Source organism: Gimesia sp. (assembly GCF_048260065.1).
In the GTDB taxonomy this organism is placed as follows: Bacteria; Planctomycetota; Planctomycetia; order Planctomycetales; family Planctomycetaceae; genus Gimesia.
This window is the reverse complement of sequence record NZ_JBLXHC010000007.1, coordinates 7,074-237,759: the sequence shown is the minus strand read 5'-3', so window position 1 is coordinate 237,759 and position 230,686 is coordinate 7,074. Positions and strand designations below refer to the sequence as shown.

The 230,686-nt window shown below is 51.4% G+C and carries 181 protein-coding genes, 1 tRNA gene and 2 pseudogenes (1 of these 184 running past the window's edge); 77 read left to right on the top strand and 107 right to left on the bottom strand.

The window, feature by feature from the left end; genetic code table 11:
• Nucleotides 1-894, top strand: the final stretch of a protein-coding gene (locus tag ACN0YN_RS15355; protein WP_417385900.1) for a hypothetical protein. It extends 1,224 nt beyond the left edge of the window; only the last 894 of its 2,118 coding nucleotides appear in the window; its start codon lies off the left edge, out of view; its stop codon occupies nt 892-894.
• A gap of 140 nt (nt 895-1,034) precedes the next feature.
• Here ACN0YN_RS15355 and ACN0YN_RS15350 read toward each other — a convergent pair whose 3' ends face one another.
• Together ACN0YN_RS15350 and ACN0YN_RS15345 are read right to left on the bottom strand one after the other, a co-directional pair.
• Nucleotides 1,035-2,558, bottom strand: a complete 1,524-nt coding sequence (locus ACN0YN_RS15350) for a trypsin-like peptidase domain-containing protein (protein WP_417385899.1) — start codon at nt 2,556-2,558, stop codon at nt 1,035-1,037.
• A gap of 275 nt (nt 2,559-2,833) precedes the next feature.
• Complete coding sequence (locus ACN0YN_RS15345; protein ID WP_417385898.1) at nt 2,834-3,214, bottom strand: TraR/DksA family transcriptional regulator; 381 nt, start codon at nt 3,212-3,214, stop codon at nt 2,834-2,836.
• Nucleotides 3,215-3,719: 505 nt separating this feature from the next.
• On the opposite strand from ACN0YN_RS15345, the gene ACN0YN_RS15340 reads away from it, so the two are divergent.
• Nucleotides 3,720-4,838: an LptF/LptG family permease gene (locus ACN0YN_RS15340; protein WP_417385897.1), complete on the top strand. Its 1,119-nt coding sequence runs from the start codon at nt 3,720-3,722 to the stop codon at nt 4,836-4,838.
• A 30-nt stretch (nt 4,839-4,868) separates the two neighbouring features.
• Here ACN0YN_RS15340 and recG read toward each other — a convergent pair whose 3' ends face one another.
• From recG to infA, 3 genes are all read right to left on the bottom strand, one after another.
• Complete coding sequence (recG, locus tag ACN0YN_RS15335) at nt 4,869-6,944, bottom strand: ATP-dependent DNA helicase RecG (RefSeq protein ID WP_417385896.1); 2,076 nt, start codon at nt 6,942-6,944, stop codon at nt 4,869-4,871.
• A 59-nt stretch (nt 6,945-7,003) separates the two neighbouring features.
• The gene (gene rnhA / locus ACN0YN_RS15330) at nt 7,004-7,498 is read right to left on the bottom strand and encodes a ribonuclease HI (RefSeq protein ID WP_417385895.1); all 495 of its coding nucleotides are present in this window, start codon (nt 7,496-7,498) and stop codon (nt 7,004-7,006) included.
• 146 nt (nt 7,499-7,644) lie between these two features.
• The gene (gene infA / locus ACN0YN_RS15325) at nt 7,645-7,863 is read right to left on the bottom strand and encodes a translation initiation factor IF-1 (protein WP_002643979.1); all 219 of its coding nucleotides are present in this window, start codon (nt 7,861-7,863) and stop codon (nt 7,645-7,647) included.
• Between the two features lie 393 nt (nt 7,864-8,256).
• Between infA and ACN0YN_RS15320 the strand changes: the two genes are divergently transcribed.
• From ACN0YN_RS15320 to ACN0YN_RS15300, 5 genes are all read left to right on the top strand, one after another.
• Nucleotides 8,257-8,430, top strand: a complete 174-nt coding sequence (locus ACN0YN_RS15320; protein ID WP_417385894.1) for a Flp family type IVb pilin — start codon at nt 8,257-8,259, stop codon at nt 8,428-8,430.
• 136 nt (nt 8,431-8,566) lie between these two features.
• Entirely contained in the window at nt 8,567-9,310 is a 744-nt protein-coding gene (gene folK / locus ACN0YN_RS15315) for a 2-amino-4-hydroxy-6-hydroxymethyldihydropteridine diphosphokinase (RefSeq protein WP_417385893.1), read from the top strand.
• Between the two features lie 136 nt (nt 9,311-9,446).
• The gene (locus ACN0YN_RS15310; protein ID WP_417385892.1) at nt 9,447-10,790 is read left to right on the top strand and encodes a DUF1501 domain-containing protein; all 1,344 of its coding nucleotides are present in this window, start codon (nt 9,447-9,449) and stop codon (nt 10,788-10,790) included.
• A gap of 80 nt (nt 10,791-10,870) precedes the next feature.
• A complete protein-coding gene (locus ACN0YN_RS15305) occupies nt 10,871-11,404 on the top strand; it encodes a hypothetical protein (RefSeq protein WP_417385891.1) in 534 nt (177 codons plus the stop codon).
• Between the two features lie 133 nt (nt 11,405-11,537).
• A complete protein-coding gene (locus tag ACN0YN_RS15300) occupies nt 11,538-12,206 on the top strand; it encodes a nitroreductase family protein (RefSeq protein ID WP_417385890.1) in 669 nt (222 codons plus the stop codon).
• A gap of 312 nt (nt 12,207-12,518) precedes the next feature.
• Here the strand turns inward: ACN0YN_RS15300 and ACN0YN_RS15295 are convergent, their stop codons facing one another.
• The gene (locus ACN0YN_RS15295; protein ID WP_417385889.1) at nt 12,519-13,892 is read right to left on the bottom strand and encodes a dipeptidase; all 1,374 of its coding nucleotides are present in this window, start codon (nt 13,890-13,892) and stop codon (nt 12,519-12,521) included.
• 123 nt (nt 13,893-14,015) lie between these two features.
• Here ACN0YN_RS15295 and lhgO point away from each other — a divergent pair, with 123 nt between their 5' ends.
• Both lhgO and ACN0YN_RS15285 read left to right on the top strand, forming a co-directional pair.
• Nucleotides 14,016-15,215: an L-2-hydroxyglutarate oxidase gene (gene lhgO / locus ACN0YN_RS15290; protein ID WP_417385888.1), complete on the top strand. Its 1,200-nt coding sequence runs from the start codon at nt 14,016-14,018 to the stop codon at nt 15,213-15,215.
• Nucleotides 15,216-15,233: 18 nt separating this feature from the next.
• Nucleotides 15,234-16,409, top strand: coding sequence for a glycosyltransferase (locus ACN0YN_RS15285; RefSeq protein ID WP_417385887.1), 1,176 nt, complete (start codon nt 15,234-15,236; stop codon nt 16,407-16,409).
• An 11-nt stretch (nt 16,410-16,420) separates the two neighbouring features.
• On the opposite strand, the gene ACN0YN_RS15280 is transcribed toward ACN0YN_RS15285, so the two are convergent.
• Complete coding sequence (locus tag ACN0YN_RS15280; protein ID WP_417385886.1) at nt 16,421-17,713, bottom strand: EDR1-related protein; 1,293 nt, start codon at nt 17,711-17,713, stop codon at nt 16,421-16,423.
• Nucleotides 17,714-18,098: 385 nt separating this feature from the next.
• On the opposite strand from ACN0YN_RS15280, the gene ACN0YN_RS15275 reads away from it, so the two are divergent.
• Together ACN0YN_RS15275 and ACN0YN_RS15270 are read left to right on the top strand one after the other, a co-directional pair.
• Nucleotides 18,099-18,788 carry a hypothetical protein gene (locus ACN0YN_RS15275; protein ID WP_417385885.1) on the top strand — a complete coding sequence of 230 codons (690 nt, stop codon included), beginning with the start codon at nt 18,099-18,101 and terminating at the stop codon, nt 18,786-18,788.
• 224 nt (nt 18,789-19,012) lie between these two features.
• The gene (locus ACN0YN_RS15270) at nt 19,013-19,417 is read left to right on the top strand and encodes a DUF4259 domain-containing protein (protein WP_417385884.1); all 405 of its coding nucleotides are present in this window, start codon (nt 19,013-19,015) and stop codon (nt 19,415-19,417) included.
• Between the two features lie 27 nt (nt 19,418-19,444).
• On the opposite strand, the gene ACN0YN_RS15265 is transcribed toward ACN0YN_RS15270, so the two are convergent.
• Both ACN0YN_RS15265 and ACN0YN_RS15260 read right to left on the bottom strand, forming a co-directional pair.
• On the bottom strand, nt 19,445-20,065 hold the full coding sequence (locus ACN0YN_RS15265; protein WP_417385883.1) for a hypothetical protein: 621 nt from the start codon (nt 20,063-20,065) through the stop codon (nt 19,445-19,447).
• A 58-nt stretch (nt 20,066-20,123) separates the two neighbouring features.
• The gene (locus ACN0YN_RS15260; RefSeq protein WP_417385882.1) at nt 20,124-20,732 is read right to left on the bottom strand and encodes a hypothetical protein; all 609 of its coding nucleotides are present in this window, start codon (nt 20,730-20,732) and stop codon (nt 20,124-20,126) included.
• A gap of 288 nt (nt 20,733-21,020) precedes the next feature.
• Between ACN0YN_RS15260 and ACN0YN_RS15255 the strand changes: the two genes are divergently transcribed.
• The gene (locus ACN0YN_RS15255; RefSeq protein ID WP_417385881.1) at nt 21,021-22,133 is read left to right on the top strand and encodes a hypothetical protein; all 1,113 of its coding nucleotides are present in this window, start codon (nt 21,021-21,023) and stop codon (nt 22,131-22,133) included.
• A gap of 12 nt (nt 22,134-22,145) precedes the next feature.
• On the opposite strand, the gene ACN0YN_RS15250 is transcribed toward ACN0YN_RS15255, so the two are convergent.
• The 4 genes from ACN0YN_RS15250 to thrS all read right to left on the bottom strand — a co-directional run bounded on the left by ACN0YN_RS15250 (nt 22,146) and on the right by thrS (nt 27,222).
• A complete protein-coding gene (locus ACN0YN_RS15250) occupies nt 22,146-22,658 on the bottom strand; it encodes a hypothetical protein (protein WP_417385880.1) in 513 nt (170 codons plus the stop codon).
• 193 nt (nt 22,659-22,851) lie between these two features.
• Nucleotides 22,852-23,394: a G/U mismatch-specific DNA glycosylase gene (gene mug, locus ACN0YN_RS15245; RefSeq protein ID WP_417385879.1), complete on the bottom strand. Its 543-nt coding sequence runs from the start codon at nt 23,392-23,394 to the stop codon at nt 22,852-22,854.
• Between the two features lie 26 nt (nt 23,395-23,420).
• The gene (locus tag ACN0YN_RS15240; RefSeq protein WP_417385878.1) at nt 23,421-24,788 is read right to left on the bottom strand and encodes an aspartate aminotransferase family protein; all 1,368 of its coding nucleotides are present in this window, start codon (nt 24,786-24,788) and stop codon (nt 23,421-23,423) included.
• Nucleotides 24,789-25,041: 253 nt separating this feature from the next.
• On the bottom strand, nt 25,042-27,222 hold the full coding sequence (gene thrS / locus ACN0YN_RS15235) for a threonine--tRNA ligase (protein ID WP_417385877.1): 2,181 nt from the start codon (nt 27,220-27,222) through the stop codon (nt 25,042-25,044).
• 274 nt (nt 27,223-27,496) lie between these two features.
• Between thrS and ACN0YN_RS15230 the strand changes: the two genes are divergently transcribed.
• Nucleotides 27,497-27,570 (top strand) — tRNA-Val (locus ACN0YN_RS15230).
• Nucleotides 27,571-27,739: 169 nt separating this feature from the next.
• Here the strand turns inward: ACN0YN_RS15230 and ACN0YN_RS15225 are convergent.
• From ACN0YN_RS15225 to mscL, 3 genes are all read right to left on the bottom strand, one after another.
• Nucleotides 27,740-28,231 carry a hypothetical protein gene (locus tag ACN0YN_RS15225; RefSeq protein ID WP_417385876.1) on the bottom strand — a complete coding sequence of 164 codons (492 nt, stop codon included), beginning with the start codon at nt 28,229-28,231 and terminating at the stop codon, nt 27,740-27,742.
• Between the two features lie 53 nt (nt 28,232-28,284).
• On the bottom strand, nt 28,285-29,250 hold the full coding sequence (locus ACN0YN_RS15220; protein ID WP_417385875.1) for a DUF1559 domain-containing protein: 966 nt from the start codon (nt 29,248-29,250) through the stop codon (nt 28,285-28,287).
• A 166-nt stretch (nt 29,251-29,416) separates the two neighbouring features.
• Nucleotides 29,417-29,845, bottom strand: a complete 429-nt coding sequence (mscL, locus tag ACN0YN_RS15215; protein WP_417385874.1) for a large-conductance mechanosensitive channel protein MscL — start codon at nt 29,843-29,845, stop codon at nt 29,417-29,419.
• Nucleotides 29,846-30,184: 339 nt separating this feature from the next.
• Between mscL and ACN0YN_RS15210 the strand changes: the two genes are divergently transcribed.
• The 4 genes from ACN0YN_RS15210 (at nt 30,185) to ACN0YN_RS15195 (ending at nt 37,968) form a co-directional block, all read left to right on the top strand.
• Nucleotides 30,185-31,690: a TolC family protein gene (locus tag ACN0YN_RS15210; protein WP_417385873.1), complete on the top strand. Its 1,506-nt coding sequence runs from the start codon at nt 30,185-30,187 to the stop codon at nt 31,688-31,690.
• A gap of 83 nt (nt 31,691-31,773) precedes the next feature.
• Entirely contained in the window at nt 31,774-32,214 is a 441-nt protein-coding gene (locus ACN0YN_RS15205) for a hypothetical protein (RefSeq protein ID WP_417385872.1), read from the top strand.
• A 174-nt stretch (nt 32,215-32,388) separates the two neighbouring features.
• Nucleotides 32,389-34,485 (top strand): efflux RND transporter periplasmic adaptor subunit, encoded by a 2,097-nt coding sequence (locus ACN0YN_RS15200; RefSeq protein WP_417385871.1) that lies wholly within the window; start codon nt 32,389-32,391, stop codon nt 34,483-34,485.
• Nucleotides 34,486-34,488: 3 nt separating this feature from the next.
• Nucleotides 34,489-37,968, top strand: coding sequence for an efflux RND transporter permease subunit (locus ACN0YN_RS15195; protein ID WP_417385870.1), 3,480 nt, complete (start codon nt 34,489-34,491; stop codon nt 37,966-37,968).
• On the opposite strand, the gene ACN0YN_RS15190 is transcribed toward ACN0YN_RS15195, so the two are convergent.
• The 3 genes from ACN0YN_RS15190 to ACN0YN_RS15180 all read right to left on the bottom strand — a co-directional run bounded on the left by ACN0YN_RS15190 (nt 37,969) and on the right by ACN0YN_RS15180 (nt 40,812).
• On the bottom strand, nt 37,969-39,075 hold the full coding sequence (locus ACN0YN_RS15190; RefSeq protein ID WP_417385869.1) for a pentapeptide repeat-containing protein: 1,107 nt from the start codon (nt 39,073-39,075) through the stop codon (nt 37,969-37,971). It abuts the gene before it with no gap.
• A 117-nt stretch (nt 39,076-39,192) separates the two neighbouring features.
• The gene (locus ACN0YN_RS15185; protein WP_417385868.1) at nt 39,193-40,269 is read right to left on the bottom strand and encodes a HEAT repeat domain-containing protein; all 1,077 of its coding nucleotides are present in this window, start codon (nt 40,267-40,269) and stop codon (nt 39,193-39,195) included.
• An 84-nt stretch (nt 40,270-40,353) separates the two neighbouring features.
• Complete coding sequence (locus ACN0YN_RS15180; protein ID WP_417385867.1) at nt 40,354-40,812, bottom strand: hypothetical protein; 459 nt, start codon at nt 40,810-40,812, stop codon at nt 40,354-40,356.
• Between the two features lie 250 nt (nt 40,813-41,062).
• Between ACN0YN_RS15180 and ACN0YN_RS15175 the strand changes: the two genes are divergently transcribed.
• The 5 genes from ACN0YN_RS15175 (at nt 41,063) to ACN0YN_RS15155 (ending at nt 45,600) form a co-directional block, all read left to right on the top strand.
• Complete coding sequence (locus ACN0YN_RS15175) at nt 41,063-41,551, top strand: MarR family winged helix-turn-helix transcriptional regulator (protein ID WP_417385866.1); 489 nt, start codon at nt 41,063-41,065, stop codon at nt 41,549-41,551.
• A 65-nt stretch (nt 41,552-41,616) separates the two neighbouring features.
• Nucleotides 41,617-42,315: a pirin family protein gene (locus tag ACN0YN_RS15170; RefSeq protein WP_417385865.1), complete on the top strand. Its 699-nt coding sequence runs from the start codon at nt 41,617-41,619 to the stop codon at nt 42,313-42,315.
• A 50-nt stretch (nt 42,316-42,365) separates the two neighbouring features.
• Nucleotides 42,366-42,812: a DoxX family protein gene (locus tag ACN0YN_RS15165; protein ID WP_417385864.1), complete on the top strand. Its 447-nt coding sequence runs from the start codon at nt 42,366-42,368 to the stop codon at nt 42,810-42,812.
• Nucleotides 42,813-42,884: 72 nt separating this feature from the next.
• Nucleotides 42,885-43,463 carry an NADPH-dependent FMN reductase gene (locus ACN0YN_RS15160; RefSeq protein ID WP_417385863.1) on the top strand — a complete coding sequence of 193 codons (579 nt, stop codon included), beginning with the start codon at nt 42,885-42,887 and terminating at the stop codon, nt 43,461-43,463.
• A 415-nt stretch (nt 43,464-43,878) separates the two neighbouring features.
• On the top strand, nt 43,879-45,600 hold the full coding sequence (locus ACN0YN_RS15155; RefSeq protein ID WP_417385862.1) for a putative bifunctional diguanylate cyclase/phosphodiesterase: 1,722 nt from the start codon (nt 43,879-43,881) through the stop codon (nt 45,598-45,600).
• A gap of 7 nt (nt 45,601-45,607) precedes the next feature.
• On the opposite strand, the gene ACN0YN_RS15150 is transcribed toward ACN0YN_RS15155, so the two are convergent.
• Together ACN0YN_RS15150 and ACN0YN_RS15145 are read right to left on the bottom strand one after the other, a co-directional pair.
• On the bottom strand, nt 45,608-46,027 hold the full coding sequence (locus tag ACN0YN_RS15150; protein ID WP_417385861.1) for a dual specificity protein phosphatase family protein: 420 nt from the start codon (nt 46,025-46,027) through the stop codon (nt 45,608-45,610).
• Between the two features lie 87 nt (nt 46,028-46,114).
• On the bottom strand, nt 46,115-46,339 hold the full coding sequence (locus tag ACN0YN_RS15145) for a hypothetical protein (protein ID WP_417385860.1): 225 nt from the start codon (nt 46,337-46,339) through the stop codon (nt 46,115-46,117).
• A gap of 163 nt (nt 46,340-46,502) precedes the next feature.
• On the opposite strand from ACN0YN_RS15145, the gene ACN0YN_RS15140 reads away from it, so the two are divergent.
• On the top strand, nt 46,503-46,685 hold the full coding sequence (locus ACN0YN_RS15140) for a CPXCG motif-containing cysteine-rich protein (RefSeq protein WP_417385859.1): 183 nt from the start codon (nt 46,503-46,505) through the stop codon (nt 46,683-46,685).
• A 21-nt stretch (nt 46,686-46,706) separates the two neighbouring features.
• On the opposite strand, the gene ACN0YN_RS15135 is transcribed toward ACN0YN_RS15140, so the two are convergent.
• The 4 genes from ACN0YN_RS15135 to ACN0YN_RS15120 form a co-directional block, all read right to left on the bottom strand.
• On the bottom strand, nt 46,707-46,922 hold the full coding sequence (locus ACN0YN_RS15135) for a DUF1653 domain-containing protein (RefSeq protein ID WP_417385858.1): 216 nt from the start codon (nt 46,920-46,922) through the stop codon (nt 46,707-46,709).
• A 37-nt stretch (nt 46,923-46,959) separates the two neighbouring features.
• Nucleotides 46,960-47,991, bottom strand: a complete 1,032-nt coding sequence (locus tag ACN0YN_RS15130) for a class I fructose-bisphosphate aldolase (RefSeq protein WP_417386027.1) — start codon at nt 47,989-47,991, stop codon at nt 46,960-46,962.
• A gap of 132 nt (nt 47,992-48,123) precedes the next feature.
• Nucleotides 48,124-48,810: a DUF2293 domain-containing protein gene (locus ACN0YN_RS15125; RefSeq protein ID WP_417385857.1), complete on the bottom strand. Its 687-nt coding sequence runs from the start codon at nt 48,808-48,810 to the stop codon at nt 48,124-48,126.
• Between the two features lie 197 nt (nt 48,811-49,007).
• Complete coding sequence (locus ACN0YN_RS15120) at nt 49,008-50,783, bottom strand: SLC13 family permease (protein ID WP_417385856.1); 1,776 nt, start codon at nt 50,781-50,783, stop codon at nt 49,008-49,010.
• Nucleotides 50,784-51,164: 381 nt separating this feature from the next.
• Between ACN0YN_RS15120 and ACN0YN_RS15115 the strand changes: the two genes are divergently transcribed.
• Together ACN0YN_RS15115 and ACN0YN_RS15110 are read left to right on the top strand one after the other, a co-directional pair.
• Entirely contained in the window at nt 51,165-51,563 is a 399-nt protein-coding gene (locus tag ACN0YN_RS15115) for a DUF4345 family protein (RefSeq protein WP_417385855.1), read from the top strand.
• A 113-nt stretch (nt 51,564-51,676) separates the two neighbouring features.
• Nucleotides 51,677-53,110 carry an AAA family ATPase gene (locus ACN0YN_RS15110; protein WP_417385854.1) on the top strand — a complete coding sequence of 478 codons (1,434 nt, stop codon included), beginning with the start codon at nt 51,677-51,679 and terminating at the stop codon, nt 53,108-53,110.
• 23 nt (nt 53,111-53,133) lie between these two features.
• Here the strand turns inward: ACN0YN_RS15110 and uvsE are convergent, their stop codons facing one another.
• On the bottom strand, nt 53,134-54,060 hold the full coding sequence (gene uvsE, locus ACN0YN_RS15105; protein ID WP_417385853.1) for a UV DNA damage repair endonuclease UvsE: 927 nt from the start codon (nt 54,058-54,060) through the stop codon (nt 53,134-53,136).
• A 7-nt stretch (nt 54,061-54,067) separates the two neighbouring features.
• Nucleotides 54,068-54,469 (bottom strand): TspO/MBR family protein, encoded by a 402-nt coding sequence (locus tag ACN0YN_RS15100; protein WP_417385852.1) that lies wholly within the window; start codon nt 54,467-54,469, stop codon nt 54,068-54,070.
• A 257-nt stretch (nt 54,470-54,726) separates the two neighbouring features.
• Between ACN0YN_RS15100 and ACN0YN_RS15095 the strand changes: the two genes are divergently transcribed.
• The 12 genes from ACN0YN_RS15095 to ACN0YN_RS15040 all read left to right on the top strand — a co-directional run bounded on the left by ACN0YN_RS15095 (nt 54,727) and on the right by ACN0YN_RS15040 (nt 63,838).
• Nucleotides 54,727-55,788: a DUF1559 domain-containing protein gene (locus tag ACN0YN_RS15095; protein WP_417385851.1), complete on the top strand. Its 1,062-nt coding sequence runs from the start codon at nt 54,727-54,729 to the stop codon at nt 55,786-55,788.
• A 50-nt stretch (nt 55,789-55,838) separates the two neighbouring features.
• Complete coding sequence (locus tag ACN0YN_RS15090) at nt 55,839-56,624, top strand: phytanoyl-CoA dioxygenase family protein (protein WP_417385850.1); 786 nt, start codon at nt 55,839-55,841, stop codon at nt 56,622-56,624.
• A gap of 10 nt (nt 56,625-56,634) precedes the next feature.
• Nucleotides 56,635-57,909, top strand: a complete 1,275-nt coding sequence (locus ACN0YN_RS15085; RefSeq protein ID WP_417385849.1) for an MFS transporter — start codon at nt 56,635-56,637, stop codon at nt 57,907-57,909.
• Nucleotides 57,906-58,994: an ArsI/CadI family heavy metal resistance metalloenzyme gene (locus ACN0YN_RS15080; protein ID WP_417385848.1), complete on the top strand. Its 1,089-nt coding sequence runs from the start codon at nt 57,906-57,908 to the stop codon at nt 58,992-58,994. Before ACN0YN_RS15085 ends, ACN0YN_RS15080 begins: the two co-directional genes overlap by 4 nt.
• Nucleotides 58,995-59,252: 258 nt before the next feature.
• Nucleotides 59,253-59,567 carry an ArsR/SmtB family transcription factor gene (locus tag ACN0YN_RS15075; protein ID WP_417385847.1) on the top strand — a complete coding sequence of 105 codons (315 nt, stop codon included), beginning with the start codon at nt 59,253-59,255 and terminating at the stop codon, nt 59,565-59,567.
• A gap of 28 nt (nt 59,568-59,595) precedes the next feature.
• Entirely contained in the window at nt 59,596-59,955 is a 360-nt protein-coding gene (locus ACN0YN_RS15070; RefSeq protein ID WP_417385846.1) for a DUF488 domain-containing protein, read from the top strand.
• 64 nt (nt 59,956-60,019) lie between these two features.
• A complete protein-coding gene (locus ACN0YN_RS15065) occupies nt 60,020-60,340 on the top strand; it encodes an ArsR/SmtB family transcription factor (RefSeq protein WP_417385845.1) in 321 nt (106 codons plus the stop codon).
• Nucleotides 60,341-60,891: 551 nt separating this feature from the next.
• Nucleotides 60,892-61,356: an arsenate reductase ArsC gene (locus ACN0YN_RS15060; RefSeq protein WP_417385844.1), complete on the top strand. Its 465-nt coding sequence runs from the start codon at nt 60,892-60,894 to the stop codon at nt 61,354-61,356.
• A gap of 48 nt (nt 61,357-61,404) precedes the next feature.
• On the top strand, nt 61,405-62,607 hold the full coding sequence (gene arsB, locus ACN0YN_RS15055; protein ID WP_417386026.1) for an ACR3 family arsenite efflux transporter: 1,203 nt from the start codon (nt 61,405-61,407) through the stop codon (nt 62,605-62,607).
• Between the two features lies 1 nt (nt 62,608).
• Nucleotides 62,609-62,872: a hypothetical protein gene (locus tag ACN0YN_RS15050; RefSeq protein WP_417385843.1), complete on the top strand. Its 264-nt coding sequence runs from the start codon at nt 62,609-62,611 to the stop codon at nt 62,870-62,872.
• Between the two features lie 29 nt (nt 62,873-62,901).
• On the top strand, nt 62,902-63,321 hold the full coding sequence (locus tag ACN0YN_RS15045) for an arsenate reductase ArsC (protein ID WP_417385842.1): 420 nt from the start codon (nt 62,902-62,904) through the stop codon (nt 63,319-63,321).
• Nucleotides 63,322-63,349: 28 nt separating this feature from the next.
• The gene (locus tag ACN0YN_RS15040) at nt 63,350-63,838 is read left to right on the top strand and encodes an ArsI/CadI family heavy metal resistance metalloenzyme (RefSeq protein ID WP_417385841.1); all 489 of its coding nucleotides are present in this window, start codon (nt 63,350-63,352) and stop codon (nt 63,836-63,838) included.
• Nucleotides 63,839-63,924: 86 nt separating this feature from the next.
• Here ACN0YN_RS15040 and ACN0YN_RS15035 read toward each other — a convergent pair whose 3' ends face one another.
• From ACN0YN_RS15035 to ACN0YN_RS14975, 13 genes are all read right to left on the bottom strand, one after another.
• Complete coding sequence (locus ACN0YN_RS15035) at nt 63,925-64,656, bottom strand: LamG-like jellyroll fold domain-containing protein (protein ID WP_417385840.1); 732 nt, start codon at nt 64,654-64,656, stop codon at nt 63,925-63,927.
• Between the two features lie 131 nt (nt 64,657-64,787).
• Nucleotides 64,788-66,107 carry a hypothetical protein gene (locus ACN0YN_RS15030; RefSeq protein ID WP_417385839.1) on the bottom strand — a complete coding sequence of 440 codons (1,320 nt, stop codon included), beginning with the start codon at nt 66,105-66,107 and terminating at the stop codon, nt 64,788-64,790.
• Nucleotides 66,108-66,872: a DNA polymerase beta superfamily protein gene (locus tag ACN0YN_RS15025; protein ID WP_417385838.1), complete on the bottom strand. Its 765-nt coding sequence runs from the start codon at nt 66,870-66,872 to the stop codon at nt 66,108-66,110.
• Entirely contained in the window at nt 66,869-67,252 is a 384-nt protein-coding gene (locus ACN0YN_RS15020; RefSeq protein ID WP_417385837.1) for a hypothetical protein, read from the bottom strand. The genes ACN0YN_RS15025 and ACN0YN_RS15020 overlap by 4 nt, the downstream gene beginning before the upstream one ends.
• A complete protein-coding gene (locus ACN0YN_RS15015; protein WP_417385836.1) occupies nt 67,249-68,199 on the bottom strand; it encodes a DNA polymerase beta superfamily protein in 951 nt (316 codons plus the stop codon). Before ACN0YN_RS15015 ends, ACN0YN_RS15020 begins: the two co-directional genes overlap by 4 nt.
• A 34-nt stretch (nt 68,200-68,233) precedes the next feature.
• Entirely contained in the window at nt 68,234-70,834 is a 2,601-nt protein-coding gene (locus tag ACN0YN_RS15010; protein WP_417385835.1) for a polynucleotide kinase-phosphatase, read from the bottom strand.
• A 20-nt stretch (nt 70,835-70,854) separates the two neighbouring features.
• On the bottom strand, nt 70,855-71,235 hold the full coding sequence (locus ACN0YN_RS15005; protein ID WP_417385834.1) for a hypothetical protein: 381 nt from the start codon (nt 71,233-71,235) through the stop codon (nt 70,855-70,857).
• A gap of 150 nt (nt 71,236-71,385) precedes the next feature.
• Nucleotides 71,386-72,300: a tetratricopeptide repeat protein gene (locus tag ACN0YN_RS15000; protein WP_417385833.1), complete on the bottom strand. Its 915-nt coding sequence runs from the start codon at nt 72,298-72,300 to the stop codon at nt 71,386-71,388.
• A gap of 137 nt (nt 72,301-72,437) precedes the next feature.
• Nucleotides 72,438-73,850 carry a 3' terminal RNA ribose 2'-O-methyltransferase Hen1 gene (locus ACN0YN_RS14995; RefSeq protein WP_417385832.1) on the bottom strand — a complete coding sequence of 471 codons (1,413 nt, stop codon included), beginning with the start codon at nt 73,848-73,850 and terminating at the stop codon, nt 72,438-72,440.
• A gap of 27 nt (nt 73,851-73,877) precedes the next feature.
• A complete protein-coding gene (locus tag ACN0YN_RS14990) occupies nt 73,878-74,990 on the bottom strand; it encodes an AAA family ATPase (RefSeq protein WP_417385831.1) in 1,113 nt (370 codons plus the stop codon).
• Entirely contained in the window at nt 74,987-75,727 is a 741-nt protein-coding gene (locus ACN0YN_RS14985; RefSeq protein WP_417385830.1) for an RNA ligase family protein, read from the bottom strand. Before ACN0YN_RS14985 ends, ACN0YN_RS14990 begins: the two co-directional genes overlap by 4 nt.
• Nucleotides 75,728-75,915: 188 nt before the next feature.
• Nucleotides 75,916-76,083 carry an SEC-C metal-binding domain-containing protein gene (locus ACN0YN_RS14980; RefSeq protein WP_417379180.1) on the bottom strand — a complete coding sequence of 56 codons (168 nt, stop codon included), beginning with the start codon at nt 76,081-76,083 and terminating at the stop codon, nt 75,916-75,918.
• A 119-nt stretch (nt 76,084-76,202) separates the two neighbouring features.
• A complete protein-coding gene (locus ACN0YN_RS14975; protein ID WP_417385829.1) occupies nt 76,203-76,754 on the bottom strand; it encodes an HAD family hydrolase in 552 nt (183 codons plus the stop codon).
• Between the two features lie 302 nt (nt 76,755-77,056).
• Here ACN0YN_RS14975 and ACN0YN_RS14970 point away from each other — a divergent pair, with 302 nt between their 5' ends.
• The 3 genes from ACN0YN_RS14970 (at nt 77,057) to ACN0YN_RS14960 (ending at nt 82,636) form a co-directional block, all read left to right on the top strand.
• Nucleotides 77,057-78,280: a PcfJ domain-containing protein gene (locus tag ACN0YN_RS14970; RefSeq protein WP_417385828.1), complete on the top strand. Its 1,224-nt coding sequence runs from the start codon at nt 77,057-77,059 to the stop codon at nt 78,278-78,280.
• 235 nt (nt 78,281-78,515) lie between these two features.
• A complete protein-coding gene (locus tag ACN0YN_RS14965) occupies nt 78,516-79,991 on the top strand; it encodes a PcfJ domain-containing protein (RefSeq protein WP_417385827.1) in 1,476 nt (491 codons plus the stop codon).
• A 221-nt stretch (nt 79,992-80,212) separates the two neighbouring features.
• Nucleotides 80,213-82,636, top strand: coding sequence for a right-handed parallel beta-helix repeat-containing protein (locus ACN0YN_RS14960; RefSeq protein WP_417385826.1), 2,424 nt, complete (start codon nt 80,213-80,215; stop codon nt 82,634-82,636).
• Between the two features lie 35 nt (nt 82,637-82,671).
• Here the strand turns inward: ACN0YN_RS14960 and ACN0YN_RS14955 are convergent, their stop codons facing one another.
• The 18 genes and pseudogenes from ACN0YN_RS14955 to ACN0YN_RS14870 form a co-directional block, all read right to left on the bottom strand.
• Nucleotides 82,672-83,292: a pyridoxamine 5'-phosphate oxidase family protein gene (locus ACN0YN_RS14955; RefSeq protein WP_417385825.1), complete on the bottom strand. Its 621-nt coding sequence runs from the start codon at nt 83,290-83,292 to the stop codon at nt 82,672-82,674.
• A 71-nt stretch (nt 83,293-83,363) separates the two neighbouring features.
• Complete coding sequence (locus ACN0YN_RS14950; RefSeq protein ID WP_417385824.1) at nt 83,364-84,329, bottom strand: alpha/beta fold hydrolase; 966 nt, start codon at nt 84,327-84,329, stop codon at nt 83,364-83,366.
• A gap of 68 nt (nt 84,330-84,397) precedes the next feature.
• Nucleotides 84,398-84,964 (bottom strand): carboxymuconolactone decarboxylase family protein, encoded by a 567-nt coding sequence (locus tag ACN0YN_RS14945; protein ID WP_417385823.1) that lies wholly within the window; start codon nt 84,962-84,964, stop codon nt 84,398-84,400.
• Nucleotides 84,965-85,071: 107 nt separating this feature from the next.
• Nucleotides 85,072-85,647, bottom strand: a complete 576-nt coding sequence (locus ACN0YN_RS14940; RefSeq protein WP_417385822.1) for a TetR/AcrR family transcriptional regulator — start codon at nt 85,645-85,647, stop codon at nt 85,072-85,074.
• A 42-nt stretch (nt 85,648-85,689) separates the two neighbouring features.
• Nucleotides 85,690-86,037 carry a 50S ribosome-binding protein YggL gene (locus ACN0YN_RS14935; RefSeq protein ID WP_417385821.1) on the bottom strand — a complete coding sequence of 116 codons (348 nt, stop codon included), beginning with the start codon at nt 86,035-86,037 and terminating at the stop codon, nt 85,690-85,692.
• 3 nt (nt 86,038-86,040) lie between these two features.
• A complete protein-coding gene (locus tag ACN0YN_RS14930; RefSeq protein ID WP_417385820.1) occupies nt 86,041-86,664 on the bottom strand; it encodes a hypothetical protein in 624 nt (207 codons plus the stop codon).
• Between the two features lie 174 nt (nt 86,665-86,838).
• Nucleotides 86,839-87,111: a hypothetical protein gene (locus tag ACN0YN_RS14925; RefSeq protein WP_417385819.1), complete on the bottom strand. Its 273-nt coding sequence runs from the start codon at nt 87,109-87,111 to the stop codon at nt 86,839-86,841.
• 17 nt (nt 87,112-87,128) lie between these two features.
• Nucleotides 87,129-87,551 carry a hypothetical protein gene (locus ACN0YN_RS14920; RefSeq protein ID WP_417385818.1) on the bottom strand — a complete coding sequence of 141 codons (423 nt, stop codon included), beginning with the start codon at nt 87,549-87,551 and terminating at the stop codon, nt 87,129-87,131.
• Nucleotides 87,552-87,716: 165 nt separating this feature from the next.
• Nucleotides 87,717-88,097, bottom strand: a complete 381-nt coding sequence (locus tag ACN0YN_RS14915; protein ID WP_417385817.1) for a hypothetical protein — start codon at nt 88,095-88,097, stop codon at nt 87,717-87,719.
• A 62-nt stretch (nt 88,098-88,159) separates the two neighbouring features.
• Complete coding sequence (locus ACN0YN_RS14910; protein ID WP_417385816.1) at nt 88,160-88,795, bottom strand: SET domain-containing protein; 636 nt, start codon at nt 88,793-88,795, stop codon at nt 88,160-88,162.
• Between the two features lie 230 nt (nt 88,796-89,025).
• Nucleotides 89,026-89,427: a DUF805 domain-containing protein gene (locus ACN0YN_RS14905; RefSeq protein ID WP_417385815.1), complete on the bottom strand. Its 402-nt coding sequence runs from the start codon at nt 89,425-89,427 to the stop codon at nt 89,026-89,028.
• A 124-nt stretch (nt 89,428-89,551) separates the two neighbouring features.
• On the bottom strand, nt 89,552-89,926 hold the full coding sequence (locus tag ACN0YN_RS14900) for a DUF805 domain-containing protein (RefSeq protein WP_417385814.1): 375 nt from the start codon (nt 89,924-89,926) through the stop codon (nt 89,552-89,554).
• Nucleotides 89,927-90,123: 197 nt separating this feature from the next.
• Nucleotides 90,124-90,843, bottom strand: a complete 720-nt coding sequence (locus ACN0YN_RS14895) for a hypothetical protein (protein WP_417385813.1) — start codon at nt 90,841-90,843, stop codon at nt 90,124-90,126.
• 81 nt (nt 90,844-90,924) lie between these two features.
• Complete coding sequence (locus tag ACN0YN_RS14890) at nt 90,925-91,602, bottom strand: hypothetical protein (RefSeq protein WP_417385812.1); 678 nt, start codon at nt 91,600-91,602, stop codon at nt 90,925-90,927.
• A 194-nt stretch (nt 91,603-91,796) separates the two neighbouring features.
• Nucleotides 91,797-92,150, bottom strand: a complete 354-nt coding sequence (locus ACN0YN_RS14885; protein WP_417385811.1) for a VOC family protein — start codon at nt 92,148-92,150, stop codon at nt 91,797-91,799.
• A 38-nt stretch (nt 92,151-92,188) separates the two neighbouring features.
• Nucleotides 92,189-92,632: pseudogene (locus ACN0YN_RS14880) on the bottom strand (GNAT family N-acetyltransferase).
• A 176-nt stretch (nt 92,633-92,808) separates the two neighbouring features.
• Entirely contained in the window at nt 92,809-93,573 is a 765-nt protein-coding gene (locus ACN0YN_RS14875) for a hypothetical protein (RefSeq protein WP_417385810.1), read from the bottom strand.
• Nucleotides 93,574-93,605: 32 nt separating this feature from the next.
• Complete coding sequence (locus ACN0YN_RS14870; protein ID WP_417385809.1) at nt 93,606-94,724, bottom strand: DUF3500 domain-containing protein; 1,119 nt, start codon at nt 94,722-94,724, stop codon at nt 93,606-93,608.
• A 509-nt stretch (nt 94,725-95,233) separates the two neighbouring features.
• Here ACN0YN_RS14870 and ACN0YN_RS14865 point away from each other — a divergent pair.
• From ACN0YN_RS14865 to ACN0YN_RS14820, 10 genes are all read left to right on the top strand, one after another.
• Nucleotides 95,234-95,644, top strand: a complete 411-nt coding sequence (locus tag ACN0YN_RS14865; protein ID WP_417385808.1) for a hypothetical protein — start codon at nt 95,234-95,236, stop codon at nt 95,642-95,644.
• Nucleotides 95,645-95,764: 120 nt separating this feature from the next.
• Complete coding sequence (locus tag ACN0YN_RS14860) at nt 95,765-96,523, top strand: intradiol ring-cleavage dioxygenase (RefSeq protein WP_417385807.1); 759 nt, start codon at nt 95,765-95,767, stop codon at nt 96,521-96,523.
• Nucleotides 96,524-96,667: 144 nt separating this feature from the next.
• Complete coding sequence (locus ACN0YN_RS14855) at nt 96,668-97,135, top strand: DinB family protein (RefSeq protein WP_417385806.1); 468 nt, start codon at nt 96,668-96,670, stop codon at nt 97,133-97,135.
• A gap of 84 nt (nt 97,136-97,219) precedes the next feature.
• A complete protein-coding gene (locus ACN0YN_RS14850; protein ID WP_417385805.1) occupies nt 97,220-97,426 on the top strand; it encodes a hypothetical protein in 207 nt (68 codons plus the stop codon).
• Nucleotides 97,427-97,600: 174 nt separating this feature from the next.
• On the top strand, nt 97,601-98,485 hold the full coding sequence (locus ACN0YN_RS14845; protein ID WP_417385804.1) for an SDR family NAD(P)-dependent oxidoreductase: 885 nt from the start codon (nt 97,601-97,603) through the stop codon (nt 98,483-98,485).
• 417 nt (nt 98,486-98,902) lie between these two features.
• Complete coding sequence (locus ACN0YN_RS14840; protein ID WP_417385803.1) at nt 98,903-99,613, top strand: GntR family transcriptional regulator; 711 nt, start codon at nt 98,903-98,905, stop codon at nt 99,611-99,613.
• A 130-nt stretch (nt 99,614-99,743) separates the two neighbouring features.
• Entirely contained in the window at nt 99,744-100,688 is a 945-nt protein-coding gene (locus ACN0YN_RS14835) for a DUF1559 domain-containing protein (protein ID WP_417385802.1), read from the top strand.
• Between the two features lie 90 nt (nt 100,689-100,778).
• Complete coding sequence (locus tag ACN0YN_RS14830) at nt 100,779-101,186, top strand: hypothetical protein (protein ID WP_417385801.1); 408 nt, start codon at nt 100,779-100,781, stop codon at nt 101,184-101,186.
• The gene (locus tag ACN0YN_RS14825; protein WP_417385800.1) at nt 101,187-103,907 is read left to right on the top strand and encodes a DUF1588 domain-containing protein; all 2,721 of its coding nucleotides are present in this window, start codon (nt 101,187-101,189) and stop codon (nt 103,905-103,907) included.
• A complete protein-coding gene (locus ACN0YN_RS14820) occupies nt 103,904-105,220 on the top strand; it encodes a DUF1552 domain-containing protein (RefSeq protein ID WP_417385799.1) in 1,317 nt (438 codons plus the stop codon). The genes ACN0YN_RS14825 and ACN0YN_RS14820 overlap by 4 nt, the downstream gene beginning before the upstream one ends.
• Nucleotides 105,221-105,237: 17 nt before the next feature.
• On the opposite strand, the gene ACN0YN_RS14815 is transcribed toward ACN0YN_RS14820, so the two are convergent.
• The 9 genes from ACN0YN_RS14815 to ACN0YN_RS14775 form a co-directional block, all read right to left on the bottom strand.
• A complete protein-coding gene (locus ACN0YN_RS14815) occupies nt 105,238-106,149 on the bottom strand; it encodes a transglutaminase family protein (protein WP_417385798.1) in 912 nt (303 codons plus the stop codon).
• Entirely contained in the window at nt 106,146-108,683 is a 2,538-nt protein-coding gene (locus ACN0YN_RS14810; RefSeq protein WP_417385797.1) for a circularly permuted type 2 ATP-grasp protein, read from the bottom strand. The genes ACN0YN_RS14815 and ACN0YN_RS14810 overlap by 4 nt, the downstream gene beginning before the upstream one ends.
• A gap of 147 nt (nt 108,684-108,830) precedes the next feature.
• Entirely contained in the window at nt 108,831-112,196 is a 3,366-nt protein-coding gene (locus ACN0YN_RS14805; protein ID WP_417385796.1) for a DUF2126 domain-containing protein, read from the bottom strand.
• 58 nt (nt 112,197-112,254) lie between these two features.
• Complete coding sequence (locus ACN0YN_RS14800; protein WP_417385795.1) at nt 112,255-113,259, bottom strand: alpha-E domain-containing protein; 1,005 nt, start codon at nt 113,257-113,259, stop codon at nt 112,255-112,257.
• Entirely contained in the window at nt 113,259-114,743 is a 1,485-nt protein-coding gene (locus ACN0YN_RS14795; protein ID WP_417385794.1) for a circularly permuted type 2 ATP-grasp protein, read from the bottom strand. Before ACN0YN_RS14795 ends, ACN0YN_RS14800 begins: the two co-directional genes overlap by 1 nt.
• A gap of 408 nt (nt 114,744-115,151) precedes the next feature.
• Nucleotides 115,152-115,607, bottom strand: a complete 456-nt coding sequence (locus ACN0YN_RS14790) for a carboxypeptidase-like regulatory domain-containing protein (RefSeq protein WP_417385793.1) — start codon at nt 115,605-115,607, stop codon at nt 115,152-115,154.
• A gap of 97 nt (nt 115,608-115,704) precedes the next feature.
• Nucleotides 115,705-116,706 carry a DUF1559 domain-containing protein gene (locus ACN0YN_RS14785; RefSeq protein WP_417385792.1) on the bottom strand — a complete coding sequence of 334 codons (1,002 nt, stop codon included), beginning with the start codon at nt 116,704-116,706 and terminating at the stop codon, nt 115,705-115,707.
• Nucleotides 116,707-117,100: 394 nt separating this feature from the next.
• Nucleotides 117,101-119,575: a Lon protease family protein gene (locus ACN0YN_RS14780; RefSeq protein ID WP_417385791.1), complete on the bottom strand. Its 2,475-nt coding sequence runs from the start codon at nt 119,573-119,575 to the stop codon at nt 117,101-117,103.
• Between the two features lie 26 nt (nt 119,576-119,601).
• A complete protein-coding gene (locus ACN0YN_RS14775) occupies nt 119,602-120,021 on the bottom strand; it encodes an Hsp20/alpha crystallin family protein (RefSeq protein WP_417385790.1) in 420 nt (139 codons plus the stop codon).
• Between the two features lie 286 nt (nt 120,022-120,307).
• Here ACN0YN_RS14775 and ACN0YN_RS14770 point away from each other — a divergent pair, with 286 nt between their 5' ends.
• Complete coding sequence (locus ACN0YN_RS14770; protein WP_417385789.1) at nt 120,308-120,793, top strand: hypothetical protein; 486 nt, start codon at nt 120,308-120,310, stop codon at nt 120,791-120,793.
• A 123-nt stretch (nt 120,794-120,916) separates the two neighbouring features.
• On the opposite strand, the gene ACN0YN_RS14765 is transcribed toward ACN0YN_RS14770, so the two are convergent.
• Together ACN0YN_RS14765 and ACN0YN_RS14760 are read right to left on the bottom strand one after the other, a co-directional pair.
• The gene (locus ACN0YN_RS14765) at nt 120,917-121,429 is read right to left on the bottom strand and encodes a pyridoxamine 5'-phosphate oxidase family protein (protein ID WP_417385788.1); all 513 of its coding nucleotides are present in this window, start codon (nt 121,427-121,429) and stop codon (nt 120,917-120,919) included.
• Nucleotides 121,430-121,578: 149 nt separating this feature from the next.
• Nucleotides 121,579-121,914, bottom strand: coding sequence for a rhodanese-like domain-containing protein (locus ACN0YN_RS14760; RefSeq protein WP_417385787.1), 336 nt, complete (start codon nt 121,912-121,914; stop codon nt 121,579-121,581).
• Between the two features lie 404 nt (nt 121,915-122,318).
• Between ACN0YN_RS14760 and ACN0YN_RS14755 the strand changes: the two genes are divergently transcribed.
• Nucleotides 122,319-123,386 carry a sodium:calcium antiporter gene (locus ACN0YN_RS14755; protein WP_417385786.1) on the top strand — a complete coding sequence of 356 codons (1,068 nt, stop codon included), beginning with the start codon at nt 122,319-122,321 and terminating at the stop codon, nt 123,384-123,386.
• On the opposite strand, the gene ACN0YN_RS14750 is transcribed toward ACN0YN_RS14755, so the two are convergent.
• The 3 genes from ACN0YN_RS14750 to ACN0YN_RS14740 are packed head-to-tail and all read right to left on the bottom strand — an operon-like array spanning nt 123,377 to nt 125,501.
• Nucleotides 123,377-123,736: an SPW repeat domain-containing protein gene (locus ACN0YN_RS14750; protein ID WP_417385785.1), complete on the bottom strand. Its 360-nt coding sequence runs from the start codon at nt 123,734-123,736 to the stop codon at nt 123,377-123,379. The genes ACN0YN_RS14755 and ACN0YN_RS14750 overlap by 10 nt on opposite strands.
• Entirely contained in the window at nt 123,736-124,401 is a 666-nt protein-coding gene (locus ACN0YN_RS14745; RefSeq protein ID WP_417385784.1) for a vitamin K epoxide reductase family protein, read from the bottom strand. Before ACN0YN_RS14745 ends, ACN0YN_RS14750 begins: the two co-directional genes overlap by 1 nt.
• Nucleotides 124,398-125,501 carry an NAD-dependent epimerase/dehydratase family protein gene (locus ACN0YN_RS14740; RefSeq protein WP_417385783.1) on the bottom strand — a complete coding sequence of 368 codons (1,104 nt, stop codon included), beginning with the start codon at nt 125,499-125,501 and terminating at the stop codon, nt 124,398-124,400. Before ACN0YN_RS14740 ends, ACN0YN_RS14745 begins: the two co-directional genes overlap by 4 nt.
• Nucleotides 125,502-125,918: 417 nt before the next feature.
• Between ACN0YN_RS14740 and ACN0YN_RS14735 the strand changes: the two genes are divergently transcribed.
• On the top strand, nt 125,919-127,301 hold the full coding sequence (locus tag ACN0YN_RS14735; protein ID WP_417385782.1) for a sigma-54-dependent transcriptional regulator: 1,383 nt from the start codon (nt 125,919-125,921) through the stop codon (nt 127,299-127,301).
• Nucleotides 127,302-127,435: 134 nt separating this feature from the next.
• Nucleotides 127,436-127,624 carry a DUF6435 family protein gene (locus ACN0YN_RS14730; protein ID WP_417385781.1) on the top strand — a complete coding sequence of 63 codons (189 nt, stop codon included), beginning with the start codon at nt 127,436-127,438 and terminating at the stop codon, nt 127,622-127,624.
• An 18-nt stretch (nt 127,625-127,642) separates the two neighbouring features.
• On the opposite strand, the gene ACN0YN_RS14725 is transcribed toward ACN0YN_RS14730, so the two are convergent.
• Genes ACN0YN_RS14725 through ACN0YN_RS14715 form a run of 3 tightly spaced genes read right to left on the bottom strand, consistent with a single transcriptional unit; the run spans nt 127,643 to nt 130,947 of the window.
• Entirely contained in the window at nt 127,643-129,298 is a 1,656-nt protein-coding gene (locus ACN0YN_RS14725) for a hypothetical protein (protein ID WP_417385780.1), read from the bottom strand.
• A gap of 25 nt (nt 129,299-129,323) precedes the next feature.
• Nucleotides 129,324-130,187: an alpha/beta hydrolase family protein gene (locus ACN0YN_RS14720; RefSeq protein WP_417385779.1), complete on the bottom strand. Its 864-nt coding sequence runs from the start codon at nt 130,185-130,187 to the stop codon at nt 129,324-129,326.
• A 31-nt stretch (nt 130,188-130,218) separates the two neighbouring features.
• Nucleotides 130,219-130,947 carry an RraA family protein gene (locus ACN0YN_RS14715; protein WP_417385778.1) on the bottom strand — a complete coding sequence of 243 codons (729 nt, stop codon included), beginning with the start codon at nt 130,945-130,947 and terminating at the stop codon, nt 130,219-130,221.
• Between the two features lie 112 nt (nt 130,948-131,059).
• Here ACN0YN_RS14715 and ACN0YN_RS14710 point away from each other — a divergent pair, with 112 nt between their 5' ends.
• From ACN0YN_RS14710 to ACN0YN_RS14695, 4 genes are all read left to right on the top strand, one after another.
• A complete protein-coding gene (locus ACN0YN_RS14710; protein WP_417385777.1) occupies nt 131,060-131,755 on the top strand; it encodes a FadR/GntR family transcriptional regulator in 696 nt (231 codons plus the stop codon).
• Nucleotides 131,756-131,838: 83 nt separating this feature from the next.
• Entirely contained in the window at nt 131,839-132,639 is an 801-nt protein-coding gene (locus ACN0YN_RS14705; RefSeq protein ID WP_417385776.1) for an alpha/beta hydrolase family protein, read from the top strand.
• Between the two features lie 22 nt (nt 132,640-132,661).
• On the top strand, nt 132,662-134,206 hold the full coding sequence (locus ACN0YN_RS14700) for a hypothetical protein (RefSeq protein ID WP_417385775.1): 1,545 nt from the start codon (nt 132,662-132,664) through the stop codon (nt 134,204-134,206).
• A 29-nt stretch (nt 134,207-134,235) separates the two neighbouring features.
• On the top strand, nt 134,236-135,855 hold the full coding sequence (locus ACN0YN_RS14695) for a hypothetical protein (protein ID WP_417385774.1): 1,620 nt from the start codon (nt 134,236-134,238) through the stop codon (nt 135,853-135,855).
• A gap of 2 nt (nt 135,856-135,857) precedes the next feature.
• On the opposite strand, the gene ACN0YN_RS14690 is transcribed toward ACN0YN_RS14695, so the two are convergent.
• Nucleotides 135,858-138,245, bottom strand: a complete 2,388-nt coding sequence (locus ACN0YN_RS14690; RefSeq protein ID WP_417385773.1) for a dienelactone hydrolase family protein — start codon at nt 138,243-138,245, stop codon at nt 135,858-135,860.
• Nucleotides 138,246-138,495: 250 nt separating this feature from the next.
• Here ACN0YN_RS14690 and ACN0YN_RS14685 point away from each other — a divergent pair, with 250 nt between their 5' ends.
• Together ACN0YN_RS14685 and ACN0YN_RS14680 are read left to right on the top strand one after the other, a co-directional pair.
• On the top strand, nt 138,496-139,914 hold the full coding sequence (locus ACN0YN_RS14685; protein WP_417385772.1) for a mechanosensitive ion channel domain-containing protein: 1,419 nt from the start codon (nt 138,496-138,498) through the stop codon (nt 139,912-139,914).
• Between the two features lie 229 nt (nt 139,915-140,143).
• Entirely contained in the window at nt 140,144-141,580 is a 1,437-nt protein-coding gene (locus tag ACN0YN_RS14680) for a DUF1501 domain-containing protein (RefSeq protein ID WP_417385771.1), read from the top strand.
• A 14-nt stretch (nt 141,581-141,594) separates the two neighbouring features.
• On the opposite strand, the gene ACN0YN_RS14675 is transcribed toward ACN0YN_RS14680, so the two are convergent.
• Nucleotides 141,595-142,959, bottom strand: a complete 1,365-nt coding sequence (locus tag ACN0YN_RS14675; RefSeq protein ID WP_417385770.1) for an OprO/OprP family phosphate-selective porin — start codon at nt 142,957-142,959, stop codon at nt 141,595-141,597.
• Nucleotides 142,960-142,978: 19 nt separating this feature from the next.
• On the opposite strand from ACN0YN_RS14675, the gene ACN0YN_RS14670 reads away from it, so the two are divergent.
• The 6 genes from ACN0YN_RS14670 to ACN0YN_RS14645 all read left to right on the top strand — a co-directional run bounded on the left by ACN0YN_RS14670 (nt 142,979) and on the right by ACN0YN_RS14645 (nt 146,615).
• Nucleotides 142,979-143,182 (top strand): hypothetical protein, encoded by a 204-nt coding sequence (locus tag ACN0YN_RS14670; RefSeq protein WP_417385769.1) that lies wholly within the window; start codon nt 142,979-142,981, stop codon nt 143,180-143,182.
• Between the two features lie 223 nt (nt 143,183-143,405).
• Entirely contained in the window at nt 143,406-144,419 is a 1,014-nt protein-coding gene (locus tag ACN0YN_RS14665) for a PIN domain-containing protein (RefSeq protein ID WP_417385768.1), read from the top strand.
• Between the two features lie 32 nt (nt 144,420-144,451).
• Nucleotides 144,452-144,682 (top strand): hypothetical protein, encoded by a 231-nt coding sequence (locus ACN0YN_RS14660; protein ID WP_417385767.1) that lies wholly within the window; start codon nt 144,452-144,454, stop codon nt 144,680-144,682.
• Nucleotides 144,683-144,690: 8 nt separating this feature from the next.
• Entirely contained in the window at nt 144,691-145,179 is a 489-nt protein-coding gene (locus ACN0YN_RS14655) for a hypothetical protein (protein WP_417385766.1), read from the top strand.
• Between the two features lie 36 nt (nt 145,180-145,215).
• On the top strand, nt 145,216-146,232 hold the full coding sequence (locus ACN0YN_RS14650; protein WP_417385765.1) for a hypothetical protein: 1,017 nt from the start codon (nt 145,216-145,218) through the stop codon (nt 146,230-146,232).
• 137 nt (nt 146,233-146,369) lie between these two features.
• Nucleotides 146,370-146,615, top strand: coding sequence for a LexA family protein (locus ACN0YN_RS14645; protein WP_417385764.1), 246 nt, complete (start codon nt 146,370-146,372; stop codon nt 146,613-146,615).
• An 18-nt stretch (nt 146,616-146,633) separates the two neighbouring features.
• Here the strand turns inward: ACN0YN_RS14645 and ACN0YN_RS14640 are convergent, their stop codons facing one another.
• Both ACN0YN_RS14640 and ACN0YN_RS14635 read right to left on the bottom strand, forming a co-directional pair.
• Nucleotides 146,634-147,320: a hypothetical protein gene (locus ACN0YN_RS14640; protein ID WP_417385763.1), complete on the bottom strand. Its 687-nt coding sequence runs from the start codon at nt 147,318-147,320 to the stop codon at nt 146,634-146,636.
• Nucleotides 147,321-147,377: 57 nt separating this feature from the next.
• Nucleotides 147,378-148,718, bottom strand: coding sequence for a hypothetical protein (locus tag ACN0YN_RS14635; protein WP_417385762.1), 1,341 nt, complete (start codon nt 148,716-148,718; stop codon nt 147,378-147,380).
• A gap of 547 nt (nt 148,719-149,265) precedes the next feature.
• Here ACN0YN_RS14635 and ACN0YN_RS14630 point away from each other — a divergent pair.
• Nucleotides 149,266-152,160: a glycosyl hydrolase family 8 gene (locus tag ACN0YN_RS14630; RefSeq protein WP_417385761.1), complete on the top strand. Its 2,895-nt coding sequence runs from the start codon at nt 149,266-149,268 to the stop codon at nt 152,158-152,160.
• Nucleotides 152,161-152,856: 696 nt separating this feature from the next.
• Nucleotides 152,857-156,072, top strand: coding sequence for an SHD1 domain-containing protein (locus ACN0YN_RS14625; protein ID WP_417385760.1), 3,216 nt, complete (start codon nt 152,857-152,859; stop codon nt 156,070-156,072).
• A gap of 63 nt (nt 156,073-156,135) precedes the next feature.
• On the opposite strand, the gene ACN0YN_RS14620 is transcribed toward ACN0YN_RS14625, so the two are convergent.
• Entirely contained in the window at nt 156,136-157,473 is a 1,338-nt protein-coding gene (locus ACN0YN_RS14620) for a DUF1501 domain-containing protein (RefSeq protein ID WP_417385759.1), read from the bottom strand.
• A gap of 587 nt (nt 157,474-158,060) precedes the next feature.
• Between ACN0YN_RS14620 and pgi the strand changes: the two genes are divergently transcribed.
• The 5 genes from pgi (at nt 158,061) to ACN0YN_RS14595 (ending at nt 167,281) form a co-directional block, all read left to right on the top strand.
• Complete coding sequence (gene pgi, locus ACN0YN_RS14615; RefSeq protein WP_417385758.1) at nt 158,061-159,701, top strand: glucose-6-phosphate isomerase; 1,641 nt, start codon at nt 158,061-158,063, stop codon at nt 159,699-159,701.
• Between the two features lie 95 nt (nt 159,702-159,796).
• The gene (tkt, locus tag ACN0YN_RS14610; RefSeq protein WP_417385757.1) at nt 159,797-161,821 is read left to right on the top strand and encodes a transketolase; all 2,025 of its coding nucleotides are present in this window, start codon (nt 159,797-159,799) and stop codon (nt 161,819-161,821) included.
• Nucleotides 161,822-162,282: 461 nt separating this feature from the next.
• Entirely contained in the window at nt 162,283-162,828 is a 546-nt protein-coding gene (locus ACN0YN_RS14605) for a sigma-70 family RNA polymerase sigma factor (protein WP_417385756.1), read from the top strand.
• A complete protein-coding gene (locus tag ACN0YN_RS14600; protein ID WP_417385755.1) occupies nt 162,825-164,150 on the top strand; it encodes a FecR domain-containing protein in 1,326 nt (441 codons plus the stop codon). The genes ACN0YN_RS14605 and ACN0YN_RS14600 overlap by 4 nt, the downstream gene beginning before the upstream one ends.
• Nucleotides 164,151-164,197: 47 nt before the next feature.
• On the top strand, nt 164,198-167,281 hold the full coding sequence (locus ACN0YN_RS14595) for a hypothetical protein (RefSeq protein WP_417385754.1): 3,084 nt from the start codon (nt 164,198-164,200) through the stop codon (nt 167,279-167,281).
• Between the two features lie 67 nt (nt 167,282-167,348).
• Here ACN0YN_RS14595 and ACN0YN_RS14590 read toward each other — a convergent pair whose 3' ends face one another.
• From ACN0YN_RS14590 to ACN0YN_RS14535, 12 genes are all read right to left on the bottom strand, one after another.
• Nucleotides 167,349-168,152, bottom strand: a complete 804-nt coding sequence (locus tag ACN0YN_RS14590; RefSeq protein ID WP_417385753.1) for a hypothetical protein — start codon at nt 168,150-168,152, stop codon at nt 167,349-167,351.
• A gap of 60 nt (nt 168,153-168,212) precedes the next feature.
• Nucleotides 168,213-168,854 (bottom strand): hypothetical protein, encoded by a 642-nt coding sequence (locus ACN0YN_RS14585; protein ID WP_417385752.1) that lies wholly within the window; start codon nt 168,852-168,854, stop codon nt 168,213-168,215.
• Between the two features lie 25 nt (nt 168,855-168,879).
• Nucleotides 168,880-175,242: a hypothetical protein gene (locus tag ACN0YN_RS14580; protein ID WP_417385751.1), complete on the bottom strand. Its 6,363-nt coding sequence runs from the start codon at nt 175,240-175,242 to the stop codon at nt 168,880-168,882.
• 286 nt (nt 175,243-175,528) lie between these two features.
• Nucleotides 175,529-176,179 (bottom strand): hypothetical protein, encoded by a 651-nt coding sequence (locus ACN0YN_RS14575; protein WP_417385750.1) that lies wholly within the window; start codon nt 176,177-176,179, stop codon nt 175,529-175,531.
• A 394-nt stretch (nt 176,180-176,573) separates the two neighbouring features.
• Entirely contained in the window at nt 176,574-177,395 is an 822-nt protein-coding gene (locus tag ACN0YN_RS14570; RefSeq protein ID WP_417385749.1) for a hypothetical protein, read from the bottom strand.
• A 258-nt stretch (nt 177,396-177,653) separates the two neighbouring features.
• Complete coding sequence (locus ACN0YN_RS14565; protein WP_417385748.1) at nt 177,654-181,499, bottom strand: hypothetical protein; 3,846 nt, start codon at nt 181,497-181,499, stop codon at nt 177,654-177,656.
• Between the two features lie 17 nt (nt 181,500-181,516).
• On the bottom strand, nt 181,517-185,584 hold the full coding sequence (locus ACN0YN_RS14560) for a protein kinase domain-containing protein (RefSeq protein WP_417385747.1): 4,068 nt from the start codon (nt 185,582-185,584) through the stop codon (nt 181,517-181,519).
• Nucleotides 185,577-186,464, bottom strand: coding sequence for an RNA polymerase sigma factor (locus ACN0YN_RS14555; RefSeq protein ID WP_417385746.1), 888 nt, complete (start codon nt 186,462-186,464; stop codon nt 185,577-185,579). The genes ACN0YN_RS14560 and ACN0YN_RS14555 overlap by 8 nt, the downstream gene beginning before the upstream one ends.
• A gap of 39 nt (nt 186,465-186,503) precedes the next feature.
• Nucleotides 186,504-187,205: a PspA/IM30 family protein gene (locus ACN0YN_RS14550; RefSeq protein WP_417385745.1), complete on the bottom strand. Its 702-nt coding sequence runs from the start codon at nt 187,203-187,205 to the stop codon at nt 186,504-186,506.
• 429 nt (nt 187,206-187,634) lie between these two features.
• On the bottom strand, nt 187,635-202,811 hold the full coding sequence (locus ACN0YN_RS14545; protein ID WP_417385744.1) for a hypothetical protein: 15,177 nt from the start codon (nt 202,809-202,811) through the stop codon (nt 187,635-187,637).
• 558 nt (nt 202,812-203,369) lie between these two features.
• Nucleotides 203,370-204,767, bottom strand: a complete 1,398-nt coding sequence (locus ACN0YN_RS14540; protein ID WP_417385743.1) for a sulfatase — start codon at nt 204,765-204,767, stop codon at nt 203,370-203,372.
• Between the two features lie 66 nt (nt 204,768-204,833).
• On the bottom strand, nt 204,834-207,755 hold the full coding sequence (locus tag ACN0YN_RS14535; protein WP_417385742.1) for a tripartite tricarboxylate transporter substrate-binding protein: 2,922 nt from the start codon (nt 207,753-207,755) through the stop codon (nt 204,834-204,836).
• A 1,037-nt stretch (nt 207,756-208,792) separates the two neighbouring features.
• On the opposite strand from ACN0YN_RS14535, the gene ACN0YN_RS14530 reads away from it, so the two are divergent.
• Entirely contained in the window at nt 208,793-209,314 is a 522-nt protein-coding gene (locus ACN0YN_RS14530) for a hypothetical protein (protein ID WP_417385741.1), read from the top strand.
• 139 nt (nt 209,315-209,453) lie between these two features.
• On the opposite strand, the gene ACN0YN_RS14525 is transcribed toward ACN0YN_RS14530, so the two are convergent.
• The 14 genes from ACN0YN_RS14525 to ACN0YN_RS14460 all read right to left on the bottom strand — a co-directional run bounded on the left by ACN0YN_RS14525 (nt 209,454) and on the right by ACN0YN_RS14460 (nt 227,288).
• Entirely contained in the window at nt 209,454-209,870 is a 417-nt protein-coding gene (locus ACN0YN_RS14525; RefSeq protein WP_417385740.1) for a carboxypeptidase regulatory-like domain-containing protein, read from the bottom strand.
• Nucleotides 209,871-209,873: 3 nt separating this feature from the next.
• The gene (locus ACN0YN_RS14520) at nt 209,874-210,884 is read right to left on the bottom strand and encodes a DUF1559 domain-containing protein (protein WP_417385739.1); all 1,011 of its coding nucleotides are present in this window, start codon (nt 210,882-210,884) and stop codon (nt 209,874-209,876) included.
• A gap of 112 nt (nt 210,885-210,996) precedes the next feature.
• A complete protein-coding gene (zigA, locus tag ACN0YN_RS14515; protein WP_417385738.1) occupies nt 210,997-212,295 on the bottom strand; it encodes a zinc metallochaperone GTPase ZigA in 1,299 nt (432 codons plus the stop codon).
• A gap of 160 nt (nt 212,296-212,455) precedes the next feature.
• Entirely contained in the window at nt 212,456-213,994 is a 1,539-nt protein-coding gene (locus ACN0YN_RS14510; RefSeq protein ID WP_417385737.1) for a permease, read from the bottom strand.
• Between the two features lie 54 nt (nt 213,995-214,048).
• Nucleotides 214,049-214,528: a hypothetical protein gene (locus tag ACN0YN_RS14505; RefSeq protein ID WP_417385736.1), complete on the bottom strand. Its 480-nt coding sequence runs from the start codon at nt 214,526-214,528 to the stop codon at nt 214,049-214,051.
• Between the two features lie 51 nt (nt 214,529-214,579).
• A complete protein-coding gene (locus ACN0YN_RS14500) occupies nt 214,580-215,560 on the bottom strand; it encodes an AAA family ATPase (RefSeq protein WP_417385735.1) in 981 nt (326 codons plus the stop codon).
• Between the two features lie 31 nt (nt 215,561-215,591).
• Entirely contained in the window at nt 215,592-217,931 is a 2,340-nt protein-coding gene (locus ACN0YN_RS14495) for a transglutaminase-like domain-containing protein (protein ID WP_417385734.1), read from the bottom strand.
• Nucleotides 217,921-219,207 carry a DUF58 domain-containing protein gene (locus ACN0YN_RS14490; RefSeq protein ID WP_417385733.1) on the bottom strand — a complete coding sequence of 429 codons (1,287 nt, stop codon included), beginning with the start codon at nt 219,205-219,207 and terminating at the stop codon, nt 217,921-217,923. The genes ACN0YN_RS14495 and ACN0YN_RS14490 overlap by 11 nt, the downstream gene beginning before the upstream one ends.
• 40 nt (nt 219,208-219,247) lie before the next feature.
• A complete protein-coding gene (locus tag ACN0YN_RS14485) occupies nt 219,248-219,535 on the bottom strand; it encodes a hypothetical protein (protein ID WP_417385732.1) in 288 nt (95 codons plus the stop codon).
• A gap of 172 nt (nt 219,536-219,707) precedes the next feature.
• A complete protein-coding gene (locus tag ACN0YN_RS14480; protein ID WP_417385731.1) occupies nt 219,708-220,676 on the bottom strand; it encodes a DUF1559 domain-containing protein in 969 nt (322 codons plus the stop codon).
• A gap of 336 nt (nt 220,677-221,012) precedes the next feature.
• Nucleotides 221,013-225,401, bottom strand: a complete 4,389-nt coding sequence (locus ACN0YN_RS14475) for a cobaltochelatase subunit CobN (protein ID WP_417385730.1) — start codon at nt 225,399-225,401, stop codon at nt 221,013-221,015.
• A 35-nt stretch (nt 225,402-225,436) separates the two neighbouring features.
• Nucleotides 225,437-225,856, bottom strand: coding sequence for a DUF2149 domain-containing protein (locus tag ACN0YN_RS14470; protein ID WP_417385729.1), 420 nt, complete (start codon nt 225,854-225,856; stop codon nt 225,437-225,439).
• Complete coding sequence (locus tag ACN0YN_RS14465) at nt 225,849-226,508, bottom strand: MotA/TolQ/ExbB proton channel family protein (RefSeq protein WP_417385728.1); 660 nt, start codon at nt 226,506-226,508, stop codon at nt 225,849-225,851. Before ACN0YN_RS14465 ends, ACN0YN_RS14470 begins: the two co-directional genes overlap by 8 nt.
• Before the next feature lie 36 nt (nt 226,509-226,544).
• Nucleotides 226,545-227,288 carry a hypothetical protein gene (locus tag ACN0YN_RS14460; protein WP_417385727.1) on the bottom strand — a complete coding sequence of 248 codons (744 nt, stop codon included), beginning with the start codon at nt 227,286-227,288 and terminating at the stop codon, nt 226,545-226,547.
• Between the two features lie 237 nt (nt 227,289-227,525).
• Here ACN0YN_RS14460 and ACN0YN_RS14455 point away from each other — a divergent pair, with 237 nt between their 5' ends.
• The 3 genes and pseudogenes from ACN0YN_RS14455 to ACN0YN_RS14445 all read left to right on the top strand — a co-directional run.
• Nucleotides 227,526-227,657 carry a hypothetical protein gene (locus ACN0YN_RS14455; RefSeq protein WP_417385726.1) on the top strand — a complete coding sequence of 44 codons (132 nt, stop codon included), beginning with the start codon at nt 227,526-227,528 and terminating at the stop codon, nt 227,655-227,657.
• Between the two features lie 359 nt (nt 227,658-228,016).
• Nucleotides 228,017-229,099, top strand: coding sequence for an integrase core domain-containing protein (locus ACN0YN_RS14450; RefSeq protein ID WP_417385725.1), 1,083 nt, complete (start codon nt 228,017-228,019; stop codon nt 229,097-229,099).
• A gap of 932 nt (nt 229,100-230,031) precedes the next feature.
• Nucleotides 230,032-230,172, top strand: a pseudogene (locus tag ACN0YN_RS14445) (IS3 family transposase); the annotation flags it as partial.
• A 1-nt stretch (nt 230,173) separates the two neighbouring features.
• Here the strand turns inward: ACN0YN_RS14445 and ACN0YN_RS14440 are convergent.
• Nucleotides 230,174-230,686, bottom strand: a 513-nt coding sequence (locus ACN0YN_RS14440) for a hypothetical protein (RefSeq protein WP_417385724.1), incomplete at its 5' end; no start/stop codon positions are given.

Sequence of the window (230,686 nt, the reverse complement as noted above, 5' to 3'; positions counted from 1 at the left end):
AAAGGACTGGAACATGTGACTGCCGAATATCTGCAGATGCAGGTGGGCTCACTCAATCCTGGCGAAACCCGCACTATTCGTCTGGCTCTGGCTGCTGTCATGGGTGGCGAACAGGTTGTGAAAGTTCAGGCGAGAGCTGAAGGTGGTCTGACTCAGGCAACCCAGGCACGTGTGAACGTCATCGCTCCGAAAGTTCAAGTCGCCATTGACGGTCCTGGACTTCGCTACAAAGGTCGCAGTGCTCAGTATGTCATCACGACTCTCAACGATGGTGCTGCCGCTACGAACAACGTTCGCGTCTTACACAAAGTTCCTGAAGGATTCGAATTCGTCAATGCCGATCATGGCGGACAGTTCAATCCGGAAGATTCCACTATCAGCTGGTTCCTCGGCCGTATGGAACCAGGTCAAACCGCCAGCGTGAACCTGGAATTGAAAACCAAGACCATCGGTAACTATGTGCATCACGTACGAGCCATCTCTGAGCACAATGTGAAATCAGACGCTCAGATTCAGACACGCATCGAAGGAACTGCTCAGCTGGTTCTGGAAATTGCTGACCTGGACGATCCTGTCGAAATCGGAAAAGAAACCGGTTACAAAGTGCTCGTCAAGAATGATGGAAGTAAGTCAGCACAGAATGTCTCTGTCTCCTGCGAACTGCCTCCTGGTGTGGAACTGATTACTGCCACCGGACCAACTCAGCACATCGCTGAAAATGGTGTGGTCGTCTTCAAATCTCTGGGAGACCTGGCACCTGGTGATTCGGTACAGTACCAGGTCATCGTACGCGGTACAGTTGAAGGAAATCAGCGGTTCCGGGCACGGCTCGCCAGCGATTCGATCCGCGATCCTCTGCTGTTCGAAGAACTGACTCGCTTCTACAAAGACTAAGTAAAAGCCTCAGGCTGAAGAAAATAAAAACCCGGTCAGTGATCTGCTGACCGGGTTTTTTTATTGAAGCGAATCAGGTTGAGAGAGACCGCTTCCATCAAAGATGGCTCTTGAGTTGTCAGCTTTTACGAGAACAGGATCTATCTCTTCCAGATGACGAGTTGGTGATGTGGTTGTCCCGGTTTGCCGTTCGAGACCTTCAGGACCAGGCTGTCCAGCGATTCGGTCTGCTTGAGGACCTGACGAAATTCATTCAGGTTATGAACGGGGGTTCCAGCGACTTCTTCAATCACATCATACAGTTTGACAACGTTTGACAGCGAACTTTCCCGGTCCACATCCATCACGAGTAATCCGGATTGAGTGGCTTCAAAGCCCAGCTGGGTTGCCAGATCAGCATTCATGGCATGCACCTGCAGTCCTGACAGGACATCGTTTGCAGTTGTGTGTTTCACTTTCTGAAAGCTCATGGGAGCAGCCGATGTTCCCGGGCGACGAGACTGCTGTGTCTCTTTCTGCTTCCGTTCCAGTTCGTCCAGAATACGACGGTTTGCCAGTTCCACCATGACGTTGACCTTCCGGCCGTTGCGTAACAGGACGACACTGACTCTGTTATCGATGGGGGTCAGGCTGACCAGATTGATCAGGTGGTTCTGGTCGAGAACATCGATGCCGCCGAAACTGAGGATGATGTCATCGTATTTCAGGTTGGCACGCGATGCGGGAGTATTCGAAATCACTTTCACGACACGGGCACCACGAACACGGTCCATTTTCAATCGGCCGGCGGTCGCGATGCTGAATTCCGGATCGAGCTGCACACCCAGGTAGGCCCGGTAAACCTGGCCATATTTTACCAGCTGGTTGAATACGTGGCGTACCAGCTTACTGGGGATACTGAATCCGATGCCGTCGTTACCGCCACTGTTCGAAGCGATGGCGGTATTGATGCCGATAATTTTTCCTTCGAGATCGATCAGTGGTCCACCACTGTTACCAGGGTTGATGGCGGCATCCGTCTGCAGAAAGTTCTGGTTGAGAACTTCCGATCCGCTACCCAGTTGCAGAGAGCGACGTCCTTTGGCACTGATGATTCCCAGGGTGACTGATTCACTTAAACCGAAAGGACTTCCCATCGCCAGCACCATGTGACCAATATCCAGCTTGTCGCTGTCGCCCCATTCAGCAGGTGTCACATCAGAGACCGTAATCTTCAGAATTGCCAGGTCGGTATCTTTATCTTCCCATTTCTGCTGGGGGTGAATCACACGACCATCGTGCAGTGAGATGGAAATGGCTGTCCCGTCAGAGTCGCGTACCACATGCCGGTTGGTGACGATATACAGGCCGGAGGTTCCGTCACCTCTGACGATCACACCGGAACCGGTTTCTTCCACGGCTCCGCGCGGTGTCTGGCGCTCACACTGAATATGAACAACACTCGGGGTGGCCAGCTTGGCAATTTTAGCCAGATGCCTGCTGCCTTCATGCAAGGGGGATGACGAAGAAGGCAGCATGACGGCATGATCTTGCCGGGGGTTCGCCTGTGAAGGAACCTTGGCTTCCAGCTGTTTAGAAGACAGCGGGGATTCAAAGCAGGCATTCCAAAGTGAAACGGAAACAATCAGTCCAACGATGAATACCAGGGGGTATCGATTCTTCATGATGCAAATCTCTCAGCGTGACCCAGGATCTTTTTTGCGATTGAGCTATTCCTAGCTACGGCAAAATGAGGCAATCCTTCGCCACTGCCGACCGATTTGATTACAAGTGACCGGCTGACTGGCAGCGGCACTGGTAATACCGGGGAACACGAGACTGATTCTGAGGAATCTCTCCACAATGAATGTCAGTAATGAGGGATCTGTATAATTCGGGAGAGAAGTAAACAGTAATCAGGCTGGTGGAACCCTCTGGCAATCATTATCGGAAGGCAACGCTATTTTTCGAGATCCAAATCATGAATTCTGACCTCCTGATCGTTAAGCCGTCCTTCGAATTCGTATGCGTTCTCCCAATCGCCATGAGCGCTACTAGTGGATAAACCCATCGATTCGCGCTGTTGTGCACAACTGACACAAAACATCGCGTACGGAACCGCTTTAAGCCGTGCAATCGGTATATTCTTATTGCAGCTTTCACAGTGGCCGTAACGGCCTTCCTGAATCAGTGAGATCGCGCGGCGGATTTGCATCAGCTCATTGTATTCGATCTCGGCCAGATGAGATTCCAGATCCTGACGACGTTCGCGGATCGCAGCATCACCACTGTCCTCAACGGACGACTGGCTGCCTGACGAACCTTCTGAACTGTCGCTCACCAGCTTTTTCAGCTCATCACGTCTATTCAGCAGTTGCTTGTGCAACCTGATTATTGCGTCTTTTCGTACCACTCTCTCTTCCCCTCATAAAGATCATATTCGGTGAGCAACTTAATTAAGTCGATTCTCCCAAAACATAGCTTTCAATTTGGCTAAAGAAATTGGAAACATGACCAGATATTTTCAGTTTTTACATCAAAGCTACACACGAGTATTATTCACTACGCGAATTAAATGTCGAGAGTTGGAAACTTTCAAAATGAGAAATTAATACATAAGTCAAAATTTTCAAATAACTTAAGCTGGCGCCTTTTCTTACAATTTTCCGATTTTCCAAAGATTAAGCCCTTTTCGCCAACTGGACTTTCAAATTGCGACGATTGTAGCGAATGTACACTCTGTTTTCCGGGGTGTTTCCTGATATTGACCCCGTTTCCCGATTGCGATGTAATACCCGCCCCTGAAACCAGTCTCTTAGATCAGTTACAGACAATGATTGGGAAACGTGTTTACTACCTTCGACCGTTATTTGCTCAAACGATATTTCCACGTATTCGTGATCGGGTTCATCGCAACCTACGGTCTGTATGTGGTTTTTGATGGATTCACCAACATCGATGGCTTTCAGTCCGGGACGGAAGAAGGTTCGTCAACCAGCCTGCTGTGGATCATGCTCGAGTACTACTTCTACCAGTCCTCCATCTTTTTCGACATGGTCAGTCCCATTCTCACTGTACTGGCCGGAGTCGTTGTGTTTGCGCTGATGGTGCGCCATGGGGAACTGAACCCCGTACTCTCAGCCGGCATACCCACTTACCGACTGGCGATCCCGCTGGCTCTGGCAACGATTATCGTCAACTGCGTGATCTGTTTGAACCAGGAAGTCATTATTCCTGCGATTGCGGATAAGGTTCAGGCGGAACGCGGAGACATGGGGAGCTCGGCTCAGTTCGTAGAGCCGGTTTATGATTTCAGCACCCGGATTATGATCAACGGACAGGAACTCTTCCTGACCGAACAGAAAATGAAGAATGCCGAGTTCGTGCTCTCCAAGCCGATGGTTCACGATTTCGTCACCGTGAAATCCGAAACCGCCATCTATCAGAATCAGACTGAAACCAGTCCGGGAGGCTGGTTACTGCAGCAGGCTTCTCCAAGCTATCAGGAGCTGGAAATTGCGGAATTTGCCAGGGAAATCATCCTGCCCGGTCCTGAGCCGAATGAGGTTTTTATCGTGACGGATGTTGGCTGTGATCAACTCTGTAATCGTAATTTCAGTTCGCTGATTTCAACGGCGGATCTGATTGCCCGCATCAATAATCCCTCCTTTAGTGATTTATCGATTCGGAAACAGAAACTGGACCTGCATGCCCGCCTCACCCGTCCGATCATGAATCTGATTGCTGTACTGATTTCGATCCCGTTTGTTTTACGCAAAGAGAGTCGCAGTCTGATTCTGAATATCGCGATCTGTGCCTGTGTGATGGGCGGCCTGTTTGGGATTTCGCAATGCTTTCATTATATGGGGGCGACAAAACTGATCACCCCCGATCAGGCTGCCTGGTTTCCCGTCATTACGAACGGTACGCTCGCTGCCTGGTTCACGAACCGGGTTCAGACCTGATCGATCAGACTTAAGCTGAGCGGAACAGAATTAACCGCTCTGTCCCAGATCCATCAGTTGCCCGAATCGATCCAGCACACGATTCTTTAACGGGGCAAACCGGGGTTGGTCAAATTCGCCTCGTTCGACGAGACGTAATGCGACCGCATGCGTTTCCTGCAAAATGGCCTCATCCCGTTTCAGATCGGCAACCCGCAGCGGCAACTCCCCATGTTGACGGGTTCCAAAGATGTCCCCCGGCCCCCGTGCCTGAAAGTCCGCTTCGGCAATTTCAAAGCCATCGGTGGTCTGTTCCATCACCGCCAGTCGATTCAGAGCATCTTCACTTTCTGTATAGGAAAACAGAAAACAGTTTCCCCGGTGGATGCCGCGCCCCACACGACCCCTTAGCTGGTGGAGTTGTGAGAGTCCAAATCGATCTGCCTGCAGAATGACCATCAGTGTCGCATTGGGGACATCCACGCCGACTTCCACAACCGTCGTCGAAACCAGTACCTGAATCGTTCCCTGGTGAAACTGATTCATGATCCCCGCCCGCTCTTCGCGATCCATCTGACCATGTACCAGCCCGATCGAAGCCGTCGCCAGTTCACTCTTCTGCAGTTTGCGATACACTTCCTCCGCGCTGGAACGAATATTCTGTTCGTCTTCGGAATCGATGCGCGGACAGACAATATAAGCCTGTCTGCCGGCAGCGATCTGGGTTCTCAGAAATTCCCAGGCTTTTTTGCGTTGAGGCGTTGTTGAGACGCGGCTCGTCATCACCGGTTGTCGTCCGGGAGGCAGTTCTGTATTCACCGAAATGTCCAACTCGCCAAACTGGGTCAGGCACAGGCTGCGGGGAATCGGCGTTGCCGTCATGACCAGCATGTGAGGTGTATTCTGATCGCTCGAAAAATGTGCCCGCTGCATCACACCAAACTTGTGCTGTTCGTCGATAATGACCAGACCCAGGTTGTGGTAGCGGACATCTTTCTGGACCACCGCCTGCGTACCGATAATCAGTTGTTGCTCGCCGGAAGCGATCTTTTCCAGTGTCGCTTTCCGTTCGGCGGGAGACAGACTGCCGGTCAGCAGGCAGCGTTCAACTCGACTGTGTTTCAAAATCTGGTTGATGGTTTCCCAGTGCTGCACCGCCAGCAGTTCTGTCGGGGCCATCAGAACTGCCTGGTTTCCGCCAGCAATCGTCGCCAGCATGGCATAAATCGCAATCGCTGTTTTCCCGGCCCCCACATCGGCCTGCAGCATACGATGCATGGCGCGACCCGAAGCGAGATCGGCTTTGATTTCTTCGATCACCTGGTTTTGTCCGTTGGTAAAGTCATACGGAAATAACCGTCTGATGCGGGCATCCACTTTCGCTGTGACTTTGACCAGCGGTGCATTATCCACGCAGGTCCAGAGTCGCCTGCGCATCGCCAGTGCCAGTTGAAATTCCAGCAGATCATCGTAGATCACACGATGCACGCCGGCATGATATTCGTCCATGGTCTGAGGCTTATGCATCTGGATCACGGCCTGACTCAGCGGAATCAGCGAATGAGTTTCACGAAAATTTTCCGGCAGATAATCAGGAATCAGATGCGCATATTCTTCAACCGCAGCCCGAATGAACCGCCGCATCTGATACATCTTGATGCCTTCGGTCAGGCTGTATTTGGGTAAGATCAGCCCCTGGGGATCATCCAGATCTTCTTCCAGTACCTGGAACTGGGGGTGGGAGATTTCCCATTTTCCGGAGCGGCGTTTCGGTTTGCCGGAGAACATCAGCAGTTGTCCCTGGAAAAAACGTTTGATGACCCAGGGTTGATTGAACCAGGTTCCTTTCAGAAATCCGGTGCCGCAATCGAGGAGAATGGCGGTGATTGTCCGCCCGCGTGAGATGGTGCGCGCATCCATGTCCACGACTTTTCCACAGACGGACGCGGGTTGATCTTCTTCCAGTTCGTTGACTGGTCGGACGTCAGTGAGATCCAGCACACTGCGGGGCAGATGCCAAAGCAAATCCTCGACAGTTTGGATTCCGATTTTCCCCAGCAGTTCGGCTCGATCCGGGCCCACTCCATTGATGAATTGAACAGGAGTTTCCAGGGAGGGTTCGGTCATCGTATTCCACAACCGTTCGAGCCGGGGTATATGAATCGGTATAAACAGCCAGTGCCGGGTTAGTATTCAGACTCACTTTGTAATTTCAGTGCAAACTCCACTGCCAGTTCATCACAGCGTTCATTTTCCGGGTGACCACTGTGTCCTTTGATCTGCGTGAACTGGACATTGTGACGTTCGAGCAGCGTATCCAGTTTGCGCCAGAGTTCTTCGTTCTTCACAGGCTTCCAGCTTTTGCCTTCCCGCCGGCGCCAGTTGTTTTTTTTCCAGTTCGGCATCCATTCCTTTGAGCCTTTGGCAACATAGACGCTATCCGTAATCACTTCGACACGGGAAGGGCGTTTCAGCAGTTCCAGGCCGGAAATCACCGCCTGCAACTCCATCTGATTATTGGTTGTGACCGCTTCGCCTCCGGAGAACTCTTTTTCCGTTCCGGTAGAGGGATGTCTCAGAATGACTCCCCAGCCCCCCGGACCCGGATTTCCCCTGCAGGCGCCATCGGTAAAGATCTGCACAAACGGGAGAGCATCCTGAGTTGCTGCATCATCAGTCATAATAATAGAAAGGGCACGCCTGGCAAGAAATTAACGACGACTCGAACTCGAGTCCCGGTATCAATGACAAATTCGGGGGATCCTGCGAATGAGCGTAAAATCACCCCTGATGGATTCTGGGAAAGAAGCGGGTCGCTCTTCTGCGACTATCGTTCTCGATAGACAATACGTCCACGGTTCAGGTCATAGGGTGAGACCTCGACCACGACTTTGTCGCCTGGTACGATACGAATGAAGTGCTTCCGCATCTTGCCAGCGACGTGCGCCAGAACCTGGTGTCCGTTTTCCAGTTCGACTCGAAACTGAGTATTTGCCAGTGCCTCGGTCACTGTACCTTCGACTTCAATGGCCTCTTCTTTGGCCATAACAATTGTATCCTGTCCAATAAGGTTCATAAAACGGGATTAAGCGATACAACTCGCATAAACCTAACTCCAGTGCCAGTCTGATAAAAGGCATCCGGAAGTTCTCTGAGTCACTTATTGTGACAGGGAGACGCCAAATATGCCAGTCCGAACAGACCCGCAAGTCACATAAGCTCTGATTATGGCAGGGAAATCCCTGTAGATACTATGATTCAGCGTTTTTTTCTTCTGAAGAACGAGTTTTTTGGTAATCGGATGTCAAACGTGGGGTAAGCTTTATTAAATCGGGCCCTGCTTTATGAAAAGTGATTCAAATCAGATTCAAATCAATTGTCGGTCCGAAAATCTGGAAGCTGTCTTTCAGATTGCCACACATCTGACAGGATTGTTGTCATGCAGTATCTCAAAAAATTTCTAGTAGAAGAAGATGGTCCTACCGCTGTCGAGTATGCTGTCATGCTGGCTGCCATCGTGATGGTCTGTATCGCCGCCATCGCCGCAGTGGGAACCCGCACCAACGCCCTGTTTGAAAATGCAACGACCGAAATGCACAATCACGGCATGTGATAAGCTGGTTTGAATCCGGCTTCATGCCCGTCTCTCTGGAATCCTCTGCCTCCTGCAGAATTGCACTTCTACGCTATTCCATTACACTGCAGGGAGTTTTAACCTGCATTCTCGATCTATCACACCCGGAACTGTTATGCCTGACTGCTATATTGCGCTCGGCGGAAATCAGGGGCCTGTCCGCGAAACATTCTCCCGGGCACTGGAATGTCTCGATCAGCATCCGGAAATATCCGTCATTAAAACCAGTGACTGGATTGAAACGGCTCCGGTTGGTGACCAGACATCCGATCCTTTTCTGAATGGTGCCGCACAGCTTTCCGTCTCGCTTTCCCCTGAATCCGTGCTGGAAGAACTGCAGCTCTTGGAAACAGACATGGGCCGTACCAGAGAAGTCCGCTGGGGGGCGCGTCCACTGGACCTGGATATGCTGCTGTATGATCAATTCGTGATTCATACGGAAAATCTGGTGGTCCCCCATCCCGCCTGCTGGTATCGGCGGTTCGTACTCGATCCCCTGGCAGAAATCGCAGCCGATGTCATTCACCCGGAGAAACAGATCACGATTCAGGAATTACGCCAGCGTCTGCTGGTTAAACCGTTTCAATTTGTTCTGGCAGGACTCCCCTGTGAAGAAACCGCATCATTGATCCGAAAACTGCAGCAACTATATCCCGAAGTGCAGTTTTCCAGTTGGGAAACTCAGGGATCTGCCGGTTCCATCTCACAGGAACCGACCTTGATTGCCTGGCTGGGGGCTCCGACATCTGCTACCCGATTCGAAGATTTGCCTCTGATTCCCCGGTTAGACCTCTCTGAATATCAGAAAAATACTGAACGGATCGTTCATGTCTTGCAATCTGCGCTGGATTTCCGGTAAAAATCGTCTATACTAATAGATAAGGGCTCGCCGATATTTTTAATAAGGCTGCTCGAAATCAGATAATGACGGTTTGATTTCATCAGTCTTACCTGCCTTCGCCCTCCCACCTTTTCGAATTTGGAGACCTGACACGATGCTCAAGATCCTGGGTTCTCAAAAAAGTAAGTTTTGTGATCAGATTACCCGCCGCAACTTTCTCCAGGTTGGTGGTCTCGCGTTAGGTGGTATGTCCCTTCCGCAAATTCTGCAGGCAGAGAACTCTTCGCATCAGCGTCAGAACCACAAAGGGATCATTATGATCTTCCTGCCGGGAGGTCCTCCCCATCAGGATATGTGGGATATTAAAGTTGATGCGCCCAGTGAAATTCGTGGCGAATTCAACGCAATCCAAACCAACGTTCCCGGTGTCGAAATCGGCGATCAGTTTCCGCGGATGGCGCAGATGGCTGACAAGTTCGCGTTCATCCGTTCCATGGTTGGTTCAGATGGACGGCACGATGCCTTCCAGTGTCTCACCGGTTATCCCTTTCGAAACCAGCCTCTGGGAGGCTGGCCCAGCTTAGGTTCGGTCCTTTCGAAAAAATACGGTCCCGTCGATCCGTCGATTCCCCCGTTCCTCGGTCTCTCTCCCAAGATGGGCCACATGGAATGGGCTCGCGCCGGAGATCCTGGCTTCCTGGGACTGGCTCACGCGCCGTTCCGACCCAATGGGGAAGGCATGGCCGATATGACCCTGAACGGCATTTCGCTGGATCGTCTCGACAACCGAAAACAGGTACTCAGCTCGCTCGATCAGTTTCGCAGTAAAGTGGATGCTTCGGGCATGATGGAAGGGCTCGACTCGTTCACACAACAGGCGTTTGGTATTCTGACCTCCAGCAAACTGGCTGAAGCGTTAGATCTTTCCAAGGAAGACCAGAAACTCCGCGATCGCTACGGCCGGGGAACTTCAAAGCTCCGTGCGGATGGCGGCCCGAAACTGCTCGATGATTTTCTGACTGCCCGTCGTCTGATTGAAGCAGGAGCCCGCTGTGTGACGCTGGCCTTCAGTCGCTGGGACTGGCATGGCGGCAACTTTAAACGTGGTCGCGAAGATATGCCGATGCTCGATCAGGGGGTAACTGCTCTGGTGGAAGACCTCGAAAATCGTGGCATGCTGGACGATGTCACCGTCGTCGTCTGGGGTGAATTCGGACGCACTCCCAAAATCAATGCCAACTCCGGTCGCGATCACTGGCCTCGTGTCTCCACGGCGCTGGTTGCTGGTGGCGGCATGAAGACCGGGAAGATCATTGGATCGACCAACCGACTCGGTGAATATGCGGAAGACCGCCCGGTTCATTTCCAGGAAGTCTTTGCGACCCTCTATCACAATCTGGGCATAGATGTCGAAACCAGCACGGTCACCGACCTGCAGGGACGCCCCCGTTATCTGGTCGATACGAACCAGTACAAGGTGATGCCTGAACTGGTCTGAGCGAGGCTCTGACCGTTTCATAAAAATCGCGCCTTGATCAAGGTATGCAATCCTGCTGTTTCAGTAAGAGGGCAAAACCCATGGCGTTGAGTCCTGCGCAGAACCGGTTATTGAATATTGCAGCGTTGATTTTCGCTGCATGCGGTCTTACCTGGGTTGTTTACATACAAGCAATCAGAGGAACGACCAGTGGCCCCGATTTTGTTCAGGCGATCAAATCCGGGGAAATCACAGCGGACTCTGTGACTTCCATCGAAGTGGTTGAGCCTCCTCCAGGATACTCTGCGTTTACAGCCAGTGAATATGAACGCTTAACACGCCTGGCAACGATCACAGACCAAACGGCAATCAAAGATCTCCTCACAGCGTTACTGGGTGCCAGACCCGGGCAGTATTCACAAAATCACCCGTCCTTACAGTACCACGTGTATTTGAAGGTCAACTGTCAGGAAGACTTCTTCTGGCTGGACGTTGAGGAGCATCAGGATGCCAAAAGTGCGGTGCTGACAGTGGAAGCCAACAATCGGAACGCGCTCAATCCCAATGGTGCCACTCTCTATCACCTGAGTAATTATTCTGAAGTTCTCGGCTTGCTGCAGCAGAAAGAAAAGTGACATCCAGCGACAAAAAAAATTCGCGGTACTTGTCTCTGAAAATTCAGTCACTTACACTTTCAACTCACAGTGATCACCAGATTGTAATTACAAACTCATGCTTTGCCATGCAGAATCGCTTTCAGGATTGACGATGCCCGATAAATCAACGCCCGATACAGTAGAAACCATCATCCGAGACCGCAAAACAGAAAAGGTTATGTGTGATATCGAAGCACATCGGCCTGTTCCCGCTGACATCGCCGAACGCAATCGCCAGATTGTATTGCAGGCGATTCAGACCGCGGGCTGGGCTCCGTTTCACTATCCACGCAAAGTCGATGATTTAGCAGAACCGTGGCGTGCCCATGTTTTATGGGATGAGCAGGCAAAACAGGCTGCGATCTATATGCGTGATGAATTAAACGTCACCTCCAAAGAGCCCCGGCTCGCAGCTGCCTGCAGTGCGCTGGTCCTGGTGACCTGGCTGCCTGAGGTCTCTGCTGCTGAAGGACAACAGGATTCCAAGGTCGAACGGGAAACGTTACTGGCACGCGACGAAGAGCATCTGGCAGCCGCTTCGGCCATGGTCCAGAATCTGTTACTGATGCTGACCGCGCACAATATGGGAAACTACTGGTCGAGTGGCGGAAAACTGAAGGGACCGGAGATGTTCCAGTATCTGGGCATTCCCGCACAGGAAAAATTACTGGCTGCCGTCTTCATTGAGTATCCCGAGATGCGGGACAATTCCAGAGAGCGCAAACCGGGCAGTCTGCGAAACGACCGCAGCGATCAGTGGATTCGCGAAGTGACCCTTTGAGAACACCCCACTGAGGCAAGTCCACTTTTTCGATTCGTATTCCTCACTCAATTTCCACTCACACCTATTGGGTAGGCCCGAATAAAATTCGGGCCGAGCGCAGCGAGCAGGAATCTAACAGAGAACCAGAAAAATGAATCGTGATCGTGATTATGAATGATCGATAAAGATTGATGTGATATTTAAAATCGATCAAATGCCCTGACAGTTTCCTGTTGCTTTCAGCAATCCCGAATTACATTCGGGACCACCCATGACAAATATTATTTATCCATGCAACATACACGTTCGTGAATTTCGTGGTAGTAAAACTCAGACCTGTATTTCTGACAGTTCCTGCCAGAGCAGGGCACTGGCCAGTGTGCCCTGGCGAAACGATTCCAGCGAGAAACGTTCGTTGGGGCTATGAAGGTTATCCGTATTCTGTCCCCAGCCCAGCAGCAGTGTTTCGACGCCGACCAGCGACTTAAACGTTTCGACGACCGGAATGGAGCCCCCTTCGCGGATCATCACAGGTGCCGTTCCGAATGCCTGTTCAATGGCCGAGCGGGCGGCTGTCATATAAGGGCTGTTGAAATCAAAGACCAGACCGCGGCAGCCGTGGAAGTCGATGAATTCCATGGTCAATCCTGGTGGCAGCTGATCGCGCAGAAACTGCTCCAGCGCTTTCGTCAATGCCTTGGGATCCTGATCGGGAACCAGGCGGCAAGTGATCTTCACGCGGGCTTGAGCGGGGACAATGGTTTTGGGACCTTCGCCCGTGTAACCCGAGATCATGCCGTTCACATCGCACGTCGGTCGTGCCCAGCGGCGTTCCAGCGTGGTAAAGCCCGCTTCGCCGGCGACTGCATTCACCCCCAGATTGCTCATAAAGGTGGCTTCATCAAAAGGCAACGCCGCAAACTGCTCGCGTTCTTCCTGTGTCAGTTCCAGCACGCCATCATAAAAGCCGGGGATTTGCACCCGCCCCTGATCATCGTGCAGCGCGGCGATCATTTTCGCCAGACCATTGCCCGGGTTGGTCACCGCACCACCAAACACGCCACTGTGCAGATCCTGACGGGGTCCGCGCACAATCACTTCACAGGCCAGAATGCCCCGCAGTCCGTAGGTAATCGCAGGCAGCCCCGGTCCATACTGGCTGGTATCGCTGATCACCGCGATATCGCTGGCAACCAGATCCTTGTTCTCAGCCAGAAAACGGTCCAGATTGTCGCTGCCGACTTCTTCTTCGCCTTCAATCACAAAGACCACGTTGACCGGCAACTCGCCATGCACTTTCATCCAGGCTTCAACTGACTTGATGTGCGTATACATCTGCCCTTTGTCGTCGGTCGCACCCCGGGCATAAATGTGGCCGTCGCGAATATCCGGTTCAAACGGGGGTGTCGTCCATTGATCCAGAGGATCGGGGGGCTGCACATCGTAATGGCCGTATACCAGTACCGTCGGTTTCCCCGCTGCTTTTTTCCAGGCACCATAAACAATCGGATGCCCGGCGGTTTCCACCAGGCGGCTTTCGATGCCCGCGGCTTCCAGTTGTTTCAGTACGAACTCGGCGCCGCGCCGCGTTTCTGCCTTCAATGTTGAATCGGCACTGACACTGGGGATTTTCAGAAATTCGATCAGTTCACTGACAGCCTGATCCTGATGTTGCTCTAAATAACTGCGAACTTGCTCAACCATTGTTTTCCTGTAACCTTGATCCTGCTAAGTTATGATATCATTGAAGGTGAGAGAGACTCTGCGAATGACGTTGTGAACTTTGAGTATAAGTCCCCGTGGATCATTTGAGTATAGAAGTCATCCATGAAAACAGTAGATGTCGCAATAATTGGAGGGGGAATCATTGGCCTGGCAGCAGGCTGGCAGATCAGCCGACGGTTCCCGCAGCTGTCGATTCTGATCCTTGAGAAAGAAAGTCAGATCGCCCAGCATCAGACCGGCCACAATTCAGGGGTATTGCATTCCGGAATCTACTACAAACCCGGTTCCCTCAGAGCCATCAACTGTCGCGAGGGAAAACGTGCGATGGAAGAGTTCTGTGATGCGGAAGAAATTCCCTGGGATCAATGCGGTAAAGTCATCGTGGCGGTCGACGAACAGGAATTCCCCGCTCTGAATCGCATCTTTGAACGGGGACAACAGAACGGTGTCACCTGTGAAATGATCGGTGAGGAACGCGTTAAAGAACTGGAGCCACACGTGGCTGGTATTCGTGGTATCCATGTTCCGGAGACCGGGATCGTTGATTATAAGCAGGTCTCTGCTCGACTGGCGGAACGTATTCAGGAGAAAGACAATCAGATTCTGACCGGAGCCGAGGTCACGGGTATCCAGCATCACGCCGATTCGATTACCGTCAAAACCAGACAGGGGGATTTTACCGCGAAGCAGGTCATCAATTGTGGCGGGTTATTCAGTGATCGCGTGGCCCGCATGGGTGGTTCGAAACCGGATTCCAAAATTGTCCCCTTTCGCGGCGAATACTACGTGCTCAAACCACAGGCGGAACATCTCTGCAAAGCGCTGATTTATCCGGTACCCAATCCCGAGTTCCCGTTTCTCGGCGTGCATTTCACCAGAATGATTCACGGCGGCGTCGAATGCGGGCCGAACGCTGTCTGGGCTTTTGCACGGGAAGGCTATACAAAAACCAGTATCAATCTCAGTGATCTGTTCGAAGCGGCCACTTATCCCGGATTCATTAAGATGGCGATGAAATACTGGAAGACCGGTTTGAAAGAGATGTGGCGGTCCTTCAGCAAGCCGGCATTTGTCCATGAACTGCAGCGGTTGATTCCCGAAATCAAAGCCGAAGACCTCGAAGCCGCGCCTGCAGGGGTACGTGCCCAGGCACTGGGCCCCGATGGGACTCTGGTGGATGATTTTCTGATCGATGAATCCGACCGGATGATCAATGTGCTCAATGCACCTTCGCCGGCTGCGACTTCTTCTCTGCGGATCGGCTCGATGATCACCGATCTGCTGGCCACCCGGATTTCATAACGGAAAGACCACCACACAATGCAGGCTTCGATCATCACATACTGGGGTTACGGGACCATCGTCTTCTGGACGATTCTGCTGGTCCCTTCACTCATCATGATGATCCGTAAACGCATTACCCGCTGTCTGCCTGAGACCGAAATTCCCCAGGTCTGGCCTGCGATTTCGGTGATCGTACCCGCCAAAGACGAAGCCGCAACGCTCGAAGCCAGCCTCAACTCGCTGCTGGCTTCCGACTACCCGCATCTGGAAATCATCGCCGTCAATGATCGTTCGACCGATGCAACGGGTGAGATTATGGAACGCGTGGCGCAGACTGCAGAAGAGCAGGGTCGCGTGAGCATGCAGGTCGTCCATATTTCAGAACTGCCTGCCGACTGGCTGGGGAAGTCACATGCCATGCATCAGGCAGCGAAGCAGGCGACGGGGGAACTGCTGCTGTTTACGGACGGTGATATCATCTTCGATCCCCAGGCGATATCAGAAGCGACGCGTATCTTTCTGCATCAGAAACTGGATCATCTCTGTCTGCTGCCTCAACTGGCGCGGGGCGGTCTGCTGGAGATGGCCTTCATTACCTTTTTCGGTTTCCTGCTGACCGGCGGCATGTTTCTCTGGCTGGTTCCGACCCGCTGGCACTTTGCCTACATCGGCATCGGTGCTTTCAATCTGGTTCGAACCGAAGTTTATCAGCAGGTCGGCGGTCACGCCGCGATAAAACTGGATGTACTCGACGACATCAAGCTCGGGAAACTGATCAAAAACTATTTTTACAGGCAGGACTTTTACCTGGGTATCGAACAACTGAAAGTCCGCTGGCAGCCTTCCGCCTGGGGAGTCATTACCGGCGTCGAGAAAAATTCCTTCGCGTCCTTTCACTATTCCCTGCTGTGGGTCTCGCTGGCGACGCTGGTGTTTCTCCTGTTTTTTATCGCCCCCTTTATTCTCCCGTTCCTGTTTCCGCTGTCGCAGACGATCGGCTTTCTGATTACGATCGGCCTGCTGCATCTTTGTTATGCCACCATAGCGGTTCTGTTCTCTTCCGGACTGCGTGTGACGCCACTGCTGTTCTTCTCGTCGCTGGCACTCGCGTTTGCCATCTGGCGCTCGGCTTATGTCACACTCAAAAACGGCGGCGTCCGCTGGCGTGATACAATCTATCCCCTGGATGTGCTGAAGAAGAACTTGTATTGAACTGTGGCATATTAATTCGCAGAGTTCTGGGGCCGTTCTGCTTCAGCAGGTTTTGATTTCGGGTACCAGGGTTTGTTGTCGATGGTGAGGTAGCGGCTGCTGGTCTGGCTGCCATCTGTTCCTAATAGCTCGATGCGGCGTTGCATCGTGTCAATGATGAAACGTCTGCCGTCGGGCAGGTAGAGTTCGTTCCATGCGTGTCCGCCGGCACGGCTGGCGTCGCCATAATTGCCGCGCACCAGGGCCACGTCCAGTCCCGCCTCGTCCGCCAGCAGTTTGAACAGCAGCGCCCGATGTCGACAGACGCCTGCCCCGCAGAGACGTGTCACTTCGCCGAGCAAAACTCCTTCGTTCGCATATTCTCTGGTTAACAGCACGACTGCAGGCGTACTCCAGCGGTTGGCTTTGTCGAGTGACATGCTCTGGTCTACATATTGTGCCAGTCGGGTCGCCCGTTTCAACGGCTCCAGCGCTTTCAGTTCCTCTGAGCGGGCGAACTCCAGGTGTTGTTTGAGTGCCGCATCCCGCTGGCGGTCAACGATGATGAGTTCGCGTCGGGAAAACGCCTGTCCTTTTTCATCCAGTTTCATTCCGCGACCGCCGTCTACGTAACCGTCCTGAATCCGGATTTTGGGTCCGACAAAATGTTTTGAGTGATAATCCACGGTCGCCTGTCGTGCCTGCTCCTGCATTTTCGGACGCAGGGAATCGAGGTCTGGATAGCCACGCAAGGTCAGGTCGAAGAAGAGGTCACTGCTGCGGGCATCAACCTGGTGGACTTCAATCGCGATGACGTTTGTGCCCGAGACCAGTTGGGGCGTCTCGATTTTAAAATACTGGTAAATTCGCTCCTCCAGTCCATCGGATCGCTTCAGGGCGAGTGTGTCTACCGTAATCTGACCCTGGGGGAGATTGTGGCGGACCACTTCTTTCCCGTTCAGATAGACAATACAGCCATCATCGCTGCGGATCATCAAAACCAGCTGTTTGAGCTGGCTGGCATCCTCGATCTGAAAGGAGTGTCGAAAACAGGCTGTGATGTTTTTTTTCTGGGGGTCACTTCCAAAACTGAACGTGGTGTTGATGTCTGCATCACCATAGCCGAGCGGTGCGATGCCGGACTGCCACTGGGAATCATCAAATTGTGGTTCAAACCAGTTTGGAGGAACGGGACGAGTGCCATCCTGAAATCGCCAGCGGGTCTCTTTTCCGAAAGGAATCAGGATCGTTTCCGCATGAGTCAGCGAGGTCAGAACCAATAAGCTGAGTAACATTAACAGGCTGGTGAAAAAACGCTGCCGCATTTTGCTCATTTCATCATCACATTATATGTAGTCTGGTTAATGCCTGATTCTATTCAGGTTCACGTTTGAGCAATCGTATTGTATGTCAAAATACGAATCAATCATTGTCTTCGCAAATTAATATTCGGAGTGCTTTGGCTGTGGCAGAAACCCTTATTTTCTGTTCGCTGATCGACCTGACTGGATGCTGACCGTTCGACTGCGAGACGTTTTTTCTGTTCTGCCTCGAGAAAATGCCTGTTTCTGTAGTGTTGCTGTGCACTGGCATAGAATCTGCATCAATTGAATTCCAACAACATGAGTGAGAGGGGATTACACCAGATACAAACCAGGCACTCAAGGGAATGCCCCAGCCATATCGTTCAACATTTAACAGGAGACAATCATGTCATTTTTGAAATTAAGCTCTGCATCTGCACTGGCTGCTCTGATTCTGGTTGGTTGCCAGACGAATTCAGAATCCATTGAGCAGGCCCGCGAAAACGTAGACGAAGCAAAGACAGTAGGCCAGCAGCAGATTGCTCAGGCCGAACAGGAAGGTACAGCGGAAATTCGGGAAACCCGTCGCGTTGGTACCGAAAACATCCAGGAAGAAATGAAAGACGTCAAAGAAGCACGTCTGGATGATGAATCCTCTGAAGACATCAGTGAAGAAATGAAAGATGTCCGGGAAGCACAGCGTGAGCTGGATGAATCGCTGGCACAGGCTGAAAAAGCCAAAGCAGAAGATGTTGCCGAAGCGAAAAATGAAGCGGAAGAACGTGTTGCTGCTGCTCGAAACCGCTTAGCGGAAACGAAAGTGGAAGCTTTGAAAAACGCACAGAACGACGTGATGGAAGCAGAAAAAGATCTGAAAGAGGAACAGGCTGACGTCACCGAAGCGGAAGCGACCCTCGCGGGAGCGAAAAAGAAACTGAGTGAAACCAGTGAGACCGACAAAGAAGCTGCACAAGGTGCAGTGAAAGATGCGGAAGAGTCACTGGCGTCTGAGAAAAAAGATGTTGCTGAAGCAGAACAGACCCTGCAGAAAGCCAAACAGGAACTTGAAAAAGTGAAATCGCTGATCAACAAATAAACCACGAATTAAACGGATCAGTCCGCATTCACAATATTCACAATACAACAACCCGGATCGAAAGGTCCGGGTTGTTTTTTATTAATGTCCCAGTAGAAAATGAGAGTAAAAATATTTTTCTGTAAGAGTACTCTGTGCATGGTATTATTTCCTTAAAGCAATTATATCACTTAGTCCCGGTATCGAGTACTGATTTAGCCAAAACAGCATGAGTGGAGAACCTGATGGGCGCCTGGGGATATAATACATTTGAAGATGACAGCACCTGCGACTGGGCCTATGAATTGTACGCTGCCGAAAACACCGTTGAGTTTCTGCGCACATCATTAACGCCGGAAGCGACCGACGACTACCTGGAATACGATGACTGCTGTTCAATTCTGGGAGCCGCGGAAACGGTTTATTCACTTCTGTATGAAGTCAGAGATAACCCGCCTCACGATTTTCAGGAGTGGGTTCAGAATCATCAGGGGCTGGACGTGACCGACTTGAAACCAGCCTGTGTCCTGGGTTTGAATCGCGTGCTGTCTGACAATTCCGAATTGAATGAACTCTGGTCAGAAAACAGCACAGAATATCCCGAATGGAAAGGCAACATCGAACGCATGATCCATGCGTTTAATGCCTGACCGAAAGCTTTTCGCGATCAGATCTGTCTAATAGATTTGTACTTGTGTTTCCGGTAATCCCTGCTTCAGCGCTGTCGCGGCATTCAGTGGAAAAAATCGGCTGCGGTTTATCGTCAGATAGGTCAGCTTCTTCATCTGCAACAGGTAAGGGATGGAGTGATCCGTGATCAAGCCATAATTAATTGCAATCGCAGTGATGGATTCCATTTTAGACAGGTGCCCGACTCCCTGGTCTCCGAGACTGGTTCCATTCAGAGAAAGCTGTTCGAGTACTGGCAGCTTTTGCAACTGGGACAGATCATTATCATCGAAGATCACCATTTCCAGAGTGATCTTTTTAAGCTGCTTCTGAGTACTCACCCACTCAAATAATGCTCTGTTGATTCGCGACGTCTGATAAAAGGGGGGACTGATCATAGTCCCGTCTCCCAGTATCCTTAAGGCTGTGCGATTCTCATGAAGTCCGATGGTTAAACCAGCTGGCGGATACTCGAAAACAAGGTCTTTTTTAACAGCCGATGAATTCTGCTGTGGAGCGGGGAGCACGGTTTCCTGTGTTTCCTTTGCCTGTTGTGCAGAGAAGTCAGCCTGCATGGCACTGGTTAAGAAAAAGATCAGAACGGCTGCTAAAATGATGTTCGGTTTCATCTTTTTATCTCACTGAAGGGGTTCCGTTGCTATCTGTTTGATCAATCCTGTGTACAGATTAAATAAACTTCTCTATTTTCGTATCGGGTAACAGATCTTTCAGGATCTGATAGGACTTCCAGGGCAGGAAGCGATTTTCTTTCAATGAGAGTGAGTCCAACCCTGTCATTTGCGAAATGAGAAATACGGACTTGTCTGTAATCGTTGCGTTGTGAATTGACAGCCGTTTCAATGATTTGATTTTGAGGAGATGGGAGACAGTCTGGTCACCCGCATTGGTATTTTTAAGCGTGATTTCCTCCAGTTCCGACAATTGCTCCAGGAGTGCCATATCCGCGTCATTCAAATACACGATTTCAAAGTGCAGTTTGCGTGGGTTCTGTTTCAATATCCACTCAAATACCTCTCGGCTGGTACGCGATGTTTGAATGATGGATTGACCTTGTCTGGTTTCCTTGCCTGTGATTCGCAGGATTTCTCCTGTTTTATCAAAACCAGCGCGGAGGCCCGGGAAAATCGGGGTCCCTGTTTTCTGCTGTTTCAATTTCGAATCAGCCTGCTGATTTACGCTGACGATCAGACCTGAATAAGACTTCCACAGGATCGTCCCGGCAATTATCAGGATGCCAGTAACGAGTACAGCGGTCGGAATCAGTTTCTGTTTCATTGATTCGTCTCCAGATAAAAAGAGAATGAAAACAAAAATTATACCAGATCTGATCTAATCACCATAAATAAAATCAATTTCGCATGAGTTATCTGCCTCAACGAACGGCAATTTTATTCGGTCCCAGGCTGATCAAAATGGTCTGTTTGAGTTAAAAAAATTGGTCAGGCAGGGATTGGATACGGTTTCTTTACCGGATTGGTCTCATCAGGGGAGATCGGGTCTGATATACTTGGCAATCGTGTTATTTTTCAGTCCATCTGTGTTTCATGAGCCAGAATACAAGAGATGAAACAACGAACACCCTTACTCCCTCTGCTTGGAATGCTCGTACTCAGCATTTCAGGAAACTTGGAACTGTCAGCCCAACTCACATTTCCCAAACAGGAAAAGTTCGAGGGTGCGCCGATCAAAACAACGGTGACCGTCACACTGCTGATGGAAGATAACAGTGCGGCTCTGTTTGCCCAGCAGTGGGGGCAGACCTTTCGCGATCTGGGAATCTCCATTCGCACACGCCGCTCTGTACTCGATGACAAACCGGCGATCGAACAGGATCTGCGGGGGACCTTGCGTGAGGTCCGCCTGACGGGCTCGCTCAATCGGAACGGTGATATTCAGTTCCCCGGCCATCGTTTTGCCCGCAGTGATCTGGGACGACTCAAAGAATGGCTAAATGAACTCAAAACATTTGGTGCGCAGGGTTCACCCGAAAGTAAACCGCTGTGGGGCTTATCGAACGCACAATTCAAGACGGTGTTTGATGAACTCTCGCAGGAATCACCTGCCAATGTGCAGGGGCTCACACTGAAAGCGGCGATCGAGAAACTTGAGTTCCCTGATTCACTGCCGATCCGCTTCGACATTGATGCGCAGAAACGACTGGCAGAAGCGGCGCCGGATCTCAAGGTCAAAGCAGATCTCGGGAAGCTGGCCAAAGGGACGGCACTGGCGATTGCCCTCAAACAGTATGGCCTGGCGTTCTATCCACTGCGAACCCCCACCGGTTCACTGGAACTGCTGGTAACGCCGTGGGAAGCGACGGAGACACCCTGGCCGATTGGCTGGGAACTGAAACTCTCGCGCCAGAAAACGGCGCCCCGTTATTTTGAACTGATTCCGGTCGAACTCAATCGTGTACCATTGCGGGATGTGTTGATGGCGGCTTCCAAGGCATCAGGCATCCCCATGCTCACGGATGATTACACGATCGAGAAGAAGGAGATTGACCTGGATCAGATCAAAGTGACTGTCTCCAAAAAACGGACCACCTGGGGCATACTGATCCGGAATGCCATTGGCCGAGAAGGCCTCACCCGTAATCTGGTGATCGATGAACGCGGACAACCCTTTATCTGGATTACCGTCTATACGCCTCGCGTCTCACCAGTCACGCGCTGATCAATGAGCCGATTAAGGGACGGGCGGTGCAGGGGGAGGCGGAATCGTTTCAATTGAGAAACGGGCGTTTTTCTTGATGGGAGCGGTTGTCGGATGCGGTTTCTGAGGCACCATGGTTCCCTGCGGCGTATCGACGCTCATGCTGCTGTTGGCGGCACCGATGGGGAGGGGCTGTATCTCCGCGGGATAAGCCTGGCCTTCAGCACTCACGTTCATCACACCTTCATAAGGAGCGGATGAATTAGAGGCCATATTATCGCCCACCAGATCGGGACGGACGTATTTCACGTTGCGCCCCGGTGTGACGCCATACTGCCAGTGGAATAAAGCGACCTGATGAGCCTTGTAAGGGAAGTGTTCCCGCTTCTCAATGAAGATGGCTGGCGCTCTGAGTGTATTGTAATCCATCCACATACTCGACAGGCTGTACTTCTTCCGATGCACGCATCCCTGCTGGCTCAGCAGCGCTACCGTCAGCAGCAGCAGCATGATTCGAGACCAGCGAAATCGGAATTGAAGCAACATGAATGAACCTGAACGAAAGTGATGTCGTACGGAAAGACCTCGATCGAGCTACCGACGCTTGCTGCGCAGAATCTCTCTGTCTGAAAGATTCATCGTCGAGACAATTCCGCCGGATTCAATCAATTCGCGTCGAAAGAAAACTTCAGCAGAGAAAAAATACCTGTCGCGTAAAATGGGTAAAACAGGTTGACTTTTACCGCCACATTTTGGCAAAGATTTTTCCCAGTTCCGGGATCTGATAGTGGGCATTCAACCCGCTGGGGTTGGGAAGCACCCAGACATCTGCATCACCGATCTGTTCTTTCTGGAGTCCCAGCTGGGCTTTATTTCTGCCGAACGCTTTGCGGTAGGACGTGATTCCCAGGAAGACGACTTTCTGCGGTCGGAACTGAACGACTTTCCTGGTGAGGATCTCAGCCCCTGCGTCGAGTTCTGCTTTGGAAAGTTCATCTGCCCGTTTGGAGGCGCGGCTGACGATGTTGGTCAGACCGCCTCCCCGTGCGAGCAGTTTATAATCTTCGAAGGGAGAATAGAGCCGCTCAGTAATTTTCCCCCGATGCATGGCTGGCCAGAAGCGATTGCCGGGTCGGGCAAAGTGATGACCGACCGCGGCAGAGTACAATCCTGGATTCGTGCCAACAAACAACGCTTTTAAACCAGGTTCGATCAGGTCGGGGAGCTGTTTATGAATGGCCTGTTCCAACTGTTCCGGCGTTGGTTTCCAGATTTCTTCCACGCGTTTCAGGCTCCCGGAGCTGGTCCTTACTCAATAAACCCGTCATTCCGTAACGCATCGATGGCGCGTTCGAAGGCATTGACCGTAAAGTTGATTTCTGCATCGGAGTGCGCCGCAGTGGTCATGGCACCCCAGCCAAACCAGTCGACACCGTTCAACAGCAGGGCACAGCGGAAAGCATGTCCCAGTTGTGCATCGTGTTTGCGATCCAGTCGGTCAAAGTCATTATCGTAGGGCACGAAAGAATCATCGGTGGGCCGCGGTCCATCGTAACCGGGGAAGACTTTGATGATCGAGAATTGACCGTAGACCACCCAGTTCACATTTTTGCGGGTCAGGACTTCGTTCATTCCCATTCGCAGTTTCGCGGCACTTTCATTTGCCGCACGACAGGGTTCCCCGTCGGCGATCTGTTTTAAGACGGCGATACCCGCTGCTGCGGAAAGCGGGTTGGCGTTATACGTTCCCGGGTGTTTCATTTTCTGACCGAACGGATTGTCAAAAGCAATTGCCTGCATCAGGTCGGCACGACCAGCCAGACAGCCACCGGGCAGACCGCCGGCAACGATTTTCGCCAGTGAGGTCAGGTCGGGGACGATGCCTCGTACTTCCTGCATGCCGCCGGGAGCGACACGGAATCCGCTGATGACTTCGTCCATAATCATCAGCACCCCTTTTTCTTCTGTCAGTTTTCTCAGTCCCTGCAGAAATCCTTCTGCGAGAGGCACTACACCCCAGCGGCTGCCTGTGGCTTCGATGATCAGGCAGGCCGGGTCATGTTCGGCGATGGCACGTTCCACCAGATCCAGATCGTTGGGACGCAGGATGATCAGCTCTTCCGAAACGCCGTCAGTCACGCCGGGCATCGCGTAAGTTTTATCATCGTGCGGGGGTTCTGAAGCCTGGGTCAGCAGGTCATGCCAGCCATGAAAGTGACCGGCGAATTTAATGACTTTCGTTTTGCCGGTCGCGATCCGGGCGACACGCAGGGCCATCATCGTGGCTTCGGTGCCACTGCTGGTGAAACGCAGCATTTCGCAGGAAGGGACCAGTTGACGGACCAGTTCGCCCCATTCCAGTTCCAATTCGTGGCAGGCGCCGAAGTGGGTGCCTTTGGCGACCTGTTCCTGAACCGCCTGGACCATCGCAGGGTGGCTGTGTCCCAGAATCAATGAGCCGTGACCACTCCAGTAGTCGATGATGTCGTTACCATCGACATCGTATTTATGTGCTCCCAGAGCATGATCGACATAAATCGGAAACGGCTTCATGTAACGGCCGTCATGGGTTACCCCGCTGGGGAACAGGGTACACGCCTGCTGATACATCTTTGCCGATGTGGGAAACTTCGCAAAAAAGTCGGCTTCAATCTGCTGTCCTACGGCCTGGCTCATGGCATTGAACTCACTGTAAAAGTAAGAGAAGAATCAGAGTCAGTCTCTGAAACGGGGGACTCCGCGAATGGACTGGCCTGAATCAGGTACCAGACCGGAGTATTTCATTTATATCGGAAACCGCGCCAAAGTTCAAAGTGATCGAAGACGGATTGGAATGCAGGAAAGATAACTTTCACTGGACAAAATCAGACACGCAGGTGACCCCGGAATCGATCCGGGGTCATCTGGTGAGCTTGATTCAGCATCGATCTTAATACTCGTTGGCTTTGTCCGTCTGTCCTTCCACGCCGGCAAACGTATTTTCGGCCACCTGTCGCACGAGCCGTTCGTCGGCTTCCTGCTTCAGTTTGGCAATCGCATCGGCCAGTGGCATCGGTCCCAGATCGCCATCGATGCGGTCACGCACGGCGACTGCGGTCTGTTCGGCTTCTTTGGGGCCCACGATGAACATGTACGGAATCAGTTCCAGCTGGGCATCGCGAATCTTCGCGTTGACCTTGGAGCTGCGGGTATCGATGGCAACCCGGAAGCCATTCCTGCGGAGCTGCGCTACGACTTCGTTCGCGTAGTCCAGTGTTTTATCACTGACAGGCAGCACACGAATCTGTTCCGGTGCGAGCCACAATGGGAAGGCACCGGCGAAGTGTTCGATCAACATGCCTGTGAAACGTTCCATCGAGCCGAAGGGAGCCCGGTGGATCATCACTGGCCGATGCGGCTGGTTGTCCGATCCGGTGTACTCCAGCTTGAATCGTTCGGGCAGGTTGTAGTCCAGCTGCACAGTTCCCAATTGCCATTCGCGACCGATACAGTCGGAGACCATGAAGTCGGCTTTCGGACCGTAAAACGCGGCTTCCCCTTCGCATTCGCTGTAGGACATGCCTGAAGCTTCGAGCACTTTTCGCAGACTGTTTTCCGCATGCTGCCAGTTCTCTTCACTGCCGACATACTTATCACTGCCGGGTTCGCGGAGGGAGAGCTGCACGCGGAAGTTGTCCAGGCCGACGGAGGCAAGCACGAACTTGACCAGTTCCAGCGTGGCACGGAATTCTTCTTCGACCTGCTCGGGAGTACAGAAAATGTGCGCATCGTCCTGGGTCAGTCCCCGGACGCGTAACATGCCGTTCAATTCACCGGTCTGCTCGTGACGATACACGGTGCCGAACTCAGCCAGACGTACGGGCAGATCCCGATAGCTGCGCGGCATCGATTTATACATCTCCGCATGATGCGGGCAGTTCATCGGCTTGAGCAGATAACGTTCGTGCTTGTGTTCCCAGGCTTTGAGGATTTTGATTTTCTCTTCTCGACTGGCGCCGGGAGGGAATTCAAAGTCACAGTTCATGACCCGGGATGACTTGAAGAACAGTTCTTCATCCTCTGCAGACAGGCTGTCCTCTTCCAGCTTTCGGACCCAGAAATCGACCAGCTGACCGGCGTCATGGCCGAACAGAGGCGCGAACTGGGAATCCCGGTAATAGGGGAAGTGACCGCTGGTTTCGTAGAGTTCGACCCGTCCAATGTGGGGTGAATACACGGGCTGATAACCGAGTCGTGTCAGTTCGACTTTGATGAAGTCTTCCAGAACCGCCCGGATGGTGGCCCCTTTAGGCAGCCAGAGACAGAGCCCCTGACCGACTTCGGGATTGATCGAGAACAGACCCAGTTTTTTGCCCAGCACGCGGTGGTCGCGGCGTTTGGCCTCTTCGACCTGTTCCAGGTACTGTTTCATATCCTTCTTGCTGAACCAGGCTGTGCCGTACAGACGCTGCAGCGGTTTATTACCTGCATCCCCTTTCCAGTACGAACCGGCGATGGAGAGCAGTTTGAAGGCTTTGACCTTGCCTGCATTCGGAATATGTGGACCGCGACAGAGGTCAACAAATTCACCCTGGCGATAGAAGCTGAGTTTTCCGTGATCGGCAAGACCGGTCTGGATGTGTTCGGCTTTGGAATGCTGATCCATTTCATTGACGAACGAGATTGCTTCATCCCGGTCGAGTGAGAAACGTTCGAAAGGTTCTTCCTCTTTGATGATCTTCTTCATCTCTTCTTCGATTTTGGGGAAGTCATCTTCACTGATGGTATGTTCCAGGCCAAAATCGTAATAGAAGCCATGCGGCAGAGTCGGGCCGAAGGCCAGTTGAATGCCCGGCCATAATCGCATGACGGCGCGCGCCATAATGTGTGCACAGGAGTGACGCATCACGCCGAGCGCTTCGGCATCGCGTTCGGTCAGCAGGCGGAGCGAGATTTCATCGGAGTCGGTGATGTCTTTTAACGGGCGGAACGCATCACAAATGGTTCCATCCACTTCCGCAGCGACGACGGCATTGGCCAGTCGTTCGCCGATGGACTGGGCGACATCTAACGCAGAACTGTCATCGGCATACTCTTTTACGGTTCCATCGGGTAATTTGATTTGAATCATTCGATTTTCTGAACTTCGTCTAAAGTCGGAACCACCACAGTCGCCGTTACAAAGGGCTCACTGCTCAGGCAGTTCGAAGGAGGTACGGTCTTTATATTCGACAGTCGATACTGCCGTCAATGTTCGGTCTCATGTAATAAAATGCGGTGAAACCATTGAAATTGATATGATCGGTCACACAGCTCGCCAGACTGTGCCTTTCAGCAGTTTTTTTTACAGAAAGTGTTCTGGAACTTGACGATATCTTCATGGATGCTTACCCTGCTTAACCTCAGGACGATTAGCTCAGTTGGTTAGAGCGCCACGTTGACATCGTGGAGGTCGTTGGTTCGAATCCAATATCGTCCACTCCTTACTATAAAATAAAACGCCATAAGTCACATTATTCATGTGGCTTATGGCGTTTTTTAATTGCAGGATACTGCAGCTGGATTCCGTTTCTGGTACCAGCCTGATCGTCTGCTTTTCACCATCATCGCCTGATCATTTGATGTGGGGAAATTTCATGACGGATGATCTACTGGACCATCTTGAACTCATAGTGATTTTCACCACTTTTCACTTCAGCAGTGAGTCCACTCGTTTCTCCCGTCCGATATTTTGCCGGGATATTTTTAAACTCCCTGGGTTTGGATTCAACAGATGACAAACCGGGAGGCTCTTCGACGTAGGGAGGCGTGATTGAAATCATGTAGGAGCCGATTTCAATTCCATCCGGGATGGAAAAATGACCTTCCTCATCAAGTTTGGCTCCCGCAGCAATTCCCGTTTTTCCGGAGAAGAAATTCACGGTTCCTTCCGTGACTGGTGTCTCCTGGAATGTAACTGTACCGGAAATATCACCACGGGGAGTTTCGGTGACACCTGATCCACAACCGGTCAGGCACACAGCGCAGAACAGCATGAGCAGACAAGTATTGTGACAGGAAATTGTTCTATTACGTAACAAGAGTTTCGACTTATTGATGAATGCGGCAGTCGACTGCGCATTTCTGGCGTTCAAATTCATTTTATCTTAACCTGGAATGTCAGAGATTGATTAATACGGGTACAGAAACAGTTTTAGAATTCACCAAGGACAAGGCCATCGTTTCTGGCGCCCAGTTTCTGGAGGGTACCCAGATCGATGTTGTTTCCAAGGAAGCGAACTGCTCCGTCGCCCAGTAAAACATGAATTCCACCAGTATGAAATGAATTCAGAATCGTATTGTAATGCCAGCTTGATGCAGAACCGTTGGGTGGGCTCGTTGTATTCAGGTTCAAGGCATAACGAATTGTGGAAATGGAGGCAGCGAAATGCGAACTGGAAGTAATCTGAGAGGGTCTCTGTGTCGTGTTGTAAAAACCACTCCAGCCGCCGTGGTAGTTGGCACGCAGGTCTCTGTTTGCGACCATGCCTGATTGCTCACTGATGTAAATTGTGTTTGATGTGCCATCCGTCACATCACGAATTTGTGTGTGCCCGTTAAAGAAAAGAATTCCGTTTTCACAGGCACTTCCTCGACCGCTGATGTCGGCAGAACACCCGGATCCGGGATAAGATCCCATGATCCCCACATAATCGTGAGTCTGGCCTAACTGGTCGTTGTAATTGGAAGGATTATTGTTGCTGGAAAGTGCACTTGAGGGACAGTTATAAACGGGGACTGTCAAACCCTGGAGGATTCCAAAATTAGTGCCGTAATATCCCACTCCCCATCCACCTGTGAAACCATCTGCTGAAGTAGGGTCTGATTTTGTCAGTTGGGCATAAAGAGGTCCCTGATCCAGATAAGGCAGCAGGCTGAAACGCCAGTTGCCTTTGTAGTAGGGGAACTGAGCACCAATCGGAAACGTTCGATGTGTGTCATGGTAGTTATGCATCGCCAGCCCCAGTTGCTTCATATTGTTTTTACAGGTGCTTCTGCGTGCTGCTTCTCTTGCCTGCTGAACCGCGGGGAGTAGTAAAGCGATCAAAATGGCAATGATGGCAATGACCACAAGGAGTTCAATTAATGTAAATCCACGTTCTCGACTCTGTTTTCTCATCTTCATCTCATAGTAACTAAAGTTTAGAAATAAAGCGCGAGATGATTATAAAAGCTCATATCAAGCGATGGCAATATAAACGCTGTCAAAAAGCGGAACAGACAATCTAATATATTATTGTATACAAACCATTACCTGACTGGTTCAACGAATGAAGTCAACAACGTCATACGGCAGGTTCGGTCAGCTCCGAAGTACATTGGGGGCAACGTGTTGCATGAAGGTCAATGGTGGATTTGCAGAAGGGGCAGGCTTTGGTTGTCTCCGGCTTTGGTTCTTCCTGTCGCTTCATTTTGTTCATCTGTCGAATGACCAGGAAGATGACAAACGCGACTATCACGAAATCGATGACCGTGTTGAGGAAGATGCCGTAATTGATGGTGACCGCGTCCGCAGTGTCCGTTTTTTCGCGAAGTACGATAGAAAGCTGGGAAAAATCGACTTTGCCTAACAGCAGTCCGATGGGAGGCATGACCACATCCTTCACCAGCGAAGAGACGATCTTGCTGAAGGCCGCCCCAATGATGATCCCCACCGCCATGTCGACGACATTGCCTCGAACTGCAAATTCTTTGAATTCCTTGAGCATTCCCATTGTAATACCGCTTTCTGATATCTGGAGCAGTGTCTGGTCATGCGGACAGATTCGGTGTTTACTCCCGTCTGTTGGTTCCGCATGAGCTTGAGTGGTATCGAAGGTTGTAAAAAGAAACAAACTCTTCAACAAGCTCACTTTGGCTGATCCTATTTTCGACATAACCGTCATTATCGTAGTCAAAAATGCGATACAGTCCCTGAATCTGGTAATACTCGCACAGTCGGTCCACGCGGTGCGTCGATCTCTTCTCTGGACCGTGCCATTTTTTCAGACCACTGATGATCAGTTTTCCCGGAGTGGAAAAGCTGGTCTTATGGATTTCAGTAAGGTTTCAGGATGAAGGATCATCCCCTGTTTGCTTGCCACGGTATCAGATTGCTGCTTTCAAGCGTTCTCGTTGCAGGCTGTGCATCTCATACCGCAACCGTGCAAAAACCATCTGCTGCGGATTCCGACCCCGTAGAGTCTACCCTCGCGCGCAATGAGATTGGTTTTGATGAGCCGGAGAAGGAACAACAGGAAGTTCCAGTAGAGATCATTCAAACGGGAGCCATCGAAGATGAGATGACAGATGGTGCCCGGTCAGAACTGGTGATCCAGCAGCCTCCGTTATCGCAATCTCTGGTGGAGCTGGAGATGCTGGCTGTCGAGCAGAACCCGCGACTGGTGAAACTCTATCGCGAATACAATGCCGCATCGTCCCGCAGCCGTTATGTCAACAAATTGCCCGATCCCAAAGTGGGGACGAATGTATTCGGGGCGCCAATCCAGACCGCCTCTGGTTCACAGCGCGCCGTCCTGAGTGCCAGTCAGGCGATGCCCTGGCTCGGAAAACTGGATGCAGAAGAGCAGCGGGCCTGTTTTGAAGCCTTTGCCGTGCGTGCGGATTATCTGGCAGAACGCCTGCGCGTGATTGCTGCCGTCCGCACAGGCTGGTACCGGTTATATGTGATCGATCAGCAGATTGAGACTGCGAAAGCCAATCAGGAACTGCTGCGGTCACTGATTGATGTGGCTAATGCGCAAATTGCTACCGGGACTGCGACCCAGGGTGATGTGCTGTTGGGCACATTGGAACTCACGAAACTGGAAGAATGGCTGTTGACATATCGAAAATTGCGAGTGGCGGTCCAGGCGGAAGTCAATCGTCTGGTGGCCCGTGATGCAGATCTGCCGATTGCGGTTCCAGATACTTTGGAAATAGCACTTCCCGCTTTGTCAGCACGCGAGATTTATGAAACAACATTGCGGTCTCAACCGGAAATTCAGGCAGCACAGTTGCGGACGCAGGCATCGCGCTGGGGGATTGAGGTGGCGCATTTAAGTCGTCGTCCGGAACTGACGGTTTCTGCGAATTATTTCTTCACCGATAACAATCGCCCGGCTTCCACTCTGTATCAGGTCGGACAGGATCCCTGGTCGCTGGGAGCCCAGGTCAGTATTCCTCTCTGGCGCGATAAGTATGACGCCATGGAAGACGAAGCGACCTGGAAGCACCTGGCCTCCACAGACAATGAAGCGGAACTCCGCGATCGCTATGATGCACTGATTACCGAATTACTGGCGGAAGCCCGCCGTGCAGATGAAACCGCGAAACTGTATCGCGGTACCATCCTCCCGCAGGCACGTCAGACGCTACGTGCCGACCAGGAATCGTATTCGCGTGGCGCTGTGGAATTCGATCGGGTGATCAGAGATTATCGGAATCTGCTTACACTGGAACTGGGATATCATTCTGCTGTGGGGGAACTGGCTGTCTCACTGGCCCAATTGAGCCGGGTCGCAGGAGAGAATGTTGAACTCACGCCTGTACCAGCACTTCCGGAATTGCCGCAAGAGTAACAGAAAATATCAGTCTGGACTTCCGCTTTCTCAGGCGATATATTTCCAGTAGGTCTGTTACTTAATTCTGCAGGTGATTTTTCATGTTCCGCCAGTGCCGTACTTTGATGATCTGGATGACCGCATTCATGCTGTGCTCTCAGACTGTCTCTCAGGCAAGCCTGTCGAGTTGTCGCTGTGGGATCAATCGTCAATCGGATCAGACAGAACGCATCTGCTGTCAGTCACATGCCGCGAAACCCGTTCAGAAAGCCTGTTGCCATCTGACTGAGCGCCAGGCTGAAAACAGGAACGATGAATTCCACACCGCCGGATGTTCCTGCAGCCAGGATGAACAGCCCGCTTTACCAGACCGGTCCCCGTCTGCACAGGAATCACTGTTGCAGAACTTCGCTCTGCAGCCTTCCTTTATTCTGGGGATTGCTCCCGCTGCGCCCACGACACGTCTCTTCTGTGACTCGACTGTCGCTGCTCATCACTCTCAAAGATACGCCCAGGTTCTGTACTGCGTTTCTTTGATCTAAACAGACAGTGATCCCTGTTGTCTTTCGCCTGCGATCGCATTACGTCTATCGACCCTTTACGTACTCAGACGCTTCATAATCGTACTTGAGTGGCCGGTCAGTTTTTTCCGGCACGGTCCAATGCTGGTAAAGTGTTACTGGCCGGCTGCTCGTTTCAAAAACAGAGGTGGAACGATGAGTTCTTCAATTAATGAATCAGAATCACAATCTGGAAATCCGTCTCCGCCGCCACCTGACGCCAAATCGGGACGCTGGTGGTTGCGCAAACTGCTGCCTGCCGGGCTGTTCCTGGCGGTAGGACTGCTGCTGATTGTAATGACTGGTTTCGCACAGCGTCTGGGCTGGATTCAGGCGGGGACAGCAACAAACGTCTCGACGGCTCATGATGGCAAACAGACGACTTATACCTGTCCGATGCATCCCCAGATTCGACAACCCACTCCGGGCCGCTGCCCCATCTGTGGCATGGCGCTGGTTCCCGCTGCAAAATCCGCAGGGAAAATTGATCAAATGGCGATCAGGATCGAACCGTCTCAGCGCAGGCTGGCCAATATTCAGACCGAAGAAGTGAAAGCAGAGCCGGTCAATTCGGTGATTGAAACCATCGGCTCGGTTGAGATTGACGAGAGCCTGCATGCGACCATAGCGGCTTACATTGATGGTCGCATTGAGAAACTGTTCGCTGATTATACCGGCGTCGAAGTTGCGAAAGGGGATCATCTGGCAATCGTCTACAGCCCGGAACTCTATTCTGCTCAGATTGAATTACTCGAAGCCCGCAATGCCTTGAAGAAAATGACTTCCGGATCGCTGGCCGCGGTACGTGAAGTACAGGAAAAGCTGGTGACGAATTCACGTCAGAAGCTGGTCGAACTGGGGATGACCGACGAGCAGATTAATCAACTGCTGACCAGCGGCAAAGCGGAATCGAGACTTACCATCCATGCTCCGATTGGTGGAACAGTCACACAGAAACTGACTGAAGAAGGAAAGTATATCAAAGCGGGGGAGCCGATCTATCGGATTGCCAATCTGAATACGGTCTGGCTGATGCTGGAACTTTATCCGGAAGATGCGTCCCGGATTCGCTTTGGTCAGGTTGTGGAAGCGGAACTGCAGTCATTGCCTGGTAAGATTTTAAAAGGCCGGGTGGTCTTCATCGATCCTACTGTCAATAAGAAACGACGCACGGTGGGGGTCCGTGTGGAGTTCAGCAACGAGCATGGTCAGTTGCGCCCCGGAGATTATGCCAAAGCTCAGATCAGCGTTCCCATTGGTCCCCAGGGGACAGTATATGATTCCGAACTGGCAGGAAAATGGATCAGCCCGATGCATCCGCAGGTGATCCGTGATCAGCCGGGAGACTGTCCGATCTGCGGCATGAAACTGGTGCCGACTTCGCGTTATGGGTATTCAGAACAGCCGGTCAATCAGAATGCTGCCATTACCGTTCCACGTTCCGCCGTCCTTCTGGCGGGGGATCACAGCGTCGTGTATGTGGAAACGGAACCGGGGCGTTTCGAGCTCAGGAATGTGAAGCTCGGACCACTGTTACGCGACCGCGCCGTGATTCTGGACGGCGTCAAACCAGGAGAGCAGATTGCGACCGCCGGCAATTTTCTGATCGATTCCCAAATGCAGCTCTCGGGAAAACCGAGCCTGATCGATCCAACAAAATTTTCACCCGACAAACAGAAAAAACCGGCTTATCGAAATGAGCCGCTGCAGTTTACGTCAATCAAGATTGAAAAGCTGCCCGGTCAAGCCGGTCAGACTCTGGAGAGCCTGTATTCGGTCTACTTTGCGATTCAGAAACAGTTTGCTTCAGACAAAAAGATCTCAGAACAACAGGCGACATCGTTGAGCAGACTGTCGTCGCAACTCGCTCAGGATTCACAACTCAGCCAGACCATGCAGCAGGAACTGAAGCAGGTGGCAGCGAATGCCGCACATCTGCATCACCTCTCACTGGAAGAGGCGCGTAAAAAGTTCAAGCAAATCAGCCATGCGGTGGTCAAGCTGGCAACTGAGGTACGCGGCGAAGGAGCGAAACAACCTTATTATCAGTTTTTCTGTCCGATGGTTTCGCAGGGAGAAGGGGACTGGCTGCAGCAGGATGACAAACTGCTCAATCCCTATTTTGGCAGTAAAATGCTGCATTGCGGGAAACTGGTGAGTACCTTTGCGCCGGTATCCTCCAACAGTGAAAAAGCGGATCAGAAATCGGAAAGTACGAAAAACAAAACTTTATCAAGGCCCAAAGGAGAATAAAGCATGCTGCGTGCCTTGATATCATTCAGTATCCGCGAACCACTGATCATGCTGTGCGCGACGGCACTGTTGATCGGGTTCGGGTGGTTTTGTGTTCGCGAAGTTCCCATCGACGCGATTCCCAACATCGGCGAGAATCAGGTCATTATCTTTACGGCCTGGCCGGGACGTTCTCCCAAGGATGTGGAAGATCAGGTCACCTATCCGCTGTCCGTTTCCATGCTGGCGGTTCCCGATGCCGAGTCGGTCCGCGGAAAAAGTCTGTTCGGTTACAGCTTCGTGCAGGTGACGTTTAAAGACAGCACCGACTTTTACTGGGCCCGTTCGCGCGTTGCTGAGCAACTGGGGACCGCGGCTGCATTGCTGCCGGAAGGAGTTGTGCCTACCCTGGGACCGGATGCCACGGGTTTAGGGCAGGTGCTCTACTATGTGCTGGAGCCACCCCCGGGAATGAATCTGGCTGAGTTGCGCAGCCTGCAGGATTTCGTCGTGAAATATGAACTGCAGGCAGTGCCCGGCGTGAGTGAAGTCGCCAGCGTCGGCGGTTACGTCAGACAGTACCAGATTGAAATCGACCCGGATAAACTTCGCTTTCACGATATCCCCCTCGATCAGGTGATTGACGCGGTTCGCAAATCCAATATAGACGTCGGTGCCAAAACGGTGGAAACGGGGGGCATGGAATTCATTATCCGCGGTCGAGGATTTATCGGTGCCGATCAGGATGTCAGTAAGGCCGTCAGTGATATTGAACAGACCGTGATTCGCTCCCGAGACGGGGTGCCGATTCGCATCCGTGATCTGGGGCGCGTGCAACTTGGTCCGGAGTTTCGCCGCGGTGCGATAGATCTCAACGGTGCCGAAGCGGTCGGAGGTGTCGTTGTGATGCGGTTCGGCGAGAACCCCCGCAAGGTGATTGACCTGGTCAAAGCGAAAATGGCGTTGATCGAACCCAGTCTGAAAGGTATCAAATTTGATCTGATCTATGATCGAACAGGGTTGATCAATGAAACGATCGGCACACTGACCACGGCACTCAGTCAGGAAGTCATCATTACCGCGGTGGTGATCCTGCTGTTTCTGTTACATCTGCGTGCCAGCCTGGTTGTTGCGATTACGTTACCGATTGCGGTGCTGATGGCGTTCATCGCGATGAATGTGTTCGGCATTGATGCGAATATCATGTCGCTGGCCGGCATAGCGATTGCGATTGGGACGATGGTTGATATGGGGATTGTCGTTTCCGAATCGATCTATGATCAACTGGCGGAGTGGGAAGCAAAGGGGAAACCGGGAGGGAAGGCGGCCCGGTTGAATGTCATCAATGTTGCTGCGGCAGAAGTGGCACCTGCGGTGGTGACCGCGGTGATGACCACCGTTGTCAGTTTCTTCCCGGTCTTCATGCTGACGGGACGGGATTACAAACTTTTTGCGCCGCTTGCATGGACGAAAACGTTCTCCATTACAGCCGCCTTGATTGTGGCGATCACTCTGGTTCCGCTGTTGAGTCGTCTGTTTCTGGCTTCGCAGCAACGAACGCACCGTCGCCGGATTCTGATCTCGGTTGTATTTGCGTTGGTCTGTGGCTTTCTCGTCTGGTCTGCGGGGGAGACACTGGTCAGTATCACGTCGATCAGTCTGAATGCTTTGATTTTGGGAGTGTTCCTGTCAGCGGGGATCTGCTGCTACTGGTTGTTGAGCGAACGGTTACGTCCGGTGGATGAAAACCCAATCGGGCGACTGATCCATTTTCTTTACGAACCGACGCTGCGATTCTTTATGCGACATAAGCTGCTGTTCTTCTCGTTTCCCACACTCGTCGTTTTACTGGGGATGGGGGCCTGGGTTGGTATGCCTACGGTAATGAAGCCGTTTGAAAGCGTGGCCCGCTTTCTGGGCGTTGATGCCAATGAAGTGCCCGGCTGGGTTGAAGCCAAGCATCTGTTTCCAGGGCTGGAATCCAACGACTGGATCGCGCTGGATGAAGGGAGCTGGTTCTATATGCCGACCCTGTATCCTGCCGCCAGCTTCACCCAGGCGATGGAAGTCCTGCAGACACAGGATGCGATGATCAAAGAGATTCCCGAAGTCGAAAACGTGCTCGGAAAAATCGGCCGGATCGATTCGGCACTTGATCCGGCTCCTGCTGCGATGATTGAAACGTATGTAATGCTCAAGCCTGTGGAACAGTGGCGGGAAGGTATCACATCGAAAGAGATCTGGGAACAGATCAATGCGGTCGCCACACTGCCGGGAGTCACGCCGGCTTCTCCACTGCAGCCGATCGAAGGGCGGGTGATCATGTTGCAGAGCGGTATTAAAGCACCGATGGCGATCCGCATCTACGGCGACAGCCTGGACGGGCTCGCGAAGGCGTCTATCGCCGTGGCTGATCACCTGAAACAGATTCCGCAGGTAAATGGCGCTACGGTGAACCCTGATATCGTGCTGGGAAAACCGTATGTGGAATTTGATGTGAGTCGTGAGACCGCAGCCCGCTACGGGATGTCGACTGCTATGGTTAACGAAATTATTGAGACTGCCTTGGGAGGTTCGAATGTGACCCGCACCGTCGAAGGACGCGAACGCTATCCGATTCGTGTGCGTTATGAGCGGAACCTGCGTGAGCAGATCGATGAGTTGAGCCGGCTGCCTGTGGTTACACATTCAGATGAGATTATTCCTCTCTCATTACTGGCAGAAATGAAAACGACCTGGGGACCGGGTGTGATCAACAGTGAAGATGCCCGCCTGGTGGCGCATGTCTCGTTTTCTTCATCGGGCCAGGATGGTGCGCTGGAAACAGTGGCTGCGGTGGAAAAAAGTCTGCGGGCGGCTCAGGCGGATGGCTCTCTGGATTTACCCGCCGGTTACGCGCTGCAGGCGGTGGGCTCTTTTCAGAATCAGGTCGAAGCCAACAACCGCCTGATGTGGGTGGTGCCACTGGTGATTTTTACGAACCTGTTTATTATCTATCTGCAGTTCCGTAATTTTCCGATCGCGCTGGCGGTCTTCTCCGGGATCCCGGTCGCTTTTGCCGGGGGAATGATTCTGCTGGCGGTGAATGACATTCAGATAAATACTGCTGTCTGGGTGGGGTTCATTGCGCTGTTTGGAATTGCCGTCGATGACGGGGTGGTGATGGCTACTTATCTGGATCAGGTTTTCACACGCAAACGCTTAAAGAACGTGACCGATATTCGCAACGCCGTTGTGGAAGCGGGGCTCAAACGAATCCGACCCTGCCTGATGACCACCTTCACGACGATCATTGCACTGCTGCCGGTGATTTATTCGACTGGCCGCGGATCTGATGTTGCGAAAGCGATGGCCTGGCCTGTAATCGGCGGTATGACGGTCGCCTTGTTGACCCTGTTTGTGGTTCCGGTGATCTTTGCCGCCTACAAAGAGTTCAAAATGAACTTGGGTCTGGATGATCCCCACTGGGCAGGGACGGAAGACGAAGTTCAGTCGATCAGTTAGTCAGTCCGTTTCCAGTTCCGGTTTTCTGGCTTCGACAGGCGGATCGATGCCTGTGATGACAAAGACCGGATTGCCGTCCGCATCCTGTTGTTCGACCACGGAATGCCACTTGATGCTGAAGGCCCTGTAATCCGGATTAAGGCCGTTATAATCATGAATCCAGTTGATCGAATTGACCAGGGCACCATTCAGATAGGCTCCTTTGAAAAATGTCTGGACCAGATACGTACGATGCAGACGGGCTCCCGCTAATCGTGCTCCTGAGAGAATGGCGCTTTGAAGATTGGCGGCTTCCAGATTCGCATCGATCAGGTTACTTCCAATAAATCGGGTTTGTATCAGGCGGGCGTTTGGGAGATCGGCGCCTTGTAGATTCGTGTCAGTGAAATCTGCTTTAAACAGAGATGCGGAACGGAAATTCGCCCCCTGCAATACCCCTTTGACACCGTGCGCCTGAAGATTTTTCTGACTCAGATCCAGTTCATTGAGAAATGCGCCGCTCAAGTCAACCGTTCTCCCTGCCGCCTGCTCGAGTTGCAGGAACTCCATCAACGTGACCTGTCTCAAGGGCGTGGTTGCTTTGGGAGGCTTGACATTCATGAGTCTGAGTAATACATCAGATTCAGGGTGTTTTTTCGCAGGGCTGTTCTGATAGAGGATATTCAATAACGTACTGCGATACAGATCCTGATTCAGTTGCTTCACCGCAGGCGGTGTTTGAAAATTGAGATTGACTTTGGGCTGTATCTTCGATGAAGAGAGGTTCTGCATCAGATTTGGTCGGAAGGGAGGCTTCTCTGTTTTATCAGGTGAAATCTGAATCAGCAGAATGCCAAATGCAATCCCTACGGCTACCCAGATGTGATCTCCCATCGCATCCAGATACCGAACGGCAAGGCGATGCAGCAACTGTGTGAACTGGTAGAACTCGTGCCTGTAAGGCAGAATCACCAGGCCGATGAACGCGGCGACAAACAGTTCCAGTTCTGCGAAATCCTGCATTCTGTCCGTAATACGCTCCAGCCAGTCCGTCGTACGACTGAGAATGGGAATCGCAATACTCAGCACCAGCAGGCCAGAGATCAGCAGTTTGAATCGGGTTGTCATAAGAACGCAATGACAAAAAGGCTTGGAAACAGAATTACAGCTCGTATTTTGACAGGAGTGATCCGTGTTTGCAATTCGGGGTTCTGGTAGAGCCCGTCCGCTAAACAGTGCAGTTGCTCACTCAGCGTCATTTTCAGCTGGCTGTTTAAGAATTTGAGACCAGTGATGCTGCAGGGCGGAAAGGTCAAGTTCCCCGTCCCACTGTTGATTCCAGACGATGCCGGTTTGTGTCTGATGATCGGGCCTCAGTCCGAGTAACATGCGATGATAGATGGGGCTCGTTTTCAGATCTTCCGGACTCTGTCCTTCCGCCAGCGCCTGCAGCGTGAGTCTGATCATGGCTGCATACCCGCGGTTTGTGAAGGGCTGCTTTAACTGTTTCTGCAAAGCATCGACGTGTTCTAATACGGTCTCGATTGCAGTGAAGTCACCGGTTCGAGCCAGTGCACACAAGGGGATGAACTGCTGTTTTTCATCCGCGCGCTCCAGGAGCGTTTGCAGGACCGGCACGGCTCGGGGCCCGGCACAGTCGGCGTACAGACAGCAGACGGCAGCTTCCCATTTCGTGTTTTCGTTGTCACTGAGGTCAATCTCTTCTGCAACAACCTGCTTCAAAACCGCCTCCGCCTGCGGGCTGCCAATCTCGGAAAGACAGTAAGCGATGCGCGTAGGCAGGAACGGGCTGATATAGTCTCTGTCGAGGGTTTTTTCGAGCGTCTCACTTAACGGATCGACGACTTCAGGGCCGCGCTGAATCAGTCGTGACATCACGCTGTGAACGGTTCCCGGATAGAAGGGGGAAACACTTCCCATCGATTTGATCAGTCCCGGAGTGGAATTAGCCTGTGTCGTCGTGACAAAAATCAGTATAAACGAAACTGTCAGCGCCAACGCATTCACGCCGAATGGAATCAGGTTCTTGCGAATGGTTTCTTCTTTTCTGAAGAGAATCGGCAGAACCCGGCACAGCAGATAAATGATCCAACAGAACAGGACAGCCAGTCCCACCCCCAGGGGAATGATCACCAGAAAGCCCAGTGCGAATACCGGAACTCCGAAATAGAAAAACCGTTTCGTGCCTTTTGTGAGCGGGCGATTGAAGATCAACATGAGCATCAGCCAGCTGAAAAAAACGCCGATCAGTGAGTTCAGAAACGGCGTATGGACATCAGTCACACTGTTCACGCAGTTCATACAGGCTTCTGCGGACCGTGCCGGCAGAAGCAAAAGAAGAACGAGAGTGAACAGGGCGATTTGTTTCATCTAACTGGTGACAGCCTAACAGGTAAAAATACGGAGTGATCTGTTAATGCGGCGGTCTTTGTCCCATGCTTCCAGGAAATCGTCTGAATGCGTCAGAAGATAATATTCTCCCCGCCTGGCTTTGACTGGCGTAAACCGTTTCAGATCTGCGGAAGGAATCACCGTCTGAACGTATTGACTGCCATTCCTGAGGCGATGAACCAGCTGGTATTTGTCGTCCTGCTTCCAGATTTCAATCATGTTTACGATATCACTGGAACCTGGGGAAAAGCGATAGAGCAATTCACCTGATTGCTGATTCAACTGGGGGGATGGTTTGGTATTTTGTGTTGTGGTTGTTTCTGCAGTCTGCCGGTCAGTCAGGATACCTGTTTGTGCCAGAACGAAATAGCCTCCGACACAGAGGAGTAACAGACAACCAGGCAGAATCAGTTTCAGGTGCCCCGCTTTTTTGAGAGTACGAATGGAAATCATGCGTGTTACTCCTTAGAGATAAAAGTATGACATGAAAATATACTTCATTCTAAATTGCGTCCTGCTGACTCTCAAGATGAATCAGAATCCAAATCTCAAGTGTGACGTTTCCAGTTAATGAGGATTCCGGGCGTCCGTTGCTTTCGAAAAGGCTGTAAAACGTGGTTTAGAATATTTTTCAGAAAAATTCCAGAAATTATATTGACGTGACGATAGTTTATATGTAAAGTAAATGCGTAAGGAATAAATCATGACACACAAACAACTGCAACAGGAAATCAAGAAGAAGCAGGCCTTCGAGTCCCCTGAGGTCGAGGCGGTTTTGAACGTATTGCGTACCAGCGATCAGTATCAGAACCGTCTCGGCAAGTTGTTTCGTGAATACGGTTTAACCTGCTCACAGTATAATGTTTTACGGATTTTACGGGGTGAGGGACGTCCCTTGCCCAGTCTGGAAATTGCCAGTCGGATGATCCAGGTGGTCCCCGCCATTACCGGTCTGATTGACCGGCTGGAAAAGTTGGGGCTGGTCACCCGGGAACGGTGTCTGGCAGACCGCCGCGTTGTCTATGTCACATTGACTGAGAAAGCGGTGACGTTGTTGAAAGAGATTGATGAACCGGGGCGGGAACTGCATCAGCGGTTAATTGGTCACCTGACCAAGTCTGAACTGAAAGAGTTGAGCCGTCTGCTGGTAAAAGCCAGAAAGTCTGGTGCAGTCACGGAAATCGCAGGTTGAAAATTTTTTACCCAAATAGATTACATGTAAAGTATTGTTGTATTGTTCAAGAGAGGAGTCTCAAAATGATTCAGGTTCGCAAGTCTAAAGAACGGGGGCACGCTGATCATGGCTGGCTCAAAACCCATCACACATTTTCCTTTTCTACCTATCAGGATCCTGAACACATGCGGTTTCGCGCTTTGCGGGTAATGAATGAAGATGTGGTCCTGCCCGGTCAGGGGTTTGGAACACATCCCCATAATGATATGGAAATTGTCACTTATGTTCTGGAAGGAGCCCTCGAACACAAAGATTCGATGGGTAACGGAGAAGTGCTGCACGCGGGTGAATTCCAGCGGATGTCGGCAGGGACGGGAATCACCCACAGTGAATTCAACCCCTCAGACAGCGAAGCCGTGCACCTGTATCAGATCTGGCTGTATCCCGAACAGAAGGGGATTGAACCCAGTTATGAACAGAAACGTTTTCCGGACAGCGAGCAGCAGAACCAGTTACGTCTCGTTGCTTCGCCACAGGCCGAGCAGGGGGCGTTGAAGATTCACCAGGATGCGCAGATATTTCTGTCGAAGCTGGATTCCGGTCAGGAAGTGACACATACGCTTTCGACGGGACGTCATGCCTGGCTGCAGGTTCTGCGCGGTGCTGTTCGTCTGAATGACGTGTCACTCGAAGTGAGTGACGGTGCAGCCGTCAGCGATGTCGAACAGTTGACAATCAGCGCGACAGACAATGCCGAGATCATGCTGTTTGATCTGGCCTGAAAAAATTAAGAAATCAAAAACTATTACATTTAATTCAAGGAGAGAGAGTCATGTCACAACACCCGATTCAAGGTCTGGCAACTCTGCTCGGTCGAATCATGCTGGCGACGATATTTTTTATGAGTGCTGTCGGGAATAAAATTCCCAACTTTGACAACATTGCCGGGTACATGGCTTCGGAAGGAGTCCCTATGCCGAAAGTCATGCTGGCTGGTGCGATTGTGTTTCTGATTGCAGGCAGTCTGTCTCTGATAGCCGGGTTCAAGGCACGACTCGGGGCCGGGCTGTTGTTTATCTTTCTGGTCTTGGCTACCTATTATTTTCATGACTTCTGGACCATCGAAGACGCACAGGCGAAGCAGGGACAGATGATTCACTTTATGAAAAATCTGGCTTTGATGGGAAGCATGTTGTTTGTGATGGCAAACGGGGCGGGTAAAATGAGTCTGGACAATGCTCTGGCATCCAAGACTCAATCAGAACCAGTCGCAGCGTAAAAACGGAATTCAGTCAACGCCGCTCCATTCAGCCTGAAAATTATATATCAAAATCAGAAGGAATCGATTCTCATGTCTCAACCTAAAATACTCGCATTCGCGGGCAGTACCCGCCGGAACTCCTATAACGGGCTTGCCCTGCAGATCGCCGTAGCGGGAGCCCGTGCCGCAGGGGCTGATGTCACCGTCGTTGATCTCAAAGATTACCCGCTTCCCCTGATGAATGAAGATCTGGAACGGGAAGAAGGGACTCCTGAAGCGGCAAAACAACTCAAACAGTTGTTCTTTGAAAACGACGGTTTGCTGATTGCTTCGCCGGAATACAACAGTTCGATTACTCCCCTGTTGAAAAACACGATTGACTGGGTTTCGCGAAAAGCAGAAGGGGAAGTACCGTTGCAGGCGTATCGAGGCAAAGTCGCTGCTTTGCTCTCCGCTTCACCGGGAGGACTGGGTGGCCTGCGGGGGCTGGTCCACGTGCGCTCCATTTTGAGCAATATCCAGGTAACCGTCCTGCCAAATCAGATTGCGATTCCCAATGCGGCTCAGGCATTCGATGACGAAGGCAAATTGCAGGATGCCTCTCTGCAGCAGAATGTAGAGAACCTCGGGAAAACACTGGCAGAAATGGTGAGTAAACTGACCAGTTGATTTCAGGCTGTCCACTGTTGAATCTGAATTGAGCCCGGAAGACTGCATTTGGCGTCTTCCGGGTTTTTTTATTTGAAGTATTCGCTCGTCAGAGTTCGTTGAGCGAAGCCCGCTCCCGACTGGTTTTATGGTCTGATTGAGTCTTTCCCCGTCGAAAATCGCCTCCGACAGGCCTTATAACCAGCATAACCCGGTTTAATTATGTGTTCGACACAGGGATCTCTCTTCTACATGACAAATTTTCGGATTGGGTTTTTATTCTGTCCTAGACTTTGAACACGTCGCGAGATGAAAAAATTTCCACTTGTGACGAATCTGTGAAGGAGAGATGACGGTTCAGGAGACTGAAAAGTAAGACGGGTTAACTGGATGGCGAGTCCATTCAGGATATATAAACTCAACCGGGGCTAAACACGTGACTGACATTCATTCAGAATTAAGCTATCTGCAGGCATTTCGCGATGCCGTTGATGAAGCCGGTATTGTGGCCATCAACGACACCAAGGGGAAGATCCTCGATGTCAATGATAACTTCTGTCAGATCTCCGGTTATACTCGCGAAGAACTGATTGGTGCCGACCATCGCATCTTGCGTTCCGATCAGCATTCCAACGAATTTTTCCGAGAAATGTATCGCACGATTCGCCGTGGTAAAACCTGGCGGGGTGAGATCTGCAATAAAGCTAAAAACGGTCGCCTGTACTGGGTGAATACCACGATCGTTCCCATGTTCAATGAAGAGGGAAAGATTGACGGCTATCTCGCATTGCGGATCGATATCAGTGAGCAGAAACGATTGATGCAGCGTCTGCAGCATCTGGCACACCATGATCCACTGACGGGACTCCCTAATCGTGTTTCGATTCTGGAGTCCATTCAGAAAGTCATTGACCGCAAATCTGGAAAACATTTTGCCTTGCTGTTTATGGACTTTGACCGCTTCAAGCTCATCAATGACAGTCTGGGACACGATGTCGGCGATAAGCTGCTCGAAGCGATTGCAGACCGGCTCCGTAAAACGGTTCGGGCTTCCGATACCATTCAGGCCGCACGACTGGGGGGCGATGAATTTGTCGTGCTGCTCGAAAATCTGCATTCACCTGACGATGCCATCCTGGTGGCGAACCGCCTGCTGGAAACGTTAGCGCGACCTTATATTCTCGGCGGATACACCATCTATTCCAGCGCCAGTATTGGGATTGTGACCAGCGAACATCGTTCCGAAACGGCCAGCGAAATGCTCAGTGATGCTGACCTTGCCATGTATGAGGCCAAGGCAGCCAAGCAGGACCGACCGATTGTTTTCGATCGTGTCTTACGCGATAAAGCACAAAAACGACTCTATATTGAGAACCAGCTGCGCGATGTCATTTCACGGGACGAACTGAAACTGTTTTATCAGCCGATTATCGATCTCGAAACCGGTGAGTTGCGAGGCGTCGAAGCCTTGATTCGCTGGTTCCACCCTGAGTGTGGTATGATTCCTCCTGACGAATTCATTTCTGTTGCTGAAGAAATGGATATGATTATTCCCGTCGGAAATTTTGTGGTGGATGAAGCCTGTCGGCAGCTTGCTGTCTGGCGTAAAACACTGGGAGCACGGGCCCCTGAGAATCTGCACGTGAATGTATCGCGAAAACAGCTGGAACATCCCACGCTGGTTTCTATCGTGGCGGCAGCCCTGGAGAGACATGAGATCCCGGCGAAATGCCTGCATCTGGAAGTGACCGAAAGCATCATCATGCACGATCGTGAGGCTTCCATTGAAACCTTAAATGAACTGAAAAAACTGGGCGTCAAGCTGGACGTCGATGACTTCGGAACTGGCTATTCCTCCCTGTCGTGTCTTTGTGATTTTCCCATCGATGTACTCAAACTGGATCGGGAGTTCATCAAGAAATCCGATCGCGACCGCGAAGTTCTGCTGATTCATGCCCTGATCATTCTGGCCGAAAAGCTGGGGCTGGAAGTCATCGGAGAAGGCATCGAAAATATCGAGCAGTTGCAACTTCTGCAGGGACTGGGGTGCCGACTGGGGCAGGGGTATTATTACTCAAAACCATTGTGTGGCGATGAGATTGAAGGATCGATTCTGAATGGCAAGTGGCATGCCACTCACCCGATGATCAATGCCTGATCGTTTCTTATTTTTCCAGCAGTAATTCCTGCAGATCGTTCCACAATCCCGGCGCGACATCAGCAGGGTGATGGGCTGCGATTAATTTAAGCTCCGTTTCAAAATCCGTTTCACGAACCTGTGACAGCGCAGCAGCGACGATTGCGGGAGAACGGCTCATCCCGGCACTGCAGGCGACCAGGGTGGGAACTTCTTCCCTGATCAGGCGGGCTACGATTTTGACAGCCGAAATTAATACGACAGGCTGGTTTTCCGCTCCGTCAATTATGGGGAGCCGACAGTAGATCATGTCCCGAGTCAAAGGCACTGCCGGTTCTTCCAGAGCCAGATCAATGACAGCAGCGATTCCCAGGTCGAGCACATTTTTTACATCATGTGTGTCCCGGGTGTTCCCGATCCAGAGCAGGCTGGGAAGTATTTCACGCATGTCGGATCTCCCGTGAGAACAAACAGTCATCACTGGCTGAACATCGCTGCCGACTTCAATACTGTAGATTCGCTAAACCCAGGCAGCTTAACCGCCGGTACGCCGCTGTGTAAAAGTGCTTTTTTTGCCGGCATTGGCGGGGGTTTCCGCTTTCGGTACGGCAGACCGCATCAACTGCGAACGCTGGGGAATCTGCTTTTTCGATTCCTGGGTTGTTTTTTCCAGTGCCTGTCGGGCTGCTTTCTCCGCGACTTTTTTCTTGGCGACCCGTTTTTCCCGTTCTTTTTTCTTCTGCAGTTTATTCTTTGCCATCGGGCAATGCTCCATGTTCTGGAAGTTGTATGATTCTGGAATGACGTCCTGTCTGAGACTGTGTGTCTGTAATCATTGTAAAACAGTCACAGTCAGGCAGGATCGCTGATTATTATACCCACTCCGTCGCGAATATGGTAGAATGCATTTTCAGGAGGAAAACATGCAGGAAGAAGCCAGTTATATTTGTGATGCCTGTGGCGAGGAAATCGTAATTCCCGTCGATCTGACCGCAGGCGCGGATCAGGAATATGTCGAAGACTGTCCTGTCTGCTGTCACCCGAATGTGATTCACCTCCAGGTGGAGCCCGATGGCGAAGTCCGCATCTGGGCCGCCGGTGAATGAAGTAGATCAACGGAAGTTCGCTTACTCTTCCACGGGACCCAGGTAAGCAAATCGGGGGACCTGTTCTCCATTCACTTCGACCGATTCCAGAAACATGGCTTTGGGACGCACCCAGAGTCCCCGTTCGCCGTACTCCGGGCGATAGACGACCAGTTCTTCGTCCGTTTCACTGTGCCGTGCGACGCCGATCACGGTGTAACTGTTCCCTTTGTAATGGCGATAGTGCCCTGTTTTCATCGGTTTTTCCTGTTGTCCGTCTCGTGGTAGTGTGAATTCAAGATGCGTCGACTGCGTCAATCGTGGGATCGTATTCGCCACGGCGTGCTTCGCGGTTGCATCGGGCACGATGGCATAGTGCCTGCTGCGCTGCCTGCGTGTTTTCGGCTTTACCGGCCCAGAGTTCCATTGCAGGCTGCTGAATGGCGCGTGCGAAGGAGAACGCCAGGGCCCAGGGAACCTGCGATTTGTATTTTACATTCATGGCATTCAGGCGGGCGGAAGCCAGTTCACTGGACTGACCGCCAGACAGGAATGCAATCCCGGGTACCGCCGCAGGGACGCTGTGCTGAAAACATTCGATCGTCGCATCAGCGACTTCTTCGACGGATTCCTGGATCGGGCAATCCAGTCCCGGCACGATCATATTCGGTTTCAGTATCATACCTTCGAGCAGGACACGTTGCAGATACAACTGCTGGAAGACCGTTCGTAATGCTTCTTCAGTGACTTCAAAGCAGCGAGCCAGACTGTGGGATCCATCCATCAGCACTTCCGGTTCGACGATCGGCACCAGACCCGCTTCCTGACACAGGGCAGCATACCGGGCCAGAGCGTGGGCATTGGCTTCGTAGCAGCCTGCGGTTGGCAGACCAGAACCGATAGTAATCACCGCCCGCCACTTGGCAAAACGGGCTCCCAGTTGTGCATATTCTGCCAGTCGATCCCGCAACTTATCCAGACCTTCCGTCACTTTTTCGCCGGGATGACCGGCCAGGTCTTTAGCTCCTGCGTCGACCTTAATGCCGGGAATGATCCCGCTGTTTTTCAACACGTTGATCAGGGGAGTGCCGTCCGAAGTCGTTTGGCGAATGGTTTCATCATATAGAATCGCGCCGCTGATCGATTCACTCAGGCCAGGCGTCTTCGCAATCAATTCACGGTAAGCGAAACGATATTCCTGGGTCTGTGGAATTCCCAGTTTTGCGAAGCGTTTGTGACAGGTGGGGTTGCTTTCATCCATCGCCAGCAGGCCTTTATCATCGGCTACCAGCGAACGGGCCGTATCAATCAACTGTTGCTTGTGCATTGAAATATTCTCCCAGCGAGTCGAGGCGAAAAAACGTGTTCTCATTCCATGATATCGCGGTGGACACCAGAGCTGAAAGGATCGTAGAAAGAATGCTTCATGAAAAAACGATTAATTCAGATTTGCTCTGCCTCAAATCGAATCGCCGGTTTTCTCGTGAAAAGCCTGTTGAAGGGGGCAATTGACGGGAGTTGTGGGCTCACTGCGATAGTGTTTCAGCAGTTCTTTCGAACGTTGTGCCAGCAAACGTCTGACTTCGCGACGTTTCCCTTTGACGCGGGGGATTTTCATCGAATCGTAGGCCGTCGTCTGATGTCGCATCCAGGCAATAACGGCGGCTTCGGCCCGTTGTTCCACGGGGATGCGTTTCGTGCGTGCCACGGTGCCGCTGCCGACCGGGGTGGCATGCGCGGTGATCGCCTGCGCGAGTTGATTTGCCAGGTCTGCATGAGCCGGATGAAATGCCAGAAACTGGAGTACCGACTCATGAAAATCTTCGACATATTCGGCCTGTTGTTTATCGCGTCGCTCTGCAGCGGCTGCCTGTTTTTTGGCGTATGCGGGAGTGGCCCGTTCCGCTTCCAGTTCTGTTTTCAATTGTTCGATTGTTTCTGAGGGAGCCCAGATTCCCTGCGAAAACGTGCGTCGCCCTTTCTTCTCCTGCACACTCCAGAATTCACCGGCTGCTTTGACCCGCCGCGTCAAACCGGCGTCACCGGGAGGGAGCAGCACCCAGCCGGCAGGGACCGTGAGTATACTGCCATCTGCGGCTTTGACCGTGCCGGGAGTCGGACCGGGAGAAAAGATATTTGCACTCATCCGATGATCACATCCTTGCGCGTTTATCTGTTTGAGAGTCGTATGATTTCAAAAGATTCTTTCTAGCGGATGATGCGTTGTCTGGTCAATCGTGTCTGATGAAGAGATCTTCAAATGCTGAAAACTGTTTTGATGAAGATCCAGTTCTTGAATGAATCAGGCAAAGATCATGCGAAACGGAACTGTTGGAAATCAGTTCAGAATGGCCAGATCCAGGGAATCATGATCATAGCGACAAGCCACAGCAGCAGGTTCAGCGGGGTGCCGATGCGTACGAAATCGGTGAAGCGATATCCACCCGGCCCGTAGACCATCATGTTGGTCTGATAACCAATGGGTGTCATGAAGCTGGCAGAGGCCGACAGGATCAACGTCATCAGGAAGGGGAGCGGGCTGGCTGCATACAGGCGTGCTGTCTCCAGGCAAAAGGGAAACATCAACACAGCGGCGGCGTTATTGGTAATCAACTCAGTCATGATTGAGCCCAGCAGATAGATCACGGCGATCGCTGCGATTGGCCCCCAGGCGCGAGTTGCTTCCACCAGTGAAGTGGCAATTGCAGTAGCGGCTCCCGAGTTCTGCAGCGCGGTTCCCACGCCAAACGCGGCGGCGATGGTGATCAGCACCTGCCATTCCACGCTTTGCCGTGCATCGCCTGGTGAAATACAGCCCAGCACCACCATTAACACCGCCGTCAAAGTGGCAGAGAGAACAATGGGCAGCGTGCCGGTGGTCATCAGCACGATCAGCAGCAGCAGAAGTGAGACGGCAATCCAGGCCCGATCTGATCGAAAGGGGCGCCAGTTTTCGACATCGCTGATCAGGTAGAACGCCGGATCGTGGCGATGAGCCCGCTGAAAGTGGGGTTGTGTCTGCAGCAGCAGCGTATCTCCGGACTGCAGTACAATATCACCAATTTTCTTTTCGACCCGTTTCCCCGAACGATGCACGGCGACGACAGCGGCTCCGTAGACTGCGCGGAAATCCGCATCGCGAATGGTCTTGCCTGTCAGGGGAGAGTTTTCTGAAATGACCGCCTCACACAAACGACGCCGACGCTGTTTACGGGGAGTGACTTCATAATCGGGATCAGCCACCGGAACCAGTTGCGGAATTTTTTCCAGTTCAATGATACTGCTGACAATCCCGGTAAAAATCAGTCGATCATGAAGTTCGAGCCGCTGATCGGGACGGGCCGGGGCGATGGTCTCGCCATTCCGATCGATCTCGATCAGAAACAGTCCCGGCAGCTGTCTTAAACCTCCCTGTTCGATTGTCTGACCGATCAGACGACAGCCGGCCTGAATCTGCATTTCTGCCAGAAATTCCCGACGCGATTCTCCCAACTGTTCCAGCAGTTCTTTACGTTCGGGGAGCAGGGTTCTTCCTGCAATAAACAGATACACGATTCCAATCACCGCGTAAGGAATCCCGATTCTGGCGATTTCAAACAGCGACAGACCGGGAATACCATTTTGAATCATCAGTCCATTGATGACCAGGTTAGTTGATGTTCCGATCAGGGTACAGGTTCCCCCCAGAATGGCAAGGTAGGAGAGCGGGATCAACAGTTTTGAGGGTGAGACCTGATTGCGGCGGCTCCAGTCCAAGACAACGGGCACGAACATGGCGACGATGGGCGTGTTATTCAGGAACGCCGACAGAGGCAGAACCACACCAGAGAGCCGCAGTAATACGCCCCGTTCACTTCGGGTTTTACCCAGCAAATGCTGACCGATGAAATCCAGCACTCCCGTTTCCCGCAAACCCGCCACCACCACAAACAGAACTGCCACGGTCAGCATGCCTGTGTTCGAAAAGCCGGCAAATGCTTCTTCCGGGGTGATAATGCCGGCCACCGCCAGGATGGTCGTTGCAGCCAGAAAGAGCAGATCGGGGGGGGCCAGATTCTTCACCAGTGACGCGAATAAAATGCCGACCATCGCGACCGTAAACCAGGCTTCGAGACTCATTGTGTTTTCCAGTGTTTTTGCAGGGGAACCAATAAAAAAAGAGTTGAAAGCGTTTGGCTTTCAACTCTTCGGATGTTGTTTGAAGATTAAGTCGGGCTGTTTCCAGCCCGGAATGAAATCAACACAAGCCCCCCGCAAGAACGAAAGCCGTTCTTCGACAGCAGCAGAGACAACAGGTGTTGAGGTATGATTTCATGCCGAATGTTATCGTCAGTAGACAGGAAGTCGCTTCAATCGATTCTGGGGAAAATGGTATGACGCTGAACAGACAATTCAAACCGCTGTCGGGTTCACCTGGAATTGACTTCCATCAGGTTGTTCACATATGTTGTGTGATAGTCTCAGAACCTGATTGGCCTTTCTCAATTACCGGTGAACTTGATGACACGTATTTTTCTGTCGATGACTGGGGTGATCTATCTCCTGCTGGCGCTCTGGTGCAGCCTCGATCCCGTTTCGACATCGCGATCGGTCGGTTTCAGCCTGCAGGCCGGTTCAGGACAGTCGGAATTTCTGGTCGTGTACGGCGGTCTGGAATTGGCGCTGGGGTTGATATTTCTCTGGCCACTCTGGCAGCAGGAAGTGACACGATTCGCCCTGGTGGTGTGCGTGGTTGTGCATGGCTGTCTGGTATTATTCCGCTGTATCAGCTTTTTCGTATTCTCGGGAATTGGTTCCACTACATACTCTCTGGCAGCGGGGGAATGGCTGATTTTTCTGATCAGTCTGGGATTCTATCTGGTTCAGCGAACCTCAGTGCACGGAGAAAGATCTGAATAGAGCGGATTCAGATTGAATATCAGTTTGAATGTGGATATACCCAAAGTAGTTTCAAGTCTCTCTTTCAGGCCTGGCACAACCTGAGATCGATTCTGTTCAGAGGAGTAACATCAATGACAGACGTGGGTTGGCTGTTTACAGGTTTGATCTTTGGGGCGGGCGTTGCTGTGGCACTGATGGTCCGGTTAAGGCAGAGACGTAACTCTGCAGAAACTGCTGCTCCGCTGATTGTGCAACACTTTAAACCGTTGCCCACCAGCGAGATCACGATTTCAGAACGCACCTTTCCCCTGCGGGTGCGGGCTGATCTGCAGATCGCCATTGATCAGCTGTTTGGCGAGGGGATTACGGTCAGGCATTTTTGCGGTATACGTGGCGAATATGGACATCAGGAAGTCAGTCTGGCAGGCTGTCTGATGGTGGGGCAACATTCGGAAATGGTCACGGTTCCTCCCCAGTATGAAGAAGTCAATGTCGGAGAAGAGCAGCCTGTACGTGTATTGAAAACCGGGCTCTGGTTACTGGAAAAAGAGGGGATTCGTTTTGTAGTCGTTCTGGCACCCGCCGGCCATTATGGTCGGATTACTGGTGTGGACCTGCAGGTCGGCACGCCGAATACCCCGGAGGGGACCAGAATCGCTCAGGAATTCTTTAAGCAACTGGAGCAGGCCATTCAACGGGCCAGATCCTACCGGGGAAAAGTGCTTTCCCTGGAACTACTCGAACATTCCTATTCCGGCGAGTCGAAAGGGATCACGGTGCATCATCTGCGCGAAGTCGCACGGGATCAGGTGATTCTGCCGGCGACGACACTGGAATTGCTGGAGCGGAATGTGATTCAGTTTGTCAAACAGCGTGAGCGGCTCTCTCAATTCAAACAGTCGACGAAAAAAGGAATTCTGTTTTACGGTCCGCCCGGAACAGGCAAGACGCATACCATACACTTTCTTTCGGGCTCCCTGCCCGCACATACCACACTTTTGATTTCCGCCGAACAGGTCGGGATGCTGGATGAATACATGACGCTGGCCCGCTTGTTGCAGCCCAGCATCGTGGTTCTCGAAGATGTCGACCTGATTGCCCGGGATCGCAGGAGTATGAACAATTCCTGTGAAGAACTGTTGCTCAATAAGCTGCTCAATGAAATGGATGGTTTAAAGCCGGATGCAGAAATTCTGTTTATTCTGACAACGAATCGGCCGGAAACACTGGAAGCAGCGCTCGCCTCCCGTCCTGGTCGTGTCGACCAGGCAATTGAGTTTCCGCTCCCGGATACAGAAGGACGTCGGAAACTGATTAATCTCTATGCAGAAGGGGTGACGGTCGGGGAAGACATTGTGGAAGAGGTTCTCAGACGAACCGAAGGAGTGTCAGCATCTTTTATCAAGGAACTGATGCGCCGCGCCGTGCAATTTCATCTCGAACGCGATGGATCCGGTGAGATTTCCAGTGCGGATGTGACGAATGCCCTGGATGAGATGCTGGTCAGCGGCGGTTCATTGAATCTGAAACTGCTGGGGGCGACTGGTGTCAACCAGTCAGAATGATATCTGATCAAGCAGCGTATCGCTCATTTCTTACGATTGCGCAGGGACCGCATCAGTTTCAGGACCGCCTGTTCTTTGGCCTTGGCTTCGACTTCGACGGTCAGTTCAAGTTCTTCCCAGCAGCGGGGGAAATCGCGGCGGTTGATAAAGTCATGGTGGCGGTTTGGTTTGGGACCCTGCCAGCCTTCCAGCGGACTGGAGATGTGAAACATCGGTTCGCGGTTCCACGTCTGCAATGCCTGTTGGGTGGCTTCTTCAATCGAGAGCTCATCGGGCAGACAACGATGGTGATGAGCATCGTAGACCAGGGGAATGCCGATCTTCTCACACAGAGGAAGCAGATCAGACGGCGTGTAGGTCGTATCGTCGTTTTCCACAGTCAATCGACTGCGAACCCGTTTCGAGAGACGCTTGAAATTTCTGGCGAATTGAGTGAGCGCGTTCGCTTTGTCTCCGTAGGCACCGCCGCCATGAATGTTGACGACATCCGCGTTCACCCATTCAGCGACTTCCGACTGGTACTCCAGTTCGGCGATGGAGCGTTCCACCACTTCCTCACGAGGGGAATTCAATACGACAAACTGGTCGGGATGAAAACAGGTGCGGATATCGTGCGCACGTGCATATTTGCCGCACTGTTGAAACAGGCTGACAATCTCTTCCCCGTCAGGAAGGTCCTGCATGTCATAGCCACAGTCCGGATGTGTTTTGAGTGGCAGGATCTGGCTGTTGATGCGAAAGCAGCCGATGCCGTGCGCGGCGCAGTATTCGAGTGACAATTGCAGCGCTTCCGCATTTTCTCTGCAGAGTCTCGCCAGTTTTTCCAGCGCCGCCGTCCGTTCCATCTGGCTGTTGGCTTTGACGGTGGTGTTACGGAACTTGATCGGTTCGTCGAGAAACTGACAGCACAGGCCGAGCCTGATGGGCGATTTCGATCGGTCTTGTGTCACCAGTGTGTTATGCTCCTCGATTCATCCAGAAGATACTGATCTGCAATGTTGTGGCGATGGAAACCCATGTCAGATAAGGAATTTGCGCCACAGTAACCCAGCGGGCACGGGGCCAGATGGTCCACATGCACCAGAGGATTGTAGACCAGACGACCAGAATATCCAGTGTTGCCAGCGGAACATTTCTCAAGCCGAAAAACAGAGGAGTGAAGCTGAGATTGGCCACCAGATTGATGACGAAGGGCAGGGCGGTAGCAGCGGGAAATTTGCGTCGCGCGGTCTGCAGGAAGACATAGCCGAAGGAGATCAGAATGATCGGATACAGAATCTGCCAGATCAGACCGATGGTCGCCGGGGCGGGCGTCCAGACCGGTTTGGAGAGCGTGTTATACCATTCCATCCAGTTCATGCATGTCACTTGATCGAAAGAAAAAAAGAGTTGGTTGCTATTTCATTATGGTCGGCAAAGTGGAATTGATAAGTCTTTTTTTAGTCCGCAATTAAAATTCCCTCACGAATTCAGACGTGATTGTCCTGACATGCATATGCTGATGCACCTGTCTCTGTCGAAAAAAAAAATTGATACCAGCCCATTGACAGTGTTTCTTGGGAACTATATTCTGACGATCGTAAGAATGTGATATTAAATGTTTCGGGAGACTTCACATGAGTATTCGACGATTTCAGGATTCACGATCCGGTTTTACGTTGATTGAACTGCTGGTGGTGATCGCCATTATTGGAATTCTGGTGGCGTTGCTGCTGCCCGCCGTTCAACAGGCAAGGGAAGCGGCACGGCGGTCTCAGTGCAAAAGTAACATCAAGCAGTTGGGAATCGCGTTACACAACTATGAAAGTGCGCACCGCGTCTTTCCTCCCAATCTGATTCCCGGGGGCAAGCCTGGTGCAGGCGGTTATATCGGTTACTTCCAGGGGAACTGGGGAGTGATGGCGTACCTGACTCCGTTTCTGGAACAGACGGCCGTTTATAATCTGCTGAACCTGGAATCACCCACCTATGCGAATAGCGGCAGTGACTGGATTATCGCTGACAGTAATAATCAGCTGGCCGCTTCGACTTTGATCCCCCTCTATCTCTGTCCTTCCGATATGTCGCGCAAGGTCTCTTCGGCATACGGTGTGACGGGGGGAATCGGGCCGACGAATTATGTGGCGAACATGGGAACCGGCCTCGATCCGACAGGAGGAACGCAACATGGTTCTCCCTACAATGCCAACGGCGTATTTTATGCTGACTCCAGTACCCGCTTTCGGGATATCATCGATGGTACCAGCAATACCGCGGCGATGTCCGAAAGTCTGATTGGTGAAGGGGCCGAAACAACGGGACCGGCTCCCGGCTCTGAGAAGAAGTATTACAAGAACCTGGCTTTCGGTTCCACCATCAGCGCTGCCAGTTGTGCTTCTGCTACCACCTGGAATCAATCCAACGAACGCCAGTTTGCCTGGTATTCGGGAGAGATCCGCTGTGCTTCTTACAACCATTATTATGGCCCCAATTCCAAATTCTACGATTGTGTCGCGAATGCCACCGCCAGTGAAGGCTATATCGCTTCAGGCTGGAAAGCGGCCCGCAGCAATCATCCCGGCGGTGTCAATCTGCTGCTCTGCGACGGCGCAGTACGGTTTGTCGGCGACAGTATCGATCAGATGGTCTGGCGGAGTCTTTCTACCCGAGCGGGTGGAGAAGTGATCGGCGAGTTTTAGTCGACAGGATCCCGGTTCACAGTCAAGCAGATCAACAGTCAGGAGATATTATGAGTCAGACAGAAACATTTCGTACGCTGCAGCGCGATGAACATGAACGATGGCAGCGGGACGGCTATCTGATCATGCGACATTTTTTTGCGCCAGATGAAATGCAGATACTCTCCGAAGAAGCGTGGAAGCTGACCTACCAGCGGGATCTGATTGACAAAATGAATCTGCGCTGTCGGTTTCAGCAGACGCATGACGATGCGGACTGTCTCTGGGAAACGTTCGATCCGGTCATTGATCTCAGCCCGCTCATCAACCAGGTCGCATTTGATCATCGGCTGATGAACCTGCTGCACGATCTGTATGGCGAGCCGGCCTGTCTGTTCAAGGATAAGCTGATTTTCAAACAGCCGGGAACAAAAGGTTACGAGTTACATCAGGACTGGATTTCCTGGCCGGGGTTTCCGCGCAGTTTTCTGACGGTACTGATTCCCCTGGATGCCGCCAGCATTGAAAACGGCTGTACCGAAGTCTTTCCCGGTTATCATCAAGAGGGCTCACTCGCTCCCGAAGATGGCGAATACCATTCTTTACAAGCAGGCATAGTGGAGGAAGACAAAGCGGTGCCGCTGGTGATGGAGCCGGGGGATATTGCTGTCTTTGACGGCTTCACTCCTCATCGCTCGGCTCCCAATCTGTCACAGGACTGGAGACGCCAGCTGTATCTCAGTTACAACGCACTCTCGGATGGCGGGGATCAGCGGGCTGCCCATTATGAGGAATTTCGCGTCTATCTTGAGCGACGTTATGCCGAGTTTGGCCTGAACGAAACTTACTTCCGCTAAGAACCAGATGATGTCCACAGAAACTCAGACCGAACCGGTTTCCCCCGTTACCTTGCCGGCAGCATCTTCCTATCCCGTCTATCGCTGGACGATGGTGGTGGTCGCAGCAATCGCCATGGTCGCGACGTTACCAGGTCGCACGCATGGGCTGGGGATGATTACCGAACGACTGCTGGCGGATCCTGCTTTCCAGTTGACGCGTTCCTCCTATGGGATGATCAATCTCTGGGCGACCCTGTTGGGGGCGACCTTCTGCCTGGGGATCGGATATTGCATTGACCGCTTTGGCATTCGGCTGACACTGACGACTGTCATGGGCCTGCTGGGCTGCGTGGTGATTGCGATGACGTCGGCGACCTCAGTGACGGCTCTGTTCATTGCGATCATGCTGACCAGAGGCTTCGGGCAGAGTGCCCTGTCTGTGGTCAGTATTACGATTGTCGGGAAATGGTTTGATAAAAAAGTCAGTCTGCCGATGGGCATTTATTCGGTGTTGATGGCGGCAGGTTTTATCGCTGCTGCACTGACAGGGCGAGAATACGCCGATTTGAACTGGCGCGTGCTCTGGTCAGGAATGGGCTGGATCGTCCTGGGCTTTGCTTTCATTCTGGGGCTGATTGCCCGCGATCGGAAAGAGACGGGATCGAATGCTTCAGAGGAAACCAGGTCATTTTCAGAACACGATTTCACTCTCGGTCAGGCGCTGCGGACCCGGACCTTCTGGGTCTTTTCTTTTGCGATCTCGCTGTATGGAATGATTGTCTCTGGAATCTCGCTGTTTAATGAGTCGATCCTGGCTGATCAGGGATTTCCCCAAGAGGTCTATTACAATTCCCTCGCGCTGGGGACGGGAATTGGCGTGGCCAGTAACCTGGTAGCCGGGTGGCTGGGATTACATATTTCGCTCAATCGCCTGCTGGCGGTTTCCGTGCTGATGCTGGCTGGGGCAATGATCTGGCTGACCCAGCTGTCAACGAATCTGGATGTGGCAGGTTACGTTCTGGTCAGTGCATCAGCAGGCGGCGTGCTGACCGTGATGTTTTTTACTGTCTGGCCGGTCCTTTACGGACGCAAACATCTGGGGCGCATTCAGGGCATCGCGCAGATGATGACGGTGCTCGCTTCGGCGCTCGGTCCTCTGCTGTTTGCGGAATGCAAAACACTGACCGGTTCTTATCAGTTATTACTCTATCTCCTGGCTGGTTGTCTGTTGTGCACAGCGATCATTGCCTGGTGGACTCCGCTTCACCCGCGTCGGCCTCAACCTGAAGGACTTTTGACATGATTTTTTCTCAAACCGAACAGAGTGTGAATTTTCATATTTCGCTGAACGTCTCGGATATTCCCCGCTCAGTCGATTTCTTTCAGAAACTGTTTGGCGTGCCTGCTGCCAAACAGCGCAGCGATTATGCCAAGTTCGAACTGCAGAACCCGCCCCTCACTTTGTCGCTGGAACCCGTTTCGCCTGCAGAACGGGGGGCCCTCAACCATGTCGGCTTTCGTTTGAACAGTGCCGAGGAACTGGTGAAACTGCAGCGTCGGCTGGAAATGGCGGGGATCAGCAGCGAACGGGAAGAAGGGGTGGAATGCTGTTATGCGAAGCAGTCTAAATTCTGGCTGCACGACCCCGATCAGAACCTCTGGGAGATTTATATCCTGGAAGGGGATCTGGAACATCGCGGAGCAGGGCAGGCAGCGGCAAAAGTTCAGGGTACACAACACGACAAAGCAACTGTCAGCCCGATTGCCTGTTCTACGGGATCGGAGATTCCCGCGCGACAGCAGTGGTCGCATCGACTGGGAAATGACTTTACGATTCCTGAGGAAATTGCCGCAGAGTCTCTGGATGAAATCGCGCTGCAGGGAAGTTTCAACGTCGCCGGTGCAGACGCAGCGATTTCTGGATTTCTTAAACAGACAGCAGAACGACTGAAGCCGGGCGGGGAACTTTCAGTGCATTGCCTGACTTCAGACATACCAGTGACCGAAGCCCTGCAGCTCTCCGGTCCCGCTTCGGTCGTCAAATATGTACCCTGCCTGGAAACGCTACTGCGGCAACTGGAGTCGGCTGGCTTCGAAAATATCATGTTGACGAAATATGGGACTCACGCCTGTTTCACTGTGGGGGAAGCAGAACTCCGCGAGACCATGCTGCGGGCGATGAAACCAGTTTCTCAGGTCGAAGAGCTGGTGACGGTTGTCTACAAAGGGCCTTTTCCTGAGATCGTTCTCGACAGTGGGCTCTCACTCGAACGGGGGCGATTCACGACAATACCGGCTGCTTTCTATCAGCAGCTGCTGGAGACTGCCGTCAGGGAATCACTGGTTTTGATCAAATCGGCTACACAGCCGGTCTCCTGTACCAGCTAGTTGATAAAGAGGGAAAACCAACCGTTTCCCTGCCTGAATCGTGATCTAGACATAAATTGACGGCCGTTGATGTATGGTCTCTCGTCGGATGCTGCGCTGAGAAAAGTCGTAGAAACTCGCGTGGAGCAATTTCTGGAGCTGTCCTGACGTGAGTTTTTTGCTACAATCTGATGCGAATTCCCCGCGAATGCGAACTGCCCGGCAGTTCAGCTCGTCGATGGAACGGGGGAGATCTTTCATTTTGTGGGTGATGCGACTATGTCTAAAGATCGGCTCCAATCCGACCTGTGTGCAGAGAAGTTAAAAGCGCTGGGAGAACCCATTCGCCTGCGCATTATCGATCTGCTGCGAGATGGCGAACGGACCGTCAGTGATATCGCCGAACAGCTGGAAGAAGAGGTCGTCAATATCTCGCATCATCTGGGAATACTCTATCATGCGAGACTGGTGACCAAACGCAAGGAAGGCCGTTTCGTCGTCTATAATCTGCATCCCGACGTTTCCGCCGTCAGCAAAGCGGGAAAACAACATCTCGATTTCGGCTGCTGCCGCCTGGAAGTCCCCGATAAATAATCGCATTCCGAATCATTCGGACAAACCCATGTCTGCGATCTTTCAGATCAAACGCATTTATGATGACCCGGAAAAAAGCGATGGCTTTCGTGTTCTCGTCGATCGCCTCTGGCCGCGTGGCGTCAAAAAAGCAGATGCTGCCATTGATCTCTGGGCCAAGGAGCTGGCTCCCTCAAACGAGTTGCGAAAGTGGTTCCACGCGCATCTGGATCAATATGCTGAGTTTGTGAAAAAGTACCAGAGTGAACTGAAGCCAAAGGTTGAGCAGGCGGAACAACTGCTGCAGCAGGCCAATCAGTCTCGGATCACCCTGTTGACTGCTGTGAAACATCCCGAAGAGGGGCATGTTCCCGTCTTACAGCGGTTTCTGGAGTCATCAGGAAACTGATGACTATTCAAGCTGATTACTGGTTGACTCACGACACTGAAGATTGTATTATGGCGATATTGCCATGAAGGAAAAGACCCGTAAACAATATGAAGCTCGTGCCAAAATCGCCAAAGCGATGGCACATCCCAGTCGGCTGCTGATGCTGGATCTGCTGCAGAAGCAGGAGCTGTGCGTCAATGACCTGTCTGTCGAAGTCGGTGCAGATCAGTCTACGGTATCCAAACATCTGTCGATTCTTAAAGATGTTGGACTTGTTGGTTCACGTAAAGAAGGGACTCTGAATTACTACCGTGTCACCTGTGGCTGTCTCGATGGTTTTTTCTCCTGCATGGAAACCGTACTTTTAACGGATCTGGAAGATCGCAAACAATTTATGAAATAATTTTTTTAATTCTAATATGGCAAAATTGCCATTAAGGAAAATGTATAGTGTGACGATGAGAAGGGTAACCACAGATTAAATGCGACGTCTCAGTCTTGTGTTGTTTACAACAGTCTTATTGATACTGCTGTTTTTTCTGATGGCGATAGATCGTTCTCAAAGCAGTTACAGTAAGACACTGGCACAAAATCGTGAACTTCTGCTGCCGCCTGCAGCCACTGCAACGGTAGCCGTAATCACTGAGAACGAATGGAGCAAAATTGCAGAATGGACCATCGACACTGGATTATCATGGAACGAATACCAAACCTGGATATCCAAGCGGAATGGGGGCACTTATCGTGTCCTTTCAAGAACTGATGCTCAGATGAGATTACGGAAAACATTTCATTCAGAAATTCATGAGATCAAACTGACAGATGAAGAAGGTAAAGTTCGTGTTTTTTTTAGTATCTCTCTCTGGTAAGGCGGAACTGACTCTGGTGGTGAATTGCATTGATGGTCAATTCTCACCAATGTCTATCCACAGGATCGTTGACTAAGGTGCATCAATGAATAAAGCGATGGTTTTGTTTCTCTGTACAGGAAATTCTGCTCGCAGCCAGATGGCTGAAGCATTTCTGCGAGAACAGGCAGGCAGTATTTATGACGCTCACAGTGCAGGGCTAAATCCTCAAGGAGTACACCCACTGACTATCCAGGTTATGGAAGAGATTGGTATGGATATATCAGGGGCTCAGTCTAAATCACTTACTCAATATCTTGGAAAGACAAGTCCGAAATGGGTGATTTTTGTCTGTGAGAATGCTGAACGGTCCTGTCCGCGTATCTGGCCTTTCTCACTTCAGACAGAATCCTGGAGAATTGAAGATCCTGTAGAAGCCAGTGGTGATGAACTGGAACAACTCATGAAATTCCGCTCGGTTCGAGATCAGGTTGAGGCACGAGTAATACAATGGATTGCTGAACGGAATGCCGACGTTGAAACAGCAATAGAATTAGAGACACAGGAGTAATGTCAGATGAGTGCAGACAGTGATTGCCCGATCATCGAAACCAAAAGTATGAGTCTGTTTGAACGATACCTGACGGTGTGGGTCGGGCTATGTATTATCAGCGGGATCGTTCTGGGTAAAGTTGCTCCCGGGTTTGCAAAGACACTGGATGGTATGGCGATCTACGTTGATGATGCTCCTGTCGTCTCAATTCCGATCGCTGTCTGCCTGTTTTTCATGATGTACCCGATTATGGTGAAGATCGATTTTGCCGAAGTCCTGAAAGCAGGCAAAGCGATTCGTCCGGTGGGGCTGACGTTATTCATTAACTGGGCCATCAAGCCATTTACCATGTATGCGATTGCCAGCTTCTTTCTGGGAACTCTGTTTCTAACCTTCATCGGACCCGAGGCAGTGGATTACGTCAAAATGCCCTTTGGCGTCGATTTAGTCGTCGGGGCTGAATACGGATCCGGGAAAGTTGTGCTTATTGATGGAGTAAAAATGCTGGAAGTGCCGCTCTGGCGCAGTTATCTGGCAGGGTGTATTCTGCTGGGCATTGCTCCCTGTACTGCGATGGTACTGGTCTGGGGATTTCTGGCTAAAGGAAATGACGGGCATACCCTGGTGATGGTTGCCATTAATTCCTTGACGATGCTGGTACTGTACGGCATTCTGGGGGGCTTCTTATTAGGAGTGGGAAAATTGCCTGTACCCTGGCAGGCGTTACTGCTGTCGATTGCCGTGTATGTAGCACTTCCGCTGGTTGCAGGATACCTTTCCCGCAAATGGTTAATCGCTACCAGGGGAGAAGTCTGGTTTAAAGAGAAATTTCTTCATGTGTTAACACCGGTGACGATAGCTGCTTTACTGGTGACACTGATTCTCTTGTTCTCGTTTAAAGGGGAAACCATTCTCAGCAATCCGTTGACGATACTCTGGATCGCGATTCCACTATTAATTCAGACGATTGTGATCTTTGCACTGGGGTATCTGCTTTCAAAGTTTATGGGGCTGACATACGAGAGTGCCGCACCGACGGCCATGATTGGTGCCTCAAACCACTTTGAAGTCGCAATCGCAACTGCGACCATGTTGTACGGACTCTCATCGGGGGCCGCACTGGCAACCGTAGTCGGGGTCTTGATTGAAGTTCCCCTGATGTTGATGCTGGTGCGATTTTGTGTCAGGACCCAAAACTGGTTTCCCCATATGTCGAACCATGATCACTGTAAAACAGAAGCAACTGAACCAATGGCAGTGAGTAAATGACATGCCACATGAAATAAGAAAAAAATGCTACGGAGACATGTTCCCTGACAGTCTGGATATGCATAAAAACACATCCAATGCTGGCAAAGTATTCAAAGTAGAAACAAAACAGCGGCTGACAGGCGTGCTGCCAGTTGCTCCAGAGAATAGAATCGAAATTGACCATGCTGCCTGGAACGCTTGTCAAAGCTGTGCTGAATTTAAAAGTTGCTATCAACTCAGCATGGCAAAAATTGCTTTAGAAACAGCAATTTCAGTTAAGTGAAATGTTTACACTCAAAAGGATCATTACAAATGAAACGTGTTTTAGTGTTGTGTACGGGAAACTCCTGTCGTTCGCAGATGGCTGAAGAACTCTGGGAGTCTTTAGGGCAGGGGGAATGGGAAGCGGAGTCGGCTGGTTCGAAGCCCTCGGGTTATGTGCATCCGCTGGCGATAGAGGCAATGCGGGAGCTGGACATCGATCTGTCAGAGAATACCAGCAAGCATCTCGATCAGTTTACCGAACAGAACTTTGATCTGGTGGTGACGGTCTGTGACAATGCCAAAGAGTCGTGTCCCGTTTTCAGCGGTGCGACGCAGACCCTGCACTGGCCTTTTGACGATCCCGCGGATGCAACAGGGACCGATGAAGAGAAGATGAAAACGTTCCGGCGGGTCCGGGATGAAATCAAAACCAAAATTCAGACATTTCTCGCTGACGAGTCTGCTTAAGTCTCGCATTAAATTGAAGGAGTTAATCATGTCCCAAAAATCTGCTGTCGAATTTCCCGGAAATTTTCGGGTCCATATTGCGTTGACCGTTTCTAATCTGGAACAGTCGAAGCAGTTCTACAACGTACTTCTGGGTGAATCGCCAATCAAAGAACGTCCGCGGTATGCGAAATATGAACCCCAGGACCCGTCCGTTAATCTCACACTCAATGAAACAGATGAGGCAGTGCAGGTCGAAGGAGGCTCGGCTCACTTCGGGATTCAGGTCAAATCGATCGATGAAGTCCATGCCGCCATCGAACGTTTCAAAACTGCCAATATTCAGACGATAACCGAAGAAGCCACGACCTGCTGTTATGCAGTTCAGGATAAAGTCTGGGCGGTTGCCCCGGATGGCCACAAGTGGGAGGTCTTTGTGGTTCTGAATGCCGATGCGAAAGATGAACTTTACGCGCAGTCCGGTTGCTGCGGACCGGAAATGGTAACGCTGAAGGACTGTAACAGTTCACAGTCTTGAGCAAATACAATTTACCTTAGAATATCTCGTACGATGATACTCGGTCAAATTGTTCCTGGAGACGGTGTAATAAAACTGGGCACAGTCTAATCCGGCATGAGTTCAACCCACCTGGCATCGTAGATGGTTCCGTTATTTTTGTTCGGAGAAGCGTCGTACAGCAGCTCTTTATCTGGTTTGGCAAAATCGAAGAGCACGACCGTTTCTGCGTCTGATTTGAACTGATCCGCGGGTTCGAACTCTTTGTCATAGCGGGCGACTTTCGAGATGCGAAACAGCTTCATGACACCTTTACCGAACAGGGCCGCTGGTTTTGTTTGGGAGTCTTCCCATTTTTCCTGAGCGCCGATGAAGAATAGACGACTCTCATCAAAGGGGCCGGGTGCAGGGGCGGAAGTCTGATTGATTTGTTTACCATTGAGGTAAAACGTCTGTTGTAATTCCGAGTAGACCATCGCGAAATGATCCCAGCCTTCAATCGAGTTTGGATCGACGGGGACCGAGTGATTCATCCCGTTTTCACTTTCCCAGCCTGTGGAATGATGTTTGGCCCGAAGGGAGATCCAGATACTGTTTTCCGGATCTCCCTGTTTTCCCTGGCAGCAGATGCGTCCCGACCAGTCTTTGACCCAGGCTTCGATTGTAAATTCACCATAGTCTTCCAGCTTGATGTGAGGGAAGGTGACATAGCTGCCTTTCCCATCGAACTGCAATCCCTGCGTTTTTTTAGCTTCAGGCGCTTTTTCCGGTTCGGCAGCCGTCAAGGGGCTAGCAAGGCTCAACAAAAATATGGCAATGAAAATCGGATAGTATTTCATACTGAGAGTCCTGTTTTCAGTTCAGAAGATCGGGGATCAATGCATCATAAAACAGAACACCGGTGACACAAGAATTTGTCTGAAAAATTCACATTTATCGTAACTTGAAAAAGAATGTTAACGTTTTCAGGTTAGGCAAATATCAAAGAGCTTGTGTCTGCATAAGAATCAAAGCGGCATTCCTCTGCCAACCAGGCGGGAATCGCAGACTGCTCTTGCAGCAGTTGTACCGCTTTATAGCGACAGATTTCACAGGGAGTGAACCGGTAGATGACCATCGCCAGTCGTGAGCGGTCTGCTGTCGGATTTTCCTTCAGCACTTCGACCAGATCACCGAGTACACTGTGACATTCCCAGACATCGTCGGGCAGTTTGAGTGCCGCCAGAATCCGGTGTTCGTCACCAGCCTGGTAATTTCTGATAAACAGACTGAAGAGACAGGCAGGCTGGTTCTCGTTCAACTGCCGATTGGCAAACTCGCGGATTTCGGGATGACTGTTGTTAGCGAGTGCAACCCAGGCTCTCCTCTGCAATTCGGGATCGGGATGCTGGCAGAGTTCAATCAGGCGGGAGTCGAATTCGGGGAGTGCCCGGTTGGCAAAGACTTTGATCAGGTTAGTGAGAACGGCTGGTTCTTTACTGGATTTGAGTGCCTGGAGGACCACGGTTAACTCTGTTGGGGCAGCCTGCATGCCCCAGCTGCGAAACCAGGAACAGTGTGTCTTTCCCCGTGCGGCTTCGAGAACCGTTTCGACAGAGGTCTCTTCGGTTTGCTGGGCCTGTTGTTTTTTACGGTGACGCTGCTTCTGTTGTTTTCGCTCGGCCTTCTCCCGTAACTGCTGTTGCCAGCTCTTAAAGAATCGATTGAGATCCGGGTCAGACGTGGAACTCAGTAATTCGTGGATTCGTGTTTCCCCGATGAGCTCGCCTGCTTCTCTCAGAAGTGACTCCTCGGGCCAGTCCCAGTCGATTTGTTCGAGTTGTGCTCCCCTGGATTTTGCGGCACTCAGAAAGCCGCGTTCTCCCTCCAGTGCCAGCAGTTCCGATTCCCCCACAAAATCATAGTCTGCTGTTGCGAGTGGTTTTTGAGTGACGATCTGATACAGCAGATCTCGAAACGCAGCATCGCCGCTGGCAGCATAGTGTTGTGCCAGCTTGCATAATTGTCTGGCGTTTTCCGGATCAGACAGATCATGCAGTGCATGCAGCAGCGGGACGCGGATCTCGTTGCGAAAGCCGGCGGCGTTAATGATTTCCCACAGCCAGTCGCCCCGCAGGTCTTCGCACATGCGGTCATAACGCAGATCCTGCAGACACGCTTCGCGCAGTGCTGTCTCTGTGAGGATTCCCTGTTCTGCCCAGAGCCGGGCCCGTCCCAGCCCTTTCGCCAGCGCATCGCGCTGTTCTGCAGGTGTGGGGAAGGGGGGCGGTGAAACCTCGGGATACTTCAATCAGGATCCTTTCCGGTTTGCCAGACGGATTCGGACCAGCAGATCATTCAACGCTGCACCCGAACTTGGCTGTTCGGGCAGGCTGGTGGTTTCCATCGCCTGTTCCAGTTCGCCCACAAGCCGCTGGTATTCGCGTCCATGAAATTCCATGTCGGCGGCATCCAGCGTGGAACGTTCCGAACCTTCCAGCTTGCGTTCGATCAGTTCGGGGATGTAGGACAGCTGCGCTTCTTCGTTCAAGTGGATCAGGTTCGGTTCCACTTTACCGGTGCGCATCAGATGCAGACCGGTGAGCAGGACCCGATACACGTAGAGCAGAGGCTTGACCCGGGGCGGATCTTCCTTCTGAAACAGTTTCCACTGTGTGGCCGCGAAGCCCAGGTAATGATACGCGTGATATCTGGTTACACAACCGGGCGCCAGCGCTTTCAGTTCTTCATACTCGGGAGTAGCCTGCAGGACCAGCGGCGAGAGCAGTTGCTCCAGCACGTAGCCATTCTTTTTAAGCATGAGTTGAAAGAACTTGCCCACATCGTGTGTGACCAGATCAATTTCCAGGCCGTCATCAACGCGCGAACGCTCCACCGTGACCTGTCCTTCTTTAAGACCGATCACGGTCTCCAGCGGCAGCAGATGCACGCCGCGAAGGTCATAATCGGAATCGGGAGAAGGAAAGCCATAGATATGCGATCCGCTGATGGTAGCGAACAGCAGGGGATAAGGATGTTCCTTGAGCTGTTTTTCAAGTCGGGGATCGAAGTTCATGATGATTCTTCTTGTGGAACAGGACGAAATTCATGGATGACGTCAATCGTTCCTATGATATGTTGATTAAATTCTTTCAGATCTTCTGACGGAATCCAGTATTCTTTCAGATCGCGCCCGCCTGCTTCCTGGGGTTCGTATTGGCTCAGATAGTCAAATTCGACATCGAACTGCAGGACATAGCCGACATAGCCGGAATTGGGATCTATGGTGTTCCAGTCCCGGGCGATCATAATCGCATACTCTTCCGTCAGTACAGGATAAAAAATCGGTTGCCAGTATAAACGAGGGGGAAACTCTTTCCAACCGGACGCCTGGATCAAATCGAGCTCCTGTTGACCGACAGGTCGAAAGAGCGTGACAGTCTGTTTTCCATTCATGGCAGTTTTTCCTGCGTCGCCAGTCGACGCGCTTTGATGAGATAGTCATTTGCCGTTTCATAATCGGGGCGGGCCGGTAGTCTGGTCTGCTCCAGCGCCTGCTCAAATTCCTTGTGCAGGCTCTTCCGCCATTTCTCTGTCTCTTCCCAGGGGACTTCACCCCGCTTGATGGCCAGCAGTTGCTCCCGGTGTGGTCCCACGTCGACAACGACGTAGCCTTCGCGCAGGAGCGTGACCCCCGAGATCAACAGCCGAATCAGGTGCATCACATGTTTCCATTTGACCTTTCCCTGGTTCTTGATATCAGTCTGCATCTTTTTGAACTGCGACATCACATAACCGTTGTAGGTCTGATAGACGATGCGCGTCAGAAAGATTTCCCGCATGTCCAGCAGTTCCTGGCCGAGGGGCGTGACCTGTTCGACCAGGGGAGTATAGAGGCACTCCAGGACGTTCGGGTTCGCTTTCAAAGCCAGGACCAGAAACTTCTGCAGTTCCCAGTAGGTTTCCTGCGTTTCGTGGCAGTCCAACTGATCAGGAACGCCGTACAGCGACCACTGCAGTTCCGCGGGGGGCAGGTAGACGCCGCGATAATCGGTATCGGACTGCTCATCCTCGAGACCAAAGGCCCGGGAGCCAATGATGCATTTGAAGATCACGCGGGCGAACAGGTCGCTGCGGTTCGCGTTGATCTCGCTATTGCCGATCTCCCCTTCTTTGAATTGGGCGAGCAGGGTCAGCTCGTCCGCTTTGAGAGCGACTTCGGCTCCATCGGGAAATTTAACGCGATACGAGTGATCCAGATCCCGCGGCGCACGCACCACCACACCGACCGATCCCCGCGGATGCTGCGTGCGACCGTTCGGCCCGATGATATCCCGGACTGTGACCACCTGTGTGCCGTCAGAATAGATCAGGTTCGGCTGAAAGTGGACGCGCTTGTTCATGGTTTCACTTCCTGTTTCTGCCTCGGGCGAAGTTTTACAATCGGGGATCGACCGGCTCACTTTCCAGCGCCAGTACCCCGAACACACATTCATGGACCCGCCGCAGCGGTTCCCGGTTCACGAATCGTTCCAGGGCTTCAATACCCAGGGCGAATTCACGCTGTGCCAGCGATCGTTTGCGGTGCAGACCCCGTTGGCGCAGGCGGGTCAGATTTTCTTCCGCATCGTAATCAGGACCATAGATGATTCGCAGATACTCTTTCCCCCGGCACTTGATTGCGGGTTGCACCAGTCCTTTGGGCCCCCGCTGAACCCACTCCAAGGGTTTAACCACCATCCCTTCTCCCCCGGTGCCTGTCAACCCCGACCACCAGTCGATGCCGGCCTGCACGCTGTCATTGTCAGTCAGATCGACTTTGAGCGACGTCGTCGCCAGCAGGAGTTTCTCATCCTGCGCACAGATGCGTGCGATGGTCTGCATGTGCCAGTCATGATTCTGGTTGATGTGAACTCTGCCTTCGGTGGCCAGCAGGTGGAACGGAGCCAGCTTCAGGTCATCCAGCGTTTCCACGGGCCAGCAATAGTGGCGATAGGCGCGCACGAATTCCTCGATTGCCGTCTCCCGGTTACGGAAATGGCTTGCGATCTCTGCGGCATGCGAGGCTTCGTCGGCAGTCAGTCGGGCAGTTGCCTGTTCCAGCGCAGCGACGACCGGGGGCAACGCCGCTTTTCCCGCGGCACCCACGGCTGCGTACTGCGACTGCAGCAGTGCCTGAGCTTTGGCCGACCAGGGCATTAGTTCGCAGTCGAAGCAGGCCCAGTCCGTCTGGAACTCATTCCAGAAATCAGCGGCACTCAAAGCCTGGCGGACCCGTTCCAGGAAGGCAGCTTCCAGTTCAGGCTGATTGAAGAAACGTCGACCCGTCCGCGTGTAAACGATGCCGCGTTCCGCTTCCTGTACGCCGAACCGCTGGCGGGCCGTTTCCTGATCGCGACAGACGACCACCACCGCACGCGAACCCATGTGCTTTTCTTCACAGAGCACCTGGGGAATTCCCTCGTTGCGAAAATACGCAAATGCTTCGGCTGGATGTTCCAGCAGCCCCGGTTCCGTGGATGTTTCCGGCGGCGACATCGTCGGTGGCAGGTGGATCAGCCATTTCGGATTGGCGGCGAAGCGGCTCATGACTTCCAGGGCTGCGGTCGCGTTCTCCTCGCGAATGGTGATGTTCGTCTGCAGTCGAGTGGAAACGATCCGCTTGCCGGTAACGTCCTGCAGGTCGAGCAGGTCGTCGTGCTGCTGCTGAGCCGTTTGTGTTGCTGCATCCGAATCCCGATACATGGGTTTTGCGTATTCGCAGTAGACTTCTTTCGCCGGTACCGTAACGAACTGTTTTTCCGGATAACGGAGTGCCGTCAGGCGACCACCAAACACACAGCCCGTGTCGATGTTGACGGTCCGGTTGAGCCATTCCGGATCGGGAACCGGAGTATGGCCGTAGACCACGTGCGCAGCGCCCCGGTATTCGGCGGCCCAGTTATAGCGGACCGGAAAGCCGAATTCATCGGTTTCGCCTGTCGTCTCCCCGTAAAGAGCAAATGAACGAACCTTCCCCGAGCCCCGTCCCTGCAGGTCCTCTGTCATACCCGCATGGGCCACGACGAGTTTTCCCTGATCCAGCACGAAATGACTGATCAGGCTGTCGAGGAATTCGGTCAGCGCCTGGCAGAACGGTTCCCGCGTCTCAGTTGGCAGCGCTTCAATTTCAGCGACGGTCTCTGCCAGTCCGTGCGTCAGTTTGACATCTTTCCCTTTCAGCTTGCGGAGCAGTTTCATGTCATGATTTCCGGGAACGCAGAGTGCCGTCCCCTGCTGGATCATGTTGCGTACGATGCGGACCGTGTCCAGCGAACGCGGACCCCGGTCGACGAGATCGCCCAGAAAGACAACCTTGCGACCCTCGGGATGCGCAAAACAGACGTTGCCCCACAGAGGGTCTGCTTGCTCAACGGAGGTTCGTGTATAACCCAGCTCTGCGAGCAGCAGTTCCAGTTCGTTACAGCAGCCATGAATATCGCCGATGATGTCGAAGGGCCCCCGTTCCTCGCGACGGTCGTTCCAGAGGGGAACGCGTTCCAGGCGGGCCACGTCGATCTGTTCGACCGAGTTCATTTCAAACACATAACGAAAACCCTCGCGACGGAGTCGTTTCAGATTGCGTTTTAACTGCGAGCGCTGATTGCGGACCACGTGTGATCCAAATGAACGGTCAGGGCGTTCCTGGTTCCGCGCATGACAGATCTTCTCGGACAGATTGAGCACGATGGCGACCGGCAGAAAGTGGTATTTCCGCGCCAGTTCGATCCACTGCGCCCGGGCCTCCTGCTGGACATTGGTGGCGTCGACGACCGTCAGCCGCCCGGATTTCAGGCGTTGGGAGACGATGTAGCCCAGTAGTTCGAAAGCTTGTTTTGTGACATTCTGGTCGTTTTCATCATCGCTGATCATGCCCCGGCAGAAATCGGAAGAGATGACTTCAGTGGGTAGAAAGTGTTTCCGCGCAAACGTACTTTTGCCTGCCCCGCTGGGGCCGACGAGCACGACGAGTGAGAGTTTCGGGATTGAGATTTCCATATTAAATGTCTGTATCAGGGTTAAGTAAGACTGATCAGTTTCACGGTCGCTTGAGCAACCAGGTTGCCATTGAGACCCATTGCGCGATCAATCAGTTCGCTGCGATCTGGATGTTCTTTTGGTAAGACAGCTAACAGAGCACTTAATAAGCGGGTTTCCAGGTCAGGCTCGCCTGTCAGTTTTAAACCAGTTTGATATGAGGCAATTGCTGCATCGAGTTCATTTCGGTTTCTTTGGAGATTCCCCAGAGTTAAATAAATGGGAGCAAACTCGGGATGTGTTTCTATAGCCTGCTCTGCCATTTTCAATGCATCTTGTGGGGGCAGGCCACCGTCTTCCAGGAGTCTCAGTAACCGAAATTCCTCGTCTGATACGGTTCCGTCTGCCAGAGAATTTGCCAACCAGAGGTCCGTTCTACAGTGGAACCATCCTGGTGCCAGACGTTCCACATTCTGGAAACTTTCGATTGCCTGGCCATAAGCCCCCATCTCCAGTAGACAAGTTCCAGCCTGATAAGCAGGATCGGGATTGTAAGGATCAACATCTTCTGCCTAGTGATATTTCTCAAGGGCTTCTGCCAGTTGTCCCTCTGATGCAAGAACATTTCCCTGCTGGATCAGAGATGTCGCTTTTTGCAGCGGTAGTCGATTGCGTTTGAACTGAAATTCGAATCGGCCCTCTGGTGCATTCACAATCTCATCAGTTTCCAGTTCTGTATCCTCGTGAACGCAAATGATCCGACAGAGTGGTTCCCCCGTCTTGAGCAACTGAATTCGTTTAGTCAGAGCGGTTTTATCGATCCCGAATTGATCGTAAAGTGGAAGTAATCCTTCTCCTGATTCAATTGCCAGTTCGGTATTTCCCAGGTAGCGATGAGCTTCAAGCAGATTATTCAGATAAGCCATCTGACCTTCGATATCATTTGATTCCTGGCACAATGTCAAAGCTGTCTGAAAAGGTTGTATTGCATCAGCAACTTTTCCGGATTGAAACAGAAGTTCCCCCAGTTTCCCATGGATCACAGCTTCATTCTGGCGGGCCGCTGGCCCCTCCAATGTTTTGAACTCTTCGAGGAATGACCTGAGTTCGGAAATGAGATCCTCATATTCCAGGTTCTCCATTCTTTGAGGGAGTGCTTCATTCCACTGGTTCCATTGAAGTAAAGGATTATCTTCAGGAGATCCTACTAATGAGTTCCATAGCTCGGGGGACTGAAAATCAGTGGCAAGACAGTGCGCTACAGTTCCTAGCTTTTGTACATATTGATTCATCGCTTCTGGAGACTGGTCTATCCCTTCCGGGACCCTGGACATCAGTTCGATATTGGCTGCAATCTGGTCCTGATAATGTTTGCATAAGGCTCGTAGTTCTTTTCGTGATTTTCCCGCTGCTGAAATCAGACGTGCGCGGAGTTCCTCTGTAGTCAGTTCTTCATATGTTTTTTTACGGAAGGGCCAGATCACCATGTTAGATGTCCTTTGGTAAACGTGAGAGTCGTGTACTGGATGTGGTTCTGGAAATGGGTACAGGTCTATTCTGGCCTAAACAAACTCCGAATGCGACAGTTCAGGTAGAGACTATTGAGAGAAGTCAGGAATCGTGTCTACGATTCTACGACACGTCGTTCAAACACTCCCATTTGTGTGGGGGCACCTACGGCTTTGTCTTCCGAACCAACGGGCAGGAAGCGGACAGCGTAACCGAATTGATCTGCCATGCCGGTGGCCCACGTCTGAAATTCGGACCGCGTCCATTCGAAGCGGTGGTCGGCGTGACGCAACTGGCCGGCGGGCAGGGTTTCCCACATCACGTTATATTCCCGGTTCGGTGTAGTCAGCACGACGGTTTTCGGTCGGGCGAATTCAAACAGCATCCGTTCCAGCGCCGCCAGGCGGGGCGGATCGAGGTGTTCGATGACTTCGACCAGGGCCGCGGCGTCGAACCCTTCAAGACGACGATCGCGGTAAGTGAGCGAGCCGTGCAGCAGCTTGATCCGTTGCGCCTGTCGTTCCGGCAGCCGTTTCAGTTTGAGACGTTTCGCAGCGATCTCCAGCGAGCGCACCGAGATATCCAGGCCGACGATCTGCTCGAACTGTCGATCGGCCAGCAGTTCGCGGAGCAGCTTTCCTTCGCCGCAGCCCAGGTCGAGCACACTTTGCGCACCGGAAGCCCGCAGGGCGGCCATTACGCTGCCCAGTCGCTGCTGGTTCAGGGGAACCGCTTTGTCGAGAGGTTCTTCTGTTGTCTCATCGTTCTCGTTTTCCAGTTCCGGATCTTCGGTTTCGGTTTCTCCGACCAGACGGGCCAGGGCTGTGAGGTACAGGCTCGGTTTAAACTTCAGGTAGCGGCGGCTGATCTGGTCTTTCAGGGGATGGTCGGCCAGCCAGCCGGCCCCTTTCTCCAGCAGCTTTTCCAGTTCGTTTTCGCCAACGAAATAATGTTTGCGGTTATCGAAGACCGGAATCAGAACGTAGAGGTGGTTGAGCAGTTCCGAAAGTGTTTTCGTGGCTGTCAGTGTGACGGTATAACAGGGACTCTCGCCCCAGTCCGGGAACTGTTCATCCAGCGGAAAAGACTGGATGGCGACTTCGTAACCCAGCGGTTCGAAGATTTCGCGAATCAGTTCTTCCCCGCCGCGCACGGGCAGGACTGCGATCTGTACCGTGAGTGGAAGCGGCGTGCTGGCCAGTTCCGGACGATCCTTACAGCGCCCGTTGAGCGCGGATCCCAGGACCTGTGAAAGGGTGACACTCATGAAAGAGGAAGCGACATAGGGGCGATCGTTGACGTACTGGTCGAGCAGGAACGACTGCTGACGTCCTTTGCCGCGGACCATCCCCACCGGATCAACGTCCAGCAACAGGCAGGCGGTGCATTTTTCTTCGGAAACCGTAGGATAAAACAGGTGAGCGTTGCCGAAACTCAGTTTAAAGCTCTGAAAACGGTCCGGGTGTTTGTGGAGCAGGTAGCTCAGATCGCTGGCGGGTTCATGTGTCGTCGTGATAGATAAGAGCATGTTGGATTCCCAACTGTAGAGAAAGATTCAAGGTGCATTGTAAGTCACTGTATGAGCCTCCGTCAGTGTGGGAGGTTCGACTTTTTCTACCAGGCGGCGTATGACATTTTCCGGGACCGGCTGGGGACGCTGGCGATTCTGTTTCAATATCGTTTCCAGCGGCGGTTCCAGGTAAATCAGTTCGATGCGGGCACCATAGTCAGCGAAGAGCTGCAGCCAGCGTTTTCTGATCTGCCGGGTCAGATTGGTGGCGTTGAAAGCGAAATCAGTCTTGTTGCGTAAGAGTTCGCGACAGCGTTCCCGGGCGAGTTGTGCCACTTCTCCCTGATTGTCTGTTGGCTCAACTCCTAAATCATCGCGCACGTCATCCAGCGAGACGACGGGCAGATCCGTGTGGTGCCGTGCGAGCCACGTGTCTTTCCCTGCGCCAGGCAGGCCGGAGAGCATGGTGACCGTGCAACTGAACTCTTCATGAGGTACATAATGCACGTTCGGTTCGGGTGAGTGATAAAACAGGAAGCGGGTCTGATCGTTGGCGAACGGGTAGGGCTGATCGAAGCAGTGCTGTTCCTCGGCGATCATTTTCCAGAACCGCAGGTGCTCTTCGGGACGGGACATGCTGTCGGTCGTCCGTCCGCGGGTGTCGGTCAGGGCGAACAGGTAGAGCAGTCGATGGTTGACCAGCCAGGAAAGCGAAATGACTTCCTGTTCCGGATTCGGTTTTTCCAGCAGAAAGGCGGGACGACCATGATAGCGGACGAGCCGACAGATGATTTCGCGGGTTTCCAGGTCACAGCCCAGTCCGCGCAGAACATTTCGCGCCAGGAATTCTCCCTTCACGGCATGTTTGGGCGAACGCAGGCGGCCGGTTTCAGGATCGAGCTGCGTGGTCAGCGGTTTGGCGGCGTCGTGCAGGAGTGCGGTAAAGATCAGGATGGACTGTTCCCGGTTTGATAAGCCAGACCACTCATTCAGTTCCGGCAACTGGCGGCAGACGAGTTGGGTATGCGTCCAGACATCCCCTTCGGCGTGCCACTGGGCATCCTGCGCGCAGTCCGACATCGCCTGGCACCAGGGCTGCGTGGCGGCCCAGTCCAGTATCTCCTCCAGAGTCGATGTTGTCAGTGTCTGCCAGTTCATGACCAGATATCTGCCTGTCTGGAGAGCAGGTTGGGGACCATGGCCTGGTGTTGCCAGTGGCTGCTCTGTTTGATTTTTTCTACAAATTCGGGACGGACAAACTTGGACCTGCCGGTGACGGCTTCGCCTGCTTCGGTACGGAGATAAACGCCTTCCATCAGGTTGTCCGTGTTGTCGGTAAATGGATTGTCGAAGGCGCTGTCAAAGGCGGACTGGCCAATCAGCGTCTCCAGGTCTTTGCGTGCCAGCGGGCCGGTGTGAATCACGGGCACCGTTTCGATGCCGGTGCCTGCGAGCAGTTCCAGTCGACAGACGAGGCTGAGAAAGACCTGTTTAACTTTATCGTATATATCAAATTCAAAGAAGTAGTGCGGCAGGCTGCGATAATGAATCGAGTGCCGGGCATAGACCCATTCGCCGAACAGGATGAACCGGTCTTCCAGCATCTGCTCCAGGACCGGCCGTTTGACCATGGCCCATTGCTTGAACAGATCGTATTGCGGGTGCATGCCTTCGTTAATCAGGTGCCCCCGACACTGTAAAACGAGTTCTCCCGTGGGAGAGAAATGGAGTCCGACGTTGGTGCCGTCAATCTTTTCCTCCACGATGAGAGAAGGATCGGCAATGAACTGCAGCGAAGCCTGTTCGCTGAGCCGTTTATCGTCTGCCGTCCCCGTAGAGCCGAACAGATGAGGTGTCCGCGGATATTTAACAAATTGATCGTGGGAACTGCCCATCGGTCCGGACTCTCTTTAACAAAAGTGAAGGGGATGTATCAGATTCAGCCGTTTCAGTATGCGCAGACTCACTGCGTCGATTCTGGCAGAAATTGGCTGACGTGAAAACTCAGTGACGGAAAACCGGCGCGGGATGAGTCCCGCGCACGGTCGTTATTCTCTGAAAAAAGTGATGGCGGTTTACGCCGTCAAAAGCAGCCCCGCGTGAGGCAGCACTTTTTGAAGCGCTTGCCGGAGCCGCAGGGGCATAAATCGTTGCGGCCGAGTTTTTCTTCGAGCAGTTTGTCGCCATGCACGATGCGGGTGCCCCGTTTGACTTGTGTTTCAGACGGGAAGCCTGTGCGGCGTTTGCTCATCGTTTCAAAAAAAGGGCCGGTCGTCGAATTCGGAATAGTTCATATCACACCTCAGCTGGGTCAGAGAACAGAGTGGTTTGAGAAAGAGACACAGCAGCTTCAGTGAGGTTCGCTGAAAATCAGAGTTTGCTACGACTCTTCCAGTTCCGTTTTTCAATGCGTCGCAGATTAGCCTGATCGCGGATCTGTAACAGATATTTTGTCAGCAGCTGCAACTCATGATCATTCTGGTCACCGAACCACGGGGTGACGTAAATCGCGTTGCCGTAGTTTCGTTCAACTTTCCGGGGTGTATCATCCACAATGAGCACACGTTCCAGGTGATATCCCTGTCGCCTGACTTTCTTCAGATCTTTAATGTAGTACTGTTCGTGCAATTCGGGATCATATCTGTTGATGCAGCGTTCTCGGCTCCAGCTGAATTTTAGCTCAATCCATTTCGGGAAAATAGTATCCACAACTGCATCGACATAGTCGGGACTGGAAGAAGACCAGACTGCAATACGGTAGTGCTGAGAAACCTGGTTCAGGAAATCGGTCAGATATGGGCGCAGATAAACCGCATACGGGCCGATTTGACAGTCTGGCCTTCGATCAAGTGGACGATCTGCTGCATAAAGCAATGTCTCATCGATATCTAGAATTAACAGGATCTGATCGTGGGGCTGCACGATTGATTTCCTCTCAAAGAATGAACCTCGGTTTCAATGATGTGTCAACGTTGACAGATTTGTTCCAGCAGTTCGTTTCGCTGCTGTATAGATTGAGACACAAATCTGGTTTTCTGGTTCCGCCTGCTTTACGTTCAGGCGCTGGTAACGCAATGGGGAAAGTCATGCTGTTTAACAAGGGTTTAAGCTGATCGATTTGAAGTAAGCCAGCATCGGTGCGTCCTGCGCGAATGATGCTGCTTTCGGGGGGATGCCTGCGCATCACCAGACTGCTTAAAACTCCTGTTTACAGAGATAAGTATATGACTTCTCAACAAAGAAAACACCATGCTGCCCGCAGGGTGGATGATCTGATTACGCAACGTGCTGACTCTTTAAATGGTTTCCGAAACGATTTCTGGAAACTGATGCATGTGATCCGTGCCCGGACCGATATTCTCTCTCCCCGGCGTATGGTCGACAATAGTGTCTCCGTTCGTGAAGTAGAGCAGATTGTGAATGCCTGTGTGCGGATCGCCTGTCATCGATTCAGCTGGAAACGGAGTCCGTTTGATTGGGACGTACCCGCATCAAGTCCCTTTGTGCAACTCCGGTCTCTGGTACATCATCTGTTTGACGACTATCCGGTTCCCGAATTCATGACCTCTGTCTGGTGGAAAGCGTATCCGCAACAGTGGGAAATTGATTTATATCTTTACCTGGCGATCGGGAAAGGGGTGCGTCAGTTTGCCAAACATTCACCTTTACCGTTGACCCGGCGGATGGCTGCGCTGTTTATGCAGGCGCCCGATGATCTGTCTCCCGGCGCAGCATGTCGCTGGTCTCAGGTACTGGCGCTGGGAGGCAATGAGCGACTGGCCCGTTGTCTGATTGACCTGCCTCTGCTTGCAGAAGCAACGTCGGCCGAACCTTTCTGGGAAACAGTCATTCGCTTTCTGATTCAGTATCAGCCCGTTTCCACTGTGGAAACGGCAGAAATCGTCAAATTCATTCAGGATCAACGATTCGAACCAGCCGAACAGATCTGGGGCTGCGGTGCAGGCAGTGATCCCGTGCAGCCTGATTTCAGTCTGCGCGGTCGGACACTGATGTCCTTACGCAGGCATATGGCGAACTGGCGGAATGATCTGATTGTAAAAGGGTATCAGCCTCCTGTTTCCCTGGATCCATTAGATAAGCCCTGGCAATCGTGTTGCATTGATGCGTTCCGGTTGGAGCAGGATGGCATTGCCTGGTCGATCGAAGAATTACTGACGCCGCGCGCACTCAAACAGGAAGGAGCCCGGATGCAGCATTGTGTGGCTGAATATATTTCCTACTGCAAAAATCGCATTTCGTCGATCTGGTCGATGCGGATGCATCAGGGGGAATTGCGAAAACGAATTCTGACCATCGAAGTTATTCCCGAGACGAAGACGATTTATCAGGCACGGGGCAAGCTGAATCGTGCGCCTACAGAATCCGATATGAAGATTCTGATCCGCTGGGCGGCACAGACTGGATTGAAGTTCCGTGAAAATATCTGAAAGCGACAGGAAAAATCATTAATAGAACTCCTGAATGTTGTACTCGTGAAAATGATGGTCTGATTGATAAAAACGTGAACCGCGCATTCAGACAGTGTGTCGTAGTTCAAAATTCAAAACTTCCAACTTTTCTGAAAACGAAAGGAGCAATGAGAGATGTTATACAGATCGTTTCGAAAGCACAGTCCAGAGTTCATACCAGGGAATTCCCTATTTACAGAAACACCAGTCAGTCATGAGTCACTTAAAAGGAACGTCCACAAAACAGTCAGTAGATCCTGAACTGCACCAGCATATTCAGCGACTGGGGTTGAAGACTCCGGAAGAATATCGGCAGTGGTGTGTGCAGAACGGATTTCGTACGCATCTGCTGAGAAAGCGATCTCAGCGCAAGGGAGAACTGATCCATTGCCAGCAGAAGTCAGCGGTCACCTGTCTGAAGCGCAGGAAACAGGAAAAACGCTCGATTGTGAGTCGACTGGATGCGGTTTGTTCTGCGAGAATCAAAACACGATCCATTTCAGATCCGCTGCTTCGAAATATTTCTGATATGTATCAATATCGATGTCAGATCCTTAATCGAACTGAATTAATACGAGATTCCTTTTTAAGGTTGATCTCTCATCTCTACTGCAGTAAATCAAAAATGATAGATGCAGTTCAAACGGGTACTTCGTGGGACTGTTTTTCCACCGCACTGGTTTTCATTGCCGCTGAAGCACGTTCCTGGCTTCGCCCTGTTGAAAAGTGGCGTCCTACTGGCAGTAATGCCTGGCGACAGCTTTCTTCTCTGTTAAGACATCTGTTTGTTAACTACCAGATGCCGCTGTTTTTCGACTCTGTCTGGCTCGCAGAATATACACCGCATTGCGCAGACTGGAGGGACTGGTATCTGGAAGTGGGTCGAGGAACGAATATTCGTCATTGCGACCTTCCGATCCCCTATACAAAAAAGATGGCACACCACTTCATGCGTGCGCCCTGTAACCTCTCAGTACTACAGGCAATTCGCTGGGGACAGATTCGGGGAATGGGAGGAGATGCAAGACTGGCTCGAATGGTTCTTGCCACCAGACTCTCCATTGGATTTTCCCGTGATGAGTTATGGTCTGCTTTGATTCAGTGGTTAATTCTACATCCCCCGTTAGAACTCAGCCAACTTCGGCAGATTGTGGATTATCTGATCGATCAACGATATGGCATTTTACCGGAAGAATTTGATGGAGAGACAGCGCCGATCCATGAATATTCGTTGAAAGGCCGTACGTATCAGTCCCTGCTTCGTGATGTGAGCGAGTGGCATCGCGATCAGGAAAACAGAAAGCGGATTCCCGAATATGAGTGGGAACCGAGTGGCATTCCCGAGTTTGATTATCGGGATGAAGTCCAGGGGGATCAATCTGGAAAGCGATGGGTGATTCGAGAGTTACTTAACAGCTATGAACTCGATACAGAAGGCAATCACATGAATCATTGTGTGGGGACTTATGTTTCCTCCTGTGTCGATGGTGACTGTTCGATCTGGTCGATGCAGATTGAACTTGAAAAGGGATTTAAAAAAGCAATTACGATTGAGGTCAGAAAGCAGCCCAGCCTGATCTGCGAAGTCCGTGGCAAAGCAAATCGCCTGCCAAATCAGAGAGAACGCAGTGTTCTGCGGCGCTGGGCAGAGGAAGCGGGGCTCAAGTTTTCCAGCTTTCATTCCTTCTAAGTTTTACCTGTCCAGATCTGCTGCAGGAGCTTTCGCTTTTATCAAAAGTCATTTCAATCGCTATAACCGGTATATTTTAGACAATCACAATCAGTTCTGAACAAAAATCCAAGATTCAGCCGCATGAAAGCCTGCTGTCTTCCGAGATAACTGATGGAGACACCATTTTTATCGTTATAAAACAGACTTTATGATCTCGGAAAGTTCATATAGAGAGTCGAATGCTCACTCGCTCACTGGTTTTCATTTTGTTGGCCGGGCTGGGGATGGTGTTCCCTGCGCGTACCTTCGCCCAGAATCCGAATCCCAATCAGGAACCTGACTGGTTTCAGGAATCAGATTATCTGTACCGTGCCTATTTTGACTTTTCGGGTTCAGCCGGCGGTTATCGTGACGTAGGACAGGGGCTGTTGTTTATTCCTCTCGCTCAGGATGAGGAAAGCCTGTTCTTCGCCGATCTGCGTGGGAATATCTTCAACGATTCCTCATCCGAAGGAAATTTCGGACTGGCTTACCGCCGGATGGTCAACGACCAGTGGATCGCTGGCATGTACGGTTTCTACGATGTCCGTCGCAGTCAATATAGCAATATCTTCCGGCAGGGAAGTTTTGGTCTGGAACTGATGAGCATCGAATGGGATTTCCGAGTGAACGGCTATATTCCCAATCAGAAACAGCAACGGGTGAACGGTCTGACGACGGCGTATCTGAGTGGCAACAATATCGTAGTACGGGCGGGTGAAGAACGTGCCTACTGGGGAACCGATATTGAAGTCGGGCGGCTGTTGAGAACCTTCGATAATCTGCAGGTTGATGCAGAATTGCGCGGTTATGTGGGCGGCTATTACTTTGATAATAACGCTCCTGACTTTGACAAGATGACCGGTCCCCGGGCACGCGTTGAATTCCGAATGTTTGATCTCCCCTGGCTGGGAAATGGTTCGCGCGTGGTACTGGGTGGGCAGTATCAGTATGACGATTTGCGGGGATCTCAGGGGGAAGGGCTGCTGACCGTGCGAATTCCGTTGCCCGGCAATGGAGACAGCCAGAAGCTGACCCGCTTCCAGCGCCGTATGGTGAACCCGATTCAGCGTGATATCGACATTGTCTTAAATCAGGGACAGGCACCGGAAGAATGTGCGAAGCTGCAGTTGAATGGTCAGGAACTGACAAATATTACCGTCATTGATGCCAACACCCCGAATGCCGAAGCGGTCTTTAATGCCGCCGGCTCGAACAGTGTTGTCCTGTTTGACGGGAGTGCCGGTACCATCCATACCGCGACCGGTTATGTCTTCAATGACGGACAGCTGGCTCTGGCCGGTGGTACCGATATGCAAGTGGTCGGCTGTGAATCCGGTGTGGTGACGACATTCAACTATGGCGGGACGCCTCTCGTGCAGGGGGACAATATGATTAATAATGTCTTTACCCTGGCGAATAATGCGACGATGGTGGGGCTGAACGTGACCGGTGGCCTGAATGGTATTTATGGTAATAACCTGAGTGGATTCACACTCACCGGGAATACGGTCAGTAACGCGTTCGAGGATGGCGTACACCTGGATGGGGACACAAATGGTACGATTACCAACAACACCTTTTTCGGGAATGGTGTTATTACCTATGAAGACGGTCTGAACATAGAACACCTCACAGGCGGTACCATTTCGGGTAATACCTCCCGTGGAAACGGGTATGGATATTACTTCGAGCGGGTCAGCGGAGGTACGATCAGCAACAACGTGGCCGAGTTGAACCTGGTAGATGGATTTGATTTCGACGACTTCGATGGTGGGACTCTGACCGGGAATACGGCCCAGTACAACGGCGAAGACGGTTTTTACTTCTCTAATCAGATCACCGGAGGCGAGATCTCAAATAATATCGCTCGCGAAAACTACAATTTCGGATTCGATATTGAAGCTGAAATTGACGAAGTCACTTTCAGCGGCAACCAGGCGATCGACAATGATTTTGCCGGCTTCGGTTTCTTTGGTCATGTCAACGGTGGAACGTTCTCTGATAACATCGCAAATGGGAACGACGCAGGCTTCTACTTTGATCAAGATGTCGACGGAGCCGTTATCACCGGGAACGTGGCTGACAATAATTATCTGAATGGTTTCTGGTTTGAAGACGAAGTGACCAATACCATGTTTACCAATAACAGTGCCAGCGAGAATGGTGTGAACGGGATCAAGTTTGGCGATACCGTGGGTGTGGGTACCCTGATCAGCAACAACCAGGCGCTCAACAACCTGGATGATGGTTTTGACTTTGAAGATGTGGATGGCGGAACGATCACGGGTAACCTGGCACAGGGTAACCAGGAAGACGGCTTTGACTTTGACGATCCGTTCTTCAGCGGCACGTTCACCAATAACACCTCAATCGGCAACTCGGAGAACGGTTACGATTTCGCTGATCCGATCTTCGGGGGCACACTGGACGGAAACATTTCCCAGGGTAACACCGGGAATGGTTTCACGATCGACAGTTTCTTCGGAGGGAACACTGCTTCCTTCTCGAACAACTCGGCGATCGACAATGCTCTCAAAGGCTATGATGTCCAGTCCGGTACTCCGCAGAGTGGAGTGGGTACCAATACCGGTTCCGGAAATGCGACTGACGACAGTTACTGATCCGACTGAATTCAGCTGATCTCAGGGATTGATGTTTACAGGTCAGATTTCATTTTCGAGTGAAGTCTGGCCTGTTCTTTTTTGAGTTGCTCGTTTTCCGCTCGCAGCTGTTCAACGAGTTTCAGGACATCCGCTTGTGGCAGACGGGGATGGATGTGCTGAGGGCAATTAACATCCCAGGCGGTGACAGAAAACAGGATCGCACGCTCCACCCGGGCAGGATACGCCGGGTCCTGCAGCCGCGCGAGCAGTTCCGGATCGTCTTCGACAATGCGGGCGGTCCCCCAGATCTTCACGCGACGACGGTGGACGTAATCGATCAGAAACAGAAACGCCTGGGGATTTTCGGCGAGGTTTCCCAGAGTGATGAACTGCCGGTTGCCGGCAAAGTCAGCAAAACCGAGTGTTGTCTCATCGAGGACCTTGAGAAAACCGGGGCTGCCTCCGCGGTATTGGATATAAGGCTGTCCGGACTGACTGGCGGTTCCCAGGTAAAACATGTCGAGTTCCGACAGAAACGTTTTCAGTTCTTCCGTCACACTGGTCTGCCAGCCGGACCCCTGTTCCATCCGGGCGTACTGTGAGCGTGAACCTTTCTGTGTCTGAACCGCTTTCACGGATTCTGTGAAGGCGATATCGCTGGGGAAAGCTGGCATCTGACTACACTCCTGTAAAAAGGTAAGGAAGCCAGGCCCCGTGACTGACTCAACGGAACCTGGCGGAACAGTCAGCGAGCAGTATCAGTATGCTGACTGAGGAAGCTTCTCATCAGCCGGGCGATAGTCGGTCCCTCTTCTTCCAGGGCAAAATGTCCTGTATCGAGCAGATGGAACTCCAGCTGGTTGAGATCCCGTTTGTAAGGATACGCTCCGGCTGCAGGGAAGATCTGGTCGTTCTTGCCCCAGACGATCAGTGTGGGGGGCTGATACTTTCGCAGATATTCCTGCCATTGGGGATAGAGCGGGGGATTGCTGCCGTAGCTATAGAACAGCGCGAGCTGGATTTCCTGATTGCCTGGTCTGTCGAGCAGGGGTTGCACGTGGTTCCAGGTATCCGGACTGATTGATTTGATGTCGCGCACTCCAGTTGTGTACTGCCATATGGTCGCATCGAGTGTGAGCAGGGAACGCAGTTTGTCTCCCTGTGTGGAAGTTCGCTCTTTCCAATAGGCTTTGACCGGTTCCCAGAACGGATTATCGAGACCTTCCTGATAGGCGTTCCCATTCTGGATGATGAGCGTTTCGATTCGTTCCGGATGCTGGACAGCCAGACGAAAGCCGATCGGGGCACCGTAATCCATCAGATACAGTGAATACTGATTTAATTGTAACTGCCGAGTGAATTTATCCATGATGCGTGCCAGATTGTCGAATGTGTAATCAAATTTCTCGACAGGTGGTGCGCTACTGTAACCGTAGCCCGGATAGTCGGGTGCGATTACATGATATTTGTCGGACAGTGCAGGAATCAGATTCCGAAACATATGCGATGAGGTAGGAAAGCCGTGGAGCAACAACAGTGTTGGTGCGTCTGCAGGACCGGCTTCCCGGTAGAAAATATCGAGTCCTTCTATCTGAACGGTCTGATATTTGACCTGACTGGAATCCGTTTCCGCCGCTCTCGCAGGGAGCAGGAAGCAGAAACTGCTGAGGATAAGGATCAAGATAAAACGGATCTGGTTTCGTACGCTCATCGCAAAGTTCCTTATTTGAAGAATAAAAAGGGGGGACAGTTCAATACGGGAACTGTCCCCGTCAGAGTTCAGACAACATTGGCGGCTGCAATTCCTGCGGGAAGAGGTTCGACAGTCGGGAAATCGACTTCGGTCTGTGCCAGGTGGTTAAAGTAGTTGGTGAATATGTTGAGCGAGACACCCGCTACCGTTTCTGCAATTTCCGCATCGCCGAAGCCGGCATCGCGGACGTCCTGCAGATCTTGGTCGGAGACCAGCCCCCGTTTTTCCACGATACTGCGGGCGAACTTCAACAGAGCAGCCGTTGCAGGATCAGAGTCGACGCCGGCCCGATTTTCCAGGATTTGAACCGGAGACAGACCGGCTCTCTTTCCCAGAGCAGAATGGGCCGAGAGACAATATTCACATTGATTTGCTTCACCCACGGTGAGGGCAAGTTGCTCCCGGTGTTGAGCCGAGAGGACTCCGCCTGCCAGTGTGCCACTGAATTTCAGATAAGCATCCAGTACGGCGGGGGAATGCGCCATGGTTCGCATCAGGTTGGGAGTCATCCCCAGGTGAGACTGAACTCCGTCCAATAATGCTTTGGCGGGACCTGTGGCTGTGTCGGGGTTGATGGCGGTTAAACGTGGCATCTTTCTTCTCCTTGTAAACATTTTACTCAAAAACTGGAAATTGAAACAAAAATATATTAAACAGACTGGTCTGTATAATAGTAGTTAAATAAAAGAAAACGGGTTTGTTATTTCGTTTGTGAAATCAGGATCTCAGCAGCTTCTTCGGCGATACTGGCGGCGTTCGCGTTTCCTTCACTGACGGCGGTGACGATGGCACCTTCCACCAGGACACTGATGGCCGGAGCGACGGACGCGGCCTGAGGGCCGGCTGTTTCAATAATGATTTCGGTGAGTTGCTCCTTAAAACGTCGTTTGTGATCAGAACAAAAATCGGTTGCCGTCGGATTGGAGTCGGCCAGTTCCGCCAGTGCGTTGAGAAACGAACAGCCACGGTAGTCTTCAGACTGAAACCAGTCTTTCAAAGCGGCAAAAAAAGCTTTGAGCGGATTCAACCCCTGTGACTGGTGTTCCAGCATGCGTTGTCTCAGGTACAGGTCGAACTGTTCTTCCCGATATTTTAAAACTTCGACGACCAGGTCGTCCTTGGATGTAAAGTGGTTATACAAAGTCATTTTTGCCACCCCGGCTTCGGCGATCACACGGTCGATGCCGACGGCACGGATGCCTTCCGCATAAAACAGCTTCTCAGCTGTTTCGACGATACGTTTCCGGGCATTGGAGGGGCGTTGTGTTTTAGTCATGTTTGAAGTATACAGACCTGTCTGTAATAGTCAAGCCTGAATCTAAAAATTATTTTCCTGGCCATCAGAATCGAGGAACGGACCATTCCAGGCATCAAAGAGGGGGCTGAACTGGAAATTCAGGACATCGCTGCGATGTTTGAGCCAGTCGGTAATACGTTCTAAACGTTTTTCGGGCTGCTTTGCTATGGTTCCCAGTTGAATGATTCCCTCGGTCTGCTCCGGCATGCTGCAACCACCGAACGAGCAATGATTACCTTCGATAGCCTGTTCGATCCAGTCGTCCAGAAACGTGTCAAAGTCTGCTCCGGGAATCAGGTTCACAGTGACGGCAACAGCCCAGTCGATGAACTCACCCAGATGTTTCTTTTTGCGGAGGCGTCTTCGCATGGATCAACTCTCCTCTGTTTCTTTCAGGCACCAGTCTGCGAAGGGGAAGAATTCAAACCGATTTTCTTTTCTGCGAATATCCCTCAAGATCGGCGTCTCGAACCAGTCGCTGGCGTCGGGAAGTCGTCGCGAAAAATCAAAAAAGATCCAGTCTGCAGCTGGTTCAGGGGCATAGCCGGCGACCGTGGTGTAACTGTCGTAATGCTCACAGGAAGGGGGCCCCAGGCGATCGTATATTTCCGTCTGAGTCCAGTCGCGCTTAAAAAAATCGGCGGAGAGCAGGGAGTGCAGATCCTTCCATTCTGCCGGATTCAGGACACGTTCTGGTTGAAAGTATCCCAGTTTGTGTGCCACCTGCGCATAAACAGAGGCGACTTCAGCGATGTAGTCGGGAATTTGAAAATGCTGATATTCGAATTGCCCCAGTATACCGCGGTTGCCTCGCAAATCGGTATTCAGGACCGTTTTCCAATCGTGCTCGCGCTCGTCAATCCAGCAGAGATCCTGCAAGAGCAGGTAGAACCACAAAACGGCTCCGTGGGTATTTCCCCCAAACATGACCGGGCGTTTCAAAGCCTCAGGCAATGTTTCCAACTGGCGATTTCGGAACGCTTCCATGCTTTGCATTATGGTTGTTCCTTAATTTGATTGTTTCCATTATGGTGATTTGAGTTTGTGCAAAGACCGGTTTTACTGGTTATCGCCAGACATGAGATCAAAGCGGGAACCAGTCGGTTTCATCGGGATTTTCCGGTGCTATCAGAACTTCTGTGGGATGAAAGAATCTGCGGTCGAGCATGATCAGAGGGGCGAACAGGTAACCCAGATCATTGCCGCGGCTGACGTATTCTCCCCGGGTGTTTTGAACCGATACTGGAACCTGCAGCCTTTCGGGTTCCAGGTGGAAATATCGGAGACTGCCAGTCCCATGCTGCGATAGCGAACTTTGCCTGACTGATTGAAGAAATAACCGCCCAGGCAGGACAGGGTGATGTAGACGCCAACATAGAGCACCAGCAGGATCGGCAAGCTCCACAGCAACTCTTTCAACAGTTTTTGACGGGCTGACGACATGTTCGTTTACCTGCAAATTATTCGTCCAGCAGTTCGAGGCCTTCCAGAAAGTCATCCAGACTGTCGGCGAGTTTTTCGACATCGCCTCCTTCACTGGGGTAGAAGCCCCAGACTGCAAAATTATCCGCCGGGTCGACACAGAGCAGGTCTTCGTTATCGTAGCCGATGGTCAGCCAGGTGCCGATCAGCGAGAAGGGGACTCGGTTCCCCTCATCGTCCATGGTGTAGGCATCGCCGGTGATGTCCTGGATCAGTTTCACATACAGATTGGCCTGATCGATGTAGGCGACTTCGTAGTCGTCGATTTCCAGCAGTTCCCGGAGCTCTTCGCGGCTGGCGATTTCCCATTCCCGTTCATCAAATTCGACGTAGGCATCTTCCTCAAGACTGTCCAGCCAGAGTAGATAGTTGTGGGGTAGATCCAGATTTTCAGCAGTCATCCTGAGACTCCTTTGACAGTTTGGTGATGGGAGAGTGTGCCTGTGGTTGTCACCGACCGCAGGCAGCAGACATGCCTGGATTGAATCAGAGAGAAAGCCTGCTGGTTACCTGTTCCACTTCGTGTGAAACTCAGGCGGTATGGTAGCAGTCTGGAAAAGCAGAGTTCAAGTCGAAATGAGATAAATCAGCAGTGAAAACAGAGCAATCAGAGTGAATGCAGTGAAGATACAACCCCACGGGGTCGGTCGCCTGCTGGCCCCCACGGCGGCTTCATAGCGCACCAGATCCGCCAGTTTCTCAGCGTCTTGAGGATGGCCACACTCACAGGCGGGAAGTTCTTCCGAGTAGCGCAGCCCGGCACACTGGGGACAGCGGCCACAGCAGTTGCAGTAAGGTAATTCACAGTCCGGACAGGTTTTGACTTCCGTCTTGAAACGTCTGCTGCCGCACACTGGGCAGCGTCCACAGCCGGGGCAGGCAGCCCGGGTGGGATCGAAAACGGTTGATTCACAGCCCAGACAGCGGATGAAGGGGAGATCGCTCATGCCTCAAGTCTGGGGCATGAGCGGGATCGTGTCAATCATTTTCAGGTCGGGAGACGGGAAAATTAAACGGCGGTGTTCTTTTCCTTCTTAGGTTTCCGCTCTTCGACTCTGTTTTCGTCGTTGTAATAGTTGTTCAAAATCGATTTCATCTCCTGGTGCCCTTTGGAGACGGCTACGATTTCACTCCACATCTCTTCGGTGAGCAGTCCCTGCAGAGGCTGGGGGAGATGAGGGATGCGGTTGAAGACCTTGAGCAGTTTCTTGTCCCAGATTTTGTAGTATTTGATCAAATCGTTGGGATATACGATTTTGCGTCGCGTGCCTTCGTCGATACCGCGAAAGGGGGTGGGGATATTCAGGTAGCCGTAGTCGTCGGTCAGCTGTTCGCCGGGGTGAATGTCCCGGATGGCAATTTCAAAGTCGTAGGCTGTGGTCAGGCAGTTGGAGTTGAAGCTGTGGTTGACGTAGCGGCCGTTATCCCAGCAGAGGACCAGGTTTCCCTGGTTATTGCGAAAAGAGTAGGTGTCCAGAATATTCTGGTAGATGTCTTCCATAGACTGGAATTCGAGAGAACTGAACTCGCGGTCCAGTTTGTCCAGGACCCAGGTGATGGATCCGGCAGGGATGAATTCGGTGGCGACGACGCCGTAGCCGATTTCGTTGCTGATAAATTTCAGCTCGGTTTTGGGGTGTATCATTTTGGTTCTCTAATACACAAAAGGAAGGAGTGTGGTCGCAGGTAGTGGCTTGTCGGAGCCCCTCGCCCACACGGTGTTTAATTCACATGGCACCTCATGTTGTTGGAAGTTGAATTTACAGGAGGATATATACCGTTGAATCGACCGTTTGTACAATCCTGATTCAATAATTTTTTCATGAATCGAGAAAGGTCTTTTCCAGCCGGAAAGGAGAGGGGCGACAGTCTGTCTCAGGCGGCCGGTTCGACGGTCGTTTTGGGATCGGGGCCGTACTGGTTGGGTCCCTGGGTTCCTTCCAGTATCATCATGACAAACATGACCAGCGGTCCGATGCCGGGGATCAGAAAGACCAGCAGCCAGAGTCCGCTGCGATCGGTATCGTGCAGGCGACGGACCGTGACCGAGAGCTTGGGCATGAGTACCACCAGCAGGTACAGCAGGCAGAATACCGCGCCCAGACCGACGCCCCCCATGGCTTCATCCAGATTCAGGACGCGTCCCAGCACGGCACCGATCACAAAGGACAGAACCGTGAAGATCACGTCGAACAGGGTAAACATCCAGTATTCCAGCCGACGGGCACGACCTTCGAGAGTGGCAAAATTTTTCAGTGCTTTCAGATACCAGTTCATGAGAAAACCGTTTCAGTTTAAAGTCGCGAAGAAGAAAGTAATCCTGTTGGACTTGGAAAATGAGCGGCAGCAGTCGAGTTCCCGACTGCTCCACCCATTTGATATTGCCCGGTGCATACGCTGCTTATTCCGGTTCTGGAGCCAGCTTGGGGTTTTCTCCATAAGCGTTCGCATTCGGATCACTGTCTAAAATCATGAAGATAAACAGGATGATTCCCCCAATAACCGGAACTAGGCTGATCAGGATCCACCAGCCAGAGCGGTTCGTATCATGCAGTCGTCGTACCGTGACTGCCCAACCTGGAATAATGATAAACAAACCATACAGAGTAGAGAGCGATACAGAAATAATCCCGCCAGTTTTACCCACAAACCAACTCAGAATGCCGATAAGACATGCCACGAAAAAGTTGACGATCACGAACATCCAGTATTCTTTTCTGCGAGCGCGACCGGAAAATTCAGCGTATTTCTTGAGGACGGCCATATACCAGTTCATGACAATACCTTTCGTATCACTCTGGTGAGTTCAGGGAAATGATTGAATTGTGAGAGACCCTGTTCCGCGCCGGCTTCCTGGCTGCCCGGAAGCAGCGCGTACTTGCTACTGAACAGTAGCTTGTGAAAACTCATCTTACCGAGTACGAAGCGGGATTCAAAAGGAATTCTCCGGAATCGAATGCCCGGATATGAGGATTATGTGGCCTGCGTAATGTCCCGGACAGGTCGGGCAATGGTTCTGATCGGAGGACGCCACCAGGTAACAAACCACCAGCCGAGCGCAAAAACGACGGCGCTGATCATGAGGGGGAAGTCACGGCTGTAGGCGATCTGCAGGACTGTCAGTGTTTTTTCCCCGATGCCGCCGGGTAAATCCGCAATCTTCACTCCAAACTTGAAAAAGTGAAAAATGGCCCGAAAAGTGAAAATCACGAAAGTGAGCAAGACGAACAGCAGTGGGGGAACGCCACACCGCCAGAAGGTAAAGGGGGCCTCCCTCTGCTCCCATTTCAAAAAGAGTCTTTGGATATGCAGGATCATTTCATCACGGACTTCCGGGCTGCTGAATCTGACTTTGAACCGTTTTGGTTTCTCTTTCTGCTGGTCGAAATAATACAGTTTGAGCTCCATAGGGCCATCCCGCCACTTACTTCTCGAAGTACTTTCGTACCACTCCAGTGCCTGAATATCCGCGAGTGGGGCTCGCTTCAGCGGGTGTTCCATGGGAGAAAAAACTCTGAGCGTTTCTCCAGGATCTACGCCGTCTGAAAGCAACTGAAGAATATCTTCCTGCTTCGTGGCTTTGGTGCTTGCTGCCAGCAGTTCGGTATCCGTGATCACAACGATATTGAACCAGGGACCAATAATATAGTAGTCGATCTTGACGATTTCGGGAGTGATTAACTCTTCGGTCATTGAGACGGTCTTTTCAGATATTTCAGAGCAGAGAATGTCAAAGTGGATTTTCAGCTGAGGGAAGCTGTCGGGTGATACGGTTCAAATACCCTGTTGAACAGGCCGGGCGATGGTTCTGACAGGGGGTGTTTTACAGCTGATGTACCACCAGATGAGTAAGCCACTGATGATGGCACCTCCCAGCGCGAGCAGGCCGACCGGACCGATCAGGTTGTAAAGCCGCGCGAGCAGGCGACCGCGACGGGAGACTTTGTCGACATCGACAGGACCCGGATTGACTAAGCCTATCATTCCGGGGATGCCAAACACGAGGAGCGCAATCCCGCTGAAGCTTAAGGGGCCCATGCCGATGTACCAGATGCTGGCAGGCGCATCCATCTGCTCACAGGGACCGATGAACTGCTGGACGACGTCGCGAATGGCATCCCGCATCGGCATGCTGCTTAATGTCGTTTCTGCCTTTTTGGATTTTCCATTGACGGTGTAATGTGCTGTAAGTGTGGCCTTATCGCTGTACCACTCCAGTGCATCGATGTCGCGCAAGGCAACGATCTTTGGTCCCTGACCGAGGGGGGAATTTTTTTTTAGTACGGCGACCGGATCCTCGCCTGCCTCCAGCGCAGCAAGAATGGCCTGCTGTTTGCCTGTTTTCGTAGCCGCGATGATGATGTCGGAATCGGTGATCACAGTGATTTTGTACCATTTATCGTCCACAAAGTGATCGAGGGTCCGAAGTTGCGCGGGTGCGTTTTCATTCATGTGACTGTGGTTCCTGGTTGCATGAACAAGGGAGGGCCGGTCAGCGATCACTGCTATCACCGGGTGAAGAGCGTTCCGTCTGGAAGCATTGATCCTACTGTCTGTGTGTTCATTTTCAAGTTCATTCTCGCAGAACTCAAAAATTCACACTCAAGATCAGAAAGTGAATTCACACAGTCGCTTGAAACGGACGCTTATTGATCGGACCAGACTGCAAATTCGTTTCCAGAAGGTTCCAGAAACTGAAAGCGTCTACCGCCAGGAAAGGAGAAGATGGGTTTGCAGATCTGGCCACCGGCCGCTTCGACTTTGGAGAGAGTTTCTTCCAGCCGCTCGCTGAAGAACACGATTAAGGCGCCGCCGTTTTCTGTGGTGGAACAGAGCTCCGCTTTGAAAAATCCCCCATCCAGGCCTTCATTTGAAAAAGCCGTGTAGTCCGGTCCGTAATCGGTGAACGACCAGCCAAAGACGCTTTCGAAAAATGCTTTGGTTGCAGTCAGATCGCGGGCGGGGAATTCGACGTAGTTGATTTTTTCGTGAGCAGGCATGGATTCATTTCCAGTTTGAAGTGAAGACGCCTCTGATCTTAAGTCACAGCTGGCATGAATTGAAGTCTGAGCAATCGATTTCCCGTTGGTTCATGAGTTGATTCTGAGAGTGCCTGAAATCCGTAGCGTTCATAAAACCGACGTCCGATGGAATTGGCTTCGAAAACTTCGACTTGTAGATTTCCTCGTAACTCCCGGGCCTTATCCATCAATGCCTTACCGGCTCCCGTGCCATGAAATTCCGGTTTCACAAAGATTGCTCCTACTTCATTTCCCAGGAGGGCGATAAAGCCGATTACCTATTTTTCCTGTTCGATGACCCAGGTCTCTGCATTAGGCAGATAAAGGTGGGGGATGTTATGGCGTTCCTGTTCCAGAAAGTCTTCCTGCAGAAAAGGATGGGCCAGTCGGCTGGCGCTTTCCCAGGCCGTCAGAATGTCGTTCAGGTCTGTAGTCTGGTATTCGCGTATGATATGATTCATATGATTTCCTGTGTGTGTGAAATTGAAGGAGGGCTATTCAAGAAGGGGATCAAGATTGATGTTTGTATGCGGACGGTCGGAAAGTTGAACAGGTTCGCTCAGGAATGGGATTTTTAAATTTTCTCTCAGGTTTTTCATATATCGGCCGAACTGTTTGACAGACAAATTAGGTCTCTTCAATCTTGCGAAGATGGATGATTATCTGGGGTAGTGGGTTGATCTGGGCTCAGGAACTCCCCTTCATCGAACGGCCAGGGGCCTGGTATCCCATTGCTTCTCCATTCCCTGAAACGTGAAAAGATTTCATCTTGTACTTTCCTTTCAGGTGAGCCTTCAGGTTCAAAGTACGCCAGCTTCAACAGTAGAGCACGGGCCTGAGCTGGATCGGGACTTCTTTTATATAATTCTATATGTCTGTAATCACCCAGAAACAGCCAACTGAACGGTCCCGAGGCGAGAGAGGTGAGTTGCTGCATCAGGACTACCTGGCCGAAGCAGTTTTTCTGTTGTGAGAAACAGGTGCGGACCCAGGTATGTTGATGCTCAGGTTCTACATTCGCCTGATACCAGTCACTGGATTCGGTCGGTTGTTCCCATGATGAAATGAGCCAACCGAAAGCAGTGACTCGTTTTTCGGTATGGTTCATGCCACAGATGGCGCAACGAAAATAGGTTTCACGGATTACTGGAAAGTAGAACAAAAACAGGAGACCTAAGGCGATCAGAATGATACTACGAATCCAGCGCTGGCGGGATTTGGGGGGTGAACTGTCAACGGTCGCCTCAGGGATGTTTTCCCTGGGGTTCTGCTGCAGATCGGGATCACGGGGAATATTCTCCATCCCTGTAAAGTAACTGGTGAAGCAGAACCAGTCCATAAAAATCCCGGCAGAAGTTTTTTTCGTTTCTGAAACGTAACAGACCCGATGAAGATGATTCATCGGGCCTGTTCATGGAAATCAATTCGTCTGATTTACTTGTCGTGATGTTTCGAGAAATGCTCTTTGAGCAGGTCACGACCGAAGTCGCCTTCGAATTCGCGGAAGACCGCGTGTACGTGATTGGCGTCGTTCTGGGTGTTGGCAAATTCAATCAGGAAGACTTTGGATTGAATGCGGTAGTAATGGAACTCTCCCCGCTTCTGCCCGCCACTCCAGGCGAAGTAAAGATGGTCACCATCGCGGAGGTTCCCCAGGTAATGGGTTCCCTTGAGCAGTTCTGGTCGGAAACGACCCAGGTAAGCGTTAACCAGTTTGAGCAGCATTTTCTGCTGTTTCGGATCGAGGTCTGCGTACTGGATTCCTTTATGCGGAATCAGGCCTTTGTCGACCACGGGATCGTCCGTTGTGAGAATTTCTTTAATTACGCTTTTGGCGAGCAGCTTTTTGTCCATCTCTGATGTGTCAATGGTGGCGATTGCCAGCTGATCGGGATTGAACGACTTAACGAGGTTCAATGCCAGCTGCTGTTCCTCTTTGAGGACTTCGACCCCTTTGAGCGGTCCCTGTTTGACAGTCGCAGGGTTCGAACCGAAGAAGGAAGGGGTGACTGAAAATTGCTTCCCCTCGATTATCGTGACATTCACGGACAGGTGATGCCCTTCAAACCGCCAGGCCCAGGTTCCTTTGGGATCGGGTTTGCCGAAGATGGAGACATAGTAGAGTTCGGGGTTCCGATAGTCTTTGCCTTCCAGTTCGAAGAGAACCTGCTCCAGCGCGCGGATGGAGTTCATTTCCAGGAAGCCTCGATGTGACAGCGCGGTGGCGGGCAGTGTGACTGCAAAAATCTGTTGCTGGGGTGTCATCTGCGTCATCGGCAGGCCGGTGCGTTTATCATCTTTGATGGCGAAGTCGGGAATGAAGTACCAGCTGTCTCGTTCCTTGCTGTCCAGTTTGAAAGTAGCTGCTTTGCGTTGTTCCTCAGGCAGGGATGCGAGAAATCGTTTGGCTGCCGCAGCCATTTCACTGCTGGCCCGGCTGATGGCCGCCTGTTGTGCTTTGGTTGGCTCTGCATACGTCAGATTGCTGCTGGCGAGTGTGACGCAGAGGCAGGTCAGCAGCGCCAGACTTGAAGGAAGAAGGTAGGTTTTCAAGGTGCCGTTCCTTATAAGAAGTTCAAATTTGTGGAGTGTGAATCATGTTTTCCGTTCGAGACGAACATTCCTCAATCAAAGGTAAGTCGGTTTATCTTAACAGAGAGCAGGAAGCAGGAGTAGTTTACGGGGAATCCGGAAAGCGGGAGATTTTCAAATGGATTGATCAGTTGCTCTAGTGGTTTCTACCAGTTCCCTGCAGGGAAAAGGAGTAACGTTCCCGGAATTCCCCAGACGCGATAGTTATTATTTCAATATTATCTCAATATTTTTTACAAAGCGACGAAGGACTGAATGTACGCAGCAGTCGTCAATCCCAGCGATTGAAGCGACTTACTGCAGATTCTTAAAAAATGTCAAAAACGAGGAACAAAAACTGCACCGGATCACATCTTATAGCTGTCTTAAAAATAAGTTGAGAGAAAGCGATTCGTCATCTCTTTCTGTAAAGTAACAATAGAATTTCATTTATGAGCTTTCGCGGGCACCGAAAGCGGGAGTTGGCTCAAGTGAAAGATCTACTTACGACCGCATCATCGATCATTATCATTCTGTTTTGCGTTTCACTACTCTTATTCAGTGAGGGGCATCAATCAACCTCGGGGGACCTGGAAGTACTGGCGAGCAACGCAGAAACTCAAGCTGGAAAACATCCCCACGCCAGGACCACGATGTTTACCCGGGTGCAGTCTGTCAAACTGAAAAAAGGAGTGCTGATGTTTGTGACCATGTGTGATGATGGCCTCAAAGAACATTATTTCCTGATCCGGGATAAGAATGTCGTGCTGATCAAAAAGAATGCCGGCGATATGCCGGGCAATGCCATCAAGTTCGATGACGATGGTTACAACACGCTGCTGGTGACGATTCCCAATACCTTCGATATTGACCTGATGGATGCCATGACGACGCCCTTCTAAATCTGCCGAATCAGCCTGTAAAATCTGTTTTTTAACGAAACCATCTTCACTGAACGTTGTTAAATGATAAGATGGTTTACAGGTAAACTTATTTCACTGGCAGCAGACAGGAACAAAGTGATGAGCAACTCACTATCGGATCTCAAACGACGGAACTTTTTAAAATGGTCTGCCTTCAGCATGGCGGCGTTTACAACTCCCGGGTTGATGGCGGAAGAACTGATTCGGACACCTGCCATGACCGAGGGGCCGTTCTATCCGGACAAGATGCCGCTGGATACTGATAACGATCTGTTGATCATCAATGATTCCCTCACACCCGCGGTGGGAGAAATCACCTATCTGAGCGGTAAAGTTCTGGATGCGAAAGGGCAGCCTCTGCGAAATGCCTTCGTGGAAATCTGGCAGGTCGACAGTAAGGCCTCTTATCTTCACACACGGGGTGAAAATAAAGATGGCCGCGATGGCAACTTTCAGGGCTATGGTCGCTTTATGACCGACTCGAAAGGTCAGTATTTCTTCCGCACGATCAAGCCGGTCCCCTATCGCGCCGGTCGCGGATTTCGTACGCCGCATATCCATGTCGCCGTCAGTAAGAACGGTCGGCGGATTTTAACCACGCAGCTGTTGATCAATGGTCATGAACTCAACGAAGAGGATGGCGTCTATCGACAGATCCGCAACCCGGAACAGCGAAAATCCATTCTGGTTGATTTCAAACCGCTGCCGGATTCTAAACTGGGGGAACTGGCTGCCAACTTCGATATTGTTCTGGGGAAAACTGCGGAAGAAAATCCCGACGGGACGATCAAAGGCGGAATCGGTAAGTCGGAACTGACGAACGGCGGTCGCGGCCCACGTCCTTCTCGCAATCAGTAAACGTCTTTCGCTCATTTCAGATTGGCGAAAACCAGAGCCGCTTGAAGTCCCGGAACTGATGCGGGATAATGAAGATTCAACCCTGCCTGGCAGAACGCATCGGGCAGGGTATTTTGAATTCATTACTCCTGGCTCGGGTTGATCATGAATATTTCCCAACGCATTGAAGAATATCTGGCGGGACCGGATGCGCTGCGTCGCGCTGTCGAAGGCATGTCTACAGCCGACCTGGACGCTGCTCCGATTCCTGGTAAATGGACCACGCGACAGGTGATCTGTCACATCTCTGATTTTGAGCCGGTCTACGCCGACCGCATGAAGCGCGTGATTGCGGAAGAAAATCCTCCCCTGTTAGGAGGCGATCCAGACCTGTTTGCGGCACGCCTCGCTTATGAACAACGGGACCTGGAAGAAGAATTCGAGTTAATCGCGGCTGTGCGAAAGCATGTGGCCCGGATTCTGCAGACTCTCAGTCCCGATCAGTTTGAGAGAACCGGGCAGCATTCCCACGACGGCGAACTGTCTCTGGCAACATTGCTGGCTCGGATTACCAATCATATTCCCCATCATATTCAGACGATCCAGGAAAAACGGGATGCCCTGCAGGTCTGATGATTCTTCTGTTTGATTTTGAACCCGTTCTGATATGATTTCAGGTGTGACGTTTCAGAACTGTGTTTCAATGGATGGCGTGTTATGACAAATCTTGGACTGGAATCCAGTGTGACAGAGTGGGTGATCGAATTCCCGGAAGTACAATGCGTGCTGGATTCCGTGGGAATTGATCAGTCCTGCCAGGGGAAATCACTCGAATATGTCTGCCGCCAGATGGATCTGGATCCCCACCTGATACTCAGGCAACTGCACGAAGTGATCGAAGATGATTCGGCAATCAATGAGTAGCTGATCCGGAACATTCCAACTGATCCACGCCAGTGAAATCAACTGGTGTACTTGTGGTTATGTGGTCGCCTCTGCTTTCCCGGCAATGGTCTGGAACCCTCTTTACCCATCTTACAGTATGTCATACACTCCCGGCGCGGGTAGCCAACAGACCAGACAGAGGAGTGAGACAGGATGCAGAATTTATTTGGTAAAAAAGGATTAGTCACCGGAGCTGCATCGGGAATCGGTCGTGAAATCGCACTGCAACTGGCTGCGGAAGGGGTCGATCTCTTTCTCTGGGACATCGATGAAGCGGGTCTGCAGGAAACAGCGGAAACGGCTTCGCTGGTAGGAGTGGAAGTCAACTGCCGCATCTGCGATCTGTCTGATGCGGAACAGATTTCTGTTGAAGTCCAGTATCTGATTGATACCTGGGGTGGGTTGGATCTGCTGGTGAATAACGCGGGGGTAGCCTTCTACGGGCCGACACATACAATGACTGCAGAGCAGTGGGACTGGCTGCTGGCGATTAATTTGCATGCACCGATTCAGATTACACGCGAATTTCTGCCATTAATGCTGAATCGACTGGAAGCACATATCGTGAATGTATCCAGTATTTGTGGCCTGGTCGCCGGTGCCCGATTCAGTGCCTATCAGGTCAGTAAATATGCCCTGCAGGGGTTCAGCGAAGCGTTGCGGGCTGAATACAGTCGTCAGGGGCTGGGAGTTTCTTCCATTTGTCCCGGGCCTGTGACCACGCAGTTATTCAAGTCCGCTCCCTGTGGACGCGAGGGAAAATCGACGCCGATTCCTCCCCGCTGGATCTGCACCACTCCTCAGCAGGTCGCACAGAGTACGATCAAAGCCATTTATGCCGATCAGGGATTATGCCTGGTGGGCTGGGTGGCTTATGCCTTGTACTACCTGAAACGGATCGCACCCTGGTCGCTGGATCTGGCACATCGCTTTGGTCGTCGTAAGCGGATGAAGAAAAAAGCAGCGCAGCTGGCGCTGCAGGCCGAATCACAGCCCTTCAAAGAACAGGCTGCAGAGACCCGTTCCAAAGCAGCCTGATCCGCTCTGACGTTTGAACTCAGGCATTTTCCCGAGGAAGAGACAGTGCTTTCTGCTTTTCTCCCATCGCTTCTTCGTATCTAGAACGCATCACATTTAACTATAGCGGCTGTCAATTTAATATACTCGGTCCAAATGGATCTGGAGACGCTACAGTAAAACTGGACACAGTCTGAATTTGTTTCCGAGACAGCGATCGTCAGCAATTTCTCCCATTTTCTGCCTGAAAATGATGTAATCAGGACAGTCTGCGACTGATTCCTTTTCTCCTGAATACAATTGATCATTGACAGCTCTGGGTTCAATATTATATATTATGCATAATGCATTATGCGTAAAGAGTGAAGCTTTGTCAGCTGATCCGGGCAGAAATGACTGCCTTGATCTCTTACATCGAAACGATTCTGGAGGCTGTCTATGAACGCGACGACATCTCTTTCACCTCATCCCTTGCCTGTCAGTTCACTCAGGCTGGACATATTCAGTCAGATTCTGCTGTCCATTTTTACCGGCGAATATCCAGCGGGAACGCGTCTGAAGGTACAGCATCTGGCAAAACAGTATGGCGTGAGCAGTACGCCGGTACGGGAAGCGATCGTCGAATTAACAGGAATTGGCGTAGTGGAACTGTTTCCCAACCGGGGAGCCGTAGTCGCTCCGTTCGGGATTCCTGAAATTCGAGAGATGTATCACGTGCGGCGGATTCTGGAAGTGGAGTCGGCCCGCTGTGCGTGTGAGTGCGATGATCTGGAAGAAATCAGACAACTGTTAGCAGAGACAAAATCACTGCAGCAGGCGACACGCGATGATCAGTGGACGGTGCTCTGTTCGGATATTGATAAAAGAACGCACACCGCCATCGTAAACGCCGCCGGCATCAAACGGCTGAAAGCAGAGCTGAATCGATATGATCGCCTGATGCATATGGTGCGGGTCTTACTGAAAAATTCCGAATTGTATCTGGATCAGATTCTGGAAGAGCACCTGCAGGTTCTGGAGGCGTTACTTCGTCGTGACCAGGATGCCGCTGCTACTGCCATGTCCCGACATCTGCAGGCGACCTGTGAACGCGCCGTCGAAGGGATCTTCGTGCGTGGTATTCCCGAGTCGGAAAACATGCATTCTTAAAACTTGAGCAACCTGAAATCATTTTCATTTCATGATAGATAAGTCAATTTCACTGAGGGGAGTTCCTGTAATTTTATTCTGTTCATAAGGAATAACCCGGGTTCATATTCATTTTATAAGGGAGACGCTCATGTTACGCCGCACGCGAGGGTTTACGTTAATTGAACTGCTGGTGGTAATCTCGATTATTGCTATTTTGATTGCCCTGTTACTCCCTGCGGTTCAGCAGGCACGGGAAGCAGCCCGGCGCAGCCAGTGCAAAAATAATCTCAAGCAACTGGGACTGGGGATGCATAATTACCATGAAACTTTTCAGGTATTTCCATTCGGGATGATCAATCCGACGAATGGTGATTTACCAGGATCTCCCCGTCCCGCAACAGATAATACCGGCTGGTATCCCATGATTCTGCCATACATTGATCAGGGCCCGTTGTACAACGTGTATATGCAGGAGCAGAAGAATCCGTCGCGGACCGGCGCTATTTACTGGAGCAAAAAAGATGCTGTGGTTCCGATGATGATGTGTCCCAGCGATCCGGCAGGTCCCAAAAATATTACCTATGGTCAGTCCGATCCTTCCAGTAACGGCTCACAGGGTTTCCATGGAAACTATGCGGTCTGTTCCGGATCGACCCATTTCGGTGCCGCCGGCAGCTATACTGAGCTGAATGGTCTGTTTTATTCACGCTCACGCACGAAGCTCCGTGACATTACTGATGGCGCATCAATGACGCTCATGGCGAGTGAACTCATTCTGTCTGCCGATCAGTCCAAACACGATGTACGCGGCCGTCTGTTGAATCCCCGTTGTATGGGAACTTTTTTTACAACACTGGAAACCCCGAATCCAAAAGTCGGAGATGTATTAATTGCCTGCTCGGATATTCCAGCTGCACCGTGTGGAGCCGACAGTACCGCGAACAGTCGCACCTTTGCCCGCAGCTATCATGAGGGGGGAGTGCATGGCTTACTCGCAGACGGTGCGGTGCGATTCATCTCTGAGAATATCGATCGGGCAACCTTTCAGTCCCTGGGGACCCGTGCTGGCGGGGAAGTGATTGGAGAATTTTAAGCTGTTGTCATCACTGTTCCGGAGAGTGCCTGACGAGTGACTCGGGGGCACTTTGGGTTGATCTTTTCTATCTGGTTCTGGAGATGAACAATGAAAGGTATCCTGCTGTTTTTGGTGGTTCCGCTTCTGTTACAGGGATGTTTTCAGGGGACGGGAGCGAATGAGTCGGAGGTGAGCGGATTGATCAAATTAGACGGAGAGCCACTCCCCGATGGGACAATCACTTTTATCTCTGCAGATAACACGACGCACTCTGCCCAGGGAAAAATACAGGAGGGAGAGTATGTCGTCACTGTCCCGGTCGGAGAGAAACGAGTTGAAATCCATGCTTCCCGCTGGACAGGAAAACCTTACGAGAAGTACGATATTATGGAGACCGAACAGTATCTCCCTGCGATCTATAACGAGAAAAGCCAGTTGACCGCCGACGTTAAACCGGGTGAGAACGCACCGTTTAACTTCGAACTGGATTCCAGTGCTCAGAAGTCCGGGAAGTAAATGATGAATTTACGAGTTTTTCCTAACGGGAATCCGAGCAGAGCGAAATCAGCCACACATCCATTCCGTAAACATCCCGCGAAGAATCGGCTCGCTGGTGGTCTGAGGATGCTGGCAATCGGATTTCTTCTGGTGGCCCACTTTCTGACCGCTTTTTCAGATACGCAGGCAGGAGATCGTTCTGCTTCTGAAACGGAATCCACCGTTCGGAAGTTACTGAAGCAGGCCTGCTTCGATTGCCATAATGATGATCTGGCGGAAGGGAAGCTGAACCTGCAGCAGCTCGACTGGAAGCTGGATGATCAGCGGCTCCGTCAGCGCTGGATTCTTGCCTACGATCGGATCGCCGCGGGAGAAATGCCGCCGGATCGAAACGATCTTCCCCAGGCGGAGCGCGATTTACTGTTGAAAGAACTGTTTCAGTCTCTGCAGGCTGCGGATACCAATGAGGTGGCGCTCGAAGGACGGGGGCCGTTACGTCGACTGACGCGAGACGAGTATGAACAGAACCTGCGCGATGTGCTGGCACTGCCTTACCTGGATATTCGCGATCTGCTGCCAGAGGATCGCGAGCAGAAGCATTGCAATAAAGTGGCATCCGTACTGGATATGTCGCGCATTCAACTGGACGCGTACCTGGATGCGGCGGACCAGGCGTTGCGTCAGGCGGTCGCTTCAGGAATACAGCCGCGGAAACAGGAACATCAACGTCTGCCTGCGACGCGGATGTTTCTGACCGCGGGAACCTTTGGTGGTCGTGAGGCGATGTTCTATGCGAAGAATTCGCAGATGGTGCCGCTCTCGGGCGGAGATCTGGCTCAGATGCGTAAAGAGAACAGGCACGATCCCGAGATGGAGCTGGCAATTTTCCGTTCCGCATCCTGGCCGTATTACGGTTATCCTGATGTCTTCCAGGCGAAGGAGCCGGGGGCCTATCGCATTCGTTTTTCCGCACGAGCGGTCCGGCAACAGCATGACTTCAGTCTCCGACCCGCCTGGAATTCGATTGCGATGAATTTTCGCGCGCGAAAACGTTCCGGTCCCGATGTTTCGGGAGATGTACGTGCGACGGGAGAGACCTTCGATATTCAGCCGGAAGGCGGCATCTATGAAACGACAATCCGTCTGAAGCAGAATGAAACGTTCGAATACAGTCTGCTGGGCCTGCCGGTGCCGCGGGCCATCAATCCTCCCAATGCACCCTTGTATTACGATTTTCCTCCGATGCCGGACGGCGGTCATCCCGGGGTGGCATTTCAATGGCTGGAAATTACGGGTCCACTGGATTCAGAAAGCTGGCCGCCCGCTTCGCATCAACGGCTGTTTGGAACCTTGCCGATTCGAGCGGCGGAAAAAGGGACGTTGCCGGTGGAACTGGTTTCCACAGAGCCGGAACAGGACGCGAAGCGCCTCCTGCGACGTTTCATTCAACAGGCCGAACGCGCGCCGACACCCGAGGATGTGATTCAGATTTACGAACGACTGGTGACAGACGAACTGCATGATGGAACTCCGCTGGCAGAAGCATTGCTCACCGGTTATACCGCGTATCTCAGCTCTCCCCCTTTTCTGTATCTGCCGGAACCGCGGGCGGATTCGCCACAGTATCTGTATTCAGTTGCGGCTCGAATGTCGCATTTTCTGGGGAACTCGCGCCCCGACGCTGAGTTAAATCAGCTAGCAGAGCAGGGGAAGCTGCTGGATGCGCAGATCCTGACTCAGCAGACGCGACGTTTACTCTCCGCCGATTCTGCTGAGCACTTTGTGACTAATCTGACCGATCACTGGCTGTCACTGAAAGACCTGCGTCGCGATGAACCGGACAGCCGCCTGTATCCCGAATATCGGTTTGATGATTATCTGATCGAATCGATGGCGGCTGAAACCCGTGCCTTTGTCGCAATGATGTTCAAGGAGAATCTGCCTGTGACCGTTCTGGTCGATGGCGACTTTGTCTTTGTGAATGATCGGCTGGCCCGTCATTACGGATTACAACCGGTCAGCGGTTCACGAATGCGGAAAGTTTCGCTTCCCGACAACAGCCTGTATGGCGGATTGCTGACGCAGGCTGCGATTTTGAAAGTCACCGCGAACGGAACTTCGACATCTCCCGTGATTCGTGGTGCCTGGATCATGGAGCGGATTATGGGCGATCCTCCGCCACCCCCGCCTGCCGCAGTGCCCGCTGTCGAACCGGACATCCGCGGTGCTACAACGATCCGCGAGCAACTGGCGCAGCATACCAGAGACCCGGTCTGTGCCGCCTGCCATGCCCGTTTTGATCCGGTCGGTTTTGCGTTGGAAGATTTCGATATCATGGGGGCGTTTCGAACCCGTTATCGCAGTCTGGCAAAAGGGGAAAAAGTGACAGGCATCGATCGTGCCGGCCACGATTATACTTATTTCGTCGCTGGTCCGATCGATTCGCATGGGAAGTTGCGGGACGGTCGCACGTTTCAGAATATTCGCGAGCTCAAGCAGTTGCTCGTGGCAGAGCCAAGACAACTCGCACGCAACCTGGTGCAGCAACTGGTCGTCTATGCGACGGGAACGCCGGTCCGGTTCTCTGATCGGCAAGACGTCGAATCGATTCTCGATGAATGCGCGGCTGACGGGTATCGCACCCGGGATCTGTTGGAATCCGTCGTGCGCAGCCCGATTTTTTTAGGAAGAGATCAACCTCAGAACATTTTGACATCCGGACGTAAGAATCTTCCATGACGATCCATCATCAGTTTAAAAAATCGCATCCCGTTTTCAGCCGTCGCCAATTTCTGCGCGGTGCGGGGGTTATGCTGGCGTTGCCCTTACTGGAATGTCGGGCGCAAACAAAGTCTGCTTCTTTAAAGCAGGAAGCGACGCCACAACGGATGCTGCTGATTTCCAATAATCTGGGAGTCCTTCCCGGACCGTTCTTCCCGAAGACGTCAGGAAAGGATTATCAGCTCTCCCCCTATCTGAATGAATTGAAAACGTATGCAGGCGATTTCACTGTTTTCAGCGGTCTGTCGCATCCCGCGTGCGAAGGCGGCCATTCGACCGAAAACTGTTTTCTGACTGGGGCCCGGCATCCTACGAGTAGCGGGTTCCGTAATACGATCTCTCTCGATCAGTATGCGGCAGAACATCTGGGGCGCCAGACGCGGTTTGCGACTTTGAATCTGGGAGTGAATATCGATAAAGCGAACCGGAGTCTGTCGTGGACCCGGGATGGCGTGTTGCTGCCTGCAGAAGACAGTCCTGCCCGGCTGTTTCAGAAAATGTTTGTGCAAGGGAGTGACGATAAGGTCAAACAGAGGCTGCAGGCGCTGAAACGCCGCGGGAGTATTCTGGATGCGGTCAGCGATTCCACGCAGCAGTTTAGCAGGTCTCTGGGGAAGAATGATCGCAGGCGACTCGATCAGTACTTCACCTCGATTCGGGAACTCGAGCAGCGACTGGTCACAGCAGGGGAATGGGAACAGAGCCCGAAGCCCAAGGTGGAACAGGAACTCCCGCGCGATATTGTCGATCGGGCATTGTTGTTTGAAAAATTCGAGCAGATGCTGCTGATGGCATCACTCGCATTGCAGTCTGATTCGACGCGGATCGTGACCCTGATGGTCGATGCGTTTGCGACGCCCGTCTTCCAATTGCAGGCTAACCAGAAAAGCAGCACGGGCTATCATCCTCTCAGCCATCATGGCATGCGACCGGATCATCTGGCCCAACTGGAAAAAGCGGATCGGCGGCAAATGAGTCTGCTGCGTCAGTTATTTGAGAGACTGACCGAAGTAGAAGGCGAATCGGGGCGTCTGCTGGACAGTACGATGGTTCTGTACGGCAGTAATATGGGAGATGCCAATACGCACGATAATACGAATCTGCCCATTCTGCTGGCGGGCGGCGGGTTTCGACATGGTCAGCATCTGGCCTTCAATCGCGAACAGAATTCCCCTTTATGCAATCTGTATGTCAGCATGCTGCAGAAGCTGGGGGTTGAGTCAGACCTGTTTGGTTCCAGCAGCGGGACTTTGACCGGTTTGAAATCCTGAATGACTCTGTTTGAGATTTAACTGCCACCGGCTGCCGATGAAGCGGGTTGCGGCTCTTCCGGCGCGACATCCACCGAGACTGTCATGCGATGCTCACCACCGCCGACAATCGTTCCCTGGATCGGGCAGACATCGTAATAGTCCCTTCCCCACGCGACCGTAATATGATCGACCGAAGTTTGAACGTTGTTGGTAGGATCAACGTCGATCCAGCCTGCTTTTTCTCCACAATAGACCGAGAGCCAGGCATGTGAAGCATCCGCGCCGACCAGTCGTGGTTTGCCGGGGGGAGGATTGGTTCGCAGGTATCCGCTGACATAGCGGGCGGCCAGCCCCAGAGAACGCAGGCAGCCGATCTGGAAATGAGCGAAGTCCTGGCAGACGCCATGCTGTTGTTCAAAGACTTCACGGATTTCCGTATTCACATTCGTCGCCCGGGGATCATATTTAAACGTTTTATTGATACGGGTGGTCAGATCCAGGGTTGCTTCCAGGATCGGGCGGTTATCCTGAAAAGAGACTTTGGCGAAATCAATCAATTCGGGAAACAGCTTTACTCCGGGAGAATCGAAGACGAACTGATAGGCATCCAGTATGCCCGTAGAATGTTCCTGTTTCAGCTTTTGTACGATGGTTTCCCAGGGAGGAGTTTCTGCAGCAGCGATCTGGGGAATTGCCATTACGGAAACCTGACTGGTGGCGGTGACGCTCAATCCCAGATGAGCCTGGTCGATGGAGAAATAAGACACATCGTTGCCGAAGTAGTCTTTGCGATGCGTGATGCTGAACGGTTCCGGGTGAATCAGCAATTGAAATTCGTTGCACATCTGATTCGGTAACGCGCGCGGCGCGAGATGCACCAGATTGTGGCAGACCGGTACCGCCTGGGAATAAGCGTACTTCGTTGAGTGTGTGATTTTGTATTTCATTGCGGACTGATGTCTGAGAGTTGGTGAGAGGGAACAGCGTGTACAAGGTACCGATGTGAGATTGCTTCAGACAGTTTCGGCAGCTGATAGTCCCAGGTTTCAATCAGTTTTTCCAGTGGTTCATAATCTCCCAGGCAGTGTGTATCAGCGGTTTCCTGTATATCCAGCATGCGAACCGAATGCAGCAGAGTCATGACGAGCCGCTGCTCGGACGTGTATCCGGGTAACTCGCGATTGCGCGGCAGTCGTTCTACATGTTTGGCCAGTTGCATGAACTGAAATACCAGGGATCGCGGGTTTGATTCGTCTGTCAAAACCAGGTCGAGTACCGCTGCCAGCTGCAAATTTGACAGATAACGGGACCGGTAAGTCATCAGGCTGTCGGCGACTTCCAGTACGGTTTCGAAGATCGGACTGGGAACTTCGGGCATCGGCACAAACGAATTTTTGACCAGGCTGATGATCTGCAGTGATCGTTCCACACGCCGTCCCAGTTCGAGGAAGCGAAACGCCTGGGTACGTGTCATGCTTTCCATCACAATACCGCTGAAGGCAGCCAGTTCGGTGATCAGGTCGTCGGTGATCGTCAGCACGTCAGACAGGTTGGTTGTTCCATAGCGAGGCGGCTGGAAACCTTTATCGATACGGCGGATGATACGCCAGGTATCCAGCGAGATCCGGTCGCGGACAATGGAACCCAGACGAAACAGTTCATCGACGATGGAACGCAGTGAGGTCGCCTGTGTTTTATCGAAGACGGCCGTCGGCAGGACATGTTCGATGGGAGGCAGCTGGTTCCGCATTTTCTCGATGGCGTAACCCGGTTCAATCTGTCCCTGATCAGCCAGACAGCGCAGGAGTACAGGAACTTCCAGATCACTGGTCGAACGCGTTTCCCCACCGAGTCGATTGACGGCACTACGTAGTAATCGTGCCAGCGCTTCAGCCCGTTCCAGTTGTCGCCCCAGCCAGAAAATATTATCTGCCGCGCGACTGGGTAATTCGGAACCACTTCGTTTGAGTAAAATGGTTCGGCCCTGTTCGTTGAGCAGTGTGATGTGTTCGACGGGCTGGTCTGACAGAATCCAGGCATCTTTACTCCCTTCCCCTTTGCGAATCGAAACTTCGAGTGGGTCCAGGTTGGGCGAAGTGCGAGCGAGGGCTCCCTGCATCACCATGTAAGAGTCACCACTGTTGACAGCGTAGGCACGCAGCGAAAGATGTGCGGGCTGAATCTGTCCACGCCAGATCGGAACACTGGAGCGAATGACTTTTTCCTGGGCCGCAAAGCCGGAAGGATTCGACTTGATCAGTTCTGTCAGCTTTTTAGGAGTCATCTGGTTGATTGACTCGACTGAGGGGTTGTCTTTACCGCGAATTCGAAACGCAGGATAGATGGTCAGTTTTTCCAGATTCTTCAGCACGTAGTTCAACTGGTCCGGCGCACCGCACCACCAGGATGCGACGCCAGGCATGAGCAGTTCTGTACCGAGGAGCGATTTACACAAGCGAGGCATAAACGCCATGAAGGCGACGGATTCAAGCAGACCGCTGCCCAGGGCATTCGCGATGCCTACCTGACCGGAACGGGCGGATTGCGTGAGCCCAGAGACTCCGAGTTTGGAAGCAGAATTCAGTTCCAGAGAATCGCAGTCGCGGCTGTTCTGGCGACGGAAAATGACATCGACGGGAATCAGGCCTCCGAGCGTTTTCAGCATCACCTGGTTTTTCCGGACGGCGAGGTCTCCCCCTTCGACCAGGGTGTACCCCATGTAACGAGCCAGGTAAGCGTCTTCAAAATAATTCGGGCTGGTCGGTCCATGACTGAGCAGGACCACCCGGGGGTTTTCCAGACTTTGCGGCGCGAGCTTTCGCAGTGTTTCCTGGGCTGCGATAAAGAACGGAGCCAGCCGTTCGACATTGGATTGTTGAAACAGTTCCGGAAACATGCGCGACGTCAGAATCCGGTTCTCCAGTGCAAAACCGATTCCAGAAGCGGCTTCGGTACGGTCTGCCAGCACCCACCACTTCCCGTTGGGAGAGCGGGCCAGGTCAGCCGCATAAAAATGCAGAAAGCAGTCGTTGCGGAGTTGATCCCGATGGTAGGCACGCAGAAAACCCGGGTGGGAGTACACCAGTTCGGCCGGCAGATCTCCCTGTTTCAGCAGTGTCTGTTTGCCGTACAGGTCTTTCAAAATCAGGTTGAGCAGATGCGCTCGTTGTTTCAACGCCTGGGAAATCGTTTTCCATTCGGCGGAGGAAATCAGAAAAGGGATCGCATCCAGCTCCCAGGGACGGGGCTGGTCTTTGGGGGTCACGACACCACTGTAGGCGAAATCATTGGCCTGCACGGTACGTTGTGCCTGTTGCCAGCGGTGTTCAAATTCCTCACGTCCGATGTTCACAACCGCGTCCAGGAACTGCTTCGCATGCAGGCGCGGTTGCCCCGAGTCCAGCAGGAACTCGTCGTACACTCCTCCGGGAGGCGTGTAACCCTGGAAAATGTTGTTCACAGAGAGCGGCGGTGTGGACACGATTAGCAGTATTCCTAAAGGCGATGCGATGAATCAATTGTGGGCGTGGCTGCATCCCGGCAGGGATGCAGACGTCAGGCGAGCGGTAAATCCTCAACAGAGCAGGAACCGGTTCCTCCCTAAACCCATTACTCAGTTGGAGTAATCTTACACAATGCCCCGGTTTCGGCGAAGGTCAAGTGTCATCGGAAACATGGCATTTTTTTCATCTTCAGGTATTGAGCTGGCTCCTCCTGTGTGTCCCATCTTGAAAAATCGAGCTGCGCGGCGGCTTTCCGCCTCGTACGCGTTGACTGGAAAAGTTCCCGGATTATTTCCGCCAGGATGACCGACATGGTATGTACAGCCACCGATGGAACGATTCGCCCAGGTGTCTACCAGATCAAAGACCAGTGGTTCATCCACGGGAATCGTCGGATGCAGGCAGCTGGGTGGCTGCCAGGCCCGGTATCTGACGCCGGCTACAAATTCCCCTTCCGTACCAGTGGCATGCAGCGGAATTTTCCGTCCATTGCAGAGCAGGATGTGGCGTCCGTTGGACATTCCCTGGACTTTCACCTGCAGACGCTGTACGGAAGAATCGACAAAGCGGGCGGTCGCACCACCGGCAGGTTCTTCACCCAGAACATACCACGGCTCGATCGCCGTTCTCAGTTCCACATGAATACCCCGGTACTGCATTTCTCCAATATGAGGAAAACGGAATTCGTAATGCGGACCGAACCAGCTGGCGTCCAGATCGAAACCTTCTTCATTCAATTCGGAGATAATGTCTTCAAAGTCCTGTTGAATGAAATGCGGAAGCAGCCAGCGATCGTGAATGGACGTATTCCAGTCCACCAGATCGACTTTGTAGGGTTTGTTCCAGAAACGGGCGACGAGTGCCCGCAGCAGCAGTTGCTGAGTCAGGCTCATCTGCCAGTGTGGCGGCATTTCAAATCCGCGAAATTCCACGAGACCCAGGCGGCCGGTAGAACTGTCGGGGGAATAGAGCTTATCGATACAGAACTCCGCGCGGTGCGTATTTCCAGTCAGGTCCACCAGCAGATGTCGAAAGACACGGTCGACCAGCCACGGAGGACAGTTTCCTTTTTCCGGAATCTGCTCGAAGGCGATCTGGAGTTCGTATGTCGCATCCCGCCGTCCTTCGTCCACACGGGGCGCCTGACTGGTTGGTCCAATAAAGCGGCCGGAGAAGAAGTAGGACAGCGAGGGATGATTATGCCAGTAGGCGACCAGACTTCTTAAGAGGTCCGGGCGACGTAAGAACGGGCTGTCGTGCGGGGTGTAGGAGCCCATCACAAAGTGGTTGCCTCCGCCTGTTCCGGTGTGGGTTCCATCCAGGTCAAACTGTTCGGTTCCCAGTCGAGAATGGCGTGCGTCTTCGTAGACTCCGGATGTGATATCAACCAGTTCCTGCCAGTTTTTGGCAGGGTGGACATTGACTTCGATCACACCGGGGTCGGGAGTGGCTTTGATATGCTGCAGCCGATAATCATTCGGAGGCAGGTAACCTTCCACGATGACGGGCATTTCCAGTTCTGACGCGGTCTGTTCAATTTCAGCCAGCAGTTCCAGGTAGCTTTCCAGATGATCCACGGGCGGCATAAAGACATGCAGAACGCCATCACGCGGTTCAAAACACATGGCGGTACGAATGACCGATGGTTCCAGTGGCGGTGCTTCAGCTTCGGGTTCCTGTTCCAGGTCGATGGCATCAAAGCCACCCCCGGCACCGACGCGCTGCAGCACCTGATGCTGTACGTTACCGGTGACATGCTGCGCGGCCTGATGATGTACCGACTGCTGTCGCAGTTGATCGTATTCGGGGAGATCGCTGGTCGCTTCGAAGGGCACAACCGGTGTGGGCGCGTATTCGCCCGGCTTGGGGGCCGGTAGTGAATCCAGAGGCAAACGCAGGCCCATGGGGGAATCGCCGGGAATCAGAAACAGCTGTTCTGAACGGACAGGCCAGACGCCGCTCATCCAGCGGGGTTTGGCATTCCACCATTGATGCATCAACGGCAGCATGCAGCCGACCGGTGAGCCCAATCCACGTTCAAAGACGCGGGCCAGTCGAATTCGTTCTTCTTCATCGACCAGGTCGGAGTTCATCACATCCGCATTGACTGCCAGGCGGCGTTCCTTCCACATGTAGTACATGGCATCTTCGTAGGCAGTGGCGACATGTTCGGACTCGAGACCCAGTCGATTTGCCAGAGTTTTGGCAAACAGCTGCGCATGTTCCACATCGTGGTCATAATTTTCCCCGGGTGCTGCCAGCAGCATGGGGTCGTTCCAGATGGGTTGGCCGTCGGTGCGCCACATGCAGGTCAGTGCCCAGCGCGGTAAAGATTCGCCGGGATACCATTTGCCTTGCCCGTAATGAATCATCCCCTGCGGGGCAAAACGCTGCCGCAGCAGTTCGATCAGGTTTCCTGCCAGTCCCCGTTTCGTGGGGCCGACCGCTGCTGTTTTCCATTCGTCGCCGTCCATGTCGTCGATGGAGACGAACGTTGGTTCGCCCCCCATGGTCAGGCGGACGTCTCCTGCTTCTAAAGCTTTATCGACCTGGTGACCGATACTGTCGATCCGTTCCCAGACTTCATCGGTATAGGGTTTCGTAATGCGGGGATCTTCATGGACCCGTACGATTGACATTTCATGGTGGAACTTGACTTCACATTTTTCGACGGTACCCGAAATCGGAGCTGCATTGAGCGGTTCCGGAGTACAAGCCAGGGGGATGTGTCCTTCGCCTGCGAATAAACCGGAAGTCGGGTCCAGTCCAATCCAGCCTGCACCGGGTAGAAAGACTTCGGTCCAGGCGTGCAGGTCGGTGAAATCTTCGGCGGCACCGGAAGGGCCGTCCAGCGATTCGATATCGGGTTTCAGCTGAATCAGGTAACCGGAGACAAAACGGGCTGCCAGACCCAGGTGCCGGAACAGTTGAACCAGCAGCCAGGCACTGTCGCGACAGGAGCCGCTCCCCAGCTGCAGAGTTTCTTCGGGAGTCTGTACCCCGTGCTCCATGCGAATGACATAGCGGATCATGCTCTGCAGTCGCTGATTCAGGCCCACCAGAAAATCAATGGTCTTGATTTCAGAACGGTCAATCGAATCGATCAGCTCGGCGAATTCCGGTCCTGGTTCAATGGTATCCAGAAACGGCTGCAGGTCTTTTTTCAGGTTTGCATCATATTCGAAGGGGTAATTGGTTGCCTGTGGTTCCAGGAAGAAGTCAAACGGGTTGATGACCGTCATCTCGGCGACGAGATCGACTTCGACCTGCAGCATATTGGTCTTTTCCGGGAAGACGAGCCGCGCCAGATGGTTACTGTGCGGATCCTGCAGCCAGTTTACAAAATGCTGGACGGGAGTGACTCGCAGCGAGTAACTGCGGATCGGTGTCCGGCAGTGAGGAGCAGGGCGGAGACGAACCAGTTGTGGAGCCAGCTCGACGTAACGATCGTAGTGGTAGATCGACTTATGGTTCAATGCGACACGGATCATGATGTTCAATCAATCGTAGAATAAGGATAAAAGTGCAGGAATATAATAGTGTGAGTGCTTAACTGGTTTGTGACTGGCTGTTTTTACTGGCAGTTTGAGTCTGGCTTTGACTTCCAGACTGTTGCGATATGAAGAAGTCTTCATGAATCGCTTCGCCGACCAGGTTCAACTGTTTTTGAAAGCCGTCAATGTACTGGTGCAATCCCTGCTGAATAATATCCTCGACACTGGTGTAATCCATCGTGGAACACAACAGGCCCATCCGCTGTTCCGCCAGGTTATTGAAGGTTCCGGCGGTGCTTCCCGTGATACAGCGCAGCGACTCCTGAGCTTTTCTCAGGCAGAAGTGCATGGCACGGGGAAAATAAGTATCAAGTATCAAAAAGTCAGCGACACGATCGGGTGTGATTTTGCCGTACTGCCTGCGGTACATGGCCAGCGCACTGGCCGATCTTAACAGGGCCGACCAGCGGACCACATCCAGTGCCGAGCCCACATCGCGGGCATCGGGCAGTAAAATGTAATATTGTACGTCAACTATACGTGATGTTTTGTCGCCACGTTCAATTAATCTGCCGACTCGTGAAAAATGCCAGGCTTCTCCATGGGACATGGTGGCTTCCGTCGCACCGACCAGCATGTGGCTGGCCAGTCGCACGCGTTCGCAGAACTCCTGAGGCTGATCCAGAGTGGCGGGACTGCCTGCCGCGGAACGTACCATGAAATAAAACTGATTTAACTGTTCCCAGACGACAGTCGGAATGATTTCCCGGATTGTTCTGGCATTTTCCCGTGCATAAGAGACACACGAGAGAATGGAATTGGGGTTTTCCTCATCGAATAACAGGAACTTCAGCACACTTTCCCGGTTCGGTGCGCCGTAGCGTTCCTCGTAGGGGATCTGATCTCCGGTAGTATACACCAGAGGCGCCCACTGATCGCCGAGTGAATCGGATTCTCCCAGCGTCAGATTATAATTCACGTCGATAAACCGCGCCACATTTTCAGCACGCTCAACATAACGACTTAACCAGTAGACAGAACTCGCAACACGACTGAGCATCAAAAACTCTCCAAAGCTGCTGACTCATGATTCATCTCCGGGTGAGAATGACCATTACGCAGAATCCAGGTATCTTTACTGCCACCTCCTTGTGACGAGTTGACCACCATCGATCCTTTCCGCAGGGCAACACGCGTTAAACCGCCGGGCATCACATAGATTTCTTTACCACAAAGAACAAATGGTCGCAGGTCAACGTGCCGGGGTTCCAGTTCATCACCTATCAGAGTGGGAACCGTCGACAGTTTCAGCATGGGTTGGGCAATCCATTCACGCGGATTACTGCGAATGGCGGCAGCCGTCTTTTCTCGCTCTTCCTGAGACGCTTGCGGTCCCATGAGAATTCCATAACCGCCGGATTCATTGGTCGGTTTCACGACGAGTTTATCGAGATTGGACAGGACATGCTCCCGTTGCTTTGGATCGGAGCATAAATATGTGGGCACGTTGGGAAGGATCGCTTCTTCGCCCAGGTAGTATTTGATGATATCCGGCACATAAGCATAAACGGCTTTGTCGTCAGCGACTCCAGTGCCGGGGGCATTGGCCAATGTGACGCGACCGGCCCGGCAGACATCCATTAGATGATCGACGCCTAACGCGGAATCGGGGCGGAAGTTTTTGGGGTCCAGAAAATCATCATCGATACGGCGATAGATCACATCGACCCGACGCAGTCCCTTGGTGGTTTTCATGAAAACGTATCCGTTTTCCACCACGAGATCGGGGCCCTGCACCAGTTCAACACCCATCTGCTGAGCGAGGAAAGTATGTTCGAAGTAGGCAGAGTTATAGATGCCGGGAGTGAGCACGACTGCGGTGGGATCATTCACACCCTCCGGGGCACAGTCGAGCAGGGTTTTGAGTAACTGTTCGTTATAGTCTTCAATCGGCGCGACTGACATGCCCTGAAAGACCGGGGCAAAGGTGCGTTTCATCAGTTCCCGGTTTTCCAGAACGTAGGAAACACCGGAGGGGCACCGCAGGTTGTCTTCAAGGACGTAGATCTGACCGTCCCGATCGCGGATCAGGTCGACCCCTGTAATGTGACACCAGACTCCCTGGGGAGGGTGAAAGCCTTTACATTGATTTCGGAGCGTCTTCGAACTGTGAACCAGTTCTTCAGGAACGGCTCCGTCCTTAATGATTTTGCAGTCGTTGTAAATGTCGTCGATAAACAGGTTCAAGGCGTGGATGCGCTGCTTCAAACCGCTTTCGATGGTCTTCCACTCGTGGGCATCGATGATGCGGGGGAGCAGATCGAAGGGCCAGACTTTCTCGGTGCCGGCCTCGTGTCCGTAGACGTTGAATGTAATCCCCATATTCTGCAGTGAGATTTCTGCTGCTTTCTGACGTTGCTGCAGACTGCCTTCGCTGAGGGTCTGCAGACGCTCTACAAACCGTTTACCACTGGCGCGGGGAGAGCCATCAGGGGCAAACATCTCATCGAAAATTTCACTGTACTGGTAGGGAGCTAACCTCATCTTACGATTCCTCAACGAGCCTTTTAAGACGGAATTGCTGTAAATCTGATGTATGAAATACAAATTAAGCAGATTGCGTGCCGTATTAAGCAAGTAATCGTTGATAACTTGAATCTATGTTAAAATGACTGCACTTCGCAATTCTCGCGTATCAGGTTCGCGCACAAAGCCAGCAGATTCTTCAGGTTTTTGCCTTATAATTAAGCATGGCCTTGAATTAAGACGGAAAGCTAAATTACGTATAGCATACTTCTGGAACTGTGCAGCAACCGGAGAAGGAGATCTCGCGAAAATTGCTTTGCTTCAGCATAACATAGCGGCGCGCAATTCGTATAGATCAAGTCTCAGGAATCAGGATCAAGTGAGGTTAAAGCGATAGGCATTCTCCGAATTCAGGGATCGAACAGATTACTCAGCCTGTTTGAGATCAAAGGCGAACTCATTGGCTCCCGATTTGACTTCCAGCTTAAAAGGACTGGTCTTAATCTGACGGACCCGGGGGGGAATGTTTTCGTAACTTTTCACTTCAGGTGGAGCCTGCCCGGGAACGAGAGGTTCCTGTGGAGGCGGATTCACGGTCACGGTGTAAGAGCCGAGGGCAACCAGTTCCAGGCTCGCAGTACCGTCGCTGTTTAATGCGCCGCCTCCTCCTTCACCAGTCTGTTCATTGACCAGATCGACCTGGCCTTCTGTGACTGGTTCGGTTCCATTGGTAATCTGGATCGTCACCGAGCCGCGTTGTTTTTCAGCACCAGGAACACGGCTGCAGCCGGACAGTTCCAGCAGAAAGAGCAGGGCACATCCGCTGATGACCAGCGTTTGTAAAAGAGAACGAGAGGCAGTCTGGGGGATCGTAATTTTCATATCTTCAGGTCGAATAATAAGTAATTGATGATGAGAAAAATTTTCCCTGACAGATGGCATACGGGCAACATCTGCCAGGGAAAACGGGGAGGATGGATTAGTACTCGCCTACCACTTTTCCGTCGTCACGGACGCAGAGCTGTCTGAGGGTTTCCATGTCGATGTTCTCGGAAATAAATCGCACAGCACCGTCAGTCAGAACGGCATGGATGCCGCCGACGTGATGAGAGTTGAGAATGGAATTGGCAGAATAAGCACTCGCACCTGGAGTTGGTGCACCTGATTTCCAGTAGGCATTGGGGGGATAACGGACTGTGGTTGACCCTGCTGCGTAGTAGTAACCTCCGGAAGCCATAGGCAGAGTAGTGCCAGCATTCCAAGTAGACAGGCTGGCATTCGCCCAGCCGTGCCAGGCTCCCAGTGCATTCGCACTGCGTTGCGTTCCGTTTACCAGACCGGACTGTTCCGCGAGAATGATGGTGTTCGAAGTCCCGTCAGTACAGTCACGAAAACGTCTGCTGACATAAGGGATCAGCATGCCGGTGTTACAGTTGCTGGAACTGCTTGCCAGTACATCGCCCGTACAGACATTGCTGCGTCCTGCCGGATCGGGAGTGGCACCGGAAATTCCCACGTAGTCAATAATCATACTCTGCAGGCTGGAATCGGAATTACTTTTCGACAGGCTGAAGTCGGTGATATTCGTCATTCCGCCGGGATTGGAAGGACATTTGTAAACGGGCAATCTCACAGAATACAGGATTGTGTTTCCGGGGAATCCTGAATGGGCCCAGTAGCCATTGGCTCTGGTCAACTGTGCGTAGACGTTGGCCTGATCAATATAAGGCAGAATGGCGACACGCCAGTTGGGATAAGATCCCGTTTGTGTGCCGATCGGTAACGAAGTATAGGTTTCATTATAGTTGTGCATGGCCAGACCCAGCTGCTTCATATTGTTTTTGCAGGTGGAACGGCGGGCCGCTTCGCGTGCCTGTTGCACAGCAGGCAGTAACAAGGCGATGAGAATGGCGATGATGGCAATGACCACCAGCAATTCAATCAGCGTAAAGCCGCGTTTTCGAGATTTGTGATTCAACATGGTAGGATTCCTGTGAGGATAAAAGTAAGGAGGGAATTTCAAACATGCCGAATCTATTATGCAATTCGAGTGCCATAGTTAATGATTATTAGGAAATAAAGTTAAAATAAAGGTTCTTGTTGAGTTTCAGGTGGAATAACAGCTGAAACTGCTACGAGCCTTTGCTCACCCTGCGCGATTATGGAAGCTGTAAGCCATTTATAAATCACGGCTTATGAGTTCGTAGAAATAAATGTCTCAAAAGACGATGCAAATGAACCGGTGAAGAGGGATCGTCAGGAGCTGTGCGTTGATCTGCACAGGAAATAAACAATACCTGCATGTTTTGGGGGAATGGAGGGCACGGAAACGGGGACCTGGATGTCGGTTTCCCGAGGCACGCTGTCGGGAGCAATCATTGTCCTGGCAAGGGAGGTCGTGGGTCTGAGGGGAAATCGAGCGGAGTGCCAGGAATCCAGAGCAGGCGACCTGTATCAGTCATTCTCTGTTCCAGCAGGAGTTCTGCGATTTCGGTGAGCCGATCCAGGACCAGTCCATGAAAACTGTTTTTCTCGGAAGCATCGCCCGCAGGCATTCCGGTAAACAGTTCAATTGCCTGGTTGAGACTGGTCACAGACCAGACATGAAACTTGCCCTGCTGGATCGCCTGTACGACATCATCGCGCAGGACAAGGTTCTGAACATTGGAAGCGGGAATGCAGACACCTTGTGTACCTGTTAAGCCGAAAGCATGGCAGACGTCGAAGAAGCCTTCCACTTTTTCATTCACACCGCCGATGGCCTGAACTTCTCCCCATTGATTGATAGATCCCGTGACAGCGATGTCCTGTCGCAGAGGGACTTCGGAAATCGCGCTCAACAGACAGAGCAGCTCGGCGACGGAGGCGCTGTCACCGTCAATGCCGCCATAGCTCTGTTCCATGGCGATGCTGGCGGTGAGTGTCAAAGGCTGTTCGCCGGCATATAAGTTGCGCAGCAGTCCTTCCAGAATCAGCATGGCTTTGTCGTAGGTACTGCCGCTCATGCGGCTTTCCCGCTCGATGTTGATGATTCCCGCTGTGCCCACACCCACGCTGGCAGTGAGTCGGGAAGGGCGTCCAAAAGCGTAATCTCCCAGATCGGCCACCGCCAGCCCGTTGATCTGGCTGACCCGGGTTCCTTCCAGCTGCATGAGTATTGTACCGTCGGCGATCAGGCCTCTTATTTTTTCGGCGACCATGTCAGACCGAAAGATGCGTTCCTGAATGGCCTGGCGGACGTAATCCGGCTGAACGAGTTTCTTTTTATCTCTGCTGGCCCAGAAGCTGGCTTCACGGGCGACGTCCCCGATATGGCTGAAGATCGAGGTGACTTTTTTCTGATGGTCGGCCAGGCGTGAGCCGACACGAACCAGTTCTGCGACTGCAGCCGCATTGAAGGGCAGCAACCCTTCTTTCTCTGAAAGCTGACGAATCAGGCGACCATAAATCAACGCGGTCTCCTGATCGCGATCCTGCTCATCATCGAAGTCTGCTTTCACGCGGAAGATTTCGCGAAAATCTTCATCGTGCAGATAGAGCAGGTGATAGATCAGAGGTTCCCCAAACGCGACCAGGCGGACCTTAAGGGGAATCGGTTCCGGCTGCAGAGCCGACACGCTGAACATGGAGAACTGATCCTGGATCTGAATTTCCAGGGACTGATTTTTGAGGGTCCGTTTCAGTTCTTTCCACACGAAAGGCTCGATCAGTGCGTCCATCAGGTTGAGAATCAGGTATCCCCCGTTTGCTTTCAGCAGGCTGCCCGATTTGATGCGTGAAAAATTGGTAATGACGCGACCGGCCCGATCGACAACACGTTCGATGGTCCCGAACAGATTGCGATAGTTGGGCGCGTCTTCCACGATGATCGGGGGTTCTTTTAAATGACTGTTGTCGACCACCACGTTGACACGATAATCCAGAAAACGCTGTTCAGGATCGATCGCTGATTCTCCCGCGAGCATTGCCGCCTGAGGGGGTACATCGGAAATCTCGCGGAAGAGATTCAAGTGGTTGATGACATGTTCTTTGAAATGCGACAACCAGCTTTTGAGTTTGGGGAATTTGAACTTCTGCTGGAGTTCATTCACCAGTGGTTCGATGATCTGAACTGCAAAGCGGCGGGCGACTTCTCTGACGTCACTGGAGAGCTGGCGCTGTATTTCCCTCTGTTCCTGCAGAACGCGTCCCGCCATGCCCACCAGTTCGTCCTGGTGACTTTCCAGTTCCTGCATTTCTTCCGGCGAGAGCTGCTCGATTTCCTGTTGTGTCATCGGACGATTGTCCTTGAGCGGAATGAACAGGATCTCGCCATTAGGCATCTGCTGCACGGTCAATTGATGCTGGCTGGCCAGTTGCTGAAGCTTGTCGAACACTTCTTCGCCACGCTTGCGATAGACCTGACGCAGTTTCTCTTTTTCTTTTCCAAAGTCTTCTTCTTTGAACGCTTTCGGCAGCAGTTCCTGTAACTGTTCGATCAGCGATTCCATGTCTGAGCGGAACTGAACTCCCTGGCCGGCGGGCAGACTGATGGCGATAGGACTGTCGGGTTCTTCGAAGTTATTGACGTAGATCCAGTCATCCGGAATGGAATCATCCAGAATCCGTTCGCGAAGGGCGTGCGTGATAAGATCATTCCGACCGGTGCCGATCAGCCCGGAGAGATAGATATGATAATTCGGATGCCTGATGCCTGTGCCCAGTTCCAGCGCTCTGACAACGCGCGGCTGTGAGACAATTTCTGTGAGAGGCTCGAGTTCCTGTGTCGATTTAAAACCGAACGATTTTGGATCCAGTTTTAATGTCACATCTTCCGCGGTCAGTTTACGGTATTCCGTCTGTTCGGTCATAAATCGCTCAACAGTCAGTTCATCAGTTAGACAGGGGGGCTGAGTTTTTGTTTGGGAATCTGCAGACGCAGGATGCCGGCCTGGTTTTCCCGTTTGACATGAGAGGGGTCGACAGACTGTTCGAAGGGAATGCGGCGGACAAAACTTCCCTGCCGACGTTCGATACAGATTCCCTGCGCAGAATGTTCTACACAGCCGGATTGTCGCCAGCCGGAAATGGTCAGCGAATGCTCATCCACCGTCACATGGATTTCATCCGGGTCAACGCCGGGGACATCGGCTTCCACCAGGTAAAAATCGGGCGTCTCGAAAATATCAATTTCCGGTTGCCATTTTCCGCTGGGGGGAGAAATTCCCCACTGTCCATGAATGAGCTCATCAAACGCCTGATCGATCTGCTGTTCGAGATTGCGCAGGCGTATTGGTTTCCAGGGTAATTGCGACATCGGGGCTCCTGCAGGAATATTTAGTAAAAATAAGGAAACGACGTCTGGTCTCTCCAGTTTACCCGGAATCCGGGAAGGCGTCTACAAAAAGCCTGGTCCTCTCTTCTGGCAGAGGTCTCTATAGACGTGCTCCTGCTGAATGATCAACGATCAGTGTGGACGTTATTCAATCAGTTTCTGGCGGAATTATCGCAGATTAAAGCTCCTAACCATCACATTCTGCAATTTTGTCGTATGGCATATGAGTTGCAGCTATAAACGGCATCTCTATTTTAAAGGAGGATCAATGATGGCTTATCATAAAGTACAAGATATTCTAGAACTGGTAGAGTCTTTTCATAAACAGATGCGCCAGGCTTTGGATCGCGTTTCGCAGGAGGCAGATGCCGAATCCGTAGAATGGTTATCACGTCAACTGCGACAGCATGAATTACACTGGCAGGCTGCCCTGTCAGGGTATGAAAAGCGTGTCGCGGAAGGTGTGCTCGATACCTGGTTGCAGTATTTTCCGGACGAAGAAATCCGCCGTCAGATCGATTCGATTGTGATCAGACGGGATATGACACTCGAGGAACTGACCGATTTGAATGTTCGGTTTCGACAGGCTTTGATTGATCTGTACGAGACCTTATCACAGGCCTCTTCGGCACCGCGGGTCCATGAACTGTTCCAGCAGCTGATGGAACACGAACAGGCCGTGGTTTCCAAACAGAGCCGCAAGCAACAGGATTCTGAGCTGGTCGAAAGCAGCTCCCATAGAAAAGTATCATAATCACAGGCGCGTGATAAATCACAAAACCCCGCCGGATTCACAATCAATAGAATCCAGCGGGGTTTTGTTTTTGATTCAGAAAAACGAGAGACTACAGATTTCCTGAAGAAAGTCTGAAACTGCTTATGCCGTCTCAGCCCACTTCAGTCGATCATGTTTGAGTTCCGGCTCTGTTTCAAAAAAGAGTTCCCGGAAGATGCCCCTGAGTTGATTCCGGTTGGCATCCCAATACTCCGCTTCAGAGACGTTCACGCAGATGAGAGTCAGACTCGGATCTGCACATCCCTGGGGAAACCACTGTTTCAACTCCTCTGTCCAGAGTAGCTCGATTTTCTGTTTGTCGCGCACCAGCTCTGCCTGGCCGGTGATCGAGATATAACGGTCCCGCTCCGGATCGGCATAAGCCAGATTGACTGCGCTTTGCTTTACAATTTCGCTGACTTTAGGATCGTCCGCGTGTGTAAAGAACCAGAGCTGTCCTTCAAATTCATGTTGGGCTGTAATCATAGGGCGGCTCCGTAAGCCACCGTCCTCCGATCGGGTCGTGAGCATCGCGATATGGATATCGCGAATCAACTCACGCAGTGCCTCGATCGATTTCTGTCGCTCTCCTGAATCACTCACTTTCTGGTCCATTTTTCTACCTTATCTTTCTTCACGTAAAAAACTGACCTCAGGCAGACAGAACTGTTTTCTCTGTCTGCCAGGGTCAGCTCGATCACTTCAATCAAAGTCTGTCTCCCGTCTGTTTTACAGACTGTATTGAGATCAGTCACTGATTAAAGCTACGCACCCGCGACAAGCTGCTCACCAGCTTCACGCCATGACTCTGCTCCCCCTTCATAGTCAAATACGTGCGTGAAACCCGCTGCTTCCAGCTTCTGAGCAGCCTGCGTGGATGAATTACAATGTTGATTCGCGCAATACACAACGACAGTCTGTTCTTTACTGCCTGCGGCCTGTTCGACTTGAGAGACAAAGTCATCCCGTTCCTGAGGGATATTAATCGAATTCGGGATATGTTGCTTTTCAAAGGCTTCATGTGGCAGTGTATTGACCAGAATTCCTTTTTCGTTGCGTTGCATTTTTCCACGTAACTCTGTGGTTGAAATGTTCTGCATGGTGCATCTCCTTCTGAAATTATTTCGTTTCAATTTGGGAACAAGAAGTAAAGAATGCAAAAGGCATTCCAACACGGGGAGCGCCAGCTGGAAAACTGTGAAGTTGGTGCATTAAAAATGGATAATCCCGCGTTGCGTGAGTCAAATCACGCTGAATGCAGTTAACAGACCACGATTTGAGAGAAGGAGTATTTCGACAAACATTCACAGACAGGAATACCAATCTGAAACACGATTGTTTTTTGGGGTTCCAGGTGCGACAGTCTGGCGTTTCGGTATGTCATTCTGGCTGATTCGAATCCAGATTACCTGATTGCTGAGGGAGAAGAAATCAGTTGACATGACTGGTATAATGCGAGTCGGATTTCTCTGAAATCTGTTTTAAAAGATTGACTGCAAGATTAATGTCATTGCTTGATCTGGCACAAAATTCGACCTGGCTCAACCTGGTACTCTTTGCGTTGTTTGCGGCGGGGGTGTGGTACTCTGGTTCAAAACTGAGCCTCTATGTTGACCTGATTGCCGAGCGAACCGGGATCGGCAAAGCCTTTGCCGGTGCATTACTGCTGGGCGGTGCAACCAGTCTGCCGGAACTGGCAACGACGTTGACCGCCTGTGCTTCCGGAGCCGCTCAACTGGCCGGGAATAATCTGCTGGGAGGGGTGGCGCTACAGATCGCGGTGCTGGCCGGCATGGATGTGTTCTGTCTGAGAAACCGCCCGCTGACATTCTTTTCGCCGAAAGCGGCATTACTGCTGCAGGGCGTCTTTCTGATTCTGATGCTGAGTCTTATCGTTATGATGCTGGTGACGGGCGAATTGATCGTTGTGGCGGGCGTTGGTTTATGGCCCCTCGTCCTGGCGGCCATGTATGGTTTCGGGCTCTGGTCGTTTCATCGTTATGAAGGGGACCCGCGCTGGGAACCGGCAGGAGAACTGGAAGAACCTCCCGAATCCAGTCGTGATATCAAAGACGTCCATCTGGCCGAATATAAAACTACTTCGACGGGAACACTATTCTCCTGGTTCTGCCTGGCGGCGTTGGGGGTTCTGGTCTGTGGATTTATGGTGGCGCGTGCAGGCGAAGTTCTTTCAGACCAGACAGGCCTGGGACAGAGTCTGATCGGCGCGACGCTGGTTGCTCTCGCAACCAGTCTGCCTGAAGTGAGTACCACCTGGTCTGCGATTCGGTTTGGTGCATACAGTATGGCAGTCGCGAATATTCTGGGGACGAATGTACTGGAAGGCGCGTTATTCCTGCCGGCTGATCTCGTCTATCGCGAAGGTTCGATCATCGAAGCCATGGATCCTGCCTCCAGTTTTCTGGCTGCGCTGGGAATTGTGCTGACCAGTATTTATCTCTGGGGAATTCTGGAGCGTCGTGACCGCACGATCCTGGGCATGGGATATGACTCCGCCCTGATTCTGCTGTTTTATCTGGGCGGGATGGCAGTCTATTTTTATCAACTGTGAGGGGGCATTGATTTCTGATACCAGCACTGGGGTGGTTGACTGGCATGGTTCGGAACCAGCGCGAACATCATCAGTAACAGGCCGGTCAGAATGTGATTCTGCAACGCCGGAACCAACTGATCGGGAGAGGCGAACCGACCATAGGCGATCATCAATACAGACAGAAACAGAGTCGCCAGATGGATGTGTCGCAAAGGCTGCCAGTAGGAGAGCAGCGCAAACGTTATGATCAACAGCGCACACAGCCAGTCCATGACCCAGAGCATGGTTTCCGACTCAGCATGTCCAAAGACAAACGGACTGATCGCCAGCCAGCAACCCAGCATGATTTCGACAACGCGCGACCACATCAGAGACTCTCTTTCTCAGCGTGTAAGGCAGTAACCACCATTTCGCTGGCGATTTCGTCTGCGATTTCAGAAGGATAGCCCCACAGTACGGACCAGAGTAAACGTCTGTCATGCGTTCGTTTCCAGACCAGATACAACAGTCTGACGGACGCATAAACTTCGTCGTAGGCCATTACGACCAGAATCAGTGAAATCAGTGCCGTCATCAGGCAGAGGAAGCACCACTGTCCTACGATGGTTCCCTGGCAGATGACCAGAATGACGCTGACGATTCCCAGCGGAATCACATCAATGCCAAACAGGATGACCAGCCAGGGACGATACTGCCAGCGTCGGGTCGATCCAGCCAGACCAAAGATGGCATCACCCAGGTAAGCTAATGCACCTAAAGCGGCATCGGGTATGCCGAACCAGCGATGCATCATCAAAGCGACGTCGGATTCCAGAACGCGGCGTGTCTGATCGCCAAAGACCGGGTCCCAGGGGGCGTCGATTAAATGCCATTGAAACAACGCCATGTGGGTCGCCAGGACGAACGCCACCATCGCCAGCAGACAGATCGGCAGCCTCTGCGACCAGGCCGAAGGGTTATGATGAAAAGGGGGAACCGCGACATCCAGGTCTGCCCGTTCTGCCGGGAAGCCCTTGAGTGTGGCCTGACTCATTTTTGGGCCCCCGTTGAACCCTGTTTATTCAGATCTTCGGGAACGGGCAAGCCGTTGATTTCGTACCAGCGTTCCGGATCGGATTTCAGGCGCTCTGTCATATCCGACAGTGTATTGCGAAGCTGATGTTGTGGCTCCCAACCCAGCAGGTTACGTGCATGTTGAATACTGACCGGATAATTCTGATCTGCCAGATCGATCATCCAGGGTTTGATGAATTGCTCATCGTTTTCGTCCGACATCTGATCCTTTACCCAGGCACCCGCTTTGGCAGCCATCTTCGGAATCCGAATCGCGGGCCACTGGTCTCCGTGCAGATAGAGCCCCAGTTTCTCCTGCAACTCTTCGTAGCTCATCATATCCTCTTCACCGATGATGAACAGACTATGTTGAGGCAGAGTGGCTCTTTGTTCGATGGTTGCCTGGAAGCAGGATACCAGGTCATCCAGATGCAGGAAGGACTGTCCGCAGGTCATATCACCCGGGAAGAAATAACTTTCCAGCTGTTTCTCATAGACGCGGGAAATCTGTTGCGCAATCGGGATCGAATGACAGTCCTCATCATAGACTCCTGCCAGGCGCAGGATTACCGTCGGGATTCCGCGGGACTCATCCCGGATTACATCTTCTGCAGCCAGTTTCGATTGCGGGTAATCCCATTCTGCGTTGACTGGTGAAGTTTCCTGAATCAGCTGACCCTCTTCCGCAGAAGCCTGCACCAGCAGCGAACTGGAAAACACGAACTGCTCGACCGTAAAGTTCTGCAGACCCCTCAGTAACCGTCGGGTCCCTTCCACTGTCAGATCCTGATACAGGGGACTCGGTTCACCTGAAAAATCGTAGTAGGCAGCCAGATGAATCACGCTGGCAATGCGATCGCCGTGTCTCTGTTTCAATGTTTCCAGTGCACGGGAGACAGCTGCATCGTCTGTCAGGTCGCAGGAAATCCAGTCGGCCTGATTCTGCTCTGCAGGCAACGGTTCCAGATCGAAGGCGACGACTTCATAATCATGTGAAAAGGCGTGAACCAGTCGAGAACCGATCAGCCCTTCCGCACCGGTAATTAATATCACTGGTTTCTTATGCGTTGATTGATTCATCTTCTGCTCTCTTTCCATTGAGGTGAAATAAGCCAGATCAGTGGCAGAATTACGCAACTGGAATGCCAACCATGAATTTTTGCTCTGAAACGTGATTGCCCCACCACTCTCCTGCGACTCAATGTCGCCTCGGCTGACAGGTCTGGGATTCACCAATTGCGTTCTCAAACATTTTCCGCCTGTTTCTCAGGCGAATGAGAGCTTTGCTGCGGTTTTTCTGTTTTTATGTATACCGGAGATGGTTCTGGCAGGAAATGCGTCAGTTTGTCCTATCGGTTGGTCGCTGAGCGTTCAGGATGATCGCTCAGCGACCGCTGTTCTTTCCAGAACGTGCGGAAACTCCCGGTTTTTCGGAATGGCACAGACTTTGCAAAGCCAGAATTCCAAAGTTTTCAAACTTTCATCAGGGAGCGGAACATGTTGAAACAACAGACAATCTTAATCATAGAGGATGGTAAGTCAGGACAGGCTGTTCTGTCTGACTTTTTAAGACAGCATAATTTTCATTCGATCACGGTCAGTCACTCACAGCTGACAAACCGACCGGTCGAACAGAATGTGGATCTGGTCGTGATTGATCTCGATCAGAGTACTCAGGATACTCTGCAGCAGATACAGTATTGGAAAAGCCGCAAACCGGAAGTTCCCTGTATCGTGGTGACGAGTTCGGACAATATCGATGCCGCAGTGGCAGCGATGAAGCAGGGGGCAGCCGACTATCTGCATAAGCCGGTGAATCCTGAAAAACTGATTCGGTCCATCATAACCTGTCTGCGTGCCGTTCGAGATAAATCGCCCCAGATGAATTCGTCCCGCCTGCGAACGTCGCATCAGGGTTTTGAAAACATTGTGGGACAGTCCACGGCGATGCAGGAAATATTTGAAGACGCCTGCCGTGTCGCGCAGACAGACAGTACTGTGTTGATCACCGGAGAATCAGGCACAGGAAAAGAGCTGATTGCTGAGGCCATTCATCGCAACAGCCCGCGTGCAGTAGAGCCGTTTGTAACCGTGAATATGGCTGCGGTTCCGGAACACCTTGTGGAAAGTGAACTGTTTGGTCATACCAAAGGTTCGTTTACCGGTGCGACGGAAACCCGCCGGGGACGTTTTGAAGCCGCCCATCGTGGTACACTGTTTATCGATGAGATTGGTGATTTCAAACTGGAGTCGCAGGCAAAACTGCTGCGGGTTCTGGAAAATCACACAATCACACCGATTGGCAGTAACCAGGATCGTCATGTTGATGTGCGCGTGGTTGCCGCCACCAGTCATAATCTGGAAAAACTGGTCGAAGAGGGACGGTTCCGGGAAGACCTGTATTACCGTTTGAATGTGATCAACCTGAAACTGCCTCCGCTGCGAAATCGGAATGAAGATATTGCACTGCTGGTAGACAGCTTTTTGAACCAGATCTGTGAGCAGATTCAGAAGAAGAGACCGGAGTTGTCACCTGAGCTGCAGCAATATCTCGCAAACCATTCCTGGCCGGGAAATGTAAGGCAGTTGCGCAACTGTCTGGAGAGTATGGTGGTACTGTCAAAATCGGGCATGTTAACAATGGATGATCTGCCTGATATGCTGCGGAAAAGTGAAGCGGCTCATGACAGCATTATTATTCCCGAAGGCATGCGACTGGAAGAACTGGAACGCAAAGCGATTCAGCAGACGTTGAGCCGCAACCACGGGAACCGGACGCACTCCGCAAAATCGCTGGGGATGTCGGTTCGAACGTTGCAGCGTAAACTGAAGGCCTGGGGCATCCGCGAACAGACCCTGGCTCACCATGGCGATTCCTGATCTGACGTAATCAGCCCGCGTTGCTCACCCAGATATTTTGAATCGAAGAAGATCGTGACATTGTCAAATACATGCTGACTTCTATAACGCATCATGTTGATAAGCGTCACACTTCTTCTTTTCAAGGTTAAATTATGTTTGGCTGGCTGCGTCGTGATCCACGGAAAAAACTGGAAGCGCAATATGCACACAAGCTGGAACAGGCGCGGGACGCCCAGCGCAACGGAAATATTCAGGGATACGCACAACTGATGGCGGAGGCAGAATCCCTGCTGCAGGAGATCGACAGCCTGCCCGAGCCGACTGCAGACTCTGGCAAGTGAGCCGGTCTGAATCGATTATTATTTCAAGGTCACTGCAAACACCTCGGCGTTATCCAGATGCAGTCGCAGCATGTATTTCCCTGCAGGCAGATCTTTTAACGACTGCTTTTTCCAACTGACTTGATGCGCCAGAGAATCTCCGCTCAACGCTTTGGCTTCAGCTTTCGTGAAGCCCGGGATTCGAAAGCCGGCTTCGGTCAGCAGTTCCACCTGAATTTTTCCCTCCGATGCGTCTGCATTCACTGTGATCGCCTGAATGTCTTTCAGATCGAGTGGCTTGAGGGTGACCTGTCCGATGTTCTTGAGTGGTTTCTTTAGCGTCGACTGCGCACTTAATTCGACCGGCCGTACTCCCGCAAATCGATCCAGAGGCAGTGCCGCCATGCCGACGCCGCTCTGTTGACTGTCGTCCGTCAGTTTTGCACCACCCCCAATGGCACCGCTGGTATAACCGCCGTAGTAAAAGCGAATCGAATCCTGCAGGAACACAGGCGTCGCATTCGTGAAGATGCCGCCACTCGAGAAAGGCTGCTGGGGAATGAACGACAGTTCGCGGCAGGGACGCTCCCAGTGGATGCCGTCCCGGCTGATCATCAGTTCGATGTGCATCAGATCTGCTTTCGCTCCGACGGCTTCACCCCGCGCCCGCAGAATCTGGTTCAGACAGAAATAACAGTCGTTGTAAAAGAAGACGGGGGAGTTATGGAATTCCGTATTGGCTGCGTCCTGGTCATCGGGCGAACAGACAATTTCCGGGGCAGACCAGGTGAGAAAATCTTTACTGCGGGAACGGGCCATTGCATGTTTCCAGGCCAGTCCGCCATCAGGACCATTCAGCCAGCATTTTCCATAGACGGCGTATTCTTTTTGTTTCGGATCGTAGAACACATCGACTGCATCCGACATCGACAGCGGCAGCAGCCACTGCTTACGCATGAAGTTTTTCCGTTTGTCCCATTGCTCTTTATAAGGCTCTTCCTCAGCGAAAAGAGGCTGTTGCGTGCGTCCGCCATACGCGGTCTGGTTGAGTGGATTCCTGGGTGATTTTGACCAGTGGATGCCGTCGGGAGAAAATGCGGCGTGCCAGCCAGGCCATTCCTGCTGATTCTCATCGGGAGAGAAATCGTAATACAACATTTTATAACGCCGCGTGGGATCTGTTTCCCCCGGCTCAAACAGAACCGAATTGCAGTAGCGGTCTCCGTAGCCGCCCGATGCCAGCAGTACGATATTGGTTTCCGGGAATTCACCCTCCCAGGGTTTGCGGTCCGTTTTAAAGTCATGCAGTTTCAGCATGGGTTTTGTGAAGTGGATGCCGTCTTCCGATTCCGCATAACAGACCACGCAGCGATGCGTTTTCCGCGGATCGCGTCCGCCGGCATACGCCTGGTACCATAACTGGTAGAGGCCTGTCTCGGGATTGCGATGAATCGAAGACCAGCCGATCGCCAGTTCCCAGGGCTGATCTTCCCGCACGACCGGATTTTCGGCATACGAGTCCGCATGATGAAAAACACGTTTTGTGCCTGCACGATACAGGATGTGATGATCGTCGACGAGCAACAGCGTCTTCGAGCCGGAATTCGCATCCGCAGCAAACGCGTTATTGCCTGTAATTAAAGTAATAACGAGAGACAGAAACAGCAGGAAACAGAGTGGTGCGGTTCTCAACATCGATATGTATCCTGTAAAAAAAGAATTATTGCGTGGCCTGTTCGAAGAAGTCTGCCGCCTGCAGCTGCACACTCCGCATGACTTCATCCGAGTGCGCGAGGTTCTCCAGTGTGATCAGTTCGCATTGGTAGTTTTTCTTTTGGAGCAGTTCTGCCAGTTTCTGACTGTGTTGAGGCAATACCGTGCGATCCTTCATTCCATGGATCAGCATGACAGGGATATTCTGAAACTTATCCACATTTTGCATTGCCGAGGTGATGCGGTACGCATCAGGAACCTGTTCGGGGGACCCGCCATAAGCGGCTGTCACTGGTTTGGCATAGCGGGGATTCTCGTTGATCCAGTCCGCAAAGTCGGTCATCGGCATCACGGCGCAGACGGAACGGATCAGGTCGGGGCGATGCAGGGTATAAGCGAGCGACGAACCGCCTCCCATGCTGGTCCCCATGATGTGAACGCGATCTTGAGAGATATTATGCGCTTTGAGCACCTCCGCAGTCACCCCGTCCAGTGCCTGCCTGGCCGTCTGGTTCATGAAATGCAGTTTACCCAGTTCGGGAACGACCACGTAGAATCCACGGCGGGAGAGTTCCTGACGTAATTTCTGATAAGGTTCGCGTGAATAATTGTAGCTCTTGAGCGATCCCCCGGCTCCATGCAGATAGATGAGCAGCGAAGTGGGACCGGCAGCGGATTTTCTGACCGGGTGGTACAGCAGATACGGAGTTTTTTTTCCCGTTTGAGGATCTGTGTACTGATGCCGCGTGATTTTTTCTGAAGAATCTTCGTCTGTCTCGGCTGCCAGGAGTGAAGACGAACCGAGTCCAATCAGAAGTGTGACCATCGTTAGGATTCGGTACCAGCTATGATTCGCGTTGATGTGTTGCATGGAAAACTCATTTCAAAAAACGTTGTCGTCTTCAGGACTCGATCATCGTTTTCAATTCCACTTTCAATTCGTTGAGTCGCGCGAGCAGTTCCTGGATAGCCCGTTGATGCCGGTCCAGATCCGCAGAACCTTCCCGCAGGGGATCGAGCACAATCGCTTCATATTTCAGATACTGCTCGCAGGCATAAGGGACAGCAGCGGCAATTTCAGGGGGGATCGTCACCACGCCGTTACAGTCGCCGTGCAGTAAATCGCCGGGATGAATTGTCACGCCACCGATTTCAACAGGCACGCCAGTCGCTTCGAAGTGGCAGTAACCGTGTCCGCTCATGACGCCATGACTGAAGCAGGGAAAATCGAGGGCACGCACATTATCGATATCGCGGGCGGCTCCGGACGTGATCAGACCCACCGCGCCAAAGGTCTTGTAAGTCAGGCACATCCCGTCACCGAACGTCGCGCCGGCTGGCGGATCGTCCAGATCCTGGAAGACCACCACTGCGGGGCCGGGTAACTCTGCGAAGGAACTGATGAGCCGCGCCGGGATGCCGGGATCAATCGAACTGTCCGCCGGTGCAGACGAACGAAAAGTGGTCGTCGCCGCGTAACCGACCATGGGCGGCAGCTGCGGAAAGCAGGCGGCGATATTGCGGTTCATATATCCCGCAGTGCGGGAGCGGACCTCGAACAGCTCAATGGCATTGCAGATCGTCGGGGTATCAAAACGTCGTAATTCAGCCAGATCAGGTAGGGAAGCCATAGTCGTTCTCAAAAATTGATTTGACATTGAAAAGAGAATAGATAGTATTTAATCATAAATAATCCGGTTGTAAATCAAAATATTGGTCTGTTGAAGAAAATAAATAGTATATATGTCGACCGAAATCAATTACCAGGTGACCCAGTCTGATGAGCTGGCAGAGCGGATTCGGCAACGAATTCAGTCGGAACGGCTCGCGGACGGGGCGTTTTTCATGACGGAATCCGATCTGGCGGAAGAATATCAGGTTTCGCGGACAGTCGCCCGGGAAGCAGTCAGCCGACTGACGGCGATTGGACTGCTGGAAGGGCGTAAACGCATCGGTCTGATTGTGCGTCGACCCGATCCGCTGAGGCTGCTGCAACTGGGGCTCCCTTCGCTGTTTGACTCCGAGCAGGATGTCTCCGAGCTTTCGATGTTGCGGTATGTGGTCGAGATGGGGGCCGTCGATCTGGCGATTCGCAATGGCAGCGATGAGCAATGCCAGCAGCTGTGTAAACGGGCAGACGAGATGGCGACAGCGATACGCAGCGATCAGCCCGAACGCATCGCGGAACTGGATATCGCGTTTCACTCCCTGTTGTTGCAGATGACATCTTCGACCCTGATTGCCGGCATGCAGCGGGTCCTCGTGAATTTCTTCCAATCGGTCTATCAGGAATATCAGTCCGACGAAACGACGGGCGAACGGATGATCTGGGAACACCAGGAACTGGCGGCGGCGATCCGGGATCGCGATTCCAACCGGGCCCGCACGATGATGCAGATGCAGTCGCGCAACTGGCTGAATCAGAACAATTCGACTTGAATAGCAACCTGCAGAATTACCCTGAGGAATTTATCATGAATGTGTGCTCGAAGAGACTATTGCCGGGATTGGCGTTTGTGCTTATGACTGCGATACTCCCGGCAGCGGAACCCGCGGTTGAACTGCATAAAACAAAAACGGGAACCGAGTATGCGACCTGGGGCCCATTGCCCGATCAGCCACAGCCGACGCTGTTCATTCTGGCGGGTACCATGGAGGGGACACTGGGCAGTCCCTATTTTCGTCAGTGTGGCAACCAGCTGGCGAAAGCCGGTTACCTGCTGGTCTCTGTGGATATTCCCTGTCACGGTAAAGAGCATCGTCCCCCCGAGCCAACGGGTTTGAGTGGCTGGGCCTGGCGTTGTGAGCAGGGAGACGACTTTGTCGCCGACAACAACCGACGACTCAGTCAGGTGCTTGATGAACTGATCGCCGACGGACGGACTAATCCCGATTATGTGGGCGTATGTGGTACTTCACGGGGTGGATATCTCGCGCTGCAGTTCGCCGCCCATGATCCCCGGGTAAAAGGCGTTGCCGCATTTGCACCGGTGACCGATCTGACGGTTCTGAATGAATTCAAATCGCGGGCCCAAAATAAAATGGTGCAGTCGCTGAGTATGATTCGAAATGCAGAGAAACTGGCGGGACGTCCTGTTTGGATTGTGATCGGCGACCGCGATTTGCGCGTGGGGACTGACGAAGCGATTGCGGTGGCCCGCAGTATCACACAGGCGGGACTCGAAAAAGCAAAGCAGAGCCAGGTAGACCTGCATGTGATTGCAGAACCGAAAGGGCACACGGTTCCAGCCGGCTCAACAGATCTGGCAGCAGACTGGTTTCTGAAACGGGTCGGCACTCCCGATCACCCCCCTGCGAAATAAACTACTCTTAAGAGCGCTTTCCATGTTAAGTAATGATCTCAATCTGAATCGGGTCGGCTGGCTTTCTCTGTTCACTGTCTGCGTGCTGCTGATTTGTGACACTGCCAGCGCTGATGATATTCACGTCGACCCGGATCAGGGGAACGATGCTGCGACAGAGGGACCACTGAAAACCATTCGTCAGGCGATACGCATTGCGAAACCGGGGGACACAATCCACCTGCAGCCGAAAGTCTATCATGAGTACGCAGGCTTTTATGGAAAACAGGGAACCCCCGATAAGCCGATCATCCTTGACGGACATGGTGCAACGCTGGAAGGTTCCGAACCGATTGATGTGACACAGTGGGCAGAAGTCAAGACAGACCTGTATCGTTGTGAGAATCTGATGCCCGCGTTGAGCGATGCGATTCTGCAGCGCTGGTTTTTTCTGTGGGACGGCAAGATGGTCCACATGGGCCGCACATCCAAAGGGCCCAGTAAAGAATTCAAACAGCCCGATGATCTGCAGCCGGGTGAATGGACGTTTGTGAAAAAAGCAGATCCGACCGCACAAACAGTAGACGCAAAACAGAGTTCGCAGGTAAATGGTGTCTTCTATTTGAAACTCTCTTCGGGGGCCCAGCTGAGTGAGCAGAATCTGCGCTATCCAGTCCGTTCAGCCGGCGTCCAGTTTGGTGGCTCGGGGAAGAATCACAATGCGCATCTGGTAATTCGCAATCTGACCTGCACGCATCCCTACAACGATGGCTTCAATATTCACGGGCATTGTGAAGATGTGCTGTTCGAGAATATCCGTGCGATTGAATGTGGCGATGACGGGATCAGCGCGCACGAGACCGCCGAGTACCGAGTGGATGGATTTGTGTCGATCGGAAATTCCACGGGGATCTGCGATACCGGCGCGAGCAAAACCAGTTACAACCGGGTCTTCATCCGCGACTGTCTGGGCTTCGACCTGTTCTTTCTGGATACGGGCCGTTATACGCTGACCAATTCGGTCGTACTTTCTTCAGCGGTGCGAACGCTGATGCTGTCGGGTCGCGATAATCCCGAGCAACCCTGTTCGCTGACGATGAAGAATGTCTTCATCCGCAGAGTCGCTGGTAAAAATGAAGTCCGTGTCTCCCGCAACTGTGTCCTGGACGCCAGCCATGTGACGCTGATGGGCCTCAATTTTCAGGCGACCGGAGGCGACGTGCGTTTGTCTGACTCGCTGATTATCGGTGCTGCTGCTCCCGCTGACGCACACGCGGCGTACGATTATCTGGCGGCGAGTGCCAACAGGGAAGATGCATTAAACCCGGAACTGCTGATCTGGAAGGATGTCAAATGGACGGCGGACCGGAACCGCTACGCACTGCAGAGCCTGCGTGTCGATAAAACATTTTTTACGCCGGACCAGTTCGCTCAGTTTCAACAGCTGACCGGACAGGAACGCGAATCGAAATGGGTCAGCAGCATCACCGCTGAGACCGGCTGTGGCGCTGATCTCACAAAACTGAAACAGTCAACTATCCCGCAAAACGAACTTGATTCTGTACGCGTCCAGTCTCTCCTCCCCTGATGTTACACAATGAAAACGAAAGAGAACCCATGCCTGCCTCGCTAATCGCTGTGTTAAAACGAATCGTCCTTTCCTGCCTGTTCTTCGCGGTAATCCCGCTCCTGCCCGCCGGTCTGTCTGCACAAACGGTGTCGGTGAACCGCGGACCGGAGGTGGACGAAGCAGTTTTCTTCTCGTTTGACGATCACGCGATTCCCTGGCGGAATAATCTGCAGCTGACGCCAGTGACCGCGAAGAAGCATCCCGCGAATCCCGTGCTGCGTCGTGGACCGGAGGGCGCCCCGGATCACGGGCATGCGATTCTGTACGGCTCTGTGATGTTCATCGACGGAAAATTTCGCATGTGGTACCTGGGGATGTTCGAGACCGCCATTAAAAGTGGTCAGGCACCCGGCTGGTGGCGACCCATGTGCTACGCTGAGAGTGACGACGGGATTCACTGGGCCAAACCAAACTTGAATCTGGTGGAATTCAACGGCAACAAACAGAACAATATCTGCCTGATTCAATCGGAAGTTCCTGCGCTCGGAAAAGTGAATGATTTTCTGAGCGTGTTATATGATGCCCACGATCCCGATCCAAAACGTCGTTTTAAATGTGCCTACATCGCGCATCCGCCGTTTGCTGATGTGCGTGGCGGACGCAGCAAGATCGGCCCCGATGAACGTCGCTGGGGCGCGTTTGTCACCGCGACCAGTGCCGACGGGTTAACGTGGGATGTGGTCGGTGACCGTCCTGCGAATGCCGGGGGAGAACGGTTTGAAGTCTCCAGCCTGTATCAGTTCGGCAATTTTTATTATGCCAACGGTCAGCTGCTTTCGCCCTGGAGCTGGCGGATGGATGGCTCAGATGCCGGGCGTGTGATGCTTGCCTACCGGTCCTCCGACTTCGATCACTGGTCGCGGGGCAAAGCCCTTTCCTTTGCACGACCGGGGCAGTTGACATCAACGCCGGTTCCCGGTCAGCAGACTCACATGGGGGCAGGCATCTGGAATCGGGGCAATGTGCTGGTGGGCCTGTATGGAATGTGGCAGGATGCGCCTCAGAAACCACCCAAAGGCGAACATTGGAACAAAGGAGTAACAATTGATCTGGGACTGGTCGTCAGCAATGATGGAATTCACTTCCGCGAGCCCGTTCCCGATCATAGTGTCATCGCCCGAGGAAAGCAGGGTGAGTGGGATGACATTGCTCTGTTACAGGGGCATGCATTCGTCAACCGGGGGGATGAAACGTTGATGTGGTATTCCCACTGGGATACGGGCGGAAAACTCAAGAACATGGAGATCGGTCTGGCAACACTTAGACGGGACGGCTTCGGTTATCTTTCGCCGAAAGTGAAAGACAGTTCCGCGCACTTCGTGACCGCCCCTTTTGAAACCGAGGGGAATCTGAAACTGTTCGTGAATGTGGAAGGCATCTCAGCCGGGAACCCGTTGACGATTGAACTGGTCGATGAATTCGATAAACCTCTACCCGGTTACTCGGGTGAAAAAGCGGCCCACATTACAAAGTCGGGAACGCGCACGCCGGTCGTCTGGTCGGACGCGGGGAACGGTCCTTTACCGGCTGGCAAAAAACTGGCAGCACGGGTGACCTTCCCGAATTCCACAGAGACGAAGTTTTATGCTTTGTACGTGGGGAACTAAGCTCAGTCCGCGTCTTTGGGGGCGGGCCAGTTCAGGTGTTTGTGTAAAAAGTCGTACGAACCCTGTTCGTGGATGGCGTGCGGTCCTTTGATGAATTCCAGTTCCTGTCGATCACCAATGCCCAGCTGTGCCTGGTAGAGAAATCGCACCTTGGCATATTCCTGGGCAACGCGGTCGTCGGGTTCCACGCCATCAAAGTGACCCCGTTCCACCATGAAAGGCCGCGGACAGATGAGGGCGGCCATCTCGGCGTAGTTGAAAGTCCCGCCCAGATTCCATTCGAAGATTTCGTATTCCCCTTTATTCGCATAGCTGTATCGCAGGGAGCGTTTGTCGGTGGCAGCGTTTTTCCAGACCCACTCACCAAAGTCAGCCGAGCAGATCGAGAGCGCGTAGTTCTTGACGAGCGGGGGAATTCGCATGGCTGATTTCCCGCCATAGGAAATCCCGTAGAAGCCGATCCGCCTTTCATCGACAAACGGCAGCGTCGAGAGCCAGTTGGTGATCTGCTGATGCTGCGGTACAGCGATCGAAAACAGGGTTCGGCCGATGGACTGTGATTTGAACTGCAGTGTGCGGAAACGATCGAACAGCACATACGGGTTCTGGGGAGCAAAGGTGATGAAACCCCGTTCCGCCAGATGGGTGGCGAAGGATTTATAGGCACGATAACCTTCTTCGCCCACGGTATGCTGCGGACGTCCTTCCAGACCATGCTGGCAGACGACGACGGGCCGCTGTTCGGAACCATCCAGTTTCATATCTTTGGGTAATGTCAGAATGCCATACGCGGTGACATCGGGGAAGACTTCCATTTCGACTTCGTAGCTGATCGTCTTCGGCCCCACCTGATATTTTCGGCTGCGGGCATTGTCAGGCAGCAGTTCCAGGTCGAAGGAGCCAATCACTTCATCCCGGAAGATCTTACGATACAGTTCGACCGATTTCTCGAAATTCTCCAGGCTATCGGTTTTGAGATCCTTCATGAATTCGATGCGCGATTCATAAGCCAGTTGCAGCAGACGTTGATTGTGTCTGAGGATCTCGGCCAACTGTGCGTCGTGTCGTTTGTTCGCCTGTTCGCGTGATTTGAGTTCCGAGGTCTGGGATGGTTCCGCGAGTTTTGCATCCGGTGCGAGACTTTTGACGAATGCGGTGAGTGTTTCCTGTGAGACGGGGACTTGCGAATCCACGAGAGTCAGAGTCGGTGCCTGTGGTTTCAGCGCAGCGGTGAATTCCCGGGCGCGGGCGACTTCGGTTTTGACTTCATCTTTATCGGGGACGAGCAGACGCCCCGGTTTCCCTTTTAAGGGGGCATAGCCGTCCTGCTTGACTTCGAGTTCGCCCCAGGCAGTGGTGCGGAAACCGTATTCGGGATACTTGCCCGATTCGATAATCAGTGTCCGCGGTGCGACGAGGCTGGCGATTTCTGCATCGCCGAATACTTTGAGCAGGCCGAAGACATTGCGGTCGGCGGGTTCTTCCCAGAGAAACTGTCGCGAACTGAAATAGCCGCAGACGGCCGCGGCGTTGATGCGTGGGTCCAACGCGGCTGCATAGAGCGCGAGTCGTCCCCCTTCACCCCAGCCAATGACTCCGATGGGACGTTTTTGATCGTTGCTGGTCTGTTTTAAAATACTGACACCGGCGAGAACCTTCTGCGTTTCATAACCGGCCAGTGTGCGCCCCAGCTCGAAGGAAGGACGGTGTGCCCATTCGCGGTTGCTCATTTTCCATTGATTGGTTTCACGATTGATCAGCGTGGGAATCAACACACGGAAGCCGGAACGTACCAGTTGCCGGGCATAGGCGTAAGCCGGATTTTTCGCGTAGACCAGGTCTTCAGGAATCTGGTCCGCTTCGGGGATTGCAACGATGTCGCCGCGGATGGTCCCTTCAGGAACCAGCAGCAGTCCCGTGCCCTGCATGTCATCCAGGGTGGGCCAGCTGACTTCAGAGAGTTTGAATTCTGATGTGGGCTGACTGACGGCATCGCCTATGTAAGAGATGCGTCCAGCGACCAGCGGATCGGTCATGCCGAGCATGGCTGAGAGTTCAGCCTGTTTGCCGGCGATCGATTTCGCATAGGCTTCCGGAGAAGAGAGATCCCGGTTCCACAGCTTCGGACGCTCTTTGGCGGCGAGTGCAATCTGCTTGAGCAGAAACTTGTCGATGCCGGCAATCATCTTTTCGCTAAGATCACTCGGGTCGATGAGGGGAATCGTATGAGGCAGCGGTCGCGGATCGGGAGCCGGTTCCAGCACGGCCCAGGGCGGGGCTTCTTTTTTTTCCCCTGCGTTTGCTTGCGTGAAACAAAGTGAGAACAGACTGACGGAGAGTGAGGCGAAGGTGAGGCAAGTCGTGAAGCGGCGTGTGGTGAAATTATTCATGGAGATTCCCTGGCTGGATTCTGTTCCGTGATTCGTGAGGATCCGTATCCGTTGATGATACCCCTGTCACCGCTGCAGGAGCAATCAATTCGTCTGATTTTTTCTGTTTTGAATATTCAGACAGTATGAAATTCATCGGAACCTCACGGACAGCAAGAAAAATTCTGACTGGTATGGCATATGCTTTAGTTTGTCCTGTTGCGCTCTCACAGCGCATGCGGTTTTGTATTTCGAATACAGGAGATGCTGAATGAATACTGTAAGCAGGATGCTGGTTTTTCTGCTGGCCATGGGAGTCTGTTCGCTGGTCTGTGTTGCGCAGGAGAAAACGCCTGAACAACCGACTGAACCGCCCCCCGCGGAATCACTGCCTGCACCGAAAGCCGTGAATGTCACGCCTGAAGTGGCCGACTCCGAAATATCGACGCGGCTCACGCGGATTCTCAAAGCGACCGAGTGGTTCGAAGCACCCCGCGTTGAGGTGCAGGATGGTGTCGCATTCCTGTCGGGAACCACCGATGATGAGAAGTACCGTCAATGGGCCGGCGATCTTTCACGGAATACACAGGATGTGGTGGCGGTCGTTAACCGGATCGAAATCACACAGCCCGACCTGTTCGATTTGAGTGCCTCGTATGGCACGGTGAAATCCATTCTGCGCAAGTCCGTGCAGTCGATTCCCATCATTCTCGCAGCGCTGCTGGTGCTGCTGTTTACGTTTCTGGCGATGTTCATTGCAGGACACATCGCCGACTTTACACTGCTCAGACGGTTTCAGAATAAACTGCTGCGAGGCGTGGTCCGCAAAGGACTGCTGCTGCTCGTTTTTCTGTTGGGGATTTATCTGGTATTGCAGATCGCCGGTTTGACGCGACTGGCGGCGACGGTGCTGGGGGGAACCGGGCTGTTCGGTCTGATCGTGGGGATTGCCTTTCGGGATATCGCGGAAAACTTCCTGGCCAGTATTCTCATCAGTATGCAGAACCCGTTTCGCTATGGCGACCTGATTGAAGTCGAAGGTATTCAGGGTTTTGTGCAACGCGTTAATACACGCGGAACGCTGCTGATGTCGCTGGACGGCAATCATATTCAGATCCCGAATGCCATTATCTATAAGAGTAAGATTCTGAATTTTACCTCAAACCCCAAAGTCAGACTCGATTTCATGGTAGGCGTGGGATACGACGTGCCTCTCAACGAAGCGCAATCCCTTGCCAAAGAGATACTGGAATCTCATCCCGCTGTGCTCGACGATCCTGAACCGACCGTGCTGGTCGAGAGCCTGGGTTCTTCCACAGTGAATCTGCGACTGTATTACTGGATCGACGGCCATCAGTATAGTGTGTTGAAAGTCAATTCTTCGATGATGCGGCTGGTGAAGACGAAGTTTGAAGAACAGGGTTTCTCGATGCCGGACGACGCACGGGAAGTGATCTTTCCCCAAGGGGTCCCGGTCACGATGGTCTCTGCGGAGGAGACAGAAGTGACGACAGCGGCTCCTGCTCAAAAAACAGTTCGCAAGCCTGCGCGTGTCGCAGGTGACGTGCAGGATGAGGAAACCGTTACCGAAGCGGAAGGCAGCCTGGCCAGTGAGTACAACGAGCTGGAACGACAGAGCCAGCAGGCACGCGATCCGGAAGAAGATTCGACCGATCTGTTATCTTCCTGATCTGAAAAATAATTCGTCAGACTGTGCAAGCTGAGAGACCAGCCTGGTCGATCAGGGACCAGCCGAAGGTGCGCAGATAATTCTGTTGCAGAAGACAGAAAAGAATTGATCTTCTGTTCATAGTTCACTAGACTGAGACTATTCCAGGTGCATTCTTCGCAGGCAGCGACTCAAGAAAACTGTCGAAGGATATCGTCAATCGTCACTGACTCCGGATAGGGCTGAAATTATGCTGACAGTGAATGGATATGCGAAGCAGGTTTGTTCCGGTCTGACAAGGCGCGAAGCGTTGCAGGCCGGGGGTGCGGGATTATTTGGATTGAGTCTGCCGGGCGTGCTGGCTGCGGAAGAAGTCGCGGGTGCGTTTCAGAACGGGCGGGCGAAGTCGGTGATGTTTCTGTTTCTGTTTGGTGGTCCCAGTCAGTTGGAATCATTCGATATGAAGCCGGAAGCGTCCAGCGGCATCCGCGGTCCGTTTCAGCCCATCGACAGTCGTACGCCGGGTCTGCAGATCAGCGAGTACCTGCCTCAAACAGCGAATATTTCTGACAAGTTCTGCGTGATCCGCACGATGACGCATCCGCACAACGATCATAACGCCTGCCACTATATGCAGACCGGTCACAAGTGGACCCGTTCCGCTGCGGACGGCGGCGATGTCAATGCCCGGGGAACCGACTGGCCGGCGATGGGGAGCGTTGTGGAATACCTGTCCCGGCGGAGTCCCGATGCACATCAACGTGCGCTGCCCGATTATGTTTATCTGCCCAATCGACTGGGAGTGCTGCAGGGGCTGGAACGAACCGGGCAGCATGCCGGCTGGCTGGGTTCGGCGTATAACGCGTTTGCCACCGACATTCGCAAACGCAACGATGCAGACAATCCCTACTTTCGCGACTGTACCGATGCGGAACTTGACTTTCGGATTCGCGGACTGGCAACGAAAGAAGAGATGACGCTGGATCGTCTGAACCGTCGCAGCAGTCTGCTGCAGCAGTTTGACCTGGCGAATCGGGATTTTCACGAAGATCATCAGTACCAGAACTACGACCGGATTCAACAGCGGGCGCTCTCGCTGGTCACTTCCGAGAAGATGCGGTCTGCGTTTGATATTCAAAAGGAATCCGCAAAGTTGCGCGATCGCTACGGACGGCATCTGTTTGGCCAGTCAACCCTGATGGGGCGGCGGATGATCGAAGCGGGGGCCCGCTTTGTAACTGTCTGCTGGGATGCCCCGGATGGATACAGCTGGGACTCGCATCGCAGTGCGCATCATCTGCAGCATCACCTGTTGCCCGGTTTTGACCAGGCGTACTCGGCGCTGCTGACCGATCTGGAAGAGCGGGGACTGCTCGATGAAACGCTGGTGGTTACCGTGGGTGAGATGGGACGGACACCTAGAGGGACCGCAACCTGGGGCCGCGGACACTGGTCGCATTGCTTCCCCTGTCTGCTGGCGGGTGCGGGTGTGCAGGGGGGAATCGCGTATGGTACTTCCGATGCAGACGCCGCTTATCCGGTTGAGAACCCGGTCAGCCCGGAAGATCTGGCGAAGACGATTTACTGGTCGCTGGGAATTGATCCGGATATCTTCCTGCCTGATCGCGAAGACCGACCGATTCCGATCATCGAAAGTGGTGCGCCACTCAAGCAGCTGTTTGGCTAAGCTGCGATGGTCTGTCAGTAAATGTACTGCAGACGGGCACCGTAAACGTCAATCGGCAGATCGTCGGTGGTCGCATTCGTGACGATGCCGTGCACATAATCGAACTTCAGACTAAGTTGATTTGTCAAGTACCAGTTCACCACGATTTCAGCGGAGTTCATGCGGCCGCCCGTCACATTTTTATCGTTAAGATTGAGGAAGGTCCCCCGGGCCGCCAGCTCCCACGCGCCCCAGCCTCCGTCAAAAAAACTGTGCAGCGGTTCGACCGAATCGAAGACGCCCGCCTTTCGGTTGTAGGGTTTGGATTCCCCCGTCAGGAACCAGCCGGCCTGAGCGTATCCGCCGTAAAAGACGAGGGGCGGCCCGCCGATCTGATTCACCAGGGAATAGGTGAGTTCGGACTGATAGTTGAACCGTCCGCGTGAACCGGCCAGTTCGAAGTTAAACAGGTTGACACTCTCCGCCGGGACATAACCTGTGTCGACGAGTTGCGGGGGACCGGGGGCATTGATACCCGGTTCCTGGTTGGTGAAGAAGCTCAACTTGGAATCGTAGCGGACCATCTTATCAAACGGCTGCAGGACGCTGTAATTCAACCCGGTGTGCAGCAGATCGCGGCCGTCATCTTCATACCAGTGCAGATACGTGGTGCGCGCAGCGAAGCCCTGGCCGTCCGCATTATGATTGAGATCAAAGCCCCCCTTTCCCATGATGAAGCCGGCCAGCGACCAGGTGCCCCGTTCTTCTTCCAGCGTACCGTCTGCCCAGAGGCCGACCTGGCGAAAGGGGGCGAAGGTGAAGAAGGGGGCGCGTTCGGCGAAGGTTAAACTTTTGGAACTGGTGAGGGCTTCCATCTGGAAGGGAACCCTGGCGGAGCCGACTATCAGGCGATCGACGTAGGGACGATCGCGTAATTCCAGATAGACATCACGGGCCCGGGGACTGGGAGTGGCAAACTCGACGTCCAGTTTATAACCGACGTCGGCTGCAAGGTCTCCCGTCAGAGCCAGCCGCGCACGGCGGACGGCGGTCCGGTTGCTGATATTTCCAAACGCGGCCATTGATGCCGGCGACTGCTCGAAGCCTGCGGTATCGATCTGGATGAAGCCACTCAGTTTGCCGGTCGGGTAGTCACTGTGATCGTCGAGGCCGGGCACACAGGGAATGAGTTCTTCGTCACAGGAAGAGTAGAGACTGACGAACGATGTTTCGCCCGGCAGCGAATCAGTAAGCGGAGGCGGCAGTGCGTCTGCTGTCGATTCCTGCGCGAACAGGGGCGCGGCACTCAGCGCGAAACAGCATCCCAGCAGCGACAACCAGCGTCGTAACAGACCGGGGTGCCGGAACACATTTCGCGATTGATCCTGCTGTCGTTCCATCGGGCGGGATTTCGAATTTGTGACCGTATTTGTCAAGAAAAATGAGATCGAACTGCTGCTGAGGACCTTCCCTGAATCCGGTCTGTCACGCGCAGGCGCAGACCGTGTCCGCAGTCGCAGGGATGCTTATTTTATCGGTTACAGGAATTGGACCACTGCAGTGATTGGAAAAGCGAGTCGGCCTGCTTTGCTGAAAAGCGGCGGAAGCGAGAAGATTGTGTGAACGTCCGCGGAAACTGTGCGGATTATTCCGATTGTACGCGAAAGGGAATTTGTTGACCGGCCGATGGACTCTGGTATGATGGATGGGTATCACGCTATCAATTCATTGATTTTATACCCTCATTTCTAAGAGTTGAAATCCATTTTTAATAAATCAAGTACTGGAACTCTATCCAAAAAATTCGTTGGATTTCTTTATAGCATCACTGGGATTTCAATTCAAAATGATAATTGTCATTGATTCAAATATTTGGATTTCTGAATTGGGACTTCAATCTTCGTTGGGAAGTGCTGTTCGGTTTTTTATCAAAAATAATAATGTCGAAATCAGACTGCCAGAAGTTATCAAACTTGAGGTAGAGTCAAATCTGCGGAGGCAGCTTAATGAACTGATCTCTGACATGAATAAAAAACATCGGCAATTATTAACTTTATTTGGTTCTCTTAAAGAATTAGTTCTTCCCGAACCAGATAAAGTTGAAGAGAAAGTAGCATCAATATTTAGTGATATCGGAGTTGAGGTTATTCATGTCCCATTTACGCTAGAGCATGCAAACGTTTCTTTTCATAAAATAATTGAAAAATTGCCTCCTAGTGACAAATCTCAACAATTCAAAGATGGAGTTATTTGGTCAGACTGTGTTTCATTTTTAAATGATGATGATGTGATCCTAATTACGTCTGATAAAGCTTTCTACAAAGACCGTAACTATAAAAATGGAATCGCAGATAATCTGTTAGAAGAAGTAAATGAAAAAAAACATAAGCTAACATTATACGAAGATCTGGCAATGTTATTAGAAGAGATTAAAGATAACGACACTCACTTAGACAGAGAAAAAATATATAGTGAGTATTTAAAAATAAACTCTAAAAGACTGAATGACATGCTCGACACTAATGGGTTTGCCATTACTGAATTTGTCGAAGCACGCCAAAAAATCTTTGCAACCGAAAAACCTGATGTGTTGTTTTTTGAGTACGAATTCAAATTTCAATGTAGCAATGAGAGAGATGATGATAGGATTGAACCATCATTGACGATAACGGGAGACGGAAGCTATTCAACACAAGAAGAAAAGGTGCTTGATCTGAGGGTTTTTAGGGAATCACTCCGATTTAAAGACTCAAATGGTGAAGAGAAGAACGTGGCCTCAGTCTTTGCACATGCCGGTTATATGGTTATTGGACATCGAAATGTAAATCATGTCATTCGATATCCTTTGAGTAATGAATGAAGTGATTTATTAAACCGGTCCTGAGGTGCCCCATGCTGGATTATGGCTTTACGGGTGGTGTCATAACTGCGGTGCTGGGATTTGTTCTCGCTTACAACGTTCCGGCGGTGGCTGATGTGCTGACTTTTCTGTTAATCGCAGTGGGAGTGAATCCCCGTTGTGAAGCTCTGCTGGGACTGGCTGTTCTGGGTGGTCTCTTTTTTGCGATCGGCTTCGTACCCGGGGCTGTGTTCTCTTATTTCAAATCTGAGAAACCGATTTGAGAGAGAAAATGAAAAAGCAAAATCTTCTCATTCTGTGCAGTTTGTTTGTCTTTTTTGTTTCTGTTCGAATCGAAGTACTGAATTACCGTGTTGGTACTTTTTTACCACGTCAAAAATTATCAACAGGAGGTTATCCCAAATGGAGATCAAAAAGCATCAAAGCAGCTGAGCTCAATTGGGTCTATAACAATTCAATAAATGGAAGGAATACAGGAAAAGAACTGGGCCCTGAAAAATTGAGAGAACTCGAGTTATATTTAGCGGACGAAAAAATAAAAATAGATACATGGAATCGTTTGAGGTTTTGGTGTGCTTCTTTTGGAACTCTTCAATATCTGCTCGCTCCAACCTGCCTGCTATTCATGATCTGGTCTGTTAAAGACTCTCGGCATCGTTCATTATTAAAGAAGTCGATTCAAGCATGTACTGTATTGTTACTGCTGTTATCCATATCACTAGCTGTTTATAGAGAGTACTACACAGTTTACCTGGATTAAATATGGTTTGAATACTGGTGAAAAAGGATCGCTCACATGAGATATGCCCGCTGTCACACGTTGAGCCGTTTCGTTGCATTTACTGTTCTTCTGGGGGCTGTTGCCGCGCCCTCTCTGACTTCTGCGCAGCAGAAAAAGAGAACCGAACTGACGGAGCATTTCGTCTATGATGAAGTCCGGATCTTTTACGTCAAGGAAGGAACTGGTGCGGTCTCTCCGGTCGACGTTGATCAAAACGGCGTCCCTGATCAGGTGGAAAATGTGGCGAAACAGATCTGGGCGGCGCATCGACTGTTCTGCGATGTCCTCAAGTTTCCCGATCCTTTCAAGAGCGAACGTTACAAGGGAGTCAACTGCATTCAGGTGAGCATCCGCGATCGTTCGGAGATGTCAAACCTGAACGGGGTCGCCTACTCCAGTGCGCAGCGGGCCCGGAAGATTCCCGAGGGCAAACCGACCGACCGCGCGATTGTGATGGCGATTGCCACACAGGTCGATCCGATCAAAAATGCCACTCCCACTCATGAAACGTTTCACCTGATTCAATATGGCACGACCTATTTCAAGAATTCCTGGTACCTGGAAGGGATGGCGCGGTGGGCCGAACATGCGACTGCCAAAGACGGGCTGGGGGAGGTCAAGTATTCTCCCCGGGGACCGTGGCCGCAGATCCCGCTGCATCTCAAGCAACTGGTGAATATGAAGTCGGAATCCGAGCATGTATTGTGGAACCCGATTGCCTCGCGTACTGACCGCGATGGATTTCTTTCCGGAGTAAAGCTGGGTAAGAAACTGGCAGGGCTGACCTATGCAGACGGGTCGCCTGTTCTCCAGGATCGCTTTCTGCAGGGGGGAGAAGTCATGCGTGACATTCTCGTAGAACTGGGGAAGCAGGACGATGCCGCGTTTGAGGATCTGAAATACGAAAAATGGACCGAAGAGACTGTCAGGGCGATGGAAAATAATCCCTACATCTACAAGGCAATCATGGATGGCCTGCGGAAGCATGATTCCAAAGTCGGCCCGTTTGAAGTTCCGAAACCGAAAAAATAAACGGGGGGATTACCCGGCAAAGCATCCCAACAATGAATGTGATTTCTTGTGCGATAGACCTTGTGGAGTCAAACCGGCAGCAGGTAACATTCGTTGAGTATATGTTTTTCAGAGGCTATTTAATCAGAGACCCTGCGATGAAGAAATTAACCGAACGACAGAAGCGTATTCTCAGTTTTATTCGTGTATTTACCGCCAGGACAGGATGTGCACCGACGGTGCGGGAGATTGGTCAGTCGTTTGGAATTAAATCGACCAATGGAGTCTCGGATCATCTCAAGGCGATTGAAGCCAAAGGGCGGCTGAAACGGAATGAGTTTATGCCCCGGGGACTGGAAGTGGTCGAGAACATGCGCATCCGGTTCTGCGGCGAAGTGCAGTAGCCGACGGAAGTCTCTGTCTTATTGGGTATCTGTCTGGCAGGCAGTGCCGAGGGCGGTCAGTAGTGTTTTCAGCGCCTCTGCTTCTGCGGAGGACTCCTGAAACTGACCGGAACAGCGGAGTTTCAACAGCACATTCGCGTGAGGCCAGATGTAGGTGTCGGAGATGACGGATTCATCGTTTGTTCTGGTCAGTGAATAACGCGACCAGAGTGCCTGCGTGCGGGAGTCGCCGAGTGGAACGATGCCCTGGTCTGTTTCTGCAGCGGCTTTCCAGATGCCGAGTTCGACTGCCTGCTGGATTCCGGTCTGTGCCCGTTGCATTTCTTTGCGGGGAGGATCACTGTTTAAGTCATTGGGGATCTTTGTTAATCCCCGGGTGAACTGATACAGGGTGACCACAATGCCCGCGGGATGATCGTAGGCGACCGAAAAGCCATGATCGTCCTGGGGCAGAGACCGGGGCTCGGACCGTATCCAGCCTGTGACTTCGGGAAGTGTGATCACCGGGCTGGGGGGCGTGAGTTTGGCGGCTGCGCGGTCGGCTTCCTCAAAGTCTTTGAGAATCTGTTCGGTGGTGACGGTTTCCGGAGTCGGATCGGCGGGATTGCTGATCGACTCGGGCTGGTCGCCACAACCGGAAATGAAAACGGTACCCGACAGCAGCAAAAGTAACAGGGAATGACGCATCAGATATTTTTCCGCCATGAAGCAGTCTCGAGATTGATCAATATGAAAAACGCTGCACTTCTGCTCTGCTGCAGATCAGTCCTGGATGAGAATATCGCGTCGTTTTTTGAGTCGGCCATATCGGTTTTCGCCGATCAGCCAGACCTGCATTTTGCCTTTGGTCTGTATTAAATTGGCGGGAATGACTACCGTTCCCCGCTGCCGATCCTGATCGGTAACGAAGATGTGATGATAGTCATAACTGTCTGCTTCGTTTACCAGCAGTGCCATGATGACTTTCATGTTGTCAGAATTGAATTTCAGTTCCCATGGCTGCTGTTGCGAGGCTGTCTTGCCGGGCATGCTGAAGTCCAGATCACAGACAGAGAACTCGCAGGCCTGGCTCAGAGAACCGTCCTGCATGATACAGTGTGCCGTGTAATCGCCACAGGTGGAAAATGAGAGTTCGATGACTCCTTTCCCGGGCTGATCGATTTCTTTGACGACTTTGTCCCCTCGTTTGACGACCAGAGATTTTACGCCTGCTGCGTCCCGGTCCATAATGTTGATTTTCACTTTCTGGTCTTTGTGATAGGGAACCCAGTCGCCGCGATCGAGCAGCAAGACGCGATTGATGACGGGCGTTTTGGAATCTTCCTCATAGTTGGGAAACAGGAAGGACTCTGCTTTGTTCTGTCCGCGCCAGGCATCCAGATCGGTGATGCGAAACAGTTTTCTGCCTCGGGCAGCCAGATGGGAATTAAAGGTGGAAACGGAACGATTGGTGGTTTTCGTGGTGAGAGGGCGGCTTTCTTCCACGCGGACATGGGTGACCTTTCCGTCGGCATCCCTGGTGACCCTGGTGACGATTTCCACATGAGAACCGGGCTGGGGAGGTGTGAAGATGATATCCCCTACCTGTGCTGCTTGTGCCGTCTGTGGTTCGACCAGTTCGACTCCTTCCCGATAGGGGGGATTGTGCAGACGGCTCACATACCAGACGCCACATTGTAACGCGTAACTGGTGTAAGAGGAGCAGACTTTTCCGTAATAACATTCCGCATTGGCGACTTTGCCATACAGGTTCTCTGTATATAACACGCTGTCAGGATTTTCGACGGCTGCCAGAAACGTCTTCAGATAAATATCGAATCCGATATAACGGCCGACGTATTTGACGCTTGAGTAGGGAACTCCGGTGTATTCCTTGCCCGGTTCGAAATATCCTTTCCTGCGCGGCATGCCTTCCGCGACGGGGGTCCATTTTACCTGCGACATGATCCGCGCATATTCCACCCCTTTTTCCTGCCAGGCTTTCAGGTGATCTGCGTCTGTTTGTTCTGACTGTGGTTCTGCTGCCGGGATCGAATTCGGTAGCAGGAACAGACAGATGAGAGAGTAAAAGAGACATCGAGAGTAACGCGAAGGAACATTCATTGAATCGCCTCACAGGTTGAGTACAAAGGATGGCCTGAATCTCATGCTATTCGTGAAGTTAAAACGTAATCAAATCCATGCCGGAATTCAATATGTAGATCAATTTATGGATAGATTGAACCCGAGTGCGAATGGATTCTGAATTGTGATCATCACTCAGAGTAAAATTGCCTTGAACCGTATTTCAAAAAAATTCAAATCAAAGCTGGACAAGGGGCAGGTGACTGCGGTTACAATCGAACTGTTCCGGACCGGGATTGGTTCCCGGTTCAAATCCTATCTTTAACTTCGGACATTGCTGTTTGATCTGGGCCAGAACAGCTTCCGCGCCAGGACATCCCGGGCGTGTGAGAGCCTGTGGTGGCCTGCCTGTGTTGCAGTCTCCTCTCGCGCCTTTTGATATGCAGTGTTACGGAGCAGCAGACGCGTCTCAGCATTTCTACGTCCGAGACTCGTGACTCTCATCTCTGCCGACTGAATCTCAGTCTGCAGCGTAGCGCTCTCCTGGCAGAGACTGAAAGGGCTCTGCATTCGCAGAGTGGATGAGATGAAACGACTTTACGTAACACTTCTCGAATGGTTCCTGCAACAGCAGGGCACTCCACGACGATCTCGCACGCAGGCCGCGAGACAGATTGAAGCACTGGAGATGCGGACGATGCTGGCCGCGCACCCGCTGGCCGATGCGCCCGATGTCGAGTTTCAGGTCGATCAGGACTGGGGCGCCGGCAGGACGGCGAACCTGATTCTGCACAACGACGAAGCAACAACATTCACCGACTGGCAGCTGGAATTTGATTTCTCAGGCGAGATTCAGTCACTCTGGAATGCCGAGGTGGAGAATCTGGGGGGCGGCCGTTATCGGGTGACCCCGCCCAGCTGGAATCCGACCCTGGATGTCGGAGAAACGCTGGCAATCGGACTGGTGGCCGTTGGTCCCTACAGTGAGCCGAGCGGTTATGCGTTTAACGGGAACGGCAGTCCCGTCGATCCTGATCCCGACCCGGACCCGGATCCGGACCCAGATCCGATTCCCGTGGTCCGCATCAGTGGCGCAACGGTGGTAGAAGGGGGGAGTGGAAGTCTGCTGGCGAGTCTCACGGTATCTCTTTCGGAAGCAGCGAACCAGAGTGTGACTGTGAATTACCAGACCTCGAACGGTACGGCAACCGCGGGAGAAGATTATGAAGCGGCGAGTGGCCAGATCACGTTCGCCGCCGGCGAGACAGACCAGACAATCACGGTGCGCATCTTTGGTGACAGCGAGGTCGAGCCGGACGAGGAGTTTTATGTGACGCTGGGCAGTCCGGTCGGTGCGACGCTCGATGAGAGCCTTTCAACGGCAACGACGGTGATTACCAATGACGATGTAGAAGTGATCGTCGAGCGGGATCTGTCGGTCACTACGCCTTATGAGACAGCGGTGACGATTTCCACGGGGGCATCGGGCGGCGATCCTGATTATGGCAGCCACGTACAGTCTTATGTGGACGGGACGTTATTGCCCAGCCAGTACAGTCAATCTCAGCTGGATCAGATTGTGAGCAACTATTACGACAGCTGGAAGGCGGACTGGTTACGCGTCGATCCGGGAGGGAACGGTTACCGCGTGATTATGGATTCTTCGGGGCGGACGACGTCTGAAGCACAGGGTTACGGCATGCTGATTCTGGCGCACATGGATGGCTACGATCCGCAGGCCCAGGCGATCTTTGACGGTCTGTTCCAGTATTCCCGCGCGAATCCCAGCCAGGGGAACCCGGATCTGATGGACTGGGCGCAGCCGGACGCGTATGGGAATAACAGTGCCTTCGACGGCGATGCCGACATCGCTTACGCATTACTGGTCGCGGATGCCCAGTGGGGCAGTGATGGTGCGGTGAATTATCTGCAGGAGGCGATTACGATTATCGATGCCATGTATGAGTCGATGATCGGTCCCGACAGTCATCTGCCGATGCTGGGAGACTGGGTGAATCCCTATGGCAGCAGTCACAATCAGTGGTCGGTGCGTACCAGCGATTTCATGTATGGTCACTTCCGCGCGTTTGAAGCGGCTACGGGAACGGGTGCCTGGGACGAAGTCATCGCGGCGATTCAGTCGGTGCTGACGAAACTGCAGCAGCAGTCGGGAACCGGGCTGGTGCCTGACTTCGTGATTGTCGATCCAGTGACCGGGAATGTTTCGCCTGCCCCTTCAGGTTTCCTGGAAGTGAATGATCAATATTACTGGTACAATGCGGGGCGGGTGCCCTGGCGCATTGGAGCGGATGCCGTCTTGAGCGGAGATGCGGTCTCACTGGCGCAGGCGCAGATGCTGTCGGAATTTTTCCAGCAGTCGTCGAATGGGAATCCCTATTTGATTCGAGGCGGCTATCAACTGGATGGAACGCCCCTCAACAGTTGGAGCGATCCCTTCTTCCGCGCAGCGGTGGGAGTGTCGGCGATGACCGGTTCCGATGCCGGTGATCAGGCGTGGTTGAATTCGGTCTTCGACAGCGTGGCGACCACGCATTCGAATTACTATGCCGATTCGGTCTCGATGTTGAGCATGCTGGTCATGTCGGGGAACTATATCAGTCCTGCCTCTGCATTGGGAACGGGGGGGACGCTGGAGTCGATTACTCAGCCTGCGCATGGAGAGGTTGTCGACAATCAGGATGGCAAGCTGACTTATACTCCCGATGACGGATATTCGGGGGCAGACAGTTTCGTATTCACGACGGTTTCTGATACAGGTAGTGTGACCAGTACCACGGTGCATGTGACTGTGGAAGAGTTCGTCGTAATCGTTCCGGGAATCTCCATCAATGATGTGAATGTCACCGAAGGGGACAGTGGGAGCACACAGGCAGTGTTTACTGTTTCACTGGATCAACCGACCACGGAACAGGTGACCGTTCAGTTTCATACCGTAGATGGAACTGCGGTCGCTGGTGCAGATTATCAGTCGATGAGTGGTCAGCTGATTTTCCAGCCGGGCGAACTGACGAAAACCATCGTGGTGCCGATCCTGGGTGATGTCGAGACGGAAGCGAACGAAGGCTTCCAGATCGTGTTAACTCAGCCCGTGGGTGGTACGCTGGCGACCGCTGTTGGCACGGGGAGTATTCAGGACAACGATGCCCCGCCTGCATCCGGTGCCGTGGACTTTGATGTCGTGAATGCCTGGAACAGTGGATTTCAGGGCGCGGTGGAAATCCGGAATGAGAGTGATCAACCGCTGGAAGGCTGGATGCTGCAGTTCACCTTTGATGGTGAGATCACGGATATCTGGAACGCCGAGATCGTTTCACACGTCGGGAATACCTACGTGATTCGTGGTGCCTCGTGGAACGATGATATTTCCGCTGGCGGCACGGTCTCGTTTGGTTTTATCGGGACTTCAACGGGGCTGGCAGAGCCGCTGTCAGACTTCCTGCTGAATGGGAGCCCGGTCTGAACCTGAGCGAATGTAGATAGTCTGAATTTGAGAATGGGGCACTGTTAAGCAGTGCCCTGTTTTCATATCTCGGGTTGGGTGGCCTTTCAGTAGTATGGACTTCTACTTTTGGTGGTGTGAATGCGTGCAATATGCACTGTTGGGCAAGTGTAAAGACCGGACACATAGGTAACACACGTTCGGACACATGGGTAACACTGTCTGATTTGAATTATCGATAATGGCAGGCAGGGAGCAAGAGGAGATGAATAATCAATTGAGGCGATACAGGGTGATACCGGGGCGAGCAATTGCGATGCCGGGGTGGTGCCGGGCTGAAGATTGTCGATGGTGTGGCGACCCGCAGGGTGACATCACGAACGGGTGTGGTTTCAGGCAGTGCAAATCTGGAAAAAACAGGTTCAATTGCAGTGAAGAGGATGAACAACTGACGCGTGTTTCAGTGCACTGTAAACTGACCACGCGCGCGACTCACTTCGACGCTTATTCTGGTTCTGGCATTGAGCGAATCAAGGGGAATTTATTCAGTGAAAACCTGCTGTTTTCAGGGGGTTTTTAAATTATCCAGACAAAATTCAAAAAAGATTCCATTCTGTTGCACATGTTTTCCCGGGGTGTCGCCAAAGAGGGTGAATCCATCTCCAGTGCCTGAAAATCAGGAAAACAGTTATGCAGAATCAGTTTACGAGGAATCTCATGTTCAAAATCAGTCTTACCTGCCTGTTGTTGCTCAGTTTTCTGGTCAGTCAGTCCTCTGCTGCGGATCGGATCTGGACCAGTGCCGATGGAAAGCAGAGAGTCAAAGCGGAGTTCGCTGGCCTGAAAGGAGATCAGGTACAATTGAAGATTCCCGGGGGACTGATTGTGAGTCTCCCGCTGACTCAGTTCAGCCAGCGCGATCAGGAATATGTGAAGCGGACTGCTTCAGTCGATTCACCTGAAAAGACGCCATCTGTAGAAACAAACAAGATGGCGATACCGGATTCAGCGGAATCGGTCAAAACTTCAGGGACACAGACAAACACGCAAGGGGCAGTCGCCTCAGCGGGCGATATGAAGCAACTGGCGAACGATGACATCGGGAAGGCTTCGCGACTGCTGGGTGAGAAATTCAATCTCATGCTGGTGAATGGTCTGCCGGTGATCCACCAGGAGCACTTCCTGGAGCTGGAAAATATTCGTTCCGCTACCGAGCGGCGTCAGCGTCATAAGGCCGCGGTGCAGGCGCTGGCTCTCGAACGTCAGAACTTCGGCAAGCTGCTGGAACTGGTGGCTTTGGGAGTGGACGAAAGCTGGGTTGAAGAGTTTCTGCCAAACTTTATTGCTAACCATTATCCCAGGCAGGTTGTGGAATCGGTGTTGAATTTCAAATATCAGACAGGGGGAGCGGTTGGTATCTGGAAAGGTGATAACGAATTTGAGAGACGGGCTGCACAACAGAAATTCGAACGCGAGTATCGGGGGATGCTGTCGGAGTTAGCGGTTAAAGGGCCGTTTCGAATCTGTTTTATTTCCAAAGCGAAACTGTCACCTTATGACTTTACCCGCAATGGACTGGCGGTGAAAGCATTGGGGCAAGGGGGAACGCCAGTGGTCCCTGGTGTCGAATGGACAACAACATTTCCCACCCTGCCTTCAAGTGGTGGATTTCGAAGATCACTCAACGTTGCCGGTGCGCCAGTTGCCGGGACATCGTTCTGGGAAGTGGGGCCGGATGTCGTCAATTCCTTACCGGGCAGAACAAAAAAAGGATATATCGGAGGCGCAGTGACGGAACGCTGGGCGTTTATCGCGACTGTAGTGACGTTTCGAAGTGCACCGTTACTGGAAACCGGTGATCGTCAAATGCCGGCCATTTTTGGAACGGTCGATGCTGTTGAACTGTTTGCAGATCCCGCTTTGCGAAAGCCACTGCACAGCTTCCCCCTGGTACGCTACCCCACGGCTGTGCTGGTGGGTGGCGTGGAAGCTGCGAATGAATCGTCGAGAGCAGTGATTCCCCTGGATGAATTTGCCTTAGCCGGACTGATCGTCCGGAATCAGGAGCTGAAACTTCATGACGAATCCTGGACCCAAATCTGGCAGCAGGTGAGTGAGAAAGATCAGCAGGCCGTCTCAATGGCGCAAAAGAAACTGAATGAATATTATGAGCTTAATTTCAGTATTCCCACCTTAATCAGCACGCAGCGGGCTTCCACGGAATTGAAACAGCAGGTCAGCGCTGCCAGTCAGGAAATGTCTCGACTGAACTCAGACTTTCACGGTCTGATGTCTCCGGCGCGTCAGCCTTTCTTCCCTCCGTTTGCAGGGACGATTGGTGCCAAATGGGATCAGGATCGTGAGTCGATCACAGAGGCGCAACGGCAGCTGTTGTCCGACTGGCTGGCGGGACGAACAACTGCTGCGGGTGATCTGTTTCGGCTGAATTTCAAAGTGGTCATTGATCCGAGGACCGATGAACCGCGGCTGGATGACATGACATTGACGCAAAAACAGGCTGAACTGCGGGCAGTGGGCGAACAACCATCACAGCTGATTTCTCTGGATGAGAACCGCGAATTTGATGAACGCGGAGAACTGGAGCTGAAGGGAACGGAAACAGGGCTCTTTCGCCGTGCGGGACAGGAGTATCAGCCTTATCAATTTTTGTTGAATCTGGGATGCGATACGAAAACCCTGATGAGATCCCTGCCGGAAGAGGCTGTGAAAAAGGCATTGGCTGAGAGAGCCGATGAAATTCGCATCGCGGTGACGCTGGATGTCCGGGTGAAACAATTAAGGATGCTGAAGACAGATGCCAGCAAACAAGGGGGGTACGCGACTGTGATTCTCGATGCCCTGCCTGCTCAGATTTCACTTGGCGAAAAAGGGAAGGCTCCTTTGTATGAAGGACCCCTGGAGATGGCTTCGTTACAGAAGCTGGCAGCGCATCCGCCTGAGAAAGCGGTTCCCGTTCAGACAAAACAGAATGAAAAAGCGTATGCTTTAAGTCCCCAGGGGATGCTGCCTTTGATTGCTTCTGCTGCTCCTGTATTTCTGGATAACCCGGAGCAACTGGATCAGCTGATGGTGATGCGCTGGCGGTTTGAAAATGTTCCCATGTTCGATGTCAAACCTGATCAGATTCGGTTCTTCGATAAAGGCTCACAGAGTCTTCCCTCTCGTGAAGTACGAGCAGCGAAAGCGGAGAAGTTTAAAGCCTGGTTGAAGCGCTGGGCCGAATCGATGCCGGACCAGTTCACTCTGCAATTCGATAACTTCCGATTTCAAGGCCTGGATAAAGAACGACCCAGTCCGGCGTTATTTGCGCACAGCTTTATCCCCTGGGATGGTGGCGGGAATGTGAATGATTATGGGCATATGATGTATGGGTTGAAGCATCCGGATACGATTCAACCACCGAAGGCAGCTGAGGAAGTGCAGGCTTTGTTAGATCTGTTTGCGATCGCCCCACGGGACCTTTTAATGGATCAGATTTATGCAGTTCCTGATCAGGAAGGGCGCAATTATCAATCGTCGTTTTCCAATCCTCAGGCCATACCTGGCCTGGCCGTCGATCGTCCTGCAGAACCGATTTTTCCTGTGTTGCGTTTCGATAAAGAGATCTGGCCGGCTGAGAATGCCAGGCTGGAACGAACGGCACACAAACCCCGGTTAGAAATCACAGCGAAAGTGACTTCATTCAAGCTGGTCGAGGAGCTGCCTCGACATCCCTGGGTAGAGGGCTTGAGCCGATTTCACAGCAGACAATATCCCACAGATCGGATTATCGATAAAGGAAAGTATGCCATCATGGAAGTCAAACTGCAGGCTGCCCGGCTGGTCGATCCCTCCACGGGGAAAACTGTTCTCCCCCTGGTGTTGAAGGATTATCGCGTATCCGATCTCAAAGCAGTCGAGAAGAAAAAATGATCGTTGGACAGCGAATACAGAATTGATTGTAGGACAGATCAATGTGGCAATCCGCCAGACATTTCACATGACTTCAGGCAGCGGGAGGTAGCCACTATCGACCAGGTACTGCGGACGGCCGGCGTGATCGGGGAGGGTGACGCGTTCGACATCGATTCCCATATTGTGATAGAGGGTTGCAAAGATTTCCTGGAAATGGACAGGACGATCCTGCGCTTCGCCCCCCAGTCGATCGGTGGTGCCAATGACCTGACCGGTTTTCATGCCGCCACAGGCGAGCAACGCATTACAGACGCGGGGCCAGTGATCTCGACCGCCGTTATTGTTGATCTTGGGAGTCCGTCCAAATTCGCCCCAGGCGATGACGGTGGTGTCTTCCGCCAGACCTCGCTGATGCAGGTCTTCAATCAAAGCGGTAATGGCCTGATCGAAATCGGGGAAGTTCTGTCTGGCATGTTTAAAGTTACTGCCGTGCCAGTCCCAGAAACTGTAACTGAGTGTGACGACGCGGGCACCTGCTTCCACCAGACGGCGGGCGAGCAGAAACTGTTCGTTCAGACGCGGGGCCGCATCTCCCTGTTTGCGATCTGTTCCTTTACCGTAACGTTCGCGAACGGCGGGGTCTTCTTTAGAAACGTCAAGTGCTTCGACGAGTTTTCCAGAAGTGAGTACGCCGAAGGCTTGTTCGTTAAAGGAATCGAGTCCCCGCATGGAGCCCGAGCTGTCTGCCTCGCGCTGGAACTGATCGAAACTTTTCAAGAGGCGTTTGCGATCCTGCAGACGATCGAGGGTGATGCCGTTGAGGGTCATGTCCCCTTTCATTTCTCCGTTCGGATTGAAGGGAGTGTGGGACATGCCGAGGAAGCTGTTCTTGCCAAAGTTGTATGGGGTATGCTGCATCTTTGGAGAGAGATTCACATAAGCCGGCGAAGTCGACTGGGGATCGCCTTTCAGGTAGGAGAGCGCCGAACCGAATTCGGGCCAGCCACCCGCGGGTTGATTTCGATCGCTGTGTCCGGTCATACATTGGAACGAGGCATGCTGACCGATGGAACCGACGAGGGAATTCACGAAGATGCATTGATCCGCGATCTGTGCCATTCGCGGCAGGTGTTCGCAGATCCGGATATCCGGGACACTGGTTGAGATGGGAGTGAACTCGCCTCGAATCTCAGCAGGGGCATCCATCTTGATATCATACATATCCTGATGCGGAGGGCCGCCAGGCAGGTAGATCATGATAATGGATTTTTTCGAGTTCGTTTTTCCCGATTGCTGTTCTGCTTTCAGTAATTGCGGTAAGCTGAGACCGCCCACACCCAGGGAGCCGATTTTGATGAAGTTCCGGCGAGAAATCTGATTACAGAATTGATTCCCGGACACATCAAAAATACTTAGCATAACCAGCTCCAGGAATGAAAACCAAGACGTCGGGCACAGCGGAGGATATTTGTAAGGATGGAAATAACTTAACTTAATTTTAATTCTGAACGGCTGTTTTGTCCACTTCAGTCACTCAAATCAAGACGGGAAGAGACAGATTAAGCTGCTGGTGAGGCCTGTTTTAACTGATTTGTGTTATGATCCGTTTAATGGGTGTACTGACGGTTGCAGAAACACAGCTTTTCTAACTACTCTCATCGGAAAATAGATACGATCTGTTAATGCAGGATCATCCGCAGGGGATTGAAATTGTAAATTTGCTACACTCTTTCCCCGTCTGCATTCCAATGATTACTGGAATTGACGACAATGCTTTGACGTTGGGCAGAATTGCGAGTTGCGCTTGATTCCCTGACAAATTCGGTGGTACCATTTCAAGATCATCTCAGGAAATCCACGAGCAGGAACATGATCTCTGGCTCGGCAAAACAACACATGATCAGTTCCCCAGCGCGGTATTGTCGAACATCCGGTCACAAGGCTGACTTCGAACCCGATCTCAAAAAGATACGACTTAACACGAGTAACGAAAAAGGAATGCAAATATGACGTCCGGAGACCAGCTACTCTCAGAGTGTGCAGCCTGGAAAAGGCTTGAGGCTCATTATGAGGAGGTCAAAGGCCTGCATCTCAAGACGCTGTTTGCCGACGATCCAACACGCGGCGAGCGATTGACACTCGAAGCATTAGGGCTCTATCTCGATTACTCGAAGAATCGAATCACAGAAGAGACCTTCCAGCTCCTCCTGGATCTGGCAGAGGAGACCGGCCTGCGCTCACGAATCGACGCCATGTTTCGCGGGGACAGAATCAATGTCACTGAGAATCGGTCTGTTCTGCACATCGCTTTACGGGCACCGAAAGGGGCAAGCATCGTTGTCGACGGCGAAAACGTGGTTCCCCACGTTCATGCAGTTCTGGACAAGATGGTTGAATTCACGCAGCGGGTTCGGAGCGGTGCGTGGCTGGGGCATACCGGACAGCGAATTCGGAATATCGTCAATATCGGTATCGGTGGTTCCGACCTGGGACCGGTGATGGCTTTTGAAGCGCTCCGCTATTACACCGATCGGAATCTGAATTTCCGGTTCGTTTCCAATGTTGATGGGACCGATCTGGCAGAAGCCACACTTGATCTTGACCCCGCGGAAACCCTGTTTATCATTTCCTCAAAAACCTTCACCACAGCAGAAACGATGACCAACGCGCACAGTGCACGTGACTGGTTGCTCGCAGGTCTTGGCGGTGATGCAAACGCAGTGGCGAAACATTTTGTTGCGGTTTCCACAAATGCGGAGAAAGTGTCTGGGTTCGGGATCGACACCGGAAACATGTTTGAATTCTGGGACTGGGTCGGCGGACGCTATTCCATGGACTCGGCAATCGGCCTTTCCACAATGCTGGCGATCGGTTCCGAAAATTTCCTGGCGATGCTGGACGGGTTCCACCAGATGGACGAGCACTTCCGTACGGCACCGTTCGAAGCAAACCTGCCGGTAATCTTAGGACTGCTGACAATCTGGAATACCAATTTCTTCAAAGCAGAGACCGTTGCCGTCCTGCCTTACGAACAGTATCTGAAGCGGTTCCCGGCTTATCTGCAGCAGTTGACAATGGAAAGCAGCGGTAAACATGTCACGCTGAACGGGGCTCACGTTGATTATGATACCGGACCAATTTACTGGGGGGAACCTGGTACCAACGGGCAACATTCCTTTTACCAGTTAATTCATCAGGGGACTCGACTCATTCCCTGCGATTTCATCGCCTTCGGTCAGCCACTCAATCCGCTGGGTCGGCATCACGACATGCTGTTGGCAAATGTCTTTGCTCAGGCAGAGGCGCTGGCTTTTGGAAAGACAGCCGAAGAAGTCAAAGCAGAAGGGACACCGGACTGGCTTGTGCCTCATCGGGTGTTTGAAGGCAACCGTCCGTCAAATACGATGCTCATGGATCGGCTCACGCCGGAAGCACTCGGGAAACTGATTGCACTCTACGAACATTCAGTCTTCACCCAGGGGGCGATCTGGAATATCGACCCGTTCGATCAGTGGGGCGTTGAGCTTGGTAAAGCGCTGGCCCAGCGAATCACTCCTGAGCTTGAGAGCCAGGCGGAACCAGAACTGAATCACGATTCCTCGACGAATTGCCTCATTCGTCACTACCGGAAGCTCAAGAAGAATTGAGAGCTTTCTGGATTTGCCCGGTCGCTGTGCCTGCAACAGTGGGGTGAAGTGAATATAATACTCGAAACATGGAAACTTTTTTAAGGTAATTGCAAATGACAACCTCTGCTGCTACTTCAACGGCTCTGGATGAGCTTTGTATCAATACATTACGTCTTTTATCTGTCGATATGGTTCAGAAAGCGGGATCTGGTCATCCAGGTCTGCCGCTGGGATCTGCCGCCATGGCATATACGTTGTGGGACCGCTTTCTGCGTGTGAATCCGACTGATCCCAACTGGCCCGACCGCGATCGTTTCGTGCTTTCTGCCGGCCATGGTTGTGCATTACTTTATTCCCTGCTGCATGTCACCGGGTATGACCTGCCTCTGGATGAACTGAAACAGTTTCGGCAGTGGGAAAGCAAAACTCCGGGACATCCTGAGTTCGGTATGACCCCCGGTGTGGAAGCAACGACCGGACCTCTGGGACAAGGTTTTGCCAGTGCAGTTGGGATGGCGATTGCAGAGGCTCATCTGGCAGCCCGGTTCAATAAGCCCGAGCACACCATCGTCGATCACTTTACTTACGTCCTTGCCAGTGACGGCGACCTGATGGAAGGGATTGCTTCCGAGGCAGGTTCCATGGCAGGACACCTCGGGCTTGGCAAACTGGTCGTCCTGTATGCCGACAATCATATCACGATTGAAGGGAATACGGATATTGCCTTCACGGAAGATCGTTGTGCCCGCTTCGCTGCGTTTGGCTGGCACGTTCAGAATGTGGCTGACGGAAACGATATTGAAGCGGTAACAAAAGCGATTGAGGCCGCTCGGGAACAGACAGACCAGCCTTCGCTGATTGCTGTCAGAACTCATATCGGTTACGGCAGCCCGCATAAGCAGGACAGCGCATCTGCTCACGGTGAACCACTGGGAGTCGATGAAGTCCGTCTGACCAAGGAACGTTTAGGCTGGCCTGCAGAACCTGATTTTCATCTTCCGCAGGAGGCTCTGGATCATTTCCGGCAGACTGTCACCCGGGGGAAAGAATCGCAGGCCGAATGGGAAGAGAAACTTGCTGCCTACGGCAAAGTATATCCTGAACTGGCCGAAGAGTTCAATCGGATTATGAGCGGTAAGCTGCCTGCGGACTGGGACGCTTCCCTGCCGACCTTTACCGCTGAGAGCGGAGCGCTGGCGACCCGTGCTGCATCAGGCAAATGTATCAATGCCATTGCACCGAAATTGCCTGAGTTGATGGGCGGATCTGCTGACCTCGCTCCCAGTACACAAACGCTGATGGATGGCGTTGGTGCTTTTCAGCCGGATGATCTGGCGGGACGCAATATGCATTTTGGTATCCGCGAGCATTCCATGGGAGCCATCCTGAACGGTATGGCTTATCATCGGGGAATGATTCCTTACGGCGCGACTTTTCTGGTATTCAGTGATTACATGCGTCCTCCAATGCGTCTGGCGGCGATCAATCACTTGCCCGTCATTTATGTATTCACTCACGACAGTATCGGCATGGGCGAAGATGGTCCGACGCATCAGCCGATCGAACAACTGGTCTGTCTACGCTCCGTTCCCAATCTGTTTGTCGTCCGTCCTGCTGACGCGAATGAAACCGCAGCCGCGTGGCGTATCGCAGTGGAACGACAGGATGGTCCAGTGGCGCTGATATTGACCAGACAGAAACTTCCGATTCTCGACCTGGAACAATACCAAGGTCTCACGGACGGAGTCGCAAAGGGTGGTTACGTGCTGTCAGAAGCTGAAGGAGACGGTGCCCCTGATCTGATTCTGGTGGGGACCGGTTCTGAAGTGCATCTGGCATTGGAAGCACAGAAGCAACTGGCTGGTGAAGGGGTTCGTGCCCGGGTTGTCAGTCTGCCTTGCTGGGAACTGTTTGCGAAACAACCGGAAGCGTACCGGCATGAGGTCGTCACACCCGGTGTGCCTCTGCTTGGTATTGAAGCCGGTTCCACTTTAGGCTGGGAGACTTATTTTGATTCCCAGACCAACGCGATTGGTATTGCCGGTTTTGGTGCCTCCGCCCCCGGTGAGATTTTGCTGCGGGAATACGGTTTCACCGTAGAAAACGTCTGCCAGCGGGCTAAAGCTCTGCTGAAGTAACTGTAAGAAATGGAACGGTGTAGAGCCCTCTTCCACACTCTGATGCAATTTTCATAGCAGTAACAGAATCAGGATACTGGTTCTGTTACTGCTTTTTTTTCTGCCAGCTGATTGCTCATTTCTTCAACCGCTCCTCGGCTTTGATGCTCCCCTCCTCCCCAATCACAGTTGTCACATGGCTTTGTGTTCGGCAGATTTCAAGGCAGTGCTGCGCACCTGCTGCTGTTCTACCAGTCGAATAAAACAGCTTGCTCTCCTGATCTGATCCTTAGGGAAGATGAGAATATCTGTTATCTTATATTTCTGAATCAGACCAGTTCTATGAAATGAAAACACTTCACAGAAGACCAATCCACGTTCTGATTACACCGAAACAAATTTAAATAAATCTCAAAAATTCGTCGAAATTATCGTGGGATATTTCAGTCTGCGTATATTTCCTTTCAGACGGAGTAACCAGAATGAACAAGAACGAACAGCAAGCATCAGAAACTGAAAACGAGGAGCACGTCCGGCTGATTGCCCAGGCGCAGCGCAGAATTTACGCCTATATTTATGCTCTCGTACACCATCCCGCTGATGCAGATGATATTCTTCAGGAAACGAATGTGGTCCTGTGGCGAAAACGGAACTCATACGAACCGGGGACCAACTATTTCGCATGGGCATTTGCCATTGCCCGGCTGCAGGTTCTGTCGCATCGCTCACAACAGGCCCGCAAGGGGATGATTTACAATGATCAATTACTGGATGAAATTGCAAATACAGCCAGTACCGAATCCGAGCAGTACGACCGCCGCAATGCAGCATTGCAAAATTGTCTGCAGAAACTCGACGCAACGCAGCGCGACCTGATATCACGACGATATCAACCAGACGGTGCTGTCAATTCATTAGCTGCTGACATCGGAAAAACATCCAAGGCCGTCTCTGCATCATTGCGTCGGGTTCGTGATAAATTACGTCAGTGTATTGAACGGACCCTGGCAGCAGAGGGACATTCATGAGTCAGTTCATTCAACCTGAAGAATGGTCAATTCTACTCAATGCCATGGCAGATGACGAACTGACTGAAGAGCAGGAACGTCGGTTTGCGGAACTGCTGCAAGACGATCCGGAATTTCGGACTGAGTATGTTCGTTACTGTCAGCTACTGACGCAACTACGCTGGCAGTATGACAGTGAACCTGAAGAATTCGCTTCTGCGAATAAACAGATTTCTCCGACCCGATCAGTCAAACCCACGAGGCGCTGGTGGCCTGCTTCGTTAGTGGTAGCCATGCTTCTGATGGTCGTTATTGGCTGGCTGAGTTGGAATGGTCTGGCTGAAGAGATGCCGGGAACATTAGTAAATGTTTCTGGTCGGGTAGAGATTATCAGAAGCAATCAGCCTGCTTTATTGATTTCTTCAGAAGCGATCAGCAGTCATCCTCAACCACTGCAACCAGGGGACCATGTGCAAACCGGTCGTGCCAGTTCGGCGACGTTACTGCTTGCGGATCAGACCCGGATTCGCATTCAACCGGAAACCGAGGTTGTCGTCAACCCTCGTTCAAGCGGTGGAATCCATGTTCCGTCAGGCAGCATCAATGCAAAAGTAACGCCCCAAAGTTCAGGCAATCCTCTTACTTTTATTCTACCCAACTCGGAAGTGCAGGTACTGGGAACCGAACTGGAACTACTCTCGACGCCTGAGCGGAGCGAGGTGGCAGTGCTGGAAGGCAAAGTCCAGGTCACTCGGAATGCTGATCGTGCTAAGCAGTCGGTCACGGCCGGTCAGCTCCTGCCGGTAACGGAATCAACACCACTTTCCATTGTGGAGTGGCCGCTCCCTGCGGATGAATGGAGTGTCGACTTTGAGTCTGGTCTCCCTGTCGGCTGGCAGGGGAAAAGAGTCAGAGATTCACTTCCGAAAAATTCCCGGGGTGCTGTCAGGTCCGTTTCCGTACTTCAGGATCAGCAGATGGTCCAGAAGATTCAGTCACCACTGAATCCGTCCGGTCTGTTTTTCTGGCATGAAGATTCTCTGCTCAATCTGAGATTTAAAGTGCAGCCTCCCGGCTGGTTCCATATCTATCTGCACGCGAGAACCTACGAAGATTCCCGGCCTGTCCTGACGTATTGTTATGTCGATTTGAGTCTCTGGCAGAATCAGTCCGGTGAATGGAGAACAGTGAGCATTCCGCTGTCCGAATTTCGATTGATATCTTATGCAAAAGACAAACCAGCTCTGGGACGGGTCCCCGTACAAATCTCTTTCAGTGGTGAAAGTGAAACTGATGGCTTCATGATTGATCGCGTCTGGGTTACCCGGGCTGACAGTCAATAGACGCAAATTCACACTGATGTTTCAACAACAAATGGTATGAGGTAAGTATGAGAAATCAACTTTACAACCGAAGACTGTTCCTGCCACTGATCCTGTGGCTGTTGGTCCTGCAGGGGTGTAATCGTTCAGAGAAGGAGGAAGTTCAGCTTACTCCTCTGCCGGAAGCCACGGCCAGCCCCAGTGAGAAACCGGCTCCACCGGAGGAGAAACCGAGTCCGTCCGCTTCAGTTTCGCGGGAGATATCGGAAGTTCCCACAACACCGACTGTCAAAGAGACTCCGGATCAACCAGCGGTTGTTATTACTGAAGCTGATACTTCCCGCAACATCGGTCCCGGCTACTATGATGGAAAGCATGATACCGTGGTGTATTCTACCCCGCGTGTTGAAATGCTGAATGTGTCGCCGGATGGACGGTATGCTGCCGTCAGTCGTCACATCAATTCAGATGCATCGCTATTACAGATTTGGGAACTGAAGTCCGGGAAGGTGGTGAAAGAGTGTCATGAACCATTGGGAGTGACAGCCGTCGCATTTTCACCGGACAGTCAGATGCTCGCATATGGAGCGAGGGATCGTACGCTTGTATTACAACCGTTACCAGAGGGACCCGCCAAACGTTGGGAACGGCACCGATTATCAATTGGAAGTCTGGACTTCTCTCCTGACGGAAAAATACTGGCCAGTCTGGGACACGATAATCAGCTCTTCATCTGGGAGGTCGAAACCGGGAAATTGATTTCCCAGACCATTGATGGAGAGGGACGCTTTTCCTCTGAAATCCGCTTCGTGGCACCGGATCGTCTGTGGACGCTGGGTACAGACAGCAAACTCCGCTGGTACGACTTTAAGAACAATACGCTCGTCAGTAAGCAGGAAGTCAAGCTGCCGGAAAATACATGGTTTCAGGCTGTTGACGATGAAAGTCTCTTTGGTCGATTTCCCAATCACAGTCTGCATGTGATTGCTGCGTCCACGGGGAAAGAGACGATGCCACCCCCGTTCCAGCCGAACGTTGCTGAAAAAGAAACATTGAAGCCCGCGGAGAGAATGACTGTCGTTGCTGTTGCTTCGCGCACACACGACTTTGCGTTTGGGACAGCGGATGGCATTGTCAGATTCGGAAAACAATCGAATCCTGGTAATACAGAACAGGTCAAACTTAAGACTCTTGTGACCGCGTTGGCGGCCGATCAGGATGGACAGACCTGGGTTGCCGCGACAGGAACGGGGGACCTGCTGGTGTTTAGCGGGGATCGATCGGCTGAGCCGCGCTGGTTAGAAAAACAGGAAACGGATCGTCCTCTGGTTGCCCCTAAAATCAGTCCTGACGGCAAGAGTATTATCGCACTGAAAGGGGCGGAAACCATCATCAGCACCGATGTTGCAACCGGTCTGGTACAGAAGCAAATTGCTTTACCTGAACCAGGGGGGAAGAATAAAGGGAGCTACGTGACCACGGTTGTGTACGGTCCCGATCAGGTTTACTGTGGTACGAGTGCAGGTAAGGTTACGGTGTTGAATTTAAAAACGTCTGCTCCGACAGCGACCTTTCCGGTCTCCAAAACAGGATCTCCCATTACATCACTGGCATTGGCGCCTGATGGAAAACAATTACTGGCAGGCGATGCGGTAGGGAATGCGGTCTGGTTCAAGACAGAAGAAAATGCGCCGACCATTTCGCGACAGGCGCATAAAGGTCGGGTCAGGGCAGCGACATTCTCGCCTGATGGACTCTGGGCTGCGACAGCAGGTGAGGGGCGTACCGTTGTCATCTGGGATGTTGCTCAACAATCCAAACGTTCGATTCAGAATGGTCATGATAATGTCGCCCAGGCACTGTCTTTCAGCCCGGACAGCCGCTGGCTGGTCAGTGGTGGTCGAGAGGGAGAATTCATCTTGTGGGATGCCAGGACAGGTAAGCAGGAGCGGAAAGTATCAGTACGTACTTCCCTGTTGATACCAGAAGGGCTGGCAGAATCAGAAGGTATTATAAAATGGCCGGATGCCTACCCGGACGAGGGGATTACATCGATTGTATTTAATCCGGATCAGCGTCTGCTGGCCATAGGCACGGTCGCCGGTTATCTGCAGACTTTTGATTTCGATAACCTGCGGGAACTTTCCACGGTCTACACAGGCAGACCGATCAGCGACATGAAAATTGCTGATGACAGTTCGTCTCTGCTGGTAGCGAACATTACCGGTGATGTCAGCAGATGCTGGCAGTCCCCGAAGCCGCCGCGCATGCTGTCCGGACACGATGGATATGTTCGATTTGCAGCGCTGGATGAAACGGGAAAACGGGCAGTTACCGGCGGTCATGACAAACAGGTCTATGTCTGGGATGTTGATCAGGGGAAAATAATTCAGTCACTTGATAACCAGGAAGTGGTTTCTGCGGGTGCCCTTTCACCGGACGGAAAGCGCGCGGTCACCGTTGGTTTCGGGAGCGGTGTGATCTTCTGGGATTTAGATCAGATGAAGCGTCTCGATAAACGGTATGGCCACCAGGCTCGCATCTGGTCACTGGCCTTTACCCCTGATGGAAAGGAAGTTGCTTCAGGTTCGGAAGATAAATCGGTCAGAATCTGGGACTTTGCAACACGGAAATCACGAATCAAGATTCCCCATGAAGGCGCGGTTCACTTCGTACGATATTCGCCTGATGGAAAGCAACTGTTGACCAGTACGAGCAATGAGCGTGGCTGGAAATTCCCCGGCCGTTTACAGCTCTGGGATGCAAAGAACGGGAAGCCGCTTGTGGAATTGAAAGGGCACCGCGCGAGTGTGAATGGGGCGGTATTCAATAAAGATGGATCTGAAATTACTTCATGCGGTGCAGACGGCCAGATCTGCAGGTGGAATGTGGCAACCGGAAAGCAGCTGAGTGACATAACGCAACGGAATGGGTTATCACATATCAATTTGATTCAAGACAGTCCGTTTCTGGTGATGGTGCGTTTCAGCAATGGAGTTTTTATTGATGATGCTGAATCAATGAAGCGTCTGTCAGAATTCAGCGTGCCAACGCGGACGGTTGGAGATCTTAATGTCTCGTCTCGCAGCAACCGAATCATTGCTGGTACACAGGAAGGACGCGTCTTTGTATGGACTATCGGCGAAGAATAAGCAGATCCCGCTCCCCTTAATCACTTTCAGAAACTGCTATCAAGCAACAGCCGTTTTTCTATCTGTTTCAGCGATTTGTAGGGATATAGAGATCACGATTTCGCTGTTGAAACTCGGCATTTCTTACATTCTGGTCTCTGAGTTTGATTGCTTCTGCTTCAGGGGAAGGGGTAAACAACGCGTTTAACGGCGTGGAATTCACAATCTTAACAACGGGAGTCGAAATCGTTTTTCCGACAAAGTGAATGCCGTCTGCAGTTTTGCCAGCCATTGTCGTCGTCCCAGAAACAACTGTTACCGTTGCCTGCGGGATGCCCGTTCGTTCCAGCCAGGAACTCTGTTTATCAGAGTGCTTCTGCAGGCTTTCCGCAATCTTTTTCATTTGCGATTTCCCATGATGGTACGAGACACGCGGCTTACATTTGTGAATGAAATCCCACTTGCTGGCAAATTGGATTTTGATCCCTTTCTTTCCAAAATCATAATCAATCGAATTTCTACGGTATGTCACACGAGGCGCTCCCGGAAGCATTTGAACTTCCAGATAAAGTCTCTCATGTGTCACAGGATCACTGACAACGACAATTGACGGACCTCCCGGGAAATACGGTCCCTGAAAATTCCTGTCACCGGTATAATAGTATTTGTGAACAATTACAGTGGGGGGGATATCAACCGTATCGCCATGCTCGCCTTTCTGAATGATGGCTTTGGGTTTCCCTTCATTGTCGATGCCTGGTTCCATGACGATGATTTCATCAACGGGTGAAACTCGGGCAACATGATCAATCGCCCAGATTGAATGATTCATCAGCAAGACGATGCCTGCAATCAGACAACGCGTCCAGTTGTTGCGTTTATTTCCAGGCATCTTGATTCAAGTCCTTTTGAATGCTGTTTTAAAAACAATGCTTTCAGCGGCGATATGTAATCACTCGTAATGAAATAACAGTTCAACCCGGTCGATGTGGTTGTAAAAATCCCTAATCCTCAGATCTTTCTTTTTGCTCTGCTCAAAGATAAACCGGGTTTGTCCCTGTTCGACCCAGAAACCTTCCAGCTTCTGTTCGAACAAAACTGGCCGTCCCAGATCATCACTATCAGGGGAGATTGCCCCTGAGGCAGAACCCAGGCCACGCACTGTGACGAAAAATTTGTTTCGTTTAAATCTCAAATAAATCGGCCTCAGGTTATTCGGAACCGAATAAGGGTTCTGAGTTGCTTTGAGATTGATACTCCAGCTGCCATCCTGTTCCAGCAGGATGGCAGTATTCGAAATAGAACAGTGATTTAACTGCAGTCCACTGGTTGATTGCTGATATATTTTCGTGATTTCCGGTACCGGGTTTGTTGGATTGGATGAGGAATCAACTTCGGCATCGGTGAGATTTAAAACGGTAAACGTCACTGCACTGACGGGAGTTGAATCGGTTGCCTGGTAACGATAGCTGCTTCCCAATGAACAGCGCTTTTTGGCTTTCACTTTATGAGGAATCAGGTTTCCAGCCCAGGCGGTCAGTAAAAAACTGCCTCCTACCACTACCAGGCTGATTACAATGGCCACGAATCGCATTTTATTATCCTGTTGATGGTACGAATTATTTTCTGGAATGAGGCAGGCCGGGAAGTTTCTCGGAAAAACGAGACCACAATGAGGGTTTCGCAGGTTTTTGCTCAGTTTGAGTTGAAATGGGTTTTACCTGATGGGGTTTTACAATCGATGGAATCCCAAAGAGACCCTGTGGTGACTCTTCAGTGTGAGGACTGGTATTTTCATATTTGATCGGTCGCACATGCCCCGCTGGTTGCTTCGGATCTGATTTCTTGAAGTTCAAATTCTTCAGTGCCTTGAGAGGAGAAGAAAATTTAAATCTTCCAGAAGGAGCAGCCTCTTCTTCAAATGAAGTCGGATTGAGCTGTCGATCGAAGTACTTCCTGTTCTGAGTCGCCGAGGTTGATGGAGGAGCCATCAGAACAGGGGAATGCGGAGCAGGGGGAATGGATCTAGGGGATCCAGCGCCCGGAATTCTGCTGACATGCTTCCTTGCACTTTGATTACTTTTTTGTGGTTGGATATTACGCGTTTGCTGTTCCTGGAAATCGGCACTGTCTTGTGATTCGAAAGACGGTTGGGCACCTTCCTGCAAGGGGACATTCTGCATTCTGGGACTACCGGCAGGTGGCGCCCATTCTTCCGTTGCTCCCGGAATGAATGCCGGGTCTTTTCCCGGTATGTAGCGGGAAGGTCTGCGGATATCTTCAGGCTGATAGCCTTCCTGCAGATTACTGTCTTTGATATTCAAACCAGGTCCGGTGTAACCCGACGGGTGGTTATAAGGAATAGTCTGTTGAGTTCGATACAAGTCAGCTCGACGCTGTTTTTCCGGAATGTCCAGGAAACCGTCTACCTGACCGCTGGAAAAATCACTTACTTTGTTCTTCAGCACCCGCTGGCGGTTACGAGTGACAAATTCCTGATCTCGCAGACTGATGGTATCCAGGTCTGCCACCGCGGGAGCCCAGCGAAGCCCCATAATGTCAAACAGCGTCGGGTAAATGACGGATTGCGCCATAATGATATTTTCCTGGAGCGAAGCTTCTCCCTGAGGAAGCGGCCGGAAGAGGACTCCCAGGCCGGGTACATCTTCGAGGAGTGGAACGCCTCGGGAAGTCCGCGAAGCCTTCAATGCGACCTGGTAACGGCTGACCTCCCGCAATTCATAATTTCCGGTCTGGACGTCAGTATCGATGAAGTGCCGCTTGACCCGTCCCAGATGTTTTTCGTCCGCGCGGATTGGTTCACGAATATTGGTGGTGTACTCGTAGTTCAGATGGAAGACGACTGCCTGACCGTCAGGTTGAATGACGGGACGCACTTCAAACGCCGTTCCTGTCTCAAACTTATAGACAGAAGGATCAGGGATCAGACCTTCCAGTTGAGATCCAAATTTTGGCGGACCGGAGGGACCCTGGCTGAGATATTCCTCATCCATCACCGACGGAGTGCCCGGCAGGACATTCCGAATACGGGGAGAGAATCCTTCAGCGGTATAGATTTCACTGGCGGGCTGACCTCCATACAGTTTCGTCAACGCCAGGAAGTTCGGATCATTCATCAAAGCGCCGTAATCGCTATACGCGGCTAAAGCAGACTCAAAGGCTTCATTGATCAGAATATCCCGTTTGGGGAGATCGAATTCCATGGTCGCCTGAGGTGCGACACGGGCGAACTGTCGATTGTTTGTCAGGATACTGGTTTGTTCCACCTGGGCAAAGCTGACGTCCCAGTAGCGACTGGTTTCCCGAACGTAGCGGAATGCAGGATCATAATATTGTGTTTTAAAGTCATCTTCGAGCGCCGTCGCAATCCGCTGCATATAGTTGTCAATGTTCGCCGTATGCGCCCGCGTCCCTTCAATCAGATCGATATACTTTTCTTCCACATCATCCACGAGCATGTCGAGGAACTTTTTGTGGTCGAGAGGACGGCGAGAGCCTTCCAGTAATGCGATTGCTGTTTTTTCTTTAATTTCTGCATCGAAGAGTTTTTGAAAGCTCTCATTGACTTTGTTAATTTCCCGCTGAGCCTTAGCTTTCAGCTCCTTGTCTTTGTATTGGGAAATAAACTGATTACTCAGGCTAAGCCAGTTCTGATACGCTTCCTGAAAATTCTGATCAATTTTTACCAGAATGCTTTTTGCCCGGGTTTCATATTCCCGAGTTTGAATCTTGATCGCTTCGATCAGCTTAGAATACTCACTGATTCCAATTGATAAAGTCAGGATAACATTTCCAATTTTTGTTTTATCATTTTCTACTTTTAGTGGCTGTATATAATCCCCTTCTGGATTTTTTTCGCAGTAATTAATTCTGAATTTATCAAAATAATGATTTTCTTTTCGCAAAAGGATCTGATGCTCTGGTTCAAGGTAATTAAACTTATTACAGATATTATGCAGATCTTGTAACTCAATAGTTATACTCTGGATCATATGGTTCCATTTATCATCCCAGAGGCTTTTGTCATACGACTTCATCGTGACAGTATCAATACAATCGATAATTACCACCTCGTTACTGCTGTCAGTAATTTCTCCCTCGCTTGATTCAGTTGGAGGGATATAGTAACGGAATTTATCTCCTTGAAAAATTAAAAAACGACGTCTGGTTAGTAGTTTCTGTTGAGCTACTAATTCCTTCCGTGCTGATGAAACATTTGCTTCAGCAGTTATCGCATCAATACCTGCTTTTTTTGCTGCGTTCTCTATTGCTATTACCTTGGATCTAATGGGAGCGTCTTTTTCGAAACGCCAGTCTTTATCAAGGTCAATTAATTCACTGACATCGGGAAGTTGTGAACGCGCATCCTGGACTAAAATATCTACCATGTTCTGAAATACTTTAGTCAATTTAATGAGTTCTTGAGTACGAACTTTTCTTGCTTCCTGTACTGCTTTTCTGGCTTGATCTTCATCATTCTGCGCTTCCAGCATCATCTTGTGATAATCACCAATCCGGTCTTCAATCACTGATCGCTCCAGGACGCGTTCTTTCAATTCGATTTCGGTGACGAGTCGGCTTTTGAAAATCTGGGCCAGGCGAATGAATTCGCGTTGCAGCGGATTGAGTGTGTCGTCGCCCATGACGTCTGCGTTAAAGAAACCTCGCAATGAGACGAACTTTGCATTGTGGGCCAGAAACTGGAATTTCTTGAAATCGTGTTTACTGGTCATCCCGGAGGCAACGAAGTAATCCTGTTCGTCGAGCGGGAGCTGTGTTTCAATCTGCATTTGAAAATCTGCCAGGATTTCCATTCGCACACTGTTCTTGGCCAGTGCCATCAGGAATAACGCAGACGACAGGCTGGTGGAATCCATGGAATTGATCGAAAGCAGTTTATTGCCGGTCTTCAGGAATTCGGAATCCATTTCATACAGGGCATGCAGAAAATCAGCACCGAAGAACGCTTCGACATATTTGAGGTCGCGTGCATGTTGAGAATGTTCGGGGCACATTGCATCAACCTGGGCTGCTTTCTGGCTGGCGATTTTGACAATCGAATTACGGAGCATCTGGGCTGACTGCATCGTCAGAAACCGGGAGTGATCTATGTAGCGCTGAATCTGCATTGCCACTTTTTCCATGCGGTCAGCATGTTCGCCATTAATCTGAACTGTATGCAGGGTGATACGCACCTGCCCGACGGGGGCATCAATCTGGTTGATCATCGTGCGGACTTCGTTGACTCCTTTCAGGGGCCCACGCAGCTGGATCAATCCTGTACCAATCACGGACAGGGAGACCTGTTCGACCGGATCTTTTGAATTCGGAACGCCTTCCGCAAAGGAATCGGGGTCTTCATGAGCGGCTGCCACGCGTCTGCGAAATTCTTCTGCATAAGCCCGCTCTTCTTTTCGCTGTGAGACTTCCCATTCGTCATTCAGGCGTATTTCTTCTGCCCGAGCCGTTTCGACAGCAGTCTGGGCAGTCTGAATTCGAGACCGCGTTAAGGCAGAATCCGTATTGGCGGTAGACAGACTGAGTCGGGCCCGCTCAAGTTGGACTTCGGTCTGCTCTTGTGAAATTTTCTCATTCAATTTCTGCAGTTCTTCCTGTTCGGCTTCTTTCTCTGAATCTGAAAGACCAGGCAGGTTCGCATAATCCCGTGACTTCAGAAACCGCTGTCGATTCAGATCCCCTTCCATTTCCTGAATATCACGCTGGATCTGTTGAGTTTCATTGCTTCTGCGGCTCAGAGCCTGCTGCAGGTCTTCCAGCTTCGCTTCTGCCTGTCGTGTTTTGACGGCTGCATTGATGGCATTCTTTTCGAATTGTTTTCGCAGGTCAGTCGCGGCTTCCGCTTTTTTGAGCGCCTCTCCTGCCAGTTGATTTTTCATTTCCACGCCATGTCGGTTATACGAACGGATTTTCCGATTGATAATCTGAGCGACACGGTGTGCATCGCGGAAGTAATACAGGCGGGCAACGCGGGTGACTACTTTGTCCGAGGGATTAAAGCCGACCGAGTTCTCCCGAGGGGGCGTGTATTCGGGATATTGCACATAGTTCCCGGTGCTGCCCTGCAGACCGCGTGTGATTCCCACAGTCACATCACCACTGGCAACCAGCTTGGGAACGTCATAGGTCCCCGTCATGGCAATCCCATGCAGGTCTGTTACGGTCTCCTTGATCTCTAAGTGATACAGCCCAGGTGAAGTCGCATTCTCAAGTTGAAACTTGATTGCATTATTGGGGGCAAGGTACTCCGCAGATTTGATAGCCAGATTATCTGAAATTCCTCCCTCTTTGCTAATAACAATTTTCTCAGTAAAGGGCTTCGTGATCGTGCTTTGATCCACGGGGTAGTTTTTATCAAATGAGATCGTAAATTCGTTTTCACCGGCAATCTGGCTGAATGAAGAAGCGTCGACGATACCTTTAGGTGGTGCGCCTGAAGCATAACTGACTTGGACCGGTGCAATCTGGATGCTTGGTAGTGCCTGAATTCCTTGAAAAAGCTTGGGAAACAGTGTGTATTTTCCTACATTGGGAAGATGAATCGGAAGGTTGATACTATAGGTACTAGGATTTGCAACCTCACTAGCGGCCGCTGGTTCTACTTCTGATTCCCCTTCAGTAACTGTAGCCTGTTCAGAGACTTCTTCGATTACTTTTTCGCTGAGTAAATTTCCTTTTGAGTCTAAAACAACAAATTGAACACCAACTAAATTGCCATTATCAATTCCGTTGTTGACTTGAATTCGGAGTTGGCATTCACTGTTGTTCGTAAAGTAGTTTCCAGTCCCCTGATGTTTCAATTCATTATTACTGCTATCGCAAAGCTTCACGCTGAGTATATTGACTCCTTCACGAAGCTCATTCAACTTACTCACCTTGATTGCAGTATCCGCATAAGCGTGCATACTCCCCTGTTGATGCAAGACGAATATGTTTCCCTGGAGTAAATTGTCAAATGGTATTCTTAAATCGTAACTCCAATAATTATTTGATCCGGCAAGTTTCGTTTTTCTGGTAACAGTCACATTTTTGAGATATTGATTCTGATTATCTACAAAGAGAAAGCTTTCCTGCCCGGTTGCAGATAATAGATAGACGCGAATAAAACCATCATACACATGATATGTAGCATCACTTTGGAACTCTCTATTTCCGTATTTGTGGACAGAGATATATTTAATCTCTGGCTTGAGATTCAGGCTGGGATAGATAAATTTTGTTGCTTGCCCCACTTCTTTCAAATCAGCATTAGAATTAGTTTTCAGCTCGAAATCATAGACACCAGCTTGAAAATCGTTCCCCAGTGCGAAAGTTGCCCTAATTTGTTTACCACTGCTTATTACTTCTGGAGTATCACTCTCTATCTCATTAGATGAAGTATTTGACTTGAGTACGAATTTAATAATGTCGTTTGGGTTTGCAGGATTTTCATCCTCAGTTTGTTCTATTGTTATGACTAAAGGGGCTCCAGATTTAATCAGAAGTTGCTTTTTCCCATTATTCAGTAATAGCTTGTCCCTCCAGATAATCTTGTCAGTACTCTCAACTTGAACAATCTTGAATTCTTTCTGTGGAACCAGCATCACTGCAGTGGAAGCCAGCGTAGCAGGCGTCAATGTTCCTGCTACCGCATTGACCTGCCTGAGTGCGTTTGGTTGCTGTGAGAGTGGGTTCTGGTTAACAGTGACAGGGATTGGATTAACCTGCTGTTGAACAGGTACCGCCTGCATCTGGCTGGACTGGGGGAAAGGCAGGGGAGCGGACTGGTAATTTGCTGGATATGCACCTCCACCCGGACTGACAGCGTGATTGACCTGCTGGAGATTTTGGTTCTGAACCTGAGGCGAGTTGATCCGAGTCAGGAAGTGGCTGAGGAATCCCCCCCCGACCGCCATCAACATTACCAGTAAGACGAGAAAGACAATTCCCAGGGCCCGCAACATTTTACCATCCTTGGTAACTTGAAAATGGGGAGATCAGAAAGGTGTTTATTGTGCATCAGAACGGATCTCTCAATTACACTGTTCAGATGCGCGATGAGTTTCTTTTGTTCTCTATCGGAGGAAAGGCTGTTAATATTAAACGGTTGTTCCGATTTTGTGGAAATGTTTACACCCATGTGGGCTGTGTACATTGAATATAAAAAATTGTGTCATGCTAAAGAAAAAGCCAGTCGCACGTTACATGAACTGGCTATTGAGGATGGTTTTTACCGGCAGATTATGCCGTTTAATAATGGAAGGCCGTCTGGCTGGAGTAGGATCCGAATCTGGCAGTGCCCTGTCGAATCACTTTATAATCCTTCAATTTGCAGTGACACTCATTCAGAATGCTTGAATAACCATTGTGTTTGATGACCCAGAATCGGCTCCCTGTGTTGCTCTCCCGTTGTGCGGGATCGATTGTGATCGGGGGGAGTGTAATTGTGCCGATGGTCTTCTCTTTTTTACCAGAGACTTTTTTCTTAACCACAAACTGCAGCCGCATTGTTACAGGAATCTCCGGGGTTTCCACAACAAATTTTACCAGATACTTTCCGTTCCCCTGTGATTGAAGCACCATATCTTCGTAGATGATGACTGCGTCAGTCTCATAAACCTGGCCACAGGTGCCGAATTCATTGACGGGAAATCGGGCTGCTTTGGTGAAAACTGCATCAACAAAACAGCAATGAGGGCATGACTTTTTTTCACAACTATTTTCGTTTACATCGTCTGTTTCGGGAGTTGTTTTGGTGATTTCGGTTACAGCAGGTAACGCATTAAATGGAGTCTCTACAGGACAGATCTTTGTGTTATCAAATTTTGTATCACAGATTCCAGGAGTTGCTGATATCAGAGTGAAGAGTACTATCAAAGTACAGCGAAAGGTAGATGGCATTTCTCAATTCTCCAGTTTGACTAGAGCGCATCACATTAAAATATAGCGTCGCGCATTCGAATCTACCTGGTCCAGATTTCCCTGGAAACGCTATTGTAAAACTGGACATAATCCAGAAGTGTTTAGTGGTTCAGGCCAGGTCGCAATTAGAATATGTTCACATCGTGTATAAAGTTTACAATACACAAATAGCCATATGGGGATTTCTTCCTCAGGAAACCACATTTTCTGTGATCAGTATGCTGGATTCTCCAGATCGTCTAGTCAGAAAAATCTGGCCAGTGACAGAAGATCTCTGAGTTATAACGAATAGAGAATATGAACAGCGAACCTGACTGTATTTCATTCCCTGTTGTGATGTAATCAATCGAAACCGTTTCATTGCCTCCCGCCTCTATTGAGAGATATTACAATTGGGGAGTGATTCCTTTAATTTTGCGATCCCTGCCGGTGTGATCGAAGTTTGATATAAGTTCAAGGATTCAAGTTTCTTCATTGACGCCAGCTTGGGAATGTCTTTATCGGCAACCATTCTGCAATCTAACAGGTTGAGTTTAGTCAAAGAGGGAAGAGATGGGAGCTGATCGATTGTAAGGTAGGGACAACCACTCAAATTAAGGTTTTCCAGTTTGTCGCAAACTTTCAGCATACCGAGACTGCTCCCGGTGATGGGAAGGCTGCTGAATTCGATTGACTTTAATGACTTTAGAGTTTTCATATTTGCGAGTTGACCGATCTGCTCATCCGTGACCTCACATTGGTTGAGTCCCAATTCAGTGGTTAATGAACCCATCTCTGAAATCTTTTGTATTGCATCATCGGTAATTTTGAATCCCATCAGGGTGAGTGATTCATATTCTCCGGCATCATTTACTACTGGAGTTATAAAACCGAGGTCGCCTGCCCGGGATTGCAGCTTCAGGTCCTGCTTTAGTTTTTCTGCTGCTTTTCGATTTCTACTCTGTATCTGGACAGGAGTCAGTTTTCCAGGCTTGGTATTCGTATTTGCAGGCGTCTCAGGGTTGGGCATTGTTTCAGTCCCTGGTTCTGGAAACTCTACTTCTGGCATTGCAGCGTCGTCTGTAGGGACTTCAGTCTCATTGGTTTCATTTGCGACAGGCGCCGTCTTAGTTTCAGCAGGAGGTTTTATTTCCTTGCAACTGGTAGTGAAGATGAATAGAAGCAAAATCGAGAGCGCAGTCGTAGTTCTCATCATTGTTTATTCCTTGTTGAAAAGTATTCACTTCACCAGTTAACTCCGGTAACAGGTAGAACCAACTTGTACTGTACATGTTTATAAATTACGGGGCAAATACTTTATCGCGATTTGGGTAAATTTCGTCCGACTCTCAAAGAGTTCGAATGATAGAAATCTTTCCCGTATAAGGTGTGGTTAAATTACGAACCGGATTGGTAACAGATTCCCCGATGCACTGCAGGTGACAGTCCGAAACTTACTGGTAAGAGGTGAAATTCAATTCCCCTTCTGTTGTATGCTGTCATTCTCAGGTCCCTCAACAGCATAGAGATCAGCCAGAAAGGTCACCTGTTCGCCCGATCGAAGAAACCAGCCTTTGATTCCTTCCCCGTAAGATGATGACAGCAAAGCTGTGGAATCAGGGAAGAGTGATAACACCGTAATGGACCGTGGTGGATTGTACGGATAAGACTTTGTCTCTCGCCCATCATAATTCCAGCGGGTAATGCTGCGGATCGTCCTTCCCCCGGCGGTGATGAACTGACTGTTGTCAGGTAAAAACAGGACTGTCCCTCCTTCGACCGTGCAGCGCAGCTTGCCTTCTATTGAGATCAGAGAAGCCTGGTGATTGCAGGTGGCGAGGATCCATTTGCCGTCAGGAGACAGGTCCAGATCCTCCACGCCAAAGGTGGGGGGGACCTTGCGATCCAGTTCGATCGTCTGTTGGACTTGAAATCCCTCGCCAGACGCAGACCTGGTCCAGATTTTTACTGTTGGCATGATTTTTTTACCAAACGATTCCCCTCCACATCCCCCTGAGAGTAAGAGCTTTCCGTCCGGGGAAAACTTCAGTTCTGTGACGCTGGCAACGTGATCTTTCAGGGTCTGGATCGGTTGACTGGATTTTGACTCCAGATCCCAGATCATGATATTGCCATCCTTCAGCCCACCCACAAAATAACGACCCGTCGGATCGAATGTACCCGATTCGACAAAACTGGTTTCTCCCTCCAGTACGCGTACGACTTCGCCCGATTCCGTATCCCAGATGGAAACAGGAGCCGGCTCCTGGAGTTCGCGAATGATTGCCCCGGGCAGCGTGTCTGCGGTTGTCGCGAGAAATTTTAAGTCGGAACTGAAATCGAACGCCCTGGTTCCTACCGGTCCCGAGGTTCTGAACAGCCTCCCTTTAACCGAGACAGGATCAGAAAAGTCCCAGATCAACGCTCCCGTCTGTTCATTACAGACTCCAATTCGCTTCGTTTCCGGTTGAAATTTGATTTCGCGGGGATGCTGATGGGGATACAGATCGGGCTCCGTCAGTACAAGCCGCTGATGGGGAATCAGTTCATCGGAAAATTGTTTCACCATTCCCTTGGTATCGATCGTCACTATTTTATCCTTTTCAGGAGGAGTCAACAGATAACGCACGTCGCGAGGATGTTGCTGTAAACTGGTCAGTTCCTGGCCAGTCTTCCAGTCCCAGACCAGCAGCTCATTTCCCGACATGGCGATCAACCGGGAACGATCTTTTCCAAATGCATTCGGTACCCAGAGAGGTTTGTCACGACCTGCATACTGTTGGATGGTCTCTTTATTTTCGAGATTCAGCAATTTGATCGAATGGGTCTCTTTCGTTTCAGGTTCCCAGGTGGGGTCACGTTGTACCAGACTCCATTCTGTGCCTGAGACCAGCAGTTCGTTTTCAGTTTCAGTAAATCCAATCGAATTGATGTTTGGTTGAAATGGAATTCCCTGATAACTCAGTTCATTCTGCTCCAGGTTCCAGACGTACAAAATGTTGACGACGTGGGGAAGTTCACCGGGCGCCCAGTAACCTTGACGGAATTTCTTGATGACTCCACCGCGCACGAAAGCCAACTGTGAATCATCGGCGGTAAAACAGATTTTCCTGATGTGCTGCAGGAAGTCGGTCCAGTCATATTCATACACCTTCGTTTCTACCGCGCGAATGTTGATTTCAGCAATTTTACTCTGTGTGGCGACTTCCCAGATCTCCACCTGTTCAGCCAGTACGACAACGACATACTTTCCCGTATTCGAAACGCGATGTGATTTCACCGGTTCCTTCCCAGGTAATTTCAGGCTACCCACTTCTGAAAACGATTCCGTCTCATAGATTTTCATTTCAGGATGCTGATAGCAGGTGTAATATTTTCCGAAATCAGAAAAACTGTTCTGGATCGGGACTTCCGGTTTGATCTCAGCCAGCAGGGAGTGCTCTTTCACCATCTCGTGAGTTTTAAGATCCCAGATCTGAACTTTGCCTGCGGGGAGCGAAAGCATCAACCGCGAACCATCGGACAGGTAACAGACATCCTGAAGCTCATTCAGGTCGAGTGTCAGCAGAACGTTGTCTTTTCTCCTGGATTCACTGCGTTTGACTTCCATCTGATCCATAAACACTTTCTCAATTGCTTTCGGATTCAATCGCGAACCCAGCGCTGCAAACTGCTCTTTCGCAATTTCCTTATCCCCCTGGATCCAATGGATGCCAGCCAGAAGTGAGGCATAATAATCTTTCTGATCTGCAGTGAAATGGGGAGTATACCCGTCTATCATCCGCTTCATCTGAGGCAGAATGTCTTTAAATCCATAAACCTCCCGGTTACGGGGTCCAGCCGGCCCACTCGAATATTCACTGTGATTAATAATCGCCTCCACGGCATCCAGAAAACCAAACGGAACCTGCGTATCAAACCGTTCGGTATTGAGGCACTCCATTCCGAACTGGAGCACTGGTTGAAAACGCTCCCAGTTTTCATAAATGACTGGTGGTGGAATCAAAGATCCGCGGTACATGCGATACATGGGTCTGTAGTCAAACTGGGCCGCAACAACCTGGTCAAACCAGTAGCGCGGGCTCGCGGGAGAAAGTCGACTGGAATTCACTTTCTCCTCGGAATTCTCATTATCCGTATCCGTCTCTGGATAATGTGGGAACGACGTGCGATACAGTTTCAGCGAGGTTTCCGGAAGTTCAGGGGCGATCTGATACGCCTGTAGATACAGGCGATAGGATTTACGCAAATGTCCCATTGTTACTGATCTTGCATTGGACCAGTTTGTCTGACTGACCTGGTCATAGGCGGGCCAAAAAGTTCTAAGCATGTTTTCGTTCGCCCCCAGTTCATGATAAAACTCTCCCAGAATCATGTTTTTGAGCCACGGATCGGCGTCAGTCAGCTGTTCCAGAGAAATAATGAATTGGCCCTGTTTCGATTGATGTACCGGAGCAAATATGATCTGACATTCATGAAGATAAATCCGTCTTTCGAGTGACGACAGCTGCCTGTTCTGGATGGCTTTGAGGAAACAGTTTGACTTTTCTTCCCTGAAATCTTTCCCCTTTCCGTACTGCACCAGCATTTTGAGGACCTGAAAACGTGCGATCTCTGAGTAGCGATCAGGAGTGTAGAGTTCCTGCAGTTTTTTGGCATAGCCGGGTAGATTCGTAAACTCTTTCTGTCGCGATAACGCTTCAATCAACAGGCTGATTACCAGGGGATCATTGCAACCCAGGTCAAGTACTGCGGTTCCCTGTTTCGCCAGTTGGTCGTCCAGCTGGTCGGGATAATACTTTGGTGAACGAAGAGCCCGATAACGGGCAATTGATGCCCGTCGGCCTGCCTCTTTCAGAAAGGCACGCGCCGCTTCATCCCACCTGGGATCATTGTCGCCGTGCTGCTCATATTCTGTTAAAAACAGATTCTGGTACCATTCCGCACGATCCTGTTGAAACTCATTTTCGGTGTAAGTAACCTTCACTTTATTCAGAGGAACAGGCTGATACTGCTTTTCCCAGGGAATTCCTTTCACCAGTTCGGGATCGATTTTCATCTCAGCGACTGCAGTCGGAGGAAAGAGAATGCGCCCGCGATTGTCGGTTCTTTCCTGCAGCTGTTCACGTAGCTGCTCTTCTTCTTCACTGGGTCTCTGCGGTGGAGTCGGCGGAGTAAACGTCTGTTTGGCCATCTGCTTCTGGTGCGCGACGTCAGTAACATACTCTGCGGTCAGTGAGAACAGGTCGAATTTCCGGGCCATTCCCACGGCGAGCAAAACGAGTAGTCCGGCACCTGTAATCCACCATTTTCGTTTCATAATCTTACTCCCGGGGTTCAGGGAAGTTTCCAGATATTGACGTTTCCATCCAGTGAAGCAGCAATGATATGCCGGGTATCGGCACTCGCTTTGAGCGCCGTCACAGGGGAATGGTCATAGCGAAACTCATTCATCACCTTGAACTGTTTTGTATCCCACAATCGAACTGTCCCGCTACTGTACGCAGCTGCCAACAGATGGGAAGAGGGTACAAAGCACAGATCCGTTACCAGATCGGTATCACTCTTCAATACACTCACTGTCGAGTGATCATCCTGTGAGAGGAGATGAATCAGTCCTCTGCGATCGGCGATTGCCATCAGCTTGTTTTCCTCACTGACGGCGCAGTCTATCCCTTCAAAAGCGGTTTGCAGGAAATCTTCCGGCGGTTTACTCTGATCAAAATCCCAGATCTCCAGTGCATGGGCTCCCGTGACGAGTAGACAACGGGCACTATCCGCGACTCGCGTCAGATGCAATATCGGCACTTTCAACTGCTGTTCAGACTTCACTTCGTTCTTTTCCTGTAACCAGCTCTTAAGCTGACCGCTCTGGCTGGCCGCCAGGATCAGCTTGCCGCTCTGGTCCCATACCAAGGACGATATTCGATCTTCAAATCCTTCCAGTTTTTGACAGTCAGTTGATTTATTGAGCAAACGCTGCACCTGATCGGTGTATTCCATTTTCCGTACGCCGACATAATTGGTTCTGGCCCCTTTCTGCCCCGTTCCATAGGCAAGGAATTCTCCATTTGGAGAAAACGCCACACTTGAAATCTCATTGGGTGACTTCAGAACAAAACTCGCAGGAGGATGATTCATGTTCCACACGTAGATCATTCCTTCTCCTCCCCCGGCCAGCCAGACCCCATCGGGGGCAATGTCCAGGGAGTGAATCGGGGTCTCCGCGTGAAACTGATACACGAGATTTTTTGGCGGAGGGACCTCGGGGAGAAAACACAGATGCAGTGTCTTATCAGTAGTCGCCACAACGCCTGCAGCCCCGTTTTGCGCGAGTAGCATTTTAGTCTTGTAGCTGGACTTAACTTTCAACTCACGTGTCTCAATCAGATCTCCCGTGTCGGTCTGCCAGAGTTTGAGACTGCGGTTCTCCAGCGTCAATGCCCGATTGACATCAGGAGCAAGGGCACCAGCATGACTGCCCGTTGCTAACATACGAATCTTTTCGGCTGTCTGGGCATTCCAAACAATAATATGTCCTACTGCATAAGTCAGTGCCGATCGCGCGTCTTTTGAGAGAGACAGGAGTGAGACGGCCCCCTCGATTGGAAAGACCTTTTCCGGTCGCGATTCGAGTGCATTCCACAGGACAAGTGGATCGTCGATGGGAGATTCCTTTCCGATCAACAGCCGACTCAGATTACCATTCGCTGCCATCAGCACGGCACGGTTACGTCCGACTTCGAAACGACGGATTTCCGTACCAGAACTGAGATCCCAATAACGGACTGTCAGGTCCTCCCCCAGTGATACCAGAGTCGATTCGTCATCGGAAAAGGCCATACTGATGACAGGTTGAACATGTCCCTCCAGTCGGCGGTATTCTTCCATTCCCCTTTTGTCCGTTTCGTAGAGACGTATCGAATTGTCTCCGGCTGCAACCGCAGTCAACGTTGCCCGTGGAGAAAGAACAACAGATTTCACTCCTGCAGGTATCCCCTGAAATCCCGATTGAACAACATATTTCAACCCACTTCGAAAGTAATATTTCAGCAATGTATTGTTATCGAGAGCAGCGATGACTGTGTAGGCAGGTTCGTCGATGTACCGTGTGACAGCAATGTCCATCGCCCGAACTCTGGCTTGGAGTGGGATGACAATCTCCTCGGGAGATGTAATGGGCCAGTTGTGTTCCTGTGCTCTCGCATTGACTGCGGTTGTAGCGTTTGCCACCGGTTTATTCTGTCCAGACTGCACCGTCTTGAAATAAGTGCCCTTAAATAGAAACAACGCTACAATACAACAGGCGACCAGAAGGAGAATGGTTGCCACCGTTCGACTGCGAGGTGCACTCCCCCCGTGTTTGCGAGTTTCTGCACTACGTAACCGTGCCAGTAGAACATCGCGTTCGGTTCGCACCTGGGCCAACCGGGCATTGACCTGATGTAATTGTCTCTGGATGGTTTCGGCCTGTTCTTCCTGCTGATCACAGGCGGCCCGCAGTTCTATCAGCAGGAAATCATCTTCAGACTCGCTGGTATCCTGTAGCTGCTCTTTCGTTTTAATATCCTGCTGCAGTTGTTTGAACAGCAGTTGCGCATCACGGTTCAGGGATGCCAGCAGATCTCGGTGTCGTTCCAGCTTCAGAATAGCCCGGTCGACTTGCATCTGAGTGTTCTGCAGTCGTTCCGCCCAGTACGGTGAATTCGTTTCAAACCAGTCGTGAATTCTCTCTACTAAGCGGCCCCAGAGACTGGACGGGCCGCTATTGAGAATCTCCAGTTCTTCATCGAAATCAGAAAAATCTGGTGCAGAGATAATGACGGTTGCGGATCTGGTGGTTGCAGCCTTTGCTGCCGGCTTGAAAAAATAGTCGGCATCATTCTGCAGCATCTGATCAGCATGTGAAGGAAGTGGCTCCCCATTCTGATACGCTTTAATGTCATTCAGGACAGCCTGGGCGTCAGCATAGCGGTGTGCCGGATTCTTGGCCATCATTTTTGAAACAATGGCCGAAACCTCAAGAGGAACCAGACCAGCTGCTTCGGACAGAGGCACAGGGCGCTCATAGACATGTTGAAAGATCATCCCTGTGGGGCTGTCCGCATAAAACGGAAGCTTTCCACTGATGATTTCATAGAGCACCACTCCCAATGAATATAAATCGCTCCGGGCATCGACGGCTCTGCTGCTACCCTGTTCGGGAGAAATGTAATCCATCGTGCCCAGCACGGTTCCCGAGTGCGTAGGCCCGTCGTTGTCCTGCAGTGATTTGACCAGCCCGAAGTCGACCAGCAGATAACGATCGGTTTCCTGTTCTCTGAGTATGTTTCCCGGCTTGACATCCCGATGCACGAGCCCCACCCGATGCGCCGCCTGCAGACCTTCGAGAATCTGTGCGGTTACATTCAAGGCATCTGCGATGGAAAGAGGTGCCCGGCCCAGCTGTTCCGCCAGAGACTCTCCATCGACGTATTCCATGGCAAAGAAGTGGTGACCGTGCTCTTCCCCGATGAAAAAGATCTGAACGATGTGGGGATGCACGATTTTTGCGACGCTGGCAGCTTCAGAGTAGAACCGCTTCACGAATGAATCATGCCGACCCAGTTCCGGTGGCAGAACCTTGATTGCCACCTTGCGTTTCAGAGATTCATCATACCCCTCATAAACGTCCCCCATCCCGCCACTGCCAATACGCCTCAGGATGTGAAAGTGACCAATCCGTTCAAATGGAAGTCCTGTTTGCTCATTGCAGGAATCCATTGTCGTCTTTTTCAGTTCCCGGTTCGGGCTTTCGGAGTCTGAAAGGTCTTCGGTCAAGGCTTCCTGCCTGAGGGTGTTCTGAATCGTTATGAGCTGAGTCATCAGATCTTCGATCGATTCAGAGCGTTGACTGGGATCAAATCCCAGTGCGCGATCGATCAGAGGTCGGAGTTCTATTGGAATGAGTTGCAGCATACGGGGACTTTGCAGATATTCCGATACACTGCAGTCTGCTGTGATCCGACAGATAAGCTCTCCCAGTGAGAAACTGTCTATCGACCAGACAGGAAACGCCAGACCGAGCTGGTCAACTTTCAGCTGCGCTTCCGCAATGTTGACCGGTAATGCCTGTAACTTCTCACGGGAAGACGCCTCATACCAGGTTGCTTCAACAGGAAATGCAATGGGCTCTGACACATCTGATGTTTTAAATGCGACCCGCCAGGTGCGCTTCGTTTCATCAAACCAAATCTGCGAAGGAGAGATGAAGCCACAGAGTAGTCCTGCCTGGTGACGATCGCGGATGGACTCTGTCACCCCAAGTAAGACTTCTAAAATTTCTTTCAAGGCTGACTGACTGGAATCCGGCCGCATTAATGCGGCTTGCAGCTGTTCGTGATCCAGTTTTTGGCGGTCAGTCATGCTGTGGTGTCTTTCGCTTAACAACCGATGTCAACTGTTGTAATAGATCTGCTTTTGAATGTCGTTTCCGCAATCGTAACTCATCCGATTCTTCAGATAGCTGCCGGAATATCGATTCCAAATCGCCATGTGATTTCAGAAACTCACCGAGGGTCTGCCATTCCAGTTCCACTTCTTCAGAAAAATTGTCTCGATAACCGTATCGCCGGACATGCTCCTCTATCGCAAACCGCAAGCGGTCCACCAGTTGCCCCCGAGTCCGCTTGTAATAATTTTCGACATCCGTCACTTTCAGATCCAGGTAGCGCGCGATTTCTACATTGGACAGGCCTTCCAGAGATTTACCATAAAATACGCGAAAGGCATCTACGCGTCCCTGACTGAAACAATCCTGCTGCAACTGCTGTAAGGTTATATGTAGCAGTTCTTCTGCCCAGGCTTCGTAAAAATGGTCTTCTACTGAATCACTCTGTCGACTTGTCATCTCTGCTGCCAGAGCAGGGGTGATCTCGTCCATGATTTTCTCACGGCCAGACTGTACTCTGGCTCGATTCGAAATGATATTTCTGACCACAGTGCACAATAGAGTGCTCAGTCTGGAACGCCGGTCTTCCAGCCAGCGTGAGAGTAAATCTGAAGAGAGCAGCGTTTTGAACGTCTCTGCTGTGACGTCCTCGGCATCCTGTATTTTGAGATTACCGATGCGAACCGCAAACCGGATGACCGGTCCCCAGTAATCATCAAGAAACGTTTTCCACTCCGGAGCATCACGACTGGCTACGATTTGCTGAATCAGCGTCTGCCGGGTTTGAGGGAAACGATTCACAGTCGCGATGCCTCTTCCTTCCAGTATGAGTGAAACACTCTTTATTCTCTGCATTGCCAGGATCATTTGTCAAGTTGCTCATGCGCGGAAGGATCAGTCTTTCTTTTGCTTCAAGGCATTCAGTTCCTCTTCGATTTCCATTGAGTGGACGCCATCTGCAAGTGAATCTTTATCAAACTGTCCTCCCAGTTCCATCGATGTTACATCCACCATGGCATTCAGTTCGTCCAGCGCATCTGCTTCTGCTTCCGCCTCTTCAACTTTTTCGCGGAGACGATCAAACTTACGAAACGCATTTGAATTGAATGCTTTGGTCTGCTGGCAATTTAATGAGGTACGCGACTGTTTGCGGATCTCTGCAGATCGCTTGCGCAGCAGTAAGGCAGAGAGTTGTCGCTTGGCTTCCGCCAGTTTCGCTTTCATGGCCGACAGCTGAACTTTTAATGTTTCCCCCGCTTTCTTGACGGGTTCCAGCTGTTCTTTCAGTGCCTGACTGAGGTTTTCATGCTCTTTTTTTCGGGCGAGCGCTTTGCGGGCCAGCTGATCGTCTCCGTTCTGTACTGCCTGCATGGCACGTTGCTGCCAGTTTTGCGCTTCCAGCTCGTTTTTGGTCAATTCCTTGATCAACCGCTTTTCCCCTGCCATCACGCGTGCCGTATCCTGGGTCACAGTATCGATCGAATGTTCCATTTCTCGAATTGCCTGCTTCAGCATGACTTCCGGGTCTTCGAACTGATCAATCATGTCGTGAATGTTGGCCGCAATAATATCGTTGATTCGTTCAAATATTCGCATGAGATCTCCCTGAAAATTGTTTTAGACTGTGTCCAGTTTACTGTAGCGTCTCCAGGTCCATTTGGACCGAGTCTATTAGATTGACAGACACTATGGATAAATGTGATGCCTCTAGAATGGACCATGATGTGAAGTAAGTTCACGGTTCATCAGTTTGATGTAGCGGGAGGGCGAGTTCGGTCAGACCATTTTCAATTTCTCTGAAAACTCCTAAATAGCTGAGCTCACAGGGATTACCGTCTGCGACTCTCTCTCTCTTTCAGTCAAAAATATGCTGGAAACCAACCCTGAATGATTCACAGCAGGCTGTTTATGCTCACACGAGAAGATCTGGTTCTGCTGATTGTAGAGTACCAGATATGAGGAGAGAAATATTAGGGAGAGAGACCTGCTGAAATGCTCTGCAGGAGCCCCGGGAATCACAGGTAACTAAAACGGATTCAATTCCGTTTCTTCCTGAACGGAAGCAAAGAACAGGTCGGCTTCTTCGTTCCACTCTGCCAGCTTACGTACCCCTGGAGCCAGCGTTTCTTCCATGAGACCTTCCTCTGCATGCTCGTATCCCAGCAAATGTCCGAGTTCATGCAGAATAACGGTCCAGAGATCAACGTGCCCAGCCGCTTCGCTGTCAGGTAAGGCAATCAGCGTTAAGCGACTGTCAAAAGCGAATTCACTGTGATCTGTCGGGCTCTCATCGACAAACCAGCCATAACCGGCGGCATTCACATCGAGATAAATCGTTCCAGGAGTTGCTCGGCCTAGAGTGCCGTTCTCCAGATCTACGATTTGAATTGAAACCGTTTCTACTTTTGATATTTGACTGGATGATAGCGTGGGAGAGACTGTAGTAATCGCTTTCTCCAGCGTTTCTTCTGCTGCTGATTGAGTGAGTTGATCGACGCTTATTTGTGTAGATGCTTGAGGCGCGACTACCAGCGGCTGATCCCAGGCTTCGGGATAGTTAGCGGGATAATTTACTTCTGAACCATTAAGTTTACTTTTGCCATAATTACCGACAAATAAAATCAAATCTCTGTAATCGACGCGATTACTTTGATTCAGGTCCGCCACCCAGGCATAGTCTGAATCTGACGCACTGGGAGTCACACCGTAAACACTGACCAACAGGATCAGGTCACGATAATTAAGTATGTCATCATCATTCAGGTCGTAAGGATTGGCCCAGATACTTGTGCTCTCGACTGAATTGACGTTCGTACTCACCAGGTTATCAGAAACCACATCGGCCTGGGATGAACTGATGGTAAAACCCAGGTCGTACGGACCTATCGTCTGATTCAATATATCAAGATCCACACTATCATCAGCCAGCGATTCAAATTTGATGCGTGCGAAGAGCAGGTATTTTGAAATACCCAGATCAGTCAAATCTGTTTCTGCATAAAGGTTCTCGACGATTCCTGCTGAATCATTAACCGTACCTGTCTGCTGATTCAAGGCAAATCCTGAACCATATTCAATCGTCGTCGCTGAAGTGAATTGCGTATGATAACTCAGATCCAGATTCGCAGAAAAAATCCCCTGGCTGGAAGTACTGTCTGTCTTCACCCAGATTTCGACCCAGTAAGTGGACCACTCACTTATCGAGCTCTGATGATCCGGCAGAGATGTCGTTTCTCCATTTGAGTCGACGGCTGTGGGAGAATCGACAACGCGTAAATCGACATCGATCAGGGTCGTCACAGTCACATTAAATGTACGCTGAATTGTATTGTTATCCCCGGTGGTATTGAGGTCACCGTCGAGGCCACCATCTTCAACGGTCACCGTGATCGTTGCGATACCAGTCTGGTTCGCAACAGGAATAAAGGTCAGACTGCCAGTCGAATTCGGCGAAGAGTAAGAGACAACCGGATCCAGGATTAAACTGGTATTACTGCTGGTGGCGGTCACTCGTAATGGATTACCCCCGAATCCACTTGCGGCAATCCCTGTCAGATCGACTGTCTGCTCAGAAGCGTTTTCATTGATATTTACATCACTGATTTCATTCAGGGCAATCGAAGCCAATTCTGCTCCCTGTGAAAGGGCCCAGACTTTTCCTTCATTCAGGAATATGACAATATAGTTGTTGTTAATACTATCTATAACGATGTCCGCGATATTTGAATCGCTCTCTGAGCCCGTCACACTGTTGGCGGCAGAAATTACACCGGTCACGCCGGTGGTTCCGTCACCGAACGTCACCGCACCCGCGTCTGTCAGCGTTCCATTGTCCCATTCCGGTGTGCTCACCACATAGTTACCGTTGGCAAGTGCTGTCACTGCAGGGAGGCCGTAAAATCCATTGTGCTCTATGGAATAGGCATAATATTTACTGTATCCGACTTTATCGTTACTGGATGAACCAACGAGACTGTTGGTTTCAGAAACCACACCACTTACCCCGGTCGTGCCATTCCCGAATGTCACCGCCCCCGCATCAGTGATCATGCCGTTGTCCCACACAGAACTGCGTACCACGTAATTTCCATTGGTGAGTACGGTTACATCACCGTACCCTCCCACCTGGTCATAGTCCGACGATCCGACGAGGCTGTTGCTCGCCGAGACAACGCCGCTAATACCGGTGGTTCCGTTTCCAAATGTCACCGCTCCCGCGTCAGTGACTGCACCGTTATCCCAATAGATACTACTCACCACATAGTTACCATTCGTGAGTAAGATGATATCACTGTACAATCCCAATTGATCATAGTCGGTTGATCCAACGAGGCTATTCGCTTCCGACACAGCACCGCTGATGCCGGTGGTTCCATTTCCAAAAGTTACCGCCCCGGCGTCAGTCACCGTGCCGTTATCCCAGGAAGAACTGATCACTACATAGTTACCGTTCGAGAGTGCAGTGACACGATTATTTCCCACCTTGTCACCACTGGTTGATCCAATCAGGCTGTTGGCCTCTGAGATGACACCGCTGATACCAATGGTCCCATCTCCGAAGGTCACCGCCCCGACTTCAGTGACTGCGCCGTTGTCCCAATAAGCACTGCTCACCACGTAATTTCCGTTCGAGAGCACAGTCACTCCATTCAAGCCCGCACTGTCACCGCTGGTTGACCCGACAAGGCTGTTGGCTGCCGACACAAGACCGCTCACGCCGGTGGTTCCATCTCCGAACGTTACCGCACCGACATCGGTGATCGCGCCGTTGTCCCACTCAGGGCTGACCACTACATAATTCCCGTTCGAGAGCACTGTGACGGAAGAAGTGCCGTAGGCATCCCCTCCCACCCTGTCACCGCTGGATGACCCGACGAGACTGTTGGTTGCTGAAACGACTCCGCTGATGCCGGTGGTTCCATCTCCGAAGGTCACTGCCCCCGCATCAGTTACCGTGCCGTTATCCCAGGAAGTACTACTCACCACGTAGTTACTGTTCGAGAGCTGTGTTACCCGTGTCCCCACCCTGTCACCGCTGGATGATCCGACGAGACTGTTGGTTGCTGAAACAACACCAGTTACGCCTGTCGTTCCATCTCCGAACGTCACTGCACCTGCATCAGTAGCCGAGCCATTGTCCCAGCCGGAAATGCTTACGATGTAATTTCCATTAGTGAGTCCTGTGACACCTCCCGCTCCCACATGGTCAAGATCATGTGAACCAACGAGACTGTTTGCAGCCGAAACTACCCCGCTCACACCAGCGGTTCCATCACCGAAGGTTACTGCGCCTGCATCAGTCACCGAGCCGTTATCCCAATATGAACTGTTCACGACGTAATTATTATTAGAAAGAACAGTTACACCATCCAAACCCAGATTGTCAGAGGTCGTTGAACCAACGAGACTGTTGACCGATGAGATCGTACCGACCACACCAGTGGTTCCGTCTCCAAATGTCACTGCTCCAGCATCAGTTACCGTGCCGTTGTCCCAGAATGCACTGCGTACTACATAGTTCCCGTTGGAGAGCGCGGTGACATCAGAGGTGTTGTATGCCTCTCCCCCCAGTTTATCACCGCTGGTTGACCCAACAAGACTGTTGGATGCTGAGACAGCCCCGCTGACTCCAGTGGTTCCGTTACCGAACGTCACTGCACCTGCATCAGTAGCCGCACCATTGTCCCACTCAGAACTGAGCACCACATAGTTGCCGTTGGCAAGCGCGGTGACACCACTAATGCCTACCAGATCACCACTGGTTGACCCAACGAGACTATTGGCTGCGGAGACGACACCGTTGATGCCGGTCGTTCCATTTCCGAATGTCACCGCGCCAGCAAAATCGATTCCGTCATTGCTCCATAGAGAACTGCGTACCACATAGTTCCCATTGGTGAGTGTGGTCACACCATTCAGGCCCACATAGTCATAATCTGATGAACCGGTGAGTGTGCTGATCAACTCTCCCGTTGCCCCGTTAAATAAATAGACGGCACCTGCATCGGTACCACCCGCATCGTCTCGAGGAGCGGTAATCACAACATTGCCCGTACTCAAAACCGTAACAGTATCACCAAACCCATTATCAGCACTCGGATTAGGATCGAGAAATCTGGTGGCATCGACCAGCGTAGTTACAGTCACATCGAATGTGCGCTGGATTGTTCTGTTATCCCCGGTGGTATTGAGATCACCATCAAGTCCTCCGTCTTCGACGGTCACTGTAATGGTCACAATACCGCTCTGACCTGCTGCAGGAGTGAACGTCAGACTTCCGGTGTCATCCGGAGAAGAATAGTTGACCACAGGATCGGGAATCAGGCTGGTATTGCTGCTGACAGCAGTTATCCGCAATGCATTGGAACCTATGCCACTGGCAACAATACCGGTCAGACTGACCGTCTGTTCCGAGGCATTCACGTTAACGACTATATCGCCGATCTCATCTAGAGAGAGTTTCCGGGAAACTTCCCCCTGAGAATAAACCCTGACTTTTCCATCACTGATTACAAAGAAATTATGATTCGTATCATCCACTACGATAGTTGCTGCTCCCAGCCCAATCTGGCTGTTACCAGCTGAAACCTCGCCATTCACGCCATAGTGACCGTCCCCGAAAGTGATGGCCCCGGCATCGACAACTGAGCCGTTATCCCAGTGCGAACTGGATACCACATAGTTACCGTTAGAGAGTACAGTGATCTCACCGTAACTTCCTACCAAATCATACTCGGATGAACCGACAATGCTATTACTGGCTGAAACGAGCCCGGTCACACCTGTTGTTCCATTACCGAAAGTGACGGCTCCCGCGTCTACTACAGTACCATTATCCCAGTCCGAACTGGTTACCAAATAATTCCCGTTTGTGAGTGCAGTTATATTATAATACAACCCTAACTGATCATAGTCTGTTGATCCGACGAGACTGTTGCTCGCTGATACAATTCCAGAAACACCCGTCGTGCCGTCACCAAAAGTAACAGCACCCGCATTCACTACGGAGCCGTTATCCCAATTCCCACTGGACACGACATAGTTGCCGTTAGCGAGTGCAGTAGCTTCATATCCTACTTCATCATAGTCCGATGAGCCGACAAGGCTGTTACTCGCTGTCACGGATCCAGAAATGCCCGTAATACCATTTCCAAAGGTGGCAGCCCCCGCATCCACCACCGAGCCATTATCCCAGCTCGGGCTCGTCACGACATAATTGCCGTTCGTGAGCTCGGTTACATAACTGCCGACTCTATCCCCATCCGAAGATCCGACAAGGCTGTTGCTGGATGAGATCGTCCCCGTCACACCCGTCGTACCGTCACCAAACGTGACGGCCCCCGTATTCATACCCTCACTGTTTTGCCAATACGGACTGGCAATTACATAGTTGCCATTCGTGAGTACGGTTATATAACCATAAATAAACTCCCCTCCCACCTGATCATAGTCCGACGATCCGACGAGGCTGTTACTGGCTGATACGAGACCCGTGACACCGGTTGTACCATTACCGAACGTAACGGCCCCTGCATCCACAATCGTGCTATTGTCCCAGCGCACACTGGCCACGACATAGTTTCCGTTCGTAAGTGCAAACGCATCAAAGCCCACCTGATCCCCGTTCGAGGATCCAACGAGACTGTTACTGGATGAGATCGTCCCTGTTATGCCCGTCGTACCATCCCCGAAAGTGCTGGCCCCCACACTTACTCCCTCATCATTTTTCCAATGCGGACTACCCACCACATAGTTACCGTTGGTAAGTGCAGTCATACGACTCCCAACCTGATCATTAACCGACGATCCGACGAGACTGTTACTCGATGAAACAAATCCCGTAATACCAGTCGCGCCGTCTGCGAACGTCACCGCTCCTGCGTCAGTTATCGTGCCATTGTCCCACGCAGAACTGCGAACCACATAGTTGCCATTTGAAAGCGCAGTTACCTTACTGAAACCATAATGATTGCCTACCTGATCATTGTCCGAAAATCCGACCAGACTGTTGCTCGCTGAAATGAGCCCGGTAACACCGGTTGTGCCGTTTCCGAACGTAACAGCCCCTGCATCCACTACAGAACCATTATCCCAGCCCGCGGTACTTACCACATAGTTACCGTTGGTGAGCGATGTCACCGGGCTGTCCCCGTAACTGTTATCCCCTCCCACTTGATCATTAGCCGTGGATCCGACGAGGCTGTTGCTGACTGATACGCTCCCCGAAACACCCGTGATACCATTTCCAAAGGTAGCGGCCCCCGCGTCTAGAATAGTGCCATTATCCCAATATGGACTACTGATCACAAAATTGCCGTTCGCAAGCTCTGTTATTCCACCATAGCCCACCTGGTCACCGTCAGATGTTCCGGTGATGGTACTGATCAACTCGCCTGTAGCGCCGTTAAAGAGATAGACGGCACCGGTATCAGTACCACCGATATCTGCATAAGGGGAAGTGATCACCACATTGCCCGTGCTTAAAGCAACGACAGTATCTCCAAATCCATTGTCGGCACTCGGATTGGGATCAACGAATTCAGGCAGATCAGGATTAATAAACTGGGCAAGTAGTAAAGAAGTCACAGTCACATTGAATGTTCGCTGAATCGTATTATTATCCCCGGTGGTATTGAGATCACCATCGAGGCCGCCATCTTCCACGGTCACTGTAATCGTCACAATACCGCTCTGGCCTGCTGCAGGAGTGAACGTCAGACTGGCGGTGTCGTCCGGAGAAGAATAGTTGACCACAGGATCGGGAATCAGGCTGGTATTGCTGCTGGTGGCTGTCACACGCAGGGGATTAGTGCCGGTACCACTGGCAGTTATTCCTGTCAGACTAACCGTCTGTTCCGTGGAATTCTCGTTGACGATCACATCACTGATTTCATCCAGGTTGATGGAGGGTAATATATATGACTGAGAAAGAGCCCAGACCTTTGCTTCATTCAGGAATATGGCGTAATAGGTGTTGTTAATATCATCTAAAACGATGTCCGCGATATTTGAATTACCCGTTGTCCCCCTCACACTGTTGACTGCTGAGACCTCACCTGTCACGCCTGTGGTCCCGTCACCAAATGTCACTGCACCTGCATCCGTCACAGTACCGTTATCCCAGACAGGACTGGCTACCACATAGTTACCGTTTGAGAGTGCGGTTACTGTAGAGGCAAAGAGCCCAAAGCCGAATCCCTTGTAACCCAGATTATCATACTCGGATGAACCGACAAGGCTGTTCAAGGCAGTGATTTCGCCAGTCACACCTGTCGTTCCATTCCCAAACGTCACTGCCCCGGCACTGATTTTCGTACCATTGCTCCAAAAAGGACTCGTCACTACATAATTACCATTGGAAAGTACGGTGACATAATACCCCACGTTGTCATTTTCGGATGACCCGATAAGACTGTTGGTCGATGAGATCACACCAGTCACACCTGTGGTTCCGCTCCCAAATGTTGCTGCACCGGCATTCGTGATCGAGCCATTGTCCCACTCAGGGCTGCTTACCAGATAGCCACCGTTCGAGAGAGCCGTCACACCAGCAGACCCGAAAAGATTGTACCCCACTCTGTCATAGTCGGAAGATCCGACCAGACTGTTGACTTCTGAAACAACCCCGCTCACGCCCGTCGTACCATTACCGAAAGTGACAGCACCCGCTTCCTGTATTGAACCGTTATCCCAATTCGAGCTGGACACCACATAGTTTCCGTTGGTGAGCGCAGTCACACCGTCGTACCCTCCCACATAGTCATATGCAGTAGAGCCGATGAGACTGTTACTGGCTGAGATGAGCCCCGTAATACCTGTCGTACCATCACCGAACGTGACGGCACCGGCATTTACTATGGAGCCACTATCCCAATCCGAACTGGCCACGACATAGTTTCCGTTCGTGAGCACGGTCACACCTGAATTACCGACGCTATCAAAGTCGGTTGAACCGACTAGACTGTTAGACGACGAAACAACACCGCTCACGCCTGTTGTTCCGTCACCAAACGTCACTGCTCCGGCATTTGTGATCGTACCATTGTCCCAGTAGATACTACTCACTACGTAGTTACCATTGGAGAGCTCAGTGATACCACTGCTACCCACATTGTTATAGTCAGTTGATCCGACGAGACTGTTGGTTGCTGACACAACTCCACTCACGCCCGTTGTTCCGTTGCCAAACGTCACTGCCCCTGCGTCAATGGCAGAGCCGTTATCCCAGTTATCACTCTGCACCACGTAGTTTCCGTTGGAGAGTACGGTCACACCATTCCGACCCACATTGTCAAATTGGGATGAACCGACGAGACTGTTGGCTGCTGATACAACACCGCTCACGCCCGTTGTACCGTCGCCAAACGTCACTGCTCCTGCGTCAAGGACATAGCCGTTATCCCAGAGACCACTGCGGACCACGTAGTTCCCGTTGGAGAGCGCGATCACACCTGTAGAGGTGTCGAAATAATTACCGGAACCTACATTATCGTTTGTCGTTGAGCCGACAAGACTGTTGGCTGCTGATACAACACCACTCACTCCCGTCGTACCATTACCAAATGTGACTGCCCCCGCATTCACCACGGAACCATTATCCCAATCCGAACTGGAGACGACATAGTTCCCGTTGGTGAGTGCAATTACACCTGCATTGCCGACGCTATCGTAGTTGGTTGAACCGACAAGACTGTTAATCGCTGAGATAGTTCCCGTAACCCCGGTCGTGCCATCACCAAAAGTCACAGCTCCTGCCCACTCTACGGAACCATTGTTCCAGTAAGTGCTGCGCACCACGTAGTTACCATTTGAGAGTACAGTAACATAATTCCCTATACGGTCAGATTCCGTTGATCCGACAAGACTGTTGGCCGATGACACAACACCGCTTACACCTGTTGTACCGTCTCCAAATGTCACTGCCCCAGCGTCAAGGATAGAACCGTTATTCCAGGAAGTACTGCTTACTACATAATTGCCATTGGAAAGCGTTGTTACATAGCTCCCTGTAAAGTCAGACTCGGTTGATCCTATGAGACTGTTAGCTTCGGAGACGACACCGCTGACGCCAGTGATTCCGTTACCGAATGAAACCGCACCTGCATCAGTCACAGAACCGTTATCCCAGGCAGAGCTGGTCACCACAAAGTTACCGTTAGCGAGTGCTGTCACACCGTCCTGGCCCACATGGTCATAATCAGAAGATCCGATGAGTGTGCTGATCAACTCTCCCGTTACCCCATTATATAAATAGACGGCACCCGCATCAGTACCACCTGCATCATCATAGGGAGAAGTGATGACAACATTGCCGGTGCTTAAAACTGTAACGGTACTACCAAATCCATTATCTGCAGTTGGGTTAGGATCGATAAACCTGGTGAAATCAACCAGGGAAGTTACAGTCACCTCGAATGTTTGCTGGATCGTCTCATTGTCTTCTGTCGTATTCAGGTCGCCATCCAGGCCGCCGCTTTCTACAGTTACCGTGATGGTCACGGTACCGCTCTGACCTGTTACAGGAGTGAACGTCAGGCCGACGGTGTCATCCGGGGATGTATAAGACACGACAGGGGTCGGGATCAGGCTGGTATTGCTGCTGGTAGCGGTCACCTGCAGGGGTTTGGGTTCAGAACCACTGGTACCGATGCCAGTCAGATTGACCGTCTGTTCTGAGGCATTCTCGGTAATGATCATATCACCGATCTCGTCCAATGTAGGGGGCTGGGAAACTTCCCCCTGAGAATAAACCCTGACCTCTCCATTGATGATCTCAAAGAAAGTACGATTGGTATCATCTACTACGATACCGGGAAAACCGGAATCCAATTGGCTGTTGATACCTGAAAGCTCACCACTCACACCAACGTCACCATTTCCCAAAGTGAGCGCTCCCGCATCCACTACGGAACCATTATCCCAGAATGGACTGAGCACCACATAGTTACCGTTTGTAAGACCGGTCACAGTTTCGTACAACCCCACTCGATCATAACTGGTGGACCCGATGAGGCTGTTGTCGACAGATATCAATCCTGTAACGCCCGTCGTTCCATCACCGAACGTGACAGCTCCCGCATCCACTACTGAGCCTTTATCCCAATCCGGAATGGAGACCACATAGTTACCGTTCGCGAGTGCGGTCACATAAGATCCCACAGAATCATTGTCGGAAGACCCGACGAGGCTGTTACTGGCAGAGATCAGTCCCATAACGCCCGTCGTTCCATCACCAAGAGTGACAGCTCCCGCATTCACAACAGAGCCGTTATCCCAGGCTGTACTGGACACGACATAATTCCCGTTCGTGAGCGCGGTCACATTACCGAAATAACCTCCTACCTGGTCATTGTCAGAAGATCCGACGAGGCTGTTACTCGTAGAGATTGTTCCCGTTACACCCGTCGTTCCATCTCCGAACGTGACGGCTCCTGCATCCACCACGGAGCCGTTATCCCAGTTTCGACTGGAAACAACATAGTTCCCGTTGGAGAGCGCGGTCACAGCAAAGAAACTAATTCCCACCTGATCATTTTCCGAAGATCCGACGAGACTGTTGCTCACAGAGACGAGTCCCGTAATGCCCGTCGTGCCATCCCCAAATGTGACGGCCCCTGCATCCACTACTGAGCCATTATCCCAATACGGGCTGGATACCACATAGTTTCCGTTCGTGAGTGCGGTTACATAACCGTAACTGCCGAAATTCTTATCGCCTCCCACAGAGTCATTTTCCGAAGATCCGACGAGGCTGTTACTCACAGACACGCTTCCCGTAATACCCGTTGTGCCATCTCCGAAGGTGACGGCTCCCGCATTCACCACCGAACCGTTATCCCAAAACGAGCTGGACACCACGTAGTTTCCGTTCGTGAGCACGGTCAGACTATCACCCACCTGATCATCGTCTTGAACACCGACGAGACTGTTGCTGGCTGAGATGAGTCCCGTAATGCCCGTTGTGCCATCACCGAAAGTGACGGCTCCCGCATCCACCACAGAGCCGTTATCCCAAATCCAACTGCTCACCACATAGTTGCCGTTCGTGAGTGCGTACACATAATAGCCTACATAATCGTTGTCAGAAGATCCGACGAGGCTGTTACTGTCTGAGATTGTTCCCGTTACACCCGTTGTGCCATCTCCGAACGTGACGGCACCCGCATCTACTGACGAACCGTTGTTCCACCCCCAACTGCCCACCACGTAGTTGCCATTCGCGAGCGCGGTGATATCACCGTACTCTCCTCCCACGTAATCATAATCGGAAGTTCCGACGAGGCTGTTACTCGCAGAGATTGTTCCCGTAATACCGGTCGTCCCATTGCCGAAGGTGGCCGCTCCCGCATCTACTATTGAGCCGTTATCCCAAAGCCAGCTGGTCACGACATAATTACCGTTCGTGAGTGCAGTCACACTATAATCACCACTTCCCACTTGATCATTGTCAGTCGAACCGACCAGGCTGTTGCTCTCAGATACGCTTCCGGAGACGCCCGTCGTGCCATTACCAAATGTGACGGCTCCTGCATCTACCACCGAACCATTATCCCAGTCAGGACTACTGATCACAAAGTTTCCGTTAGCCAGCTCAGTGACTACACCTGATCCCACATGGTCACCGTCAGAAGTTCCCAGAAGAGTACTGATCAACTCGCCTGTCGCACCATTAAATAAATAGACAGCCCCCGCATCCGTGCCACCCGCATCGTCATAGGGAGCAGTGATGACGACATTGCCTGAGCTCAAAGGCACGACCGTATCACCAAACCCGTTTCCAGCACTTGGATTGGGGTCAATGAACTTATAAAGCCATTGGTTTACAGTTACTTCGTACGGCGTATTTGTCGGGTAGGTGACCGCATCATCGTTCCCGGCCAGAACAGTCAGGCTCGAAGTAAAGCTTGAGTCAAGGCCTTCAATCTGTATGTGATCGGCCCCATAGCCGTCGGTGGTTTTGATAATCATACTGTTGGTTGGATTGAGAAAGGTCAGGATTTCTCCGGCAGTATCAGAATCAATCAGCGACAGTCCGTTAGACGTATCTCCATCATCCGACAGAAGAATGGTTTCCGTTCCGCCAGTGAAAATGAAGGTCCTGTCATTTGAAAAAATCAAGTCATTTACTGGTTCGAGTCCATCGTAGGTCACGAAATCAGTACTGGTCCCGTCAAGCTTCACATCACCGGAACTGTTAGAATCAAAACGGTGCTCTACCGAACCGGCTGCTCCCGTCAGCCCCAGAGCATCTATTCCTGCACCTCCACCGCCGTGATATTCGACGTTGATACCGGTCTCTGCGAGGGATGTATCGACGGTCAGGCTGTCATCCCCCATACCTGCATGGACAATGATTGTCCCTCCGGAAATGAGACTGGCGGGAAAAGAAATCGTGTGCAGGTCTACCTGAGTAGCTCCTGCAGGAGCTTGCAGATAATTTTCCGGGTCCGTGATTGTAATGATGCCATTTTCGTATGAAATCAAAATGTCGGTAGCAGTATCCACATTGGAAGAATATATAAAATCCCCTTCGCTAAAGCTGCCGGTACTGAATGTCGCCACCGTAACACCGAACGTTCGCAGGAGTGTCGTATTATCTTCTGTAGTATTCAGATCATTATCGAGTCCACCGTCTTCTACGGTGACTGTGATGGTTGCCTTTCCTGTCTGGTCGGTCCCGGGGGTAAATGTCAGGCTGCCTGTCGAATTCGGTGAAGCATAAGTGACAACCGGATCCGGGATCAGACTGGTATTGCTGCTGGTAGCTGTGATACGCATGGGGTTTGTGCTGGATCCACTGGCACCAATTCCAGACAGGTTGACTGTCTGCTCTGAGGAATTTTCGTTGAGAATGAGATCGTTGATATCATCCATATAAAGTGAATAGGTAATCTCATCCTGTGAATATACTCTAGTTATCCCACTGCCTAACGCTAAGAAAGTAAGATTCGTATCATCCACCACAATATATTTTGATGGATATACTCCAAGTTGACTGTTAGCCGCTGAAAGGATGCCACTCACACCAATGTTCCCATCCCCGAATGTGAGTGCCCATCTATACACTTCGGAGTCGTTATCCCAATGGCGACTGGAGACGACATAGCTGCCGTTTGTGAGCGCAGTCACATTACCATAATATCTCGCTTGATTATTGTATGAATATTCAGGGCCAAAGTATCCCACACGATTAAAGTCTGTTGCTCCGACGAGGCTATTTTTCTCAGATACGAGCCCCGTAACCCCTGAAGTGCCATTTCCAAAAGTGACGGCTCCGGCATCCACAACGGAACCGTGATCCCATATCGGACTGGAGACGACATAGTTGCCGTTCGTAAGTGCGGTCACACTATAGTACTTTCCATATAAATCTCCTCCCACTCGATCATTTTCAGAAGATCCGACAAGACTGTTTTTGGCAGACACAAGTCCTGTAACGCCTGTCGTACCATCCCCGAAAGTGACGGCGCCTGTATCTACTACCGCTCCATTATCCCACTCCAGACTGGTCACCACATAGTTTCCGTTTGTAAGTGCGATCACACTGTTACTCTCATAAGTACCATACGAGTTTCCCCCCACACGATCATTCTCAGAAGATCCGACTAGGCTGTTGCTTACTGACACGAGTCCCGTAACTCCTGTCGTGCCATTCCCGAAGGTGACCGCTCCTGCATTCACCACGGAACCATTATCCCACTCTGAACTGGATACCACATAGTTTCCGTTCGTGAGCGCTGTCACACCAAAAGAACCCACTCGATCATTGTCTGACGCTCCGACGAGGCTATTACTCACTGACACGATTCCCGTAGTTCCCGTCGTGCCATCCCCCAATGTGATAGCTCCTGCATTTACTACAGAGCCGTAACTCCATCCCAGACTCGACACCACATAGTTACCATTTGCAAGTGCGGTCACATTCGATCCCACAGCATCAAGGAATGAATCTCCAATGAGGCTATTGCTGGCAGAGATGTATCCAACAACACCTGATGTACCATTCCCGAAAGTGACCGCTCCCACACCCGCTACGGAGCCGTTATTCCAGGAAGGACTGGATACCACATAGTTCCCGTTCGTGAGCGCGGTCAAACCCGCTCCCGCAGAATCATAGTCCGATGATCCGACAAGGCTGTTACTGGTAGAGATGAGTCCTGTAACACCCGTTGTGCCATCCCCGAATGTGGCGGCCCCCGCATTCACTATAGAGCCGTTATCCCAGAAAGGGCTGCTTACTACGTAGTTTCCGTTCGTAAGCACGGTCACAGTAGATTGGTCAAGACTACTGTAACCCAACTGGTCATCGCTGGTCGCCCCGACAAGACTATTACTTGCAGAGATGAATCCTGTAATGCCTGTTGTGCCATCTCCGAACGTGACGGCACCCGCATCGACAAGAGAGCCGTTATCCCAAAAAGGACTGGACACCACATAGTTTCCATTCGTAAGTGCAGCCACACTGTTAAATAATCTGCCTCCTAACGTTCCTCCCACCAGGTCATCCTCTGAAGATCCGACGAGGCTGTTGCTTGCCGAGATGGTTCCCGTGATACCAGTCGTGCCATTGCCAAAAGTGATGGCACCTGCATTTACCACCGACCCGTTGTCCCATTCGGAACTGCGTACCACATAATTACCGTTGGTAAGTACGGTCACCCCACCATATCCCACAGAATCATCTTGAGAAGATCCAACGAGGCTGTTGCTTGCAGACACAATTCCAGAAACGCCCGTAATTCCATTACCAAAGGTAACGGCTCCTGCATCCTCTACGGATCCGTTATCCCAGTCAGGACTGTTTATCACAAAATTTCCGTTGGCGAGTTCAACTACACCTCCTGAACCCACATGGTCATAGTCATGTGTCCCAACAATCTTGCTAATTAACTCGCCTGTTGCGCCGTTAAAGAGATAGACAGCCCCGGTATCAGTACCACCGACATCTGCATAGGGGGAAGAAATCACTACATTACCCGTGCTCAATGTAACAGCGATGTTACCCCCATAGAGGTCGAATAACTGGGTGAATAATGCAGAGGGCAGCGTGCGATCTTCAAGCAGTTCGATCTGGTTTGCGACAGGCCGCGATCGATGTTTCACGCTCGGAAAAGTAAAAGATTGCCACAGCCTGGATATCTTCTCATGAACACTTCGAGAGAAATAGACGGCTCGCTTTTCGAGCTGCTGTTTGAGTCGCATTTTGGGGGCCCTGTCTGGTAATTACGCAACCCGTACTGAACTGATAGATGCATCGGTACGGATGTGCGAAATTTGAAGATATTTAGATTCGATCTCTTCTGGTGGAGTCAAAATGGATACAGGTTAACCAGCAGGGATCAAACACTTTCAAAACTCTTGTAATTTTCAACATTATTGGCGACGGAGAGTAATAGAATCCTGAATTCCATGGTCACGAATAAAGGATACTGGCCTCTACTCAGAAGAGGTGTAATCTCTTCTAGTTGAGTGTTAAAGTGTATAGAAGTCAAGCTCTGGAAGAGCCATGTCCTGAATAGGAAGCGAATTCCCAAAGCAACAGAAAATCTGTTACACAGGTTCTGGGTTTAGCTTACACTTCAAGAAGTGTAATAACTGGTCCCGTTTGTGACAGAAACTTCGTCAGATTTACGAAATACCAGTAAAGAAGTTTCAATGTCTGGTACTAAAATGACTGGCGTGTGTTGAATCCAGATGATCTTTGAAATCAACAGGCCACTAAGCCGTACGACTGTTGTCGTGCTCGGGGGGATCTCTATTTCACATTGGGGCAATTCGTTTGGAGCCCACATCGGTTGTTAATACGACGTGGTTGTTAAAGCTTGCTAAGATTAACTCGTGTTTGACAGCCTGATGTACCGGGTCGTCCCACAGGTTGTTGTGTTCCCAGGGATCGGATTGCAAATCGTAAAGCTCTCCCAGAGACTTGTCGTGATACAGGGAAAGTTTATAGCGGTCGTCGCGATACATGGTCGCAAAACTGCCTTCCCCGCCTGTAAAAAACGGATCGAGTGCGTCAAAGTATTCACAGCGAACACTCTCGCGAATTTGTGCGCCTGTCTGTTCGCCAGTAAGCACCGGGAGCAGGCTCTGCCCCTGATGATAGTCCGGGATAGGTATCCCCGTTAAATCGAGTAGTGTGGCAGAAAGATCGAGCAATTCCACCAGCCCGGTGGCACGCTGGTTGGCCACAAAGTGACCCGGCCAGGAGAAAATCAGCGGTACCCGGATCAAGCCTTCATAAAATCGACATCCCTTCTGTACCAGCCCATGATCTCCCAATGTCTCGCCATGGTCTGAAGTGAAAATGATGACCGTATTGTCTCGCTGTCCTGTTGAATCTAATACGCTCAGGATCCGCGCAAACTGATCGTCGATTTGCGCAATCATGGCGTAATACAGTGCCTGCACTTTTTTCAGCTCACTGATTTCTGTTGACATCGTGACAGGCTGAAAATCAACCCGGGCAAGCAGTTCCTGGGTCGCCTTGTCTGACTCCTCAAAATGGGGACCGGGCATCGCAGCCGGGTCGAACATGTTTGCATATTTTTCAGGAGGCGTAAACGGGGGGTGCGGGTCATAGACATTGATGTTCAGCAACCAGGGTTGTTGATGATCCTGTTCGATAAATTCGATTGCCCGATCGGAGGCCCACTTCGTCTGATGATATGCGGGATCAACATTCTCTTTGCTGTTGCGCATGTCCTCCAGGCTTTTTCCTTGAGCACGCACCCAGTCGGCATAATCGTGTGTGCCTGCAGGCCAGTCATCGCGCGGTGCATGGCTGTGCTGCCAGACTGTGAATCCATCATCCAGCCGAGGTTCGGCGCGATGGCCGGCACTCACGAGATGAAATTTTCCTATCAATCCGCACAGGTAACCACTCTCGGCGATTAACTTACTGATCAATGGTGGCCAGTCCGGAAAGGTGTCGTTGCCATTTCTGGTATTGTGCAGGCGCGAGGGATATAAGCCGCTCATAAAACTCGCTCGGCTGGGCGTGCAGATGGGGCTCTGACAATACGCGTGGGTAAAGGCTACCCCCTCTGCCACGAGCGCATCGACCACCGGCGTTTTCACATACGCGTTCCCCAGTGCACCAATCGTGTCAAACCGTTGCTGGTCGGTGCAATACCATAAAATATTTGGGCGCGTCATGTAATTACCTTCGTGTTTTAGTGACTTCGTGGTGGAAATAACTCTGCTATTTCTGCGCTGGACCAGTCAGGGCAGTACAACAGAAAAGACTGATGTGAATACAATTTCTGTCCCCAGACCAGTCAACAAAGCGAGTTCAATGAGAACCGGCAAAGAACGCGGTTTCCATTTTGCCATAGTTCCTCCCGTGACTGCAATCATCAATGCCGTCGCCAGCCAGTAATTGAGCCAGCTCTGCTCTAACACCAGCACATAGCAGCACAGCAGGACAAAACAACAGACGGCCAGCCCGATCTGTGGCTTGCTGCTTGAGGAATTATTTGCTTCCGGTGTTTGACTGAGAAAGATTCTCTGCACGACGATGATACTCAGCAATAGCAGCGTCATCATAATCATATAGAAAGGAAAATCAGGCAGCGGAACTGTTGAGCCGGAAACCAGTTCGCTGAATTTCTGCTCACTCTGGCTGATATGCTCATGAAGTTTCTCGCCCCGATAAAACACAGGCGAAATCGACAACGCCTGCAAATTGTCCCGCACCGCATCCGATTGCATCGTCTGTTCCAGAACATCTGCCAGCAGATCAATTCGCTCCTGCGGCGTCCCTTTGGGGGCCCACCAGTAAAACGAGTTCCCCACCACGGCATCAATCTGCTGTTCGCGGGCCGTCGCAACGTCGGGCAGGGCGGATTGTCTCTCTTCAGACAAGACGGCCAACGCGCGAATCTGTCCGTCCCCCTCATAAGACAGAAATTCGGCCAGCGAAAAAATGGTGGCATCGATGTGACCGCCAATCAGCATCGTATACCGCTTTTGCCCGTCTCCCGCCTGCACATAATTAAAATATTCGCCCCCCGCAGCCTGTTCTATCTTTTTGGCAGCGAAATGGGCGAGGGCCCCGAAATTGGTGCCGAATTGAACTTCCCCCGGATGTTCCTCAGCAGCGTGCAAGAGCGCAGCCAGATTTTTATACGGGGCGTTTTTCTGCACCGCGACCACCAGATTGATTTCTCCCGTCTGGGCAATCGGTTCGAACGCCTCCGGACCAAAGTTCACTTTGCCGGAATATTTCGAGGTGATAATCCCTTCATGGTTACAGAGGATTTTGTACCCGTCGGCCCGCGCCTGTTTGACATAACGGCTCCCGATCGTACCACTGCCTCCCGGCTGATTGATGATGACGACAGGTTGTTTCAGCAGCTCATCCTCAGTGATTGACTTTTGAATGATTCGCGCAAACAGGTCCGTGCCGCCTCCGGCAGAAAATGGCACGACAGCCTGAACAGGGCGCTGGGGAAATTGCGTCTGCTGATGTTGATTCGTGAAGAAACCGGAATACTGAAAGACGAGCATGCCGATAATCGACAGTACCGCAGTCGTATGCCAGACTGGTAAACCAAAGCGACTCCAGAATGAGTGCGCATTCTGTTCCCCGTGCACACTCCCTGTTTCTGACGAAGAGCTGCGATTCACTTCTTCGGCAGCATTGTCGTTTAACGTTTCTGTTTTGTTGTCTCGTTTTTTGCGGAACTGACGCATGAGTGGCACAAACAGCAATAAAGCAGAGATGATGACAAACAGAAACGAAATGGGACGAGTGACGATCGGTAACCAGTTCCCCTGCGATGACATCAGCCCGGCGGACAGATTTTCTTCCGCGATCGGACCCAGGACAAAACCAATCACAAAGGGGGCCAGGGGGATGCGGTTTCGTTCTAATACCAGTCCCAGCAGTCCGAAGCCGAGCATCACCCAGACATCGAACATGCGGTTCGACAACGCAAAGGACCCGGCAATGCAGAAGGTGAGAATAATGGGCAACAGATAAGGACGTGGAAACCGCACCAGTTTTGCCAGGAAACCGACGGAGGCAATCATCACCGCAAACATGACCAGGTTGGCCAGAAAATAGGTTCCCATAATGGTATGTACGAGCTCGGGATGTTCGCTGAACAGCCGCGGCCCCGGTTGCAATCCATGCAGAACTAACGCACCGAGCAGAATCGCATCGATCACACTACCGGGAATGCCCATCGCCACGAGCGGAATCAAAGCGCCGCCGACCGTCGCATTGTTGGCGGCTTCGGACGCAATAATTCCCTCCGCGGAACCGGAACCGAATTTCTCTGGTGTTTTCGAACTGTTTCGGGCGGCAGAATAAGCGGCGATCGAACCGATGTTGGCACCAATGCCGGGAAGAATGCCGATAAAGGTTCCGATCAGGGACGACCGCAGCATGTTCACCCCTTGGTTTTTCCAGTCTGCGAACGTCAGCCACAACCCTTTGCGTGTTACCGAAACACGCGGCACACTCTGATCAATATTCGCAATATCGCGGAGCACCTGATTGATCGCAAACAAGCCAATTAATACGGGCAGTAACTTGAAACCCGCATTCAGAGGAGTGAACCCGAAGGTAAGTCGCACTTCACCTGTGGCTGCGGAAATTCCCGGCATGGCGGCCAGGATTCCCAGTGTTCCCGAAAAGAGCGAGCGGGTCAGCGATGCGCCATCAATGGTGGCGATCAACACCAGAGCCATCAAGACCAGCGAGAAATATTCGAAAGGCCCCAGCTGTGTAGACCAGCTGGCTATCGGCGCAGACAGGGTGACTAAAAACAAACAGGAAATCAACCCCCCTGCCAGGGAAGCATAAATGCCCAGCCCCAGCGCACGGCCGGGCTGCCCCTGTTGCGTCATGGGGTAACCATCCAGCGTGGTCATCACGGAGGCGGGTGTGCCGGGCATGCGCAGGAGTGTGCCGGTAATCAGGCCACCGCTGATGGAGCCCACATACATGCTCACTAACAATGTCATCGCCAGTTGAGGATCAAGTGTAAACGTCAACGGCAGCGTGAGTGCAATCAGCATGGCACCGGTCAACCCGGGAATTGCCCCCACGAAGATTCCCAGCGATGTTCCTGCAACAATCAACGTCAGGCTGAGAGGCGTAAATAATTGGGCAACTGTAGCTTGAATCGCATCCATATTTTGTACTGGTGCAGATGACTGCCTGACCCCTTACGCAACAGAAACGGTGAGATTGTGAATATGCCTGATGTGATTTGAGTTCTCTCATCTTATCCAGAATATTCAGGGTGATAAAGCCTGGTACTTGAAATTCATTCGTCATAGTTCGGCGATGCAAGGCCCCATGACTTATACCAGACACAAAACGAAACCCTGTGTTGTATCAAATGAGGTTCTGTTTCTCTGCAGGAGTGGAAAATGAGTCCCAAAAACGTTCTCTTTCACAGATCGCTCCCCACTTTAATCTACGCATACTGAATCCGTGCTTGCTGTATGTGAAATTAAAAAGCTGTTTCCATGAATAGCGATGATTCCCATAAGATAATTTCGAAGGCGAAGGTCACCCGGGAATAGTGAATAAAAAAATTCAGGGGCTTACAGCATGATAGTCTTTTGAAGGTTTAGTCACGCAGACTGTGACGGAATCGGCACAGTACCAGCGAGGATGTAATCAATGTGCTGGCGGAGTTGTTCCAAACTCACGGCGGATTGGAGCACTATCGCAGAGTTAATGGCAGTGAGTTTCTATCCGGGGCGATTCGTAGTTGGCTGAAGTGGATTGGCCTTGGAATAATGTATATCGCCTCCGGCAGTCCTGGGGAAGATGGCTACGCCAGGAGTTTCCACTGTCGCGAGCGGGATGAGTTTATGAATTGTGATGTGTTTTGAAACAGGAGATCCGCCGGTAATCATGCGGAGGAATTGAAACAATAATACAACGATTGGCGTTCCCACAGTGCATCAGGCAATCAGACGCCTCAGGAAGTGACAAAGTATCCCAACTGGTGCACAGAGTTGGGGGTCACGTCACGCATACGCGGGAAGTGATTGCTTCGCAATCTTGAAAGCAGCAGCCAATACCATCCGTGGAGACTTGGTTGTCTGTGTCATGAAGTATGGTGTATCATGACTCGTTATGTAAGAAAATAGTAATCAGAGACAGGTTTTCTACAGAGCAGGTCAGGACTTTTATTCTTTTAATTATTGAGAAAACTATGTCTTCAACAGAAATAATTACTATTAAAAATGACCTCTCCTATAAATCAAAAGATATCAAAAAAATTGCGAAAACGATGTGGTTAGGTTTTTATGAAAAACTAGATGAATATAGATATAAAACTAAGATTGCGCTTTGGACCATCACCGGGGCCTCTTGTGTATTTGATCTAAATCCAATCTCTCCTAAACCAAATGAATATGACGCCCCCCCCTTTATAATTAATACTGGTATAGACAGTTTATATGATCTAGTTAGTGAATTAGGTGAAAGACTTGCAACTAATAAAGTAAGCGATGATGAATATCTTGGATCTTTAGAAAACATATGTGCGGATTTTGATAGATGGGTTGGTGATGCTGTGGTCTCCGTCTGGAATAGCAAGGAAATACAACGGATACATGGAGAATCGAATTATTGTGCAAGCCGTTTTGGAGTCTATTCCATCAATGAACAGGATATTGCTCCCAACGAACTGCATTTAATGAAACATTTGGCTGGGGATAAAATTAAGAGATAAGGACAGAAAAAGGTGTCGACATTGAATGGCACTGACGCTGTATCTTTGATTTGAGTATCCGCAGCGGCTCTATCGCGACGCAGTTGACCTGCCCCCCTTAACCACGTCAGAGTTTTGTAAGAGGTCCGACGGATTGATTTCAGTTGGTTTCAGGTTTCATGGGGAGAGACAGAAGAACTTCATTTTGGGGAATTGCCTGAACTTCAACTGAAAGCGGAGAAGAGTCGTAACCTCCATATAACGGAGGCACAGCGCGTCCATGGTCTTTGGTATGCTTCGTGATTCCATCTGAGATAATAATTTGCACTACGATCGCACGATGTTTACCTGCGGCGGCACCATCATCCGGAGTATAAGTACCGAGTACGAACGTTCCGTCTTCCTGAATCGTTCCAGTTGCGGAAGTCCCGTGTTCTTCCGATTCTAATTCAATTGTCCCCGTCCGAACCGGCTCACCGTCAGCAAACTGAACGCGTCCTGAAACGGGGTAGGTCGGTATCTTATCCGAACCACAACCATAACAGCAAATCAGCAACGTGAGAATGACCCATCGCATCGCTCAAAAATCTCCCACCGTTTCGCCATCATGGCGATTCGCAAGGTGACCTAAGAGTCGCGTGTTGATAGATGATGAAATGGCACGCACACTCCCGTCTGCCATGGTGAATTGCACATATCCCGAATGAGAGCTTCCAAAGGAATACGACCCTGCCCGAATGTCATTTTGATGGTGCCCCAAAGGTACACCCGGCCCCGCAATGCGAGAATAATTTGTCAAATGCCGACCTAAGTAGGCGGGGCCATTGAATGGTGTCTTATTTTTCCAGGTTCCCAGGACGTGATTTTCACCGATCAGAAAAGTGTTGCTGGTCCCATCAGTCACATCTGCGATCCGAATTTTATCTTGCCAGTTTCGCTCGATGCCAGACTCGTCTCCAAACGGTCGACTGGAAATAATCACTCCTGTGCCATTACCACCCCAATAAAAATCGGTGGGTTGGCTGATCGCTCCTGGCGAGAGATCCCCGTGGTTGGATGCATAGTCCGCTACTGCTCCCCCAGGAACCGTTTGAGTCCCTGCTGGACAACCGCAGGGAGCGGTGATTGTCACGGTTTCGTCATTAACCACAGCATTATCGACAGAGTGTCTTTCCGGGCAAAGGAAAATCGGCAACGCGTGCTGGCGGGCCGACTTGGGGTTCAAACCATACGTCAGGTATTCGTCCCACTGCGCATGCAGAGCTGACTGTTCAATAAATGGAAGCAGTCTCACAAGCCATGTTGGTTCGTCCAAACCAACAAGTGTGCCGAGATCATTGCCTGCACTGCGAGGAACATTCAGGATCAGCCTGGCCGGAGGAAATGCGTCGTGGGTATCGTGAAAGGAGTGAGTCGCCAGCCCCAGTTGCTTGAGATTATTCGCACACTGAGTTTTTCTGGCAGCAGCTCGTGCCTGCTGAACCGCAGGCAGTAATAAGGCAATCAGCAAACCGATAATGGCGATCGCGACGAGTAATTCAATAATGGTAAAACCATTCCTCATGAGCCGCTGTTTGTTATAGTCATGCATGACTTCACCTCGAACTGCAAATTCCAATGTATCACGTGTATTAGTATGGGGATAACGATGGAATGAAAGAATACTACAGGCTCCACGCCTGAAAAAAGGACGTCGTATTCTTTCAGAGTAGTCGAGTCTCACTTCCCGTCTGGATCTGATCCTGCTGGTTGAGGAGACAAGATTCTTCGTCCGGATCACTTTCCTGTTGAACTCTGAAAGGATCAGGGTAAGTCGCCCAGACCGCGGGACCCTGCAGCCATTCCAGATCCTGGAGCAGACATGCATCTAATACTTTCCTGATTTGTATCTCATCCATATCTGTTCCGATAAAGACGAGTTCCTGTCGACGATCGCCGTACTCACCTTCGTATTTGGAAAGAATTTCGCTGGCATGTTCTGCATCGACATTCCAGTCTTCCGGCTTCACGGCAGACCACCAGTAACCTGCTGGATCAAACCGCATGGAAATCCCTGCTTGAGACCAGAGACTGGCAATGTCATTCTGTGAAGCGAGCCAGGCAAATCCCTTGCTGCGAAGGACGTTTTCCAGCCAGGCGTCATCCTGGTCCAATGCATGCCAGAGCCGTTCCGGATGAAAAGGACGCCTGGCCTGATAGGTAAAACTCTGGATGCCGTATTCATCGACCTCAGAGTGGATTTCTCCCCGCGGTGTTTCCAGCCAGCCGGTGTGGCTCGCAGCGGAATCCATATCAAACAGCCCTGTTCCCAGTACCTGTTTTAAATCGACTTTTCCGAAAGAAGATTCGAGGACCAGAGCCTTGGGATTCAGATGTTGAATCACAGCATGAAGTTGCTCAAGATCCTGTCTGCTGACGAGGTCTGCTTTATTGATCAGAATGATATTGGCGAATTCAACCTGATCAATGAGCAGGTCTACAATGTTACGCTGATCTTCTTCACTCAGTCCAATTTGCCGGTCAACCAGATCTTCGTGGGACTGATAGTCACGTTGGAAATTAGCAGCATCGATTACGGTGACGAGTGTGTCCAGCCGGGCCACATCCGAGAGACTGTTTCCCTCTTCGTCTGCAAATGTAAAAGTCTCGGCTACAGGCATCGGTTCGGAAATTCCCGTCGATTCAATCAGTAGATAATCGAACCGTTGTTCCCGCGCCAGACGACTGACTTCCAGAATCAGGTCTTCTCTGAGAGTACAACAGATACATCCATTTGACATTTCCACCAGTTTTTCTTCTGTACGACTGAGAGACTGGTCTCCCTCTTTTACCAACGCTGCATCGATGTTGATTTCACTCATGTCGTTGACGATCACGGCAACTTTGAGTCCGGCTCGATTAGCCAGAACGTGGTTGAGCAGTGTCGTTTTTCCCGCTCCCAGGAAACCGGAAAGGACCGTAACTGGTAATTTATCTGAGGATGAGGAACAGCTTTGAATCATGGTCTAACTCCGTTAAAAAAGATGTAAACAGGTAATAAATCCTGCTGCATTTATAATGAGGCTCAGGAAACGATCGTTGGTCAGGCAGAGGTTAAAGCCTGAATTGAAGGATGTTGAAAAGCGAAGCCGGGGTTTCCTTAGAAGTTCTTAAAAAAGGAACTCAGTTTAAATCTCTCAGGTAAGCATCAACCATCCGTCGATGTGTATGATGAATGTCGGAAACCAGTTGTCTGACTTCTTCGTGTTCTTCATCTTCAATCTCGTGGGCCAGCAACTCCAGTTTTTCCCTGAGAAGTTGAGCCTTCCAATGATGGTATTCACTGAGTTTCAGATTTCTTAAATAGACGCCCACTTCCAGCTTGCGGGTCCAGTCATCGTAGATTTCGATCCAGTATTTCGAATGCGATTTATTTCCAGACAGTGCACCGGAAAGTGCTTCTGTTTTGGCAATTATCATTTCATCGCAAACAACATCCGGAGACGGATAATAGGAAAAGCAGCCGACACCGCTGGCGACGATCAATCCCGCCAGAATTAAAAATCCCAAAACCGGATCCGGAAGCACGATGTCAAATTTACCGGTACGAACGGGTTCCACTTTTTTCAGCCAGTTTTCGATACGCGAATTCCGGTCAAAAAATCTCAGGATAAAACCTGCCAGAATCACACACACCAGAATCCCAGACGAATAGACTTCATAAGGATCGACGACATGTCCCAGCTTCTCATTGGCGGTTTTATAAAAGTTGGTGGTTCCTGAACTGAAGGGCTGGCAATAGATATCGAATGCATGTGTATGATCTGCGGGTTCGATATTTGTCGGGAAGAGTGGTTTTTCCACTCCATAAGCCAGACCGATGATGACCATGAGCAGCAGAGAAAACCAGACCAGCGTTTTTTTCCAGTTGTAGTTTCGAATGATCCAGGCAACCAGTCCCAGATTCACACCGGCCCCGAGTACCAGCAGAATGAATGCGGCCCCGACCGAGTTAGCATGCTGAAACATCGAACCCAGTTGGGACATGGCCAGCATTGGTGTAGCATAAACGGGAATCGCCACACCCGTCATCAGTAATGGGGCGTAAGAATTGTCGTAATTCACCGATCGCTGCAGACTGGCCTGCGGTAGAAATGCACCCAGCAGAGCAACTCCCGACAGTCCTATCAGGATATATATCAGGCTGGCCCCCGATGCTTCTTTTGCAGCACTGAAACCGATAGAGAAGATGCGTTTGATCCCATAGGGAACCGCCTGGTCATCAGCGGGGACATTGGTCTGCTCCGGAAAGAGTTTGTCCCAGATTGTTCCCACCAGTGTAACGATCAGCAGTGAAAATAACGCAAATGCCAGGATGGTTACCGGCTCGGACAGGGTCAGTCCATAGAGCAGTGATAGCGGGTTGAACAGTGGGGCAGACATCGCAAAGGCGATAATAGTTCCGCCTGCCAGACCTGATTTTTTCAACTGACGTGCAACCGGGATAACCCCCAGGGAACAGACCGGCAGCAGCATCCCAATGACCCAGGCCCGGAACAGGGCTGCCCTGGTCCCTTCGCCAAACAGTCGTCTGGTTTCTGCTGCGCCAAAAAAACGCTGAAAGATGGCTGCAATAAACAATCCTGCAAGAATGAAAGGCGCTGCTTCCAGCAGGCACTGGATAAAGCGAAGTGCGAATCCCCAGAGAATATATTGAATCATGACGGCGTCCCGAAGCAGGAAGAAGAGTACAATTGTGCGATAACAGAATGAAATTCAGCCATTGAATTTTTTCATTTCAGAGGGGCCGGAATACTGTTTTAATTTTACGACCAGCAGAAAGTATCGACCGACCAGCGAAGAGTCGATTTCTGAATCAGAGAAATTAAACTGTTGAAAAACCGTCTTTAACTCAGATGAAAACTGTTTGACCTCATTCCAGTCGCTGTGTTTCAACTCGCTGTCCGCTGCCAGCTCAGGAATCCAGTCAATAATCTCTGCCAGTTCCTGCTGTTTTTTCTGAGTCCCCTCCTCCTGATCTTGATTCAACAGCCGTCGCATCCGAGTATCCAGCTCTTTGACGGTCGCGGAATATGTCTTGGGTTTATGTTCCGGAATATGATGTTCAAGATGGTTTTCATCTTGAGCGGAATCCGCACTTTGAGTGCATCCGGCTTGAAAACAAATCAGGAGGCCAGAGAGACACAAAGCCATGGTGCCAGTAATTCGTGATTTGATGAGATATTGATGATGCATTTGTCTGCCTGTGGGAACGAAAGTAATAACAGGGCCATTAGTCATTGATCGTCAGTTGCTGGATGGTAAGGCATATTCGGGCAGTTTTACGGAATTGAGTATTTCCTCAATCAAAGTCCGATTTTCAGACTGATCTACACCCAGACGGACGCTGAGAACCGGCAGTGCCGTCTCCAGCAGATCATCCGGGATGACATAATTCCTCTGGTTTAAGAATGCGTGAGCCTGAGCAACTCTCTGCCAGGTCAGTAAGCCACGCGGGCTTAAACCAAGAGTGACATGCGGATGTTTACGGGTCGCGTTTCCGATCTGAACCAGATAGCGTTGAACCGATTCTGCTACCGAAATCGCAGCGATCTTCTGCTGCATTTCCAGCAATTCTTTCTCATTGAAGACAGGTTCCATTTCCGTTGCGGCATCTGATTCCTGGTCGATAGCCGCTGCCAGGATGCGAATTTCATCGAGTTCATCCGGGTACCCGATGCTTAACTTCATGGAAAAACGGTCGAGTTGTGCTTCGGGCAGAGGATAAGTGCCGTGCTGATCGATGGGATTCTGGGTGGCAATCACAAAGTAATCTTTTGATAACTGATAGCGGACCGCGTCCACGGTAACCTGCCGTTCCGCCATCGCTTCCAGCAGGGCACTCTGGGTTCGGGGAGTTGCTCTGTTGATTTCATCTGCCAGCATGATGTCTGAAAAAACGGGGCCTTCACGAAATTCAAATTCGTGTGTCTTCTGATTGAAAATATTGAAACCGGTAATATCACTGGGGAGTAAATCCGGCGTGCATTGCACTCTGGCAAACCGGCCGCCAATTAACGTCGCGAGTGCTTTCGCCAGCATCGTTTTTCCCAGACCGGGGTGATCTTCCAGCAGTAAATGTCCGCGGGAAAGCAGGCAGATGACCACGTTGTCGATGACATCTGCTTTCCCTTTCAAGACCTCATTCAGACAGTCTCTCAACTGCTCGATTCGGGAATATTCCTGTTGCAAATCCATTTTGGTTTTGTTTTCTAATAGTGTTGTCATGAGTCCCTGCTTTAATAAATGAAGGCGTCTATCAGGGAGATCGCTTTTTCCAGCGTGCTTCGTTGATGATTCGGCTGCAGCAATTACTGATCTGATCGATTCCGGGAGCGTGCGTTTGATCGGCGGAACAGGGAGCAAAGGCTGCCCAGTTCACGTATTGAGCCAGTTCAGAAAGACTGCTGGTGTTGATGGATAAATTGTCAGCCTGTAGTCGCAACCACTGGTTGAGAGACATGGAGACGGGCCTTTTATAACCTTGCCCACGTAATCGCAGTTCGAGCAGCCACAGGGTTCTGAAAATCAACCGGCGGGCATCACGGGGGCGGAAAATCCTGAACCAGCCTGTCACCAGAAGATCGGTAATCCGATACCGGAGGAAAATTACGCTGATGATGCTCCCCAGTGCGAGTAAACAGGAAATCAGATGCTTGCCAATCCAGTTTGAGGCTGCCAGGAATGCTTCAACGGTTCTTTCATATAAAGATAGAGGCGGACCCAAAATCGAATAACCGGTTGTCGGCTCAATCGTACACCAGTCATTCGGGCCTGGTCCGACTTTTACTTCAGCCCAGAAATGAACATCGTCTGCACAGACCGGAGTGTGATCGGATTTTAAATCATAGTCAGCCGGGCTGGCGTAGAAACCACTGACCAGCCTGGTTGAATAGCCGAGTGACCGGAGCATCAGTGCAGCAGATGAGGCGATCAGATGATCTGGCCCTGCTTTTCGTTCGAACAGAAAACCATCTAGAGGGAGCTGTTGTTTTCCGTCATAGGCAATCGATCGGTCGTGCTGAAAATGCTCACGGTGATACTGCTCGATACACTTAATTCGTTCCCAGTCATCTTCGATATCAGTGACCAGTTCTTTCGCCATGCTCCTGATTTTCGAGATAATCGGAAGCTCCGGGAGCGCAATAAAATGTTTCTCCTCACGCGACAAAGCCGCAAAACGGGCGTCGCGATATTCAATCAGCTTTCGATCAGGAAAATGGCTGATCAGATGGATGGGGACCAGTCGGGGCAACTCTTTCCGGTCGAGTTTCACAATGCTTTCCTGGTACCAGTCAAACAGGTCAATACGATCAATCAGGTCAATATGAATTTCTCTCAGGTGCAAGGGTGCAGGGAGTTGGTTCGATTTCAGATGGTTGTTGGTAATGACGTGCAGTTCGTTTCTGCATTCCTGGGAGAGAGTATGAGCTTTGCTGTGTACAACGATGTAAGGTTTTTCAAAGCGTTCTTTAAGAGAAAAACTTTTCTTGTAGTCATTTTTCAATGGTTCGCTGAACCAGTTGATACCATCGAAGATATCGTACGTCTCCATGCGGAGGTGCAGGGGAGTCCTGCCGGAGACATGCAGCAGCGCATCAGAAGAGATTCCTTCAGACGATTTCTCTTCTGCTGTTTTCTGATTTCGGGCTGTAGAAAAATGGCGGTTGATATTCTCGGCATCGGGGAGTTCTTTTTCTTCGATCTTCTGGTCCTGCATTCTCAGCCCGATGGCCCGGTCAATATTTTTCGAGATTTCCCCGGGCTCGTCGTAGGTATCAGACATGATGTCATACAGACTGGGATCGTCTGATGACATGAAAGGGGCATTTTCGAGAGGAGCAAAACTGCGAATGTCATACTTTCCGGCAACCAGTAATTCACCATCGCCAAGTCCATCCCGGGCATGCAGATCGCCTCGACTGTCCCCCCCTGAACTGGGAAGAATTCCTTTGAACGCATGCACAACGGGATTCTCACCAGTGAAGGAGACGATCAGAAACAGTATTAATGCGAGAGAGGAAAGCATCAGATATTTGCCCAGATTCTGTTTCTTCACAGCGGGCAGCAGGGCAATCCGCAGAGTGCTCCAATAAGAGTAAAACAGCCAGAAGAAACCTAAAATGAGTTCCAGTCCCGCGAGTACGATCAGGTCCGGGCCGGAATAAGTGGTCGCGGCACAGATAATTAAAAAAATTGATCCCCAGGCGGCTAACTGCTGGTATTTCTTCCAGCAACCAGCTGCAGCCATTACCAGAAACGTATTTTTGACTGCGAACATCAGGATCAGTTCAAAAGGTCTGCCATTTCCAAAGAGCATTCTCTGAAACGGCTCCCAGGCCAGGCTCGACAACATCGCCGCCAGCAAAATGAGGTTGACCGTTGATTCCAGACCGTTCCGTTTTTTAAGAGAGATGAAATATCGGGCTCCCAGGAATGCAACCGTCGTTTCGATCAGAAAAATGGTAGCAATCCAGGTACGGGAATACCTGCCGTGAGCGTCTGAAATGCAGAGAGCCAGTGCCCCCGTTAACACCATGGCAATGGTGACGAAATGCAGAATGCGGCTCTCGACAGTCTTTGTTGAATCAGCTTGCATAGCACGCTTTCTTCCAACTGTCAGCAAAAGATTTCTGCCGACTTTCTTCCGGGCTGTCCAGACGCAACCAGGGTTCGCATTGGCAATCTGGGTGATTACTGAATTTCTGAGACGGTGAGTCCTGAACTACAATCATACGCGAACGAAGACGAGTCGATCCGTTATTAACCCGTTGCAGGTACCCGCTGCTGTTGGTAATCACGAATTCAGGCAAGGGAGAGACCGCATGTTTTCGCTCTGAAGGGGGCAGTCCTTCTGTGGGGATGCAGGCCAGTTCGTCAAGTAACTGATGCAGGTCTCGCTGGTTTCCTTCGCAGCGAAACAACTTGTTGCCAATGACGCATTCCACGGATGCATGTTGATTTAAAAGCGAATAACACACACTGGCGGTAATGCGAATGACAGCTTCCAGGGAATCCCGATTCCCATTCTGGAAGTGTGTGGAATTGAGGTCGGGAATGACTCTCAAGGCACAGACGGCAGCAGCCTGACGTTCGGTAACAATCATCTGGCCTTGTCGAGCCGACTGAGACCAGTGAACCCGTCTCAAAGAATCACCCAGTCGGAATGTCCTGGTACCGATCACATCTCCATAATCACCGGCACGATGTGAGGTAAATCGATCTTCACAGGAACTGACTTCCCTTAATTCGGGTAGAAAAGCCAGTTTTGAAATCTCTGGCCAGACAATCAGAACAGAATCCACAGAGAGTGAGATCTTCTTTTTATACATTCCGAACGGGAATGCCGTTTCCAGAAAGGCAGTACTGGTAGAATAGATGCCGCGTTTTCTGGGAACAAAATCCCAGATATACTCACTGGTTTTCCAGCCCGGAATGCAATCAATGGCGACTTCACATAAGTGATCTGAATGCTCGGAAAAGGGATGCCTCAGGTACACACCCCAGGCAGGCCACGGCCAGTTGTTTTTTACAATCAGTCTGGCTCCTACGGATTCACCGCATTTGGTCCGAACTTTATTGAATGAGAGTTCGGCATAAAGTCCCTGCACACTGATCCAGGGCCACACGACGCCCACCAGGATGATCAGAGCCAGCGCGGATGCGATGAAAAGGATTCCGGAGTTAACCAGCAAACCGCAAATAAATGCCGTCAAAATACTGATGGCCAGACACCAGAACGGGTTTTTCAACCAGTAGACCCACTGGTTGATCTGGGGACAGAAATCATAATGCAGTATTTCGTTGAAAATCTTTAACAACGACTGATCCGACTCAGACTGCATTTCCGAATTCCGCTTTTCCTGATTTTTCATAATTCACCTGTAAGGTATCGGCGAGTAGATAGATTTCTAACTATTGGTAAGGGTTTCCCTCTCCCTGTAAAAAATGAAATTCCCGGTCTTTATATTCCACACAGGTCCAGACAGTTTTATTCAAGCTGCTATGAATCCAGTAAAACCGTCGTTGCTGACTGGCACCATGGTAAACTTCAGGTGTGCCAGCCAACTCAGGACTTCCAACCATACTCGGATTTTGCTGAAAATAATGTGCCAGCAATTTTCCGTCGCTCTTTCCAATAGAGCTTTCTCGCTGCCATTTCGAACCATGGATGACCAGTTCTGCTGGTGCGTTTACGGTCACTGTTTCAGTTTCTGAATTCTCATTGCTGGAGCAACCGGCAAGCATGCTGCAACAGACGACCAGTCCTGGTATCAGGGCACAAAGTCCGGATTTTATATGGGGTAAGCAACGAAACATGTTGATCTTCAAATTTTGAATACGAAACATCATTTAAGCAGATTGAGTAAAACTTTTAGAATTCGCCGAGAACTTCACCGTCCGCCCGGCTGAACAGGTTGCGTAATGTTTCCAGGTGAATATTTTCTCCCAGAAAACGAACACTCCCGTCACAGAGAAGGACGTTGGCTCCACCGACATGCAGACTGCGCGCTCCTGAGACAATTTCTCCATGATGCACCACATCGGGACTCTGGGAATTAGGTGGCAGGTACCCATGTACGAGGGTGCTATAACCTAATGCACGAATCCATGATCCTGCTCGTCCCCCTTCATAATTGGAGGCTGCCCGGGAAATCAGATCATCTGAAGTCGCCGAACAGGGGCTTCCGCCACTGACACGTTTCATCTGTCGATCAGGGTCTAATAACATCGTGGTATCGGGACCTCTATCACCAAATAAAGTTTCCGCCATAAAAATGGTGTTTGTCGTTCCATCTGTAATATCGCGGAAGCGTGTTGATGACCCACGCCAGAACAATCCATCGTTTGCTGACGTACAGTATTCCATGTTCAATCCGGAACCGCCGTTAACCATATAATTGGAACCCGCCCAGACAGCACCCTGTGAATCGGTGAAATGTACTTTTCCGGCGTCACTGGGGCACATGAAAACGGGGATGGTTTGTTTGACGACATCAACCAGGGCCGGATTCAGAGCTGCTGCCCAGGGGGGGCCTGACAACAGGGGTTCCCTGAAGTCAATCAGGTTATGTAAGTTGCCTTGATCGATGTAAGGCAGTAGCTGTGCTGAGGGAGAATAGCCGTAAAGAGAATCAGAAGCCAACAGAGGGAGTCGCGAATGTGTTTCGTTATAGTTGTGCAGCGCCAGTCCCAGCTGTTTCAGATTATTCTTACATTGAGTTCTGCGGGCTGCTTCGCGGGCCTGTTGAACGGCAGGCAGCAGCAGGGCAATTAATATGGCGATGATCGTAATCACGACCAGTAGTTCGATGAGCGTAAAGCCACGATGTTTTCTTTTCATTTTTCCTCCAGCATGGGTTTGAATTATCGAAATCGAATCGGGCGTATCGCGATGGCTTGCCTGATAGTAACTGCCATTTATATGCACAATAATATTAATGGTATTAATAATGCAAATGCAAACTAATTGCAATAAAGATTTGTGAAAAAGAAAAATTGCTGAGTTGCTCGGTCAGAAAAACTGATTTTGCATTAGAAAAATTGGGAAAACGAGACTGAATTCTCAGACGATGCTCTTGCAGATTAGTTAGTAGTCAAATCATCTGGCAGACCCAGATCGCCCGTAAACTTCCAGGGTATGGGCGGAAGTAATCACTGAGACAAGCCAATGCAAGAATTAATGACGCACTCGCAGAATGCTGGAACCAAAACACGCAGACAGCAGCATGAAGCAGACCAGTATGAAAGTGGCTGGATTTTTATCTGGATGCGCATCGACTTCGACTGTTTCTTCGCGTACCTCACTCATTTCAATGCCTTCCACATCGGGCAGAGATTTTGTGGGTTGCAGGGCCGCTGACAGGGCCAACTGATAATCAGACAGCGTTTCCGGACTGGTTTCATTTCCTGGTGCATTTAACTGCTGATTCAGGAATTTGTGAAACGCCTGATTGCCACACGTTTCGTACGAACAGGCGGCTCCATGTTCTGCCACCAGCTCGGTGTGAACTTCAGCCAGCTTTTGCAACACGGCCTGATCTGGCGACCAGAGCCCCTTGCGGGCTGTTTCCAGCATGACGGCCGTCATATCCTGGAGGGCATACGGATTCTTTTCTTCAAAGTACTCCCGCATCTTGAGCTGATGTTTATCTTCGATGTAAACGCGGTAGGTCTCATCCCACATGTCTTCGCCAATGGCAGAAGGCTGCATCACATTCCAGCCATACATGTTGCGGACTGTTTCCGTCAGTGAAGCGGCGGCTGAGGCACCTTCGCGCTGCATGCCCTGAATATATTTCGGATTCCACATCGACGTCCGGGCCTCCTCTCGAATGGCACCAACGGACGTCGTCACTTTCGCGCGTCCCGGTTGTCTTAAATCGCTGAAATAGCCGGTCGGATCGTTACCCGTTGTTTCACGCACCGCCAACGTGATTCCCCCCATAAATTCATATACGTGATCGAGTGAGAGTGGCCCCCAGGTATTTGACGAACGGGGATGCACGACCGCGTCGACCCCCTGCATCTGGGCTTCCAGTAATCCCGGCAACACAGTTCCCCAGCGATCGCCGTCGCGATACACGCCTGACATGTTTTTGATATAGCGTTCGGCAACCTGGCTTCCCTCTTCCCAGGTGTCTCCTTTTTCGACCATACCCATGATCTGAGTCCCGTAACTGCTGTTTGACGCCGAACCGAAGATGCGGGCGGTGGCAAAGTCGCGGGCATCTTTCGCCGAGGCACCGCCCGCTTTGAGCGTCTGCTCGGTCTCTTCTGTCCCTTCACGAACATAATTCGGAAACGCTTCCTGTTCCAGAACGCTGGCGATCTGCACCGCATCGTCAATCAGTTTAATGCGTGACGCAGCCGCATCGCGAAACTGTCCCGATGTCTGCACCAGCACATCAACCCGCGGTCGTTTGAGTTCCTCAGAAGGAATCACTTCTACATCATAGACCACGCCCCGGGAATTCCAGACGGGACGCATACCCATCAGATACAGAATCTGTGCGATCGCGGTCCCTTTGCCGCGGATAAATTCGCCCCCCCATAACGAAATCGCAACCTGCCGCGGGTAGTTTCCTGCATGTGTGGCACGGTGTGCTTCCAGCATCTGATCGGTCAGTTTCATGCCGACACGCCACGCTTCCGGCGTCGGCGTCTGTTCGGCGTTGATCGAAAACAGATTGCGACCCGTGGGAACCGAGTCCGGGTTAACCAGCGGGTCTCCACCACTGGATGGCTTGATGAACCGGGCATTGAGGGCCGCCGTGATCTGTTCCAGTTCCGTCTCCGGTGAGATCCGCAGGTTCTCTGCATTCTGGTATGCGGCTTCAATCAGATCCATCAGCTTCTGCTGCTGATCAGGAGCCTCCACGATCATCGACTTAAAATCCTCGGTAGAATTCCAGAGCCGCTGTGCTTTGACTTCTGCTGTTGGTTTTTTCGCAACTAAGGGTAACTCTTCTGACTGTTGTTCGTTTTCAACCGGACTCGCTTTGGCATTAATACCGGTCCACATCAATTGAGGGTTGGAAACAGAATTTTGTGTTTGTTTCTCAACTGGTTTCTCTGTCGATTTCTGTGGATGAGAGTCGGGCTTGCCCGGGGGCCCTTTCTGCTCTGACTTGGGGTGTTGTTGAGGATGTGAGGCTGCCCCTTCTTTTGGCTTCGCGCCGGGATGTCCCTGGCTCGCGTTTCGTTTTGACGTGGCACCCGAGATGCCATCCGGCTTCGGTCTTTTTTCTTTCTCGACGGCGGCTTTGATTTTCGCCTGTTCTTTAGGACTGAACAGCGACTCGGATTTCAGTTTTCCTGCCAGCACCTCGAAAACAAACTGCCGGGCCATGTCCTGGCGGTACTCCATCGAATCTTCGTTGATCGGTTTACCCAGTGACGCCAGCAACTGATCCACGCCCTGTTCGCCGAGCATCGCGGTTGCGGTCTGCTCAATCTGCTGTTCGCTTAAATCGCGACCGATGACATGCAGGCCGTCGGTGATACTCTGGTCTTTCAGCTGATGAATGTAGTTATGCACCGCGGTCAGTTCCTCAGCCGTCAACAATCGTTCCGAGAGTGCATCTCCATCGAGTCCCAGGTCTTCCGCCATGTTGAGTTCGTTGACCAGTTCCGTCACCGAACGCAGAGTCTCTTCCCGCAGTAGCGGGTCTTCAACCTGTTCCCAGTCATGAATTTTATCGTGCAACAAAGAGAGGTCGCCGTACAGACCGGCTTCCATGAAGGGGGGCGTCAAGTGTGAGACGATGACCGCATTCGAACGACGTTTGGCGACCAGTGCTTCGCCCACGTTATTGATCACGTACGGATAGATGTGTGGTACATCGCCGATCAGGATATGTGGCCAGCAGTCGCGGCTCAGACAGTTCGATTTACCGTAGGTGAATTCCAGCGAACCGTGCGTGCCAAAATGCATAATCGCATCGGCCTGAAAACCGTAACGAGCCCAGAGGTACGCACCCAGGTAAAAGTGCGGCGCGGCCTGATCGGTTCCATGAATGGAGCTGATTTCGTCTTCATTTTCACCGCCGCCACCCACCGTGGGTTGAGGCATGATCACCACGTTACCGAGTTGAATCCGGCTGATAATCAGGTGCGGCTGACCTTCGACGCTGGTCACCATATTGTCGCCCGGCAGTTCTCCCCAGAGGGCGATCGTCTCTTTTTGACGCTTGGGGGAAAGCGCCTGCTGGAACCATTGGGCGTAACGGGTCGCTGGAACCAGTTCCGGATTGGCTTCTTTCAAAAACGTTTCAAACGAACCAAGGGCCCATTGCCCCAATGTCTTGCCTTTGGTCTGGATCAGTTCGAACAACGCCTCGGGCGTTTCCGGCAGTGGACCTCCCAGGTCATATCCTACTGCCTGGAGACGCTTGAGTGTATTCAGCAGCGCGGGGGCGACTTCCAGTCCGCCGGCTGAGAGTGCCGCCATGCCGGGCGATTTGTAATACACAATCACCACCCGTTTTTCCGAGTTCGGTTTCTGTCTCAGTTTGAGCCAGTTCAATGTCAGGTTGACGCGGTTTTCCACCCGGTCCGCCAACGGCGTTCGTACGTTCAAGCCACGCGCGTTGGGTTCCATCGACGAAACCACGATCGGCTCAATGATACCGTCCAGTTCAGGGGCCGTGATCGATTGCCCCATGAATCCCCCCTCCATGCCTCGTTCATCTTTGTCCCAGCTTTCTCGGTTACCCAAGAGCGGCAGCGCACTGACAATCGGGCAGTTCAAATCACGCAGTAATTGTTCGCCCTGTCCGCCATAGGAAAAACGACCGTGGGGAAATGTCAAAATCAGATCTGGTTTGACCTCGCGCAACAGGGCAAGTGCCTCGGTTCGACCGAAGATGGGATACACTTTTGCACCACCAGCTTCCAGCTGACTGAGGATCGCATCGACCGGCTCCCGGTTCAGTTTGTCTTTGGGACTCATGAAGCCACTCAGCAGAGCTACTCGTGGTGCTTTCGAATCAGCAGGGAACCCTCGCTCGGCAGCAAACGTTTCGTAGGCATTCACGGTTTCAAAAATCTGATCATCCAGATGAAACAGGCCGAACTGAGGCACTTCGATCAAATCGGGAACGTTGACTTCGCGGCCCCCCAGATGATGAGCCGCATAATGGGCCATACCGATCAGGTTTTCTTCGCCACCATGACGCATGTAAGCAGTGAGCTGATCCCGGTGCGATTCAGGAATACTGTTCTGTTTAGCAGAGAGTGCGTTAGTTGCCGTTCTGACATAGAAGTGCGTTCCCCGCGCACGCGCCCGGGCGATTCGTTCCAGTTGCTCGGGCGTCAGGTTCAGTCCCTGGCCGCGAATGAATACCAGGTTGTAATTTTGCAGATTTGCCGTGTCGATACCCTCGTCAGGATAGCGGTGCAGGGCATAAGGTGTTTTCTGAATCGCTGTTTCCCAGTTGGCCCAGTCGGTATCAGAAAAACCAATGGTCGCAATCCGGAATGGACGGAGATACTGGTAGTAGGCCCAGAGACCGCCTCCAAAGCAGACGGCCAGCAACAGCAGGGAAGTAATGTATTTCTTGATCATGATCGTTGAAAATCCGTTGAGGAAAACGTTTGAAGTTACGGGGTGCTGCTGGCTTCACCGTCGGCGGGGACATAAATCACACGGCCATCGGGCAACTGATATGCCTGACCCAGCAGCTGTCCTTTACCGGCTCCTTTGGATTCAGACGCCTCATACTGTTTGATCTCCTGGCCCTCCTTGACGATGATTTCCATCTCGGGGGTTCCCGGATCGGTGATGATCGTGTAGTCCTTATCTTTCAGCAGGGCAGGGACCTGCAGGTACGAAATCAGTGAGACCATCAACGCGACGGCAAACACCATCGCCACATCAAACAGGTTAGCCAGCGCCGCCAGCGGATCGTCTTCAGTCTCTTCGGCAAGAAAGCCGGCTGATCCCTGTCGCAGGGTACGAAACTGCTGGAGCGACGCGGACGATATTACTACGTTCGGGCGTTGTTCGACTGTTTCAGGCATGCGCGTGGTCCTTTGTTTTATGAGTCTCCGCACCGTTGTTCTCATGATGTGGTTGCGGATCTTCTGTCTGAAACGAGGACGAACAGATTCGCTCTGCGGCAAAGTTCAACAGGGAAAGATCTGCCTGGTACCAGTGTTTCTGAATCGTCACCAGGTAACCGGCCATCATGCCGACGAACAGGCCGAGGACCGTGGTGGAAAAGGCGATCACCAGATTGTTGCTCATCATCTGAATATCGCCGACCGCCAGCCCGACCAGCGCCGGCCCCAGCGGGATCAGCGTGCCCATCAAACCAAGACTCGGACCCAGCTTGACCATTCCTCGCAGCTGATCCACCTTTTTTTGCCAGGTCATTTCCCGTTGTGTAATGGCGTACGCGATCCGCGGAAGATCATTTTGAGCCGACTGAATCTCCTGCAGCCCGTTCAGGAAATCGCCAGCTCCCGTCAGTTCGGGCCATTCACTCTGGTTCTGTTGAATCGCGTGTTCCACGGCTTTTCTAAGATCTCTTTGCTGATTGCGACTCAGATACTCTTGGAGAGTACGACCACATTGTGTCAGAACTTTGACTAAAGAGAACAGTAGCAGCAGCATGACTGGAATCAGCAGTGCATTGGACAAGATGTAAAATACCTGGGTGATTTGATTCATATCGATTTAACTTCTGATTGCCTGGTTGAATGAAAACTAAGACGATTTATTTGTTGCAACTACCTGCTTTATTCGAGTCTGCTGATTTCGTCCCAGGAGAAAGCCAACGCTGACGAAAATCAGGGCAATCAGCAGAGCCAGCCCGGTTTCCAGAAACATCTGCCAGAGCGACTGGACCTGTTTGACTTCGGGGAGAGTCTGATTCAGAGTAGTGACCAACCCTGCCAGGATGCATAGAGTCAGACAGCCGATGATATGGATTCTTAAAACGAAATTGGGTTTGAAAAGATATCCGATTAAGCACATCATAATCATGATTAAAATCAGCGCACTGCCGACACAGATACCTGCCAGTTCAGGGCGGGCTCCAATCTGAGAGGCCAGCCATTGCTGCTCAACAAACAGGATGGAAATAACAACGACAGGTGAGGGGACGCTGCTAATAATTCCCAGAACGAGTGACCAGAAATCATGTTTCTTGCTGGTGATTATACGTAATCCTGAGGTCAGGCTGGCAGCACTTAGCAAAAGCTGCCCTGCACAGAGAAAAAGTAAAATATCCGGAGCAAGAACACGTTCCTGAAGATCAAGGAGCGTGTTGGAGTCGGCGATGGGGTTTAGAAGAAAGCCAGTCAGGCCTGCTACGCCAATAGCAAAAGGAATGAGAAACCATTGTCGGGAATAGACCAGACCCATGCTTTGACAAATAACGGCAGCGAGAAATGCGATTACCAGCAGGTTGCCCTCGCTGTTACTGATGACGGTTTGGATCACCTGCATAATGCCCTCCATCACTTTTTCCTTAATAAATCAAATACTGATATCACACATAATGCAAAACTATAATCACGTCGTGATGCAAATGCAAATTAATTGTATAAACATTTTGTATGTATTAATGTGGTGGGGTTTATTAAGAATCGCGTATGATCGAATACTTTCTGTTTCTGTTTAGATAATATTGATGCATCGGAAGAGACCTCGAAAATCACCTTTATTCTGCTGGTCAATACCTGTATGCGGCTTGGGGAACTGCAGTGGCTGGCATGGGGTGATTTTATTTTCGATCAAAAGTACGTCGACATCCGCCCCAAAGAAGACTGGTCTCCCAAAACCGGAGAGTCCCAGAGGGTGCCGATGACAGGATGAGTTTATGAGGAATTCCGTCTACTGCCCCGGACCGTCCCATACAAAACCCTCTTCTTAAAGACTTTTACTTGGGCTGATTCTGGGAGCCGTGAAACGATAGGAGCTTATAAAATTTTGAGCCTCTACGGTGATTTTGAGGTAGCTCAACGCTTTCGAACTTTTCTGGAGTAGCTTAAGACAGACGCGACACCGGTATCTAAGGTGAGCTACGTCAACTCTGCGGCCTCACAGTCGGTGAAGGTTCCGCAGAGTACTGAAAGAGGTCGTCCATGGAATGTGAACTGTGTCACAGCGGGGTACAAATAAAGTGACATCTCCTTATTTTACATCATGTTACTACCGAGACTCATTTTACCACGATGGTTCAACTATTTCATCCCCTGCTGACATTGATCGCTACTGCTTCCGACAGCCTGTTGGCTAAATACGTCCTCTATTTGAAAAATGAGAACCGGATTCTGCGGGACCGTATCCCAGGAGAGATTCATACAATACTTCACGAACGTGCGCAGCTCCTGAAATATGGCAAGCCGCTCGGAAAAGCGATCAACGAACTGATCACGATCGTCACTCCCGGGACGTTTCATCGCTGGGTGCGGGAAGAGAAACGAAGCCGGAAGAAAAAGCTCATTGGTCGGCCAGGAAAGAGTGCCGTACTGCGAGGACTGGTTCTCAAGATCGCCCGTGAAACGGCGTTCGGCTACACTCGCATCCTGGGTGAACTTAGGAAACTCGGCATTTCCCGGATCTGTCGTCAGACGGTGAAAAATATCGTCAAGGAAGCAGGGATCGAGCCGAGTCCGAAACGAAGTACCGGCACCTGGGACCAGTTTCTCAAAATTCATGCGGAAACACTCTGGGCCTGTGATTTCTTCACGAAACGAGCCGTAACACGGCGTGGACTCGTCGATTTGCATGTATTAGTTTTTATGCATCTTGAGACACGTGAAGTCTTTGTGACACCCTCAACCCGAAGTCCGGACTCAGCCTGGGTCACGAATCAGGCCAAAGCATTTGTAAACCACGTTGCCGATCGGGATGAGAGGCCGACCTGCCTGATCCATGATCGAGACACAAAGTTCTCTGCCGAATTCAAGCAGTTTCTGAAGAACCAAGGCATTCAGCCAAAGAGGCTGCCAATCCGATCTCCCAATTTAAATGCCCGGGTTGAAAGGTTTGTGCAAACGATTAAATACGAAGCCTTGAACCATTTCATCGCATTCGGTCAACGGCATCTCGATTATCTCGTTTCGGAATTCGTTGACTATTACAACAAACATCGAGCGCACAGTTCACGAGAATATCTGCCACCCTGCTGTGCCAATCCGCCGCCGGAATTCGAGAAGATCAAGATCGATGAGATCCACCGCGAAGAACATCTTGGAGGTCTGATCAAGTCGTATAAGCGGATTGCGGCGAAGATCAAATCAATAAGCAAGTGATTTCTTCACGCTCAGCGTACGCGCGTTCGCTCCTGTGATTCAAAATCAACAATCCTTCACAGCAGACGTGAACCGCACCACGTTAGTTTTTTCAACAGATTTTGTTTTCAAAGATCAATTGAATCTTGGACTTAACGGGCAACAGTCTTTTTGTACCCGACGGATGGAATTATTTCACAAGAATAAAACATATGGTGAGATTGCCCAACAGTTGGGGGTTTGCCGAAACGTTATTACCGCAGCCGTTAAATTCTGGCACCAGCAAAAAGGATTGCCCGTTCCCGATGGTCGAAGTCGGAGGAAAACACTGTAGTTAATAATGAACAGAAGCCATATCGATTGGTCGGCTATCAGGCATGGTAGTCGGCCGTTTTTTATCTATTCGCTTTATGTGGGGAGATCTCAGGCGACTCGAATCGTATTTCGAGTCGGTAGTCTCAAACTGTAATGGAGGGTGAACCGGCCTTTGTTTAGTCATCCAACCAGGAAAAATTATCGATTCGGTGATTTCAAAATGGTGTTCTAATAAAGAAGAAGGCCGGGGCTCTGTATTACTCAGAATCCCCGGCCGGTCATCAGTTGCGGCCTGATGAATCAGGCCATTTTGTACAGCAGCAATTTGAACCTTTGAATGTTGTAATCACAATCAAACGGATTTCTAATCAGCACAAATCTAGCACAAAATCAGAATCTTCAATTCCAGTTGCTCGTTTGGTCCTACAAATAAAGGGTCAAAAGCGGTCTTGTACAAAAAGGAGCGGAGAGAGGGGGATTCTCTGACCGCTGATTTGCTGCCGGGCTTCCCATATGTTTGAGACTGTAATAATAGACTTATTCTGACAATCGTCAAGAACTATTATCAGTCGTTGATTAATTCAAGGCAAAAATGAATGCCACAAAACTGCCACAAAGTTTTTGAGCCACGAATTGTTCTGGTCACTCGCCAGAAATACGAGACACGGGCATCAGCCCGCCACAGCATCTTCGAGTACATCAAAGTGTTCTACAATCGTGAAAGGCTCCATTCATCTCTGGGCTATCAGAGCCCCGAAATGTTTGAGCAGGCAGTATAACCTAATTCCAGCGCCCACTATTTCTGGGGAACTTCATCATATTACGGAGATAAAGGCCTCCCTGATGCTTACAGAGACTCTCGGCTGCTGCATTCGAAAGACACTCCCACGTCAGGCCTCTGAGGTCAAGCGCTCCCCGATGCTTACTGAGGCTCTCCGCCGCTGCGTCTTCAATGGCGGTAAACGCGTTGAGATTCACAGAATCTGTATCTGCCAGAAACTGCTCTGCAATCTCTTTTGTGATTGTATGTTGTCTGTATCGTTGAAATGTTTCTGCTGCTGACTCAGGCCAGTTACGGATGTCATAATGCAGGTTCAGACGACAAGCTAGGCTCTCGGCTGCTGAATCCGAAAGACTCGTCAGGCTTCTGAGGTGAAGACTCCCTCGATGCTTCCCGAGGCTCTCGGCCACTGCATCCGAAAGACTTGTCAGGCCACTGAGGTGAAGACTCCCTCGATGCTTCCCGAGGCTCTCGGCCACTGCATCCGAAAGACTTGTCAGGCCACTGAGGTG

Coding starts and splice junctions, on each gene's coding strand:
- ACN0YN_RS14650 (WP_417385765.1), top strand. CDS start 145,216: ATGAGATATGCCCGCTGTCACACGTTGAGCCGTTTCGTTGCATTTACT.
- ACN0YN_RS15220 (WP_417385875.1), bottom strand. CDS start 29,250: ATGAGAAAACAGAGTCGAGAACGTGGATTTACATTAATTGAACTCCTT.
- ACN0YN_RS15200 (WP_417385871.1), top strand. CDS start 32,389: ATGAGTTCTTCAATTAATGAATCAGAATCACAATCTGGAAATCCGTCT.
- ACN0YN_RS15060 (WP_417385844.1), top strand. CDS start 60,892: ATGAATAAAGCGATGGTTTTGTTTCTCTGTACAGGAAATTCTGCTCGC.
- ACN0YN_RS14710 (WP_417385777.1), top strand. CDS start 131,060: ATGTCGACCGAAATCAATTACCAGGTGACCCAGTCTGATGAGCTGGCA.
- ACN0YN_RS14790 (WP_417385793.1), bottom strand. CDS start 115,607: ATGAAAATTACGATCCCCCAGACTGCCTCTCGTTCTCTTTTACAAACG.
- rnhA (WP_417385895.1), bottom strand. CDS start 7,498: ATGACTGATGATGCAGCAACTCAGGATGCTCTCCCGTTTGTGCAGATC.
- ACN0YN_RS15045 (WP_417385842.1), top strand. CDS start 62,902: ATGAAACGTGTTTTAGTGTTGTGTACGGGAAACTCCTGTCGTTCGCAG.
- ACN0YN_RS14840 (WP_417385803.1), top strand. CDS start 98,903: ATGAACGCGACGACATCTCTTTCACCTCATCCCTTGCCTGTCAGTTCA.
- ACN0YN_RS14575 (WP_417385750.1), bottom strand. CDS start 176,179: ATGCCATCTACCTTTCGCTGTACTTTGATAGTACTCTTCACTCTGATA.
- ACN0YN_RS14705 (WP_417385776.1), top strand. CDS start 131,839: ATGACTGCGATACTCCCGGCAGCGGAACCCGCGGTTGAACTGCATAAA.
- ACN0YN_RS14995 (WP_417385832.1), bottom strand. CDS start 73,850: ATGCTCTTATCTATCACGACGACACATGAACCCGCCAGCGATCTGAGC.
- ACN0YN_RS14555 (WP_417385746.1), bottom strand. CDS start 186,464: ATGCAGAGAATAAAGAGTGTTTCACTCATACTGGAAGGAAGAGGCATC.
- ACN0YN_RS14540 (WP_417385743.1), bottom strand. CDS start 204,767: ATGACGCGCCCAAATATTTTATGGTATTGCACCGACCAGCAACGGTTT.
- ACN0YN_RS14475 (WP_417385730.1), bottom strand. CDS start 225,401: ATGATCAAGAAATACATTACTTCCCTGCTGTTGCTGGCCGTCTGCTTT.
- ACN0YN_RS14660 (WP_417385767.1), top strand. CDS start 144,452: ATGCTGGATTATGGCTTTACGGGTGGTGTCATAACTGCGGTGCTGGGA.
- ACN0YN_RS14690 (WP_417385773.1), bottom strand. CDS start 138,245: ATGAATAATTTCACCACACGCCGCTTCACGACTTGCCTCACCTTCGCC.
- ACN0YN_RS14775 (WP_417385790.1), bottom strand. CDS start 120,021: ATGTCGCAATTACCCTGGAAACCAATACGCCTGCGCAATCTCGAACAG.
- ACN0YN_RS14630 (WP_417385761.1), top strand. CDS start 149,266: ATGAAACGACTTTACGTAACACTTCTCGAATGGTTCCTGCAACAGCAG.
- ACN0YN_RS14465 (WP_417385728.1), bottom strand. CDS start 226,508: ATGAATCAAATCACCCAGGTATTTTACATCTTGTCCAATGCACTGCTG.
- ACN0YN_RS14765 (WP_417385788.1), bottom strand. CDS start 121,429: ATGGACCAGAAAGTGAGTGATTCAGGAGAGCGACAGAAATCGATCGAG.
- arsB (WP_417386026.1), top strand. CDS start 61,405: ATGAGTCTGTTTGAACGATACCTGACGGTGTGGGTCGGGCTATGTATT.
- ACN0YN_RS14605 (WP_417385756.1), top strand. CDS start 162,283: ATGAACAAGAACGAACAGCAAGCATCAGAAACTGAAAACGAGGAGCAC.
- ACN0YN_RS15160 (WP_417385863.1), top strand. CDS start 42,885: ATGTCTCAACCTAAAATACTCGCATTCGCGGGCAGTACCCGCCGGAAC.
- ACN0YN_RS14885 (WP_417385811.1), bottom strand. CDS start 92,150: ATGCCTGCTCACGAAAAAATCAACTACGTCGAATTCCCCGCCCGCGAT.
- ACN0YN_RS14990 (WP_417385831.1), bottom strand. CDS start 74,990: ATGAACTGGCAGACACTGACAACATCGACTCTGGAGGAGATACTGGAC.
- ACN0YN_RS15185 (WP_417385868.1), bottom strand. CDS start 40,269: ATGAACTGCGTGAACAGTGTGACTGATGTCCATACGCCGTTTCTGAAC.
- ACN0YN_RS15080 (WP_417385848.1), top strand. CDS start 57,906: ATGATTTTTTCTCAAACCGAACAGAGTGTGAATTTTCATATTTCGCTG.
- ACN0YN_RS14950 (WP_417385824.1), bottom strand. CDS start 84,329: ATGAGCGTACGAAACCAGATCCGTTTTATCTTGATCCTTATCCTCAGC.
- ACN0YN_RS15350 (WP_417385899.1), bottom strand. CDS start 2,558: ATGAAGAATCGATACCCCCTGGTATTCATCGTTGGACTGATTGTTTCC.
- ACN0YN_RS15165 (WP_417385864.1), top strand. CDS start 42,366: ATGTCACAACACCCGATTCAAGGTCTGGCAACTCTGCTCGGTCGAATC.
- ACN0YN_RS14930 (WP_417385820.1), bottom strand. CDS start 86,664: ATGCAAAGCATGGAAGCGTTCCGAAATCGCCAGTTGGAAACATTGCCT.
- ACN0YN_RS14530 (WP_417385741.1), top strand. CDS start 208,793: ATGTCTTCAACAGAAATAATTACTATTAAAAATGACCTCTCCTATAAA.
- ACN0YN_RS14895 (WP_417385813.1), bottom strand. CDS start 90,843: ATGACCGAAGAGTTAATCACTCCCGAAATCGTCAAGATCGACTACTAT.
- ACN0YN_RS15270 (WP_417385884.1), top strand. CDS start 19,013: ATGGGCGCCTGGGGATATAATACATTTGAAGATGACAGCACCTGCGAC.
- ACN0YN_RS15310 (WP_417385892.1), top strand. CDS start 9,447: ATGCTCAAGATCCTGGGTTCTCAAAAAAGTAAGTTTTGTGATCAGATT.
- ACN0YN_RS14965 (WP_417385827.1), top strand. CDS start 78,516: ATGAGTCACTTAAAAGGAACGTCCACAAAACAGTCAGTAGATCCTGAA.
- ACN0YN_RS14675 (WP_417385770.1), bottom strand. CDS start 142,959: ATGGAACGACAGCAGGATCAATCGCGAAATGTGTTCCGGCACCCCGGT.
- ACN0YN_RS15125 (WP_417385857.1), bottom strand. CDS start 48,810: ATGAGTGCAAATATCTTTTCTCCCGGTCCGACTCCCGGCACGGTCAAA.
- ACN0YN_RS15000 (WP_417385833.1), bottom strand. CDS start 72,300: ATGGTGATCTGGCCCTTCCGTAAAAAAACATATGAAGAACTGACTACA.
- ACN0YN_RS14550 (WP_417385745.1), bottom strand. CDS start 187,205: ATGCGAATATTTGAACGAATCAACGATATTATTGCGGCCAACATTCAC.
- ACN0YN_RS14585 (WP_417385752.1), bottom strand. CDS start 168,854: ATGCGATTCGTGGCCATTGTAATCAGCCTGGTAGTGGTAGGAGGCAGT.
- ACN0YN_RS15065 (WP_417385845.1), top strand. CDS start 60,020: ATGAAGGAAAAGACCCGTAAACAATATGAAGCTCGTGCCAAAATCGCC.
- ACN0YN_RS15100 (WP_417385852.1), bottom strand. CDS start 54,469: ATGAACTGGATGGAATGGTATAACACGCTCTCCAAACCGGTCTGGACG.
- ACN0YN_RS14730 (WP_417385781.1), top strand. CDS start 127,436: ATGTTTGGCTGGCTGCGTCGTGATCCACGGAAAAAACTGGAAGCGCAA.
- ACN0YN_RS14860 (WP_417385807.1), top strand. CDS start 95,765: ATGAGCAACTCACTATCGGATCTCAAACGACGGAACTTTTTAAAATGG.
- ACN0YN_RS14490 (WP_417385733.1), bottom strand. CDS start 219,207: ATGAAAAATCAGGAAAAGCGGAATTCGGAAATGCAGTCTGAGTCGGAT.
- folK (WP_417385893.1), top strand. CDS start 8,567: ATGCCTGACTGCTATATTGCGCTCGGCGGAAATCAGGGGCCTGTCCGC.
- ACN0YN_RS14910 (WP_417385816.1), bottom strand. CDS start 88,795: ATGATACACCCCAAAACCGAGCTGAAATTTATCAGCAACGAAATCGGC.
- ACN0YN_RS15300 (WP_417385890.1), top strand. CDS start 11,538: ATGCCCGATAAATCAACGCCCGATACAGTAGAAACCATCATCCGAGAC.
- ACN0YN_RS15110 (WP_417385854.1), top strand. CDS start 51,677: ATGACAGACGTGGGTTGGCTGTTTACAGGTTTGATCTTTGGGGCGGGC.
- ACN0YN_RS14620 (WP_417385759.1), bottom strand. CDS start 157,473: ATGCTAAGTATTTTTGATGTGTCCGGGAATCAATTCTGTAATCAGATT.
- ACN0YN_RS15320 (WP_417385894.1), top strand. CDS start 8,257: ATGCAGTATCTCAAAAAATTTCTAGTAGAAGAAGATGGTCCTACCGCT.
- ACN0YN_RS15180 (WP_417385867.1), bottom strand. CDS start 40,812: ATGATTTCCATTCGTACTCTCAAAAAAGCGGGGCACCTGAAACTGATT.
- ACN0YN_RS14560 (WP_417385747.1), bottom strand. CDS start 185,584: ATGACTGACCGCCAAAAACTGGATCACGAACAGCTGCAAGCCGCATTA.
- ACN0YN_RS14800 (WP_417385795.1), bottom strand. CDS start 113,259: ATGCTCAGTCGTGTTGCGAGTTCTGTCTACTGGTTAAGTCGTTATGTT.
- ACN0YN_RS14900 (WP_417385814.1), bottom strand. CDS start 89,926: ATGAACTGGTATATGGCCGTCCTCAAGAAATACGCTGAATTTTCCGGT.
- ACN0YN_RS15255 (WP_417385881.1), top strand. CDS start 21,021: ATGAAACAACGAACACCCTTACTCCCTCTGCTTGGAATGCTCGTACTC.
- ACN0YN_RS14960 (WP_417385826.1), top strand. CDS start 80,213: ATGCTCACTCGCTCACTGGTTTTCATTTTGTTGGCCGGGCTGGGGATG.
- ACN0YN_RS14905 (WP_417385815.1), bottom strand. CDS start 89,427: ATGAACTGGTATCTGAAAGCACTGAAAAATTTTGCCACTCTCGAAGGT.
- thrS (WP_417385877.1), bottom strand. CDS start 27,222: ATGATTCAAATCAAATTACCCGATGGAACCGTAAAAGAGTATGCCGAT.
- ACN0YN_RS14725 (WP_417385780.1), bottom strand. CDS start 129,298: ATGTTGAGAACCGCACCACTCTGTTTCCTGCTGTTTCTGTCTCTCGTT.
- ACN0YN_RS15090 (WP_417385850.1), top strand. CDS start 55,839: ATGAGTCAGACAGAAACATTTCGTACGCTGCAGCGCGATGAACATGAA.
- ACN0YN_RS14785 (WP_417385792.1), bottom strand. CDS start 116,706: ATGTTGAATCACAAATCTCGAAAACGCGGCTTTACGCTGATTGAATTG.
- ACN0YN_RS14695 (WP_417385774.1), top strand. CDS start 134,236: ATGCCTGCCTCGCTAATCGCTGTGTTAAAACGAATCGTCCTTTCCTGC.
- ACN0YN_RS15225 (WP_417385876.1), bottom strand. CDS start 28,231: ATGAATTTGAACGCCAGAAATGCGCAGTCGACTGCCGCATTCATCAAT.
- ACN0YN_RS15175 (WP_417385866.1), top strand. CDS start 41,063: ATGACACACAAACAACTGCAACAGGAAATCAAGAAGAAGCAGGCCTTC.
- ACN0YN_RS15015 (WP_417385836.1), bottom strand. CDS start 68,199: ATGAACAAGCGCGTCCACTTTCAGCCGAACCTGATCTATTCTGACGGC.
- ACN0YN_RS14505 (WP_417385736.1), bottom strand. CDS start 214,528: ATGCATCATCAATATCTCATCAAATCACGAATTACTGGCACCATGGCT.
- ACN0YN_RS15020 (WP_417385837.1), bottom strand. CDS start 67,252: ATGAATGGAAAACAGACTGTCACGCTCTTTCGACCTGTCGGTCAACAG.
- ACN0YN_RS14890 (WP_417385812.1), bottom strand. CDS start 91,602: ATGAATGAAAACGCACCCGCGCAACTTCGGACCCTCGATCACTTTGTG.
- ACN0YN_RS14455 (WP_417385726.1), top strand. CDS start 227,526: ATGCGGCTTGGGGAACTGCAGTGGCTGGCATGGGGTGATTTTATTTTC.
- ACN0YN_RS14545 (WP_417385744.1), bottom strand. CDS start 202,811: ATGCGACTCAAACAGCAGCTCGAAAAGCGAGCCGTCTATTTCTCTCGA.
- ACN0YN_RS14855 (WP_417385806.1), top strand. CDS start 96,668: ATGAATATTTCCCAACGCATTGAAGAATATCTGGCGGGACCGGATGCG.
- ACN0YN_RS14795 (WP_417385794.1), bottom strand. CDS start 114,743: ATGAGGTTAGCTCCCTACCAGTACAGTGAAATTTTCGATGAGATGTTT.
- ACN0YN_RS14815 (WP_417385798.1), bottom strand. CDS start 106,149: ATGAAATACAAAATCACACACTCAACGAAGTACGCTTATTCCCAGGCG.
- ACN0YN_RS14510 (WP_417385737.1), bottom strand. CDS start 213,994: ATGATTCAATATATTCTCTGGGGATTCGCACTTCGCTTTATCCAGTGC.
- ACN0YN_RS14955 (WP_417385825.1), bottom strand. CDS start 83,292: ATGCCAGCTTTCCCCAGCGATATCGCCTTCACAGAATCCGTGAAAGCG.
- ACN0YN_RS14700 (WP_417385775.1), top strand. CDS start 132,662: ATGTTAAGTAATGATCTCAATCTGAATCGGGTCGGCTGGCTTTCTCTG.
- tkt (WP_417385757.1), top strand. CDS start 159,797: ATGACAACCTCTGCTGCTACTTCAACGGCTCTGGATGAGCTTTGTATC.
- ACN0YN_RS14985 (WP_417385830.1), bottom strand. CDS start 75,727: ATGGGCAGTTCCCACGATCAATTTGTTAAATATCCGCGGACACCTCAT.
- ACN0YN_RS14830 (WP_417385801.1), top strand. CDS start 100,779: ATGAAAGGTATCCTGCTGTTTTTGGTGGTTCCGCTTCTGTTACAGGGA.
- ACN0YN_RS14935 (WP_417385821.1), bottom strand. CDS start 86,037: ATGCGAAGACGCCTCCGCAAAAAGAAACATCTGGGTGAGTTCATCGAC.
- ACN0YN_RS15070 (WP_417385846.1), top strand. CDS start 59,596: ATGTCTGCGATCTTTCAGATCAAACGCATTTATGATGACCCGGAAAAA.
- ACN0YN_RS14745 (WP_417385784.1), bottom strand. CDS start 124,401: ATGAGTCAGGCCACACTCAAGGGCTTCCCGGCAGAACGGGCAGACCTG.
- ACN0YN_RS14525 (WP_417385740.1), bottom strand. CDS start 209,870: ATGCGATGGGTCATTCTCACGTTGCTGATTTGCTGTTATGGTTGTGGT.
- lhgO (WP_417385888.1), top strand. CDS start 14,016: ATGAAAACAGTAGATGTCGCAATAATTGGAGGGGGAATCATTGGCCTG.
- ACN0YN_RS14500 (WP_417385735.1), bottom strand. CDS start 215,560: ATGACAACACTATTAGAAAACAAAACCAAAATGGATTTGCAACAGGAA.
- ACN0YN_RS14875 (WP_417385810.1), bottom strand. CDS start 93,573: ATGAATCATCTTCATCGGGTCTGTTACGTTTCAGAAACGAAAAAAACT.
- ACN0YN_RS15240 (WP_417385878.1), bottom strand. CDS start 24,788: ATGAGCCAGGCCGTAGGACAGCAGATTGAAGCCGACTTTTTTGCGAAG.
- ACN0YN_RS14770 (WP_417385789.1), top strand. CDS start 120,308: ATGATGGCTTATCATAAAGTACAAGATATTCTAGAACTGGTAGAGTCT.
- mscL (WP_417385874.1), bottom strand. CDS start 29,845: ATGGGAATGCTCAAGGAATTCAAAGAATTTGCAGTTCGAGGCAATGTC.
- ACN0YN_RS14715 (WP_417385778.1), bottom strand. CDS start 130,947: ATGGCTTCCCTACCTGATCTGGCTGAATTACGACGTTTTGATACCCCG.
- ACN0YN_RS14495 (WP_417385734.1), bottom strand. CDS start 217,931: ATGCAAGCTGATTCAACAAAGACTGTCGAGAGCCGCATTCTGCATTTC.
- ACN0YN_RS15190 (WP_417385869.1), bottom strand. CDS start 39,075: ATGACAACCCGATTCAAACTGCTGATCTCTGGCCTGCTGGTGCTGAGT.
- ACN0YN_RS14590 (WP_417385753.1), bottom strand. CDS start 168,152: ATGCCTGGAAATAAACGCAACAACTGGACGCGTTGTCTGATTGCAGGC.
- ACN0YN_RS15115 (WP_417385855.1), top strand. CDS start 51,165: ATGACACGTATTTTTCTGTCGATGACTGGGGTGATCTATCTCCTGCTG.
- ACN0YN_RS15150 (WP_417385861.1), bottom strand. CDS start 46,027: ATGCGTGAAATACTTCCCAGCCTGCTCTGGATCGGGAACACCCGGGAC.
- ACN0YN_RS14980 (WP_417379180.1), bottom strand. CDS start 76,083: ATGAGCAAACGCCGCACAGGCTTCCCGTCTGAAACACAAGTCAAACGG.
- ACN0YN_RS15305 (WP_417385891.1), top strand. CDS start 10,871: ATGGCGTTGAGTCCTGCGCAGAACCGGTTATTGAATATTGCAGCGTTG.
- ACN0YN_RS14460 (WP_417385727.1), bottom strand. CDS start 227,288: ATGCAGGTGATCCAAACCGTCATCAGTAACAGCGAGGGCAACCTGCTG.
- ACN0YN_RS14805 (WP_417385796.1), bottom strand. CDS start 112,196: ATGATCCGTGTCGCATTGAACCATAAGTCGATCTACCACTACGATCGT.
- ACN0YN_RS14470 (WP_417385729.1), bottom strand. CDS start 225,856: ATGCCTGAAACAGTCGAACAACGCCCGAACGTAGTAATATCGTCCGCG.
- ACN0YN_RS14640 (WP_417385763.1), bottom strand. CDS start 147,320: ATGGCGGAAAAATATCTGATGCGTCATTCCCTGTTACTTTTGCTGCTG.
- ACN0YN_RS15295 (WP_417385889.1), bottom strand. CDS start 13,892: ATGGTTGAGCAAGTTCGCAGTTATTTAGAGCAACATCAGGATCAGGCT.
- ACN0YN_RS15285 (WP_417385887.1), top strand. CDS start 15,234: ATGCAGGCTTCGATCATCACATACTGGGGTTACGGGACCATCGTCTTC.
- zigA (WP_417385738.1), bottom strand. CDS start 212,295: ATGATTCAAAGCTGTTCCTCATCCTCAGATAAATTACCAGTTACGGTC.
- ACN0YN_RS14565 (WP_417385748.1), bottom strand. CDS start 181,499: ATGAAACGAAAATGGTGGATTACAGGTGCCGGACTACTCGTTTTGCTC.
- ACN0YN_RS14685 (WP_417385772.1), top strand. CDS start 138,496: ATGAATACTGTAAGCAGGATGCTGGTTTTTCTGCTGGCCATGGGAGTC.
- recG (WP_417385896.1), bottom strand. CDS start 6,944: ATGACCGAACCCTCCCTGGAAACTCCTGTTCAATTCATCAATGGAGTG.
- ACN0YN_RS14755 (WP_417385786.1), top strand. CDS start 122,319: ATGTCATTGCTTGATCTGGCACAAAATTCGACCTGGCTCAACCTGGTA.
- ACN0YN_RS15010 (WP_417385835.1), bottom strand. CDS start 70,834: ATGGAAATCTCAATCCCGAAACTCTCACTCGTCGTGCTCGTCGGCCCC.
- ACN0YN_RS15145 (WP_417385860.1), bottom strand. CDS start 46,339: ATGGCAAAGAATAAACTGCAGAAGAAAAAAGAACGGGAAAAACGGGTC.
- ACN0YN_RS14925 (WP_417385819.1), bottom strand. CDS start 87,111: ATGTCGTCAGCCCGTCAAAAACTGTTGAAAGAGTTGCTGTGGAGCTTG.
- ACN0YN_RS14915 (WP_417385817.1), bottom strand. CDS start 88,097: ATGAGCGATCTCCCCTTCATCCGCTGTCTGGGCTGTGAATCAACCGTT.
- ACN0YN_RS14825 (WP_417385800.1), top strand. CDS start 101,187: ATGATGAATTTACGAGTTTTTCCTAACGGGAATCCGAGCAGAGCGAAA.
- ACN0YN_RS15095 (WP_417385851.1), top strand. CDS start 54,727: ATGAGTATTCGACGATTTCAGGATTCACGATCCGGTTTTACGTTGATT.
- ACN0YN_RS15260 (WP_417385882.1), bottom strand. CDS start 20,732: ATGAAACAGAAACTGATTCCGACCGCTGTACTCGTTACTGGCATCCTG.
- ACN0YN_RS15140 (WP_417385859.1), top strand. CDS start 46,503: ATGCAGGAAGAAGCCAGTTATATTTGTGATGCCTGTGGCGAGGAAATC.
- ACN0YN_RS14625 (WP_417385760.1), top strand. CDS start 152,857: ATGTTCAAAATCAGTCTTACCTGCCTGTTGTTGCTCAGTTTTCTGGTC.
- ACN0YN_RS14480 (WP_417385731.1), bottom strand. CDS start 220,676: ATGAAAAGAAAACATCGTGGCTTTACGCTCATCGAACTACTGGTCGTG.
- ACN0YN_RS15275 (WP_417385885.1), top strand. CDS start 18,099: ATGTCATTTTTGAAATTAAGCTCTGCATCTGCACTGGCTGCTCTGATT.
- ACN0YN_RS14970 (WP_417385828.1), top strand. CDS start 77,057: ATGACTTCTCAACAAAGAAAACACCATGCTGCCCGCAGGGTGGATGAT.
- ACN0YN_RS15280 (WP_417385886.1), bottom strand. CDS start 17,713: ATGCGGCAGCGTTTTTTCACCAGCCTGTTAATGTTACTCAGCTTATTG.
- ACN0YN_RS14635 (WP_417385762.1), bottom strand. CDS start 148,718: ATGAATGTTCCTTCGCGTTACTCTCGATGTCTCTTTTACTCTCTCATC.
- ACN0YN_RS14835 (WP_417385802.1), top strand. CDS start 99,744: ATGTTACGCCGCACGCGAGGGTTTACGTTAATTGAACTGCTGGTGGTA.
- ACN0YN_RS14645 (WP_417385764.1), top strand. CDS start 146,370: ATGAAGAAATTAACCGAACGACAGAAGCGTATTCTCAGTTTTATTCGT.
- infA (WP_002643979.1), bottom strand. CDS start 7,863: ATGGCCAAAGAAGAGGCCATTGAAGTCGAAGGTACAGTGACCGAGGCA.
- ACN0YN_RS15025 (WP_417385838.1), bottom strand. CDS start 66,872: ATGAACTTCGATCCCCGACTTGAAAAACAGCTCAAGGAACATCCTTAT.
- ACN0YN_RS14820 (WP_417385799.1), top strand. CDS start 103,904: ATGACGATCCATCATCAGTTTAAAAAATCGCATCCCGTTTTCAGCCGT.
- ACN0YN_RS15135 (WP_417385858.1), bottom strand. CDS start 46,922: ATGAAAACAGGGCACTATCGCCATTACAAAGGGAACAGTTACACCGTG.
- ACN0YN_RS15195 (WP_417385870.1), top strand. CDS start 34,489: ATGCTGCGTGCCTTGATATCATTCAGTATCCGCGAACCACTGATCATG.
- ACN0YN_RS14665 (WP_417385768.1), top strand. CDS start 143,406: ATGATAATTGTCATTGATTCAAATATTTGGATTTCTGAATTGGGACTT.
- ACN0YN_RS14940 (WP_417385822.1), bottom strand. CDS start 85,647: ATGACTAAAACACAACGCCCCTCCAATGCCCGGAAACGTATCGTCGAA.
- ACN0YN_RS14655 (WP_417385766.1), top strand. CDS start 144,691: ATGAAAAAGCAAAATCTTCTCATTCTGTGCAGTTTGTTTGTCTTTTTT.
- ACN0YN_RS14920 (WP_417385818.1), bottom strand. CDS start 87,551: ATGACTGCTGAAAATCTGGATCTACCCCACAACTATCTACTCTGGCTG.
- ACN0YN_RS14735 (WP_417385782.1), top strand. CDS start 125,919: ATGTTGAAACAACAGACAATCTTAATCATAGAGGATGGTAAGTCAGGA.
- ACN0YN_RS14850 (WP_417385805.1), top strand. CDS start 97,220: ATGACAAATCTTGGACTGGAATCCAGTGTGACAGAGTGGGTGATCGAA.
- ACN0YN_RS14720 (WP_417385779.1), bottom strand. CDS start 130,187: ATGCAACACATCAACGCGAATCATAGCTGGTACCGAATCCTAACGATG.
- pgi (WP_417385758.1), top strand. CDS start 158,061: ATGACGTCCGGAGACCAGCTACTCTCAGAGTGTGCAGCCTGGAAAAGG.
- ACN0YN_RS14570 (WP_417385749.1), bottom strand. CDS start 177,395: ATGATGAGAACTACGACTGCGCTCTCGATTTTGCTTCTATTCATCTTC.
- ACN0YN_RS15050 (WP_417385843.1), top strand. CDS start 62,609: ATGCCACATGAAATAAGAAAAAAATGCTACGGAGACATGTTCCCTGAC.
- ACN0YN_RS15265 (WP_417385883.1), bottom strand. CDS start 20,065: ATGAAACCGAACATCATTTTAGCAGCCGTTCTGATCTTTTTCTTAACC.
- ACN0YN_RS14945 (WP_417385823.1), bottom strand. CDS start 84,964: ATGCCACGTTTAACCGCCATCAACCCCGACACAGCCACAGGTCCCGCC.
- ACN0YN_RS15120 (WP_417385856.1), bottom strand. CDS start 50,783: ATGAGTCTCGAAGCCTGGTTTACGGTCGCGATGGTCGGCATTTTATTC.
- ACN0YN_RS15035 (WP_417385840.1), bottom strand. CDS start 64,656: ATGAAATACTATCCGATTTTCATTGCCATATTTTTGTTGAGCCTTGCT.
- ACN0YN_RS14845 (WP_417385804.1), top strand. CDS start 97,601: ATGCAGAATTTATTTGGTAAAAAAGGATTAGTCACCGGAGCTGCATCG.
- ACN0YN_RS14450 (WP_417385725.1), top strand. CDS start 228,017: ATGGTTCAACTATTTCATCCCCTGCTGACATTGATCGCTACTGCTTCC.
- ACN0YN_RS14780 (WP_417385791.1), bottom strand. CDS start 119,575: ATGACCGAACAGACGGAATACCGTAAACTGACCGCGGAAGATGTGACA.
- ACN0YN_RS14600 (WP_417385755.1), top strand. CDS start 162,825: ATGAGTCAGTTCATTCAACCTGAAGAATGGTCAATTCTACTCAATGCC.
- ACN0YN_RS14580 (WP_417385751.1), bottom strand. CDS start 175,242: ATGTTGCGGGCCCTGGGAATTGTCTTTCTCGTCTTACTGGTAATGTTG.
- ACN0YN_RS15210 (WP_417385873.1), top strand. CDS start 30,185: ATGAAGGATCATCCCCTGTTTGCTTGCCACGGTATCAGATTGCTGCTT.
- ACN0YN_RS15170 (WP_417385865.1), top strand. CDS start 41,617: ATGATTCAGGTTCGCAAGTCTAAAGAACGGGGGCACGCTGATCATGGC.
- ACN0YN_RS14760 (WP_417385787.1), bottom strand. CDS start 121,914: ATGCAGAACATTTCAACCACAGAGTTACGTGGAAAAATGCAACGCAAC.
- ACN0YN_RS15040 (WP_417385841.1), top strand. CDS start 63,350: ATGTCCCAAAAATCTGCTGTCGAATTTCCCGGAAATTTTCGGGTCCAT.
- ACN0YN_RS14680 (WP_417385771.1), top strand. CDS start 140,144: ATGCTGACAGTGAATGGATATGCGAAGCAGGTTTGTTCCGGTCTGACA.
- ACN0YN_RS14520 (WP_417385739.1), bottom strand. CDS start 210,884: ATGCATGACTATAACAAACAGCGGCTCATGAGGAATGGTTTTACCATT.
- ACN0YN_RS14740 (WP_417385783.1), bottom strand. CDS start 125,501: ATGAATCAATCAACGCATAAGAAACCAGTGATATTAATTACCGGTGCG.
- ACN0YN_RS14535 (WP_417385742.1), bottom strand. CDS start 207,755: ATGGATGCGATTCAAGCTACAGTTGCCCAATTATTTACGCCTCTCAGC.
- ACN0YN_RS14595 (WP_417385754.1), top strand. CDS start 164,198: ATGAGAAATCAACTTTACAACCGAAGACTGTTCCTGCCACTGATCCTG.
- ACN0YN_RS15130 (WP_417386027.1), bottom strand. CDS start 47,991: ATGCACAAGCAACAGTTGATTGATACGGCCCGTTCGCTGGTAGCCGAT.
- ACN0YN_RS15205 (WP_417385872.1), top strand. CDS start 31,774: ATGTTCCGCCAGTGCCGTACTTTGATGATCTGGATGACCGCATTCATG.
- ACN0YN_RS15085 (WP_417385849.1), top strand. CDS start 56,635: ATGTCCACAGAAACTCAGACCGAACCGGTTTCCCCCGTTACCTTGCCG.
- ACN0YN_RS15250 (WP_417385880.1), bottom strand. CDS start 22,658: ATGTTGCTTCAATTCCGATTTCGCTGGTCTCGAATCATGCTGCTGCTG.
- ACN0YN_RS15075 (WP_417385847.1), top strand. CDS start 59,253: ATGTCTAAAGATCGGCTCCAATCCGACCTGTGTGCAGAGAAGTTAAAA.
- ACN0YN_RS14750 (WP_417385785.1), bottom strand. CDS start 123,736: ATGTGGTCGCGCGTTGTCGAAATCATGCTGGGTTGCTGGCTGGCGATC.